Here is a 228,753-nt window from a genome sequence, read left to right as displayed (position 1 = left end):
ATCGAGCACCCAACGACGCCGTGCTGATGGACGTCGCCGGCGCCTTGCTCTACGTCGAAGCCACGCTGGCGGGCATGGTCGGCACCGTCGAGCCGGAAAGCCGCGAAGAAAGCCGCCTGCCCACCACCGACCTGACCCAGATCCACCAGTTGGTGATCCGTGAATCCTGCCAGTGCCTCAAGCAAGCCAAGGAACTGGTGATCGACTGCATCGAAGCTGATTGGGACCGCCAGCGCCTGGAGTCCCTGCCGGAGCTGCTCAGCCAGGTGCGCGGCGCCCTGGCGATGATCCCGTTGCCCCGCGCGGCAAGCCTGATGCGTGGCTGCACGGATTACGTCGACGAGCAGTTGATGGGCAACGATGCCCCGCCTTCCGAGAGGCAACTGGCGCATTTCGCCGACGTGATCAGCAGCCTGGAGTACTACCTGGAGCGCATGCTCCAAGACCCGGATGCTGCGGGTGAGCGTGTGCTGGAACTGGCCACCCAAGGCTTGGCCGCACTGGGTTACCTGCCCGCCGAAAAACCCTGGCGCCAGGCCCTGGTTGCACCGGATGGCGCGCTCTCGGCCGAGGTTACGCCGAGCCAATCCCAGTTCGATGCACTCGCCAGCCCCACGTCGCGCCTGAACCCGCCGGCCCTGCAGCGCCCTGGCAGCCTGTTGCCGCCGCCGGCCGATGAAGAGCCTATCGACGATGAACTGCGCGAAGTCTTCCTTGAGGAGACCGACGAAGTCGTCGAGGTGCTGCACCGTTACCTGCCCAACAGCGCGGACAAAACCGCTCAGGCCGAAATGCGCCGCGCCTTCCACACCCTCAAAGGCAGCGGCCGCATGGTGCGCGCCCTGGTCTTGGCCGAGTTGGCCTGGGCGGTAGAAAACCTGCTGAACCGTGTGCTGGAGCGCAGCGTGTCCCTCGACCCCGACGTGCAGCAGGTGCTGGACGAAGCGGTGGCCTTGCTGCCGGAGTTGATCGCTGACTTTGCCATCGACGACCAGCGTCAACGCGATGAAGTCGACGCCCTGGCCGCCCGTGCCCACGCCTTGGCCAGCGGTACACCCGCGCTGACCGCCGAGCCTCATGATCCGATGCTGCTGGAGATTTTCCGCAACGAAGCCCAGAGCCATCTGGACAGCCTCAACCACTTCCTGCAACAGGCTGCCGAGCATGTGCCGCTGCAAGTCAGCGATGAACTGCAACGCGCCCTGCATACCCTCAAGGGCAGCGCCTACATGGCTGGCGTGTTGCCCATTGCCGAGCTGGCGCGACCTCTCGACCACCTGACCCGCGAATATAAGGCCCACCGCCTGCCGCTGGACCTGGACGAAGTGGAGTTGCTGCTGGAAGCCGAAGGCCTGTTCCAGCGGGGACTGCGTGACTTGGACAGCGATCCCCTGGCGCCGATCAACGGCGCAGAGGACCTGATCAACCGCACCCAAAGCCTGCTGGATCAGCAGCTTGAAGCACTGCTCGACGTGCGCTTCAAGCGCGATCCACAGCTGATCGCCAACTTCCTGGCCCAGGGCATGGACATCCTGCTCGACGCCGAGAGCCTGCTACGTCGCTGGCAGCAACACCCCGGCGAACGCCAGGAACTCACCGCGCTGCTGGACGAATTGACCACGCTGGGGGAGGGCGCGCACGTCGCAGACCTGCATGCCATCGACGCACTCTGCGAAGCGTTGCTCGACCTGTACGGCGCCGTTGAGGAAAGCAGCCTGGCGGTCAGCGAGCGGTTTTTCCATGAGGCCGAACAGGCCCATGAAGCGCTGATCAGCATGCTCGACCAACTGGCCGCCGGCCAGGAAATCAGCCCGGCGCCGGCCCGTGTCCAAGCCTTGCGCGAGTTATTGGACGAAGCCCTCGACCCGTCCGCCACCGGCCTGATCAAAAGCGATGGCAGCCGCGCGCTGAGCATTGCTGAACTGGGCGCCGCCACACAGCAGTTGGATCAGCAAACGACGATGGACGACGAGATCGTCGAGATCTTCCTCGAAGAAGCCGTGGACATCCTCGACAGCGCCGGGCAGTCGCTCAAGCGCTGGTTGCTGGAGCCCGACAACGCCGCGCCGTTGTCGTCGCTGCAACGCGATCTGCACACCCTCAAGGGCGGCGCGCGCATGGCGGAAATCGAGCCGATTGGCGACCTGGCCCATGAGTTGGAATGCCTGTACGAAGGGCTGGTGGACCGCCGCTACAGCTACTCTGCCGAATTGTCCCAGGTGCTGATGGCCAGCCATGAACGCCTGGCCTTGCAGCTTGAAGAACTGCAGCATCACCAACCCTTGAGCGACAGCGCTGAGCTTATTGCCAGGGTGCGCGCATTGCGCCAAGGCAGCGCGCCTGCGGCACCGGTCGCCGCGCCGCCTGTGTCTGGTGCCGACCCTGAGCTGTTGGATATCTTCCTCGAAGAGGCCGCCGACATCCTCGACAGCTCCAGTGCTGCGCTGTCGCGCTGGCAGGCCGAGCCCGGCAATCGCCAGGAAGTGGAGACCCTGCTGCGCGACCTGCACACCCTCAAGGGCGGCGCGCGCATGGTCGAGATTGCGCCCATCGGCGATCTGGCCCATGAGCTGGAATTTCTCTATGAAGGCCTGTCCGCTGGTTTGCTCGCGCCATCCCCGGCGTTGTTCGCGTTGCTGCAAGGCTGCCACGACCGCCTGGCGCAGATGATCGACGCGGTGGCGGACGGCTTGCCGGTCGGCTCGGTGGACAAACTCATCGAGCGCATCAAAAGCCTGGTGCACCCGAGCGACGAGCCGGTGACGCCACTGGCGCTGCCGGCGGGAAAGGCGGAGGCCGTCGTCGATCCGATGGCCGATATGGTGAAGATCTCTGCCGAACTGCTCGACGACCTGGTCAACCTGGCCGGTGAAACCTCGATCTTCCGTGGCCGCATCGAACAGCAAGTCAACGACGCACGCATCGCCCTGACCGAAGTGGAAACTACGATTGAGCGCATGCGCGACCAACTGCGTCGCCTGGACACCGAGACCCAGGGCCGCATCCTCAGCCGCCAGCAAGCCGAGGCCGAGCGCCTGGGCTATGAAGACTTCGACCCGCTGGAAATGGACCGCCATTCGCAGTTGCAGCAACTGTCGCGCGCGTTGTCCGAATCCGCTTCCGACCTGCTCGACCTCAAGGACACCCTAGAGCGCCGCAACGAGGACGCCCACGACCTGTTGCAGCAGCAGGCACGCATCAACACCGAGTTGCAGGAAGGCCTGATGCGCACGCGCATGGTGCCGTTCGAACGCATGCTGCCGCGCCTCAAGCGCATCGTGCGCCAGGTGGCGGGCGAGTTGGGCAAGGACGTGGAGTTCATCGTCGGCAACGCCGAAGGCGAGATGGACCGCAACGTACTGGAACGCATGGCCGCGCCGCTGGAACACATGCTGCGCAACGCCGTCGACCATGGCCTGGAATCCCGCGATGCACGGCTGCTGGCCGGTAAACCGGAGAAAGGCCGCATCACCCTGGACCTGACCCACGAAGGCGGTGACATCGTCTTCGACATGCGCGACGACGGCGCGGGTGTGCCGCTGGAGGCGGTGCGGCGCAAGGCAATCAAGCGTGGTTTGCTCGACCCGAATCAGGAGATCAGCGACCGCGACGTGTTGCAGTTCATCCTGCAACCAGGCTTCTCCACGGCGGAAAAGATCACACAGATTTCCGGGCGCGGCGTGGGCATGGACGTGGTGCATGAGGAAGTGCGTCAGTTGGGCGGCTCGATGGTCATCGACTCGACGCCGGGTATGGGCGTGCACTTCCGTATTCGCTTGCCGTTCACCGTGTCGGTCAACCGTGCGCTGATGGTGCAATGTGCGGACGATCAATATGCGATCCCGCTCAACACCATCGAAGGCCTGGTGCGTGTGTTGCCCCATGAGTTGGCCGGGCATTACCAGCAGGATCCGCCGCGTTATGAATACGCCGGCCAGCGTTACGAGCTGTTTTACCTGGGCGACCTGTTGCACACCGTCAGCCGCCCGAAACTGTTGGGCCAATATCAACCGGTGCCGGTACTGCTGGTGCAATGCAATGAGCGGCGCGTGGCGATCCATGTGGACGCCATGGCCGGCACGCGAGAGATCGTGGTCAAGGGCCTGGGGCCGCAATTCGCGGGCGTGCAGGGCTTGTCCGGCGCGACGATTCTGGGCGACGGCCGCGTGGTGTTGATCATCGACTTGCTGGCGCATATCCGTGCGCGCCAACCGGCCTTGCCGGCCCAGTCGGTGGATGCGCCGCTGATCCTCAACGACCCGCTGAAAAAGCGCCCGTTGCTGGTGCTGGTGGTGGACGACTCGGTCACCGTGCGCAAAGTCACCAGCCGCCTGCTGGAACGCAACGGCATGAACGTGCTCACCGCCAAAGACGGCATCGACGCCCTCGCCGTGCTCGAAGAACATACCCCCGACCTGATGCTGCTCGACATCGAAATGCCGCGTATGGACGGCTTCGAAGTCGCCACCCAAGTGCGTAACGACCCTCGGCTGATGCGCCTGCCGATCATCATGATCACCTCGCGCACCGGCCAGAAACACCGCGACCGCGCTATGGCCATTGGCGTGAATGACTACCTCGGCAAGCCGTACCAGGAATCGGTGCTGCTCGAAAGCATCGCCTACTGGAGCAAGTCCCATGCTTGACCACCGCGCCAGCCAACTCACCGGCCTGCTGCTGCCCCTGGCCGACCGCCACCTGGTGCTGCCCAATGTCGCCATCGCCGAACTGATCGACTTCCAGCGCGGCGAACCGGCCAGCGACGCGCCGCCGTGGTATTTGCGACAAGTGACCTGGCGCGATCGGCAAATCCCGCTGATCAGCTTTGAAGCGGTGTGCGGCGAAGCCAGCGTGACCGGCGAACGCTCGCGGATCGTGGTGTTGAATGCATTGGGCGGGCGGCCGACGCTGAAGTTTATTGCGCTGGTGATCCAGGGGATTCCCCGGTCGTACAAACTCGACAGTGAGTTGAGTTATGTCGACGTGCCGCTATGCCCGCTGGAGCTGGCGGCGGTGCAGGTGGGGGAGCATGTGGCGAAGGTGCCGGATCTGATGGGGCTTGAGGCCCTGCTGGTCGAATCCGGTTTGGCATAGACCCCTGTAGGAGCAGGCTTGCCGGCGATGACGGTCTGCCAGCCCACTCATTAACAACTGATCCACCGCTATCGCTGGCAAGCCAGCTCCTACACTAAATCGCGCTCGTTCCCAGGCTCTGTGTGGAGAAAACCAATATGTCGGAACGGGATGGAGTTGTTGTAGGCAAGTTCTGTATCTGGATTGCGCGGGATGTTCAGTGCCAGGTGGGGTGCTAGGTTCAGCGCTCCTCACAGCCAGCAAGGATTCGCAAATGGCCGTACCGTTAATGCCGCCGGGTGTTTCACTTCTCGAAAATATGGCGACAGCCAAGTGCAAGGGCACTCATCTCCAGTCAGGCTCTGCATTCGCTTATTCCTGGTTTTACTCACAGGTCAGGGCTGCCGGCCCATGGAACTACAAGAAGCGAGGGCGTCAGTACGAAGCTTTTGGTAACTTCAATTATGGTGCTACAGGTACGGTGCTGTGCATTCCCGAGCATGTTCTGTTACGGGCAGCAGGTGTCGCTCAAACATTCGCAAAAACCACCAAGCCGGAATTTGGGTCATGGTGGGGCGCAGACCCTTTTGGCGATGATCCTCGAGATCAATATTGGATAAGGAGGGGTATTGAGTATGCAATTTCTCAGGGCTACTAAGGGCCTGTTGCCGGTTCTGCGCAACTGCCTGCTGGTAGCCTGCCTGATTTATATCGGGGGCAATTGGATCATGTCATCCGGTACACCGGATTTGGACGAAGTGGTTTTGAAACACTCCTTGGGCAACGGCAGCTCAATTTATGGAGCACGTGACGGTCAGGGCGGCGCTACAGTGGGATTTTCCTACAGGTACTACGTTCATAAGGACTTAGGTAGTGATCGGGAGATACTGACAGCGCTGGTTTCGGCATATCCCTTTTTGAAAACCAAAGCGCCGGATGTTCAAGTGACCCGGCAGGATGGCGTCATCCACCTCACTGTTCGTGGTGAGGTTTATGAGTACCGCAGCTATCCGCTTGAAGGTTTGGGGGCTGTGAGCATAGACATGAAGTTGTAGGCCGGCTGGCTTCGGATTTTTCCTGCAAGAATTTGGGCTGTGCATGAACTTGTCGCGTGCCGTCAGCGCGCCTAGTCTTCGTTCTGTCATCGCAAAAAACGGTGACACGGACGTGCAAGTCCGGTTACATATCGGCGCACCAACGCCCATAGCCATCCAACGGGCGTTTTTTATGCCTGCTGTATTTGTTATGGCGGCTGTGCGTGGGAGACCCTTCGGGGTCTGCCGGGGTCCGATATGCCCGGTCTTGCACACCTGCGCACAGCTGCCACCTTTATTCGCGTGCAAGCGGAAGAGGGCAGTCTCCATCACATATCGGAGCTGTAAATCATGGTCAAACCTACCCCCAATCCGCCCCTCTTCACCGTAAACCCGCACGAAAACACCGAAACCCTGCTGGTCAACGCTAGCGAAACCCTGTCTTCGCTCAACGCACTGACCTGCAATCTCGCCTTCGACCTGGACACCTCCCAGCGCGCGATCATGCTCGGGATTCAGCAAATGGTAGAGTTGGGTCAGTTGTTGGTTGATAGAGCGTTGGAGCAAGTCAGCCCATCGCCAGCCTCTTGAAACGGTCCCAAACAGGGACTGATCGTTCCCTGCTTGGGACCGCTCCTTAAAGAACACTACCCAACACATGTGGGAGCGGGCTTGCTCGCGAATGCAGGGTGTCAGCCAATACATCTGCATCTGATACACCGCATTCGCGAGCAAGCCCGCTCCCACACTTTGATCTTCATTCGGTCAAAACCAGCATTTGCTGATGTTCTATTACCCCAACCGTAACGATCCACCGCCCAGCTTGATTGATGGCCCCCTCAATCACTCCTAAGGTACAGCCCACGACAGCAAACCCGTGGAGCGACCATGACAACAACAATCACCCCCGACTCGCGCTGGACGCGGCGGCGCGACGAGAAGCAGCGGCGGCTCGGGCTGGTCAAACAGTTTGCAGACGGTGCGGTACTGCCCAGCGACAAGATCGTCGAAGCGCTTGAGGCGCTGATCCTTCCCGGCGACCGTGTGGTACTGGAAGGCAACAACCAGAAACAGGCCGATTTCCTCTCGCGCTCCCTCGCTAAAACCGACCCCGCCAAGCTCCACGATTTGCACATGATCATGCCCAGCGTCGGCCGTTCCGAGCACCTGGACCTGTTTGAAAAAGGCATCGCACGCAAGCTGGACTTCTCCTTCGCCGGCACCCAATCCCTGCGCATCAGCCAGTTGCTCGAAGACGGCCTGCTGGAAATCGGCGCGATCCACACCTACATCGAACTCTACGCGCGGCTGGTGGTGGACCTGATCCCCAACGTGGTGCTTTCCGCCGGCTTCATGGCCGACCGCGCCGGTAATATCTACACCGGCGCCAGCACCGAAGACACCCCGGCGCTGATCGAGCCCGCCGCGTTCAGCGATGGCATCGTGATCGTGCAGGTCAACCAGTTGGTGGACGATGTTACGGACTTACCCCGCGTGGACATTCCGGCGAGCTGGGTGGATTTCGTGGTGGTGGCCGACAAGCCGTTCTACATCGAACCGCTGTTCACCCGCGACCCGCGCCACATCAAGCCAGTGCATGTGCTGATGGCGATGATGGCGATCCGTGGCATCTACGAAAAACACAATGTGCAGTCGCTTAACCATGGCATCGGCTTCAACACCGCCGCCATCGAGTTGATCCTGCCGACCTACGGTGAATCCCTTGGCCTCAAGGGTAAAATCTGCCGCAACTGGACCCTCAACCCGCACCCCACCCTGATCCCCGCGATTGAAAGCGGTTGGGTGGAAAGCGTGCACTGCTTCGGCACTGAATTGGGCATGGAAAACTACATCGCTGCACGGCCGGATGTGTTCTTCACCGGCCGCGACGGCTCGATGCGTTCCAACCGAATGTTCTGCCAACTCGCTGGCCAGTACGCAGTGGACCTGTTTATCGGCGCCACCCTGCAAGTCGACGGCGACGGCCATTCCTCCACCGTGACCCGTGGCCGTCTCGCCGGGTTTGGCGGCGCACCGAACATGGGCCACGACCCGCGTGGTCGTCGCCATGGCACGCCGGCCTGGCTGGATATGCGCCACGACGATGCACCGGAAGCGCTGTTGGAGCGCGGCAAAAAACTCGTGGTGCAAATGGTCGAGACCTTCCAGGAAGGCGGTAAACCCACCTTTGTCGACACCCTCGATGCCGTGGAAGTCGCACGCAAAAGCGGCATGCCCCTGGCGCCGATCATGATCTATGGCGATGACGTCACCCACTTGCTCACCGAAGAGGGCATTGCCTATCTGTACAAGGCGCGTTCCCTTGAAGAGCGCCAGGCAATGATCGCCGCTGTCGCAGGCGTCACGGCCATCGGCATGCGCCACAACCCCAAAGACACCGCGCGCATGCGCCGCGAAGGCTTGATTGCGTTGCCCGAAGACTTAGGGATTCGCCGCACCGACGCCACCCGCGAATTGTTGGCCGCCAAGAGTGTGGCCGACCTGGTGGACTGGTCCGGTGGCCTGTACAACCCGCCCGCCAAGTTCAGGAGCTGGTAAATGCGCGCACTCAAACTGCATGAATTGACCCTCGCCGAACGCCTGGCGGATATGGCCGTCGATGCACTGATCGATGAAGCCGACCTGTCGCCCAAACCGGCCTTGGTAGACCGTCGCGGCAGCGGCGCCCATAGCGATTTGCACCTGGGCCTGATGCACGCCTCGGCGTTGTCGCTGTGGCCGATGTTCAAGGAAATGGCCGAAGCCGCGATTGAGTTCGGTGAAGTCGGCTTGCCGCTGCGCGAAGCCCTTGGGCGTATTGGCCGCGAAGGTGAGCAAGCGATGCTCGTCACCACCCACGGCGTGAACACCCATCGCGGCGCAATCTGGGCCCTCGGTTTGCTCACCGCAGCGGCAGCGCTGGAACCGCGCGCCATCACCTTGAACGCCGCCAGATTAGCCTTGCTCAACGACCGCTACGCGCCGCAGCCCATGAGTCACGGCGCCCAGGTCGCCCAGCGCTACGGCGCACGTGGGGCCCGTGAAGAAGCCCAGCTCGGCTTTCCCTCGGTGGTGCAACGTGGCTTGCCGCAACTGCATAAAAGCCGCCAGCACAATGCAGGCGAACAGAACGCCCGCCTGGACGCCTTGCTGGCGATCATGACCGAGCTGGCCGACACCTGCGTGCTTTACCGCGCCGGTCCCGAAGGCCTGCTAGCGATGCAGCAGGGTGCTCAAGCGGTGCTCGATGCAGGTGGCAGCGCAACGTTGGCCGGGCGTCGTCAATTGCATGAGTTAGACCTTCAACTGCTGGTCCTGAATGCCTCCCCCGGCGGCGCCGCCGACCTGTTGGCCGCCTGCCTGTTTATCGACCGCCTCGACGGAGCGTTGTGATGGAAACCTTATCCTTTGAATTCCCCGCCGGGCAGCCGCCAAAAGGCCGTGCGCTGGTAGGCTGCGTTGGCTCGGGCGACCTGGAAGTGCTGCTGGAGCCGGGTACGCCGGGCACGCTGACCATCCAGGTACAGACCTCGGTGAATGGCGCCGAACAACGCTGGCAGCATCTGTTCGAGCGCATCTTCCAGGAACAGACGCCACCGGCCTTGAACATTGATATCCACGATTTCGGCGCCACCCCCGGCGTGGTGCGCTTGCGCCTGGAGCAGGGTTTCGAGGAGATCGGCCATGACTGACTTACTCGCCAAACACAGCTTCGTTGAACTGGGCGCGCGGCAGCGGGCCAAGGCGTTGCTGGACGCCGGGTCCTACCGTGAATTGATCGACCCGTTCCAGCGCGTCATGTCGCCGTGGCTCAGTCGCCAAGGTGTGGTGCCGCAGGCCGATGATGGGGTGGTGATCGCCAAGGGCAGCATTGATGGAAAACCTGTCGTCGTTGCCGCCATCGAAGGCAACTTCCAGGGCGGCAGCCTCGGTGAAGTCGGCGGTGCAAAAATTGCGGGTGCCTTGGAGCTGGCGGCTGAAGACAATCGCAAGGGCATTGCGACCCGCGCCGTCCTGTTGCTGGAAACCGGTGGCGTGCGCTTGCAGGAAGCCAACTTGGGCCTGGCGGCCATCGCGGATATCCACGCGGCGATTGTCGACTTGCGCCAGTACCAGCCAGTGATCGGCGTGGTGGCGGGCAGTGTCGGTTGCTTTGGCGGCATGTCCATTGCGGCTGGATTGTGCAGTTACCTTGTAGTCACCCGTGAAGCACGCCTGGGCTTGAATGGCCCGCAAGTGATCGAACAGGAAGCGGGGCTTGAGGAGTACGACTCCCGCGACCGGCCCTTCATCTGGAGCCTTACGGGCGGCGAGCAACGCTTCAACAGCGGCTTGGCCGACCGTTATGTCGCTGACGATGTGGCCGAGATTCAACACACCGTCAGCGCATTGCTGCAACAAGGCCCACCCACCCAACAACGCAGCCGTCAGGCCGAGCATTACCTGGCGCGCCTGGCTGAACTGGACACCACACCGCAAATCGACCCGGCAACGGTACGTGCGCTGTATCAAGGAGAACGCTCATGAGAGGTTTGCAGTGGTTCAACGCATTGAGCGCCGGAGCGACAGCCGTTGAGGGTTTGCCACGCTCGTTGAAAGTCGCTGAGGGTGTGTTGGGTGAACAGCCCGTGCGCTACATCGCCGTGGTCACCGACGCGCAAAACCGCTTCCCCCGCGCCCGCAACGGCGAAGTTGGCCTGCTGGAAGGCTGGGGTCTGGCAAAAGCCGTCGATGAAGCCATCGCCCGTGGCGACAAGCGTCCGATCATCGCCATCGTCGATGTACCGAGCCAAGCCTATGGCCGTCGCGAAGAAGCCCTCGGCATCCACCAGGCGCTGGCTGCTGCCGCCGACAGCTATGCCCGTGCGCGTCTGGCGGGGCACCCGGTGATTGCGCTGCTGGTGGGCAAGGCGATGTCCGGTGCGTTTCTCGCCCATGGGTATCAAGCCAACCGCCTGATCGCCCTGCGCGATCCCGGTGTGATGGTGCACGCCATGGGCAAGGCCTCGGCCGCGCGCGTGACGCTGCGCAGCGTTGAAGAGTTGGAAGCCCTGGCCGCCAGCGTGCCGCCCATGGCCTACGACATCGACAGTTACGCCAGCCTGGGGTTGCTGTGGGAAACCTTGTCGGTCAGCCAGATTGAACAGCCCACGCCGGAGGACGTGGCGCGGGTCAGCGATTGCCTGGTGAGTGCGATCAAGGATATTGGCAGCACCGACTTGAGCGTCCGCCTTGGTGCGACCAATCGCGCGGCTTCCAGCCACGTACGCCAACTGCTGCGGGAACAATGGTGAACGCCCACGACTTGCTCTGGGGCATGACCTCGGCGCATCTGCCTGCCGAGGCTCCGGCGTGGGCGGTGGAGGCGATTGGCACGGTGGTGGTGCGTCGCGCAATCGTCGCGCCGGGCCAGGTCGCGGTAGGCGTGCGCGGGCGTTTGCGCGAGCAGCGGTTTGCTGCCGAGATGCCGATTGCCGCGGTGCAGCGGCGAGTCACGCCGCAAGCGCTGCGTGAGGTTACCTCGACGCGGGACTTACCGGCTTTGCACGCACTCGAACAACTGCGGCCACTGCTGGCGCCGTTGAATTGGGGCGTTACGGGCAGCGCGGGTTTTGAGTTGGCCACGGGCATTGAAGCGCTGCATGCCCAGAGCGACCTGGACCTGATGCTGCGCACGCCCGAGCCGCTGGATCGCAACGATGCACGTGACTTGCTGGCAACCTTGGACAACGCCGCGTGCGCCGTGGATATGCAACTGCAAACACCTTTCGGCGCCGTCGCCCTGCGCGAATGGGCCGGTTCATCGCGGCGCGTGCTATTGAAAACCGCCCGCGGTGCGCACCTCGTCATTGATCCTTGGCAGGCCGTGGCATGAGCAGCCTTTTGGTGTTCCCAGGGCAAGGCGCCCAACGTCCGGGCATGCTCCAGGCGTTGCCGGCCGACGTGTTGGAACACGCCAGCGATGCCTTGGGCGAAGACGTTCGCGCCTTGGATTCGGCGCACGCCCTGGCGAGTACCCGCGCCGTGCAGCTGTGCCTGCTGATCGCCAGCGTGGCCCACGCGCGCCTGCTGCAACACACGCCGGATTACGTCGCTGGGTTGTCCATCGGTGCTTACCCGGCAGCGGTGATTGCCGGTGCGCTGGATTTCGCCGACGCGATCAAACTGGTCAGCCTGCGCGGCGAGCTGATGCAGAACGCTTATCCACAGGGCTATGGCATGACCGCAATCATCGGCCCCGAGTTATCCACCGTCGAAAACCTGCTGGCCGAAATCCATAGCCGCGAAACCCCGGTGTACCTGGCCAATATCAACGCCGATAACCAGACGGTGATCGCCGGCAGCGACAAAGCCATGAAGCTTGTCGCCAGTCGCATCAAAGGCAACGGCATCGCCAAGCGTCTGGCCGTCAGCGTGCCGTCCCATTGCGCATTGCTGGAGCAACCGGCCCAGGCCCTGGCGCAAGCCTTCGTGCCACTCAAGGCACCGCGCATCACCTACCTGAGCAGCACCCGTGCGCGGCCGATCCACAATCCTGAACAACTGCGCGACGACCTGGCCTTCAACATGTGTCGCATCGTCGACTGGCGCGGCACTGTGCAAAGCGCCTACGAGCGCGGCGTGCGCCTGCAGATCGAACTGCCACCCGGCGCCGTGCTCACCGGCCTGTCACGCCGCGTATTCGAACAAGGCACGGTGATCGCCTGCGAAGGCGCACGCCTGGACACCTTGCAGGCCCTGCTGCAAGAGGAGGAGCGCCGCCACCGATAAAGCAGCACCCAAGGCTTTCGAAGCACAACAACAACAATTTCGATCGAGCACTTTGAGGACAACAACAATGATTATCTACGGTGTGGCATTGCTGGCGATCTGCACGCTTGCGGGCGTGATCATGGGCGACATGCTTGGCGTGTTGCTGGGCGTCAAATCCAACGTGGGCGGGGTGGGGATCGCGATGATCCTGCTGATCTGCGCCCGGCTGTGGATGCAAAAGCGCGGCGGCATGACCAAGGATTGCGAAATGGGCGTGGGCTTCTGGGGCGCGATGTACATCCCCGTGGTGGTGGCGATGGCTGCGCAACAAAACGTGGTGACCGCTCTGCACGGTGGCCCTGTGGCGGTGCTCGCGGCGATTGGGTCAGTGGTGGTGTGTGGTTGCACCATCGCCCTGATCAGCCGTACCCACAAGGGCGAACCGCTGCCCGATGAAGAACCGCTGATCGTTCCTGCGGGAGGCCGCTGATATGTGGGACCTCATTGAAAAAGGCTTGGAACATAACGGCCTGATCACCGCGTTTGCCTTTGTCGGCGTGGTCATGTGGATTTCCGTGGTGCTGTCCAAGCGGCTGACCTTCGGGCGCATCCATGGCTCGGCGATTGCCATTGTCATCGGCCTGGTCTTGGCCTGGGTTGGTGGCACCATTACCGGCGGCCAGAAAGGCCTGGCGGACCTGGCGCTGTTCTCCGGCATCGGCCTGATGGGCGGCGCAATGCTGCGCGACTTCGCCATCGTCGCCACGGCGTTTGAAGTGCAAGCCACCGAGGCGCGCAAGGCCGGAATGATCGGTGTGATCGCGTTGCTGCTGGGTACGATCCTGCCGTTTATCGTCGGCGCGAGCATGGCCTGGGCCTTTGGTTATCGCGATGCGATCAGCATGACCACCATTGGCGCGGGCGCCGTCACCTACATCGTCGGCCCGGTGACCGGCGCGGCGATTGGCGCGACGTCGGATGTGATGGCGCTGTCGATTGCCACCGGGTTGATCAAGGCGATCCTGGTGATGGTCGGCACGCCGGTCGCGGCGCGTTGGATGGGGCTGGATAACCCGCGTTCGGCGATGGTTTTTGGTGGGTTGGCCGGCACCGTCAGTGGTGTGACCGCTGGCTTGGCGGCGACGGATCGGCGCTTGGTGCCCTATGGCGCGCTGACGGCGACGTTTCACACCGGGTTGGGTTGCTTGCTCGGGCCTTCGTTGCTGTACTTCATCGTGCGCGGGTTGGTCGGTTAACTTCGGAATTTGTGTTGTCTGGTCGGGCGTCTTCGCGAGCAAGCCCGCTCCCACATTTGGAATGCATTTCAAATGTGGGAGCGGGCTTGCTCGCGAAAGCGGTTTGTCAGGCTGTCACCTGGCGATTGGCGTACATTCGGCACTCCGCCAACAACGCCAGCAAGTTCGGGTCCCTTTCCTTGGCCTTCAAGAACACCACGCCAATATGCTGCTGCAACCGATACCGGGGTTGCAGCGGTATCAACTTCACGCGGTTCTCATACACCGCCGCAATCCGCCCTGGCAGCAGCGCATAACCCACGCCTGAGCTGACCATGCTCAGCAACGTGAAGATGTCATTGACCTGCATCGCCACCTTCGGCTCGAACCCCGCCTGCTTGAACACACGATTGCCATCTTGGTGCGTGGCGAAGCCTTGGGTGAGGGTGATGAAGGTCGCGTCGCGCACATCTGCGAGGTCGATTTGCTGATCGCGGTCGAACGGAGAATCCGCCGGGGTGGCGAGGAAAATATCGTCGGAGAACAGCGCGATCTGTTCGCAGTCCGGGTCGTTGGCGTGCTCGTCGAGGGAGATGAGGATCGCGTCCACTTCCATGTTCTTGAGCTTGTAGAGCAGGTCGAAGTTGGAGCCCAGGATCAGGTCGATGTTGAGTTCGCTGCGACGGATCTTCAGGCCCATGATCAGTTGCGGCACGGTCTTCACCGTCAGCGAATACAGCGAGCCGAGCTTGAAGCGTTCGGCCGAGAAGCCAGCGGCTTCGCGGGTGAGGCGCACGCTGTCGACCACATCGGCCACCAGTTTCTGTGCGCGTTCTTCCAAGACGTAGGCGCTTTCCAGCGGCGTGAGGTTGCGGCCTTCGTGTTTGAACAGCGGGCAGCGCAAGGCGTTTTCCAGGGAGTGGATGGCGCGGTGCACACTGACGTTGCTGGTTTGCAGCTCGGCGGCGGCACGGGCAAGGTTGCCGGTGCGCATGAACGCCAGGAAGATCTCGAGCTTTTTGAGGGTGAATTCTTCGTCGATCAGCATGGCCGTGGCTCTTATTCGAATGCCGTCGATTGTGCCCCTAAAACCAGTCCGCTCCCAGCCATGCACTGCACAGGCCCAATAGCACGCCGAGGAGGATCAGCCAGATCGCATTCAGCCGCGTGTAATACACCACGGCGGCGCTGGCCAGGGTCAGCACCAGGCTGGTGGCGTTGTTTTCCAGGCTGTTCATCAGGATGTAGCTGGCGGCGAGGATCAGGCCGATGGAAATGGGTAGCAGGCTGCGCTTGACCCGCTGCACCCACGGCGTTTCGGTATGGCGCTCCAGCCAGCCGGCGCCGAGGTAGGTGAGCACCGAGCACGGCACCAGCTTGGCCAGCAAGGCCACGATGGCGCCAGGCAGGCCGGCGGCTTGCTGGCCGATAAACACCAACAGCATGCCATTGGGGCCGGGCAACGCCTGGGATAGGGCGAAGAACGCGACGAACTGTGCGTCGGTCAGCCAATTCATGTCGTTGACTGAGTAGCGATGGATGTCGCCGATGGCAACCATGTTGCCGCCGATCGACATCAACGACCATAGCGCGCATTGGATCATCAAGTGCAGGAGCGTGCCTTGCATCAGCGGGCTCCCTTGCGTGTATCGATGAAGCCCAGCGCCAGCGAACTGGGTATGCAGATCAACAGCACCATCCACAGCGGCAGCACCAGGATTGCCATCAGCACAAAGGTCATCAGGAACGCGACGTAGTTGGCGACCGTCCTGGGCATGGCCTTGAGCAGGCGCAGGGTGGTGCCCAGAATCAGGCCGGTGGCAATCGGCATGACCGCCCCGAAAATCTGCTGCACCACCTCATGGCTCCACCACTGTGTATAGGCGAATCCGGCAAGCACGGTAATCAGCGAAGGGAACAGGTACAGCCCGCACACGGTCACAACCGCACCGGGCAGGCCATGCAGGCGACGGCCGTAGATGATGCCGACGTTGGCGATATTGGGACCGGGGAAAAACTGGCCGGTGGTCAGCAGCTCATTGAACGCCTGCTCGCTGATCCAGCGCCTGCGGTCGACCATCATCTGCCGCGCCCAGGGCAATACGCCGCCGAAACCACAAAGGCCAACCCAGGCAAAGTTGTAAAACAGTTGCCACAGGCTGGGCGGCGGGGCGAGAGGGGGCTCGGACATGTTCGGTTCCACTGCCAGGAGCGCTCAGACAATCACCCCATGGCATTCGGCTAGTTGTTGTTGGAAGCGTAGGGTACTCGCCGTGGGCTGCCACCCTTGATAACCCCCGCGAAGCGTCGCGGCCTCCGTGCGGCCGTAGGCCTGGCGAAACGCCTGGGGCAACGGGCGACTGAAAGGCGTCGCGAACCATTGGCGGAACAGGTGGCGTTTGTCATCCAGTGGCCCGATATCGGTGAACGGCGTGCGGGCATGGCAGACCACGTGGTTATTCAACAGGTGCAGGTCGCCTGGCTGCAAGTGAATTTCCAGACAGTTTTCCGGGGCCGATGCCAATTGCTCAAATGCATCGATAGCGTCCCAGGTGGCGTCGGAGAGCTTGGGTGCACCCGGTAAATTACGGCAGGCGAGGATTCGTTTACGGTAGAAGCGGCCTGCAAAAACGCCGTGGTGGACGGCGAAAACCGGGCAGCGGAAAAAACCTTGGCGTGCCAGGTCCAGGAACGGCAAGGGTTGATAGAGTGCCTGGAGCCAGGCAAGGTTTTGCCGGGCGAGTTGATTGTGCACCGTGAGCATATTGCTCACCCAGGTGTGCCCGCCATAAGCAGCCTTGCGCCGGCAGAGCAGGGCGGACAGGTCGCAGGCGTCGACGTGAAACCCCATGGCCGCGTTGGTGATGTTGTCGCGCAGCCGGTGTTCTCCGGCGCTGATATCGCGCACATCCACCAGCAATTGCCCTGCGTCGTTCTGGATCAGCGGCACCCCCAGGTGCAGCCCGATGCCCCAGGCCAGCCAGCGCGCCTGGGTTTCATTCAGGTGAGCGATGGGCAGCCCACGGATCAAAAAGAGACCCAGGCGGGTCTCACAGGAGAGAACGGCTCTTTGCAGCATGGCGTGCAAGGTGGGCAGAGGAAAATCCAGCGGCGTGCAGCGCAAGGCCGGTTTTGCGCAACGCTGAATCTGTTCCAGGGCCCGTTCCACTTCGTGGATTTGCGGCGTGGAGAGGGTGTAGACCCACTGGCGGTGAGCGTCGCGCAAGCTGGCGGCATTCCACGGTTCGTTGGACTCGGGCAACAGCTCGCCGACACTTGAAGGCTTGGGAGGCATTTTTCGAACTCCTGGCAGACGGGGTTCGAGCTACATAGTCCAACGCTTGCGCGGGGTCAAACGGCGGTGCGTGCGGTAGCTGACCCTTTACGTCTGTCGGTAGGAAGCAAGCACTTTGGCTTGAGGGGCCTTTCTTTGTTAACAGACGAATACTCCTTTTGCTTCGACTGAAACAAAGAAACCGACAGGTCGACCAATGCGCTGTGTTGCCGATGCGAAAAACGTTGTCACATATGCGTCAGATAATCACATCGGGTGTTTTTTCTTGAGTTGCACAAGGCTGGATCTGGTCTAGCAGCGGTAATTCAGAGGTGAGTGACACATGTATCACGGGGAACGATTCAACGCCTGGAGCCATTTGCTCGGTGCAGTCGCGGCGTGTATTGGCGCCGTATGGATGTTGGTGGTGGCGAGCCTGGACGGCAGCCCCTGGAAGATCGTCAGCGTGGCGATCTATGGCTTTACCCTGATGGTGTTGTACAGCGCCTCGACCGTGTACCACAGCGTGAAGGGGCGGCGAAAAGAGATCATGCAGAAGGTCGATCACTTTTCGATCTACCTGCTGATCGCCGGCAGTTACACGCCGTTCTGCCTGGTGACCTTGAGAGGGCCGTGGGGCTGGACGCTGTTTGGCATCGTGTGGGGGCTGGCGGTGATCGGCATTCTGCAGGAGATCAAGCCGCGCTCCGAGGCGCGCATCCTGTCGATCGTGATTTACGCGGTGATGGGCTGGATCGTGCTGGTGGCGGTCAAGCCGCTGCTTGCCGCATTGGGCACGGCGGGGTTTATCTGGTTGGCCTCGGGCGGGGTGTTGTACACCGTTGGCATCATCTTCTTTGCCCTGGAGGACCGTCTGCGGCATTCCCATGGGATCTGGCATTTGTTTGTGATCGGTGGGAGTTTGCTGCACTTCGTGGCGATCATGCATTACGTCCTATAAACGCTCCAGAAGCTCACGGGCTCGGTGGCCAAAAATCTGCAGCAGATTGGCCAGCATGTGCGGCGGTGGTTCATCGGCGCGGGTGAGGGCGTATAGGGTGATCGGCAGTGGCGGCGTGAGCGGGCGGATGCACGTGGTGGCCGTCGAGGCACCCAGGGCCGTAAAGGGGTCGATGACGGTGAGGCCGGCGCCGGACTCCACCATGGCGCGGGCCAGGGAGTAGGTTTGCACGGCGATTGTCACCCGTGGCGGTGGGTCGACGTTTTCCAGGTAGCTGTCGAGTTTCGCGGCCAGCGGGTCGGCGCTGGACAGGCCAATCAGCGGCGTGCCTGCCAGATTCGCCAGGGGCAATGGCTGGCTCAGCTCGGCGTCGGACCAATAGCCTTTGGACGCCAGCGCCACCAGCACGCCGTTGGCCAGCACCTGCGTGGTCAAGCCCGGATGGCCGGAGAAGTTGAGCGTCAGCGCCAGGTCGATCTCACGCATCAGCAGCTTCTGCACCAGCTCGCGGCTATGGTCGCTGGACAGTTCGCAGGCCATGTCCGGGTAGTCGCGCTTCCATTCCAGAATCGCCGGCGGTAGCAGTGACAAGGCCAGCGCCGGGATCGCGCCAATGCGTACGCTCTGGCCTGGTGCACGGCGCAGACTCTTGGCCAGGCGTCGCACGCCTTGCAGGCTTTCGGTGACTTTCTCCACTTCGCTTTCCAGCGCCAGGGCTTCCGGGGTGGGCTGCAATTTGCCGCGCACGCGCAGGAACAGCGGGAAGCCCAGCTGCAATTCTGCGTGTTGCAGCACCTTGGTGACCGCCGGTTGCGACACATGCAACAACTGCGCGGCGGCGCTGACGGAGCCGGTCTGGCGGATGGCCTGGAAGATTTCGATATGACGCAAGCGCATGGCACGTCCATAACCTTTGTTTATAGGTGAGCCATCTTTATTCATTGTCAGCGGCCTGTCACCTGCCCCTAGGCTTGAGACCTCTGGATTCAACGGCGGACGTCGCAAATGGTGTGCATTATCGGGGGTGGAGTGATTGGCCTGGCCAGCGCCTATGCGTTGGTGCGTGCCGGTCATGAGGTGACGGTGATCGACGCGCGCGAGACCCTGGGCAGCGAGACCAGCTTCGCCAACGGCGGTCAACTGTCCTATCGCTACGTGGCGCCGCTGGCCGATGCGGGTGTGCCGCTGCAAGCCATCGGTTGGCTGTTGCGCGGTGACTCTCCCTTGAAGCTGCGCCCGCGCCTCGACCCGCAGCAGTGGCGTTGGATGGCGGCGTTTCTCGGTGCCTGCCGGGGCTCGGTGAACAGACGCAATGCCGCGCACCTGCTGCGCCTGGCATCCCTGAGCCAGGACACCTTGCAACAGTGGCGTGACGAAGATCACCTGGATGGCTTCGATTGGCGGCGCAACGGCAAGCTGGTGACCTTTCGCAGCGCCAGCTCCTTTGAGCAGGCGCGCAGCAAGGTCACCGATATCCTGCAACAGCAAGTGCTCTCAGCCGCCGATTGCGCGCGCCTCGAGCCCGCGCTGGCGGGCGGGGCTTTTGTCGGCGGGATCTACACGCCCAATGAGGAGGTCGGTGATTGTCATGCCTTCTGCCAGCAGTTGGCGGCGCGGCTGGAAGCGTCGGGGCGATGCCGGTTTTTGCTGGGCAGCAAGGTCACCGGCATTCGTCAGGCTGGAGGGGCTGTGCAGGCCATCGAGTTAGGGGATGAGGTGATGCCCGTTGAACATCTGGTGCTGGCGGCGGGTTATCGCAGTGCCGAGTTGGGCCTGCCGTTGCCGTTGTACCCGCTCAAGGGCTACAGCCTCAGTGTGCCGATTGGCACGCAACATCAGGCGCCGAATGTGAGCATCACCGATTACGACCGTAAGATCGTGTACGCGCGTATTGGTGAACAACTGCGGGTCGCCGCGATGGTGGATATCGTTGGCTTCGACGCCAGCCTTGAGCCCAAACGCCTGGCGTTGATGAAACGCCAGGCGCTGGAGACATTCCCGCTCGCCGGCGATTATGCCCACGCGGTGGAGTGGGCCGGTATGCGTCCGGCGACGCCGACCGGCGTACCGCTGATTGGCGCCAGCACCTGCCGCAACCTGTGGCTGAACCTTGGCCACGGCGCGCTGGGTTTTACATTGGCCTGTGGCAGCGGGCAGTTGCTGGCTGAACTGATCGGCCAGCAAACGCCTTCCATTGATATGCAGGGCCTTGCGCCCGCGCTGATTTGATCGGGTTGCGCAAGAGGGCGTTAGAAGTCGCCCCACAACTGTTGGGCGACTGCCAACGCCACCACCGGCGCCGTCTCGGTACGCAATACACGCGGGCCGAGGCGGGCCGCGTGGTAGCCGGCAGCTTGGGCGGTGTCGACTTCATTGTCGGTCAGCCCACCTTCAGGGCCGATCAGAAAGGCCAGGCTGGAAGGCTTGGCGTGACTGACCATCGGCTCGGCCACCGGGTGCAGCACCAGCTTCAAGTCCGCTTCGGTCTGTTTCAACCAGTCCGCCAGCAGCAGTGGTGGGTGAATCACCGGCACGGTGGAGCGCCCGCATTGTTCGCAGGCGCTGATCGCCACTTGGCGCCAGTGCAGCAGGCGCTTGTCGGCGCGTTCGTCCTTGAGGCGCACTTCGCAGCGCTCGCTGAAAATCGGCGTGATGGCGTTGACGCCCAGTTCGGTGGCTTTCTGAATCGCCCAATCCATGCGCTCGCCCCGGGACAAGCCCTGACCCAGGTGGATGTGCAGCGGCGATTCAGCTTGGCCGGCAAAGCTTTCGGTGAGTTGCACGCTAACGCGTTTCTTGCCGACTTCCAGCAGGCTGCCCCGGAACTCCTGGCCGGAACCGTCGAACAATTGCACGGCGTCACCTTCGCCCATGCGCAGCACACGGCTGATATAGTGCGCCTGGGCTTCCGGCAGTTCGTGATCGCCAAGGCTCAGCGGGGTGTCGGTGAAAAAACGGGACAGTCTCATTTCGGTTCTCTGAAAAAAGGGTGCGGGCCATCAGCCCGGATCACGGAAGCCTGGGTGGAAATCTTTCGGCACGGCAACGCTGACACTGCTGTTGGTGGCGATATCGATCCCTTCACTGGCGACTTCGGCGAGGAAGTCGATCTGTTCCGGCGTAATCACATAGGGCGGCAGGAAATACACCACGCTGCCCAGTGGCCGCAACAACGCGCCGCGTTCCAGGGCATGCTCGAACACCTTCAGGCCACGGCGTTCCTGCCAGGGGTAGGCGGTCTTGGTGGCTTTGTCCTGGACCATCTCGATAGCCAGCACCATGCCGGTCTGGCGCACTTCCGACACGTGTGGGTGGTCCACCAGATGCGCAGTGGCGGTGGCCATGCGCTGGGCCAGGGCCTTGTTGTTTTCGATGACGTTGTCTTCTTCGAAAATATCCAGGGTGGCCAACGCTGCCGCGCACGCCAGCGGATTGCCGGTGTAGCTGTGGGAGTGCAGGAAGGCGCGCAGGGTCGGGTAGTCGTCGTAGAAGGCGTCGTACACGTCGTCGGTGGTCACCACGGCCGCCAGCGGCAGATAGCCGCCGGTGAGGGCCTTGGACAGGCACAGGAAGTCCGGGCGGATACCGGCTTGTTCACAGGCGAACATGCTGCCGGTGCGACCGAAGCCGACGGCGATTTCGTCGTGGATCAAATGCACGCCGTAGCGATCGCAGGCTTCGCGCAGCAACTTGAGGTACACCGGGTGGTACATGCGCATGCCGCCGGCACCCTGGATCAGCGGTTCGATGATCACAGCGGCGACGGTGTCGTGGTGCTCGGCGAGGGTCTGTTCCATCACCTGGGCCATCGTGCGCGAGTGGTCTTCCCAGCTCACGCCTTCGGGGCGCAGGTAGCAATCGGGGCTTGGCACTTTGATCGTGTCGAGCAGCAGCGCCTTGTAGGTCTCGGTAAACAGCGGCACGTCGCCTACCGACATCGCAGCGATGGTTTCGCCGTGGTAGCTGTTGGTCAGGGTGACGAAGCGCTTCTTGTTCGGCAGGCCGCGGTTGAGCCAATAGTGGAAGCTCATCTTCAGCGCGACTTCGATGCAGGACGAGCCGTTATCGGCGTAGAAGCAGCGGGTCAGGCCCTCGGGCGTCATCTGCACCAGGCGCTCGGACAGCTCGATCACCGGCTGGTGGCTGAAACCGGCGAGGATCACATGTTCCAGCTGGTCGACCTGGTCCTTGATGCGCTGGTTGATACGCGGGTTGGCGTGGCCAAACACGTTGACCCACCAGGAACTGACGGCATCGAGGTAGCGCTTGCCTTCGAAGTCTTCCAGCCATACGCCTTCACCACGCTTGATCGGGATCAGCGGCAGTTGCTGGTGGTCTTTCATCTGGGTGCAGGGATGCCACAGCACCGCCAGGTCGCGTTGCATCCACTGGTTGTTCAAGCCCATCGGTGATCTCCTCGAAGCGGTCCTGCGGCGGGCGCAGGTAAAACAATCGCGCAAGCCTATGCAATGCATGGCTGTGTCACAAGCCATTACCTATGAATTGACGGTAAAGGCAGGACGGTCTGTCACGTTTCTTCTGGATAGTCCTTAATCCGATGTTAATTTACGCTTCATACCCTCAAGATCGTATTTCTCGATATTTCAAAGCGAAATTTTCCGCTTTAATTCGATAGGTAAATCGCTAGTCTTGGGCGCACTACTACGGGATTAAGTACATGCAGTTACGTAATTCACCGGCCCGCTATGGCTGGGTCAGCATGGTTTTGCACTGGGGCGTGGCCCTGGTGGTGTTTGGCTTGTTCGCCCTGGGCCTGTGGATGGTCGGCCTCGACTACTACAGCGCCTGGCGTAAAGACGCGCCGGACCTGCATAAGAGCATTGGCATCACGCTGTTCGCCATCATGCTGGTGCGTATTGTCTGGCGCCTGGTGAGCCCGCCGCCGCCACCGCTGGAAAGCTACAGCCGCATGACCCGTATTGGCGCTGCCTTCGGCCACGGGTTCCTGTATCTCGGGTTGTTTGCCGTGATGATCGCCGGTTACCTGATTTCCACCGCAGACGGTGTCGGTATCCCGGTGTTTGGCCTGTTTGAGATTCCTGCCGTGGTTTCCGGACTACCGGACCAGGCAGATAACGCCGGCCTGGTGCATCTGTACCTCGCTTGGGTGTTGGTGGTCTTCGCCGGCTTGCACGGCGTGGCTGCGTTGAAACACCACTTCATTGACCGTGATGTGACCCTGCTTCGTATGCTGGGCCGCAAAGCCTGATGTTCAACCTCGACTCACAAGGAATAGAACGCATGTTGAAAAAGACCCTCGCCGCTCTGGCAATCGGTACTGCCCTGCTGTCTGCAGGTCAGGTGATGGCTGCTGACTACAAGATCGACAAGGAAGGCCAGCACGCCTTCATCGACTGGAAAATCAGCCACCTGGGCTACAGCTTCATCCACGGTACTTTCAAGGACTGGGATGGCACCTTCAGCTGGGACGCCGCCAAGCCTGAGGCCAGCAAAATCGCGGTCGACGTGAAAACCGCCAGCCTGTGGTCCAACCACGCAGAACGTGACAAGCACATCGCCAGCAAAGATTTCCTGGACGTTGCCAAGTTCGCTGACGCCAAGTTCGTCTCCACCGCTGTTAAATCGACCGGCGAAAAAACCGCTGACGTGACCGGCGACCTGACCTTCCACGGCGTGACCAAGCCGGTGACCTTCAAGGCCACCTTCAACGGTGAAGGCAAAGACCCGTGGGGCGGCGAACGTGCCGGCTTCAACGCCAAGACCACCGTCAACCTGAACGACTTCGGCATCAAAGGCCCAGGCCCGTCCTCGCAGACTGTGGACCTGGACATCTCGCTGGAAGGTGTTAAGCAGAAGTAATTTCTGCCTGCACAAAAAAATGCCCCGCATCGAAAGATGCGGGGCATTTTTTATTGGGCTACAAAACTCAGCGGTTGCGGGTCAGCAACGCTGGCTTTTCACCACGAGGACGGCCTGGCAGTTGATCCAACTGCTCGGGTGTCGGGAAGCGATCCGCTTTCGACTCCTTGTGGATGATCTTTGGCGCCGGGCCACCGCGTGGGTTCTGCACGGCCGGTTCGGACGAGCGAGGCTGGTCGTCACGGGCTGGGCGACGGTTGTTGCTGCGCGAGTCTTCGCGGCGCGCCTGGCCGTCACGTGGCGCGCCGTTACGCGGGCCGTTGCGCTTGGCAGGTGGCGTACCGGTGGTGCCGCCGCTGCTGTTGCGTGGGCCATTCTGACGGCCACCTTGAGGCTGGCCGCCACGTGGAGCGCCAGCGCCAGCGCCCTGTGCCGGGGCACCTGGGCGACGGCCACGGCCTTGGGCCGGTTTGGCCTGTGGCACGTAGTCGACGCGGTTACCGAAGTTATCCACGTCGTCGTCGAGGAATTCGTCCGGCGCACGGTCGGCAGCGGCGCGTGGCGGTTGGCTCGGCTGGCGCTGTTCGCGGGCCGGGGTACCTTCACGAGGTTTCTGCTCACGGGCTGGGCGTTCGCCACGGCCGCTGGTCGCAGATTTTTCCTTGCCTTTATCTTTGCCCTTGTCGCGACGACCACCGCCACCACCGCCGCCGTTCGGGCCATCACCCTTCGGACCGCGTGGGTTGCGCGGGTTGCGCACGTCCGGACGCTCGCGCGCTTCAGGCTTCTCAGCCTCAACGGTGCTGGCATCGAAGCCCATCAGGTCGCCGTCGGCGATTTTCTGCTTGGTCATGCGTTCGATGCTTTTCAGCAGTTTTTCTTCGTCCGGCGCCACCAGGGAGATGGCTTCACCCGAGCGACCGGCACGGCCAGTACGGCCGATACGGTGCACGTAATCTTCATCGACGTTCGGCAGCTCGAAGTTGACCACGTGTGGCAACTGGTCGATATCCAGGCCACGGGCGGCGATATCGGTGGCGACCAGGATGCGTACGGTGCCGGCCTTGAAGTCAGCCAGGGCCTTGGTGCGCGCGTTCTGGCTCTTGTTGCCATGAATGGCGACGGCGGTGAGGCCGTGCTTGTCCAGGTACTCGGCCAGGCGGTTGGCGCCATGCTTGGTGCGGGTGAAGACCAGCACCTGTTCCCACGCGCCGGCGGTGATCAGGTGGGCCAGCAGTGCACGCTTGTGGCTGGCAGGCAGGCGGAACACACGTTGCTCGATACGCTCGACCGTGGTGTTCGGCGGCGTGACTTCGATGCGTTCCGGGTTGTGCAGCAGCTTGCCGGCCAGGGCAGTGATGTCCTGGGAGAACGTGGCCGAGAACAGCAGGTTCTGACGTTTGGCCGGCAGGCGGGCGAGGACCTTTTTCACGTCATGGACAAAGCCCATGTCGAGCATGCGGTCGGCTTCGTCCAGCACGAGGATTTCCACGTGGGACAGATCGACGCTGCCTTGGCCGCACAGGTCGAGCAAACGACCTGGGCAGGCGACCAGTACGTCCACACCACGGGACATGGCCTGAACCTGTGGGTTCATGCCGACGCCGCCGAAGATGCAGGCGCTGACGAACTTCAAGTCGCGGGCATACAGCTTGAAGCTGTCGTGCACTTGGGCGGCGAGTTCGCGGGTGGGGGTCAGGACCAGTACGCGCGGTTGGCGCGGGCCGTGACGCTGGGATTTGTCCGGGTGACCATTGGGAAACAACCGCTCCAGAATCGGGAGGGCGAAGCCGCCGGTTTTACCAGTACCTGTCTGAGCCGCGACCATCAGGTCGCGACCTTGCAACACGGCGGGAATGGCCCGCTGTTGCACCGGAGTAGGCTCGGTATAGCCCGCTGCCTCGATGGCGCGGACTAAAGCCTCGGAGAGACCGAGGGAAGCAAAGGACATGAGTAATCCTGTTTTAGTTAGGGCTTGGCCCAAAGGGATAATCTTGCCGGGCGTGAATGACGCTTAGGGGAGCGTTATCCCGTCCGGTCCTGCTGCGTCTGGCGGGCACTCCACCGGCTCGCGCGGGCTGAAAGCTGCGCTGTAGCGGGGTTGGGTGCCTTTTTCAAGACCTCAGCGGCCGGGCGTGAGCCTGGCGGAAAGGCCGGAGTATAACAGAGCAATCACGGCGCGCCGCTTTCCTGCTGCTCAACGGTGCGTCCAGACCCCGTAATCGCTTGGATTCCACCATATTTGGCGCTCAAAACGCTATAGGCCGGCTCTTGCTTGAAGCGTTTGAGCTCGGCGGCAAAGCGTTGCACCAACAGATCCATGCCCGCGCCACGACGCACCGCAAGGAACTGCTGCTGGCGGCTGACCACCACCGGCGCCTGGCTGACCTTGCCTTCCAGGCCCAGCGTCTTGATCACATGCTGGCCTACGCGGCGGTCGGTGATCACCAGATCGATACGCCCGAGCATCAATTTGCCGAAGTTGGCTTCATGGCTGGGGGCGGGCTCACGGTTGAACAGGGTGGAATCGCTGAATGCCGCGCCGTACAGATACCCCGGCGACGTACCGACAGTCAGGCCGCGCACCTCTTCGAGGCTTTGAACGGGGTGGGGGCGCTCATTGGCGTAGAACAGCACGAACTCCACCTCCGACAGCGGTTCGCTGGGGTACAGCAGCAAGGCATCGCGCTCATGGCTGTGGAAAATATCCAGCGCCCCGTCGGCATGCCCTTGGTCGAGCATGGCCAGGCAGCGCTTCCAGGGCAGGAACTGCCATTGCACATCCACGCCCAGGCGTTGGAACACGATCACCGTGGTTTCGTAGTCCAGCCCCTGCATGGTGCCCTGTTCTTCATACACATAGGGCGCCCAAGGCTCGGTGACAATGCGCAGTTTCTCGCCGTAAGCGGCCAGGCTCAGGCAAGTCAAAAGGGCAGCGGTCACAAGCTTCAGAATGATGGGCATGCCCTGAGGTTACGACGCTCCTGCCTTAAAGAGAAGCTCTGGCGCACGCATCTGCGGGCGATGCTATTTGGCCTCTGAGCTCATCAGGTGTTCATGGATGGCTGCGCGCCGCTCGCCGAGAATCAGGCGTACCAAGGGGTTGGCGAACCAGTGTTCCAGTTGGTGCGCATCCACCGGGCATTTCTGGCGTTCTTCCTGGTTCTGCCGGGCTTTGTCCCACCAAACCGGGCCACAGGCCTGGTCGAATTCGTTTTCGTGTTCGTAGCAGCCGTAGAGAATCTCGCGGATGAACTGCTGCTTGCGCTTGGGCAATGCCAGGGTGATCAGCTTGTACATCTGGCGCTGCAGGCGCGGTGGGCGCGGCAGGTGGGCGGAGACTTTGCGTGTGTCGGCCAACGCCTCGGCGCTGATGGGGGCGGCGGCGTGCTTGGTGATCCAAGCCTTGACCTTGGCGCGGAACAGCTGCTTGCGGCTCCAATAGTGGTGGATCAGGTCCGGGCACTGGCGCACGTTGACCGTGCGGTAGGCAACCACCGACAGGCAGAACTCCTCAAGGGTGTACGCACCGCCCGCCAGCAGGAACAGGTCGTCCATCAGTGTGATGGAGTGATCCAGCAGGTGCGCGTCTTCTCGGGCCAGGCCCATGACGCCGGAATTGAGCAGCGGCATGTCGTCATCGGCCAAGCCTTTTTCTGCCAATACTTTCGCCAGGGAGCCGTACAGCGGGCTTTCGCGGTTATCGCCGTACTTGGCTTGGAAAGCATTGCATAGCAAGGTGCCGGGGGTGACGCGTTCGAACAGTGCCATGGGCGAGTCGTGGAAAAACGTGTCCGTGTCGATCAGCAGCGCGCGTTCCGAGGTTTCGAGGACTTGGCGCAACAGCACATGTTTGGTGCGGAAATGGTAGCCGTGGGGCTCGCTCCAGCGTTGGCGCGTGGCGTCGTCCAGTGTGTGGACCTGCACCGGCAGTCCCGCGTAGGGCGTTGGGTTATCGCTGAACACCTGGATGTCCAACGGCATGTTCTGAGTACCGCCCAGATGCGCGAGTGCGCTGGCGATGCTGAATACCGCTTCCTGATGGTAGGTCTCGGCGCCAAATACCAGGTAAACCAGCTGTGGGCGAGGGGTCGGGGACGCTGTATTCATTTACTGCTGGCTTCCATTCCGGGAGTGTGTGAACAAAAAAAGCCCCCGTATAAACGAGGGCCTGGGTACTGCTTGAACAACCTCAGCGCGGCAGCTTGAGGTTGTTCCAGATCGCAAGGCTCGGTTCAGCCTGGTTAAGGGTATAGAAATGCAGCCCTGGCGCACCACCGTTCAACAATTCTTCACACATATTTGTGATGACCTGTTCGCCAAACGCTTGGATGCTCTTGACGTCATCGCCATAGGCTTCCAGTTGTTTGCGCACCCAGCGTGGGATCTCGGCACCGCAGGCGTCGGAGAAGCGCGCCAGCTTGCTGTAATTGGTGATCGGCATGATGCCCGGCACGATCGGGATGTTCACACCCATGGCCCGTACACGCTCGACGAAGTAGAAGTAGCTGTCGGCGTTGAAGAAGTACTGGGTGATCGCGCTGTCGGCGCCAGCGTTGGCCTTGCGCACGAAGTTTTGCAGATCGTCTTCGAAGCTATGTGCCTGGGGGTGCATCTCCGGGTAAGCCGCCACTTCGATGTGGAAGTGATCGCCGGTTTCTTCACGGATGAAGCTCACCAGGTCATTGGCGTGGCGCAGCTCACCGCTGGCCATGCCCATGCCGGACGGCAGGTCGCCACGCAGGGCGACGATGCGCTTGATGCCGGCGGCCTTGTATTGGGTCAGCAGGCCGCGCAGGTCGTCCTTGCTGTCGCCCACGCATGACAAATGCGGAGCGGCGGGAACTTTGACTTGGCTTTCCAGCTGCAACACGGTGTTGATCGTGCGATCACGGGTCGAGCCGCCGGCGCCGTAGGTGCAGGAAAAGAAGTCGGGGTTGTAGCTGGCCAACTGCGTAGCAGTCGCCATCAATTTTTCATGCCCAGCATCGGTCTTGGTCGGGAAGAACTCGAAGCTGTAGCGACGGTCTTGGGACATGGTCGTACCTATGGAAACTCATCAAGCCAGAAGATGTACACCGTCAATGTGGGAGCGGGCTTGCTCGCGAATGCGGTAGGTCAGTTGATGAATATGTCGACTGACACACCGCATTCGCGAGCAAGCCCGCTCCCACATAAAGCCCGCTTTCCTTGAAAGGGAGCGGGCAGCAGGCATATCAGTAGCGGTAAGCGTGCGGCTTGAACGGACCTTCGACCGTCACGCCGATGTAGTCGGCCTGGGTCTTGGTCAGTTGAGTCACTACGCCGCCAAAGCCGCGGACCATTTCCAGGGCCACTTCTTCGTCGAGTTTCTTCGGCAGCACTTCCACGGTCAGGCGCTCGGCTTTTTGGGCTGGCGACAGGTCGGCGTATTTCTGGCCGAACAGGAAGATCTGTGCCAGTACCTGGTTGGCGAACGAGCCGTCCATGATGCGGCTTGGGTGGCCGGTGGCGTTGCCCAGGTTAACCAGGCGGCCTTCAGCCAGCAGGATCAGGTAGTCGTCGTTCTGCGGGTCGAAATCGCCTGCACCGGTACGGTGAACCTTGTGTACCTGTGGCTTAACTTCTTCCCATGCCCAGTTCTTGCGCATGAAAGCGGTGTCGATTTCGTTGTCGAAGTGGCCGATGTTGCAGACAACAGCGCGCTTCTTCAGGGCTTTGAGCATGTTTGCGTCGCAGACATTCACGTTGCCGGTGGTGGTCACGATCAGGTCGATCTTACCCAGCAGCGCTTTGTCGATGCTGGCTTCGGTGCCGTCGTTCTGGCCGTCGATGAACGGCGAAACCACTTCGAAACCGTCCATGCACGCTTGCATGGCGCAGATCGGGTCAACTTCGGAGACTTTAACGATCATGCCTTCCTGACGCAGGGACTGGGACGAACCCTTGCCCACGTCACCGTAGCCGATCACCAGGGCTTGCTTGCCCGACAGCAGGTGGTCGGTACCGCGCTTGATGGCATCGTTCAGGCTGTGACGGCAGCCGTACTTGTTGTCGTTCTTGCTCTTGGTCACCGAGTCGTTGACGTTGATGGCCGGGATTTTCAGCTCGCCCTTGGCCAGCATGTCCAACAGGCGGTGCACGCCGGTGGTGGTTTCTTCGGTCACACCGTGGACGCGGTCCAGGATCTGCGGGTATTTCTTGTGCAGCAGCTCGGTCAGGTCGCCGCCATCGTCGAGGATCATGTTGGCATCCCATGGCGCGCCATCCTTGAGGATGGTTTGCTCCAGGCACCACTCGTACTCTTCTTCGGTCTCGCCTTTCCAGGCGAATACCGCGATACCGGCAGCGGCGATAGCGGCAGCGGCCTGGTCTTGAGTCGAGAAGATGTTGCACGACGACCAACGCACTTCGGCACCCAGGGCAACCAGGGTTTCGATCAGCACGGCAGTCTGGATGGTCATGTGGATGCAGCCGAGAATCTTCGCGCCTTTGAGCGGCTGCTCAGCGGCGTACTTGCGGCGCAGACCCATCAGGGCAGGCATTTCGGATTCGGCGATAAAGGTTTCGCGACGGCCCCAGGCGGCGAGGGACATGTCGGCGACTTTGTAGTCGTTGAAATCTGCAGGCGTGTTTACTGCGCTCATGAAGAGCCTCCATTCGTAGTGTGCGAATGGGCGCCGTTGTGCGTTTAGTATCCAGCTGGCTAACCAGGCCGGACAACGCCCCATCCGAGCCTGACAGGTTGAACCTGCTGCAGCGCCCCTCGGACAGGTGGCGGGAGAACGGTATCAACTAGAGATGACCGTTTTGAAACGGCGCCGATTATAGCCGTGTGCGCCAGACTTCCCAAGCCTTTCCGTCGGCCATATGAAGATCGCTGATGGGGTTGATAGGCAATGGCACATAGAGCTTGAGCCCAGGCTCTGCCATGATGTTGCCCATCATTCGGCAAGACGCTTTGGAGTGACCATGAACTTCCACACCCGCAAATGGGTAAAACCTGAAGACCTCAACCCCAACGGCACCCTGTTCGGCGGCAGCCTGCTGCGCTGGATCGACGAAGAAGCGGCGATCTACGCCATCGTCCAACTGGGCAACCAGCGCGTGGTAACCAAGTACATCTCCGAAATCAACTTTGTCAGCGCTTCGCGCCAGGGCGACATCATCGAACTGGGCATTACCGCTACCGAATTTGGTCGCACCTCCATCACCTTGACCTGTGAAGTGCGCAACAAGATCACCCGCAAAAGTATCCTCACGGTAGAGAAAATGGTCTTCGTCAACCTCGGCGAAGATGGTCTGCCCGCGCCCCACGGCCGCACCGAGATCCGGTACGTGAAGGACCAGTTCAAGGACGATAGCCTTCCCGAGTAACCTTGCTGCGCTGTGATTTGCTTTACCAAATCATTCCGCACGGATCTTTCCCAGGCGCTCTCATCACTCAGGACCACACCCTGTAGAGAGAGCCCATGGATGAAAGTGTTTAACTCGATCACCAAGATTCAACCCTCAGTGACTGAAGAGGCGTATTCCTCGATCCACGAAGCAGTGGAGACGCCGCTGGTGGAGGGGGTGGGCGCGCGCAATGTGACACTCATGCGTGATCAGCAGGGGCGGGTGGACGTGTTTTTATCGGCTCCCCCTGTCACCAGCCTGGTACTCAGTGGGGGTGGCGCCAAGGGCATTGCTTTCTCGGGGGTGGTGCGGGCACTTGAGGACGCCCAGAAGCTGCAAGGTATCCAATCGATTTCCGGCTCATCTGCCGGTGCTATTTCAGCAGCGCTGATTGCCAGTGGCATGGGGGCTGAAGCGTTCGACAAGTTGTCCGATGGTATCGATTTGCCAAGCCTGCTCAATAGCAAAGACGCCGTGACGGCCTGGATACAGGATGCTAGTACGACACTGGGCAAACTGGTTGGGCGCTTGCCCGGCGCCGTCGGCAGTACCTCTCAATTGTTGATGACCTTGCTGCCGCGCCTGCAGACCGAGGCACTTCCCCTTGAAGAGCTGATTCGTAACGAGTCGCGCCAGTCGATTCTGGGCCATATCGCGCAAACCCCTCGGGAAACCCGCTCGGCGCAAATCATGCGCATTGCTGACAGGTTGAGTGCCGGCGGCGCCCCTACGTTTGGCGATCTTGAGGTGCTGAGTCGGGATATACCCGCGATCAAGCAACTCAAGATCACCGGCACCGGCATGTTTGCCGACCGTCCACAGCTGGTGGTGTTTAATGCGAGCCTGACGCCGCAGATGGATATTGCCAGGGCGGCGCATATTTCCGGCGCGTTGCCACTGGTGTTCAAGAGCCCCGTGGAACAAGGTCATGGCTTTCAGGCGTCAGCTGAAACCACCGCGTTCAAGGATGGTGGCCTGCTGCTCAATACCCCGGCGCCAGGTGTGGTGGATCGGGCGTTTCCCGAGAGCCCCCTGGCCAAGTCCGAGGCGTTGATCGTCAAGTTCGAGTCAGATGCCTCTGGTGAGCGAGCGCGCAGTGGCAATTTTCTGAGCCACTTGGCAGATCGCATTACAGGCGTTCCGCATTCGGCTGCTGGGGCCTTCCAGGACAAAAAGCTCGAAGCGTTCGCCGAGCAGATTGTGACATTGCCCCTCAAGACTGAAAAAGGCGATTTTCGCGGCCTGCTCACGGGCACGGTCAACTTCACGATACAGGATGAGCAGAAGCAGCACCTGCAAGCGAAGGCTCGCGAGGCGGTAGACGCGCATTTGGAGCGTCGTACCACTGCACTTGAGCACCACGCGTTCCAGTCGCTGGATGACGCCGTGTTGGCCATGGATGATTCAATGCTCGCCAGCGTGCAACCGACGCTGCAAAAAGACCCCGCCGCCTCGGATGTGCTGATGTTTCGGGAAAGCGCGAAACAGGCGTTGCAAGTCCTGGATGTCGCGATTGCCGAGGCTAACCAGGCACAGGGCGCGCAGGTGTTCACGCCGAGAGTCTTATCGGCCCTGCGCAACCTCGATGCCCTGGCTGAGCGTCCGGAGCACATCGATTGGTTGGGGCGGCGCCTGAATGTCGCCAGTCAGCCCAATTTTCAGCAGTTGTTGCAAGCGGCAGCCAAGCAGGTCGCAGGCGGTGCATTGCCGATGTCCAAGGTCATTGGCCGTGCTGTCGCTGAGATGAGCGTGCGTGATATTGCGACGAAAGCTGAAAACTTCACACGTGAGGTGATCTACCCGTCGCTGTTCCGACCCGGCCAGCCTGAGTCCAACGTTGAACTGTTGCACCGTGCGGCCCAAGACCTGGCATGGGCCACCACACCCACCGAATTCAACCGGGTACTCGACACCCTCGTGAACAGTTACAAGGCGCGCAACAAGCCCTGGGACAAGGCCTCCAGTTCTACCACCGTGGAGATGGCCAAGGCCTGGAAGCCAAAGGTTTAGTTGCCTGGCCACTGAACAGCCATCGCGGCGGCGTGTCGTAGCTACAGGCACCCCTTGGACTCCGGATAATCATGGCCACCGACGAATCAGGCAAAACCCCCAACCTGTCGCAGGAAGAGCAGCAGGACGTCGACAAAAACCAGCCGCCCCGCGCGGCGGTACTGCATGAAATCATCCGTACCCAGGGCGACCAGGAGTTGGAGCGCAGCGTTGCTGCCTTGTGGTGGTCGGCGTTGGCTGCCGGGTTGACCATGGGACTGTCGCTGATGGCGATGGGGTTGCTCAACTCGCGCCTGCCGGATGGCGAAGCCTTCAAGGTGATCGCCAGCTTCGGTTACTGCGCAGGCTTCCTGGCGGTGATCCTCGCGCGTCAGCAGTTGTTCACCGAAAACACTCTGACGGCCGTTCTGCCGGTGATGAGCAAGCCCACCCTGGGCAACGCCGGGCGACTGTTGCGATTATGGACGGTGGTGTTGGTCGGCAACCTGTGCGGCACCCTGCTGGTGGCTTATGTGATGTTGCACTTGCCGATCTTCGATACCCGGACTGACCAGGCCTTCCTCGAAATCGGGCGCAAGATCATGGAGAACGACGCCAGCCAGATGTTCGCCAAAGGCATCATCTCCGGCTGGATGATCGCCACCATGGTGTGGATGATCCCGTCGATGGAAAGCGCCAAGATGTTCATCATCATCCTGATCACTTACCTGATGGCGCTGGGGGACTTTACCCATATCGTGGTGGGCTCGGCGGAGGTGTCATACCTGGTGTTTGCCGGCGAACTGGCGTGGAAGGACTTCTGGCTGGTGTTCGCCGGGCCGACGCTGGCGGGCAATATCATTGGCGGCAGCTTTATTTTTGCGCTGATCAGCCATGCGCAGATTCGCAGCGAAAGCAGCCTGCCAGGCAAGAAGGCTGCGGACCCCAGGCATCCGCAGCGGATCGACAAGCAATAAACCGTGGGTGCTACTCCCTTGTCACCCGGCAGTGCAGTGGATCGGCACTCTGCCTGGGCGGGCTGACTGGCCGAGCTTCATCCACCTGGCATACGGGGCCCGCGTCTGATCAAGGACGTATTCATGGCCAAGACGCCTTATTCGCTTTATCCCCTGACGCCGCTGTGGCGCGCTGCCCGGGACATCCAGGAACTGTTCGCGGCGCGCACCTCCCTGACCGTGATCGCCGCACGCGACCTGCGGCACACACTGCTGGCGACGTACCCCACGCTGGCCGTCACCGACACGGTCCCGGTGCTGCTGGCGCCGCGCTATCGTTACCAGAACCAGACGATCAGCGGCGCAGGTCACGAGCGCTCCACGCTGGTAGACGCGTTGATCAACCGCTTCGTCGACGGCCTTTGGGTCGACTACACCCAAGGCCAACTGCTCACCGAACAGCCGGACAGCACCCCGATCATCGCCTCACCCTTGAAAAACCTGGACGCCCAGGACGCCGTGAACCTGCGCGGTCCCTTGCTGCTTGAACGTTGCCAGCAGGCGTTGATCGATGATTGGACCGAATTGTCCATCGAGGCCCGCAGCCGCTTTGAAGGGTTGTCCCTGCGCTTGCAGGAAACCTTGAGAGACCTCAGCGTGCCGACGCTGGTCAGTGACCCTGTGCAGCGGCGCATGATCAACGACGTGCTGCAAGTGCCCGACAACAACCTGCGTGGCGGCACCACCCGCGCTTATCTGGTGGATCAGTGGGGCGAGTTCGGTGGCCGGTCGCTGGAATTGCTGCGCGGCATGGTGCTTATCGGCCCTGCCAGCAGCGGCGAGACACTGCTGCTGTTCACGCTGAGTGCCGGTATCGAAGTGTTTGCTTCCCGCGCTGAGCTGGGTGCCGCGTTGCGCAGGCGCCTCGGTGGGCTGGCGCCGGGGCGTGCAATGCAATGGCGGCTGTATGAGCCGCGTTCGAATATCTTCGACGGGTTTGCCCTGAGCTTTTTGGCCAAGCAGTTGAGTGACTTGCAGTGGGGTGTCGAGTTGGGGCGTGACTCCCCGTACTGGAACGCCGTCTTGTTCGACACTGTGCAATGGGTGGCCACGGGGGATTTCGACAGCCTGCGCCTCGACGCAGACCCGGGGCTGCGCAAACTCTATGTGGCCCTGCCAACCTGGATCAAACAGGCTCGCCGTGAGGTACGGGGTTTGTTTTCCCAGCACCTGCGCGCGCTGGGTGTGCTGTTCAATCAACCCAACTGGCGGTTTTTCGACGATGGCGTGCCCTCGCTGCTCGATTTCGCCCGGCAACGGCTGATGGCGGCTTACCCCAAACCTTCGACCCTTGAGCCGAGCGATGTGATCATCACGGTGCATACGGTCAGGGGCGTGTCTGCCGCCGGCGGGTTTCCGGTAAAGCTGATCACCACGTTGCTCAATGTGTCGCTGGAGAACCTGGCGAGCCTGCCGGGGGATGCGATTGAGGTCGCGTTACGCAACGGCACCCCACCGCCCCGATGGCTGACCCCCAGCACCATCAAGCGCTTGGTGAGCGAGGTCGACATCGGCGCGCGTTACCCCGAGCGGGTCACGGCGGCGCTCAAGGATTCACCCACCGAAGTGCTGTGGCGCAGCCGCAGCTTCATTGCGCAGCTGCGTCAGGAGCTGCCGATGCTCGCGCTGGAGAACTACGCCCGTGGCCGCTGGGGGTTCAGCCGCAAGGGTTACGACACCGTGGCCGCCGTGATGCAGGCACAGGCCGCAGAGCGTTACCTGGGCAATCAGGTCATCGTGCTCAGGCCGCTGGCCTTTAAGCTCTCCACTCAAGCCAAGGCCGATGTGGTCACCAACATGTTTTTCATCGGGCCGCGAACCCTCGACGCCGGGCCCGTTGTGCTGTTCCGGCCAATGGCGCGGCCCAAACTCATGGAGTTTGCCGACCGGCAGGACCTGCTCAAGGCGATTAAGCAGCCGGGTGACCTGCAGCAACAAGTGCTGGCCTGGATGAGCGACGACGCGCGTGCTGTCTATCGGGACAATGGCTTCGTCGTCCCCCACTTCAATACGGTGGATGGCCTGGCGCTGTTGATCGACGCCCTGAGCAGCACGCCGGCAACGCTGGCCACTGACGAAGTGCGGGGCGACTACGGGCAGCATCTCTACCGAAGCCAGGTGCAGGCGATTCTCGAACAGGCAGACCGACAATCGGTGTCCAACCGCGAAAACCTCTGGGCGCGACGCATGGAGGGGTTGTCACTGGGGTTGAACAGCGTGATGCAATTGGTCACAGGGCCGTTGGCGGTGGTGGGCTGGTTACAGGTGGCGTGGTCTGTGCACGAGCAAATCAGCGCCGTCGCCCAGGGTGACAATGAGGATGAAGGCGGGGCCTTGGTCGGCTTTTTCCTCAATATGGCGCTGGTGCTGATGCATTATTCCGGTGATGCGCTCCGTGAGCGCGTCAACAGCGCCGAGCGTGCGGACGATATCGACACGCTGCAAAGCCTCGAAATAATCGACACCCCGCTGCCGGCACTGGATAACCCCGTACGGGAGCTGCCCGCCACGGGCGCCGAGCAGGACGTTGGCCCCATGCGTACCGCTGTCGATTACGGTTGGGTGACGCCGTTGGGGCGGTTGACGCCCTCTCAGCTTGCCGACCTGAAAACCTTCAACGTTGCCACGCCCACGGCGGCTATCCGGGAGACCCGTGGTTTTAGGACCGGCCTGTTGCAAAGCGGTGACCAGTGGTACGCCGAGGTGGACGGGCACTGTTTCAACGTGAATGTCGAGCAGGACGATGTGCGGGTCGTTGCCGCCAATGGGCGCCGCGGGCCATGGCTGAAGGCTGACGGCAAGGGGCGCTGGGTGCTTGACCTGCGGCTGCGCCTCGCCGGCGGCGCGCCGGGCCGGGAGGCTGAGGTCATGAGCCCGGCACACGAACTCAAAAGCCGATTTGACACAGAGTATGCGCACTACACCGAGGCGCAGATGCCTGACCCGGCAATCATCGGGCGATTGCAGGCCGAGACCGTGCTGGCCAATAGGATTATGCAGATTGATGTCGAAATCGACCACGTCGTTGTGTTGCGTCAGCGCGCCAAGTTATTGCTGGATCTGCTGGAGCAACGTCGTCGAGTGGAGGTGGTGCAGGACTATGCGGCGCTGCGGCAGCGCTTCCTGGAGACCCAAGTGCATTGCCTGCGCTTCCAGGTCCGCTTGCTGGAGGTTCTGCGCACCACGCGTTACAAACAGATCATTGATCCGGCGAGTATTTCCGAGCTCTCGTTGCATGAGGTCTCGAAGTTTGCACTCTCCAGCATTACCAAAGTTACCCTTCGCTTGATCGCCAGCATGCATGGCGAGGCGGTGCAGCTATGCCGTGAGCAGCGCCTTGCCTGGGAGGCGATGCTGGAAACGCTACTCCCGAAGGATGCCCAGGTGACTGCGTTGGACGCACCGGAGTGGCGCGGCAAGGTGCCGATCCTGACCTGGCTGGAAACCGGGCTACGGCCGAGGGTGCTGCGCTGCTTGAGGGCAAGGGTCGAAACGCCGGGCGCACAGGTGCTGAGCCTGCTGCAAGACGTCAACCTGCGCTGCCGCTTGAGGCTGTCCAGCTATCGCCAGCTCTGCACCGACCCGGACTACAGCGCCGGCCAGCGCCGCCAACTGCTCAACGAAACGGTCGACGAACTGGCCTGGCTGGATGTGCGCCTGGCCCAGGCCGCTGCCATCCCCAGCCCGTTCATCGACGGCTCCGCACTGAGTGAGTACCGCGACTACATCCAAGCGATTCGTGAGGAGATTGTGCATGACACCTTGCAGCACTATGCCGAACAGGGGGCGCTGCCGGTCGTTAACGGCGCGGGCTGGAAAGAGATTGTGCACAGCCGCTATTTCGGTGGGCTGATCGCCACGCAGCCGGGCTCTTCGGGCGAGAGCGCTTCCGGCTCTCCTGTGGAGGAGTCGGTGGAGTTTGTCGACCCCTCCACCCTTTCGGTGTACGCCCGGTTCGTCAAGACCCAGGCAGGTGCAGAGGTTGATTGGGCGTACCAGGCAGCCCCCTCTGTTCAGGTCGTGCTCTGGCAACCCCAGGGCTACATCAATAGTTGGCGATTGATTCAGCATGGCAACGACGCTCTGACGCGGTTGCCGAGCCTGGAGCAGAACCTGCAAGTTGCGCCAAGCGCGCTGCGGGGCGATCTGGAATTGCTGGCCGAGCAGATGTTCGAGGACGTACGGCGTTCGCTCGAAAGTCGCAAGGATGCGGTGCACGTCGATCCGTTGAAACAGAAGCTGGAGAACACCCTGACCGACAAGGCCAATGAACTGATCAAGGCGGGCCGTGAGGCCTATCAACGTATGGTGCTGGCGCGTGAGCCGACCACCACCGGCATCGCCGACCTGCTGGCCGAGGGCGTCGTTGAAATCAAGGAAGTGCCTGACACCGGGCGCGCACCCGGCGCCGGTTCGCCGCCGCTGTTTCGCAGTTTCTATATCCAGAAGGTCAAGGCCAGCGGCCAGGTGCCGGAGGTGCTCTGGTTTGCGCACTTCCATTACCCGGCTGATCACAGCGGCGGGGCGCTGGGCTTCAAGTTCGCGCACCTGAAACCCGGGGGCACGCCCGTCGCCGGCTTTGAAGAGCGACTGCGGGCGGCCCGCGGTGATAACGAGCGGATATTGTCGATCTTCCGCACTACCATTGAGCCTGAGGCGGCGCAAACACTGTTCTTCAGTAACGAAGAGGGCTCGGCTCAATGAGTTGAGGTGTCTGGCGCGGGGTCGTCGCGGGTCACGCGTTTGACCAGCTTGCCGATACTCAACCCCTGCAGCAGGATCGACGACAGCACCACGATGTAGGTGATGCTCAGCAGCAGGTCTCGCTCCGGCCCCAGCGGCAGTGCCAGTGCCAACGCTACCGATACACCACCACGCAAACCGCCCCAGGTGAGGATGCGGATGGTGCCGCGTGGCACCGTGCGCCAGCGTCGTAGCAACAGGATCGCCGGAGCCACCGTCAGCAGGCGCGACAGCAGGATTGCCACGGCCAGCAGGCTGGCAGCGAATATGTGCAACCAGTTGAACGGCAAGAGCAGCAGTTCCATGCCGATCAGGGCGAACAGCAGGGCATTGAGCATGTCGTCGAGCAACTCCCAGAAACCGTCCAGGTAGCGGCGGGTCATGTCGTTCATCGCCAGCTTGCGGCCCAGGTTGCCGATAATCAGGCCGGCGACCACCATCGCAATCGGTGCTGAGACATGCAGTTCGGTGGCCATCGCCGAGCCGCCGATCACCAGGGCGAGGGTCAGCATCACTTCGATCTGGTGTTGTTCGATGCTCTTGATCATCAGGTAGACCAAGTAGCCAATCAGACCGCCGAATACCACGCCGCCGATGGCTTCATGGGCGAACAGCAGGGCGGTGGCGCCGACGGTCGGGGTTTCGCCCAGCTGTGCGATGCCCAGCAGCACGGTGAAGACCACGACAGCGGTACCGTCGTTGAACAATGACTCGCCCACGATAGTGGTTTTCAGCGGTTTCGAGGCATTGGCCGTACGCAATACACCCAGCACCGCAATCGGGTCGGTGGGTGAAATCAGCGCACCGAACAGCAGGCAGTAAAGGAAGCTCACGTGCCAACCAAACAGGGCGAAGATGTAATACGCCAAGCTGCCGATCACCACGGTCGCGATCAATACGCCGAAGGTCGCCAGCAGGCCGATGGGCCAGCGGTAGCTGCGCAGGTCGTTCAGGTTCACGTGCAGGGCGCCGGCGAACAGCAGGAACGACAGCATCCAGTTCATCAGCAAATCGCCGAAGTCGATCTGGCCGATCAACTGCTGGATGCGCTCTTCCAGGCCTGGGTAGCCGAGAACGCTCAAGCCTTGCAGGATCAGCGAAAACACCAGGGCCGTGACCATCACACCGATGGTGGGCGGCAGGCCGATAAAACGGAAATTCACATAGGTGAGTAGGGTGGTCAGGCAAATAAAGGCGGCGACAAGTTCAAGCATCCGGGGTCCTTGGAGGTTGGGTGGCAGTGCAGGGTTGGGTGGATGGACCGCGCCAGCGGCGCGATGTTGCAAGGCATTGGATAAAACACCATAGAACCTTTGGGCCGGCCAGGGCTCATAGCGGGTGAGTGCGGTTTGGTATTTTTAGTGCTAAAACTCTAATCGCTGTTTAAAACTACAAAAGGAATGTGTGATGACGGTCGCTTTCTGGTGTGTGTTGATCGCAATTTTTCTACCTTACCTGTGCACAGGTGTGGCCAAGTTCAGCGGTGGCAAGTTCGGCCCACGGCAGAACCACGACCCTCGCGCTTTCCTGGACACCCTTGAAGGCTTTGCCAAGCGTGCCCACAGTGCCCAGCTCAACAGTTTTGAAGTCACGCCGGCCTTCGCGGCGGCAGTGATCATCGCGCACCTGGCGGGTACGGCCGAATTGGTGACCATCAATGTACTGGCGGTGCTGTTTATCACCAGCCGCCTGCTGTACATCATCTGCTACCTGGCAGACTGGGCGATCCTGCGTTCGCTGGTGTGGTTCGTGGGGATGGCGTTGATTGCGAGTTTCTTCTTTGTCTCGATCTGAGGGTTGATACAAGCCAGTGTGGGAGCTGGCTTGCCTGCGATGGCGGAGTGTCAGCCAGCAAAGATGTTCACTGACACATCGCCATCGCGGGCAAGCCCGGCTCCCACACTCGCTCGGTGTTGTTCTTCAGCTCCCTACGGGCGCATCCGGCACCTGTGGCAACGCCGCACCCTTTGGCCACAACATCCAGATCTGCCCCTGCTGCTTCATATTCCCCGCCAGTTCACCCGCGGCATCGCCGGTGCCCCAGAACAAATCCGCGCGCACTTCACCCGTGATTGCGCCGCCGGTGTCCTGTGCGGCGACGGGCCGTGCGATTGGCGAGCCATCCGGCTTGGTGGTCGACAGCCATAACAAACTGCCCAACGGAATCACCTTGCGATCCACCGCCACGCTGTAGCCAGCGGTCAATGGCACATTCAAGGAGCCGCGCGGGCCTTCATTGCTGTCGGGACGCGCGCTGAAGAACACATAGCTGGGGTTGCTTGCCAGCAGTTCCGGTATGCGCTGCGGGTGCGCCTTGGCCCAGGCGCTGATGGCGCCCATGGTCACGTCTTCTTTCTTCAATTCGCCTTGCTCCACCAGCCAGCGGCCGATAGGACGATAGGGGTAGCCGTTCTGGTCGCCATAACCGACGCGCAGTTGGCGCCCACCGGCCAGTTGGATGCGGCCCGAGCCCTGAATTTGCAGGAACTGCAGGTCCATCGGGTCGGTCAGCCAGGCAATCGGTTTGGCCGTGGAGCCCTGGCCGTTGATGGCGCTGGCATCGTCGTAAGGCTTGAGCACACGACCTTCCAGGCGACCGCGCAGGCGCTTGCCCTTGAGTTCGGGGTAGATGCTTTCCAGGTTGACGATGATCAGGTCGTCCGGCACGCCGTATACCGGCACGTTGGCTTTGGCGGTTTTGGTCAGGCTGCCGGGGTAGACCGGTTCGTAATAGCCGGTGATCAAGCCGTTGGGCGTGTTGTCGGCAGAGCGCAAGCCGAACACATCCAGGCGCTCCTTGAGGAAGCCCCGCACCGCTGTAGCATTGGCGGGCACGGTCGCAGCGGCAGCGCACGTCGCTCCCCAGATCGGGTCGGCCTTGAGGCGCTGGCAAGCACTGCGCCAGGATTCAAAGCCGGCCAGGAGGTCGCTGTCGGACACCACCGGCAGGGCTTCCCACGGTGCGCTGACATAGGTGGCGACGGCATGGGGCTTCGAAGTTTCATCTTTGGCTGTTTCTTTGCCCGCATCGCAGCCAGCCAGCAGCGCGATCATCGGCAGAGCCCACGCCAGGCGGCGGCTCCAGGGTTTCAACGTGACATGCATACAAACCATTCCTGAAGCGATTGCCCACGCGGTAGTGCAATTGGGCAACCCTTATTATTAATAGGGCTATTGGTCTTTACGGGCGGGGCGAGGATACTGGCCGCCGTTTCCCGTGACCTCGAAGCCACCATGACTTTTAAAAGACTGACCGTTGTATTGCTGGCCTGCCTGACACTGTCCGCCTGTGGCGGCGTGGATCCCAATTCTCCGCTGGGCCAGCGCAAGGCGATCTTCAAGCAGATGCTCAAGACCGGCGAAGACCTGGGCGGCATGCTGCGCGGGCGCATCCCCTTCGACGGCGCTAAATTTGCCGAAGGCGCTGTCAAGCTGGATGCGTTGTCCCATGAGCCGTGGAAGCATTTCCCGAGCGTGCGCGAGGAAGATCACACCAGCGCCAAGGACGATGTCTGGCAGAAACAGGCGCAATTCCAGCAACTGGCCCGTGACCTTGAAGCGGCCACCGGTGAATTGGTGACCATCAGCCAAGTGCAGCCTTACAAGGCCAGCAACCTAGGGCCGGCGGTGCAGAAAGTCGAAGATGCCTGCAGCGCCTGCCATAAACAGTTCCGGGACCACTGACCGGTTTTACTGGTCGAGTTCTTCCACGGCGTCCTGCAGTTCTTTGCGGGACTCGGCGAGTTTGTCTTTGCGTTTGTTGATCTTGTCCGCATCGCCTTTTTTCATGGCCTTGTCGAGGTCGGCCTGACGGCGGCTGACTTCATGCTTGGCATCAAGCACCTTGTTTTCGCGCTCCTTCTTCAAGGATGCGTCGGTGCAGTTGGCGGTGACTTCGCTCAGGGCTTTTTCCAGACCCGCTTGTTGCGCACTGTTGCCGGCGGCCTTGGCCTGTTCGATCTGGGTGCTGATGGCTTGGCGCTTGGCGGCGCAGCCGGTGAGCTGTGGTGCTTGTTCGGCGGCCAGCAACGGTGTGGCCATGAAGCTTGCAACGGTCAGGGCAACGGGGGCTAGAAATTTCATGTGGGGCTCCAAGGTCGCAATCTGGTGGTCGGCTTGGGTTCAGAACCCGTCGATGCCGGCCACGCGTAATGTGTCTGCCAAGGCCTGTACTTGCGGGTCGCGGAAAAAAGCGCTCAGTTGCGCCGCGCGGCCCGGGCCGATGCCATCGATGGCCAGCCAGGCCTGGGTGTCTCTGGCGACCAGCGTCTGCCAGTCGCCTTCCAGGTTGTTGCGTGCCGCAGGCGGTACGCCCAAGGCTTTGAGCCATTGAGCAAAGGGTCGTTGCCGCGCGCTGTGGAGACTTTCGACCACGCGTGCGCGGCTGCGATCACCGAAGCCCTCAATGTTAGCAAGCTCTGCCGCATCCAGGGTTAACCAATCGAGAAAGCCTGCGATTAGACCGGCCTGGATCAATACGTTCCAGGTTTCGCGACCTATATGGGGTAGCGCAAGGCCTTGATTGCTGCTCAGCCAGGTGAGGCGTGCGAGTAACTGCTCTTCGCAGCCGGGGTCCAGTTGCCAGCAGCTCAAGGCATGGAAGTCCCGTGGGTCAGGCACTTTCAGGTCTGCCCTGTGGGTGTTTCGCAAGATGACTTCGTCCAGCCGCGGGATCACCTGGCCCGCCAGGCTGATGGATATCTGGTCGCCAGGGCGGATATCCAGCGCTTGCCAACGTTTCAATGAGCCGGCGCTCACCCGGCTGATCTGTCGGTCATCCAGTTGCACCGGTTCCAGCTCCAGCATGGGGGTTATGCGTCCGGTGCGGCCGATCTTGAATTGCACGTTGCGCACCAGTGCCAGGGCCTTGCCTGCCGGGTACTTCCAGGCCGCCGCCCAGTAGGGCTCGCTGGCTTGCCAGCGTTCGGCGGGTGCGCGCTGAGCTTGGTGCACCACCACCCCATCGCTGGCGAATGGCAGTGGGTGGTTGTACCAATAGGCGCGCCAGTGCGTGGCTTCGGCGATGTCACGGATGGGGTGGCTGAAGCGACGACTGTCGGTGAAACCCCAGCGTGCCAGTGTGGCCAGGCGCTCGGTAAAGGAAGCTGGCCCCTTTGGCCACGCCCAGACAAACAGGCCAATGCCGCTGGCATCGGTGTCGCTCAGTTGCAGGCGGTTCATTAGGCCGGCCACTTTGCTGCGGGCATTAAGCCCGCCGTTTGCCGATTGCACATGGTCGTCGAGCCGCCAATAGAGTTCACCTTGCAGCACCAGGTCGATGGGTTCCGGCAACTGTTGGACGATGCCAGGGATCTTGCGTGCGGAGGCGGACCAGTCGTGGCCCATGATGCCGTCGCCCCGGCTGATGACTTGTCGCAGGCGACCTTGTTGATAGATCAGGGTCACCGCCACGCCGTCCACTTTGGGCTGAATCCAGACATCTTCGCGTGTTCGCAGCCAGGCGCCGACGGCCTGTTCATCCTGCAGTTTCTCAAGGCCCGTATGGGCAATGGGATGAGGCAGGGTGCCGCGTGAACTCGCCAGTGGCTTGTCGGGTTTCGTGATGGGTTCGGGGAAGCATTGGCGCCAGTGGGCCAGGCGCTGGCGTGCCTGGTCATAGAGTTCATCGCTGACGGGGGATTGGTTGAGGCGATGGTAGCTGTCGTCCCAGAGGCGTATCTGCTCGGCCAGGGTGTTGACCTGTGCCCGGGCGGCGTCTGGGCACTCTTCGGCCCACCCACTAAGAGGTAAAAGGCTGAGTACAAGCGCTATCAGTAAAGGCATCGTGAGCATCCGTGCTCGGAAAGGGCGCCCAGCCTAAATGATCCTCTCAGCCACAAAAAAGCCCCGACGCTGCGGGGCTTTTTACTGGGTGTTTCTATTTACTTGAACAGGCCGCCCAGGGCTTTCACGGCGTCGGGCTTATCGGCCTTGGCCTCCTGTGTTTGCTGCTTGGCGTCGGCTTTGGCCTGGGCTTCAGAAAGTTTGTCACAACCTTTGTTGATCTGGTCCTGGGCGGCTTTGAAGGCCTTTACTTTCAAGGTGTCTTTCTGGGCTTCGGCAGCATCGATCTTGGTTTGCAGATCGGCGGCTTGTTTCTGGCAGTCGCCGGAGTTGCCGCCACCCAGTTGGGCGCTCAGGGCGCCGCTCAGTGCGCTCAGGTCCGCGGCGTTAACCGGCAGGGCGAACAGGCTGAGCAGCAGGGCGGCAGGGGCGAGCGTGGAAATGCGCATGAAAAACCTCAATGTTCGATTGCCTGCGCGCTGATGAATCCCGGGCTGGCGCAGGGCAATATCCAAATAAGGTGAAGGGCCCGAGAGGGCGCGGATTCTAAGGGGCCATCATTGGGCCTGCAAGCTTTGGATCCAAAAACTGTGAAGGTCGTCGCGCCATTCGGGCGGCAATAAAAAGCCCCACCGGGTGAACCCGGCAGGGCTTTTGTGTACCGAGAGCGATTACAGGCCGGCGGCGGTCCGCAGGTCGTTGGCGCGGTCGGTCTTTTCCCAGGTAAAAGTGGTGAAGGTATCGTCGCCGACGGTCTTCTGCGCAGGGGTACGACCGAAGTGGCCGTAGGCTGCGGTTTCCTGGTACATCGGGTGCAGCAGGTCGAGCATGGTGGTGATTGCGTACGGGCGCAGGTCGAAGATCTCACGCACCAGCTTCACGATTTTGTCATCGCTGATCTTGCCGGTGCCGAAGGTATTCAGCGAGATCGACGTAGGCTGGGCCACACCAATGGCGTAGGACACCTGGATCTCGCAACGCTCGGCCAGGCCGGCAGCGACGATATTCTTGGCCACGTAACGACCGGCGTAGGCCGCCGAACGGTCAACCTTGGATGGATCCTTACCGGAGAACGCGCCACCGCCGTGACGGGCCATGCCGCCGTAGCTGTCGACGATGATCTTGCGACCGGTCAGGCCACAGTCGCCCACTGGGCCGCCGATGATGAACTGGCCAGTCGGGTTGATGTGGAACTGAGTGTCTTTGCTCAGCAGCTCGGCCGGCAGCACGTGTTTGACGATCAGCTCCATCACGCCTTCGCGCAGGTCGGCGTAGGACACGTCCGGGTTGTGCTGGGTCGACAGTACGACAGCGTCGATACCGACAACTTTGCCGCCTTCGTAGCGGCAGGTCACCTGGGACTTGGCGTCTGGGCGCAGCCACGGCAGCAAGCCGGATTTACGCGCTTCGGCCTGACGCTGCACCAGCTGGTGCGAGAAGGTGATCGGTGCCGGCATCAGCACGTCGGTTTCGTTGCTGGCATAGCCAAACATCAGGCCCTGGTCGCCGGCGCCCTGATCTTCAGGCTTGGCACGGTCGACACCCTGGTTGATGTCCGGGGATTGCTTGCCGATGATGTTCATCACGCCGCAGGTCGCGCCGTCGAAGCCGACGTCGGAGCTGGTGTAGCCGATGTCGGTGATCACGTCACGAACGATCTGCTCCAGGTCAACCCAGGCGGTGGTGGTCACTTCGCCAGCGATGATCGCTACACCGGTTTTCACCAGGGTCTCGCACGCCACACGGGCGAACTTGTCTTCAGCAATGATGGCGTCCAGCACCGCGTCGGAAATCTGGTCGGCGATTTTGTCCGGATGCCCTTCAGACACGGACTCGGAGGTGAAAAGGGAGTATTCGCTCATCTCGATGTTTTCCTGATTTTACCGATGGTGAGTGTCGCCAGCCGGCCGCTGAAAATGGCGGACCTGGATCTGGAAACCATTACGTAAACCTACATAGAGGCTTTCCCCGGGAACGAGTCCCGCAGCGGTGGCCCAACGGGCCAGATCATCCTGTTCAAAACCCAACCAGAGATCACCGCAGGCCTCCCTGGCCCAATTCTGGTTGTGGCTGCATAAATCCGTAACCAACAGGCTACCGCCGGGGTGCAGCAGCCCGGCCATTTGCTTGAGGGCGTCGGCAGGGGCGGCGAAATGGTGCAAGACCATGTTCAGCACCACGCAGTCGGCCTTTAACGTTGTGTTGTTCAGTGCGTCCGCCAACTGCAGGCTGACATTGCCCAGCGACTCGCGCTCGCAGAGCTGGCGCGCCAGTTCGAGCATCGCCGGGCTGTTGTCCAGCGCGGTGACTTGCTGAAAGCGCCGCGCCAGTTCCGGCAGGAAACCGCCGTCGCCAGGGCCGACTTCCAGTGCTGTGGCCTCTTCACTGAAGCTCAGCTTGTCGAGCAGCGCCAATACGCTGTCGCGGTATTGGGCAAGGCCGGCAATCAGGTCTTGCTGCGCGCGAAACTTCTCGGCAACCCGTGCGAAAAAATCCTGGCTGGCGGCGGCGCGTTGCCCATGCACCTGGCCGATGCGTGACTGTACGTCGCCCGGCAGGCTCAGGTTATCCACTTCTTCAAGCAGGGCTGCGTGCAGTTTGCCGCCCAGCAGTTCGGTATGGGGCAGGGCGCGGCGGTAGAAAATCGCATTGCCTTCACGGCGGGTCGCCACCAGGTCGGCCTGGGCCAGCACCTTCAAGTGGTGGCTCATGCCGGATTGGCCGATGGCAAATATCTGCGCCAGTTCCAGTACGCCGAAGGAATCGTTGGCCAGCGCGCGCAACACGTTTAAACGCAACGGATCGCCAGCGGCCTTGCACAAGGCTGCCAGTTCATCGCCGTCGTCGGGGCGCAGTGAGGGCATGGGTAGATTCATAAGGCCAGCAGTCTAGTGACGGGGGGAATGCATCGCAAGGGCAATATCAAAAAGTTTTGATATTGATCGATAAGTGGTGGTTATAAGCCGCCGCTATAACCTTTAGACGAACCGGTTAAAGGTTTCTGCAAGGGATTGATGCCCAAAGCACAGGAAAAACGTCCTCAAGTGACTATCTGTCATTGCCCGCAGGCGGTGGCTGAGGGAAAATGCCGGTCCTTTTTTCCGTTTCTTTTCAGCAAACCCCAGGAGATCAGCGATGCCCAGCCGTCGTGAGCGTGCCAACGCCATTCGTGCCCTCAGCATGGATGCCGTGCAAAAAGCCAACAGCGGCCATCCCGGTGCCCCGATGGGCATGGCGGATATCGCCGAGGTGCTTTGGCGTGACTACCTGAAACACAACCCGAGCAACCCGTCGTTTGCCGACCGTGACCGCTTCGTCCTGTCCAACGGCCACGGCTCGATGCTGATCTACTCGCTGCTGCACCTGACCGGCTACGACGTCACCATCGATGACCTGAAAAGCTTTCGTCAACTGCACAGCCGCACCCCGGGTCACCCGGAATTCGGCTACACCCCAGGCGTCGAGACCACCACCGGTCCCCTGGGCCAAGGCCTGGCCAACGCCGTTGGCTTCGCGCTGGCTGAGAAAGTCCTGGGCGCGCAGTTCAACCGCACTGGCCACAACATCGTCGATCACCACACCTACGTGTTCCTGGGTGATGGCTGCATGATGGAAGGCATTTCCCACGAAGTCGCTTCCCTGGCCGGCACCCTGGGCCTGGGCAAGCTGATCGCGTTCTACGATGACAACGGCATCTCCATCGACGGCGAAGTCGAAGGCTGGTTCACCGATGACACCCCGAAGCGTTTCGAAGCCTACAACTGGCAGGTGATCCGCAACGTCGACGGCCACGATCCGGAAGAGATCAAGACCGCCATCGACACCGCCCGCAAGAGCGCGCAGCCAACCCTGATCTGCTGCAAAACCACCATCGGTTTCGGTTCGCCGAACAAGCAGGGCAAAGAAGACTGCCACGGCGCCCCACTGGGTGACGCGGAAATCGCCCTGACCCGCGAAGCGCTGAAGTGGAACCACGGCCCGTTCGAAATCCCGGCCGACATCTATGCCGAATGGGATGCCAAGGAAAAAGGCCTGGCCACCGAAGCCGAGTGGGACCAGCGTTTCGCGGCCTACTCCGCCGAGTTCCCTGAGTTGGCCAACGAGCTGGTACGCCGCCTCGCCGGTGACCTGCCTGCCGATTTCTCGGAAAAAGCCTCTGCCTACATTGCCGAAGTCGCAGCCAAGGGCGAGACCATCGCCAGCCGTAAAGCCAGCCAGAACACCCTGAACGCCTTTGGCCCGCTACTGCCTGAGATCCTCGGCGGTTCGGCCGACCTGGCCGGTTCCAACCTGACCCTGTGGAAAGGCTGCAAAGGTGTGTCGGCTGAAGACGCCAGCGGCAACTACATGTACTACGGCGTACGTGAGTTCGGCATGAGCGCCATCATGAACGGCGTGTCCCTGCACGGTGGCCTGGTGCCTTACGGCGCGACCTTCCTGATGTTCATGGAATACGCCCGCAACGCCGTACGCATGGCTGCGCTGATGAAGAAGCGCGTGATCCATGTGTACACCCACGACTCCATCGGCCTGGGTGAAGACGGCCCGACGCACCAGCCGGTCGAGCAATTGACCAGCCTGCGCACCACGCCGAACCTGGATTGCTGGCGCCCAGCCGACGCGGTGGAATCCGCCGTGGCCTGGAAACACGCCATCGAGCGTAACGACGGCCCTTCGGCGCTGATCTTCTCGCGTCAGAACCTGCAGCACCAAGTACGCACCGATGCGCAGATCGCCGACATCAGCCGTGGCGGCTACGTGCTCAAGGACTGCATCGGCGAGCCGGAGCTGATCCTGATCTCCACCGGTTCCGAAGTGGGCCTGACCGTTCAGGCGTACGACAAGCTGACTGCCCAAGGCCGCAACGTACGTGTGGTGTCCATGCCGTGCACCAGCGTGTTCGAAGCCCAGGACGCCGGCTACAAGCAATCGGTGCTGCCGTTGCAGGTCAGTGCGCGTATCGCCATCGAAGCGGCTCACGCCGACTACTGGTACAAGTACGTAGGCCTGGAAGGCCGCGTGATCGGCATGACCACCTACGGTGAGTCGGCGCCGGCGCCAGCGTTGTTCGAAGAATTCGGTTTCACCCTGGAAAACATCCTGGGTCAGGCTGAAGAGCTGCTGGAAGACTAAGGCTGTAAATTGGGGTGGTTGTACTGACGCCTTCGCGAGCAAGCCCGCTCCCACATTAGATCGCGGTCTAAATGTGGGAGCGGGCTTGCTCGCGAAAGCGGTCTGACAGCCACCCCGTTACCCAAGGTAATCGAGAACCCCATGCCTCAACCGCGTCCCTACAAAGTTGCACTCAACGGCTACGGCCGCATTGGTCGTTGCGTCTTGCGTGCTCTGTTCGAGCGAGGGGCGGCGGCCGGGTTTGAAATTGTTGCGATCAACGATCTGGCCGACATGGCCAGCATCGAATACCTGACACGCTTTGACTCCACCCACGGCCGCTTCCCTGGCGAAGTGCGGGTCGAAGGCGATTGTCTGCACATTAATGGCAACTGCGTGCAGGTCCTGCGCAGTGCCACCCCCGAAGGCATCGACTGGAAAGCACTGGGCGTCGACCTGGTGCTGGAATGCTCCGGTGTCTATCACACCCGTGCCGATGGCCAGCGTTTCCTCGACGCCGGTGCACCGCGTGTGCTGTTTTCCCAGCCGATGGCCAGCGAGGCGGATGTCGACGCCACCATCGTCTTCGGCATCAACCAGGATTGCCTGACCGGCGACGAGCTGCTGGTGTCCAACGCTTCCTGCACCACCAACTGCAGCGTGCCGCTGTTGCGTCTGCTGGATCAGGCGATTGGCCTGGACTACGTGTCGATCACCACGATTCACTCGGCGATGAACGACCAGCCGGTCATCGACGCCTATCACCACGAAGACCTGCGCCGTACGCGTTCGGCGTTCCAGTCAGTGATTCCGGTGTCCACCGGCCTGGCGCGCGGCATCGAGCGACTGCTGCCGGAACTTGCCGGGCGAATCCAGGCCAAAGCCGTACGGGTGCCGACGGTGAACGTGTCCTGTTTGGACATCACCATGCAGACCGTCAGCGACACTGATGCGACGGAGGTCAACCGGATCCTGCGCGACGCCGCCACCATCGGCCCGCTCAAGGGCCTTTTGGCCTACACCGAATTGCCCCACGCCAGTTGTGATTTCAACCACGACCCGCATTCGGCGATTGTCGATGCCAGTCAGACCCGCGTTTCCGGCCCAAGGCTGGTGAACATCCTGGCCTGGTTCGACAACGAATGGGGCTTTGCCAACCGCATGCTGGATGTTGCGGAACATTATCTGCACATCGCCTCTAAACAACCTCAACAGTAATTCAGGAACTGCGACCCATGACCGTGTTGAAGATGACCGACCTCGATCTGCAAGGTAAGCGCGTACTGATCCGCGAAGACCTCAACGTCCCAGTCAAGGACGGTGTTGTCACCAGCGATGCGCGAATCCTGGCCTCGCTGCCGACCATCAAGCTGGCCCTGGAAAAAGGTGCGGCCGTGATGGTCTGCTCCCACCTGGGTCGTCCGACCGAAGGTGAGTTCTCCGCCGAAAACAGCCTCAAGCCTGTTGCCGATTACCTCAGCAAAGCCCTGGGCCGTGACGTGCCGCTGGTGGCTGACTACCTGGGTGGCGTTGACGTTAAAGCCGGCGACATCGTGCTGTTTGAAAACGTGCGCTTCAACAAGGGCGAGAAAAAGAACAGCGACGAACTGGCCCAGCAATATGCGGCGCTGTGCGACGTGTTCGTGATGGACGCGTTCGGCACCGCTCACCGCGCCGAAGGCTCGACCCACGGCGTGGCCAAGTTCGCCAAGGTCGCCGCCGCTGGCCCGCTGCTGGCTGCTGAACTGGACGCACTGGGCAAGGCGCTGGGCGCTCCGGCTCAGCCAATGGCTGCCATCGTGGCCGGCTCCAAGGTGTCCACCAAGCTGGACGTGCTCAACAGCCTGAGCCAGATCTGCAACCAGCTGATCGTTGGCGGCGGCATCGCCAACACCTTCCTGGCCGCCGCCGGTCACCCGGTGGGCAAGTCCCTGTACGAACCGGACCTGTTGGACACTGCCCGCGCCATCGCCGGCAAAGTCAGCGTGCCATTGCCGGTCGACGTGGTGGTCGCCAAGGAATTTGCCGAAAGCGCCGAAGCCACCGTCAAGCTGATCGCTGATGTGGCCGCCGACGACATGATCCTGGATATCGGCCCGCAAACCGCAGCCAACTTCGCCGAACTGCTGAAAGCTTCGCAGACCATCCTGTGGAACGGTCCGGTCGGTGTGTTCGAGTTCGATCAATTCGGCAACGGCACCAAAGTGCTGGCCAAGGCCATCGCTGAAAGCTCGGCATTCTCGATTGCTGGCGGTGGCGACACCCTGGCGGCCATCGATAAATATGGCGTTGCTGACCAAATCTCCTACATTTCTACCGGTGGCGGCGCGTTCCTCGAATTCGTCGAAGGCAAAGTACTGCCAGCCGTTGAAGTGCTGGAAACCCGAGCCAAAGGCTGAGGCTCGTGATCCGGAAAAGGAGTGTTCCCATGATCAAGTCGTTGGCAATGGTGATCGCAGCGGGCCTGTTGGCCGGCTGCGGCAGCACGCCAAACGCAGAGCCGGACGCTGGCAAGCCTGGGGCGCAGCAGAAAAAGAGCTGCTACCAGGCGGACTGGCAAGCCGAGACCATGCCGGTGATCAACAAGCGCATCGGCAACGAACGGCTGGAGAAATACGACGCCGCGCCCAACGGTCAGGAACAGGGTTGCCCTTGACGGGTCTGATCAACTGGCGGCCATCGGTCGCCTTACGAGGATTGGCAATGAAAGGCGTTTTCGCCCTGGCAGCCCTGGCCCTGTTGGCCGGCTGCAGCAGCATGAACATGTTCAGCAACAAGGCAGAAACTGCCGACAAGTGGACCACTTGGACCTGCGACAGCAAGGCCGAGGTCAACTGGCGCTTTGCCAATGCGGCTAAATCTGAGGTGGATTTGCGCCTCGGCGGTTCCGATCAGGTCTACCGCCTTAAACAGGACGTGGCCGCCTCGGGCGTGTTGTATGCCAACGACCAATTGGCGTTTCACACAAAAGGTGAGGAAGGCCTGGTTTACTGGGTCGCCACCGATGATTTGATCGGGCGCGGCTGCAAAGCGCAGTAAGCCTGACAGCAATAACGATTCAGCAGGCCAGGCATGCAAACCCTGACCGGCAATAACTTGAATAGCAGCCGCCGCTACGGCAGGCTTGCACGATTAACGACCCTCGACCGGGAGAGACAACACAATGGCACTTATCAGCATGCGTCAAATGCTGGACCACGCAGCCGAGTTCGGCTACGGCGTCCCAGCCTTTAACGTCAACAACCTTGAGCAGATGCGCGCCATCATGGAAGCCGCTGACAAGACCGACTCCCCCGTGATCGTCCAGGCTTCGGCCGGTGCGCGCAAATACGCCGGTGCCCCGTTCCTGCGTCACCTGATCCTCGCCGCAATCGAAGAATTCCCGCACATCCCGGTGTGCATGCACCAGGACCACGGCACCAGCCCTGACGTGTGCCAGCGCTCCATCCAACTGGGCTTCAGCTCGGTGATGATGGACGGCTCCCTCGGCGAAGACGGCAAAACGCCAACCGACTACGAGTACAACGTCCGCGTCACCCAACAAACCGTGGCCATGGCCCACGCCTGCGGCGTGTCGGTTGAAGGCGAGCTGGGCTGCCTGGGTTCCCTGGAAACCGGCATGGCCGGCGAAGAAGACGGCATCGGCGCCGAAGGCGTGCTGGATCACAGCCAGATGCTGACCGACCCGGAAGAAGCCGCGGACTTCGTCAAGAAGACCCAGGTCGACGCCCTGGCCATCGCCATCGGCACCAGCCACGGCGCCTACAAGTTCACCAAGCCGCCTACCGGCGACGTGTTGGCCATCGACCGCATCAAGGAAATCCACAAACGCATCCCCAACACCCACCTGGTGATGCACGGTTCTTCCTCGGTGCCGCAAGAGTGGCTGGCGATCATCAACCAGTACGGCGGCGACATCAAAGAAACCTACGGCGTACCGGTTGAAGAAATCGTTGAAGGCATCAAGTACGGCGTGCGCAAGGTCAACATCGACACTGACCTGCGCCTGGCATCCACCGGTGCGATGCGTCGCCTGATGGCCACCAACCCGAGCGAGTTCGACCCACGTAAGTTCTTCGGCGCTACCGTGACGGCCATGCGTGACGTGTGTATCGCGCGCTACGAGGCCTTCGGCACTGCCGGCAATGCTTCGAAGATCAAGCCGATCTCGTTGGAAGCGATGTACCAGCGTTATTTGAAAGGTGAGTTGAACGCTAAGGTGAACTAAGCCTTAGTCGTTTAAAAAGAAGCCCGCAGTGATGCGGGCTTCTTTTTGCCTTAAATTTGATCAGGCGGCATTGGGCTTATCAAAACCACGATGTTCGATCACGCGGAACACATCACTGACGTCCTGCACCAGAATGCGCGCCGTGTTCGCCACGTTGTTCAGGTCGCGCTCGGCAAAGTCCGGCAGGCTGGTGCAGGCCATCAGATTGAGGTGCTCGAGGGCGGCGTTGAGGCGTTCGCGCAGGCAGGCGTGGAGGTCCAGCAATGGGGCGTCGCTGTCGATCAGTAGGACGGGGTTGTCGGTAGCGTTTTCGGTGCAGGGGTAGAAACGGCGGGGCGGACACTGTTGCGTCATGGCAAATACTCCTCGTATCTAAAAGGACTACCGCCGTTCGCTGCGAAACGAATGGGTGGTAGCTGTGTGCGGGTTCGCAGACCGAGGATACGAGGAACCCGGCAGACCCGAAGATCTCCCACACACAGCCACCATAAAACAGACGACGGGCGCCGAAGCGCTCATCGTTGTATTCATGATGCTTGGTTACACACGTATCGTTAGGGCTGCGAAACCCTATCGCCGTTCAATGTCGGCGACGGGGCGAACTATAAGCGTGGCCCTGGCTCACCGCAACGGCCCTGTAGGACGCCGTACCCCTGTGGGAGCCGGGCTTGCCCGCGATGGCGGTGGGCCAGTCACAGAATCTGTTGCCTGATACACCGCCATCGCGGGCAAGCCCGGCTCCCACAGGGATCGTTGGCGTGTTCAAAAAGGTGATTGATCTCTGGCTCATTCGGATAAGGCCTACACGGTAGTGAGCGATGCTCAGTCGTGATCAATATCCAACTTCGCAAACGTCACCCGCGCGCCTTCCTTGCTGTCCCCGCTGTTGTCTTGCACATACGCCCCCGCCTTGAAATACAGAGGCTTCGCCCCCCACGCCGCACCAATGCGCTCATTCCACTCCCCATCCGCCGCATACACACTGAGCAGCCCGGCTTTGTTGAGGTTGATCACGTAGGTGAAGCTCTTTTCCAGCGGCACATTTGACGCCACGATGATCACTCGCCCTTCACCATCATCCGGGCGCATGCGCACCTTGGCGACGATGTTGCCGGTCTGGGTTTTTTCCTTGAATTGATACTCCAGTTTGATCAGTGGCTTCTGGCTGTCATAGGCATGAATCTGCCCAATCACGATCTTGCCGCTGGACGGCACCTGATTGACCTCTAACGTGGCGCGCAGAAAGTTGTCCGCATCCGGGTAGGTCCAGTTACGCAGGCGCCCATCGGCAAAGGTCTCACGCAGTTCACTGCGCGGGTACACAGCGTTTTCGGTGCGGGTGCCGGTCACGGGGGTCCAGAATTGCACGCTGCTGCCTTCGGCCTGGAAGTATTGGTCGTTGAAGCCGCTCATCAGTCTGGGGGTTTCGATGGTCGCGGGCGGGGAGCCGACCGGGATGCTGAGGTTCCAAGTGGATAGGTCGATCATGGCGTAGGCCTTTTTACAGAGGGGTGTAGGCTAAGGCCCTTGGGCCAGACAGGTTCTTTATAGGTGGTGTTAACCGTCTTGTTAAACGTTTGCTGGCAATTTATTGGCGTCAAGGAAGTGTCAAAAAGCCATGTTTCCCATGATCCGTGGGCTCCAGGCATTGACCGTTAGTCGGCTTCCTGAAAATTGGCGCAATGATGGCACTGCCATTACTTCTGATTTTCCGGAACCGGGGCTAGAGTGAGGCCTCAGTGTTTGTCCGGGTTTTCTCCCAGAATTGACCGGAGTGGCTCCCAAGGAAGAGACGTAGCATGGAATGCGCTCCACACCACGGCGATGGTCGTTCGGTTCTTCTGGTGGTCGATGACTATCCGGAAAACCTGCTCAGCATGCGCGCGCTCTTGCAGCGCGAGGACTGGCAGGTCATCACCGCAGCGTCTGGCCTGGAAGCCCTGGAGCTGTTGCTGCAGCATGATGTCGACCTGGTGCTGCTGGACGTGAAGATGCCCGGCATGGACGGCTTCGAAGTGGCTCGCCTGATGCGCGGCAGCCAGCGCACGCGGATGACGCCGATCATCTTCCTCAGCGCCAACGCGCAATCCCCCGCCGCCGTGCTGGAAGGCTACGCCAGCGGCGCCATCGATTACCTGTTCAAACCCTTCGACCCGCATATTCTCAAGCCCAAGGTCCAGGCATTGCTGGAGCACCAGCGCAATCGCCGGGCCTTGCAGCGCCTGAGTCATGACCTGGAGTCCGCCCGCGCGTTCAATGCGTCGGTGCTGGACAACGCCGCCGAGGGCATTCTGGTGGTGGGCGAGGGCAGTGTGATCGAGTACGCCAACCCGGCTATTTCGCGGCTTCTGAATGCCACCATGACGGAGTTGCAGGGTGAGAGCTTTCTGAGTTTCCTGCAAAAACCTCACGTGCCGGCCTGGCTGGGGTTCGCGATGTTCGAGGCGTACCGCAAAGGCGAAACGTGGCGCCAGCACGATGCTATTTTACGCACCGGCCGTGGTCAGCAGGTGCCGGTGGCGCTGTCCTGCGCGCCGTTGCCTGCCGAGCAGAAGGCCATGGTGGTGACGGTGCTGGACATGTCCGAAGTGCGCCATTTGCACCAGCAACTGGAGTTCCAGGCGGTAACCGACCCGCTGACCGGGCTGTTGAACCGGCGTGGTTTCCATCAGGCAGCAGAGAGCACATTGTTGCGCAGCGAGCGGAGTGAGCACTCTTTGGTGCTGCTGTACCTGGACCTGGATGGTTTCAAGCGGGTCAATGACTCGTTGGGGCATGACGTCGGCGACCGGGTGTTGCGCTGGGTGTCGGAGCAGATGCAGGCCTGCTTGCGGTCCGGCGATATGCTCGGGCGCATGGGCGGGGATGAATTCACGGCGTTGCTGGAGCTGGAGTTTCCGGAGCAAGCCGCGAAGATTGCGGAAAAACTGATCGAACGCGTGTCGGTGTGCCAGCAAATCGACGGCCTGGATGTGATGCTCGGCGTCAGCATCGGCATCGCCACGTTCCCGGATTGTGGTTCGGACTTGAATGGCCTGCTACGCGCCGCAGACATTGCCATGTACGAAGCCAAGCGTGCGGGCCGTCAGCAGTATCGCTATTACGACCAGGAAATGAACGGCCGCGCCCGCTCGCGGCTGATGCTGGAAGACAGTGTACGCACGGCGATCCAGAACAAGGATTTCACCTTGGTCTATCAGCCTCAAGTCTCTCTGGAGGACGGGCGCCTGCGTGGCGTCGAAGCGCTGTTGCGCTGGCAGCATCCGAGTGTTGGCGATGTGCCGCCGGGGCTGTTTCTGCCGTTGCTGGAGGAGGCGCGGTTAATCAGCCAGCTCAGCACCTGGATTTATCAACAGGTCGCCGCGCAACGCCAGGCCTGGAAAACCACGTTTGATGATGAATTGGTGCTGAGCGTGAGCCTGAGCAGCAACCAGTTCAATATGCCCAACCTGGCCAGCCAACTGGAGCAGGTACTGGAGCGACATGGGTTGCAGGGGCGGCAGTTGGAGGTGGAAATCAGTGAAGACTGCCTGATGAGTAACCTCGAAGAGTCGACCAAGCAGCTCAAGTTGTTGCGCCAGATCGGCGTGCGCACCGCGCTGGATGACTTTGGCTTGGGCAATTGCTCCCTGGCGCATCTGCGCGACCTGGCGTTCGATACGCTCAAGCTCGACCCGCAATTGGTCGCGCGCCTGCCGGGTTCCGCGCGGGACGCGGTGATGGCGCGCAGCATCATCGAGCTGTGCGGGCATTTTGAGGTTGTGGTGGTTGCGGAGGGCGTCGAAACCCAGGAGCAAGCCCAATGGCTCAAGGCCAACGGTTGCCCGTTTATCCAAGGCCCGTTGGCGGCGCAACCGTTGATGGCCGAGGAAGTGACCGACTGGTGCCGCGCTCGCCTGGGCTGAATTCGTTACACTGGCGGCCATCCGAACCTGTTGCAGACCCCATGACCGCGCTGAAATACCTCCAGGCCTATCCCGCCGCCCTCCAGGAACAAGTGCGCCAGCTGATCGCCAAGGACCAGTTGGGTGCCTACCTGGAGCAACGTTACCCCGAACGCCACGCCGTGCAGAGCGACAAGGCCCTTTACGCCTACGCCCTGGCCTTGAAGCAGGAGCACTTGCGCAACGCGCCGGCCATCGACAAGGTGTTGTTCGATAACCGCCTGGACCTGACCCACCGCGCCCTCGGCCTGCACACCACGATTTCGCGGGTGCAGGGCGGCAACCTCAAGTCGAAGAAAGAGATTCGCATTGCCGCGCTGTTCAAGGAGGCCGCGCCGGAGTTTCTGCGCATGATCGTGGTCCACGAACTGGCGCACTTCAAGGAATCGGACCACAACAAAGCGTTCTACAAACTCTGTGAGTACATGATGCCGGGCTACCATCAGGTGGAATTCGACCTGCGCGTCTACCTCACGTACCGCGACCTGCAGGGCAAACCCTGACCGCACAAGGCGACCGACCATGGATGTGAGCAAGACCAAGAGCAGCTTTTACCGCCGCCTGTACGTGGCCTACTTGATCGACAGCGGCCAGGCCAGCAGCGTCCCAGCATTGACCGACGCCACCGGCATGCCCCGGCGCACGGCGCAGGACACGATTGCGGCGTTGGCCGATTTGGACATTGTGTGTGAATTCGAGCAGGAGGACGGTGCCCGCAACCATGCCGGGCACTATCGGATTCGCAGCTGGGGGGCGATCGATCGGCGCTGGATCGAGGCGAACCTCGGGCAGATCAAGCAGGTGCTGGGTTACCCCTAGTCCTTTCTCATGCCAATGTGCGGAATATCATCTTCCAGGTATTCCTCACCGGCGACGACAAACCCATAACGCCCGTAGTAGCCCTGCAAATGCGCCTGGGCTGACAGGAAAATCGGTGTTTGTGGCCAGATATCCTCAATCCGCTTGAGTGTTTCTTCCATCATCCGATGCCCCAGCCCGGTGCCACGCGCTACCGGCGCCACAATCACGCGGCCGATTACCACGTCACCACCTTGGGTTTCTGGGTCCAGCAGGCGCAGGTAGGCCACCAACTGGTCATCCTGCCAGGCCATCAAATGGTGGGTGTCGCCCGACAGATCCTGCCCGTCGAGGTCCTGGTAAACGCATTTCTGCTCGACAACGAAGACCTCGTTGCGCAGGCGCAGGATGGCGTAAAGCTGCTCCTTGCCCAGGTCATCGTGGTGCTTGCAAACCCATTCAACGGTCATGGCGTGTTCTCTTATAGATGTCTGCTGCGGATAGTAAGCGCGGCAGCCGATTGTGTCTAAATCGACTATTTTTGTGAGTGAAATCAATTTGCCATCATTGAGTGCGTTCGGCGCCGGTTTCTTTGTGTAATCTGAGCTACTGTTAGAACCTCAGGCCCCACCTGAGCTCAGGATAACGCCTGCCTGCCAAGGACTTTGAGCATGCCGCGATTCTCTCGTGCCGTTGCTTTGATTGGAGTGTTGTTGCTGGCCCAGCCGGCCTTCGCACAGCGTCTGCGCCTGGTAGCGGATGCCTGGCCGCCGTTTACTGACGCCACTTTGATCAATGGCGGGCTGGCCACCGATATTGTCAGCACCGCCCTGGCCCGCGCGGGTTATGCCAGTGATTTCGAACAGGTGCCCTGGGCCCGGGCATTGATGGGGGTGGGCGACGGGCGTTATGACGTGTTGGTGAACGCCTGGTACGACGATGCGCGCACGCACCTGGGGCAGTTTTCCGGCGAATACCTGCTCAACCGCGTGCGTTTCATCAAGCGGCGTGACGATCCCATTGCATTCCAGAACCTTGAGCAACTGCACGACTACCCCATCGCCGTGGTGCGCGGGTATGCCTATTCGGCGGCGTTTGATGGCGATGCGCAGTTGCAGAAAGTGCCGGTGCATAACTTCGCCATGGCGGTGCGCATGCTTGCGGCGCAGCGGGTGCGGCTGACCGTGGAGGATGAATATGTGGCGCGTTATTACTTGTCCCGCGAGTCGGCGCGGGTGCGCAATGCGGTGGAGTTTTTACCCAAGCCCTTGAGTGAAAACAGCCTGCATATCTTGGTGAGCTTGAAGAACCCCGAGCATGAACAGATCGTCGCCAGCTTTGATCGGGAGATTGCCAAGATGAAGGCGGATGGCAGTTATGCGCGGTTGATGAAGCAGCATGGGATGTAGTGGGTGCCTCTTGTGGTGAGCGGGCTTGCCCCGCGTTGGAGTGCGAAGCGCTCCCAAGATTTTTGGGGCCGCTGCGCAGCCCAACGCGGGGCAAGCCCGCTCACCACAGGTCAAGCCGCGCTGGTGTCTTTGATCAGGTGCGCCGCCAGCGTGCGCAACGGCCCCAACTGCCGACAGATCAGCGCCAACTGCGTCTGCACCAATCGCTGCCCTTCATCAATCTCATCCGGCATCTGCTCTAAATCTGCTGCCAACGCCTCCTCGGCGTCGCTCTGGATCGCAATCGGCTGCTTGTTCGCAAGCCCCGTGGCGATCTCATCAATACTCGCCGCCAAGGTATTCCCGGCGCCATCGATCAGATGCTCGCGCACCTCCGCTGGCAATTGGGTTTCGCGGTGCGCGCCGAGGCCTGACAAGTAACTGAGCAAGGTGTGGGACAACACCAGGAAGCGGAAGCCCACGTCCGCCTCCTTACGAAAGTGCCCCGGCTCCATCAGCATGTTCGCCAGGGTGGTCGACAGCGCTGCATCCGCGTTGTGCGCATTGCGTCGCGCCAGGCGGTAAGCCAGGTCATCGCTTTTGCCGGCGGCGTATTGCTGCATGATCTGGCGCAAATAGATGCTGTTGCAGGTCAGGGTGTTGGCCAGCACTTTGTTCAGGCGCCGGCCTTGCCAGTCCGGAAGGAACAGGAACACCGCCAGGCCCGCAATCAAGCTGCCCAGCAAGGTATCGAACAGACGCGGCAGGAATAGCCCGTAGCCGTCACCCACCTGGTTGAAGCAGAACAGCACCATCAACGTAATCGCGGCGGTGGCCAGGGTGTAGCGGGTGGTGCGGTTGATAAAGAACACCAGGCCGGCGGCGATGGCGAACATCGACTGCACCAGGGGGCTTGGGAACAGGTCGAACAGCGCCCAGGCCACGGTAAGGCCGATGGCAGTGCCGATGATCCGCTGGCCGAGCTTGCGCCGTGTGGCGCCGTAGTTGGGCTGGCACACGAACAGCGTGGTCAGGATGATCCAGTAGCCTTGGGAGGCGTGAATCGCATGCAACATGCCGTAGCCCACGGTCAGCGCCAGGGACAGGCGCAACGCGTGACGGAACAGCAGTGATGTGGGCGTCATCTGCGTGCGCAGGCGCGTCCACATTTCCTTGAGGTTGCGCGGGGCGCGGTCCAGCAGGTTGCTGTCGGTGGCGTCGGCCAGGCTGTCGGGGTTGCTGGCATCGCCCAGCAGGCGGTCCAGCGTTGACAGGTTGGCCGCCAGCGCGCGCAACGAGCGCAGCAGGCCGCGCCAGGCTGGGTTGCTCTGAATGCGCAGGTGTTCCAGGGAGGCGTTCAAATCGCCCAGGGCTTCGGCGAAGCTGTCGTCATAGATGAACGGCTGGCGCAGCTGGATCGACTCGGCCAGGGTCTGGCAGGCCTTGCCCTGTTGACGCAGCAGGCGTTGGCAGCGGAACAGCACGTCACTGTGAAAGAAGGCTTCGGCCAGGGCGTTGTAAGGGTAGTGGGACGAACTGGCGCGTTCGTGGATGTCCTGGGCCAGGAAGTACAGCTTCAGGTAGCGGCTGACTTTCGAGCCAGGGCGGCCATTGCCCACGCGGTGCAGGATGATTTCCTTCGCCGCATTCAGCGCGGCAACCACCCGCCCATTTTGCTGGGCCAGTTCCAGGCGACGCGCTTCCACATCCAGCTGGCGAATCGGCTCGAACAACGACGATTTGAGCTTGAGGTAGCGCCCCAGCTCGCGAAACAACCGCGCCAGGCTTTGCTGCACCGGCTGGTTGGAAAACAACGCTTGCCACAGCACCGACAACGCGCCGTACCAGGCGGCACCGGCCACCAGCAGCAGCGGCTCGTGCCAGAAATCCGAGACGGCACCACCGCGCTGGTCCACGCCGATCATGGTGTACACCGACAGGATCAGCGTCGCGGAGGCAATCGCCCCATAACGTTCGCCCAAGGCGCCGAGCATGGTCAGGCAGAAGGTGGCCAGGGCCAGGGAGATCGCGAAGACCCAGGGATAAGGGAACAGCAGCTCCACCGACAGCGCGGCGATGCTGAAACACACCAGCGTCACCGCCAGGGCGTTTAGACGGCCTTGCCAACTGTCATCGGTCTCGGCCAGGGCGCTGGCGATAATCCCCAGGAACAACGGGATCAGCAGCGTCATTTCATCCTGATACCAGCACAGCGCCATGCTGCCGGTGAGGGCGATGAACACCCGAATGCTGTAGCTGAATTTATCCAGCGCCCACAGGCGCCGCATGGACTGCTTGAACGAGGTCGATGACATGAAGTCTGGAGTCTTCCGGGACGATGCCGCTAAATTGAGCTATCAAGGACGCCACGGCAAGCTTGGCGATCACATCCAACAGCAAAATTTATCCCACTGCGCCGATCAGGCGTACTGCGCCGCCGCGTAACCCGAAGCCCAGGCCCATTGGAAGTTGAAGCCGCCCAGGTGACCGGTCACATCCAGCACTTCACCGATAAAGTACAGGCCGGGGCTTTTCAGGGATTCCATGGTCTTGGACGACACTTCACGCGTGTCCACACCGCCCAGGGTCACTTCGGCCGTGCGATAGCCTTCGGTACCTGCCGGCACCAATTGCCAGTTGCCGAGCTTCTGCGCGATGTCGGCGACTTCCGCATGGGTGTACTGCTTCATCGGCTTGGACGCGAACCAGGTGTCCGCCAGCAGGTTGGCCATCTTCTTGGTGAAGATCTCGCCCAGCAGGGTTTTCAGCTCGCTGTTCGGGCGCTCGGCCTGTTGCGCTTGCAGCCACTCGTGGGCGTCATGGTCGGGCAGTAGGTTGATTTCCACCGTGTCGCCGGATTCCCAGTACGAAGAAATCTGCAGGATCGCCGGCCCACTCAGGCCGCGATGAGTGAACAGGATGTTCTCGCGAAAGCTCTGGCCGTTGCAGCTCACCAGGCAATCCACCGAGGTGCCAGACAGCTCGCCGCACAAGTCTTTGAGCTGATCGGTGATGGTGAACGGCACCAGCCCGGCGCGGGTCGGCAGCAGTTCGTGGCCGAACTGCTTGGCCACTTGATAACCAAAGCCGGTGGCGCCTAACGTTGGAATCGACAGGCCACCGGTGGCGATCACCAGGGATTCGCAGCGCAGCTCGCCCAAGGTGGTCTGCAACTGGTAGCCGCTGTCGAGCTTGGCGATTTCCTGGATCGAGGTGTCCAGGTGCAGGCTCACGCCGACCTGGATGCACTCGTCCAAGAGCATGCCGAGGATGTCGCTGGACTTGTTATCGCAGAACAGCTGACCGAGCTTCTTCTCGTGATACGGCACGCCGTGCTTGGCCACCAGCCCGATGAAATCCCACTGGGTATAACGCGCCAGGGCGGATTTGCAGAAGTGCGCATTGTGCGAGAGGAAGTTGGCAGGCTCGGTGTACATATTGGTGAAATTGCAGCGGCCACCGCCAGACATCAGGATCTTCTTGCCGGCCTTGTTCGCATGGTCGATCAACATCACTTTGCGCCCACGCCCGGCGGCGGTCAGTGCGCACATCAAGCCTGCGGCGCCGGCGCCAATGATCACAACTTCGGTCGAGCGCAAAGCAATGTCCTCACAAAAACTTAATATGAAATGCAATCAAATGTGGGAGCTGGCTTGCCTGCGATAGCGCTGGTGAATTCACCATCGCTATCGCAGGCAAGCCAGCTCCCACATTGATTCGGTTCCCACAGTAAATATGTGGGGTTCTTACAGGATGCGAACGCGCAACGAACGGCCTTTGATCTTGCCGTCGTTCAAACGCTGCAACGCCTGCTTGGCGATCCCGCGTTCCACGGCCACGAAGGCCTGGAAGTCAAAGATCGCGATCTTGCCGACCTGGGCACCCGGGATGCCGGCTTCGCCGGTCAGCGCACCGAGGATGTCGCCTGGGCGAACCTTGTCTTTGCGGCCGGCAGCGATGCACAGGGTGCTCATCTGTGGCAGCAACGGGCCACCGCTTTGCGGCTTGAGGTTGTCCAGTTGGTCCCAGTTCAGCGGCGACTTCTGCAGTTGCTCGATGGCTTGGGCGCGGTGCGCTTCGGACGGTGCTACCAGGCTGATGGCGATGCCGGTCTCACCGGCACGACCGGTACGGCCGACGCGGTGGATGTGGATTTCCGAGTCGCGGGCCAGTTCGACGTTGATCACCATGTCCAGCGAGTCGATGTCCAGACCACGGGCAGCCACGTCGGTAGCGACCAGCACTGAGGTACTGCGGTTGGCGAACATGGCCAGCACCTGGTCACGGTCGCGCTGTTCCAGGTCGCCATGCAGGCCGACGGCGGAAATGCCCTTGGACGTCAGGTGATCCACGGTTTCCTGCACTTGCTGCTTGGTAAAGCAGAACGCTACGCAAGACGCTGGGCGAAAGTGCGCCAATACCTTGGTCACCGCGTCCATGCGCTCTTCCGGCGAGATCTCGTAGAAACGCTGCTCGATCTGGTCATCGGAGTGGAAGGCTTCGGCCTTCACTTGCTGTGGCGCGCGCATGAACTTGGAGGCCAATTGCTTGATGCTCACCGGGTAGGTGGCCGAGAACAGCAGGGTCTGGCGGCGCGGCGGGGTCTTGCTGATGATGTCTTCGATGGCGTCGTAGAAGCCCATGTCGAGCATGCGGTCGGCTTCATCGAGGATCAGCGTGTTCAGGCCGTCGAGGACCAGCGAACCTTTGCGCAGGTGCTGCTGGATACGGCCCGGCGTGCCGACGATGACGTGGGCGCCGTGTTCCAGGGAGGCGATCTGCGGGCCAAGGGACACGCCGCCGCACAGGGTCAGCACCTTGATGTTGTCCTCGGCACGGGCCAGGCGGCGGATTTCCTTGGCGACCTGGTCGGCCAGCTCACGGGTCGGGCACATCACCAGGGCCTGGCAGCCGAAGTAGCGCGGGTTGATCGGGTTCAACAGCCCGATGCCGAAGGCGGCGGTCTTGCCGCTGCCGGTCTTGGCCTGGGCAATCAGGTCCAGCCCCTTGAGGATCACCGGCAAGCTTTGCGCCTGGATCTGCGTCATCTCGACATAACCCAGCGAGTCGAGGTTAGCCAGCATGGCGGCGGACAGGGGCAAAGTATTAAAAGCGGTGGCGATGGTAGTCACGGGACTGGCTCTGCAAAACAAAATGTCGCGCAGTGTACCAGCCCTGTGGGATTTTCCCCGCAAGTTCTAGACGAGAAGCCTGTTAATGCTCGATATGCTGCTCGGGGCTGGCGGCACGCTTGCCGTCTTTTGGCGACAGTTGCAGGAAGATCGCGGCCGCCAGCATCGCCATGATGCCCACCGTGAGGAAGGTCAGCTGGAATGCGCCGAGGACCGTGCTGACGCCGTCGTTGCCGGTTTCGGCGGTAAACCCGCCGAGCAGCGCGCCGGCGCAGGCGACCCCGAGGCTCAACGACAATTGCGCCACCACCGACAGCAAACTGTTGCCGCTGCTGGCCTGGGCGTCATCGAGGTCGATCAGGGTGACGGTGTTCATCGCGGTAAATTGCAGCGAGTTGATCGCCCCGAGCACCGCCAGCATCCCCAGTAGCAGCGGGTAGGGCGTGTGTTCCGTGACCAATCCCATGCTCGCCAGCATGATGCCCAGGGCCAGGGTGTTGCCGGTCAGCACGATGCGGTAACCCAGGCGTTCGATCAGCGGGCGTGCCACGGACTTGGCAAACATCGCCGCCGCCGCCAGCGGCAACATGCTCATGCCGGCTTCCGACGGTGAATACCCCAGAGCCACCTGTAACAGCAACGGCACCAGGAACGGCAGGGCGCCGCTGCCCAACCGCGCAAATAGGTTGCCGAGGATGCCCACGGCAAAGGTGCGGGTCTTGAACAGCACCGGCGAGAACAGCGGATTATCGATATGCCCGGCGCGCAGCCAATAGGCTGCCAGACACGCGAGGCCGCCGAACAGCAGCAACATCACGCGCAAGTGCGGCAAGTGCAGTTCGCCCAGGCCTTCCATGGCGATAGTGATCAGCACCATCGCGGCGCCAAACAGCAGGAAGCCGATCCCATCGAAACGCGTGCGCTCGCTGCCGCGCAGGTCGGGGATGAATTTCCACACGGCGTAGCAGCCAATCATGCCCACCGGCAGGTTGATCAGGAAGATCCAGTGCCAGGTCAGGTATTGCACCATCCAGCCACCCATGGTCGGGCCGAGCAACGGGCCGAGTAAACCGGGGATGGTGATGAAACCCATGATGCGCACCAGTTCGGAGCGCGGGTAGGCGCGCAGCACCACCAGTCGTCCGACGGGCAGCATCAATGCACCGCCCAGGCCTTGGATCACCCGTGCGCCCACCAGCATGGTCAAGCTGCTGGACAGGGCGCACAGCAGCGAGCCAATGCTGAACAGCATGATTGCGCCAAAGAAGATTTTCTTGGTGCCGAAGCGGTCGGCGATCCAGCCCGACGCCGGGATCAGCAAGGCGACGGTGAGCATGTAGGCGATCACCACCCCTTGCATGCGCAGCGGGTTTTCCGCGAGGTCCCGGGCCATCGCCGGTAATGCCGTGTTGAGGATCGTCCCGTCGAGCGACTGCATGAAGAAGGCAATTGCGACCACCCAGGGGAGCCAGCGGGCGGTCTTGGCATCGAGCGGGACGCGGTTCGGCATGGAAACCCTTTTGGTTAGCAGGCTATGTGTTGGCGATTATGCGCCATTCGTCGCGCGTTTTCCCACCAGGAAATCCAGCAGTTCACGGTGCACCGCCACCGCGGCTTCGTTGGATTCAAGGTCGAGCAAGTGGCCAGTGTGTTCGGCGACGGCAAAGCTGCTACGCCCCACATACTGCTTGAACAACCGGGCCTCGGCGGCGGGGGTGTATTCGTCGAGGGCACCGTTGAGGAAGTGCACTGGCGTTTCAATCTGCCGCAGTGCCGGCAGGTAGTTGCCGTCGCCCAAGGCCAATACTTGGTGGATATGAAAACGCGCCTGGCGGTATTCGGTGGTGGCCATGGTCGACAGGTGACGGTGATTGTTGCGCTTGAGCCGGGGCGACAAATATTGGCCCACGGTTTCATTGAGCAAGTGGCCGACGGCGGACTTGTCATCGGCCTCGATCAATACACGTACGCGTTCCACATAATCGAGCATGGCTTGGTTGAGGTTGGGTGCCAGGGCCATCACCACTGAGCTTTCGATGGAGGGTGGGTTGTGCGCGAGCGTCAGCAGCGTGGAGATGCCGCCCCAGGAGGCCGACACCAGGTGGTTGACCTGAAAGCGCTCGACCAGCGCGCGCAGCATCTGCACTTCGTCGTCCTTGGTCACCAGGTCCAGCTCAGTGTTGTGTTCGCGGGAGTAGCCGGAGAACGGCAGATCGAACAACACCACATTGAAATGCTCGGCCAGGCATTTGCTGGTGCGGGCGAAGGAGCGCGTGGTGGACAGCGCGCCATTGACCATCAAGACGGTCTTCTTTCCAGAATCGTTTCCTAGCTGCTCAACATGAACGTTGTAGTGCTTGAACAGCTTCTCAATGACAAAACTTCCATGGTTCATGTCAACGCTCCAGCTTGCCCTTCCCGGGCAAGGTCGTGCTCTCGTGGGTGGGGGTGGCGGGATGCCATTAACCCTTATAACGAGGATTCTGGAGGAAAGGAAGGTGTCCTACGGTGGAGGAGAAACGCCTGTAGGAATGCCTCTGCCTACAGGCGTAAGACGCTTACAGAGTAAGTGTCAGGCGTTTTACCAACGCTCCTGGCAGCAGATTGGAGGCGGTATTGCGCTGACTGTAGGTGCTGGCAGAAAGCAGCAACTCCCGATCAGCGGTCAGGGCTTCGAGCTGCGAACCGAGCAGGCTGTAGACACTGTCATCAAAACGCATGGTGCTGACCGGCGCCTTGATCTCGCCGTCTTCCACCCAGAAGGTGGCGAAGCGCGTCATGCCGGTCAGGCGGGCCGCCGGCAGGTCTGAATAGTTCAGGTACCACAGGTTGCTGATGTACAACCCGGTGCCCAACTGCTTGAGGATATCGGCCTGGGCCAGGCTGCCGCCGGCCATCTGCAAGGCGCTGGGCGATTCATCGCTGCTTGCGCCATTGGTGCTTAAGCCATATTCGGCCGCGCTGCGCGAGTTGATCAATTGGCCCTCGGCGCTTCCCGCCTTGATCAGCGTGACGTCGCCGCGCGGGTAACCTTCGGTGGAAAACGCCTGGCTCAGGGAACCGCTGATCTGTTCAGTCAGCGTCACCAGCGGGCTCAGGGACTGTTCGCCGGCGTAGAGCTTTTGCAGCGAACTGCCCTTGCTGGCGATGGCCTGGGCGGAAAACCCACCCCAAGTGATGATGCTGATGATCTCTTCAATCGCCGCCGGGGCGAGGTAGGCGCGGTATTGCCCAGGCGCCAGTGTGTGCAGTGGCCGGCCGAGGAACTCCAGCTGTTCGCGGGCCTGCTGGAAGCGCGCGGCAAACTCGGCGCTGTCCCAGGTGTGCCCGGCGTAGCTGGCTTTCACCGCTTCGCCATTGGCGTGAAACAGGCTGAAATCAAAGTTGAAGCTATTGGCCTGGTGCCAGCCGAAGGCGCCCGACGAACTGGCAAAGCCCCGGCTGATGGGGCCGGCCGCATAGAAACCGACCAGGTCGACGCCGTGGGCGGCCTGGCTGATGTCTTCGAGTACCTGGGCCAGTTCCGGCAGCGGGCGGGTTTGTTCGTTATTGCTTTGCCAGGCGTTGTGGTTCAGCAGCAGGTACGGGTCCTGCGGTAGTAATGGCAAGGTTTCGCGCAACTGTTGCAGGCCATCGGCCAAACGCTGGCGGTCCAGTTCGGGCTCGCCGGCCAGGGTGATGCCGAGGTCGGCGTGGCGGCCGTCGTTGATCAGTTTCAGGTTGAGGCTGGCCTGTTGCACCTGGCCGGCCTGGCGCACCTTGGCGTGGTTGAAGCGCACGAATTCGGACGCTTCATCCGCATAGCCCAGGTGGAATTGTTCGTTGTCGGTGATGGCGTGCTTGAGCCATTCCACCAATGCCTTGAAGTTGTTCATCAGGCGTCTCCCCCAAATACGTCGACATCACTGAATACGCAGGCCGGCGAGGCATGACCGACGCGGATCACCTGGTTGGGTTCGCCTTTGCCGCAGTTCGGCGTGCCCAGGACCTTGAAGGTGCTGGCGTCACCGACTGCGCTGAGGTTGCGCCAGAAGTTGGCAGAAATGGCGCGGTAGTTAGGGTTCTTCACCACACCTTTCAGCTCGCCGTTCTCGATCAATTGGCCCCATTCGCAGCCGAACTGGAATTTGTTGCGCGCATCGTCGATGGACCATGAACGGTTGGTCGACATCAGCACACCGTTTTCGATACCGCCGATCAGTTGCGCCAGGCTCTTGTCGCCCGCCTCAATGTTCAGGTTGGCCATGCGGTCGATGGGCGCGCGGTTCCAACTGCTGGCCCGGCTGTTGGCCACGCCACTCATACCCGAACGGAATTGCGACAGCGCACCGCCCAGCGGCTTGAGCAGCAGCCCTTCGCGGATCAGGAACTGCTTGCTGGCGGGCGTGCCGTCGTCGTCATGGCTGTAGCTGGCGAGTTGCTCGGGGATGTCCGGGTCGAAGGTCACGTTGAGCAAGGGCGAGCCATAGTGCAGATGGCCGAAGTCGCTGGCCTTCACAAAACTGGTGCCGGCGTAATTGCGCTCGTCACCCAGGATACGGTCCAGCTCCAGCGGGTGGCCGATGGATTCGTGGATCTGCAGGATCATCTGGTCGGGCATCAGCAGCAGGTCGCGCGGGCCGTTGGGCGTGTTGGGCGCGAGCAGCAGTTGCAGGGCTTCGTCGGCAATGCGTGGCGCGGCACCGACCAGGCCAAAGCGGCTGATCACATCAAAGCCGCCTTGCTGGCCGAAGTTGCTGCCACCCAGGGTACGGCTCTGGCTATCGTTGCCGTCGTAGGCGGTCACGTTGACGCCGGGGAACACGAAGCGCTGGGCCTGGCGCAGTTCGGCGCCGGCGTTGTTGAGGTAGATCTGCTCGACGTGGGTCAGGCCGAGGCTGACTTCCCAGCTCACCAGGCGCTCGTCCTTCGGCACGGCGGCAGACTCATCGCCCAGCAGTTGGTAGCAGTCGCTCAAGGACGGGAAGGGCTGGTTGAGCTCAGGGGACAAATAGTCCGCCACATCACTGGAGACATGCTGTTCGCGCAGGTCGAGCAGGGCGTGGGGGTTGATCAACCGGGCTTGCTGTTCGGCACGCTCAAGGGCGGCTTGCAGGCCGGCCAGGGAAATGTCGTTGGTTGCCGCGTAGGCTTCCACACCGTTGAGACGCACGGTGAGCATGGCGCCTTCGTCGTGGTTCAGGTGCGGTGGTTCAGCGACGTTCTTGCGTACGGCCAGGTAGTGGCCGGACTCGCGGACGTAGCGCAGGGAGAAGAATTCGGCGGTGGTGCGCAGGGCACTGAAGTGTTTTTTGAGTGTGGCGTGGTGGTCGAACATGGGGCCTTCCTTGTGGGCGGCTCGTCGCGGGCAGACGGACAGAGTAGCTGATCAAGGAGGGGTTTTGCAGTGACTGTTCGGGCCTCTTCGCGAGCAAGCCCGCTCCCACATTTGACCGAGTTCCAACATAGGAATGCGGTCAAATGTGGGAGCGGGCTTGCTCGCGAAGGGCGCGACACGGTGTATCAGTTATTGCGCGGCAGGCCCCACTTCACGCATCGGCTTGCCACGCACCGGCGCATCGCCCGCCACGTAGTAGTCGGCGGTGCTGCGCGGCAGCGGCTGGCGGCCGCGGATCTTGTCGGCGATTTTCTCGGCGATCATGATCGTCGGCGCGTTCAGGTTGCCGGTGGTGATGATCGGCATGATCGACGCATCCACAACGCGCAGACCCTGCATGCCATGCACGCGGCCTTCGCCGTCCACTACGGCCATCTCGTCGGTGCCCATCTTGCACGAGCAGGACGGGTGGAACGCAGTCTCGGCGTGTTCGCGGATGAACTTGTCCAATTGCTCATCGGTTTGCACGTCGATGCCCGGGCTGATCTCGCGGCCACGGTACTGGTCCAGAGCAGGCTGTTGCATGATTTCACGGGTCAGGCGGATGCCGTCGCGGAATTCCTGCCAGTCCTGTTCGGTGGCCATGTAGTTGAAGAGGATGCTCGGGTAGTCCCGTGGGTTCTTCGACTTCAGCTGGATGCGACCACGGCTCGGCGAACGCATGGAACCCATGTGCGCCTGGAAACCGTGCTCTTTCACACCGTTGCTGCCGTTGTAGTTAATCGCCACCGGCAGGAAGTGGTACTGGATGTTCGGCCATTCGAATTCTTCACGGGTACGGATGAAACCGCCCGCTTCGAACTGGTTGCTGGCGCCGATACCGGTGCCGTTGAACAGCCATTCGGCACCAATGGCCGGCTGGTTGTACCAGAGCAGCGACGGGTACAGCGAGACCGGCTGGGTGCACGCATATTGCAGGTACAGCTCAAGGTGATCCTGCAGGTTTTCGCCGACGCCTGGCAGGTCGTGGACCACTGGGATGTCCAGGCTTTCCAGCAGTTTGGCCGGGCCCACGCCGGAGCGTTGCAGCAGTTGCGGCGAAGCGATTGCGCCGCTGCACACCAGCACTTCTTTACGGGCGCGGGCTTCAACGCGCTCTTCGGCGGCGCCGATCAGGTAACGCACGCCCACGGCACGCTTGCCTTCGAACAAGACTTTGTCGGTCAGGGCGTGAGTGACGATGGTCAGCGTGGAGCGCTTCTTGGCGGTATCCAGGTAACCGCGCGCGGTGCTGGCACGACGGCCTTTAGGCGTGACGGTACGGTCCATCGGGCCGAAGCCTTCCTGCTGGTAGCCGTTCAGGTCGACGGTGCGCGGGTAACCGGCCTGTACGCCGGCTTCAACCATGGCGTGGAACAGCGGGTTGTTGCCAGCCTTTGGCGTGGTCACGCTGACCGGGCCATCGCCGCCGTGCCAATCGTTGGGGCCGATGTCGCGGGTTTCGGCTTTGCGGAAGTACGGCAGGCAGTCCAGGTAAGTCCAGTTTTCCAGGCCTGGCAATTTCGCCCAGTTGTCGTAGTCCATGGCGTTGCCACGGATGTAGCACATGCCGTTGATCAGCGAAGAACCACCCAGGCCCTTGCCGCGACCGCACTCCATGCGACGGCCGTCCATGTGTGGCTCTGGATCGGTCTCGTAGGCCCAGTTGTAGCGGCGGCCTTGCAGTGGGAACGCCAGGGCGGCTGGCATTTGCGTGCGGAAGTCGAAACGGTAGTCGGGGCCACCGGCTTCCAGCAGCAGGACGGTGACGCCTTCGTCTTCGGTCAGACGGGTCGCCAGGGTGTTACCGGCGGAGCCGGCACCCACAATGATGTAATCGTATTCTTGGGACATTGGATGCACCCTCTTTTGAGATAGTCAGGTCGGGCCTCATCGCGGGCAAGCCCGGCTCCCACAGGGGAACGCATTCCAACTGTGGGAGCTGGCTTGCCTGCGATAGGGCACTCACAGGCAATACAAGGCTCGGGTCTTAGAACACCGAGGCGTAATCGCCCAGCTCAACCTGTACCGATTTGATGCGGGTGAAGTTGTTCAGCGAGCTGATGCCGTTCTCACGGCCCACACCCGACTGCTTGTAGCCGCCGACCGGCATCTTCGCGTCGGATTCGCCCCAGGCGTTGATCCAGCAGATACCCGCTTCCAGCTGATGAATCACGCGGTGGGCGCGGTTCAGGTCCTTGGTCACCAAGCCAGCGGCCAGGCCGAAGTCGGTGTCGTTGGCGCGGCGGATCACTTCTTCTTCGGTTTCGTAGGTGAGGATGCTCATCACTGGGCCGAAGATTTCTTCACGCACGATGACCATGTCGTCGGTGCAGTCGGTGAACACGGTTGGGGCCACGAAGGCGCCTTTGGCGAAGTCGCCGTCGGTCAGGCGGTCGCCGCCGCACAGCAGGCGGGCGCCTTGCTCTTTGCCCTTGGCGATGTAGCCCAGCACGCTTTCCATGTGGGCAAAGCTGACCAGCGGACCGAAGTTGGTGTTTTCGTCTTCCGGGTTGCCAACGCGAATGCGCGCGACACGCTCAACGATCTTGGCTTCGAACGCCGCTTGCAGGTGCTTGGGCACGAACACGCGAGTGCCGTTGGTGCAGACCTGGCCGGAGCTGTAGAAGTTGGCCATCATCGCGGTGTCGGCGGCGCGGTCGAGGTCGGCGTCGTCGAAGATGATCAGCGGAGACTTGCCGCCCAGTTCCATGGTCACGTCTTTGAGCGAAGAGCTGGAAGCGCTGGCCATGACTTTCTTGCCGGTGTCGGTGCCGCCGGTGAACGAGACTTTCTCGATGCGCGGGTGCTCGGTCAGCCAGGTGCCGACTTCACGGCCGCTGCCGGTCAGTACGTTGAACACGCCCGCCGGAACGCCGGCTTCGGTGTAGATCTCGGCCAGTTTCAGGGTGGTCAGCGAAGTGACTTCGCTTGGCTTGAAGATCATCGCGTTACCCGCGGCCAGGGCCGGTGCGGATTTCCACAGGGCGATCTGGATCGGGTAGTTCCACGCGCCGATACCGGCGACTACACCCAGCGGTTCGCGGCGGGTGTAGATGAACGACGTGTCACGCAGTGGGATCTGCTCGCCTTCGATGGCTGGCACCAGGCCTGCGTAGTATTCCAGCACGTCAGCGCCGGTAACGATGTCGACGTACTTGGTTTCGGAGAAGGATTTACCGGTGTCCAGGGTTTCCAGGGCGGCCAGTTCGTCGTTGCGCTCGCGCAGGATGTCGACAGCACGACGCAGGATGCGCGAACGCTCCATGGCGGTCATGGCGGCCCAGATTTTCTGGCCTTTTTCGGCGCTGACCACGGCACGTTCAACGTCTTCTTTAGTGGCGCGTTGCACTTGGGCGAGAACTTCACCGTTAGCCGGGTTGATGGCTTCGAAGGTGGCATCGCTGCCAGCGTCGCTGTAGCCGCCGTCAATGTAGAGTTTTTGCAGGTCGAAACGGGCCATAAAGTCCTCGCAAGTGCATAAGTGGTTGGCGTTAACCGCCGAACAGTGAGCCATAAGGGTGTGGCAACACTGAGCGACAGCAGTTCAGGGGTTGAGCGGTTATGTGTGCTCTAACTCACCTGCTTGGCCAATTGGAAATCCATGTATTCGTAAGCGATCCGTTGCGCCTGCTCCGTGTCGAAAGCGTCTCCCGACAGGGCGCCGCGCAACCACAAACCGTCGATCAGGGCCGCCAGGCCTCGGGCTGCTTTGCGCGCGCGCGGCAGCGGCAGCACTCGGCGAAACTGGCAGCACAGGTTGGAATACAGACGTTGATCGTTGATCCGCTGCAACCTGTGCAATGACGGGTGATGCATGCTGGTGGCCCAGAAGGCCAACCAGGTTTTCATTGCCGGGCCGTTGACCTGGCTAGCGTCGAAGTTGCCTTCGATGATCACCTGCAGGTGCGCCCGTGGGCTGTCATCCTTCAGGGCACGCCTGCGTTCGTGGACGTTCTCGATCAGCGCATTCATCAAGTACCGCATCGTTGCGGCGATCAGGCCGTTCTTGTCCTGAAAGTAGTGACTGATGATGCCGTTCGAGACGCCGGCCAAACGAGCGATCAGCGCAATGCTGGCATCTCCCATTCCGACCTGATCGATGGCCGTCAGCGTGGCTTCGATCAACTGCTGGCGGCGTATGGGTTGCATACCGACCTTGGGCATGTAGCACCTCTCCTTAGGCCTGCCGATGGGCGATCAACGTCCGTCGGCTTGAGGGCCAGTCTATTTTGTTTTGATTGAACGTTCAATCAACAAAGAATAAGATCTGCGACAAATGGTCGCGTCCTACAGGTATTTCCTACTTGTAGACGCGACATCTGGCACCTGGTTAAACCCCTGAAACGTCCCTGGGCACTGCGCTCATGGGGTGCAGGGATTTAAGGGGTGTCTTTATAACACCCGTCCGTCGACTGCCGAAAAATCGATGTCCCGGGATAACCGTTGCCTTGTGTTTCTCTCTCGCACTGCCCGGAGCATCTGCGCCATGAGTTCTGCCTCTCTTATAAAGACCCCGCCAGAAAAGGTGCGGGTCAACGGTTGGGTGTTCTACACCTCCACCGCGTTGATTCTGTTGTTGACTGCCATCCTGATCATCGCCCCGCAGGAGGCCGGGCGCATGCTCGGTGTCGCCCAGGCGTGGCTGTCGAAAAGCTTCGGCTGGTACTACATGGTGGTCATCGCCGCCTACCTGGTGTTCGTGGTCGGCCTGGCGTTTTCCTCCTATGGCAAATTGAAACTGGGCAGCAAGGACGACACCCCGGACTTCAGCTACGGCGCCTGGGCCGGCATGTTGTTCTCGTCGGGTATCGGCATTTCGCTGTTGTACTTTGGTGCTTCCGAGCCACTGGACCACTACTTCAACCCGCCCGAAGGCGCCGCCGCCAGCAATGGCGCCGCACGCCAGGCGCTGCAACTGACCTTCCTGCACTGGGGCCTGCACGGCTGGGCAATCTATGCCCTGGTCGGCCTGGCCGTGGCGTACTTTGCGTACCGTCATAACCAGCCGCTGGCCTTGCGTTCGGCGCTGTACCCGCTGGTGGGCGAGCGTTGGGTGAAAGGCGCGGCCGGCCACGCAGTAGACGGTTTCGGCATGTTCGTGACCCTGCTGGGCCTGGTGACGAACCTGGGGATTGGCTCGATGCAGGTGTCGTCCGGGTTGGAAAACCTGTTCGGCATGGAACACAGCAACACCAACCTGCTGATCGTGATCATCGTGATGAGCACCGTGGCGACCATCGCTGCCGTGTCGGGCGTGGAGAACGGCATTCGCCGCCTGTCCAACCTCAACATCGTGTTGTTCAGCGGCCTGCTGATCTTTGTACTGTTGTTTGGCCCGACCTTGCACTTGCTCAACGGCTTTGTGCAGAACATCGGCGACTACATGAACGGACTGGTGCTGAAAACCTTCGACCTCTATGTGTACGAAGGCGACGCCGACAAGACCGAACGCTGGATGGGCCTGTGGACCCTGTTCTACTGGGCCTGGTGGATTTCCTGGGCGCCATTCGTGGGCATGTTCATCGCGCGTATTTCCCGTGGTCGTACCGTGCGTGAACTGGTGGCTGGCGTGCTGCTGATCCCGCTGGGCTTCACCCTGGCGTGGTTGTCGATCTTCGGTAACTCGGCTTTGGACCTGGTGCTGAACCACGGCGCGGTGGAGTTGGGCAAGACCGCACTGGAACAGCCGTCCATGGCGATCTACCAGTTGCTTGAGCATTACCCGGCGTCGAAAGTCGTCATCGGTGTGTCGATCTTCGTGGGCTTCGTGCTGTTCCTGACCCCGGCGGATTCCGGCGCAGTGATGATGGCCAACCTGTCGTGCAAAGGCGGCAATGTGGATGAAGATGCGCCGCACTGGCTGCGGATCTTCTGGTCGGCGGTGATCACCCTGGTGACCATTGGCCTGCTGTTCGCCGGCAACTTCGAAGCCATGCAGACCATGGTGGTGCTGGCGGGGCTGCCGTTCTCGGTGGTGTTGATCTTCTTCATGTTCGGCTTGCACAAGGCCATGCGCCAGGACGTAGCTATCGAACAGGAGCAGGCGCAACTGGCCGAGCGTGGCCGCCGTGGTTTCAGCGAGCGTTTGACCGCGCTGGACCTGCAACCGAGCCAAGGCACCGTGCAACGCTTCATGGACAAGCACGTCACGCCGGCGTTGGAAGAAGCGGCGACGGCCTTGCGTGAACAGGGGCTGGAAGTGCAGACGCTGCTGGGTAAATCCAAGCGCTGCATCGGTGTGCGCATCGAGATGGAAGAGGGCAACCCGTTTGTCTACGAAGTGAGCCTGGATGCTTACTCGTCGGCACCGAGCGACCTGCCCGAGGAAGAGCGCACGCGTTACTACCGCGCCGAGGTCTACCTGCACAACGGACCTCAGGAATACGACCTGATGGGCTTCGCCCAGGAACAGATCACCCGGGACGTGCTCGATCAGTTTGAAAGCCATCGGCAGCTCCTTGGCCGTGTCTATAGCTGAAGGTTGATCATCCACCTGTAAAACAAAACGCCGCGATCCTCGCGGCGTTTTTGTACCTGGGGGATTACCCCAGGTTTTTGCCCAGCAGGGCGTGGTACAACTCGCTGTCTCCGAGAATCCCCACCACCTGGTTGTTGTCATGCAACACCAGCTTGTTCCCGGTGTGATAACGAATTTGCAACGCGTCGCGCATGCCGATATTCGAATCCACCAGCGTCGGCAACCGGCCCAGACCTTCCACCGCTTGGCCCGGCGCCCAGTTCTGCAAGTTCATCACCGCGCCATTCTGGCGGGCACCCTTGATGGTGTTGCCTTCGGCCAGGTCCAGCCACGAGTCGCCGCCCGGGTCCAGGCACACTGAACCGTTCACACGCTTGCAGTTGTCCAGGGTGCGCATCAGGCTGCGGCCGCACAGTACGTTCAGCGGGTTGGTATGCGCGACGAAAGTGCGCACATAGTCGTCCGCCGGGTTCAGCACGATCTCTTCCGGCACGCTGTACTGGATGATCTTGCCGTCTTTCATGATCGCGATGCGGCTGCCCAGTTTGAGCGCCTCGTCGAGGTCGTGGCTCACGAAGACGATGGTCTTGCTCAGCTTGCGTTGCAGTTCCAGCAACTCATCCTGCAGGCCTTGGCGGATCAGCGGGTCGAGGGCGGAGAAGGGTTCGTCCATCAGCAGGATGTCGGCGTCCATCGCCAATGCACGGGCCAGGCCGACGCGCTGCTGCATGCCGCCGGAGAGTTCGTCCGGCTTCTTGTTGCGCCATTGGGTCAGGCCTACCAGCTCGAGTTTTTCATCCACCAGCTTGCGTCGGTCTTTCTCCGGGCGGCCCTGCATTTCCAGGCCGAAGCTGATGTTTTCGCGCACTGTCAGCCAAGGCATCAGGGCGAACTTCTGGAACACCATGGCGATGCGTTTGGTGCGCATCATTTTCAGCTCGGCGGGTGTGCAGGAGGCGATGTCGATCTGGCGACCTTCATGCTCCACGAACAGTTGGCCACGGCTCACGGTGTTGAGGCCATTGATGCAGCGCAACAGGCTGGATTTGCCAGAGCCCGACAGGCCCATCAGTACGCAGATCTCGCCTTTCTCGATGTCCAGGCTGGCTTTTTCTACGCCGACAATCTGCCCGGTCTTTTTCAGGATTTCGTTACGGCTCATGCCCTGGTCCAGCAGCTTGAGCGCCTCGCGTGGGTCTTTGGAGAAGATCACGTCGACCTTGTCGAATCGGATAATGCTCATGCATCACCCCCTACTTTAGCGTCGGGTTGTTTGCAGATGCGGTCGAGCATGATGGCCAGCAGCACAATCGCCAGACCGGCTTCAAAGCCCAAGGCGATATCGGCGGTGTTCAGCGCGTTGACCACCGGTTTGCCGAGGCCGTCGGCGCCCACCAGGGCCGCGATCACCACCATCGACAACGACAGCATGATGCATTGGGTAATGCCGGCGGCAATGCTCGGCATGGCGTGGGGCAGTTCGATGCGCGAGAGCAACTGACGGCGCGAGCAGCCAAAGGCCTTGCCGGCGTCCATCAACTCTTGCGGTACATCACGGATACCCAGGTAGGTCAGGCGGATCGGCGCGGCAATCGCGAACACCACCGTGGAAATCAGCCCAGGCACCACACCCAGCCCGAAGAGGGTCAGGGTAGGGATGAGGTAGACGAAGGTCGGTACGGTCTGCATCAGATCGAGCACCGGCCGCATCATGGTGTAGAACAACGGTTTGTGCGCGGCAACAATGCCCAGCGGCACACCGATGACCACGCAGACCAGGGTGGCGAACAGCACTTGCGCCAGGGTCTCCATGGTTTCCTGCCAGTACCCCAGGTTGAGGATCAGCAGGAAGGAGGCGATGACAAAAACAGTCAGTCCCCATTTACGTTGGATAAAGTGAGCCAGCAGCGCAATCAGACCGATCAATGCCAGCGGATTGAACCAGGTCAGCGCGAACGTCACGCCGTGGATCATCGTTTCCAGTGTCGATGCGATTGCGTCGAAGTAGTTGGCGCCGTGTTGGGTCAACCATTCGACGAAGGCAGCGATGTACTGGCCTAGTGGGATTTTCTGTTCAGTCAGCATGGTAGTGAATGTCCACATGCGAAGAGGGAAAACATCCCGGGGCAGCGCACCGCCCCGGGGACAACATTACTTGGCGAGGTAGGCTTTAACGGCGTCGAGTCCTGGTTTGCCATCTACGGTGGTGACACCGGCGAGCCAGGTGTCGAGGACTTGCGGGTTGGCTTTCAGCCAGGCCTTGGCGGCGGCGTCAGGCTTTTGTTTGTCGTCCAGGACTTTACCCATCAGGGTGCTTTCCATGTCCAGGGTGAACACCAGGTTTTTCAGCAACTGGCCGACGTTGCTGCATTCCTGGGTATAACCCTTGCGGGTGTTGGTGTAGATGGTGGCCTGGCCGTAGTTGGGGCCGAACGAGTCGTCACCGCCGGTCAGGTACTTCATCTTGAAGCGGGTGTTCATCGGGTGCGGTTCCCAGCCGAGGAACACGATGGCCTGGTCACGCTTGGAGGCGCGTTCGACCTGGGAGAGCATGCCGGCTTCGCTGGATTCGACGACTTTGAAACCGGCGGTTTTCAGGCCGAAGGCGTCTTTGTCGATCAGCGTCTGGATGGTGCGGTTGCCGTCGTTGCCCGGCTCGATGCCGTAGATCTTGCCGCCCAGCTCATCCTTGAATTTGGCGATGTCGGCGAAGTCCTTGAGGCCTTTGTTGTACAGCGCTTCCGGGACGGCCAGGGTGTACTTGGCGTTCTCCAGGTTGGCGCGCACGGTTTCCACGGTGCCGGCATCACGGTACTGCTTGATGTCATTTTCCATGGTCGGCATCCAGTTGCCGAGGAAGATGTCCATGTTCTTGCCGTCGGCCAGTGACTTGTAGGTCACGGGTACCGAAATCATCGTGGTGCGCGGCTTGTAGCCCAGGCCCTTGAGGATCTCGCTGGTTGTCGCGGTGGTGACGGTGATGTCGGTCCAGCCGACATCGGAGAAGTTGACGGTCTGACATTGTGCCGGTTCTGCGGCGTGCGCCATGACTGGCAGACTCAGCATGGCGGCCAACAACAACGAGGGTGAACCTTTCATCTGGGTAGACTCCTGTGTTTTTTCTGGCGGCATTCGCCGCGCTTTATAAGTGTTGCGGTTGGTGCGTGCGACAACAGCTCTGGCACGGTGCCTTGCAAACGAGTCGAGACTGATCATGTACCAGTGAAAATCTGACGCCTACAGGGGGCGTCGTATCCAGTACAGGGATGGTCGTATCCAGTGTCGGTGACGTCGCTTACAGATTTTTCCAGAGGCGAAACTGCAGTTTTCGTCTATCTGCACCGCTAAAAACGGCCAAAACAGGTGATCGTACGCAAGCGACGCTGGTGAGCATGGTTACGTCGGTGTGAGACGCCGTGGCGGTCAGCAAAAGCTTGATGATGCCGCCATCTGGGCGATTTGAGCGTAGCAGCTCCTTGGTGCCCGGTTTGCTCACCTGCGGAGTTCCACGGCAATGGCTATCAGTGTTTTCGACCTGTTCAAGATCGGCATCGGGCCTTCGAGTTCTCACACCGTCGGCCCCATGCGCGCCGCGGCGTTGTTCGTTCAAGGCTTGCGTGAACGTGAACTGTTGGAACAAGTGCGGCGCGTCGAAGTTCAGCTCTACGGCTCCTTGTCCGCCACCGGCATTGGCCACGGCAGCGACACCGCGACCATCATGGGGCTGATGGGCGAGTGGCCGGACGCGATCGATCCATCGCAAATCGGCCTGCGCATTCACACCCTGCGTGAGACCGACACCTTGCTGCTGGACGGGCGTTTGCCGGTGCCCTTCGTCTGGGGGCGGGACATGCGTCTGCTCGACGAAAACCTGCCGTTCCACCCCAACGCCATGACGCTGGTGGTGTACGGCGACAGCGCTGAACTGCACCGCGACACCTACTATTCGGTGGGCGGCGGTTTCGTAGTGGATGAAGCCCAGGCGCAAAGCGGCGTGGCCGATATGGACCGCACGGAGTTGCCTTACGATTTTTCCAGCGCGGTCGAGCTGTTGCAGTTGTGCAAGACCCACAACCTGCGCGTGGCCGAGTTGATGCTGGCCAACGAAAAGGTCTGGCGCTCCGAAGAAGAAATCCGCAGTGGCCTGATGAAACTCTGGCGCGCCATGCAGGATTGCGTGGAGCAAGGCCTCAAGCACGAAGGCATCCTGCCTGGCGGTTTGAACGTGCGCCGGCGTGCGGCCAAGTTGCACCGCAGCTTGCAGGAACTGGGCAAGCCCAATGTGATCGGTTCGACCTTGAGCGCCATGGAATGGGTCAACCTGTTCGCCCTGGCGGTCAATGAAGAAAACGCAGCGGGTGGACGCATGGTCACCGCACCCACCAACGGCGCGGCGGGGATTATCCCGGCGGTGTTGCACTACTTCATGAAGTTCAGCGAGGAAGTGACTGAAGCCAACGTCGTCGACTACCTGCTGGGTGCGGCGGCGGTGGGGATCCTGTGCAAGAAGAACGCCTCAATCTCCGGTGCCGAAGTCGGTTGCCAGGGCGAAGTCGGTTCGGCCTGCGCCATGGCCGCCGCCGGCTTGGCCGAGATCCTCGGCGCTACGCCGGAGCAACTGTGCAACGCCGCCGAGATCGGCTTGGAGCATAACCTGGGCCTTACCTGCGACCCCGTGGGTGGGCTGGTACAAGTGCCGTGCATCGAGCGCAATGCGATTGCGGCGGTGAAGGCGATCAACGCCGCGCAGATGGCGCTGCGTGGTGATGGCCAGCACTTTATCTCCCTGGACCGGGTGATCCGCACCATGCGCGATACCGGGGCGGATATGCATGACAAATACAAAGAGACATCGCGGGGTGGGTTGGCGGTGAGTGCTGTGGAGTGTTGATGGTTTTGTAGTGAGCGGGCTTGCCCCGCGCTGGGTGGCGAAGCCGCCCCAAAATCAGGCGACTTGTTATTAGCTGACACTATGTGGTGCCTTTATTGGGGCGGCTTCGCCACCCAGCGCGGGGCAAGCCCGCTCACTACAAGTGAACACCCGGATCCAAAAGCGCCACCTTTTAGCGCGTCGCAAACAGATAAGTAGCTACCGAACGATTTACCGCCCGACTCGCTGTCACCCGTGCTTGGGGTGACAGACTTCTCCCACACCCGCAAAGCGCCTTCCCACAAGTGCTACCGATCTGCTCACGCCTCGTGGGCAGACTCGTTCCTACAGCCGATTCCGGCTATATCCGTACTCGCGGCGCGGGCTTGTTTAGACACGTCATCAGGTCGTTTTTAGGAGTTATTGGACGGCCATTCAATTTTAGGCATGGCATTTGCTCTATCAATTCAAAGCCTCTCTCCTGGCTGGATGAAGAGCGCAATAACAAGAGCCTCGCCTGAGGCCATCACCCGCTTTGTGTGAGGAGATACCGCGATGACGTCGTTCAACTCCGGGGCCCAACCCCAGAACCGTGCGCCTCAATCCATCGGCTTTTTGCTGCTGGACAATTTCACGCTGATTTCCCTGGCCTCCGCAGTCGAACCCCTGCGCATGGCCAACCAGCTCTCCGGTCGTGAGCTGTATCGCTGGACGACCTTGAGTGTCGACGGAAACCAGGTGTGGGCCAGCGACGGTCTGCAAATCACCCCCGATGCTTCCATGCACAAAGCCCCAGCCCTGGACACCGTGATCGTGTGCGGCGGCGTGGGTATCCAACGTACTGTGACCCGTGAACATGTGTCGTGGCTGCAAAGCCAGGCGCGCCAATCGCGCCGCTTGGGCGCTGTCTGCACCGGCAGTTGGGCACTGGCCTGCGCCGGTTTGCTCGATGGGTTTGATTGCAGCGTGCACTGGGAATGCCTGGCCTCGATGCAGGAAGCCTTCCCCCGCGTGGCCATGAGCACACGCCTGTTCACCCTCGACCGCAACCGCTTCACCAGCTCCGGCGGCACCGCGCCACTGGACATGATGCTGCACCTGATCAGCCGCGATCACGGTCGTGAACTGTCGGCCGCCATTTCCGAGATGTTCGTGTACGAACGCATCCGCAACGAACAGGATCACCAGCGTGTGCCGCTCAAGCACATGCTCGGCACCAACCAGCCGAAGCTGCAGGAAATCGTCGCGCTGATGGAAGCCAACCTGGAAGAGCCGATCGACCTGGACGAACTCGCGGTATACGTCGCCGTGTCCCGTCGCCAGCTGGAGCGGCTGTTCCAGAAATACCTGCACTGTTCGCCGTCGCGCTACTACCTCAAGCTGCGCCTGATCCGCGCACGGCAGTTGCTCAAGCAAACGCCGATGTCGATCATCGAAGTGGCGTCGGTGTGCGGGTTTGTCTCCACGCCGCACTTCTCCAAGTGCTACCGCGAATACTTCGGCATTCCGCCACGGGATGAGCGTGTGGGTTCCAACACCACCCAGCAAGTGGCGATGATGCCGATTCCGCAGGCGTTGGTGTTGTCACCGTTGTCGGGGCCGATGTCGGCGTTGAGTCAGGCGCGTAATGAATCAACGTTTGCCAGCGTAAGGCTCTAGACCCTGTGGGAGCAGGCTTGTTGTGGTTATGGTTGTGGCGAGCGGGCTTGCCCCGCGTTGGAGTGCGAAGCGCTCCCAAGATTTTGGGGCCGCTGCGCAGCCCAACGCGGGGCAAGCCCGCTCGCCACAACAAGCCCGCTCACCACAGTGATCTATTCAGGCGCCAGAGTTCTGCCTGAACTGCACCAACGCCGGCAATAGCTGCTTATCGATCGCCTGCCGCACCGCCGGCAGGATCGTCGCACTGCCGGTGTACATTTGCTCAACCATCCCTTTGAGCGCCTTGGCCCGCGCCTCGCTCAACCCACGCACCGCACACTCGCAGGCCTGCTCGGCGGTGGCGCCGCTGGACACTTCAAAACCCAGTGAGCGCAGTTGGCCCAGCAGGTCATCCTGGTCAATCAAATCCGCGTGCATCATGACGTTTATCCTGGTGAAGGGAACGGGGTTTGACCTCGATTCTGGTAGCCGCCCAAGCGGTCGGCAAGGCCAGATTGCACGAATGCCTCAGATGGCTACGAGCATGTCGTTTTCGGGCCATTTACCGAACGCATTAATGGGCACACTGAACCCAAGCACTCAGCTTGAAGGTTTGGTCACCCTCAGGATGTCACGCTCACACAAGGCACTCTGCCCCGATTCAGTCACGGCTGGATCGGGGCTTTTTTTGTGGGAGCGGGCTTGCTCGCGAAGGGCGCGCCACGGTCTACCGTTGCAACACCAAAATGCGCGAGAGCAACTCATCTCGATCAATGTAGCAACCCTGGAAGTGCCGCGCCCCGGAAGTGGGGTCAAATGCATTACGCGCATGCAAGGTGCGGCGGTTGTCGAAGCACCACAGTTCCCCCGGATTCAGGCGCTTGACCACACGAAAGCGATCCTCCCGCGTCATGGCGATAAAACGTCGATACGCGCGATACAGCAATGGCATCTGCGCAACGCTGGCCTCAAACGGCCCACGCAAAAAGTTGGCCATGCGAATCTCCGCCACATCCCCCAACGCATCCAGCGCAATGATCGGCGCCAGGCGGCGATAGTCGCTGTGCCGGTCCTTGTTGCGAAACTCCACCGGGATCTCACACAGTGCCCGGAACGCTTCGGGATCTTCTGTACGCAAGGCGCTGGCGATGGCAAACCCGTCGACAAAAATGCTCTCGCCACCGTTGGCATCGTTCACCAGGCAATGCAGGAATTGCAGGCCCGGTTGCAGCTCCCGCGTGGGCAGATCGGTGTGCAAGGGCAGGTTGAAAGCGGTGTAGGCATTGCTGTCGGCATCGGCCTTGGATTGCACATTGAACAGCACGCCGAAGTTGCTCTCGCGGATGAAGGCAATGCGCTTGGCGATCAGCGCCAGGGAGCCGGGCTCGGTTGGGACGCCCCGGATTTGCGTCAGGCCTGAATCGCGCAGCGCCAGCAACCATTGCAGTAGCGTGTTCGGGTCTTCCATGACCGCCGAGTAGTCGAACACCGGCAGTTGGAAGTGACTGTCCCACAGCTGCGGCGTGGGCTTTGCCGCACGGCGTTCGGCACGGGATTCATCGTCGTAGGCATGGGCCCGCAGCCAGCCGGGATCGTACTGGCTGCGGTGGCCGCCGTTCCATTCCACCCACAGATTGCCTTGATCAAGACGGGCCGAGGCAGCCCTGAGATTGGCGTCCACGTCGACAATCTCCAGCACTTGTTCGCGGGTCACGCTGTACACGCATTCTGCACAGGGGCAGTTGTCCCGCAGCCATTGATGATGAAACGGGCTGACCCGCCCATCGGCCCAATGCACGAGGATTTGATCTTCCAGCACCCGCACGTCCGCGATGTCGCAGATCTTCGGGTAGGTACGGAAATCGGCGACAGCGGCGGCGGTTTGCATGGTGGCTCCTTATTGCTTCTTGGGGGGCAGTCCAATCACTCGGCCGAGCAGGGCGGGGCGCGGCAGGTCAGCCTGTTCCGCACTGATCGCCGTCAGTTTTTCCAGCGTGGCCTTGGTGAACGGCGCCGAATTCGGGCCGGCCAGATCAACGTGCAGCAGCATCTGCTCGTTGCCCGCCAGCTCCTTTTCATCGCCCACTAGATGCACGCTGTGATAGAGGTGCAGGCGCTTGGCATCAAAGGCGATCAGTTGGGTATGCACCTCCACGTCGGCGCCCAGTTTCACTTCGTGCAGGTAGTTGAGGTGCAGCTCCAGGGTGAACAGTGAATGGCCGCTGGCTTCGCGGTTTTCACTGTCCAGGCCGAGGGTGTCCATCAGCGCGTCGGTGGCGTAGCTGAAGATCAGCAGGTAGAACGCGTCGCGCAGGTGGCCGTTGTAGTCCACCCAGTCGGGGTGGACCTGGGTGGTGTAGGTGGTGAGTGCGGGCATGTCAGGGGTTCCGTTATTCGGCGAACGTCATGCCGTGCTTGGCTTTGGTGGTCTTCACCGCTTCCAGCACCGCCAGCAGGCAATCATCACGATAGCGCTCCAGCGCCGAAATGCTGTGTTTGCCCAGTTGATCGCTGGTGCCGTCGACCACATCGTCGATCAGCTTGTCGGTCAGCTCCGGCGCCGGCAGGTAGGTCCACGGCAACTGCAGCGCCGGGCCGAACTGCGCCATGAAGTGGCGCATGCCGGCGTCGCCGCCGGCCAGGGTGTAGGTCAGGAAGGTGCCCATGAACGACCAGCGCAAGCCCGCGCCAAAGCGGATCGCGTCGTCGATTTCGCCGGTGGTGGCGACGCCGTCATTGACCAGGTGCAGGGCCTCACGCCACAGCGCTTCAAGCAGACGGTCGGCGATAAAGCCCGGGACTTCCTTGCGCACGTGCAGGGGGCGCATGCCGAGGGATTCATACACCTTGATTGCGGCTTGAACGGCTTCCGGCGCGGTATTTTTACCGCCGACCACTTCCACCAGCGGCAGCAGGTAAACCGGGTTGAACGGATGGCCGACCACGCAGCGCTCAGGGTGGGTCGAGCCCTCGTAGAATTCGCTTGGCAACAGGCCGGACGTGCTCGACCCAATCAACGCATTCGGCTTGGCCGCAGCGCTGATCTTGCTGTGCAGGTCGAGTTTCAGTTCCAGGCGTTCCGGGGCGCTTTCCTGGATGAAGTCGGCGTCTTTCACACACTCTTCAATGGTGGCGACAAAGCGCAGGCGGTCCTGGGACGCGCCCGGCGCCAGGCCTTGTTTTTCCAAGGCGCCCCAGGCGTTGGCAACCCGTTTGCGCAGTGCGGCTTCGGCACCGGGCGCCGGGTCCCAGGCGACCACATCCAGGCCATGGGCCAGGGCGCGGGACACCCAGCCGCTGCCGATGACACCGCTGCCGAGGGCGGCGAAGGTTTTGATTTCGGTGATAAAGCTCATGGCAAATTCCTAAAAAAGTGGTGGCTACGATCAACCGCGCTTGGTCAAACCCATCTTGATTCGTCCTTCAGCCGGGGTCATGACCCGTGAACCCAGGCGGCTGAGGATTTCACTGGCGCGCTCCACCAACTGGCCGTTGGTGGCGAGCACGCCTTTGTCCAGCCACAGGTTGTCTTCCAGGCCAACCCGCACGTTGCCGCCCAGCAGCACCGCTTGCGCCGCCATCGGCATTTGCATGCGGCCGATGCCAAAGCCCGCCCATACCGCGTCGGCGGGCAGGTTGTCGACCATGGCTTTCATGGTGGTGGTGTCTGCCGGTGCGCCCCATGGGATGCCCAGGCACAGTTGGAACAGTGGGTTGTCGAGCAGGCCTTCCTTGATCATCTGCTTGGCGAACCACAGGTGACCGGTGTCGAAGATTTCCAGCTCAGGCTTAACGCCCAGTTCCTGGATGCGTTTGGCGCCGGCCCGCAGTTGCGCCGGGGTGGAGACGTAAATGGTGTCGCCATCGCCAAAGTTCAGGGTGCCGCAGTCCAGGGTGCAGATTTCCGGCAGCAGCTCTTCGACGTGAGCCAGGCGGGTCAACGGGCCGACCAGGTCGGTGTTGGGGCCGAACTCCATTGGATTCTCGCCGCCGCCGATCTCCAGGTCGCCGCCCATGCCGGCGGTGAGGTTGACGATAATGTCGATGTCGGCCTCGCGAATGCGCTCCATCACTTCGCGGTACAGGGCGACGTCGCGGCTGAACTTGCCGGTTTCAGGATCACGCACATGGCAGTGCACAACGGTGGCGCCGGCCTTGGCAGCTTCCACGGCGGCGGCGGCGATTTGTTTGGGGGTGACCGGCACGTGTGGGCTGCGGCTGGTCGTGTCGCCAGCACCGGTGAGTGCGCAGGTGATGATGACGTCGTGGTTCATTAGGCGGTTCCTTACAGGCGTGGTGGTGCCGTTCGCAGCCCGGTTGAGCTGCGAAACGGTGGTTCAGAAAAAGTTATTGGCTGGTCAGTTGCAGGTTGGTCGCCGCCGGCTTGCCGTCGAAGGTCGTCACACCTTCCAGCCAGCGCGCCTGGTCTTGCGGGTGATCCTTGAGCCACTGCTTGGCGGACTCGATGGCGTCCTTGTGATCCAGCAACGGCTGCATCATCCGGCTCTCGTCGGCGGCGGTGAAGGTGAGATTGGTCAGCAGTTTGTGCACGTTCGGGCACTGCTCGGCGTAGTTCGGCGCGGTGACGCTCCACACGGTGGCCATGCCTTCGTTCGGGCCCAGGGCGTCGTCGCTGCCGGTGAGGTAGGTCATGGCGACGTTGACGTTCATCGGGTGCGGCGCCCAGCCAAAGAACACCACGGCTTCCTTGCGGCGCACCGCGCGGTCGACGGCGGCGAGCATGCCGGCTTCACTGGACTCGACCAGCTGGAACTTGCCCAGGCCGAACTGGTTCTTGGCGATCATTGCCTTGATCTGGGTGTTGGCGCCCGAGCCTGGCTCAATGCCGTAGATCTTGCCGCCCAGTTCTTTTTCGAACTTGGCGATGTCGGCGAAGGTTTTCAGGCCCTTGTCCGCCAGGTAAGTCGGCACGGCGAGGGTGGCGCGCGCGTCTTCGAGGCTGGGTTTGTCGAGGACCTTGACTTGCTTGGCGTCGACGAACGGCGTGATGGTCTGGGTCATCAGCGGGTTCCAGTAGCCCAGGAACAAATCCAGGCGCTGGTCGCGGATGCCGGCGAAGATGATTTGCTGGGAGGCGCTGGTCTGTTTGGTCTTGTAGCCGAGGCCGTCGAGCAACACTTGGGTCATGGCGCTGGTGGCGATTACATCGGTCCAGTTCACCACGCCCATGCGCACGTTCTGGCAAGATGCCGCGTCGGCAGCCAGTACGTTCGTGCTCAAGATGGCGCTGGCGCTGAGTGCAAGCACACAGCGGCTGATCAGTCGGTTCATGGTGGATCCCTCGGCAGGTCGTTATTGTGGGGTCCGGCGTCTTTGTGCGCCGTGGGATCAAGTTACGCAGCTTGAGGGCCTATAAAACGCACGGCGGCGACCAGCTCTTGCACTGCAGCGACCTGCCCCCTTGAATCCACCCGAGAACGGGAGTATCACAGTGCCACGCTGCCCGTCCGACGAGAGCGCCACCATGTCCCAGGATTTCTACTTTCTGCTGATGCCGGGCTTTTCGGCCATCGGCTTTATCTCCGCGCTGGAACCGTTGCGGGTGGCTAACCGCTTTCGTGGCGAGTTGTACCGCTGGCATGTGTTGAGTGCCGATGGCGGCGCGGTGCTGGCGAGCAATGGCATGTCGGTCAACGCCGACGCCGCGCTGGAACTGTTGAAAAAAGGCGCGACCTTGCTGGTGGTGGCCGGCTTCGAACCGCTGCAATTCGCCACCCCCGCGCTGGAACACTGGCTGCGCCGCCTCGACCACGACGGCGTGACCCTCGGCGCCATCGACACCGGCGCCTGCGTCCTCGCCGAAGCCGGCCTGCTCGACGGCCACCGCCTGACCCTGCACTGGGAAGCCATCGACGCGTTCAAGGAATCTTATCCACAGCTCACCGTGACCCAGGAGCTGTTCGAGATTGATCGCCGCCGCATCACCTGCGCTGGCGGTACGGCCTCCATCGACCTGATGCTCGACCTGATCGCCCAGGCCCACGGCCCCGAACTGGCGATCCAGGTCTCCGAGCAATTCGTGCTTGGCCGCATCCGCCCACGCAAAGACCACCAGCGCATGCAGATCGCCACGCGCTACGGCATCAACAACAAGAAGTTGGTGCAAGTGATCGGCGAGATGGAGCAGCACACCGAGCCGCCCCTGAGCACATTGGCGCTGGCCGAAGCGATCAAAGTGACGCGTCGCCAACTGGAGCGCCTGTTCCGCCTGCACCTGAACGACACCCCCAGCAACTTCTACCTCGGCCTGCGCCTGGAGAAAGCCCGGCAACTGCTGCGCCAGAGCGACATGAGTGTGCTGGAAGTGAGCATTGCCTGTGGGTTTGAGTCGCCGTCGTATTTCACCCGCAGTTATCGGGCACGGTTTGCGAAGTGCCCGAGGGAGGATCGGCGAAGGGAAGTGGTTTGATCGTTTTTTAGCCAATTATAGTGGCGACTATAAATTATAGTTGCCGCCATAATTGGGTATAAAACTCAATTTAAGAGCTGCACAAAGTCCAATGTGGGAGCGGGCTTGCTCGCGAAAGCGGAGGGTCAGTTTCAGATGTGCTCACTGACACACCGCTTTCGCGAGCAAGCCCGCTCCCACACTGAGTCTTCGGGGTGGCTTATTTTTTTAGCAGGGCTGAACAGGCGGCTTTGTAGGCTTCATGCTGGTATTTGTTCAGGCTGGCCGGCAGTTCAAAGTTGTGCTTCTTGTTCTGCGCATTGATGGTTTGCGGCGACAACAACGTCACCTCCACACCGTCGAGCAACTGAAACACGCCCTCAATCTTGAATGTGGTCGGCCCACCGGCAAATTCACCCTTCTTGCTGCGCTTCTTGATTGCGATTTGTTCGATGCCGTTGGCCTGCACAAACGCTTTCACCTGGGCGGCGAAGGCTTTGACGTTGGCCGCTTCCTCATCGTCGTCCAGGGCGATTTTCTTGGTCGCCAGGGCGACATGGCTCAACGCCTGATTGTCCAGGGAGGCGACAGCGATGATGGCTTCGCTGCCTTTGATTTCGATGCCGCAAATAGTCATGAATAGCCTTGGTTCAGAGAAAAGTGGCGGTGATTGTCGTTTATTCCTGCCCAATCGACTCTAAAAACTCCGACCGCTCATCGCTCATCCGTGCCAGGCAGTCATTCTGCGCAATCGCATACGCCTTGGTGCCGTTGACTGCCGGGAAGGTGTCCACGGCGCAATCAGCATCCCGTAACTTTTCCCACTTCTGCTGGGCATCCTTCAGACGAGCGGTAATGTCCGCCAGCTTGGTCTTGTCGTTGCCATAGGTCGAAGTCATGCGTTCCAGCAGACCTTGATAGTTGTCTTTGAGCAGTTGTTCGGCGGTGGTTTTGTTGTAGGAGGCGCATTCCAGGGTTTGCTTGTCGTTTTCGATGCCGTCGCACGGCGTGCTGTCGGTGTCTTCGGCCGCGTGGACGCCGGTTGCGATGAGTGCCAAAGCCAGGAAAATCGATTTCATTGCGCCGTCTCGTATCAGGTGATGCGGGAATTCTGGCTCAAGCGTAAGACAAAGAACAGCCGCCAGTCAGACCTCTCATAACAGCCTTTGTCGCGGATTGACGCTTTCGGCAATTCCCCTGTCGTTTTTGCACCCGGCTCTGTCGGCCCCTGGGCATATGCTGGCCCCAAAGCGCCGGCAGACGATTCGGCGCATGAATCGCCAATAAGGGGACGCCTGATGAGCCCAGCCGAATTGCACGCCGACAGCATCGTTATCGACGGGCTGATTATTGCCAAGTGGAACCGCGACCTGTTCGAGGACATGCGCAAAGGCGGCCTCACCGCTGCCAACTGCACCGTGTCGGTGTGGGAAGGGTTCCAGGCCACCATCAACAATATCGTGGCCAGCCAGACCCTGATCCGTGAAAACAGCGACCTGGTGATCCCGGTGAAAACCACCGCCGACATCCGCCGCGCCAAGGAGCAGGGCAAGACCGGCATCATCTTCGGCTTCCAGAACGCCCATGCCTTCGAAGACCAGCTTGGCTATGTCGAGATCTTCAAGCAGCTCGGCGTCGGTGTGGTGCAGATGTGCTACAACACCCAGAACCTGGTCGGCACCGGTTGCTACGAGCGTGATGGTGGCCTGTCGGGTTTCGGCCGTGAAATCGTCGCTGAGATGAACCGCGTCGGCATCATGTGCGACCTGTCCCACGTCGGCTCCAAGACTTCCGAAGAAGTCATCCTCGAATCGAAAAAACCGGTGTGCTACTCCCACTGCCTGCCGTCCGGGCTCAAAGAGCACCCGCGCAACAAGTCCGATGAAGAACTCAAGTTCATTGCCGACCACGGTGGTTTTGTCGGCGTGACCATGTTCGCGCCGTTCCTGGCCAAAGGCATCGATTCGACCATCGACGACTATGCCGAAGCCATTGAATACACCATGAATATCGTTGGCGAAGACGCCATCGGCATCGGCACCGACTTCACCCAGGGGCATGGCCAGGATTTCTTTGAAATGCTGACCCATGACAAGGGCTACGCCCGCCGCCTGACCAGCTTCGGCAAGATCATCAACCCGCTGGGCATCCGCACCGTGGGCGAATTCCCCAACCTCACCGAGACCCTGCTCAAGCGCGGCCACCCTGAGCGCGTGGTACGCAAGATCATGGGCGAAAACTGGGTCAACGTCCTCAAGGACGTCTGGGGCGAATAAGCCACCGCCAACGCATCTTTTCCCCCGGCCATTCGCGCCGGGGGCATCAACAAGAATTTTTCTGGAGTTAAGTTTCCATGGCCAAGATCGCCCCGCAATTGCCTATCGAAGTCGACAGCGAAACCGGTGTCTGGACCTCCGACGCCCTGCCGATGCTGTACGTGCCGCGCCATTTCTTCGTCAACAACCACATCGGCATCGAAGAAGTGCTGGGCGCCGATGCCTACGCCGAAATCCTCTACAAGGCCGGCTACAAATCCGCCTGGCACTGGTGCGAGAAAGAAGCCGAATGCCACGGTCTGGAAGGCGTCGCGGTGTTCGAGCACTACATGAAGCGCCTGTCGCAACGCGGCTGGGGCCTGTTCAAGATCCAAGACATCGACCTCGACAAAGGCACCTGCAGCGTCAAGCTGGAACACTCCGCGTTTGTGTACGTGTACGGCAAGGTCGGGCGCAAGGTCGACTACATGTTCACTGGCTGGTTTGCCGGCGCCATGGACCAGATTCTTGAGGCGCGTGGCAGCAAGATTCGCACTGTTGCAGAGCAAGTCTACGGAGGCTCCGAAGAGGGCCACGATGACGGCCTGTTCACCGTCAAGCCGTTGTAAGCCGAGGACCGTGCCATGGCTTTCGAAGCAATGTTCCAGCCGATCCAGATCGGCAAACTGACCATCCGCAACCGCGTGCTCAGTACTGCCCACGCCGAGGTCTACGCGACCGACGGCGGCATGACCACCGACCGCTATGTGAAGTACTACGAAGAGAAGGCCAAGGGCGGTATCGGCCTGGCGATCTGCGGCGGTTCCTCGGTTGTGGCTATCGACAGCCCGCAGGAATGGTGGAGTTCGGTCAACCTGTCCACCGACCGCATCATCCCACACTTCCAGAACCTGGCCGACGCCATGCACAAGCATGGCGCCAAAATCATGATCCAGATTACCCACATGGGCCGTCGCTCACGTTGGGACGGCTTCAACTGGCCGACCTTGATGTCGCCGTCCGGCGTACGTGAGCCGGTGCACCGCGCGACCTGCAAGACCATCGAGCCGGAAGAAATCTGGCGCGTGATCGGCAACTACGCTAGCGCCGCCAAACGCGCCAAGGCCGGCGGCCTGGACGGTGTGGAACTGTCTGCGGTGCACCAGCACATGATCGACCAGTTCTGGAGCCCACGGGTCAACAAGCGTACTGACGAGTGGGGCGGCAGCTTTGAAGGTCGTATGAAGTTCGGCCTGGAAGTATTGAAAGCCGTGCGCGCCGAAGTGGGAGATGACTTCTGCGTGGGCATGCGCCTGTGCGGTGACGAGTTCCACCCGGACGGCCTGTCCCATGAGGACATGAAGCAGATCGCCAAGTACTACGATGACACCGGCATGCTGGACTTCATCGGCGTGGTGGGCTCGGGTTGCGACACGCACAACACCCTGGCCAACGTGATCCCCAACATGAGCTACCCGCCGGAGCCGTTCCTGCACTTGGCGGCCGGTATCAAGGAAGTGGTCAAGGTCCCGGTGCTGCACGCGCAGAACATCAAGGACCCGAACCAGGCCACGCGCATCCTCGAAGGCGGTTATGTGGACATGGTCGGCATGACCCGTGCGCACATCGCCGACCCGCACCTGATCGCCAAGATCAAGATGGGCCAGATCGACCAGATCAAGCAGTGCGTCGGCGCCAACTACTGCATCGACCGCCAGTACCAGGGCCTGGATGTGTTGTGCATCCAGAACGCCGCGACCTCCCGTGAATACATGGGTGTGCCGCACATCATCGAAAAAACCACCGGCGTCAAACGCAAGGTTGTGGTGGTCGGTGCCGGCCCGGCCGGGATGGAAGCTGCACGCGTAGCGGCCGAGCGCGGCCATGATGTGACCCTGTTCGAAAAGAAAGAGTTTATTGGTGGGCAGATCACCACGGCGTCCAAGGCGCCGCAGCGTGACCAGATCGCCGGTATCACCCGTTGGTACCAACTGGAGCTGGCGCGGTTGAAGGTCGACCTGCGTCTGGGCGTGGCCGCTGATGCCGACACTATCCTGGACGTGCGTCCGGACGTAGTGGTGCTGGCGGTGGGCGGACATCCGAACGTGGAACAGAACGAACACTGGGGCGCGGCCGAAGGCCTGGTGGTGAGCAGTTGGGACGTGCTCGACGGCAAAGTCGCGCCGGGCAAGAACGTGCTGGTATACGACACCATCTGCGAATTCACCGGCATGTCGGTGGCGGATTTCCTCGCGGACAAGGGCAGCCAGGTCGAGATCGTCACCGACGACATCAAACCGGGCGTGGCCATCGGCGGTACGTCGTTCCCGACCTACTACCGCAGCATGTACCCGAAAGAAGTGATCATGACCGGCGACATGATGCTGGAAAAGGTCTACCGCGAAGGCGACAAGCTGGTGGCGGTGCTGGAGAACGAATACACCGGCGCCAAAGAGGAGCGGGTGGTGGACCAGGTGGTTGTCGAAAACGGCGTGCGCCCGGACGAAGCCATCTACTACGCACTCAAGGAAGGCTCGCGCAACAAGGGGCAGATCGACGTCGAAGCCTTGTTCGCGATCAAGCCGCAGCCGTGCCTGAGCGAGTCGGGTGATGGGTACTTGCTGTTCCGTATCGGTGACTGTGTGGCACAGCGTAATACCCACGCTGCGATCTATGACGCCCTGCGCTTGTGCAAGGATTTCTGACCCAGCCTTGAACCAATGTGTACTCGGTCAAAAATGTGGGAGCGGGCTTGCTCGCGAACGCGGGGGATCAGCCACCGAATGCGTCAGCTGACACACCGCATTCGCGAGCAAGCCCGCTCCCACATTTGGGGCCAGTTTCACAGTAGACCTGTGTGGTCTTTGGGAGCTTCACCATGTTGAACACCCTGCTTCCCATTTTATTGTTCGCCGCCCTGGGCCTTGCCGTCCTCGGCGCCCTGCGCCGGGTGAACATGTGGCGCCGTGGCCGCGCGTCCAAGGTTGACCTTTTGGGCGGCCTGCTCGCCATGCCCAAGCGCTACATGGTCGACCTGCACCACGTGGTCGCCCGCGACAAATACATCGCCAACACCCACGTCGCCACCGCGCTGGGTTTTGTGCTGTCGGCGTTGCTCGCCATTCTGGTCCACGGCTTCGGCCTGCAGAACCGCATCCTCGGTTATGCCTTGCTGCTGGCCTCGGTACTGATGTTTGTTGGCGCCACCTTCGTTTACCTGCGCCGTCGCAATCCGCCTTCACGTCTTTCGAAAGGCCCATGGATGCGCCTGCCGAAAAGCCTGATGGCGTTCTCGGTGAGCTTCTTCCTGGTGACCCTGCCGGTGGCCGGGATTCTGCCAGCGGACTTCGGTGGCTGGTTGCTTGCCGCGTTGCTCGGGGTGGGTGTGTTGTGGGGCGTGTCCGAGATGTTCTTCGGCATGACCTGGGGCGGCCCGATGAAACACGCCTTCGCCGGTGCCTTGCACCTGGCCTGGCACCGTCGCGCCGAGCGCTTCGGCGGCGGCCGTTCCACCGGTTTGAAACCACTGGACCTCAGCGATAAATCCGCGCCGCTGGGCGTGGAGAAACCCAAGGATTTCACCTGGAACCAACTGCTGGGCTTCGACGCCTGCGTACAGTGCGGCAAGTGCGAAGCCGCATGCCCGGCCTTCGCCGCCGGCCAGCCGCTGAACCCGAAAAAGTTGATCCAGGACATGGTGGTCGGCCTGGCCGGTGGCACCGATGCCAAGTTCGCCGGCAGCCCGTATCCGGGCAAAGCCATCGGCGAACACAGCGGCAACCCGCATCAGCCGATCGTCAACGGCCTGGTGGACGCCGAGACCCTGTGGTCCTGCACCACCTGCCGCGCCTGTGTGGAAGAGTGCCCGATGATGATTGAGCACGTGGACGCCATCGTCGACATGCGCCGTCACCTCACCCTGGAAAAAGGCGCCACGCCGAACAAAGGCGCGGAAGTCCTGGAAAACCTGATCGCCACCGACAACCCCGGCGGTTTCGCACCGGGTGGTCGCCTGAACTGGGCGGCCGACCTGAACCTGCCGCTGCTCAGCGAGAAAGGCAGTGCCGACGTGCTGTTCTGGGTCGGCGACGGTGCCTTCGACATGCGTAACCAACGTACCCTGCGTGCGTTCGTCAAAGTGCTCAAGGCGGCCAAGGTCGACTTCGCTGTGCTGGGCCTGGAAGAACGTGACAGTGGCGATGTGGCGCGTCGTCTGGGCGATGAAGCGACCTTCCAGTTGCTGGCTTCGCGCAATATCCAGACCCTGGCCAAGTACAGCTTCAAGCGCATCGTCACCTGCGATCCGCACAGCTTCCATGTGCTGAAAAACGAGTACGGCGCCTTCAACGGCAACTACCTGGTGCAACATCACAGTACGTTCATGGCCGAGCTGATCGGCGAGGGTGCGCTGAACCTGGGCCGGCACAAGGGCAACAGCGTGACCTACCACGACCCTTGCTACCTGGGCCGCTACAACGGCGAGTACGAGGCGCCGCGCCAAGTGCTGCGGGCGTTGGGCATTGAGGTCAAGGAGATGCAACGCTCGGGCTTCCGTTCACGCTGCTGCGGGGGCGGGGGCGGTGCGCCGATTACCGACATTCCCGGCAAGCAACGCATTCCCGATATGCGCATGGAAGACATCCGCGAAACCGGCGCCGAGCTGGTGGCCGTGGGTTGCCCACAGTGCACGGCGATGCTCGAAGGCGTGGTTGAGCCGCGTCCACTGATCAAGGACATCGCCGAACTGGTGGCCGACGCCTTGCTGGAAGACGCCGCACCGGCCAAAACCCCTATCAAGCGTGAACCTGCGGAGGTGCACTGATGAGCGACATTATCCGGCGCGACCCACGCGCTGAGTGGATCGCCCGCAACCGTCTGCACCCATTGCACGCAGCGATGCAACCGGCACAGCACAGTTGGATGGGCCCCAATGGCGTCATCCGCAAGAACGTCCATGGCATCGGTTTCATCGGCCCCAATGGCATCAAGCGTATCGACCGCAGCGGCGCCCAACAGGGCGGCGCTGCCAAGCGCACGGCGGCAGTGGAAGTGCAGTTGCCGCTGCATCAGGTGGCGGCGCCTGCGTTCTACATCAACGTGGTGCCGGACATGGTCGGCGGCCGCTTGAGCAGCCACGACCGTGACTTGCTCGGCCTGGCCCGACAACTGGCGGGCAGCGACGGTGCGGTGCTGGCGGTGGTGTTTGGCGAACACAAGGAAGGTGCATTTGCCACCGCAGGCGTCGATCGCCTGCTGGTGCTGGAAGGCCACGAATTCGACGGTTATTCACCGGAACAACGGGTGCAAGGTTTGCGCGCTGTGGATAACCAGTTCAACCCGCGTCACTGGTTGCTGCCTGACAGCCGCAGCGGTGGTGGCGAACTCGGCCGACGTTTTGCCGCCAGCCTCAAGGAACGCCCGGCTACGCGGGTTTGGCAGATCAAGGGCGACGAGTGCATCGGCCGCGCCGGTGCGGGCCAGGAAGACTTGGCCCGTCCGCTGCCACGCCTGATTCTGGCCGCCGCTGAATGCGCCGATCCTGTCAGCGAGACACGGCATGAAGTGCTCCCCGTGGCGTTATCCACAGCCCTGGCACGCAGCCTGCCGCGTATCGAAGACCTCGGCGCGGTGGCGGTGGACCCGGCGGCGATTCCCATGGCCGAAGCGGAGTTTATTTTCTCTGGCGGCAACGGCGTGAAGGACTGGGCGCTGTTCCACCAGACCGCTGCGGCTCTGGGCGCCACGGAAGGTGCGTCGCGGGTTGCGGTGGATGACGGCTTCATGGCGCGTGATCGCCAGGTCGGCGCCAGCGGCACCTGGGTCACGGCGCGGGTTTACGTGGCTGTGGGTATTTCCGGTGCGATCCAGCACCTGCAAGGCATCGGTGCCTGCGACAAGGTGGTGGCGATCAACCTCGACCCGGGTTGCGACATGATCAAGCGGGCCGATCTCTCGGTCATCGGCGAAAGCGCCGCGATTCTGCAAGCCTTGATCGTTGCGGTAGAAGCCTACCGCAACGGCGCCAAGCGCGATGCAGCTTAAGGAGATGGCCATGACGACGAATGTAATCAGCCTGGTGTCCATCGGCGCCCACCCGACCTCCGGGCGCCCGCGCCGCGCTGAACAAGATGCGCGTGCGGTGGAACTCGGCTTGCAAATGGCTGGGGATAAGTTGCAGGTGCTGCACGCCGGCAACATTGCTGAGCCGACCCTGCGCAGTTACCTGGGCATGGGGTTGCCGCAGTTGCACGTACTGGAGCAACCGGCGGGCAGCGATGCCTTGCCCGTGCTCAGCGAATACCTGCGCGACGCCGGTGCCCAGGTGGTGCTTGCCGGCAGCCAGGCCGAAACCGGTGAAGGCTCGGGCATGCTGCCGTACCTGCTGGCCGAGCAATTGGGCTGGCCGTTGATTGTCGGGCTGGCGCAGGTCGAATCCATCGATGGCGGCGTGGCCCATGTGCTGCAAGCCTTGCCACGCGGCCAGCGGCGACGCCTGAAGGTGCGCCTGCCGTTTCTGGCGACAGTGGATAACGCCGCGCCCAAGCCTCGGCAGAGTGCGTACGGCCCGGCGCAGCGCGGTGAGCTGGCGGCCCATGAAGTCGAAATCGAACAGGACGAGTTATTCACAGGCGCCGTGCTGCAACCGGCCAAGCCACGCCCCAAGCGCCTCAAGGTGATCAAGGCCAAGAGCGGTGCTGACCGCATGAAAGCCGCCACGGCCAAGGCCAGTGGTGGCGGCGGGCAAGTGCTTAAGGGCCTGAGCCCGGAAGCGGGCGCCGAAGCCATCCTCAAGTTGTTGGTTGAGGAAGGCGTGGTTCGCTGATCCTAAGCAGGGAGTGTGGCTTACCCACAATCCCTGTTGACCCGTCTGTGGATAACCTGTTCGCGGTTGTCCACACCCCCTGTGAATCAAGCCCTTCAGCCCTCTGTACGAAAAACAACCAAGCTAACTGACGGTTTTTACTTGGGTTTTTCGCTGCTCCTGTGCATTTCTCCGGTCCGACTTGCCCCCATTGTCTGTTGGCGCTTCTGTGGATAACATGTTCGCTGTCGGCTGAAGCCCTTATTAATCAAGGCTTTCATCGAATTGATCAAAATGTGATCGATTTGGTTTTTTTACCGATTAAAAACGCTGTAAACCCCGATTTGTGAAGGTTTGAGGTGGTTTTCCACAGCACTTTCCAAGTTGCCCCCAAAGTCTGTTGGTGCTTCTGTGGATAAGGTGTTCGCGTACCGCTACAGGCCACGTAAGTCGTGGCTTGTGCTGGATTGGTCAATAAATGACCAGGTCCAGTTCAAACCGACTGGCTTGAATAAGTCACGGATTTTCTTCATTTAATTTCAGGGAGGAAGCGTAGTTGCCCACAATTGCTGTGGGCGGCTTTGTGGATAAGTTGTTGGGTAAAGGCTGGAGGGCAGGGAAATCAAGGGTTATCAGGGGGTTGGGTGTTTTTTGTACAACCCAGCCCCCGAAGATCAACAGGTTATTCGTGAACCGCGACACCCTTGAGGTACGGCGCCGGAGCGGCCCCCAGGTTGCTCAACAGGCGCTCGCTGTACCAGTCCACGAAGTTCACCACGCCGAACTCATACGTCTTGGAGTACGGGCCAGGCTGGTAGGCGGTGGAGTTGATGCCGCGCTGGTTTTCTTCGGCCAGGCGACGGTCCTGGTCGTTGGTGGCGTCCCAGACTTGGCGCATGCGCTCCACGTCGTAGTCCACGCCTTCCACGGCGTCCTTGTGCACCAGCCATTTGGTGGTGACCATGGTTTCCTGGGCGCTGATTGGCCACACGGTGAACACAATGATGTGATCGCCCATGCAGTGGTTCCAGGAGTGCGGCAGGTGCAGGATGCGCATCGAGCCCAGGTCCGGGTTCTTGATGCGGCCCATGAGCTTGGCGCAGCCCTGCTTGCCGTCCAGGGTCATCGACACGGTGCCTTTTAGCAGCGGCATGCGCACGATACGGTTACGCAGGCCGAAACTGGCGTGGGCGTATGGGATTTTCTCGGCATCCCAGGCGGCGGCGGAGGCGGCCACGTGGTCCTTGAACGCCTGGTCGGCGCGCGGGTCGGTGACGTCGTCCCACTCCAGCAGGGTTTTCAGCAGTTCCGGGTGCGACGCGTTGCAGTGGTAGCACTCGCGGTTGTTTTCCAGCACCAGCTTCCAGTTGGCTTTCTCCATCAAAGTGGTGGTAATCGCCACCTTGGTGTTCTCCATGTCGTAGGGTTCCATGTAATGGTTCAGCGTCGACAGGAAGTCATCGATGGCCGGCGGGTTCTCCGCCAGGCTGATGAAGATGTAGCCACCAGCGGTCTTCACGTTGACCGGCTTGAGGCCGTACTGCTTCATGTCGAAGTCGGCACCCATCTCGGTGCCGGCGAACAGCAGGCGGCCATCCAGTTCGTAGGTCCACTGGTGGTAATGGCAGACCAGTTTGGCGACCTTGCCTTTGTCGCTGGTGCACAAGCGCGAGCCACGGTGACGGCACACGTTGTGGAACGCGTGAACCACGCCTTCGGCGCCCCGGATCACGATGATCGGGTTTTTGCCGATTTGCAGGGTCAGGTAGTTGCCCTTGGCCGGGATTTCGCAGGTCATGCCGGCGATCAACCACTCTTTCTGGAAGATTTCCTGCATGTCGATATCAAACAGCCGCTCATCAGAGTAGAACGGCTGCGGCAGCGAGAAAGTGCGCTCGCGCTCTTGCAGCATTTGCGCGGTGGCCTTGCGTGCGGGTTCCAGCGGATCGCCCAAGCTTAAGGTTGCGGTGACGTCCATCGTGTGTGTCCTCATGGCCATTCTGTGTGGCCGAGATAAGTGGCTAATCAGGTTTGCAGCAAGGCGTAAAGAAAGCGTCTGTGTTGGGAGCGAGTGTGGGGCCGCCGATGCGCCGAACCTTATCCATGGGCGACATGGCCCAATCTGTTCCCGACGCGCAACCCTAGGTCGTTGGGGGCTGGTCGCGATAAGTATGTGAATGTCGCAGATAGGTAAATGGGTGGTTCTGGCGTTACGCAGAATCGCCACCATAAGGCCGATGTCGGCGGTGGAGAACAACATGTCCAATAATTTCCTGAATCCGGTAACCACCCAGACCTGGGCCAATGGTCGGCACATTGTCCGTTGCGTCAAAGTCATCCAGGAAACCTGGGACGTGCGCACCTTCTGTTTCATGGCCGACCAGCCGATCCTGTTCTTTTTCAAGCCGGGGCAATTCGTCACTCTGGAGCTGGAGATCGAAGGCCAGCCGATCATGCGCTCCTACACCATTTCCAGCTCACCGTCGGTGCCCTACAGCTTCTCGGTGACCATCAAGCGGGTGCCGGGCGGCAAGGTGTCCAACTGGCTGCACGACACCCTTCATGAAGGGCAAGAGTTGGCGGTGCACGGGCCGGTGGGTTTGTTCAACGCCATCGACTTCCCGAGCCCGAAAGTGCTGTACCTCAGCGGCGGCGTGGGCATCACGCCAGTCATGTCCATGGCCCGCTGGTTCTACGACACCAACGCTAACGTCGACATGACGTTTATCCACAGCGCCCGTTCGCCCAAGGACATCATCTACCACCGCGAGCTGGAGCACATGGCGTCGCGGATCGACAACTTCAGCCTGCACTTGATCTGCGAGAAACACGGCTTGGGTGAGCCTTGGGCGGGGTATCGCGGCTACCTGAACCACAAGATGCTCGAACTGATGGTGCCGGACTTCCTGGAGCGCGAAGTGTTCTGCTGCGGCCCGACGCCGTACATGAACGCGGTGAAGCGCCTGCTGGAAGTGGCGGGTTTCGACATGGCGCGTTATCACGAGGAGTCCTTCGGCGCCACGCCGCCGGAAGCCCGTGCGGATGCAGTGGAGCAAGCCGAGCAGGCGGCCGACGCGCCGGAAATCGACCTGGCGGATCTGCACCAGGTGGAGTTCATCGCATCGGGCAAGAGCATCCGCGTCGCCCCTGGGGAAACCGTGCATGCCGCGGCCGCCAAGCTTGGCCTGTTGATCCCGAAAGCCTGCGGCATGGGCATCTGCGGCACCTGCAAGGTGATGAAGCTGGGCGGCGAGGTGGAGATGGAGCACAACGGCGGCATCACTGAAGAAGATGAAGCCGAAGGCTACATCCTGTCGTGCTGCAGTGTGCCGAAGGGCGATGTGCGCATCGAGTTCTGATGCTCAGTACAATTCTGGCCGGCGATCCTGATGAACGTCGTTATGGGCGCTGATTGACTTGTTCCGGGCCTGTTCCAGGGGCAGGTCCGCTACCAGTTGCTGTTCCTCGTGATGTGAGGCTGCCCCGGCCAGCGGGTAGCCATCCGCATCGACAATGACCGAGCCGCCCACCCAGTTGACGCCGCGTTCTTCGCCATGGCGGTCGCACGCCGCAATAAACAGGCGGTTGACCGCCGCGTTGGCCTGGATCCTTACGATCTCAGCCGGCCGCTCACCCACAGGGCGCGGACCGTCCGGCCAGTTCACCGGGACGCAAAGCAGCTCCGCTTGTGCCAGTGCCGGCAGGCGCACCCACTCGGGCAGTTCCAGGTCGTAGCAGATCATCATGCCGATCTGCCCGACGGCGGTGTCGACCACCGGCGGTGGCGCATCACCGGCGGTGAAGATCAGTTTCTCGCGGTCCCACAGGTGGGCCTTGCGATACACCGTCAGCCGTCCGGTGGGTTCGATCATCGCCGCACTGTTGGCGACACGTCCCCCGCTCAAGCGCTCGCAAAACCCTGCAACGACGATGATCCCAAGTTCACACGCCAGGTTTTTCCACAGGCTCAATGCCGGGCCGTCGAGTGTTTCGGAGGCCGTGTGGGCTTCCTCGCGGTCAGTGAACGCGTAGCCACTCTGGATCAGTTCCGGCAGGACAATCAGCTGGGCCTTGAGGCTGGCCGCTCCACGAATCGCGCGCTCGGTCAGCGCCCGGTTGTACTCGGCATCGCCGATACGCGGCGCCAGTTGATGGCAAACGACGCGCAGCTGTGTCACGACAGGTCTCCTTCCAGCACGCGCTCACTGGCTTGCATGGCCCGCGACTCGGCGGCGTGGTCGAGTTGGCGGCTCATCACGCAGTAAATCACTGCCGAGACCAGCAAGCCGACGACAAACGCAATATCGGCGCCATCCAGCATCACACTGATCGGGCCTTGATAAAAACCCAGCGACATAAACGGAATCATTGCCGCCAGGCCGAGGAAATACGCAACCAACCCAGCACTCGACCAGCGGCCATAGATGCCGGCGGGATTGAAAATGTCGCTGATGGCGTAGCGTCCTTGTCGCACGACGTAGAAGTCTGCGAGGTTGACGGCCGTCCAGGGCACCAGGAAATACAGCATCAAGAGCACGAAGGTGTTGAAGCTGCTCAAGTAGCTCTCAGGGATGCTCAAGGCAATCACGAAAATGATGGCGGCCACCAGGCTGATCCCGACGATGCGGCTCTTGATCTTGGGTTTGATCGGGACAAAACCGTCAATGGCGCTGATCCCGGTGAGCATCGCGCCATAGCAGTTGACGGCCATGATGCCGACCAGCGCCGGCACTGCAACCAGCACGGTAAAGGTGCCAAAGCCAGGCAGCAGTTGGTTGCCCACGGCCTGCACACTGCCAATGGCGTCGGGCGAGGGCAGCGCCGAGGCGAGGAATGCCCCCAACGACATCAACCATAGCGCCGAGCCGGCAGCCCCCAGGTAGGTCCAGAGGATGACACTGCGCGACGGGGTGTTATGGGGCAGGTAGCGCGAGTAATCCGAGACGTAAACGGCGTAGCTGATCTGGTAGCCCGCAGCGGCTGACAATTGGATCAGGAAGGCCGACCAGGAAAAATGTGCGTCGGCCACGGCTGAATCGGCTTGCAGATGCAGCAAGGCCGCGACGGTCAGAACCGCGAACACGCTGATCATCACGTAGGTCAGCCAGCGTTGCACGGTGTGCAGGAGGTCATGGCCAATGACTGCGATCACCACCGCGAGGATGATCATCAACGCATACCAGGGCGCGCGGTTGCCGGGCAGCACGGTATTGATGGCGTCAGTGGCGAGGATCACGTTGAACACGTTGAAGCCGATGTACACGAAAACCACCGCGATAAACGGCACGATGGCACCCCGCAGGCCGAACTGGGCGCGCGACTGGATCATCTGCGGCAAGCCCATGCGCGGCCCCTGGTTGGCGTGGAACGCCATGGCAAACGTGCCCAGGCATACGCCGATCACGATCGCCAGGATCGCGTACACCAGGCTTAGCCCCAAGGCCGCACCGGTAAACCCGGTGACCATGGTGGTGAGCACGAAGTTGCCGGTGAACCAGAACGGCGCCTGATGCCAGACCTTACCGTGGCGCTCATTGCGCGGCACGTAGTCGATGGAGCGGGTTTCGATTTTCAGCGTGCTGGAAGGGGGAGCAGCCGATCGGTCAGAGGGCATGTTCATAGGTATCACGGTCTGTTTTTTATTGAGTGAGCTGTGCAGAGTCTTGTAAGCAAAAAAACAATTGAATCGGCATTCTCAAATAATCACTTTATGAATCTCTGAACTGAGTGCGCAAAACCCTCTGGAATAAGGTTTGCCTTACTGATGCACTTTTTATTTCCAAGGGATATAGAGACATTTCCTACGAGTGACTACGCTGATGAACACATTCGTCGTAGTCGCCCTTCGCAGTGAAGCAGTAGGCGGACGTCCTGTTTACATACCAAGGATGATTGCCATGTCTGCTATTCCCTCCCGCAGTAAAGGCGCTGCGCGCTTGCTTGCCAACGATGTCACTGCATTGGTTCCTGACTTTCCTTTTCATTACCGCCGGTTCCTTGATACCGCCGTCAGTAACGGCACGCCGTTGGCGCAGGTTTCCAGCCTGGCGTATGGCAGCAAGGTGTTGATCGTCGGCGCAGGCGTCGCGGGAATGGTGGCGGCCTATGAAGCCATGCGCATGGGGTTGCACCCAGTGGTGGTGGAGGCCAGTGATCGTATCGGCGGGCGGCTGTATTCCTATGTGGCGGGTGATCCGCTGGATCCTGCTAACAGTGTGATCTGTGAAATGGGGGCGATGCGCTTTCCTATTTCTGGCAAGGCGTTGATGCACTATTTCGAGAAGGTCGGCATGACGGCCAACTCGGCGGACTTTCCTAATCCAGGCTCGGCTGCGACCCCCAGTACGGTGGTCGATTACCAGCAAACCCAGACCTATTACGAAGGCAATAACCTGCCGCCGGAATACGCTGAGATTGAGCGGCTGTTGTTTGAGGTGTTCCTTGAGCAGGACCCGATCAAGTTCACCGAAATGGAAGCGGCAATGTCCGAGGGCAGTATTGATCAGGCCAAGATCAAGACGTTGTGGAATGCCATTCTGGATGCGGGTTGGGACAACCTCAGTTTTTTTGCCGCGATGGTCGAGCAGGCGGGTTGGAGCCGCGAAGACATCGATCTGTTCGGCCAGATCGGTTTCGGCACCGGCGGCTGGAACACCGACTATCCCAATTGCTTCCTGGAAGTGTTGCGAGTGCTGTATACCGGGCTGGATACCAACCATAAGTTGATGTTCGACGGTTCCAGCGAGTTGCCAACGCGGTTATGGAGCCGCGCCCCGGATACCTTCGGTGACGCCATGGCGCATTGGCCTGTGGGCACCACTGTCCAAGGCCTGACTACCCAAGTCATTGCCCAGCCTTTCAAGCAGGAAGTACGGCAGATGATACGTCGTCCGGATGGCGAGTTCGACGTATGGATTTATGACCATAATCAGGCAAGAGACCTTCAATACACCTTTCCTGCTGTGGTCTATACCCCTCACAAGCGGATCCTCGACAAATTCCGCTACATGGATGGTGCCGCCCGCTTCAATGAAATGAACGACCTGTTATCCGCAAAGGAATGGGAAGCGGTGATGTACACCCACTACATGCAATCTGCAAAAATCTTCGCGCAGACGAAACGGCCTTTCTGGACCGATGTGGAAGCAGATTTCCAACACAAGATGAGCGTGACCCTGTCGGACCGAATCACCCGTGGTACCTACCTGCTGGACTACAGCCAAAGCCCTGGGCCATACAGGGGGAGCGGTATGTTTTTGTCTTACACCTGGAATGACGACAGCCTCAAGTTCCTGGGGGATCGCAGTGCGCCGCTGTCGTCCCATGTGCAGGTGTGCACGAGCTTGCTGGACAGCGTGTATGCGCCTCATCAGTTGAACCTGGCGGCTGAATTCGGCATGACCAACCCCTTTGTCGAAATCAATTGGGAGGAGCAGCCGTTTTTCTTGTGCGCCTTCAAGATGAATCTACCGGGACAGTACGAGTACCAGCGCTTGCTGTTTTCCCAGTTTACGAGTGGCGTAAAGGGGTCTAATCCCGATGGGTTCATTCTGGCGGGTGACGACGTTTCGTTTACGGGAGGCTGGGCGGAAGGAGCGGTGACGACAGCCTTGAACGCCGTAAATAAGCTGGCGGTGAAATTCAACGGTGGGACCTATCCCAACAACCGCGGCCCCATTGATGATTGGCAAGTGCTTCAGCCGAAGGCGTTGTGAGAGCCATCACCTGAGTCCCGCGTCGCAGGTCATGAGTCTGCGGCGCGGGCCTTGGTGGTTAGCGGACGAAAAGGTTGATGAGGTACCCGCCGGAGGCTGTCATTTCGAACTCTTTTCCAGTAACGGTAAAGGTTCTGGATGGCTCGATGATGGTGTCGCCGACATTCGCCAGCTTCCTCAGGTCGTCCAGGCCGACGAGCGTGGCGTTGACGTCGGCGCGCAGTTGCGAATCAGTGGTGTAGCATTGAATTTCCATGATGTTGCCCTCGATAGGATTTCCTTTTCCAGCCGACTATTCGGCAGGCAGTCAGCCCCGAAGTAACGCGTCCGTTCGTTCGGGGTGACGAGATCCTACCCAGGGTAGAGGTAGATAGATACTGTCAGAAATACGTACAAACACTCTCTGAAAAAGCGCTGAAAGCCCCGTGGTTTCAGGCCTCCATCACTTTCCGAATATCCGCTGCCAATTCTCTTACACGTTCTTCCTCGGTATCCCACGCACACATGAAGCGTGCGCCGCCTTTGCCGATAAAGGTGTAGAAACGCCAGCCCTTGGCGGTCAACGCGGCAATCGCCGGTTCCGAGAGTTGCAGGAACACGCCGTTGGCCTGCACCGGGAACATCAACTCAACGCCAGGAATATCCGCCACCAGGCTGCTCAGCAATTGAGCGCAGTGGTTGGCGTGACGGGCGTGTTTGAGCCAGGCATCGTTTTCCAGCAGGCCTACCCATGGTGCGGACAGGAAACGCATCTTCGACGCCAGTTGGCCGGCCTGCTTGCAGCGGTAGTCGAAGTCTTCAGCCAGCTTGTGGTTGAAGAACAGGATTGCTTCGCCCACGGCCATGCCGTTCTTGGTGCCGCCAAAGCACAGCACGTCCACCCCGGCTTTCCAGGTCAGGTCGGCGGGCGAGCAGCCGAGGAACGCGCAGGCGTTGGAGAAGCGCGCGCCGTCCATGTGCAGGTTCAGGCCCAACTCTTTGCAGGTCACGCTGATGGCGCGGATTTCATCCGGGGTGTACACGCTGCCGACTTCGGTGGCCTGGGTCAGGGTGACCACGCGCGGCTTGGGGTAGTGAATGTCCTGGCGCTTGAGGGCGATCTCGCGGATCGACTCCGGGGTCAGCTTGCCGTTTTCGGTGCGAGCGGTGAGCAGCTTGGAACCGTTGGAGAAAAACTCCGGCGCGCCGCATTCGTCGGTTTCGACGTGGGCGGTTTCCGAGCAAATCACGCTATGGTAGCTCTGGCACAACGAGGACAGCGCCAGGGAGTTGGCCGCTGTGCCGTTGAAGGCGAAGAACACTTCGCAATCGGTTTCGAACAGGTTGCGGAAACCGTCGGCGGCGCGGTGGGTCCATTCATCATCGCCGTAGGCGCGTTGATGGCCTTGGTTGGCTTGTTCCATGGCGGCCCAGGCTTCCGGGCAGATGCCCGAATAGTTGTCACTGGCGAATTGTTGGCTCTTGTCGGTCATGGCCCATTCCTGTGGTCGATGTTGGTGCGCACTGTAACCAAGATTGTCGCGAGTGCGCACGCACTGTAAATGCAAAGTCACTGGGGAATTATGCACGGTACTGGAACCCTGCCTGTCGGACGTGTCCGTGATGGCGCTTTGGATCTGCTCAAGTGGCTGGCGCTGTTGAGCATGGTGCTCGATCACCTGCGCTATGTCGGTCTGAGCCTGGATGGGCTGTACGTGCCGGGGCGCCTTGCGTTCCCGTGGTTTTGCCTGGCGATTGCGGCGAACCTGCACCGGGTCAGGAGCGCGCCCGTGACCGGCCAATGGCGCTACCTGGGCTGGCTGTTACTGTTCAGCGTGATCAGCGAAGTGCCGTACCGCCTGTTTATCGACGATGCCGATACGTTGAACGTCTTGCCGACCTTGGCGCTGGGCCTGCTGGTTGCCCGAGGATGGCAGCAGAAGGCGCTTTTTGATCGAGGATTGGCGCTGATTGCCCTCATGATCGCGGCGGTTTTTTCCACACAGCTGATGTTCGGTTTTTTCGGCGTATTACTGCCACTCGCGACGCTGCTGGTATTCCGTCGCCCTTGGTATTTCAGTGTATTGCCGGGCCTGGTCTGTGTGGCGGCCAATCAATGGCAGGTTCTGCTCAATAGCGGCACCCCCGTAGCGTTGGTCGGATTCGCCGCTTGCCTGATTGCGCCAATGCTTGGCCTGGTCCTCTTGCGACACGCTCAAAACGCCTCGCCACCGGCCATGCGCCGCTGGGCGTATGCCCTCTATCCCGCGCATTTCCTGCTACTGCTGGCTTTGCGTCACAGCCTTGCCTGAGTCGCTGAATTCATTCCATGTCGTAAACGCACCTTTGCGTGGCGTGCGTAGGCATTTGACCTGCTGACGCCAGCCCTACCATCGCATCAAAGGGCCCTGCACGGGCCTCAACAATACGAAAGGCTGGGAGAGACGCGATGTTCAGCAAACAAGACCAGATCCAGGGATATGACGACGCACTGCTGGCGGCCATGAATGCCGAGGAGCAGCGCCAGGAAGATCATATCGAGCTGATCGCGTCAGAGAACTACACCAGCAAACGCGTAATGGAAGCCCAAGGCAGCGGCCTCACCAATAAATACGCCGAAGGCTACCCGGGCAAGCGCTACTACGGTGGCTGCGAGCACGTGGACAAAGTGGAAGCCCTGGCCATCGAGCGCGCCAAGCAACTGTTCGGCGCCGATTACGCCAACGTGCAGCCGCACTCCGGTTCGTCCGCCAACAGCGCGGTGTACCTGGCTCTGATCAATGCGGGCGACACCATCCTGGGCATGAGCCTGGCCCATGGCGGTCACCTGACCCACGGCGCCAAAGTGTCTTCCTCGGGCAAGCTGTACAACGCGGTGCAGTACGGTATCAACACTGACACCGGCCTGATCGACTACGACGAAGTCGAGCGCCTGGCCGTCGAGCACAAGCCGAAAATGGTTGTGGCCGGTTTTTCCGCCTACTCCAAGACTCTGGATTTCCCACGTTTCCGTCAGATCGCCGACAAAGTGGGCGCGCTGTTGTTCGTCGACATGGCCCACGTCGCTGGCCTGGTTGCCGCTGGCCTGTATCCGAACCCGCTGCCGTACGCCGACGTGGTCACCACCACCACCCACAAGACCCTGCGCGGTCCACGGGGCGGTCTGATCCTGGCCAAGTCCAAGGAAGAAATCGAAAAGAAACTCAACGCCGCCGTATTCCCTGGCGCCCAGGGCGGCCCGCTGATGCACGTCATCGCCGGCAAGGCCGTGTGCTTCAAGGAAGCGCTGGAGCCAGGCTTCAAGGCCTATCAGCAACAAGTGATCGACAACGCCCAGGCCATGGCCGAGGTGTTCATCAAACGCGGATATGACGTGGTGTCCGGCGGTACCGATAACCACCTGTTCCTGGTCAGCCTGATCCGTCAGGGCCTCACCGGCAAAGAGGCGGACGCCGCCCTCGGTCGCGCCCACATCACCGTCAACAAAAACGCGGTGCCGAATGACCCGCAGTCGCCGTTCGTGACCTCGGGCCTGCGCATCGGCACCCCGGCGGTGACCACGCGTGGTTTCAAAGTGCCGCAGTGCATCGAACTGGCCGGCTGGATCTGCGACATCCTCGACAACCTCGGCGATGCCGATGTCGAGGCCAACGTGGCCAAGCACGTGTCTGCCCTGTGCGCTGATTTCCCGGTTTATCGCTGAGCGCGGTTTTGGAGTAATGACTATGCAACGCTACTCGGGCTTCGGCCTCTTCAAGCACTCACTCAGCCACCACGAAAACTGGCAGAAAATGTGGCGCACGCCGACCCCTAAAAAGGTCTACGACGTGGTCATCGTCGGCGGCGGCGGGCATGGTCTGGCGACCGCCTACTACCTGGCCAAGGAGCACGGCATCACCAACGTGGCCGTGGTCGAGAAAGGCTGGCTGGGCGGCGGTAACACCGCGCGCAACACCACCATCGTGCGTTCCAACTACCTGTGGGACGAGTCGGCGCACCTTTACGAACACGCGATGAAACTGTGGGAAGGCCTGTCCCAGGACCTGAACTACAACGTGATGTTTTCCCAGCGTGGCGTCTACAACCTGTGCCACACCCTGCAAGACATCCGTGATTCCGAGCGCCGCGTGAGTGCCAACCGCCTCAATGGCGTGGACGGCGAACTGCTCAACGCCAAGCAAGTGGCCGACGAGATCCCGTACCTCGATTGCTCCAAGAACACCCGCTATCCCGTGCTCGGCGCCACCGTGCAACGTCGCGGCGGCGTGGCCCGTCACGATGCCGTGGCCTGGGGCTTTGCCCGCGCCGCCGATGCACTGGGCGTGGATTTGATCCAGCAGACCGAAGTGATCGGTTTTCGCAAGGAAAACGGTGTGTGCATCGGTGTGGAAACCAACAAGGGCTTTATCGGCGCCAAGCGCGTCGGTGTGGTCACCGCCGGTAACTCCGGGCACATGGCCTCGCTGGCGGGCTTTCGCCTGCCGATCGAATCCCACCCGCTGCAAGCGTTGGTGTCGGAGCCGATCAAGCCGATTATCGACAGCGTGATCATGTCCAACGCCGTGCACGGTTATATCAGCCAGTCCGACAAGGGCGACCTGGTGATCGGCGCCGGTATCGACGGCTACAACGGCTACGGCCAGCGCGGCTCGTACCCGGTGATCGAACACACCATCCAGGCCATCGTCGAGATGTTCCCGGTGCTGTCGCGCGTGCGCATGAACCGTCAGTGGGGCGGCATCGTCGACACCACGCCGGATGCCTGCCCGATCATTTCCAAGACCCCAGTGCCGAACATGTTCTTCAACTGCGGTTGGGGCACCGGTGGTTTTAAAGCGACTCCGGGCTCAGGCAACGTGTTTGCCGCCAGCCTGGCCAAGGGTGAAATGCACCCGTTGGCCGCACCTTTCTCCATCGACCGTTTCCACAACGGTGCGTTGATCGACGAACACGGCGCTGCGGCCGTCGCCCACTAACAGGAGAAATCCCCTATGTTGCATATCTTCTGTCCTCACTGTGGCGAACTGCGCTCCGAAGAGGAATTTCACGCGTCCGGCCAAGCGCACATCCCGCGCCCGCTGGACCCGAACGCCTGCACCGATGAAGAGTGGGGCGACTACATGTTCTTCCGCGACAACCCCCGTGGCCTGCACCACGAACTGTGGATCCACGCCGCCGGTTGCCGCCAGTACTTCAACGCGACCCGCGACACCCTGACCTACGAAATTCTTGAAACCTACAAGATCGGTGAGAAGCCACAATTCACCGCCAAGGCCTCTGGAGAGAAGGTATGAGCCAGACCAATCGCCTGTCCAACGGTGGCCGGATCGACCGTAATAAAGTCCTGACGTTTACCTTCAACGGCCAGAGCTACAAAGGCTTCGAAGGCGACACACTGGCCGCAGCGCTGCTGGCCAACGGCGTCGACATCATTGGCCGCAGCTTCAAGTATTCGCGCCCTCGCGGCATTTTCGCTGCGGGCGCCGAAGAGCCGAACGCGGTGCTGCAGATCGGCGCCACCGAAGCCACCCAGATTCCTAACGTGCGCGCCACGCAACAGGCGCTGTACCAAGGTTTGGTCGCCACCAGCACCAACGGCTGGCCGAACGTCAACACCGATGTGATGGGCATTCTTGGCAAGGTCGGTGGCAAGCTGATGCCGCCGGGGTTCTACTACAAAACCTTCATGTACCCGCAATCGTTCTGGATGACGTACGAGAAGTACATCCGTAAGGCCGCTGGCCTTGGCCGCTCGCCCACCGAGAACGACCCGGACACCTACGACAACTTCAACCGTCACTGCGACGTGCTGGTGGTCGGCGCGGGCCCTGCGGGTCTGGCCGCCGCACTGGCCGCCGCCCGCAGCGGTGCCCGCGTGATCATCGCCGATGAGCAGGAAGAGTTCGGCGGTTCGCTGCTCGATTCGCGCGAAAGCCTCGACGGCAAGCCGGCGGCGGAATGGGTTGCCAGCGTCATTGCTGAATTGAAAGCCCTGCCAGACGTAGTGCTGCTGCCTCGCGCCACCGTCAACGGCTACCACGACCATAACTTCCTGACCATTCACGAGCGTCTCACCGACCACCTCGGTGACCGTGCGCCGATGGGTGTGGTGCGCCAACGTATCCACCGTGTGCGTGCCAAGCGTGTGGTGCTGGCGACCGGCGCGTGCGAGCGTCCACTGGTCTATGGCAACAACGACGTGCCGGGCAACATGCTGGCGGGTGCGGTTTCTACTTACGTGCGTCGCTATGGCGTGGCACCGGGCAAGAAGCTGGTGCTGTCGACCAACAACGATCACGCCTACCGCGTTGCGCTGGATTGGTTGGATGCAGGCCTGCAAGTGGTCGCCGTGGCCGATGTGCGCCACAACCCACGCGGCGCGCTGGTGGAAGAAGCCCGCGCCAAGGGTATTCGTATCCTCACCGGCAGCGCCGTGATCGAAGCCCGTGGCAGCAAGCACGTCACTGCCGCCCGCGTGGCTGCAATTGACGTCAAAGCGCATAAAGTCACCAGCCCAGGCGAATGGCTGGACTGCGACCTGGTGGCCAGCTCCGGCGGCTACAGCCCGGTGGTCCACCTGGCTTCGCACCTGGGCGGCAAGCCGACCTGGCGTGAAGACATCCTCGGTTTTGTACCGGGCGAAGCACCACAAAAACGTGTGTGCGTCGGTGGCATCAACGGCGTCTATGGCCTCGGCGATTCCCTGGCTGACGGTTTTGAAGGCGGCGTGCGCGCGGCCAGCGAAGCCGGTTTTGCCCCGGTGGAAGGCACCCTGCCAAAAGCCTTGAGCCGCTTGGAAGAGCCGACACTGGCGATCTACCAAGTGCCGCACGACAAGCCAACCGCACGGGCGCCGAAGCAATTCGTCGACCTGCAAAACGACGTGACCGCCGCCGCCATCGAACTGGCGACCCGCGAAGGGTTCGAGTCGGTCGAGCACGTCAAGCGCTACACCGCGCTGGGCTTTGGCACCGACCAGGGCAAGCTGGGCAACGTCAATGGCCTGGCGATTGCTGCCCGTTCGTTGAACGTGACCATCCCGCAGATGGGCACCACTATGTTCCGCCCGAACTACACGCCGGTCACGTTCGGCGCCGTCGCCGGTCGTCACTGCGGGCACATCTTCGAACCGGTGCGCTACACCGCGCTGCAAGCCTGGCACGTGAAGAACGGCGCCGAGTTTGAAGACGTCGGCCAGTGGAAACGCCCGTGGTACTTCCCACGCAACGATGAAGACCTGCATGCGGCGGTGAAACGCGAATGCCTGGCTGTACGCGACAGCGTCGGCCTGCTGGATGCGTCCACCCTCGGCAAGATCGACATCCAGGGCCCGGACGCGCGCGAGTTCCTCAACCGCATCTACTCCAACGCCTGGACCAAGCTCGACGTGGGCAAGGCGCGCTACGGCCTGATGTGCAAGGAAGACGGCATGGTCTTCGACGACGGCGTGACTGCCTGCCTCGCCGACAACCACTTCCTGATGACCACCACCACCGGCGGCGCCGCCCGCGTACTGCAGTGGCTGGAAATCTACCAGCAGACCGAATGGCCAGACCTCAAGGTGTACTTCACCTCGGTCACCGACCACTGGGCCACCATGACCCTGTCCGGCCCCAACAGCCGCAAGCTGTTGAGTGAAGTCACCGACATCGACCTGGACAAGGACGGCTTCCCGTTCATGACCTGGAAGGAAGGCTTGGTCGGTGGCGTACCGGCTCGCGTGTTCCGGATCTCGTTTACCGGTGAGCTGTCGTACGAAGTCAACGTGCAGGCCGACTACGCCATGGGCGTGCTGGAAAAAATCGTCGACGCCGGCAAGAAGTACAACCTGACCCCGTACGGCACCGAAACCATGCACGTGCTGCGGGCGGAGAAGGGTTTCATCATCGTCGGCCAGGACACCGACGGCTCGATGACCCCGGACGACCTGAACATGGGCTGGTGCGTCGGCCGTACCAAACCGTTTTCGTGGATCGGCTGGCGCGGCATGAACCGTGAAGACTGCGTGCGCGAAGAGCGTAAGCAACTGGTGGGCCTGAAGCCGATCGACCCGAATGTATGGCTGCCGGAAGGCGCGCAATTGGTGTTCGATCCGAAGCAGACGATCCCGATGAAGATGGTCGGCCACGTCACCTCAAGCTATGCGCACAACTCCCTGGGCTATTCGTTCGCCATGGGCGTGGTGAAGGGCGGCTTGAAGCGTATTGGTGAGCGCGTGTTCTCGCCGCAGGCGGATGGCAGCGTGATCGAGGCGGAGATTGTTTCCTCGGTGTTCTTTGACCCGAAAGGCGATCGCCAGAACATCTGATAAATCGCGTCGCCTGCATCGCAGGCAAGCCAGCTCCCACATTTGGAATGCATTCCCCTGTGGGAGCCGGCCTGCCCGCGATGAGGCCAGAACAGACATCACAGCATTCAGAACAGGTGCTTTATGACAGCAGCCAATGTGTACCAACAACGCCCAACCACTGGGGCCAAGGCCGAGTCGTCGCTGCACCATGCCGACCTCGCCAGCCTGGTCGGCAAGGGCCGCAAGAACGCCGGCGTGACCGTGCGCGAAAAGAAACTCCTGGGCCACCTGACCATCCGTGGCGACGGCCATGATGCAGCCTTCGCCGCTGGCGTACACAAGGCCCTGGGCATCGAACTGCCGAGCGCCTTGACCGTGATCGTCAAAGGCGAAACCAGCTTGCAGTGGCTCGGCCCGGATGAGTGGTTGCTCATCGTGCCAAGCGGCGAAGAATTCGCCGCCGAGCAAAACCTGCGTGCCGCCCTGGGTGAGCTGCATATCCAGATCGTCAACGTCAGCGGCGGTCAGCAGATTCTTGAACTGAGCGGCCCGAACGTGCGCGACGTGCTGATGAAGTCCACCAGCTACGACGTGCACCCCAACAACTTCCCGGTGGGCAAGGCGGTGGGCACGGTGTTCGCCAAGTCGCAACTGGTGATCCGCCACACGGCCGAAGACACCTGGGAACTGCTGATCCGTCGCAGCTTCTCGGATTACTGGTGGTTGTGGTTGCAGGATGCGTCTGCCGAATTCGGCCTGAGTGTTCAAGCCTGAGGAATGCCCCATGAGCCGCGCACCTGATACATGGATTTTGACCGCCGACTGCCCCAGCGTGCTCGGCACGGTGGACGCGGTCACCCGCTATCTGTTCGAACAGGGTTGCTACGTGACTGAGCACCACTCGTTCGATGACCGGCTTTCGGGCCGGTTCTTTATCCGCGTGGAGTTCCGCCAGCCCGACGGGTTTGACGAACAAGGTTTCCGCGATGGCCTGGCCACCCGTGGCGAAGCCTTCGGCATGATCTTCGAGCTGACGGCGCCGAACTACCGGCCAAAAGTGGTGATCATGGTCTCCAAGGCCGATCACTGCCTGAACGACCTGCTGTATCGCCAGCGCATCGGCCAACTGTCGATGGACGTGGTCGCGGTGGTGTCCAACCACCCTGATTTGAAACCGTTGGCCGACTGGCACCAGATTCCCTACTACCATTTCCCCCTCGACCCCAACGACAAACCGTCCCAGGAGCGTCAGGTATGGCAAGTGGTGGAAGACACCGGCGCGGAACTGGTGATCCTTGCGCGATACATGCAAGTGCTCTCGCCGGAGCTGTGCCGCAAGCTGGATGGCAAGGCCATCAACATTCACCACTCGTTGTTGCCGGGGTTCAAGGGCGCCAAGCCGTATCACCAGGCGTACAACAAGGGCGTGAAGTTGGTCGGCGCCACGGCGCATTACATCAACAACGACCTGGATGAAGGCCCGATCATTGCCCAGGGCGTGGAGGTGGTGGATCACAGCCACTATCCCGAGGACTTGATTGCCAAGGGGCGGGATATCGAAGGGCTGACGTTGGCCCGGGCGGTGGGGTATCACATTGAGCGGCGGGTGTTTCTAAACGCCAATCGGACTGTGGTGCTCTGATTGCAAAGACAACAAACAGCATCTGTACCCGAGCACTTAAACGCGCTGCCCACCCAACGGGCAACGCGGTTCCATAAAAACAACAGCGAGGTGAAAGCATGTCTGGTAATCGTGGTGTCGTGTATCTCGGCAACGGCAAGGTCGAAGTACAGAAAATCGACTATCCCAAAATGCAGGACCCCCGTGGCAGGAAGATTGAGCACGGCGTCATCCTGCGCGTGGTTTCCACCAACATCTGCGGCTCCGACCAACACATGGTGCGCGGCCGCACCACTGCCCAGACCGGCCTGGTGCTCGGTCATGAAATTACCGGTGAAGTGATCGAGAAGGGCAGCGACGTCGAAAACCTGAAGATCGGCGACCTGGTTTCGGTTCCCTTCAACGTGGCTTGCGGCCGTTGCCGCTCCTGCAAAGAGCAACACACCGGCGTCTGCCTGACCGTCAACCCGGCCCGTGCCGGTGGCGCCTATGGCTATGTCGACATGGGCGACTGGACCGGTGGCCAAGCCGAATACGTGCTGGTGCCATACGCGGACTTCAACCTGCTGAAACTGCCGGACCGCGACAAGGCCATGGAGAAAATCCGCGACTTGACGTGCCTCTCCGACATTCTCCCGACGGGCTACCACGGCGCCGTGACTGCGGGCGTTGGCCCAGGCAGCACCGTCTACATCGCAGGCGCTGGCCCGGTCGGCCTGGCTGCTGCCGCTTCTGCACGCCTGCTGGGCGCGGCGGTGGTGATCATTGGCGACGTCAACCCGATCCGCCTGGCCCACGCCAAGGCCCAGGGTTTTGAAGTGGCCGACCTGTCCACTGACACCCCGCTGCACGAGCAGATCGCCGCGCTGCTGGGCGAGCCGGAAGTGGACTGCGCCGTTGACGCCGTTGGTTTCGAAGCCCGTGGCCACGGCCATGAAGGCGTGAAAGCCGAAGCCCCGGCCACCGTGCTCAACTCGCTGATGGGCGTGGTGCGCGTGGCCGGCAAGATCGGTATTCCGGGCCTGTACGTCACCGAAGATCCAGGGGCTGTGGATGCCGCTGCCAAAATGGGCAGCCTGAGCATTCGCTTCGGCCTCGGCTGGGCCAAGTCCCACAGCTTCCACACCGGCCAGACCCCGGTGATGAAGTACAACCGCGCGCTGATGCAGGCGATCATGTGGGACCGTATCAACATTGCCGAAATCGTCGGCGTGCAGGTGATCAGCCTGGATGACGCACCACGTGGCTACGGTGAGTTCGATGCGGGCGTGCCGAAGAAGTTTGTGATCGATCCGCACAAGCTGTTCAGTGCGGCGTAAGGTTCAAGGCTGAAAAAAATGGCGACCCTGGAGGTCGCCATTTTTGTGGGTTACTTGATGGTCGTGAGTCGCAGATAGGGATCGGCCACCTCACCGTTCTTGATCAGGCGCTTGCCGCCGTAGTCGCAATGGATCTTTCCGTTGCGTTCATTGACTGACTCAGCCTTCAGCTCGTACTCCGGGGCCAGGTAGTCATCTTTGGTTGCGGCTGTTTGCCCTGTCCACGTTTTGCCGTTGGCCATCGCGGTGTATTGATAGCCCTCGCCATAGGGTGTTGGGAGGTCAGGGTCTGTGTAGGGTTTTGACTGGATATCACGGGGGGCAGGGCATTGGTCGATGCCGGTGGCCTGGGACGGTGAGGTAGAGCTTTGCGTGCGAGACTGTAGGTTGTTGAGCGCGCTGAAGACAGCGTAAAAGTTGGGTATCAATCCGATCATGATCGTTACAGCTCCTTGTAGTGTGGCTGAGCCTCCCCGTTGAATGTGAATGGGAAGGCGAGCTTGGGTGGGCTGTGTCGATGGATGCGTTCCGTCATAACCTGGACCGCGGGTCGTGGATGTGTGGACGTTCACTGTAGGAGTAATTCGGTGGCGCTTTTCACTGATGTGTAAATGAGCATTTGGCAATCTCCAGGGCTTCGCAATACGTGCCTCTCCAGTCGCCTATAGGGATAAGGTTCCAACCTGAGACCTGTTTGAGTGTGACCGAAAAGCTCGCGGCGTTATTCATTGGCCCTTTGTAGGTGCAGATGACGGCTTGGTTGATCGCATCGTACCGGGCATCGTGGAACGTTGAGTCAGTGAGGTATGACGCCGTAGCCTGCGGGTTCTCGCCTGACCAAGTTCGCCCGTCAGGCTGGAGCATCTCGTAGCGATAGCCGCCGCTGCCCATGGCTTTTTGTTTGATCTCCTGGGGCGTCGGACAGGTGGAGGTCGCTGCAACCGACGTGTTCACCAGTGCAATGACAGCGAATACACCTGCAAGCATTGCGCTTTTCATGACGGCTTCCAGTAGGGGAAAGGCATCATGCTGCAGGTGAATACTGGAGGCTGGCTACTGTCAAACGTGACAGTTATTTAGAGCGGTTCGTGATCAGCAACCGGTTCTTTAGTCCAATAGGCGGCGCATCGACTCAGCGAGCAGCCAACGCCCCCTGATAAACCGTCGGCCCCGTGGGCTGCTTACTCAACGACCCGCCCTTGGTCTCCGAACTCACCATCAACTCCACCGGCTTGCGGATGCTTTTTTGCTGGCGCGGGTTGAGTCCGATAATGCCTTTGCCATCTTCCGGCAACAGCCCCAGTGAAACTGGCGCGCCACCTTCAGGCATGGCCCAGAGTTCCAGGCTGCGATCCGGCTCAGGCGCCGCCGTGGCAATCGGTTCGACTTCGAGATAATCCTTGTGCGCTCTGATTTGCGCGGCCGGCTGCTGGGCGGTGGTCACCAGCGTGGCGGCGGACTTGACGTTGTCCTGGGTGTAGAGCGCGCCGCCGAGGCCGGCGACGATGGCTATGCAGACGCCGATAAACACACGTGGACGGCTCCAGAATGGGGGCTTTTGCTCAATCACTTGGGGGCGGGTCGCGCTCATGGGGCTATTCCTGACAAGGCTTTCAGTCCAGTCATGGACCCTGGTTTGCGCGATGGGTTCCTGACCGTGGATCAGCTCAGAGTGATGCCAATTGGCCCTGATACAGCACCGGACCGGTGGGTTGGCCGGTCGGTGAGCCGCCGTGCGGCTCCAGGCTCACGGCCAGGGTCAGCGGCGCGCTGAGCAACGCACGTTGTGTCTCGCTCAGTTGAATCCGGCCTTTGCCTGCGGCGGGCAGCAAGCCCAGTGAGATGGGTTTGCCACCCGGCGCAATCGCCCACAATTCCAGGCTCAACGTCGGTGCTATCGCGGCCAGTGTCAGGGGTTCCACTTGCAAGTGGTCGGCGAACGCGCTGATCTGCAGCGCGGGTTGTTGGTTGGCGTTGACCAGGGTGGCGTTGTACGCCACCCCTGTGTCGCGTTGGTACAGCACACCGACGGTGACGGCGACGACCACTGCGCAGGCGGCGGCCAGGACGCGTAGGTTTTTCCAGAACGCTTGCTTCGCCGGCACATGCAGCACCTGCGGCTCGATGCGTGCCTTGATGCCTGCCCATACGTGTTCCGGTACTGGTCGCTCAGGCAGGGTGCCGGTCAGGCTGGCGAGCGCGTCCTGCCAATGGCCGAGTTCCACGCGCAGCGCGGCATCCTCCAGCAACAACGCATCAAAGCGCCGACGCGCGGTAGCGGGCATCAGCCCGATGGCGTAGTCGGCGGCGAGTGCGCGGCGCAGGGCGGTGGTCTGGTAGTTCATGATTCAAGGCACCTGCGCAGGCGTTCCATGCCGCGGCGGATCCAGGATTTGACCGAGCCCAGGGGCGCTGCCAACTGCGTGGCCAGCTCCGAGCAGGACAGGCCCTGGAAGTACGCCACGCTGATCGACCGGCGTTGCATGCCGTCGAGGGTGTCCAGGCAACGGTTCAAGGCATGGGCTTGGCGTTCATGGTCGAGTTGGTCGTGGGCGCTGGGGGCGTCATCGATCAAGGCGTCTTGCTGACCATCGGCCAGCGGCTGTTCGCGGTGTTTGCGCAACTGGTCGATGGCCAGGTTGCGGGTGATGTTGACCATCCAGGTCATCGGCGCAGACAGGTGCGCCTCGTAGCGCGAAGCGTTGTACCAGATGCGTACGAAGGCTTCCTGCAGCACTTCTTCAGCCAGGTCCGTGCGGCCCATGAAGCGCAGGGCCACGCCGTGCAGGCGCGGCGAAACGCTGCGGTAGAGGGTTTCGAACGCTTGGCGGTTACCCAGGGCACATTGCGCCAGCAAAGGGCGCAAGGGGTCAGCATCATCGGCGCTAATAGGGCTTCTCCAGACCCTCGTTCGAGGGTGACGGGACTGCACGCGGTAAGCGGAGGGTAGTTCAGCCTGGGCATTCATTCCATCCAACTCCGAGTGGCGTATGCAGGCTATACGCGGGCCGAGGCCATTCGGATGCAGAAAAATCTGAACTAACCTTGGTGTGGGAACAATCGTTCCGGACTGTCAGTCAAACGCCTGCTTTTAGCTCTTACACCCAGAGGTTGTTTCGATGAAGATTTCACGCGGTTTCGCCCTTTCCTGCCTGATGACCCTGGCAGCCGCCCCGGTGTTCGCCGCAGGCTTCAGCCTTGGCGACGCGGCCAATGCGATTTCCGGCATGCAGGGTGGCAACAACAAGGCAGCCGCTGCCGCACCGTCTTCCGAGACGGCCGGCCTGTTAAGCGCACTGACCTCGCAACTGAACATCACCCCCGAACAAGCGGTCGGCGGTACAGGCGCCATGCTCGGCCTGGCCAAGAACAAGCTGAGCGGCAACGATTATTCGCAGTTGGGCAACAGCGTGCCGGGCCTCGACCAGTTGTCGGGCAACAACGCGTTGGGCAGCCTCGGCGCCTTGAGCGGGATGCTCGGCCAGACCGGTGGCAGCAAGACCAGCGGCCTGGATGGCCTGTTGGGTAATGTGAAAAGCACCAACGACCTGAACACCGCCTTCAGCGCCTTGGGCATGGACAGCGGGATGGTCGGCCAGTTTGCCCCGGTCATCCTGCAATACCTGGGCGGCCAGGGTGCCAGCAGCTCGGTGCTGGGCAAGCTGGCCCAGGCCTGGGGCACTGGCAGTTAAGAGCGCTCCGCGCGCAGTTGCTCGATACGCGCGTCCTTCTCCATCCAGAGTTGGTTCACCCAGTTCTGGATGGTCTGGCGAAACGCCGGATCATTCTCGTAATCCCCTTGCCACAATGCCGGATCCAGTTCGCGGGTGCGGATATCAATGATCACCTTGGGCACCGCGCCACTGATCAAATCCCAGAACCCCGGAATCTTCTGCTGTGGATAAACCACGGTCACGTCCAGCACGGCATCCAGCTGTTCACCCATCGCCGCCAATACAAACGCCACGCCGCCCGCCTTGGGCTTGAGCAAGCGAGTGAAGGGTGAATCCTGCTGCTTGCGCTTGGTTTCGTTGAACCGCGTGCCTTCCAGATAATTGACCACCGTCACCGGCTGGCGCTTGAACAGCTCGCAGGCCTCCTTGGTGATTTTTAAATCCTGCCCCGCGAGTTCCGGGTGCTTGGCCAGGAAGGCCTTGCTGTAGCGCTTCATGAAGGGGTAATCCAATGCCCACCAGGCCAGGCCGAGGAAGGGCACCCAGATCAGCTCTTTTTTCAGGAAGAATTTGAAGAACGGCGTGCGGCGGTTCAGCGCCTGGATCAGCGCCGGGATATCCACCCAGGATTGGTGGTTGCTGATCACCAGGTAGGACGTATCGCCCCGCAGGTCTTCGCCACCGCGAATATCCCATTGGGTCGGGATGCACAGGGCGAAGATCAACTTGTCGATCTCGGCCCAGGTCTCGGCGATCCACATCACCGCCCAGGACATGTAGTCACGCGAGCGCCCAGGGGCCATCAGCTTGAGCAGGGCAAACACCATCAACGGCCCGATCAGGATCAGGGTATTGAGCAGCAGTAGCAATGAGACAAAACAGCCGGTGAGCAGGCGGCGCATAAGCAACTCTTGGAGTCCGGTGGGCGGGCCATCATAAGAGAGGTGAGTCTAGAGACCAAATCGCAAATCACCGTACGAATGTTTCACAATGTGCCGGTTATGCTGGGGCGAGCTAACTAAGTGCTGCCTTTGCGGTCTAGAATCCGCCTACTTCTTTCCGAGGAAATCACTTCGTGAAACTGCTCCTTGCCTCTCTCGCCCTGGCTGCCCTGCCGGTCATGGCCGCCGAACCGACCCTCTACGGTCGCTACGAATACATCCAGTTGCCGGAGATCGGCGAAACCTTCAAGGCCAAGATGGACACCGGCGCGCTGACGGCTTCGCTGTCGGCCCGCGACATCGAGACCTTCACCCGTGACGGCGACGATTGGGTGCGCTTCCGCCTCGGCGGCAAAGACGCCTCCAACAAAGTCTACGAACACAAGGTGTCGCGCATCAGCAAGATCAAGAGCCGCGCCGATGAAGACGACGACAAAGACGAAGCCACCGTGGCCAAGCGCCCGGTGATCGACCTGGAAATGTGCCTGGGCGACGTCAAGCGCACCGTCGAGGTCAACCTCACCGACCGCAGCAGCTTCAACTACCCGTTGCTGATCGGCGCCAAGGCCCTGCGTGAATTTGGCGCTGCGGTAAACCCGGCCCGTCGTTACACTGCCGACAAACCCAACTGCTGACGGACCACATGGCGCATATCCTGATTGTCGAAGACGAAGCAGCCATTGCCGACACGCTGATCTTCGCCCTGCAAGGCGAGGGCTTCACCACCACCTGGCTGACCCTCGGCCAGGCGGCGCTGGAGCATCAGCGCCAGACCCCCGCCGACCTGATCATCCTCGACATCGGCCTGCCGGATATCACCGGCTTTGAAACCTGCAAGCAACTGCGTCGGTTCAGCGAGGTGCCTGTCATGTTTCTCAGCGCGCGGGATGGCGAGATCGACCGCGTGGTGGGGCTGGAGATCGGCGCCGACGATTATGTGGTCAAACCCTTCAGCCCACGGGAGGTGACGGCGCGGGTCCGGGCGATCCTTAAACGCATTGGCCCAGGTGCTGCGCCGACCGTGTTCCAGGTGGATCTGGAGCGTATGCAGATCAGTTATCGCGGCCAGCCGTTGAGCCTTACACGCCATGAATTTCGCCTGCTGCAAAGCCTGCTGGAACAACCCGAGCGTGTGTTCAGCCGCGAGCAATTGTTGGACGCGGTGGGCGTGGCGGCAGATGCCGGCTACGAGCGCAATATCGACAGCCATATCAAAAGCCTGCGCAGCAAATTGCGCAGCGTGGCCGCCGATGCCGAGCCGATCCAGACCCATCGCGGCCTCGGCTACAGCTACAACCCGAGCAACAGCTGATGCGCCTGGGGCTGCGGATCTTCCTGGTGTATGCGCTGTTTATCGGCCTGACCGGCTACTTCGTGCTCAGCACCGTGATGAAGGAAATCCGCCCTGGCGTACGCCAGTCCACCGAAGAAACCCTGGTGGACACCGCCAACCTGTTGGCCGAGGTCGTGCGTAATGACGTAAAGAACGGCACCCTCGGCCAAAGTCACTGGCCGGAACTGCTCAAGGCCTATGGCAACCGCCAGCCGGGGGCGACCATCTGGGGCTTGCCGAAGAACCAGGTCAACCACCGTATCTACGTAACCGATGCCAAGGGCACCGTGTTGCTCGACTCTACGGGCGAAGCGGTGGGGCAGGATTATTCCAAGTGGAACGACGTGTACCTGACCTTGCGTGGCGAGTACGGCGCGCGCTCCACCCGCAGCGAACTGGATGACCCAGCTTCATCGGTGATGCACGTGGGCGCGCCGATCCGTGACAACGGCCAGATCATTGGCGTGGTCACCGTGGCCAAGCCGAACAGTTCATTGCAGCCTTATGTCGACCGCACCGAGCGCCGCCTGTTGTGGTACGGCGCGGGCCTGGTGATTCTGGGCCTGCTGCTGGGCGCACTGCTGTCGTGGTGGCTGAGCGTGGCGCTGCGCCGTCTGACCGCCTACGCCGAAGCCGTCAGCGAGGGGCGGCGGGCCGAACTGCCCCATTACCGTGGCGGTGAACTCAAGCAGCTGTCCACCGCCGTCGAGCACATGCGCACGCAGTTGGAAGGCAAGGCCTACGTCGAACACTACGTACACACCCTGACCCACGAATTGAAGAGCCCATTGGCCGCGATCCGCGGTGCAGCGGAGCTGTTGCAGGGTGAGATGACCCGCGAGCAACAGCAGCGCTTCGTCAGCAACATCGACAGCGAAAGCGCGCGTCTGCAGCAGTTGATCGAGCGCCTGCTGAACCTGGCGCAGGTCGAACAGCGCCAGGGCCTGGAAGAGCAGGTGAGTATCCCGCTGGCGGCGATGGTCGATGAAGTGCTCAAGGCTCAGTGCGCGCGGATTGAAGGCGCCGGGTTGCAGGTCGAACAGTCGATTGCGGCGGATGTGAAGGTGTACGGTGAACCCTTCCTGTTGCGTCAGGCCCTGGGCAACCTGCTAGACAATGCCCTGGACTTCACGCCGCCCGGCGGCCTGTTGAAGTTCAGCGCACAGACGCGACACAACGACGTGCAAGTCAGCTTGTTCAACCAGGCCACACCGATTCCCGACTACGCCCTGCCGCGCCTGAGCGAGCGTTTCTACTCGCTGCCACGCCCGGCCAGCGGGCGCAAAAGCACCGGCCTTGGCCTCAACTTTGTCGAGGAAGTGATGAAGTTGCACGGCGGCGCGTTGCAGATCGGCAATGTCGACGGCGGCGTGCAGGTGGTGCTGCATCTCCACACAGTCTCCACATTGCCCACATAAATCCCCCACACGGGCTGCCCAGACTCTCCCCATCAAAACAGGGAGAGACCCATGAACCGCAGCCTGCTTTTCAAACTTGGCGCGATTGCGCTGCTGATGCTGGTATTGCTGATTCCATTGCTGATGATCAACGGCATCATCGGTGACCGCCAGTACACGCGTGACACCGTATTGCAGGACATCGCCCGCAGCTCCAGCTACGCCCAGCGCCTCACCGGCCCGGTGATGGTGGTGCCGTATCGCAAGACCGTCCGCGAGTGGAAGCTCAATGAAAAGCTCAATAAACGCTACGAAGTCACCCGTGAAGAGCGCGGTCGTCTGTATTTCCTGCCGGATCGATTTGAACTCGACGGCAAAGTGCAAACTGAACTGCGCGCACGGGGCATCTACCAGGCGCGGCTGTTCCATGCCGACAACCGCATCAGCGGGCGTTTCGAGCTGCCTGCGCAATTGGGCATTACGGAGAATTTTGCCGATTACCGTTTTGAGCCGGCGTTTCTGGCGGTGGGCATCAGCGACATTCGCGGCATCGAGAACGCGCTGAAACTGGAGCTGGGCAGCCAGCAACTGGAGTTCGAGCCCGGCTCCCAGGTGGACTGGCTGGGTGAGGGCGTGCATGTGACACTGCCGGAGCACGACAGCAAAAAGCCCAACGCCGTGGACTTCGCCTTCGACCTGCGCCTGCAAGGCACCGAGCAACTGCAAGTGGTGCCGGTGGGCAAGACCAGCCAGGTCTCACTCGCTTCCAACTGGCCACACCCCAGCTTCATCGGCAACTTCCTGCCGGCACAACGCGAGATTACCGATAAGGGTTTTACCGCCAATTGGCAGACCTCGTTCTTCTCCACCAACCTTGAGCAAGCCCTGCAAACCTGCCTGGACAAGCAGGGCTGTGAAGACTTCAACAACCGCAGTTTCGGCGTGAACTTCATCGACCCGGTGGACCAATACCTCAAGAGCGACCGTGCGATCAAATACGCGCTGCTGTTCATCGCCCTGACCTTCGCCGGCTTCTTCCTGTTCGAAGTGCTCAAGAGCCTGGCGGTGCATCCGATCCAATACGCGTTGGTGGGGTTTGCGCTGGCGTTTTTCTACCTGCTGTTGCTGTCGTTGTCCGAGCACATCGGGTTCGCGCTGGCTTATCTCATCTCTGCCAGCGCCTGTGTGTTGTTGATCGGGTTCTATGTGTGCCATGTGCTGCGCAGCGTCGCTCATGGGCTGGGGTTTTCAGCGGGGTTGGCGGCGTTGTATGGCTTGTTGTACGGGCTGTTGAGTGCCGAGGATTACGCGTTGCTGATGGGCTCGTTGCTGCTGTTCGGCCTGCTGGGCACGGTGATGGTGCTGACACGCAAGTTGGATTGGTATGGCGTGGGCAAGCGAAAGGCGGTTGAGCCTTTGGAATTTGACCTGGAGGCGGTGCAATGATCGGGTTGCGGGAGGATAGGCTGGAGCGGGCAAAATTGGTGCTACGGATTAATCAGCTGTTTTCTGTGGCGAGGGAGCTTGCTCCCGCTGGGGCGCGAAGCGGCCCCAAAGAATGGGCCTGCTACGCAGTCCAACGGGAGCAAGCTCCCTCGCCACAGTAAAATCTTACACTGGGGGTTGGGTCTGCTGCATCGAAGGCCGCTGGCTGACCTCGGCATACCAGGCGGCAAGCTGCGGGTTATCCAGGCGCCATTGCATGTCCGGATGACGGAAGTCGAGGTAACCCAAGGCACACGCCACGCTGATGGCGGCGATGTCGAAGTGGCTGGTCAGTTCGGCGATGGCGTCCGCTTCCAATTCAGAGAGTGTGCGGCGGATTTTGTTGCGTTGTTCGTCGAGCCATTGGTCCCAATGCTTCTCGGCTGGGCGCAAGGCGCTTTCGTAGCGCACCAGCACGGCGGCATCCATGATGCCGTCGGCCATCGAGGCCAGAGTCAGGCGGCGCCAGCGGGCCGAGCCGCCGCGTGGGATCAGCGGGTTGCCGACGTGCTGGTGGTCGAAGTAATCGAGGATCACCCGGCTGTCGTGCAATACCGTGCCATCGGCCAGGCGCAGGGCCGGGATCTTGCCCACGGGGTTGCCTTGCACCACCTGCGCATCCGGGTTGACCGGGGTCGGCATGCAGCCGTGCAGCGCGACGCGATCCTGCTGGCCGGTTTCAGCCAGCAGCACGCGCACCTTACGCACGAAGGGGGAAGCGGGGTTGTGGAACAAGGTCATGCTGGGAGCGGACATGGGCATTCCTCAAGAAAGGGCCGGGCTAATCTATCTCACCGCTTGAGCAAGGCCCAAGTGCCAATTGCAGCGGGAATGCCCAAGCCGACCCAACTGAGCGAATCCCACAGCCCATCTCCCAGCAACGCCGCAAACAACCCGGCCGCGCTGAGCAGGCCGATCCCCAGCGGAACGCCAAACACTTTCCAGAAGTTCGACTGACGCGGCTTCATGCCTTGCCCGCCTTGCGCCGCACCATCCACAAGTAAATCCCACTCGCCAGCACGATGATGGTCAGCACATCCAGCACCGCCCACAGGACCTTCATCGGCATGCCGCCGTAGTCACCGAAGTGCAGCGGCTGGGACATGCCCATGGCGTCCATGTACCACGGTCGTTCGGCGATGGCGGTGACGGCGAGGGTGCTGGCGTCGATCAGCACCGGCGTGAGCAGGTGCGAGGTCAGGTGGGTGCTGCCTTTCATGAACACGGCGTAGTGGTGCTCGCTGGAAAAGCGCGTGCCGGGGAAGGCGATGAAGTCCGGCTCCATGCCGGGGGCGGCCTTGGCGGCGATGGTCAGCAGTTCGGTAGCCGGTGCGCGCTGGGTCAGCGGCGGAGCGTTTTTGTAGGGCTCAATCATGGCGCTGAGACTGTCCTGGCGCCAGGCGGCGATGATCAGGTCGGCGCAGGCGCTGATCACGCCGGTCACGCCCACCACCAAGGCCCAGGTCAGGGTGACCACGCCGATCAGGTTATGCAGGTCGAGCCAGCGCAGGCGCGTGGATTTGTCCTGGCGCACCGTGGCGAACTTCAAGCGACGCATGAACGGCAGGTACAGCACCGTGCCCGAGATAATCGCCAGCACAAACAGAATGCCCATGAACGCCAGCAACAACTTGCCCGGCAGGCCGGCGAACATGTCCACATGCAGGCGCAGCAGGAACAGGGTCAACCCGCCATTGGCCGCCGGAGTTTCCAAGGCTTCACCGGTGCGCGCGTCGAGCATGAAGGTGTGGGACGCGTTGGGCTCGGTGCCAGCGGTGGCGGCCATGATCGCGATCACGCCGTTCTTGTCATCTTCGTCCCAGGCCAGGTATTGCAGGGCATCGCCGGGGCGATGGGCCTGGGCGGCGCTGACCAGTTGTTCGAGGTTGAGCTGCGGCGTGTCAGCAGGCATTTGTGCCAGTTCCGGCTCGTTGCCCAGCAGGTGGTCGATCTCATGGTGAAATACCAACGGCAGGCCGGTGAGGGCGAGCAGCAGCAGGAATACCGTGCAGATCAGGCTGGTCCAAGTGTGGATGAAGGACCAGCGGCGGATGGTTTTGCTTTTCATTTTTTCAACCTTCAGACACACCAAAGCCGCCCACGTGGGCGGCCTGGCGGTTAACTCAGCCGATTACCACTGGTAGGTGGCACTGGCGACGACGCTGCGTTGGTCGCCGAAGTAGCAGTAGTTGCCATCGCAGGTCGACAGGTAGTCCTTGTTGAACAGGTTGGTGGCATTCAACTTGACCGATGCGCCTTTGAGGCTGTTGTCCAGGCGGCCCAGGTCGTAATGCACCGAACCGTCGAACACGGTGTAGGCGTTGGCCTTGCCGAGCCAGGTGTTGGCCTGGTCGCCGTAGGTGTTGCCGGTGTAGCGCGCGCCGAAGCCGATGCCGAAGCCATCGAGCGGGCCGGTATGCCACGTGTAGTCAGTCCACAGCGAAGCTTGCTGGTTGGGCATCAACGTCAGGCGGTTGCCTTTGTAGATGCCTTTTTGCACCTCGGACTTGGCCAAGGTGTAGGCGGCGATGACCTTGAGATTTTCGGTCACGTCAGACACAGCTTCCAGTTCCAGGCCCTTGACCTTCACTTCGCCGGTCTGGCTGTTGATTTGCTGGCCCCCTGCGCCGAGCGTCGTGACCTGCACGTTTTTCTGGGTCAGGTCATACACCGCTGCGCTCAGCAAAGTGTTGGAGCCGGGCGGCTGATACTTGACGCCCATTTCCCACTGCTTGCCTTCCGTCGGTTTGAAGGTCTTGGTGGCATTGGTATCGGCGTTGCTCGCCGGCTGGAAGGACTCGGCGTAGGACAAGTACGGTACGAAGCCCGAATCGAACACATAGCTCAGCGCCGCGTTGCCGCTGAAATGCTTGATGCGGTCGGTGTTGGTCGCGTCGTTATCGTTGAAGTACGTGGTGCCCTGATGCACCCAGTCTTCACGCCCACCCAGGGTCAGGCGCCATTTGTCCAAGGCCATCTGGTCCTGCACGTAGAGGCCGGTCTGCACGGTTTTCTGGTTGTAGTCGTAGAAAGGCCGCACGCCGGTTGGGCGCAGCGTCGGCGTGGTGTTGATCGGGTTGAAGATGTTGATGTTTGACGCGGTCCCGTAAATCGCACGGTAGGACGTGTCGGTGCGTTGGTGATCCAGGCCCAGCAGCAGGGTGTGGACAACGTCGCCCGTGGCGAAGTCCGCCTGGAAATTGTTATCCACCGCGAACTGGCCAATGCTTTCGTTGACGTTGGTGGTCGAGCGGCTGATATCGCCCGCGGCATTTGCCGGGGAAAATGCATAAGAACCCACGGTCAGCTGCCGGAAGTCCAGTTCCGACTTGGTGTAGCGCAGGTTCTGCTTGAACTGCCAGGTGTCGTTGAAACGGTGTTCGAACGCATAGCCCAGCGCATAGTAGGTGCGGTCGTAGAACTCGTAGTCCGGGTCGCCCAGGTTCTTGTGGTGGGAAACGTTACCCAGCGGCGACTTGATCTTGGTGCCCTGGATCGGCATGAACTGGCTGGTCGTGCCCGTATCGTCCCGCGTGAACTGCGACAAGAAGGTCAGCTTGGTATCCGGATCGATGTTCCACGTCAAGCTCGGCGCAAGGTTGTAGCGCTTGTTGTCGATGTGGTCGACCTGGGTGCCGGCATCGCGCACCACGCCGCTGAGGCCGTAGAGGAACTGGCCGTCATCGTCGATCTTGCCAGTGCTGGCGAAGTTGATCTGACGGTAGTTGTCGCTGCCGTATTGCACCTGGACGGCGTTGCTCGACTCTTCGCTGGGACGGCGGCTGACCATGTCCAGCAAGCCGCCCGGCGGGGTCTGGCCGTACACCGACGAGGCCGGGCCGCGCAGCAGGGCGAGGCGGTCGAGGTTCCAGGTCTCGGCCTTCGGGTTGGCGTACACGCCACGTGGCAGCGGCAGGCCGTCGAGGAACTGGGTGGGTTCGAAGCCACGTACACGCATCCAGTCGTAGCGGGTGTCGCTGCCGTAGCTGGCGGACACGATGCCCGGCATGTATTTCACCGCGTCATCCAGGTTCTGCACGTTGCGGTCTTGCATCTGCTCGCGGGTAGCGACCGAGATCGAACGCGGCGCCTCGACCAGTGCGGTGTCGGTCTTGGTGCCTGCGGCGGTGCGTTTTGCCAGGTAGCCGTCGACCGGGCCCCAGGCGCTTTCATAGCTGTCCTGGCCGGTGATATTGGTGGTCGGCAACGCCACGACGCCTTCTGGAATCGCCACCAGGGTGTACGTCCCCGCACTGCTCTGTTCCAACTGCAACCCCGTGCCACGCAGTGCTTCACGCAGCGCGCCCGGTGCATCGAACTGGCCCTTGACCGGCGCCGAGGTCTTGCCCGACGCCAAGGCCGGGCTGAGGGTCAGCGCCAGGCCGCCCTGGCTGGCGATCTGGTTCAGGGTGGTGGCCAGGGGTGCCGCCGGCAGATTGTAGGTGCGCACGCTGGACGCCTGTTCCGCAGCAATCAGCGAAGTGCTGACCAGCGGGGCGCTGAGGGCAATCGCCACGGCTAACAGGCTGGGGCGCAACAAGGTGTCTAGCGTGCGGGACATAGGGCGGCTCCTGAATGGAAATATTTCGCAATTGCCTAGGTGCCGAGCGAGAATCGAAAAGTGATAGGGCAGGATGAAAATATTTTTTATTTGGCCGCGGGTGCCTTGCCGGTCACGGTCACCCACCACGGCGTGTGCTGCTCGATCTGCACCGGCAGCGTCGGCAGCAGCGCGTTGAGCGCCAGTGTGGTGTCGTGCAGCGGGAAGCTGCCGGTGATGCGCAGGTCAGCGACGTTTTTATCCACGCCCAGGTAACCGGTGCGGTAACGACTGAGTTCCGCAACCACATCGCCCAGGCGCGCGTTGTCGACCACCAGCATGCCGCGGGTCCAGGCGTCGGTGGCGGGGGTGACGGCAAGCGCAGGGCCGAGGCCGTCGCTGCGCATCAGCACTTGCTGGCCTTCCTTGAAGATCTGTTCCTGATTCAGCGCTTCGGGCTGGGCGGCCACGGCCGATTGCAGCACGCTCAAGCGCGTGGCGTCGTCTTCGCGCTTGACGATAAACCGCGTACCCAGCGCCCGCAGGCTGCCGTCGCGGGTTTGCACATAGAATGGACGTGCGTCGTTGTGGCCGGTCTCGACCAGGATTTCGCCTTCCTGCAACACGATCAGCCGGCGTTTTTCATCAAAACGTACGTCGATAGCGCTGTGGGTGTTGAGGTTGATCAGCGTGCCGTCCGCCAGCTTCAGCGTGCGCTGCTCGCCGGTGGCGGTGCGTTGGTCGGCCAGCCAATAGTGGATCGGCACATAGCGTTCACCGGCAAACAGCGCCAGGCCAATCACCAGCGCGATGCTGGCAAGGCCACTGCCCAGCTTGCGCACGCGCTGGCGAATGCCTTCACGCGATTGCAGCAACGCCGCCCGCGCCGGGCCTGAGGCCACACTGAAACGCTGGTCGAGCATGCCCAACTGGCGCCAGGCGCGGGCGTGTTCTTCATCGCTGGCCAGCCATTTATCGAATTCTTCACGCTCAATTACGCTGCCGTCGCCCGAATCGAGAGACAGCTGCCACGCAATCGCCGCATCCAGCACGCGGGCAGAGACGGGTTTGGAGCTGATCACCGTCACAGCGGCTCGCCATACAGCGCGATGTAGCACTGGCGAATGCCCTGGGCCAGGTACTGGCGCACGCGGGGCACCGACACGCCGAGGCGCTGGGCGATTTCGGCGTGGCCCATGCCGTCGAGCCGGTTATAGAGGAAGGCGGCGCGGGCCTTGCTCGACAGCTTGCCGAGCAGGCGGTCGATGGCCTTGAGGTCTTCGAGGATCAGTTGCTGTTCTTCCGGCGACGGGTGTTCGCTTTCCGGGATCAGCATCAGTTCGGTGAGGTACGCCTGTTCCAGGGCCGCGCGACGGAAGTAGTCGAACAGCAAGCCCTTGGCGATTGCCACCAGGAACGCCCTTGGTTCGCGGGGTTCGCGCAACTCATCACGGCCGAGCAGGCGCATGAAGGTGTCCTGGCTCAGGTCTTCGGCACGGCTTGGGCAGGCCACGTTGCGTCGAAGCCAGGCCAACAGCCAGCCACGATGGTCGCGATACAACGCGCCAACAAGCTCACTGTGTGGGTTCTGGATTGACGACAAGGCATCACCTGGTAAACGCGATGTTTAAACTAACGAGAATTATTCGCGATTGTGTCAGAGCCGTGGAGTGGGCGCAATTGGCGTCTGTCGGGAGATGACATTAAAACGATGGCGCGTGTTGACGCCGTTTCCATTGGCTCAAACGCTCTTGCAGCGCCTGTGGCGTGTCGATGTGTTGCTGGCGCGCGCGGCTGAACAGGATCAGCATCAGCTCCGCCGTGGCCAGCGCGTCGGCGCTGGCGTGATGGCGCTCGCCTACGTGCAGATGGAAGTGGCTGATCCAGTCGTCCAATCCGGCTTCGCGGATGTGTGCATCCGGGCACACCATCGGGGCGATGTCTGCAACATCGAGAAACGGATGGGCCAGGCGATAAGCCAGGCTGTCCTTGAGCGCCCGGCACAGCATGTGTTGATCGAATGGCGCATGGAAGGCCAGCAATGGGCTGTCGCCCACAAAGTCCATGAAGTCCAGTAACGCGTCGACCGGATCGCTGCCGGCGGCAATCGCACTGGGGCCGAGGCCGTGGATCAACACGCTGGGGCTGAGTTTGGTTTCAGTCCGTTGCAGCGTGCGTTCGAACAGTTGCGAGAAATCCACCGCGCCATCTTCGATCACCACCGCGCCAATCGACAGCACCTGGTCACGGTTAAGGTTGAGGCCGCTGGTTTCCAGGTCCACCACCACCCAGCGCTGGTTGCGCAGGGTGACGTTGCCCAGGGGCGTGGGTTTGCGCAGTTGCGCCAGGCGCTGCTGTTGCGCGCTGTCGAGCCCCGGCGTTTTCTTACGCAGCCAGTTGAACAAGCTCACAGCTGATACCGCAATGTCAGGCTGCTTTGCAGGCGCTGGGCTTGGCGCAGGGATTCACGCAGGATGCGCCGGTCCAGATGATTGAGGCTGTCCGGGTCGACACGGTTGGAATACGGCTGATTCTCGCGGGTTTGCAGTTGGTGCTGTTGCATGCGGGTCTGCTGGATAAAGTGGTAGGCCTCTTCATACGCAGCGCCATCCAGGGGCTCAATCACCTCCTTGACCACTAACTGGCGCAGGCGCTCCAGGGTGTTGTTGGCGTGGATACCATTGGCCAGGGCCAACAGGCGTGCGCCGTCGACAAAAGGGGTCAGGCCCTGCACCTTGAGGTCGAGCGTGGCTTTTTCGCCGCCTTTACGCGTGAGTACAAATTCGCGGAAACGTCCTACGGGCGGACGCTGGCGCAACGCGTTTTCGGCCAGCATGCGTTGGAACAAGCGGTTGTCCGCCACCTGGTCGAGAATGCCTTGGCGCAATTGCTCGCAGCCACGTTCATCGCCCCACACCACACGCAGGTCGAAATAGATGCTGGAGCCCAGCAGATTCTCTGGCGTGGCCTCGCGGATAAACGCCGCAAACCGTCGCGCCCATTCCGCCCGCGACAGGCACAGCTCCGGGTTGCCGGCCATGATGTTGCCTTTGCACAGGCTGAACCCGCACAGCGCCAGGCTCTGGTTGATCTGCTGCGCCAGCGGCAACAACCGGCCTCGGATCGCCGCGGCTTCGGCCGCGTCCTTGGCGTCAAACAGGATGCCGTTGTCCTGATCGGTGTACAGCGTCTGCTCGCGGCGGCCTTCGCTGCCAAAGCACAACCAACTGAAGGGCACGCCGGGGTCGCCTTTTTCGGCCAGGGTCAGTTCGATCACCCGGCACACGGTGTGATCGTTGAGCAGCGTAATGATGTGGGTGATCTGGGTGGACGAGGCACCATGGGCCAGCATGCGTTCGACCAACTGGCCGATCTCGCCGCGAATCGCCACCAGGTTGTCCACCCTCGGCGCATTGCGGATGGTGCGCGCCAGGTGCACCAGGTCCACCCGTTGCAGGGAAAACAGATCGCGCTCGGACACCACGCCGCACAGGCGCTGATCCTTGACCAGGCAGACGTGGGCAATATGCCGCTCGGTCATGGCGATCGCGGCGTCGAAGGCGCTGTGGTCCGGCGTCAGGAAGAACGGCGCCTGGGTCATATGCCCTTCGATGGCCTGGCTGAAATCGCTGGTGCCATCGGCCACCACCTGGCGTAGGTCGCGCAGGGTGAAAATCCCCAGGGGCGCCTTGTGTTCATCGACGATCACGATGCTGCCGACCTGTTGCTCATGCATCAGCGTGACGGCTTCGCGCAGCGGCGTGGCGGGGCTGCACGTGACGGGGTGGCGCATGGCCAATTCACCGAGCCGCGTGTTCAGGGAGTACTGAGTGCCGAGGGTTTCCACGGCTTTTTGCTGCACCTGCTGATTGACCTGGTCCAACAGGCTGCTGACGCCACGCAGGGCAAAATCGCGAAACGGGCTGGAGAGTGCAAACAGCTTGATGAACGCCGGTTTGTTCAGTTGCAGGCAAAAGGTGTCTTCGGCGGCCTTGTGCTCGGTGCGCGTCGCCCGTTCGCCCAGCAACGCGGCCAGGGGGAAGCATTCCCCAGTGGTGATTTCAAACGTGGTTTCGGCGCTGTCCGGTCGTTCACCGACCACCCGGCCCTGCTTGACGATATAAAAGTGCTCGACTGGCCCGCCCGACGGTTTGAGGATGCTGTCGCCGGGGCCATAGAAGCGTAACTGGCACTGTTCCACCAAAAACGCCAAGTGGGCGTTTTCCATCTGGTTGAACGGCGGGAAGCGTTGCAGGAACTGCAGGGTGCCGTGGATATTTTGCAACACAGCAGTTTTCCCCGCCTGGGCGAAGGCATCAGCTTTACTCATAACAATGACCGCAGTTTTTTTGTCGTTATCGTCCCTCATGGTCGACTCCTGCGCAGCGGGTGCCCATTGGACGTAAGTCTAGGTCGATACAAACGGCACACACCTAGGGAAAAACCTTACATGACTATCGTCCAAAACCCGTAGAACGCCCACTAGGCAAACTTTCCGACGAAGTGCACATTGAACGCCCTTCCGCAGATGTCTGACGAGTGTGCTGGGAGATTGATGAGAACTGCTGAGAACCGTATGTCCGACCACGATATTTTGAGTGATGCCGAGCGCGAGGCGCTGAGCGCCGTGATGCTGGAGCCTGATTTACCGCCACAACGCGTGTTGATCGTCGACGACGACAAGGACGCACGCGAGTTGCTGGCGGAAATCCTGGGGCTGGACGGTATTCGCTGCATGACCGCCGACAGTGGTGAGGCGGCGTGGGATTTGTTGAAGTCGAGCAGCTCCATCGGTTTGCTGATCACCGACCTGCGCATGGCGCCCAGCAATGGCCTGGAACTGATCCGACAAGTGCGTGAGTCCACGCGGGCCGCGCTGCCGATCATCATCATGTCGGGGGATGCCGAAGCGCCGGATGTGATCGATGCGATGCACTTGAGCGTGGTGGATTTTTTGCTCAAGCCGATCGATAGCGTGAAGTTGGCGAAGATGGTGAAGCGGGAGTTGGGGATGGCGCAGTAAAACGCCGGTGCATAAAAAAAGCCCTGATCGTGTGATCAGGGCTTTTTCATTTACAGGCCGTTCTTGGCCTTGAACTCCCGACGCCGACGGTGCAACACCGGCTCGGTATAGCCATTCGGCTGCTTCGTCCCTTCAATCACCAACTCCACCGCCGCCTGGAACGCGATGTTGCTGTCGAAATCCGGTGCCAGTGGACGGTACAGCTTGTCCCCAGCGTTCTGACGGTCCACCACCGGCGCCATGCGCTTGAGGCTTTCCATCACCTGGGCTTCGTTGACGATGCCGTGGCGCAGCCAGTTGGCGATGTGCTGGCTGGAGATGCGCAGGGTGGCGCGGTCTTCCATCAGGCCCACATCGTTGATGTCCGGCACTTTCGAGCAACCGACGCCCTGGTCGATCCAGCGGACGACATAACCGAGGATGCCTTGGGCGTTGTTGTCCAGTTCGTTGCGGATTTCTTCGTCGGACCAATCGGTGTTGCTGGCCAGAGGAATGGTCAGGATGTCGTCCACCGACGCACGCTCGCGCTTGGCCAACTCGGCCTGGCGGGCGAACACATCGACCTTGTGGTAGTGCAACGCGTGCAGCGCAGCCGCCGTTGGCGACGGCACCCAGGCGGTGTTGGCGCCGGCCAGTGGGTGGGCGATTTTCTGTTCGAGCATCGCCGCCATCAGGTCGGGCATGGCCCACATGCCTTTACCGATCTGCGCGCGACCTTGCAGGCCGGTGCTCAAACCGATGTCCACGTTCCAGTTTTCATAGGCGCCGATCCATTTTTCCGCCTTCATTGCTGCCTTGCGCACCATCGCGCCGGCTTCCATGGAGGTGTGGATCTCGTCGCCGGTACGGTCAAGGAAGCCGGTGTTGATAAACACCACGCGCTCGCTGGCGGCCTTGATGCAGGCCTTGAGATTGACCGTGGTACGGCGCTCCTCGTCCATGATCCCGACTTTCAGCGTGTTGCGCGGCAGGTTCAGCACGTCTTCGATACGGCCGAACAGCTCGTTGGTGAACGCGGCTTCTTCCGGGCCGTGCATCTTCGGCTTAACGATGTACACCGAACCGGTGCGGCTGTTCTTGCGGCTGTTGTTGCCGTTGAGGCTGTGGGTCGCGGCGAGGCTGGTGACCAGGCCGTCGAGGATGCCTTCCGGCACTTCGTTGCCGTCTTTGTCGAGGATCGCATCGATGGTCATCAGGTGACCCACGTTGCGCACGAACAATAGCGAGCGACCGTGCAGCGTCACGTCCTGGCCATCCACGCCGGTATAAACGCGGTCGGCGTTCATGGTGCGAGTAAAGGTCTTGCCGCCCTTGGCCACTTCTTCGGCGAGGTCGCCCTTCATCAGGCCTAGCCAGTTGCGGTAGATCACCACTTTGTCATCGGCATCGACGGCGGCGACGGAGTCTTCACAGTCCATGATGGTGGTCAGCGCGGCTTCCATCAGCACGTCTTTGACGCCGGCGGCATCGGTCTGGCCGACCGGGGTGCTGGCGTCGATCTGGATTTCGAAGTGCAGGCCGTTGTGTTTCAGCAGGATCGCAATCGGCTCGGCCGCAGGGCCCTGGAAACCGATCAACTGTGCGTCGTCGCGCAGGCCGCTGTTGCTGCCGCCCTTGAGGCTGACGATCAGCGTGCCGTCGACGATCTTGTAGCCGGTCGAATCGACGTGGCTGCCGGCGCTGAGCGGTGCGGCCTCATCGAGGAAGGCGCGGGCGAAGGCAATGACCTTGTCGCCACGCACTTTGTTGTAGCCCTGGCCCTTTTCGGCGCCGTCGGCTTCGCTGATGGCGTCGGTGCCATACAGCGCGTCGTACAGCGAGCCCCAGCGCGCATTCGAGGCGTTGAGGGCGAAGCGGGCGTTCATCACCGGCACTACCAGCTGCGGGCCGGCCATGCGGGCGATCTCGTCATCGACGTTTTGGGTCGTGGCCTGGAAATCCGCGGCTTCTGGCAGCAGGTATCCGATATCTTGCAGGAAGGCTTTGTAGGCCACCGGGTCGTGCGCCTGGCTGGCATGAGTCTGGTGCCAGGTATCGATCCGCGCTTGGAAATCGTCGCGTTTGGCGAGTAGGGCTTTGTTCTTCGGGGCCAGGTCATGGATGACCTTGTCGGCACCGGCCCAGAACTGGTCGGCAGTAATGCCGGTGCCGGGAATGGCTTCGTTGTTCACGAAGTCGAACAGGACTTTGGCGACCTGCAGGCCACCGACTTGAACGTGTTCAGTCATTGCTTGCCTCACTCTGCACAGCTTAAGCGCTTTTTAGATTTTCATTATGTAGTGCCAGGTTGCGCATACTACATGATGACTTGCGGTTGTGAAAATTAGACTAAATACGTCGTTTAGCGACCCACTTTGGTCGTACGGTCACAGCGGAGAACCGGATGTTCTCAAAAAACTATTGGATTGTTCCAGATAAATATAAAAATGGTACACGATTTGTTATCGGGGGCCTTCGGGTCCACCTTGTAGATTGAATTCCAGAGGGCGTTGCCATGGACCATCTTGTACTCACAATTATTGCTGCCGACAAACCCGGCCTGGTCGAGCGCATCGCGCAGAACATCGCCGCCCACGGTGGCAACTGGCTGGAAAGCCGCATGGCGCACATGGCCGGGCAGTTTGCCGGGATCCTGCGGGTCAGCGTGCCTGCAGAGCACCGTCAGGCGTTGGTCGGGGCGCTGGAGGACTTATCCACACATGGCATTCGCGTGCTGGTGGGCGAGGGCAGCAGCGGGCAGGCCTCGGCGTCCAAATCGATCATGATGACGCTGGTGGGCAATGACCGTGCGGGCATTGTGCGCGAGATCACCGCGCTGCTGAGCAAGCAGGGCGTGAACCTGGAGAGCCTGAGCACCGATGTGCGCCCCGCGCCCATGAGCGGCGACCCGTTGTTTACCGCCGAGGCGCTGTTGCAGGTGCCAGCCGCGTTATCCCTGGACACCTTGCAGCTGTCCCTGGAAACCCTGGCCGATGACTTGATGGTGGAACTGCACCACGAGGAATAAATCACGAGGAATAATCTGCCCACAGGGTTATGCATGGAAATCTTGCATGGGCCTGTGGATAACCTGTAGAGACCCCTCGCCAGCCCACACCGGCCGGGGCTCTTCGTTGATTGAGCAAAAAACGAGCAAATTCAAAAGCTTGTGCACAAATGGCGGGGATCAGGTTGTGGATAACCTTGGGGTGGATGTCTGCAAGGCACGCCCGCTGTGGCTTGCAGAGGTTTGTACGTTATTTGATCAGCGTTTGCGCGCGCTGAGCCAGATATCCACGCTGTACACCACCAGGCCCGCCCAGATGAAGGCAAAGGCCGTCAGCGTGCTCGGTGCCAAGTGTTCGCCGAACAGCAGCACGGCTTCGAGCAATACCAGGGTCGGCGCGACGTACTGCAAAAAGCCCAACGCGGTGTAGGGCAAATGCCGTGCGGCGGCGTTGAAACACACCAGCGGGATCAGCGTCACCGGGCCGGCCGCCACCAGCCACCAGGCTTCGGACGTACTCCAGAACGCCATCTGCGCGCTATGGGCGGTCGGGTTGAACAGCAGCCAGGCAACTGCAATCGGCACCAGCATCCAGGTTTCCACCACCAGCCCCGGCAGCGCCTTGACCGGCGCCTGCTTGCGAATCAGCCCGTAGAAACCGAAGGTCAACGCCAGCACCAGCGACACCCATGGCAAGCTGCCGACCTGCCACACCTGTTGCGCCACACCCACGGCCGCCAGCCCGACGGCGACCCACTGCAAGCGGCGCAGGCGTTCACCCAGGATCAGCATGCCCAACACCACGTTCACCAATGGGTTGATGTAGTAACCCAGGCTCGCTTCCAGCATGCGCCCGGTGTTCACCGACCACACATACGTCAGCCAGTTACCCGCGATCAGCGAACCACTGAGGGCCAGGATCGCCAGGCGCTTGGGGTTGTCGCGCAACTCGCGGAACCAGCCGGGATGCTTCCACACCATCAACAGCAAACCGCCGAACAACGCCGACCACAACACGCGGTGCACGATGATCTCGGCGGCGGGCACGCTGGCGATGGCTTTGAAGTAGAGTGGGAACAGACCCCAGATGACGTAGGCGCTCAGGCCCAGGATGTACCCCTTGCGGGGGTTGGCGGCTTGCATTGCAGAATCCTTGCTTAGGCAGCTAACAAAGCGCGATTGTAAGGATATTTGTCCGTCAAAACAGCTTCAACGGTTCTTCATTCAAGGCGGCCAATTGTTCGCGCAGTGCCAACACCTGATCGCCCCAATAACGCTCGCTGCCAAACCACGGGAAGCTGTGGGGGAACGCCGGGTCGTCCCAACGCCGTGCCAGCCAGGCGCTGTAGTGCATCAGACGCAAGGCGCGCAGGGGTTCGATCAGCGCCAGTTCACGCGGGTCGAAGTCATGGAATTCCTGGTAGCCGTCCATCAGTTCTGACAACTGTCCCAGACATTCCTGACGATCTCCGGCGAGCATCATCCACAGGTCCTGCACCGCCGGGCCCATGCGGCAGTCGTCCAGGTCGACGATATGGAACATCTCGTCGCGGCACATCATGTTGCCGGGGTGGCAATCGCCGTGCATGCGGATGTTCTTGTGCGGGGTGGCTTTGTACACCTCTTCCACGCGCTTGAGCAGGTCGCGGGCCACCGACTCGTAGGCCGGCAGCAGGCTCTTAGGGATGAAATTGCCTTCAAGCAAGGTGGTGAGTGAGTCGTGACCGAAGTTCTTCACGCCCAAGGCTTCGCGGTGTTCGAACGGGCGGGTGGAGCCCACCGCATGCAAACGGCCGAGCAATTGCCCCAGGCGATACAGCTGATCGAGATTGCCTGGCTCTGGCGCACGGCCGCCACGGCGGGGGAACAGGGTAAAGCGGAAACCGGCGTGTTCGAACAGGCTTTCGCCGTTGTGGATCAGTGGCGCGACCACCGGCACTTCGCATTCGGCCAGTTCGAAGGTGAAGCGGTGCTCTTCGAGGATCGCCTCGTTGGTCCAACGCTGCGGCCGATAGAACTTGGCGATCAGCGGTTCCGAGTCTTCAATGCCCACTTGATAGACGCGGTTTTCGTAGCTATTGAGCGCCAGAACGCGAGCATCGCTGAGGAAACCGATGCTTTCGACAGCGTCGAGCACCAGGTCGGGCGTGAGTGTTTCAAACGGGTGGGCCATGCGAACTCCTGCGCGCAGCAGGGCGCCGCGTCCGGCCGGGTATGGTAACGCACCCGGCTTGGGATGGGGGGTGTCTGTGCCATTGCTATCGCGGGCAAGCCCGCTCCCACAGTTGACCGAGTTCCTACATGAGAATGCGGTCAACTGTGCGAGCTGGCTTGCCTGCGATGAGGCGCCTATCAGGCGCCGACGATACCGCCGTCATCCCGCCGAATCGCCATCACCGACGAGCGCGGCTTGCCATTCGGCAGATGCTCCGGCCAAGTCGAACCACCGGTTTCGCCTGGATGCTGGATCCCCACAAACAGCGTCTTCTGATCCGGCGAGAAGCTGATGCCCGTCACTTCACAGGCCACCGGTCCGACCATGAAGCGGCGGATTTCTCCGGTAGACGGGTCTGCACACAACATCTGGTTGTTGCCCATACCGGCGAAGTCACCTGCGTTGCTGTAGTCCCCATCCGTCAGGATCCACAATCGCCCGGCCTTGTCGAAGCCCAACCCGTCCGGGCTGTTGAACATGTTCTGCGGGTTGATGTTCGACGAGCCACCCTTCGGCGTGCCGGCGTGCACGCCAGGGTTGCCGGCCACCACGAACAGGTCCCAGGTGAATTCGGTGGCGCCGTGGTTATCGGCGTCGGCCTTCCAGCGCAGGATCTGGCCGTAAACGTTTTTCTCACGCGGGTTGGGGCCGCCCACCGGCTGGCCCTCTTCACCGCGCTTGGCGTTGTTGGTCAGGGTGCAATAGACCTGGCCGTCGGTGGGGCTGACCACGATCCATTCCGGGCGGTCCATGCGCGTGGCTTTCACCACACTGGCGGCCAGGCGCGCGTGGATCAGCACTTCGGCCTGGCTGGCGAAGCCGGTGCTGGCGTCGATGCCGTTTTTGCCGTGGGTCAACTCGACCCATTGGCCCTTGCCGTTGGGGTGGTCGGCGTTGCCATCGCCTGCGTCGAAAATCGCCACATACAAGGTGCCGTGATCAAGCAGGTCTTTGTTGGCCTTGGGGTTCTTGTGGTTGATCTTGTCGCGGCTGACGAACTTGTAGATGAACTCGCCGCGCTCATCGTCGCCCATGTACACCACGGCGCGGCCGTCGCGGGTTTCCGCGAGGGCAGCGTTTTCGTGCTTGAAGCGGCCCAGTGCGGTCCGTTTGGCCGGGGTGGATTGCGGGTCGAACGGGTCGATTTCCACCACCCAACCGTGGCGGTTGAGTTCGTTGGGGTTCTTGGCCATATCGAAACGTGGGTCGTGCTGGTGCCAGTTGATGTCTTTGCTGGCGGCGACCACGCCATAACGTTTCTGCCCGGCATCGAAGGTTTGTTGTGGGTTGCTGCTGCCGAAGCAGTCGGTGAAGTTCTCTTCACACGTCAGATAAGTGCCCCATGGCGTCTTGCCGTTGGCGCAGTTCTGGAAGGTGCCCAGGGCTTTTTTGCCGGATTTGTCGGCGCTGGTTTTCAGCCAGTCGTGGCCGGCAGCGGGGCCACTGAGGCGGATCGGCGAGTTGCCGTGGATGCGGCGGTTGTAGCGCGAGTCCTGCACGAACTGCCAGGTGTCGCCCTTGCGCCGCACTTCGATCACCGACACGCCTTCGCTGGCCTGGGCCTTGTGCACGTCTTCGGCCGATTGCGGCGCGCCACCGTGGGCGAAGAGGTAGCGATAGTTGGTGTATTCGTTGTTGATCGCCATCAGCGCGCGGTTGTCGTCACCGGGGAAGGCAAACAGGCTCATGCCGTCGTTGTTGTCGCCGAACTGCTGTTCCTGGGCCTTGGCCGTGCCGTTGCCGGACGGGTCGAAGGCCGGCGCGTTCTTGCTCAGCGGCTGGCCCCAACTGATCAGCACCGACGCGCTGTAGCCCGGCGGCAAGGTGATGGCGTCGCTGGTGGCGGCGGCGATGCTGGTGAAGCCCAGCAACGGGCTGGCGCTGGCGGCGTTGACGGCGAGAGCGCTGCGGCTCAGCAGGTTGCCACCCAGGAACATCGCGGCACCGCACAGGGCACCGGCGCCGATGAAGCGGCGGCGGGTGAGGCCGACCATCTGCTCAAGGTCGGTGGCTTGGTTTTCTTCTAATAGGCTCATCTCAGGCTCCCTGCGGTTTTTGCAGACACCATAAGGAGCGGGCGTGACGAAATTGTTGCAGTTTAAATAGCGGGCCGCTTACACCGGCGTGCCGAGCAGCACATTGCTCGGCGCAAATTGAACCTGGATCGCTTTGCCTTCGGTCACGCGCAGCGCCTTGAGCGTGGCGGGCTGCGCCAGGGCGCACAAAACCTGGCCGCTGGGCAGGGTGACACGCACTTCGCTGGGCCCGTCTTCGGCGTCGAGAATGGCGTCGACGATGCCGCTCATGCAATTGTGTCCAGTTGTTGCGAAGGCCTCGGGTGCCAGCAACTCCAGCCAGCCGGCCTTTATCAGTGCGACCACTTCCACGCCGGTTTCCAGCTCCAGTCGCTGGGTGCTGTCGTGGGTGATCTGCGCAGCCAGGGTCAGCCCGCCGGCCAGTTGCAGGCGGATCAGATCATTGCGGCCATGCTGCTCAATGGCGACGACCTGACCATGCAGTTGGTTACGTGCGCTGGTGCGCAGCATCAAGCGGCCGAGCAGGTTGAAATCGCTGGCGGCTTCGTCCGAGCCCAACACTTCGGCCTGCACCACTTGCAGGCGCTGGTAAAGACGCAGCACGCGCTCGCCTTCTGCCGTCAACTTGGCGCCGCCGCCGCCCTTGCCGCCGACGCTGCGTTCCACCAGCGGTTTTTGCGCCAGGTTGTTCAACTCGTCGATGGCATCCCACGCCGCCTTGTAGCTCAAGCCCGCGCTCTTTGCCGCGCGGGTGATGGAGCCCTGCTCAGCGATATGCGCCAGTAAGGCAATGCGCTGGGGACGGCGGATGATGTGTTGGCTGAGGGACGTTGGCAGAGACATGGGCATACGCTTCGATGGAATAAGCCGAACGTTGCGGGCAAGGGTGGCCGGAGTCAAGTCAACTGCCCGGTTTGGGCGTGCGGGCCACACAGTACACATCGACTTGTCGTGCGCCGGCATTCATCAACAATCGCGCCAGGCTGTGGGCGGTGGCGCCGGTGGTGAGTACGTCGTCCACCAGTGCAAAGTGACGGCCTGGCACCTGTGCATTGGGCGCCAGGGCGAAAGCGCCGAGCAGGTTGCGTTGGCGGGTCTTGGCATCAAGGGCTTGTTGGGCGACGGTTTCATGGGGGCGTAACAACAGGTGTTCATCGTAGGGGAAGTGCAAGTCGTGGCTGAGCCAGCGCGCCAGCATCAAGGCCTGGTTATAGCCGCGTTCACGCAGGCGCTTGCGGGCCATGGGTACCGGCAGCAGGCAGTCGGGGCGTGTGAGTCCGGTGTTGTCGAAGCGATGTTGCAGGTGCTGGGCCAACAGCCGCGCCAGCATCTGCCCCAGGGGCCAGCGCGCTTGGTGCTTGAAGCGGCTGATCAGGCTGTCGACCGGAAAGCTGTAGGTCCAGGGCGCGATCACCTGTTTAAAGGCCGGCGGATGTTTCTGGCATTGGCCGCAGATCAAGCCCTCCATCGGCAAGGGCAGGGCGCACAGGTTGCAGTGTTCTATCAGCCACGGCAGCTCGGTTTCGCAGACGTTGCACACAGAGTCTGCTGATTGCGTGGCCTCATCGCAGATCAAACAGGTTTGTGTGTTTTTTGACCAGATGTAAACCTGGTGTTTGTGGTCTGGTTGACAGTGCATGAATCTTCCTTAAATATGCCGAGCATCCGTGTCGTGCCTGTGGGTATTGCCCTTCCCGCAGCGCTTGCCAAAGCATAATCAAGGAATCGCCCATGAGCGCCAGCACCACCGCCACTTTGCGTCACGATTGGTCCCTCGCCGAAGTCAAGGCACTGTTCGTACAGCCGTTCAATGACCTGCTGTTCCAGGCGCAGACCGTGCACCGCGCGCATTTCGACGCCAACCGTGTGCAGGTGTCGACGCTGCTGTCGATCAAGACCGGTGCCTGCCCGGAAGATTGCAAATATTGTCCGCAGTCGGGCCACTACAACACTGGCCTGGAAAAAGAGAAGCTGATGGAAGTGCAGAAGGTCCTCGAAGAGGCTGCCCGCGCCAAAGCCATCGGCTCGACCCGTTTCTGCATGGGCGCCGCCTGGAAGCACCCGTCGGCTAAAGACATGCCCTACGTGCTGCAGATGGTCAAAGGCGTGAAGGCCATGGGCCTGGAAACCTGCATGACCCTTGGCCGCCTCGATCAGGACCAGACCGAAGCCCTGGCCCAGGCGGGCCTGGACTATTACAACCACAACCTGGATACGTCGCCCGAGTTTTACGGCAGCATCATCACCACCCGCACCTATAGCGAGCGCCTGCAAACCCTGGCGTACGTGCGGGATTCGGGGATGAAGATCTGCTCCGGTGGCATCCTCGGCATGGGCGAGTCCCTCGACGACCGCGCCAATTTGCTGATCCAACTGGCCAACCTGCCAGAGCATCCGGAATCGGTGCCGATCAACATGTTGGTGAAAGTGGCCGGTACGCCGCTGGAAAACGCCGAAGACATCGACCCATTCGACTTCATCCGCATGCTCGCCGTGGCGCGTATCCTGATGCCGCAGTCCCATGTACGCCTGTCGGCCGGTCGCGAAGCAATGAACGAGCAGATGCAGGCCCTGGCGTTCTTCGCCGGCGCCAACTCGATTTTCTACGGCGACAAACTGCTGACCACCGCCAACCCGCAGGCCGACAAGGACATGCAACTGTTCTCGCGCCTGGGCATCCTCCCGGAAGCCCGTGAAGAACACGCGGATGAAGTGCATCAGGCGGCGATCGAGCAGGCGTTGGTGGAGCAGAAGAGCAGCGAGCAGTTCTATAACGCTGTGGTGTGAGAGATGTCTTTCGATCTCGCCGCGCGCCTCGCTGCCCGCCGTGCCGAACACCTTTATCGCCAGCGCCCGCTGCTCGACAGCCCCCAAGGCCCGGAAGTGGTGGTGGACGGCAAGCCGCTGCTGGCGTTCTGCAATAACGATTACCTGGGCCTGGCCAATCACCCACAAGTGATTGAAGCCTGGCGCGCCGGTGCGTCCCGCTGGGGCGTGGGCGGCGGTGCTTCGCACTTGGTGGTCGGGCATGCGACGCCGCACCATGAGCTGGAAGAAGCGCTGGCCGACCTCACCGGCCGCCCGCGTGCGCTGCTGTTTACCACCGGCTACATGGCCAATCTCGGTGCGGTCACGGCGTTGGTGGGGCAGGGCGATACGGTGCTGGAAGACCGGCTCAACCATGCCTCGTTGCTGGATGCGGGCCTGTTATCGGGTGCGCGTTTCAATCGCTACCTGCATAACGACGCCGCAAGCCTGGCCAAGCGCCTGGAGAAAGCCACCGGCAATACCCTGGTGGTCACCGATGGCGTGTTCAGCATGGACGGCGACCTGGCCGACCTGCCCGCGCTGGCCCGTGGAACCAAGGCCAAGGGCGCCTGGTTGATGGTGGATGATGCCCATGGTTTCGGCCCATTGGGTGCCAACGGCGGCGGTATCGTCGAGCACTTCGGCCTGAGCCAGGAGGACGTGCCGGTACTGGTTGGCACCCTTGGCAAGGCGTTCGGCACGGCCGGCGCTTTTGTGGCGGGCAGTGAAGAGCTGATCGAAAGCCTGATCCAGTTCGCGCGCCCGTACATCTACACCACCAGCCAACCGCCGGCCCTGGCCTGCGCCACCTTGAAAAGCCTGGAGCTGCTGCGCACCGAACATTGGCGACGCGAGCACCTCAACGGCCTGATCCGCCAGTTCCGTCAGGGTGCAGAGCAGCTCGGTCTGGACCTGATGGACAGCTTCACGCCGATCCAGCCGATCCTGATCGGTGACAGCGCCAATGCCATGCGTCTGTCGCAGATGTTGCGCGAGCGCGGCCTGATGGTCACCGCCATTCGCCCACCCACCGTGCCGGCCGGCAGCGCGCGTTTGCGCGTGACCTTGACGGCGGCCCACAGCGCGGCGCAGGTGCAGCTATTGTTAAACGCATTGGAAGAATGTTTCCGCTTGTTAGGCGCCACGGAGCCCGACCATGCGTGATCGACTGATATTGCTGCCGGGTTGGGGCCTCGGTGTATCACCGCTGGAGCCGTTGGCCGCCGCGTTGCAAGGCCTGGATGAACACCTGCAGGTGCAGATCGAGCCCTTGCCCGCACTGGATTCCAGCGACCTAGAAGAATGGCTCGACGAACTCGACGCCACGCTGCCGGATAACGCCTGGCTGGGCGGTTGGTCGCTGGGTGGCATGCTGGCTTCGGAGCTGGCGGCGCGGCGGGGAGAACGTTGCTGCGGCTTGCTGACGCTGGCGAGCAACCCGTGTTTTGTCGCCCATGAAGGTTGGCCGAGTGCGATGCCCGCCGAGACTTTCGATGCGTTTCTCGCCGGTTGCCACGCCGACTCCCAAGTGACCCTCAAGCGCTTCGGTCTGCTGTGCGCCAAGGGCGCCGAAGACCCGCGTGGGTTATCGCGCTTGCTGGTCAGTGGCGCGCCGAATACGCCTTCCAGTGTGCTGATGCCCGGCCTCGAACTGCTCGCCCAACTCGACACCCGCGAAGCCTTGCTGGCTTATCGCGGCCCGCAGTTGCACCTGTTCGCCGGGCTGGACGGATTGGTGCCTGCCGAAGCCGCCAGCGACCTGCTGGCGTTGCTGCCCGATGTTGAAGTCGGCCTGATTGAACAGGCTGGCCACGCTTTTCTTCTGGAAGACCCCCACGGTGTTGCGGGGGGCATCCAGGCTTTTTTGCATGAGTGCGTCGATGACTGATTTATCCCACGCCCCGCTGCCGGGTGCCTTGCCCGACAAACGCCAGGTGGCGGCGTCGTTTTCCCGTGCAGCCGCCAGTTACGACAGCGTTGCCGAGTTGCAGCGCGCAGTGGGCAGCCAATTGCTGGCACGCTTGCCGGCTGACATTGCGCCGCAACGCTGGCTGGACATGGGCTGCGGCACCGGTTATTTCAGCCGCGTGCTGGCCGAACGTTTGCCCGCCAGCCAAGGCATTGCACTGGACATCGCCGAAGGCATGCTCAATCACGCGCGTCCGCTGGGGGGGGCGCAGCACTTCGTCGCTGGCGATGCCGAGCGCTTGCCGCTTAACGCTGGCAGCGTGGCGCTGATCTTCTCCTCCCTCGCGGTGCAGTGGTGTGCAAACTTTGAGGCGGTGCTCAGCGAGGCCTACCGCGTGCTGCAACCGGGTGGCACGCTCGCTTTTGCCAGCCTGTGCGTGGGTACGCTGGAAGAGCTGCGCGAAAGCTGGCGCGCGGCGGATGGCTTGGTTCACGTCAACCGCTTCCGTACGTTCGAGGCTTATCAACATCTGTGTGCGGCCAGCGGCTTGCGGGTGGTGAGTCTGGAGCGCCGCCCCCATGTGCTGCATTACCCGGACGTGCGCAGCCTCACCCATGAATTGAAAGCCCTGGGCGCGCACAACCTCAACCCCGGCCGGCCGGGAGGGTTGACGGGGCGCGCGCGGATTGTTGCACTGGTGCAGGCGTATGAGCGGTTCCGTCAGGCCCAAGGCCTGCCGGCGACTTACCAAGTGGTGTATGCCGTACTGGAGAAACCTCTATGAGCGCCGCCTACTTCATCACCGGCACCGACACTGACGTCGGCAAGACCACTGTCGCCGCCGGCCTGTTGCACGCCGCACGACAAGCCGGCAGAAGCACCGCCGCCGGCAAACCCGTGGCTTCCGGTTGCCAGGTCACGCCCAAAGGCTTGCGCAACGCCGATGCACTGGCGTTGTTGGCCGAATGTTCGTTGGCCCTGACGTATGCCGAGGTCAACCCGGTGGCGTTCGAACCGGCCATCGCGCCGCATTTGGCGGCGCGGGAGGCGGGCGTCTCTCTGACCGTGCAATCGTTGCTCAAGCCCATGCAGCAGATTCTGGCGCGCGAAGCGGATTTCACCTTGATCGAAGGCGCAGGCGGTTGGCGGGTGCCTCTGGCCGATCAGGCGAACCTGTCGGATTTGGCCATGGCGCTCAAGCTGCCGGTGATCCTGGTGGTGGGCGTTCGCCTGGGTTGCATCAGCCATGCCTTGCTCACCGCCGAAGCCATCGCCCGTGACGGTTTGCAGCTGGCCGGGTGGGTGGCGAATATCATCGACCCCAAGACCTCCCGTCTGGAAGAAAACCTCGCCACCCTGGCCGAACGGCTGCCTGCGCCCTGTCTGGGCCGTGTGCCGAAACTCAAGCAGGCGGGGGCTGAAGCAGTGGCGGAATACTTACAGCTGGACCTTCTTGACTGATTTTGGCTATCGCTAAGGCATTATGCCATTAGTGTTTTTGACGGGCGTTTTGCGGGCAACTCTGCTTCAATCACGGTTCACGATTCTCTAAAGGCAGGCTTACGCCATGGAAATCTCTGGAAGCAGCGCGTTTTATTCGGGCCTGAGCAGCATTCAGACCGGGCAGAACCGTGTCGACCAGGCCGCCGGCAAAATCGCCAGCGCTGCGACGACCCAGCCCTCGGATGCGCAAAGCGACCGTCTGCAAGCCAACGACCGCGCCCAGCCGTCCAACTCGGCCAGCAACATGGTCGAAATGGCCCAAGGCAAATTCCAAGTGGAGCTCGGCGCCAAAGTCGCCAAGGCTTCGGATGAAATGCTTGGCACCCTGATCGACACCTACGCTTAATCCCCTCTGACTCCCACCGGCCTCTTACTGAGGTCGGTTGTGCTTGCACAATTCTTGATTCCCTTCTGAACTCCTTGTGGCAACCCGCCGCAGGCGTCGCCGTGCGCGCCTTTGATTCACGTCATGACAAACGGCATCCGGACGACGCTTGACATCCCCAGGTGGTAAACGTATGTTTCAAACACCTGTTTGACCGCCACAACAATTCCACGCGGTTGTTCATTCCAGATACATCAGCAGAGGTTTATCGCTATGCCTGACTACAAGGCCCCCTTGCGTGATATTCGCTTCGTTCGTGACGAACTGCTTGGCTATGAAGCGCACTATCAGAGCCTGCCGGCTTGCCAGGACGCTACCCCGGACATGGTTGACGCCATCCTTGAAGAGGGCGCCAAGTTTTGTGAGCAAGTACTGGCACCGCTGAACCGCGTGGGCGACATCGAAGGCTGCACCTGGAGTGAGTCGGGCGTTAAAACCCCAACCGGTTTCAAAGAAGCCTACAAACAATTCGTCGAAGGCGGCTGGCCAAGCCTGGCCCACGACGTGGAGCACGGCGGCCAAGGCCTGCCGGAATCCCTGGGCCTGGCCGTGAGCGAAATGGTGGGCGCCGCCAACTGGTCGTGGGGCATGTACCCGGGCCTGTCCCACGGTGCGATGAACACCATCTCCGAGCACGGTACTCCCGAGCAGCAAGAGGCTTACCTGACCAAGCTGGTGTCGGGTGAATGGACCGGCACCATGTGCCTGACCGAGCCACACTGCGGCACCGACCTGGGCATGCTGCGCACCAAGGCCGAGCCTCAGGCCGACGGTTCCTACAAAGTCTCCGGCACCAAGATCTTCATCTCGGCCGGTGAACACGACATGGCCGACAACATCGTCCACATCGTACTGGCTCGCCTGCCGGACGCACCGGCCGGCACCAAAGGTATCTCGCTGTTCATCGTGCCGAAGTTCCTGCCGAATGCCGACGGTTCGATCGGTGCGCGCAACGCCGTGACCTGTGGATCCCTTGAACACAAGATGGGCATCCACGGCAACGCCACCTGCGTGATGAACTTCGACGCGGCCACTGGTTTCCTGATTGGCCCGGCGAACAAAGGCCTGAACTGCATGTTCACCTTTATGAACACCGCTCGCCTGGGTACTGCGCTGCAAGGCCTGTCCCACGCCGAGATCGGCTTCCAGGGCGGCCTGAAGTACGCTCGCGACCGCCTGCAAATGCGCTCCCTGACTGGCCCGAAAGCGCCGGACAAAGCTGCCGACCCAATCATCGTGCACCCTGACGTGCGCCGCATGCTGCTGACCATGAAAGCCTTCGCCGAAGGCAACCGTGCGATGGTGTACTTCACCGCCAAGCAAGTGGACATCGTCAAATACGGCACCGACGACGAAGCCAAGAAACAGGCCGACGGCCTGCTGGCTTTCATGACGCCAATCGCCAAGGCGTTCATGACCGAAGTCGGTTTTGAATCCGCCAACCACGGCGTGCAGATCTACGGCGGCCACGGCTTTATCGCCGAGTGGGGCATGGAGCAGAACGTTCGCGACAGCCGCATCTCGATGCTGTACGAAGGCACCACCGGCATCCAGGCCCTGGACCTGCTAGGCCGTAAAGTGCTGATGACCCAAGGCGAAGCGCTCAAGGGTTTCACCAAGATCGTGCACAAGTTCTGCCAGGCCAACGAAGGCAACGAAGCCGTCAAAGAGTTCGTTGCACCGCTGGCGGCTCTGAACAAAGAGTGGGGCGAGTTGACCATGAAGGTCGGCATGGCCGCGATGAAAGACCGCGAAGAAGTGGGTGCCGCCTCGGTGGATTACCTGATGTACTCCGGTTACGCGTGCCTGGCTTACTTCTGGGCCGACATGGCGCGCCTGGCTGCCGAAAAACTGGCTGCCGGCACCACCGAAGAGGCGTTCTACACCGCCAAGCTGCAGACTGCGCGCTTCTACTTCCAGCGCATCCTGCCGCGTACCCTGGCCCATAAAGCCACCATGCTGTCGGGCGCAAACAACCTGATGGACATGAAAGAAGAAGACTTCGGCCTGGCTTACTAAGCCTTACCGGGTTCTCGTGAAGCCGCCGCGCCCCTTGGGTGCGGCGGTTTTTTTATGGGTGATAAAAAACCACAGCACAGCGCTCAGGGATTGCGTTCGGCTGCCGTTACAGTGATGGCAATGTGATACATGCGTGCCAGGTTGTGCTTAACTGTCTGCATCAAGGCACAGTGCCATCATTTCTGCGGGTCGGAGTTTTACCCTTGTCGCGCGTGTCCGCTGTACGTTTCAGTCACTTTTTACCTTCGTTGCTGCTCTTGCTGGCCGGGCTCTCGGCTGCGTACGTCAAGGACCTCAACGTCTTCTTCACGTCGCTGTTCAACGTGTTGCCGACCCTGGTGCTGTTGCTCGGTGGCTCGTACTGCGCGGTGTATCGCCGTCAGCGTGAACTGTTTCTGATGATCACGGTGTACATCGCCTACTTCCTGCTGGATACCCAGACCGATTTCTACCGCGACAACGGCCGCGTGCGCGAAGACGCGGCGGTGGTGTTTCACCTGTGCTGCCTGCTGTTGCCGCTACTGTTCAGCATCTACGCGCTATGGCAGGAGAAGACCCACCTGTTCCGCGACTTCGTCGCCCGTGGCGCGGTGTTGCTGGCGATCGGCAGCGTGGCGCTGGCGCTGGAGCAAAGTTATCCCCAGGCCGTGCTCAATTGGCTGGCGGAGATTCGCTGGCCGGCGCTGCATGGCAGCTGGATGAGCCTGATCCAGCTGTCATACCCGATGTTCCTGATCGGCTTCCTGACCCTGGCGGCGCAGTACTGGTATCAGCCACGTCCGCTGCACGCCGCGCAACTGGTGGGTTTGCTGGGGATGTTCTGGATGTTGCCGCAGACGTTCATCCTGCCGTTCACCCTGAACATCATGTGCAGCCAGGTGATGCTGATGATTGCTGCCGGTGTGGCACACGAGGCTTATCAAATGGCCTTTCGCGATGAACTCACCGGTTTGCCGGGGCGTCGCGCACTGAACGAACGCATGCAGCGGCTGGGGCGCAACTACGTGCTGGCGATGAGCGACGTCGACCACTTCAAGCGCTTCAACGACACCCATGGCCATGATGTCGGCGACCAGGTGCTGCGCCTGGTGGCGAGCAAGCTGTCCAAGGTCAACGGTGGCGGGCGCGCTTATCGCTATGGCGGTGAGGAGTTTGCCGTGGTGTTCGCCGGCAAGACGGTGGAGGAATGCCTGCCGCACCTGGAGGAAATCCGCGAAATCATCGCCGACTACGACATCAAGCTGCGCAACTCGGACCGCCCTCAGGACGATCACCAAGGCCGTCAACGCCGTTCCGGCGGTGGCGCATCGAGTGTTTCGGTAACCATCAGCATCGGCGTGGCCGAGCGCCAGGCCGAGCAGCGCACACCGGAAGAAGTACTCAAATCCGCCGACCAGGCGTTGTATGCCGCCAAAGGCGCCGGGCGCAACTGCGTGGTTGCCGCCGGGCAAACCCGTCGTGGCGCGGTGCGCACAGAGGGCGCTGCCGGTTGAGTAATGGCGCTGTATTCAGCAGCGCTACAGTGATTGTCCGAGGCAATGCCCGGCAGTAGGTTGAAACCATCTGCTGACGGAGACATTGCCATGCCTGATTACAAAGCTCCCCTTCGTGACATGCGTTTTCTGATCGACGACGTGTTTGATTTCCACGGCCATTACGCCGCCTTGGGCGCGACCGATGCCAGCCCGGACATGGTCAGCGCGATTCTCGAAGAAGGCGCCAAATTCTGCGAAAACGTACTCGCGCCGCTCAACCGCAGCGGCGACGAAGAAGGCTGCCATTTCGACAATGGCGTCGTCACTACGCCCAAGGGTTTCAAGGAAGCCTTCGCCCAGTACGTGGAAGGTGGCTGGCACGGTGTGGCGGCAGACCCGGCCTACGGCGGCCAGGGCTTGCCGTCGTCGCTGGGCCTGGTGCTCAGCGAGATGATCGGCTCCAGCAATACCTCCTGGGGCATGTACCCAGGGCTGACCCACGGCGCGATGTCGGCGATCCACGCCCACGGCACCGCCGAGCAGAAAGACACGTTCCTCAACAAACTCACCGCCGGCGAATGGACCGGCACCATGTGCCTCACCGAAGCCCATTGCGGCACCGACCTGGGCCTGATCAAGACCCGCGCCGTGCCCCAGGCGGACGGTAGCTATGCGGTCACCGGCAGCAAGATATTCATCTCGGCCGGCGAACACGACATGAGCGCCAATATCATCCACCTGGTGCTGGCCAAATTGCCGGACGCACCGGCGGGCACCAAGGGCATCTCGTTGTTTATCGTGCCCAAGTTCCATGCGGACTCGGGTGAGCGTAACGCGGTGCACTGCGGCTCTATCGAACACAAGATGGGCATCAAGGGCTCGGCCACCTGCGTGCTTAACTTCGACGGCGCCAAGGGCTTCCTGATCGGTGAGGCGAACAAAGGCCTCAACTGCATGTTCACCATGATGAACCACGCGCGCCTGGGCACCGGGATGCAGGGCCTGTGCAATGGTGAGGCGAGCTTCCAGGGCGCGATCAAATACGCCAACGACCGCCTGCAGATGCGTTCGCTGACCGGTGCCAAGGCCCCGGATAAAGCCGCCGACCCAATCATCGTGCATCCCGATGTGCGCCGCATGCTGCTGACCATGAAGGCCTTCAACGAAGGCAATCGCGCACTGACCTACTTCACCGCACAGTTGCTCGACACCGCGCACCTGAGCAACGACGCCACCCAGCGCCAGGACGCTGAAGACCTGCTGGCGTTTCTCACACCCATCTGCAAAGCCTTCATGACAGACACCGGCCTTGAGGTGACCAACCACGGCATGCAGATCTTCGGCGGTCACGGTTACATCCGCGAGTGGGGCATGGAGCAACTGGCTCGCGATGCGCGGATTGCGCCGATCTATGAAGGTACCAACGGCATCCAGGCCCTCGACCTGCTGGGGCGCAAGGTGTTGGGCAGCCAGGGCAAGTTGCTGCGCGGCTTTACCAAGATCGTGCATAAGTTCTGCGCGGCGAATGCCGAGCACCCGCAGCTCAAGGCCTCTGTGGCGCAGCTCAACCAACTGAACGGGGAATGGGGCGAACTGACCACCAAAGTCGGCATGGCCGCGATGAAGAACCCCGATGAAGTGGGTGCGGCGGCCGTGGATTACTTGATGTACAGCGGCTACGTGATACTCGCGTACCTGTGGTTGCGCATGGCGATGGCTGCCCTTGAGCAACCGGACTCGGATTTCTCCAAGGCCAAGCTTGCGACCTGCGACTTCTATTTCAAGCGCCTGCTGCCACGTACCGCCACCCACCGCGCTGCGGTGGAAGCGGGCAGCGAATGCCTGATGAGTCTGCCTGCGGAGGCATTTGCGCTGTAATGACTTAAAAATACCAATCAGTCACAAGTGGACCCTATGTGTCTGAAAAGTTGTTCGGGTACACTCTGAGCCTGTAAAACCGACTCTTACCGAATTACTTTTCACGTTCTCACGAGGTTTGCCATGGCTGATTACAAAGCGCCGCTGCGTGATATGCGCTTCGTCCTCAACGAAGTCTTTGAGGTCGCCACCACTTGGGCCCAATTGCCGGCATTGGCAGACACCGTTGACGCCGAAACCGTAGAGGCCATCCTCGAAGAAGCCGGCAAGGTCACCGCCAAATCCATCGCCCCGCTCAGCCGCGGTGGCGATGAACAGGGTTGCCGCTGGGACAACACCGCTGTGTTCACGCCGGACGGTTTTCCACAGGCCTACAAAACCTATGCCGAAGGCGGCTGGGTGGGTGTAGGTGGTGACCCGATGTTCGGCGGCATGGGCATGCCCAAGGCAGTGTCGGCCCAGGTTGAAGAGATGATCAACTCGTCGAGCTTGGCGTTCGGTTTGTATCCGATGCTGACTTCCGGCGCCTGCGTGTCGATCAACACCCACGCCAGCGAAGAACTGAAGGCGGCTTATCTGCCGAAGATGTATTCCGGTGAATGGGCCGGCTCCATGTGCCTGACCGAAGCCCATGCCGGTACTGACCTGGGGATTATCCGCACCAAGGCCGAGCCACAGGCGGACGGTTCCTACAAAGTCAGCGGCACCAAGATCTTTATCACCGGCGGTGAACACGACCTCACCGACAACATCATCCACCTGGTGCTGGCCAAGCTGCCGGACGCACCGGCCGGTCCCAAGGGCATCTCGTTGTTTCTGGTGCCGAAGTTCATGGTCAATTCCGACGGCAGCCTGGGCACACGTAACACCGTGAGTTGTGGTTCCATCGAGCACAAGATGGGGATCCAGGCGTCGGCGACCTGCGTGATGAACTTCGACGAAGCCGTGGGTTACCTGGTGGGCGAGCCGAACCGTGGCTTGGCGGCGATGTTCACCATGATGAACTACGAGCGCCTGGGGGTGGGCATCCAGGGCCTGGCGTCCGGTGAGCGTTCCTACCAGAACGCCATCGACTATGCGCGCGACCGCGTGCAAAGCCGTGCGCCAACCGGCGCTCAGCACAAAGACAAAGTGGCCGATCCGATCATCGTTCACCCCGACGTGCGCCGCATGTTGCTGACCATGAAGGCCGCGAACGAAGGTGGCCGGGCGTTCTCCACCTATGTGGCGACGCAACTGGACATCGCCAAGTTCAGTGACGATGCTGCTGCGCGTGAGCGTGCCGATAACCTGGTCGCGTTGTTGACCCCGGTAGCCAAGGCGTTCTTGAGCGACTTGGGCCTGGAAACCACTGTGCTCGGCCAACAGGTGTTCGGCGGCCATGGCTACATTCGCGAGTGGGGCCAGGAGCAACTGGTGCGTGATGTGCGCATCACCCAGATCTACGAAGGCACCAACGGCATCCAGGCACTGGACTTGATGGGGCGCAAGATCGTCGGCAGCGGCGGGACGTTCTACACCCTGTTTGCCGATGAGATCCGCGCGTTCATTGCCTCGGCGGGTGCCGAGTTGACGGAGTTCACCAAGCCGCTGGGCGCGGCAGTGGATAACCTGGATGAGTTGACCGCCTGGGTGCTGGACCGCGCCAAGACCAACCCGAATGAAATCGGCGCGGCGTCGGTGGAGTATTTGCACGCCTTTGGCTACATGGCCTACGCCTACATGTGGGCGCGCATGGCCAAGGCTGCGCTGGGCAAGGAGTCTGAAGAAGACTTCTACGCCAGCAAATTGGGCACTGCGCGCTTCTACTTTGCGCGCCTGTTGCCACGCATCCATTCGCTGAGTGCGTCGGTAAAAGCCGGTAGCGAATCGCTGTTCCTGCTGGATGAGGCCCTGTTCTAAGGGCGTGGAGGGCGTGTAAGCATTCTCTTACATGACGTGCTGCTAATCGTCCTCTATCGCCAGATTGGATCCACGGATAATCTACTTCACATGGACGTCGCGCAGGAAGCGCAAAGCAACAACACGGACACGTAGGATTCTGCCAGGACGGCGGAGTGAAATGGATGTCAGGGAAACAGTCTGCAAAGCCCCGCTTCGGCGGGGTTTTCTTTTGCCCGCGAAAAAGTCAGCCTCTTGAATTCAGGGCTGCGCCTGCGGGGCATTCATCACGTCTTCCAGCAGGGTGCGCAGCAACGCCACCGTCGCTTGCTGGCGCTGCACATCGCGGCACACCAGGCCGACTTTCAGCGGCACCCTGGGTTCACTCAAGGGTTTCCACAGCAGCGACTGGCTGTTGTGTTCGTCCTGAGAGCGGCCCGGCAGCACCGTCGCCAGTTTTGTGTGGGGCAGGCTGTCGAGAATCCCCACCATGGTGTTCAGTTCCGCCTGTACTTGCGGGCGTCTTCCGAGGTTGGACAGCTGTCCTTGCCAGATCTGCCGGACCTGGAACTCTTCCCCCAGCAGCAACATCGGCAACTCCGCCGCCTGCTTCAGCGAGACTTTCTTGAATTCCCGCAAGGGGTGATCCTCGGGGATGACCACCTTCAGTTCATCTTCATACAGCAACACGCCATGAAGTCCCGGCTGGCGCGGCGGCAAGTAGCTGATGCCGATATCCAGCGAGCCGTTGAGCAGTCGGCGCTCGATCTCTAACCCGGTCAATTCGTAAATCTGCACCACCAGATGTGGCTGGGCCTTGCGCACGCGCTCCAGCATCTGTGGCACCAGGCTGGTGTGCACAGTTTGCAGCACGCCGATGGCCAGGGTGCGCATCGCCTGGCCCTTGAAGTTGCGCAAGGCTTCAACCGCCTGTTGCAGGCCATCGATCAGCGGCAAGGCATGGTTGTACAGCGTGTGCGCCGCCAGTGTCGGCAGCAGGCGCTTGCTGCTGCGCTCGAACAGGCTCACATCCAGGTTCTGCTCCAGTTGGCGGATCTGCTGGGACAGCGCCGGTTGGGAGATCGACAGACGCTCGGCGGCACGGCCTACGTGGCCTTCCTCATACACCGCGACGAAATAACGCAGTTGCTTGAAATCCATAAGACTTACTTATCGAAAAAGCTGGAAAAACGAAATGGCTGTTGGCCCTTGAGGCGCCTAGTCTAGCGCCTATTCGCAGGGCTTACAGGGCCGGATCGGGCAATGAACAGCGTTTATGTTGGTAGCGTTTACATAGGCAAGGCAAAAAACCTCAAGGCAGCACAGGCGTATCGCACCGACCAAGGTCCGATTGCTATTGGGGGCGAGCTATGAATCTGTTTCGTCGCCCCGCGCCGAGCCTGGACGATTTGATTTTCGAAGTGCCCAGCGATACGTCTTCCAGCGACTCCCTGATGCCCTCCGTCGCCCGCCCTGCGCAAGTTTTCGTACGGGGACAAGGCTCCTGGCTGTGGGACAGCGAGGACCGTGCCTACCTGGATTTCAGCCAGGGCAACGCGGCCAACAGCCTCGGCCACAGCCCTCAAGTGTTGATCAAGGCGCTGACAGACCAGACCCAGGCGCTGATCAACCCCGGCAACGGCCTGCATAACCGCGCTCAACTCAACCTCGCTGAGCGCCTGTGCCATCGCACCGGCAGCGATCAGGCATACCTGCTCAACAGCGGCGCTGAAGCCGTTGAAGCCGCGATCAAGTTGGCGCGCAAATGGGGCCAGCTGCATCGCGGGGGAGCGTATCGCATCCTCAGCGCCAGCGCCGGTTGCCACGGCCGCAGTTTTGCAGCGATGTCGGCGTCGGCGGGTGGTCCAGAAAACCGTTTCGAACCGCAATTACCCGGCTTCAGCCATGTGCCCTTCAACGACCTGCCGGCGCTGCATGCGGCCGTCGACGCGCAAACCGTCGCCATCCTGCTCGAACCGATCCAGGGCGAAGCGGGCGTCATCCCTGCGACCGAGCATTACCTCAAAGGCGTCGAGCGCTTGTGTCGTGAACTGGGGATCCTGCTGATTCTCGACGAAGTACAAACCGGCGTGGGCCGCTGCGGCACCTTGCTCGCGGAGCAGCAATACGGCGTACGTGCCGACATCATCACCCTCGGCAAAGGCTTGGGCGGCGGGGTGCCCCTTGCAGCGCTGCTGGCGCGCGGCAAAGCCTGTTGTTTCGATGTGGGTGAGTTGGAAGGGACTCATCACGGTAATGCACTGATGGCATCGGCCGGGCTGGCGGTACTCGATGCCGTGCTGGAGCACGGCTTTATGGATCACGTGCGTGAGTCCGGCGTGTACCTGGGCGAAGGTCTTGCCCGCCTGGCCTACCGCTACGACCACGGTCAATTGCGTGGCCATGGTCTGATGTGGGGCCTGACGCTGTCGGATGATTCTGCGGATGCTGTCGTAAAGGCAGCGCTGCACGAAGGCCTGATCATCAATGCCCCGCAACCCAACTGCCTGCGCTTCACCCCGGCCCTGACCGTGAGCAAAAGCAATATCGACGAAATGCTCCTGCGTCTGGCCCGCGCCTTCTCCCGCGTGCGTACCGCCCAACTGCAATGCCGCAAGGGCATCGCCGTTTAACCCCCTTATTCCTGAACCGTCTCGCGGTCTACGCGGCGCCTCCGGCCTGATTCTTTTGGCTGGGGGCGTTTTTTTGCCTGTGCAATGACGGATGGCCCAACGCCAGATCCCACTGAACCCTCACGAACGCCCAAGGTCGATTAGCTACACGGCTCACACGAGCCGATTTTCTGGAGCTGACCCCATGGATTTCATTCGTATCATCATCGCCATTCTGTTGCCGCCACTGGGTGTGTTCCTGCAAGTGGGTTTCGCCGGCGCGTTCTGGCTGAATATCCTGCTGACCCTGTGCGGCTACATCCCTGGCATCGTGCACGCGGTGTACATCATCGCCAAGCGCTGAGGCCGTCAGCCTTTTGCGATGAGCCGTGAGTTGCGCTCGTTGCGAAAGGCCAACTGCTCGATGGTCTGGGTGGCGTGTTCGGCTTCTTCCCGCGCTTGCAGGATGAGGCCGTGCTGCTCTGACTTGCTGCACACCGGGTCGGCATTGCTCGCGTCCCCCGTGAGCATGAAGGCCTGGCATCGGCAGCCGCCGAAATCCTTTTCCTTTTCATCGCATGACCGGCATGGCTCGGGCATCCAGTCGTAGCCGCGAAAGCGGTTGAAGCCGAACGAGTCGTACCAGATGTGCTGCATGCTGTGGTCGCGCACGTTGGGAAACTGCACCGGCATCTGTCGGGCGCCGTGACAGGGCAGGGCCGTACCGTCTGGTGTCACGGTCAGAAAGATACTGCCCCAGCCGTTCATGCAGGCTTTCGGGCGTTCCTCGTAGTAATCCGGGGTGACGAAAATCAACTTGCACGGGTGGCCTTCGGCTTCCAGCTTGGCGCGATATTCGTTGGTGATGCGTTCGGCGCGCACCAGTTGTGCCTGGGTCGGCAATAGCCCGACACGATTGAGTTGGGCCCAGCCGTAGAACTGGCAGGTGGCGAGTTCGACGAAGTCCGCTTCCAGCGCAATGCACAGCTCGATGATGCGGTCGATCTTGTCGATATTGTGCCGATGGGTGACGAAGTTCAGCACCATCGGGTAGCCGTGGGCTTTCACTGCACGGGCCATTTCCAACTTTTGCGCGAAGGCTTTTTTCGAACCGGCCAGCAGGTTGTTCACCTGTTCGTCGCTGGCCTGGAAGCTGATCTGGATATGGTCCAGGCCGGCTTTCTTGAAGTCGCTGATTTTCTGTTCGGTCAGGCCGATGCCGGAGGTGATCAGGTTGGTGTAGAACCCCAGCCTGCGCGCCTCGGCGATCAGCTCGGCCAAGTCTTGACGCACCAACGGCTCACCGCCGGAAAACCCCAGTTGTGCGGCACCCATCTCGCGGGCTTCGCGAAACACCTTGAACCATTGCTCGGTACTCAGCTCCTTGCCCTGCTCGGCAAAGTCCAGTGGGTTGGAGCAATACGGGCACTGCAACGGGCAGCGATAGGTCAGCTCGGCCAGTAGCCACAGCGGCAAGCCAATCGGCGGTTTTTCAGGCAAGGGTAATCCAGTGCTCTGCACGGGCGACCTCCATGAAATCCTCGATGTCTTTACCGAGTTCTGGCACGCCGGGGAACTGTTTATCCAGATCAGCGATGATCGCCGCCACGTCGCGCTCGCCGTCGATCAAACCACCGATCAGCGCAGCGCTGTCGTTGAGCTTGATCATGCCCTCGGGATAAAGCAGCACATGGCCTTTTTGCGCGGGCTCGTACTGGTAGCGATAGCCCTGGCGCCAGGTGGGTGTCTTGCTGCGATCAAAGCTCATAGGGGGATTCCTTTATGCCACACCCGTTGGTCGGTCACGCTGTGATACGGCGGGCGTTTGAGTTCGTAGGCCATGCTCATGGCGTCCAGCATGCTCCACAAAATATCCAGTTTGAACTGGAGAATTTCCAGCATGCGTTCCTGGCCTTCACGGGTGGTGTAGTGCTGCAACGTGATCGCCAAACCGTGCTCCACATCACGACGAGCCTGGCCCAGGCGGGTGCGGAAATATTCATAACCGGCTGGGTCGATCCACGGGTAATGCTGCGGCCAGCTGTCGAGGCGCGATTGGTGGATCTGCGGCGCGAACAATTCGGTCAGCGAGCTACTGGCGGCTTCTTGCCAACTGGCGCGGCGGGCGAAGTTGACGTAGGCGTCTACCGCAAAGCGTACACCGGGCAGTACCAATTCCTGCGAACGCAGTTGGTCCGGGTCGAGGCCCACGGCCTGGCCCAGGCGCAGCCAGGCTTCGATACCGCCGTCTTCACCGGGGGCGCCGTCGTGGTCGAGCAAACGCTGGATCCACTCGCGGCGGATCTCGCGGTCTGGGCAGTTGGCCAGGATCGCGGCGTCTTTCAGGGGGATGTTCACCTGATAGTAGAAACGGTTGGCGACCCAGCCCTGGATCTGCTCGCGGGTCGCGCGGCCTTCGTACATCGCCACGTGGTACGGGTGATGGATATGGTAGAAGGCGCCCTTGGCCCGCAGGGCGGCTTCGAATTCGGCGGTGGTCAATGGCGTGTCAGTCATGTCGGTCGCTCCTACAATTCAATGCTCATGCCGTCGTAAGCCACTTCGACATTGCGTCGCACCAATTCCGCTCGCTCGGGGGAGTCTTCATCGAGGATCGGGTTGGTGTTGTTGATGTGGATAAGCACTTTGCGCTGCTTGGGCAATTGCTCCAGCACTTCGAGCATGCCGCCGGGGCCGTTTTGCGCCAGGTGGCCCATCTCTCGGCCAGTGCGGGTGCCGACGCCACGGCGTTGCATTTCGTCGTCGTCCCACATCGTGCCGTCCACCAGCAGGCAGTCGCTGCCGGCCATGATCTCCAGCAATGGCGCGTCGACCTTGCCCAGCCCCGGCGCGTAGAACAGTTTGCCACCGGTGCGCAGGTCTTCGACGATCAGGCCGATGTTGTCGCCGGGGTGCGGGTCGAAGCGGTGCGGCGAGTAGGGCGGTGCGGCACTGCGCAGTGGCAGTGGGGTGAAGCGCAGGTTGGGGCAGGCCGGGATGCTGAAGCTGGCATCCAGTTCGATGCGGTTCCAGGCCAGGCCGCCGTTCCAGTGGGTGAGCATGGTGAACAGGGGAAAACCGGTGCTCAGGTCTTCATGGACCATGTCGGTGCACCACACCTGGTGCGGACAGCCTTCGCGCAGGCTCAACAGGCCGGTGGTGTGGTCGATCTGGCTGTCCATCAGGATGATTGCGCTGATGCCGGTGTCGCGCAGGGCGCGGCCAGGTTGCATCGGTGAAAAGCCCTGGAGTTGCGCGCGGATATCCGGCGAGGCGTTGCACAGGACCCAGTTCACACCATCGTCGGAGATCGCGATGGACGATTGGGTACGCGCCTGGGCCCGCAGGCTGCCATCACGAAAACCTGCGCAGTTCACGCAGTTGCAGTTCCACTGCGGGAACCCACCGCCGGCGGCGGAACCTAGAATCTGGACAAACATGGCAGCTCCATCAAGCTCAAAACAAAAACGCCCCGGGCGAACCGAGGCGTTGTATTACCCAGCGGATTAACGGCTGGCGAAGTACATGGTGACTTCGAAACCGATGCGCAGATCAGTGTAAGCAGGTTTGGACCAGGTCATATTCTTACTCCTACGAAGGGATGGGACGTTTACTACCAAGTAATACATATAGTCCACCTCCAGTCGGAGATGTTCAGATGTGTGCGTGGGAATGTTACGCAATTCTTTTCAAGTTAGCGCTGTCTTGGTGGAAAAAGCCTTTTGCAGGGGCGGCAATGATCAGTCAGCCGCTTGCCAGCTAGCTAAGGTGCACGGGCCGTTGGCCACGCAGCGCCAGCCGCCTGCGGCGTCGTTCAATTGCTGGGCGGCGAGCTGTAACGCTTCGCGGGTGCAGGTTTGGATGTGGGATTGAAGGTCAGCCAGGTAGCCCGACGAGTGGCCCGCCAGATGGGCGTGCCACAACAATTCGGCGGCTTGGGCGCTGGGCAGTTCCTGCGCTGAGAATTGCTGTGCCAAAGCCATGTTGCCCAAGTCGGCGCTGCTATCGATCAGGGCTGGCATTTGTTTCAGGAATACTTGCAGGTGATCAACGATGCCCTCCAGCGACACGCTGGGAGATTGCACGCCGAATAGCAGGCCGGTCTGGCCATTGATCTGTCGGATGCCGCTGAACACGGCGTAGCCGATTTGCAACTCGACGCGCAGGCGCTGGTAGAACGGGCCTTGGAGCAGATGGCCAAGCAGTCGCCAGGCGGCTTCATCCGCCAGGGACTGACTTGGCGTTGGGCAAAACAGCAGCAGTGCAGCTTCATCAGCATCAGTTTTAATCTCATGCCAGATACGCTGGCCGCCGAGAGGGGGCAGAACATGATCGAGGTGTGCAGGCTGCCCTGGCAGACGGGCCGCTGCGGTCTTGATCGCGGCTTCGTGCGCTGCCGAAAAACCCAGTCCCAGGCCGTGCCAGCGCGCAGTGGACCACGATGCCGATTCGGGATTGTGCCCGTTGCAGCAAGCGGGCAGCGCCTTGAGCAATTCACGGATGGCGATCATCGGCGGTGAGGCGGGTGGGGCCTCTTGCGGTTCATTCAGGCTTTGCGCCAACGCGTCCAGCACGGCCGGCATGGGCTCCTGCAGCCCAATCATTTTCACCTGCCAGTCTTGGCCCAGGCTTTCGAACGACAATTCGACGCCCGCCTGACGGGCATGCTCGCGCAATGGCTGCAAAGCGTTTTCCAGGCCGGAGGGGGCTGATCGCCATTGCAGATACAGCGCACCTTCATCACCGTCGTCTACCAATGCCTGACTGAAGGTCAGCGCCGACACTTCCCTACGTCCACGGGAGCGATCCTGCGCAAAGGTGCGCAAGCCCCGGTGAGCGCTGGTCTGGCCGCGAATCAGGCCGGCGCGTTCTTCCTTGGCCGGTGGGCGCAGGAATGGGTTGTTCGGTGGCAGTTGCCATGAGTGCTCGGAGGGCGGCAGGTGCAGCGAATCAAGCGTGGCTTTGAGGGCGACGACGTCCTCTTCCGACAGGCCTTTGCTGTCCTTTCGGGCCAAGGCCAGGGCGCCTTGGACCTGCTGTTGACGCGCGGCCAGCAGCGCGAACTCTTCCCGCAGTGATGTCCAGTCGCTGTGTGCGAAAAAGCTCAACCAGTCGTGCAGCAACGCCTCGATTTGCGTAGCCGATTCGCTTTGGGTGGTGAAGTCGATATCCAACACAGCCTGCCCGGCGAAGTCATAAATCACAGACGCCTGCAGGGCAGCCGCCAGTTGCCGCGTCTTCAATTCAGCCAGCAATCCGCCGGGTGCCGAGGCGTTAAGCCAGGTACAGAGAAACGCCAGTGCTTCCCGTGGAGCATTGCAGGCGATGACGTGGTGCAAGTGATGGTGGGTGATGTGCTGATAGCTCCACGCAGCGCCCTGCATCAATGCCGGTGGAGCGGATTGTGGGCGTAGCGGTCCTGAGGTGAGTTGCTCGCTGAACGGCTGTGCCAAGGCTTCCAATGCTTCCAGTGATTGCGGACCCGCCAAGCTCAAGGTCATCTGCCCGCTCTGATAGAACTGCGTGTGGAATTCCTGCAACGCCTGCTGAAATGCCTCGCGCTCCACCGGCAGGCTGTCGCGGTTGCCTGCATGGAAACCCCGCAGCGGATGATCCGCCGCCAGCCCTTCCAGCAACGCGACCTGCTGCTGCGCCTTGGCATCGCGGGACCAGGCGACAAACTCGGCGTGCAGCACCTCGCGCTCACGCAACTGGTCCTCCAGCGCTAGGCGCGGGTGGCTCAGCATGTCAGCCAAACGCTCCAATCCACCGGCAAACAGTGCAACTGGCAGCTCAAAGAAAAATTCCGTGGTGCGCTCACGGGTGCTGGCATTGATCTGACCCCCATGACGTTGCACGTAGGCCATCAACCCTTCGTTTGTGGGAAAACGCTCGGTTCCCAGGAACATCAAATGCTCCAGGAAATGCGCCAACCCCGGCCACGCCAGCGGCACGTCATGGCTGCCCGCGGCTACGCGCAAAACGGCGGCGCAACGTTTGAGACGTGGCGCATGCTGCAAGGAAGCCCGCAAGCCATTGGCGAGGGTCAAGTGAAGGTGATGAGGGTGGGCCGGCGCAGGCATGGGCACTTCCAAAACGTGGGATGTGCCTATGCTAACAAACCGGCTGGATCAGGGCTTGTGCAGCACGCCGTATAACTCGGGGCGACGGTCCTGCAAGTAGTGATTGGCAGCACGGGCCTCCAGGATCGACTGACGATCCAGCGCCCCGACGATCAAGGCTTCATCCAGGCCCGCCTGGGCAATGCGCTGGCCATTCGGCGCGGCGATGCTGCTTTGCCCGCAATACTGGATCTCGTCTTCGTGCCCGCAATAGTTGGCGTAGGCCACATAGCATTGGTTCTCGAACGCCCGTGCCCGCACGGTGACGTCGGCAACAAAGTCGAACGGCACCATATTGGCGGTGGGCACCAGGATCAGTTCGGCACCGGCGAGGGCCAGGCGCCGGGTGTTTTCCGGGAACTCAAGGTCATAGCAAATCAGGAAACCCAGCTTCCAGCCATTGAGCTCGACCAGCGGGAAATCATCGCCGCCGGCACTGAACATCGAGTGGTCCAGGTCGCCAAACAGGTGGGTCTTGCGGTAGTTGCACAAGCGCTGGCCGTGGGCGTCGATCAACTGCACGGCGTTGTAAATCTGGCCGTCCTCGGCCCGCTCCGGGTAACCGTACAGGATCGCCAGCCCTACACTTCTGGCCAGTTCGGCGATCGCCTGTGCCGACGGTCCATCCTGCGTCTCGGCCAAAGCGCCAACCGCCTCGGCGCCGATGTTATAGCCGGTGAGGAACATCTCCGGCAGCACCAGCACATCGGCGCCGGACGCCTCATGCGCCAAAGTGTGCAGGCGCTTGAGGTTGCCGGCCACATCCAGCGGCAGCGGTGGGCATTGGTACAGGGCGACGCGCATGTTCAGCTCCTTAATCGGCCAGGGCGATTGGCCCGATTTCATCGAATACGTCACCCGGCCCTGGGTTCTCTGGGTGAGTGCTGCCACCGAAGTGGGTCATGATGCCCCACACCGCATTCAGCGAAGTCTGCACTGCGCCCTCGACCCAGGCTGGGGTCCACGACACATCGTCACCGGCGATAAAAATCCCACGTTGTTCGGCGGGCATGTCCTTCTGCATGAAGTGCGCATACATACGCTGGTTGTAGCGATAGTGGCCCGGCAGCGCGCCTTTGAAGGCCCCGAGGAAATGCGGGTCGGCTTCCCACGACACGGTGATCGGGTCTCCGATGATGCGCGCCTTGATATCGACTTTCGGGTAGATCTTTTTCAGTGCGTCGAGGGCCAGCTTCACGCGTTTGTCGATGGGCTGCGGCAGCATTTTCAGCGCATCGCTCATCCACGAGTACGACAGGCAGATCACCCCTGGCTTGTCGTCGCCGTTATCGAACAGGTAGGTGCCACGGGTCAGGCGATCGGTGAGGGTCATGCTCATCAGGTCGCGGCCGGTTTCAGGGTCTTTGTCTTTCCAGAACGGGCGGTCGACCATCACGAAGGTTTTCGACGATTGCATGTAGCGCGTGCGGTCCAGGGCCATCCACATCTTTTGCGAGAACAGCGTTTCGTCGCATTCGATCTGAGTGGTCAGCAGCCAGCTTTGGCAGGTGGTCAGCACTGCGGCGTATTCGCGGGTATCGCCATAGTTGTCGGTGACGGCAAAGCGGCCATCGGCGGCATGGGCGATGCGCTTCACCCCGGCCCGAGGCGCGCCGCGATGCAGCGAGCTCAGGCTGGTGCCGGCCGGCCAGTGGGCGCAGCGCTCCGGCACATGGCGCCAGATGCCCATGGGCACCTGGGCCACACCGCCGACCACCAGGTGTTGATGGTCGTCGCAGTTGGTCATCACTACACGGAAGATTTCCAGCATGGAGTTGGGGAAGTCTGAGTCCCAGCCGCCAGTGCCAAAACCGACCTGGCCGAAGACTTCGCGGTGCAGGAATGACAGCTTGGCGAACGCCTTGGAGGTCGCGACGAAGTCGTAAAAGGTACGGTCATCCCACAGTGGCACCAGCTTGTTCCACAGTTCCTTGAGGCGCGGCACGTCACGGTCGCGGATGGCCTGCTGGATGTCGCCGAACTGCGACCCGGCTTCCAGGGCATCGGCCCAGGCGTCCGCCACTTCCTGGAACAGCACCGGCAAGTCGGAAAGTTTTTGCGCGTAGTGGGTCTGGCCTTCAAGGTCGATGACCGTACTGCCGGACGCAGGGGTCAGTGGGTTGGGGAAAGGTTTGGTTTCCAGCCCCAGCTTATCCACGTAGTGGTAGAACGCAGTGGATGACACCGGAAAGCGCATGCCGCCCAGCTCGGCAATGATGCCTTCGGCACCTTCGAAGGCTTGGGAGCGCAGGCGTCCACCCATTTTCGAGGCTTCGTACACCACCGGCTTGAGACCGAGCTTCATCAGCTCGTAGGCGGCCACCAGGCCCGCGATCCCGGCGCCGACGATCGCCACTTCGGCACCGTGGTTGGCGGCGGGGATGCTGCCGAGGCCGGCCGGGTGTTCGATCCAGTCATCAAAGGCAAACGGAAAGTCCGGGCCAAAGATGGTGATGGGCTTTTTACCGTCTGCAGGGTGGCGATTGTTTTTGTTGAACGTGTTCATGGCTGACCTTGCTGGATACTCGGCGGGGCACGACCCGCTGAGTATAGGAAAAGATGGTAGCCAGTTTAGGGAGCGTTGCGTACGTTAATAAGACGCAATGTGTCGTCGTAATGATCTGTTTTTAGTCAAAGTGACGAAGCTTGCGGTCAAACTGGCTGGCCGCGATCCAATTTGTTGCTGAGGATGATCGAAGTCGTGGTTTTCTCCACGCCGTCCACGCTGCCGATCTGGTCGAGCAATTGATCCAACTGCTCAGGCGAATCCGTGCGTAGCCAGGCGACGTAATCGAACTCGCCACTCACCGCGCACAGCTGCTGCACCTGGGCCATGGCGCTCAACCGGCGCAACACCTCTTTGCCCGAGCGCGGTTGCACGGTGATGCCCACGTAGGCTTGCAAACCTCCGTCCGCCACCCGCTGGCTCAGGCGCACGCCATAGCCGGTGATCACCTGGGTTTTCTCCAGGCGCGCCAGGCGAGAGGTCACCGTGGTGCGCGCGATGCCCAACTGCCGGGCGAGCATGGCCACGCTTTCGCGGGCGTTGATCTGCAAGGCGGCGATCAGTTGGCGATCGATTTCATCTAGGGCGGGCAAGGTGAGGGCTCCGAAACGGGGGCAATAAGCAGGCATCTTACAGGCTGGCGTCAGCGAGCAGGCAGCGGGCAAATAGTTGCGGTACGGGGAGTTGGCGCTGGTTGTAGCGACTGAGCAGGATGATTTCGCGGTAAAAGGTCAGATTGCCCAGCGGGATAATTCTTACCTTGGGCGAGCGTTCCAGCCACAACCCGGCCTGAGGAATCAGCGATGCACCCAGGCCACACTCGACCATCTTGACGATGGCCTCCAACTCGTCCAACTCCAGCGCCACCTGCACGTCAAGCTTCTGCTCACGCAGGAATCGGCTGACCAACCGACCACCAAATGAGGCCCGGTCATAACGCACGTGAGGCTGCGTCGCGAGCAGTTGCAGAGGGTTATCACCCGCTAGCCTGTCAGGCACGATCAGCACAAACGGTTCCTTGCGCAGCACCTGCACATGCAACTCCTTGGGCAGGTCGAAGGGCGGACGGATGATGATGGCCGAGTCCAATTCGCCTGCATCTACCTGGCTCAACAGCTCCAGGGACACACCCGGTATCAGCTTGCACTCCACCGCCGGCGCCGCCTGGCGCAAACGCACCAGCGCCTGGGGCAGCAAACCGGTTTGCGCGGTGGTGATGGCGCCGACTTTCAACTCGCCCCGGTACTCGTTGGCATCCACCGGTACCGCCATGCGGTTGAAGGTTTCCAGAATCTCCTTGGCCAGCGGCAGTGCGCGTAGCCCGGCAGCATTCAGCGTGGCCTGGCGTCCGGTGCGGTCGAACAGCGGCACGCCGAGGGCCTGCTCCAATTGACGAATCTGTGCACTGACCGCCGACTGCGTCAGCCCGATATGCATGCCTGCCGCTGCGAACGTGCCGTGCCGGGTTACCGCAATAAAGGTTTTCAGTTCGCGCAGCATGGGCCTCTCGATTGATCGAAATAATTTGAGCTCGATGCAAAAACTATCGTCTTTTCATCGTCAGGAGCAAGGCTAAACTCGATGCACTTAACGCCCATAGAGGTTTGACCTGATGACACTTGCGCCTTTTCACCTGGCAATTCCGGTATTCGACCTAGCCGCCGCGCGGCACTTCTACGGCGACGTCTTCGGCCTGGAAGAAGGCCGCTACAGCGACCATTGGGTCGACTTCAACTTCTTCGGCCACCAATTGGTGATCCACGAACACCCGAAAACCGCCTCGCAGGAGGCCGCCCACACCAATGCCGTAGACGGCCACGATGTGCCTGTGCCGCATTTTGGCGTGGTGCTGGGCTGGGAAGATTGGCATGCCTTGGCGGAACGTCTGCAGGCCAGGGAAACTCGTTTTGTGCTGGAACCGCATATTCGGTTCAAGGGGCAGGTGGGGGAGCAGGCGACGTTGTTTCTATTTGATCCGTGCGGGAATGCGCTGGAGTTCAAGGCGTTCAGGGATATTGGGCAGTTGTTTGCGAAGTGAGGCTGCCAGACACACAAAAGCCGCGCAATGCGCGGCTTTCTTGTTTGGTGGGCCCAGTAGGACTTGAACCTACGACCAATGGATTATGAGTCCACTGCTCTAACCAACTGAGCTATAGGCCCTGTAACAGGTCGCGGATTATAACGATGGTTTCCCCGCTGTGCCATCCGAATAATCCTCAATGCGCATACGAAGAAACGTAGCTGCAAAAAGCTCCGGCGGTAGCGGCAGGCTGACGATGTAGCCTTGCATCTGTTCGCAGCCTTCGGCGGCGAGGAAGGCTTGCTGTGCGGGGTTCTCCACGCCTTCGGCGATGATGGTGAATTGCATGCTGTGGCCCAGGGCGATGATGGCGCGCACGATGGCGGCGTCGTGGGGGTCGTCGGGCAGGCCGCGGACGAAGGATTGGTCGATCTTGAGGAAGTCCAGGGGCAGGCGCTTGAGGTAGCTGAGGGATGAATAGCCGGTGCCAAAGTCGTCAATGGCCAGCTGTACGCCAAGGTCTTTGAGCTGGTGCAATACCTCCAGCGCTTCTTCGGCCTGGCTCATGATGAAGTTTTCGGTGATTTCCAATTGCAGGCGGCCGGGGTCGAGTTGGTAGTCATGCAGCAACTGTTCGATACGGCCCAGTAAGCCGGGGTGGCGTAACTGCGCGCCAGCCAGGTTGACCGACAGTGGGCCGAAGTCGTCGAAGTGGCCTTGCCAGGCGTGCATTTGCCGGCAGGCTTGTTCCAGCACCCAGTCGCCAATCTGCAGGATCATGCCGTTTTCTTCGGCCAGGGCGATGAAGTGTTCGGGGGGCACGTCGCCAAAGGTGGGGTGACGCCAGCGGATCAGGGCTTCGGCGCCGATCAGTTCGTGGGTCGTCAGGCTCAGTTTGGGCTGATAGTAGAGGCTCAACTCATCGCGCTCGATGGCGCGGCGTAGTTCGTGTTCGAGTGCCACGCGTTCGTTGGCCTGGGCGGTGAGGTCGCGGGTGTAGCTTTCGACCCGGTTGCGCCCTTTGGCCTTGGAGCGGTACATCGCCGCGTCAGCGTTCTTGACCAGCGTGGCAACGTCGGTGCCGTCCTCGGGGTACAGGCTGGTGCCGATGCTGGCGCTGATAAAGAACTCGTGTTCACCCGCCTGGAATGGCGGTGTGAAGCAGGCCAGCAGTTTATTGGCCAGGTACTGGGCGTCGCTGGCGTGCTGCAATCCGGGCAGCAGGATGATGAATTCGTCGCCGCCCAGGCGGGCGACGGTGTCGATGTCGCGCAGTTGTTCCTTGAGGCGTACGGCGATGTCTTTGAGCAGCAGGTCGCCGATCGGATGGCCGAGGCTGTCGTTGATATGTTTGAAGCGGTCCAGGTCGAGAAACAGCACGGCGCCCTGTTTACCGGTTTCCTGATGGCCATTGAGGGCCGCTTGCAGCCGGCTTTCGAACAGCGTGCGGTTGGGCAGGCCGGTCAACGGATCATGGTGCGCCTGGTAGTCGAGACGGGCCTGGGCCAGCTTGAGGCTGGAGATGTCGGCAAACACTGCGACGAAGTGCGTGATCAATTGGTCGCGGTTGCGCACGGCGCTGATCGTCAGCCAGCTTGGGTACACTTCGCCGTTCTTGCGACGATTTGAGATCTCGCCTTGCCAGTGGCCCTGAGCAGTCAGTTGATGCCACATGGCGGCGTAGAACGCGCTGTCATGCAGGCCGGAAGCCAGCAGGCGCGGGGTGTGGCCGAGGGCTTCGGCCTCGCTGTAGCCGGTAATCTCGGTGAAGGCGCGGTTGACGGCGCTGATGTTCTGGCGGGTATCTGTGATCAAGACGCCTTCGGCCGTGCTCTCGAACACCGTGGCGGCCTGTTGCAGTTTTTCCTGCATCAGCTGGCGCTCGGTGATATCGCGGGCGATGGTCAGCATGCAGTCTTCATCGCCGATCGGCAACGGACGGCTGGAGAGTTCGCACAGGCGAATCTGCCCATCGCTGCGGCGGATATGGCAGATGAAGTCACGCACAAAGCCATCGCGCTGCATCATTTCCAGCATGTGTTTGCGTTCGTTGAGGTCAACCCAGATGCCCAGGTCCAAGGTCGATTGGTCGAGAGAGGTGGCGCTGGTGAAGCCGGTGATCCGGCTGAAACCATCGTTCACTTCAATCAACAGGCCATCGCGTTGTCGGCTCAGCAACAAGCCGTCGGGGGAGGCGTGGAAGGCCTTGGCGAATTTCTCCTCGGAGGTTTGCAGTTGCTGCTGGGTTTCCTTGAGTTGGGTGATGTCACGCACCACCACGACGATGGCCTCTATGGTGTCGAGTTGGAACGGCTCGGCGGAAATCAGCCCGGTGAAGGCCTGACCGTTGCTGCGCAGAAAGGGCATTTCCAGGTTGCGGATGCTGGTGGTCTGCACCCGTTGCAGCAGGTCGGGCCCGACGCCCTTGATGCCCCAGATATTCAACTCGGTAGCGGTTTTACCGACGACCTGTTCGGCCGTCAGACCAATCTGGTCTTCAAACGCCTTGTTCACTTCCAGCAGGCAGCCATCAGACAGTCGTGCGATCACCAGCATGTCCGGGCACTGCTGGAACACCGAGGCGAACTTTTGCTCGGACAGCTGCAAGGCTTCCTCGGTGCGCTTGGCCTCGCTGATATCGATCATCAAGCCGCGCAGAACCGGCTCATGACCATGTTCGATCAGGCTGACAATGTCGCGTACCCACAAGCAACGGCCGTCAGCGGTGATCACCCGGTAATCAATGCTGTGGTCGCGGTTGGCGCGGGTTTCTCGATAGCAGTAGGCTTCGGTGCGGATCAGGTCGGCGGGGTGAATGATGTTGCGCCAGAAGCCTGGGATCAGCCAGTGCGCACGCGGGTAACCGAGCAAATCTTCAGCGTGGGGCGACACATAGCTGTAGGTGAAGTCGGTGATACTGGCCTCCCAGGCAATGGCGGACAGACTCTCCACCAGGCCGCGATAGTGGTACTCGCTGCTGCGCAGTTCCTGTTCGAGGGCGACGCGGCGGGAAATTTCCGAACTGAGCCGGCGATTGATCCGAATCACCACGGCCAATACAGTACTCAGCAAGAGCACTGCGGGCAGGCCGTAAGTCAGCAGGTCGGTCCAGAAGGTGCGGTGATCGGTAAAGCTGCCGACCCAATGTTGCTGGATGGCGTCGGTTTCTTGCGGGCTGAGGTCGGCGAGCACCTTGTCGAGGATGCCCACCAGCATTTTGTTGTCTCGTGGTACGCCCATCGCCAGTTGGTAGCGGTAGGGCGTTTCGCCGCTCACGTATAAGCCGTCGAGCTTGAGTTGGCGCAGGCTCCAGACGCTGGAGGCCAGGTCGCCGACGACCGCATCCACTTCATCGGTCGCCAGGGCTTGCAGCGTCGAGCTGACATTCGGCATGGCCACCAAGTTGAGATCCGGGTGGTGGGTGCGCAGCAGCTCATGGGGGGCGTAGTTTTCGACCACGGCAATCTTCAAGCCGTAGAGGTCCTTCAGGGTACGTGGTTTGGCGCCGCCCTCATGGGCCAGGATAACGATGGGGAAGTCCAGGTAAGGCCGGGTGAACGCCATGTAGCCCTGGCGTTCCGGTGTGGACATGATGCCCGGCAGCAGGTCGAGCTGATTGTTGCGGGCCTGTTCCAGTACCGCACTCCAGTTTGCAGGCTCGATCAAATTGACGCGCACGCCGAGGCGATCCTGGATCAGGCGCACATAATCTGCCGCCAAGCCTTGGTAGCGGCCATTCTCGTCACGGTATTCAAAGGGTGGCCATGACGCATCCACCCCGAGGCGCAACTCCTGATGGTCCGCCAGCCAGCCACGCTCATCATCAGTAAGAGTCAACGCGCCAGCCGTTGCGGTCCAGGTCAGCAGCGACAGCAGCAACACAGTCGGCAATCTGGGCATAACGGTCTCGTTATGGCACGGGGAATGTTTCGAGTGTAGACGGGCATTGCGGGGGAGGAGGAAGGGCGCAGGATTTTATCGAGACAAAACAAAACCCCCGGCCTGGGCCGGGGGTTTTGGTATCACTCGTCGAGGAAGGAGCGCAGATGCTCGCTTCGCGTCGGGTGGCGCAACTTGCGCAGCGCCTTGGCTTCGATCTGACGGATCCGCTCGCGGGTCACGTCAAACTGCTTACCGACTTCCTCAAGGGTGTGGTCGGTATTCATGTCGATGCCGAAACGCATGCGCAGTACCTTGGCTTCACGGGCAGTGAGGCCGGACAGTACGTCGCGAGTCGCTTCTTTAAGGCTCTCAACGGTGGCGACATCGATTGGCGACTGCATGGTCGAGTCTTCGATGAAGTCACCCAGATGGGAGTCTTCGTCATCACCAATCGGGGTTTCCATGGAGATCGGTTCTTTAGCGATCTTCAATACCTTACGGATCTTGTCCTCAGGCATTTCCATGCGTTCGCCCAGCTCTTCCGGGGTCGGTTCGCGACCCATTTCCTGCAACATCTGCCGGGAAATACGGTTGAGCTTGTTGATCGTCTCGATCATGTGCACCGGAATACGGATGGTGCGGGCCTGGTCGGCGATCGAGCGAGTGATCGCCTGACGGATCCACCAGGTGGCATAAGTCGAGAACTTGTAGCCGCGACGGTATTCGAACTTGTCCACAGCCTTCATCAAGCCGATGTTGCCTTCCTGGATCAGGTCGAGGAATTGCAGGCCACGGTTGGTGTACTTCTTGGCGATGGAGATCACCAGACGCAAGTTCGCTTCAACCATCTCTTTCTTCGCGCGGCGGGCCTTGGCCTCACCGATCGACATGCGACGGTTGATGTCCTTGATCTCGGCAATCGTCAGACCGGTTTCGGTCTCCAATGCTTGCAGCTTCTGCTGGCAACGAATGATGTCCGGCTGCAGGCGACCAATGGCTTCGGCGTATTTCGCCTTGCCCTTGGCCAGTGCGTCGGTCCAGCTTTCGTCTACTTCGTTGCTCGGGAACTGGCGCAGGAAGTCGGCACGCGGCATGCGCGCATCACGGACGCAGAGCTGCATAATGGCGCGCTCTTGTGCACGCAGACGCTCCAAGGCACTGCGAACACGCTCAACCAGGCCTTCGAATTGCTTCGGTACCAGCTTGATCGGCATGAACAGCTCAGCCAGGGCCAGCAGCTCGGCGATTGCCAGCTTGTTGCCGCGACCATGCTTTTTCAGGGCCTTGCGGGTGATTTCCATTTGATCGGAAACCGCACCGAAGCGCTGGGCAGCGATGATCGGGTCTGGACCGCTTTCAACTTCATCTTCGTCGTCGCCGCTGGCTTCTGCGTCGTCGTCTTCGGAGTCGTCGTCCGCTTTCGCAGCCTTGGCATCGACTGGCGGCGGCACTTCGGCGGCAGGCGGCGCAATGCCGTCGTCCGGGTCGATGTAGCCACTCAGTACGTCGGACAGGCGACCACCTTCGGTGGTGACGCGGGTGTACTCGGAGAGAATATGGTCAACCGTGCCAGGGAAGTGCGCGATTGCGCCCATCACTTCACGAATGCCCTCTTCGATACGCTTGGCGATTTCGATTTCGCCTTCGCGTGTCAGCAGCTCGACGGTACCCATTTCACGCATATACATGCGCACAGGGTCGGTGGTACGACCGATATCGGTCTCCACAGCGGCCAGCGCGGCAGCCGCTTCTTCAGCGGCAGCCTCGTCGGTATCGGCGTCCGCCAGCATAAGGGAATCCTTATCTGGCGCAGCTTCGAATACGTTGATCCCCATGTCGTTAATCATGCGGATGATGTCTTCCACCTGCTCTGGATCTGAAATATCCTCAGGCAGGTGGTCGTTGACCTCCGCGTAAGTCAGGTAACCCTGCTCACGACCGAGAACGATCAACTCTTTGATACGAGACTGCTGTTGCGCTTTTCCGGACATAACACCCTATCCACTGAAGGTCTTGGCGGGCAAAAAACAAGCCGAGGATTATACCCGAGCTATGACCTCACACGCCAGCTGAGGTCGGGTTTGATGCGGAAACATTCTGTTTTAAGAGGTCGCGCATCTGTTTTGCTATCTGAATTTGCTCTTCAGCCGATAATCCAGGCTGCCTTGCTCTCTTGATGAGTTCGTCGAGGGTCTGCGTGTGCTGGCCCGCGGATAACCTAGTAATGGTGTCTAAAAACTGTTGTTCAAGGTTATCGCCGTCAATTAGCCACTCCTTTTCTGCGAGTGCTTTCAATAACCGGCCTTGTTCGGTGCCATGCCAACGCGCCATCAACTGAATGGAGTTTAGCTTAGGATTTTTCTGTACCGCCTCGATCAAGGCGATCAGTACCTGGGCATAAGTGTTACTTGCGTTGGCAAAGTGATCGGCGCTCTCGACCTTTTCCGCCAATTGCGGGTGGTGGATGAGCGTGCGCAGGGCAATGAGCGTTGGCGCTTCTACAGCGACCGGCGTTCGTGGGGCGTAAGCCTCGTCGCGATCGCCGCGCTTGCCGTTTTTGCTCCAGGGTTTCTTTTCCCATTTCTTGCCGTCGTTGCCAGACTTTTTCGGTGTCCACTCTTGCTGGGGCGCGTAGGCCTCCTGCGGTTGATGGAAGTCGGAATAGTCCGGCATGGCGTCGTAGTCCATGCCGGGGTCGTAGGCTGGCGGCGGCGCATCATGTGGCGCGTTGTGCACCAGCTGGCTGACGGCTTCGCCGCTTAACCCGGTGATTTCCTGCAAGCGCATGCGCATCAGAGATTTCAGGTTGGCGCCGGGGACCTTGTCGATCAGCGGCGCCGCAAGGGTGGCCATATGGGCCTTGCCTTCAAGGGAGCGCGGGTCGGCTTCCTCGGTCAGTTGCTGGAAGAAGTAGTCTGCCAGCGGTTGAGCGTGTTGATTGATGCGTGCGCGGAATGCATCGGTGCCTTCAGAGCGAACCAGGGTGTCCGGGTCTTCGCCTTCGGGCAGGAACAGGAAGCGCGCGCGACGTCCATCTTGCAGGCTGGAAAGTGTTGCCTCCAGCGCGCGCCAGGCGGCGTTGCGGCCGGCCTGGTCACCGTCGAAGCAGAACAGCACGCTGGGTACCACGCGAAACAAGCGCTTCATGTGTTCTTCGCTGGTCGCGGTGCCCAGCGTGGCGACGGCATTGCGCAAGCCCTGTTGGGCGAGCGCGATCACGTCCATATAGCCTTCAACCACGATGATTTCATCGAGGTTGCGGTTGTTCTTGCGCGCCTCGAACAGGCCGTAGAGCTCCTGGCCCTTGTGGAACACTGGGGTTTCCGGGGAGTTCAGGTACTTGGGCTTGTCGTCCCCCAGCACACGGCCACCAAAGGCGATGATGCGGCCCCGGCTGTCGCGAATCGGGAACATCACGCGGTCGCGGAAGCGGTCGTAGCGTTTGCCGGTTTCGGCGTTTTCCACCAGCAGGCCGGCGTCGATCATGGCCTTTTGCTGGAGGGTGTCGCTGCTCAGGTGCTTGTACAGGTTGTCCCAGCCGGGCGGGGCGAACCCCAGGCCGAAGTCGCGGGCGATTTCCCCGGTAAGGCCGCGGCCTTTCAGGTAGTCGACGGCGGCCTTGCGCTGCGGATGGCTTTTAAGCGCCTGACGGTAAAAGTCGGCAGCGGCCGTCAGCAGCGGGTACAGCGGCGAATCGGTGGGTTGGCGCGGCTTGTGCGCACGGCCACTTTCTTCGCGTGGCACTTCCATGCCCGCCGCTTTTGCCAGGTCCTCGATCGCCTGGGGGAAGTCCAGGTTGTCGTGGTCCATGAGAAAACCCAGGGCGTTACCGCCTGCGCCGCAGCCGAAGCAGTAGTAGAACTGCTTGTCGGGACTGACGCTGAACGATGGGGTTTTCTCTTTGTGAAACGGGCAGCAGGCGGTGTAGTTCTTGCCGGCTTTTTTCAGTTGCACGCGCGAGCTGACAACATCGACGATGTCGGTGCGGTTCAGAAGGTCGTCAATAAAGCTCTGGGGAATCAGCCCGGCCATGGCGTTCTCGTCATCACTGCGTGTCAATGAGGGCCCATTGATTGCTCAAGCGCACGCGTTGCGCGGCTCGATCATCAGTTGTCTGCTTGGGCATTCAGGAAGTGTATCTGCCGTTCATTCACTGACGTTAGTTTCAATCAGGTTTTTGGCATGGAAATGTTGCCCCGGCATCCGGTCTTGGCCAATGGCGGCCTCGGAAGCTCATTGTCGGGCGCAGTCGATACAGTTGATCGCCTGTTTGAAGAATAAGTGTGCTCGTCAGTAGCCTTGATAGGCTCGTCAGAAGACGTGCACCGCTGGCAAAAGAGCCAGTCCTGACGTGTGAAGCAGTTGTCTCGGTCGCGTCTGCGGCGTCAACAGTGAAGCATCAAGCGATATCCGCAAATGCCATTAGCCCGGCTGAGGGCCGGGCTTGGCAGAAGCTTGCTACGAACGTCTGTGTATTAGTACAGACGAACGGCGCGGCGCTGTTCGCGCTGAACTTTCTTGGCGTGACGCTTAACAGCGGCTGCTGCTTTACGCTTACGCTCAGAAGTTGGCTTCTCGTAAAATTCGCGGCTACGAACTTCAGCCAGTACACCGGCTTTTTCGCAGGAGCGCTTGAAACGACGCAGAGCTACGTCGAAGGGTTCGTTCTCTTTAACTTTGACGGCTGGCATCCAGAGCTACCTTCTTTCATTACCGGGATCAACGTTCTCGTCGCAAAAAATTCGCGGCTGAGGTCGTCGGTTTTTAAGGGTTGCGGATGTTAACCCCTCATTGCCCGGAATGCAAAGCCTCTGATCGAAAACCGCTAGTCGGGAGGGGGAGTGACGACTATTATGCGCGCCTTCGAATTCAGCCTCTACAAGGCGCAAACCCATGCTAGTACTGGGACTTGAAACCTCCTGCGACGAAACCGGTGTCGCACTTTACGACAGTGAACGCGGGCTCTTGGCCGATGCGCTGTTCAGTCAGATCGACCTGCACCGTGCCTATGGTGGCGTGGTGCCGGAGCTGGCCAGCCGTGATCACGTCAAACGCATGCTGCCCCTGATCCGTCAGGTGCTGGATGAAGCCGGCTGCGTGCCGACCGAGATCGATGCAATCGCCTACACCGCAGGCCCCGGATTGGTCGGAGCCCTGCTGGTTGGGGCTTCTTGCGCCCAGGCGCTGGCATTTGCCTGGGGCATTCCGGCCCTCGGCGTGCACCATATGGAAGGCCATTTATTGGCGCCGATGCTGGAAAAAACACCGCCAGAGTTCCCGTTCGTCGCATTGTTGGTGTCGGGCGGACATACGCAGTTGGTTCAGGTGGACGGAATCGGCCAATACACCCTTTTGGGTGAATCCTTGGACGACGCTGCCGGTGAAGCTTTCGACAAGACCGCCAAGATGATGGGCCTCAATTATCCCGGTGGCCCGGAAATCGCGCGTCTGGCCGAAAAAGGTGTAGCGGGCCGTTACACCTTCCCGCGCCCGATGTGTGATCGCCCTGGCCTGATGTTCAGCTTCAGTGGTTTAAAAACCTCCGCGCTGAACACTTGGCAGCACAGCGTTAGCGCCGGAGACGACAGCGAGCAAGCCCGTTGCGACATCGCGCTGGCGTTCCAGCAGGCCGTGGTGGAGACTTTGACCATCAAGTGCAAGCGTGCCCTGAAACAGGCGGGCATGAAGCGCCTGGTGATCGCAGGCGGCGTCAGCGCCAACAAGGCCTTGCGCACGTCGCTGGAAAAAATGCTCGGCGACATGAAGGGCGACGTGTTCTACGCGCGCCCCGAGTTCTGCACCGACAACGGCGCGATGATCGCCTATGCCGGTTGCCAGCGTTTGCAGGCTGGGCAGCACGAAAGCCTGGCAATCAGCGTGCAGGCGCGCTGGCCAATGGAGCAGTTGTCGCCGTTGTAAGGCCGCAAAATGGGCCGGGCGCATCGACTGTATTTAAAAATGCCGTTCGCGCCCGGCAAACAGGTCGCGTAAATTGCCCCGGTGGCGCCAGACGATCAGCAGCGTCAGCACGCTCATCGGCAGTAGTGCCGCCGGTTCTTGCCAGGCCAGTAGTGGCAGGGTGAGCGGGGTGGCGATCAGCGCGGCGAGCGAGCTGGTGCGGGTCAGGTAGAACGTCAGCAGCCAGGCGAGTACGGCCAGCAAGGCCGCCGGCGGGTAGATTCCCAGCAACATGCCGGCTGCCGTGGCGACGCCTTTGCCACCGCGAAAGCGAAAGTACAGGGGGAACAGATGGCCGAGGACCGCGCATACGCCGATCCAGGCCTGCTGTTGCAGGGTCAGGCCGGCGAGGCTGGCGATCAGTACGGGCAACAAGCCCTTGCACAGGTCGCCCAGCAGCGTCAGTACGGCGAGTTTCTTGCCGGCCAGGCGCAACATATTGGTGGCGCCGGCATTGCCTGAGCCACTCATTCGCGGGTCGGGATTTCCCGTCAGGCGGCTGAGCAAAATGGCGAAGGACAGCGAGCCGAGCAGGTAGGCGAAAATCGCCAGTAACCAAAACATGCTAACTATTCCGGGCGAGGACGCCCTGATTCTAACGGGGCATCGCGCCCTTGTCGTGCTGCGGAGAAGAGTGCTTGGACAGAGTGTTTATCGAAGGCCTGGAAGTCGACACCGTCATCGGGGCCTACGACTGGGAGCGCGGAATCCGTCAATGCCTGCGCCTGGACCTGAGCTTCGCCTGGGATAACCGCCCGGCCGCGGCCGGGGATGACCTGACGTTGGCGCTGGATTACGCCAGTGTGTCCGCGCGTATCCAGGCCTTTGCCGAGCAATCCCAGTACCAACTGGTGGAAACCTTTGCCGAACGCCTGGCCGAAGTATTGATGAGTGAATTCCAGATTCCCTGGCTGCACCTCAAGCTGACCAAGCCAGGCGCCGTGCCGGCTGCCAAGGGTGTGGGCGTGGAGATCGAGCGCGGATGTCGCTAACTCAGGTTTACCTCGGCCTAGGCAGCAATATCGAGCGCGAGTCTCATCTGCGCGCTGGCCTGGATGCGCTGGCGAGCTTCTTGACCGATCTGCGTTGTTCGGCGGTGTTCGAAAGCCAGCCGGTGGGCATCAAGAGCGGTCCGTTCTTCAATCTGGTGGTGTCGGCCCACACCGACCTGCCGTTGATGGAGCTGGACCGCCGGTTGAAATTCATCGAGGCCGACAATGGTCGCTATGCGCCGGATCGCAAGGGCTTGCCGCTGGATATCGATGTGCTGTTGTATGGCGATCTGGTGGGCAATTTCGATGGTTTGATCCTGCCACGTGCGGAAATTCTCAAGAACGCCTTTGTGCTTTGGCCGCTGTCTCTGATGGCACCGGAGCGTGTGCATCCTGAGGTGGGCAAGACCCTGGCCGAGCTATGGCGCGATGCGCAGATTGACCAGGTGCTGGCGCCTGTCGAGTTTGAATGGCAGGGCCAGCAGCTGACACCAGGCACACTCCTATAGGGTGTGCTGTTCCTTGTAGGCTTTCAGGGCCCTGAGCCGTTCGCGCTTAAGTGCCTCGCCCAGCTCCGGGCCTTTGAAGCCTTTCTCCAGCAGTGGCGCAACGGCAACCTCGCGAGCTGCCTTCGCCGCCCCGCGTAAATAATCCGCTTGTGGATAACTTCTCTGCTCCAGGCCCTTGCGGCCCCGTGCATCCATTTCGCAAGCGACGATGAATTCCTCAAAGCGCTGCGGCCGACGGTAAACGTCGAAACTTTGCAGCAGCTCCAGCAAAGTCGAGGCTTTCAGCTCCAACGCACGATGACCATGGGTGTGATACTGGCCCACCAATAACGCCAATTCCTGGCAATCCCTTGGCACCTTGAAGCGCTCATTGACTGACTTGATCAGTTTCAAGCCCCGATGTTCGTGGGCGATGTGCTGCGGCAACTTATCCACAGGCGTCGTGCCTTTGCCCAAGTCGTGCAGCAAGCAGGCCCAGCGTACGGTCAGGGGTTGCTGGTGCAAGGCAGCCTGTTCCAGCACGCTCAAGGTGTGAATGCCGGTGTCGATTTCAGGGTGATGGGCTTCGGGTTGTGGGACGCCGAACAGCGCGTTCACTTCTGGCATCAAGGTTTTCAGCGCATCGCAGTCGCGCAGTACCTGGATGAACACGTGGGGTTGGTCTTCCATCAGCGCACGGGAGATTTCTTTCCAGCTGCGCTCAGGCGTCAGCGCCTCCAGTTCGCCGGATTCGCTGAGCTGGCGCATCAGTTCAAGTGTTTCTGGTGCGACGGTAAAACCCAGTGATGCGTAACGTGCGGCGAAGCGTGCAACGCGCAAAACACGCAGCGGATCTTCGGCGAACGCCGGAGAAACATGGCGAAGCGTGCGAGCTTCAAGATCGCGCTGACCGTGATAAGGATCGGTCAAGTTGCCGTCATCGTCTTCCGCCATGGCGTTGATCGTCAGGTCACGGCGGATGAGGTCTTCTTCCAGCGTCACCTCGGGGCTGGCGTGAAACACAAAGCCGCCATACCCCCGGCCGCTTTTGCGTTCAGTGCGGGCGAGGGCGTACTCGTCACCGTTTTTTGGGTCGAGGAACACCGGAAAGTCAGAACCCACCGGCTTGTAGCCCTTGGCGAGCATCTCTTCGGCCGTCGCACCCACCACGACGCGGTCGATATCGGTAACAGGGATACCCAAGAGACGATCCCGTACCGCACCGCCGACTTTGTAGATTTTCATGAAAAAGCCTCCATTAGCGGCACAGGATACCGCCTGTGCCTGGCCAATGGAGGCTTTGCTGTTTCAGAGATGAACGACGGCCAGGTCCAGGCGGCCGTAGTCGTTGTCGTTGTGATCGGTACGCGGTGGCACGTGGTGGGTTTTCATCACCTGGTCGCCCTGCAGGGTTTCCAAATGAATATCGAAGCCCCACAACCGGTGCAGGTGCTTGAGCACTTCCTCGGTGGATTCGCCCAGGGGTTTGCGGTCGTGCTGCTGGTGGCGCAATGTCAACGAACGGTCGCCACGCACATCGATGCTGTAGATCTGCACGTTAGGTTCGCGGTTACCCAGGTTGTACTGCGCCGCCAGGGTTTCGCGGATGGTGCGGTAGCCGGGTTCGTCGTGGATGGCCGGCACCACCAGGTCATCCTTGAGGTCGTCATCCAGGATGCTGAACAGTTTCAGGTCCCGAATGACCTGCGGTGACAGGTACTGCAGGATAAAACTCTCATCCTTGAAGCTGCTCATGGCGAACTTGATGGTGGACAACCAATCACTGCCGGCGATTTCCGGGAACCAGCGGCGGTCTTCCTCGGTGGGGTGTTCACACATGCGCCGGATATCGCGGTACATGGCAAAGCCCAGGGCATAGGGGTTGATGCCGTTGTAGTAAGGGCTGTCGAAGCCGGGCTGGAATACCACGCTGGTGTGGGAGGTGAGGAACTCCATCATGAAGCCGTCGGTGACCAGGCCTTCGTCGTACAGGTCGTTCATCAGCGTGTAGTGCCAGAACGTGGCCCAACCTTCGTTCATCACCTGGGTCTGGCGCTGTGGGTAGAAGTACTGGGCGATCTTGCGCACGATACGCACGATTTCCCGCTGCCAGGGTTCCAGCAGCGGCGCGTGTTTTTCCAGGAAATAGAGGATGTTCTCCTGCGGTTCGGCGGGGAAGCGCGCATTGTCTTTGTCGCTGTTCTTTCCGGCTTTTTTCGGAATGGTGCGCCACAGGTCGTTGATCTGTTTCTGCAGGTGCTCCTCGCGCTCCTTCTGGCGCAGGCGTTCTTCCTCGGCGGAGATCGGATACGGGCGTTTGTAGCGGTCGACGCCGTAGTTCATCAGCGCATGGCAGGAGTCGAGCAGGTCTTCCACCGCATCGATGCCGTGGCGCTCCTCGCATTGCATGATGTACTGCTTGGCGAACACAAGGTAATCGATGATCGAACTGGCGTCGGTCCAGGTGCGGAACAGGTAGTTACCCTTGAAGAAGCTGTTATGCCCATAGCAGGCATGCGCCACCACCAGTGCCTGCATGCAGATGGTGTTCTCTTCCATCAGGTAGGCGATGCACGGGTCGGAGTTGATCACGATCTCGTAGGCCAGGCCCATCTGACCGCGGGTGTAGGACTTCTCGGTGCTGAGGAAGTGTTTGCCGTAGGACCAATGGTGATAACCCAGTGGCATGCCTACCGAAGCGTAGGCATCCATCATCTGTTCGGCGGTGATCACTTCGATCTGGTTGGGGTAGGTGTCCAGGGCGTAACCCGCCGCTATGCGGCTGATTTCCCGGTCATAGGCCTGGATCAGTTCAAAGGTCCACTCGGAACCCGTGGAGATCGGTTGGCGTCTTTGCTCTTTTTTGGCGGTCATGTCACTAACCTGCGCTGGAAGAGTTCACGGAAGACCGGGTAGATATCGCCGGCCGAGACCAGTTGCTGCTGGGCGAACGTGTCGGCAAAGGCTTCGCCGATGCGCTCGTATTCGAACCAAAGGGCCTGGTGCTCACGGGGGGTGATTTCAACGTAAGTGTAGTACTGCACGAACGGCATGATTTGGTTGATCAGGATGTCGCGGCAGATCGGCGAGTCGTCGTTCCAGTTGTCGCCGTCGGAGGCTTGGGCGGCGTAGATGTTCCACTCGTTGGCCGGGTAGCGCTCGGCCATGATCTCCTGCATCAGCTTCAGTGCGCTGGACACTATGGTGCCGCCGGTTTCCCGGGAGTAGAAGAACTCTTCTTCGTCAACTTCGCGTGCGCTGGTGTGATGGCGGATGAACACCACGTCGATCTTGTCGTAGTTCCGCTTGAGAAACAGGTACAGCAGGATGAAGAAGCGTTTCGCGATGTCCTTGGTGGCCTGGGTCATGGAGCCGGAGACGTCCATCAGGCAGAACATCACTGCCTTGGAGCTGGGGTTGGGCTGTTTCACCAACAGGTTGTATTTGAGGTCGAAGGTGTCGAGAAACGGCACACGGTGAATGCGCGCACTGAGTTTTTCGATTTCCGCCTCGATTTGCTGGATATCGCCGAAGTTATCCGGTTCTTCACGCTTCAGGCGCGCCAACTCTTCCTTGGCTTCCTTCAGCTTGGCGCGGCTGCTGCCCGATAGGGCAATACGCCGGGCATGGGCCGAGCGCAGGGTGCGGATGATGTTGATACGGGACGGGTTGCCCTCGTTGCTGATCCCTGCGCGTACCGTCTTGAAGGTGTCGGTGCCGGTCAGGTTGCGTTTGACCAGGTTGGGCAGTTCCAGGTCTTCGAACATGAATTCGAGGAATTCTTCCTGGGTGATCTGGAACACGAACTCATCCATGCCTTCGCCGGAATTGCCCGCCTTGCCCGGCCCTTTACCGCCGCCACCGCCTTGGGGGCGCTGGATATGTTCGCCGGTGGTGAATTCCTTATTGCCGGGATGAACGACGGTCTGTTTGCCGCCCCGGCCGTGGTGCAGCACCGGTTCGTCGATGTCCCGCCCCGGAATGCTGATTTGTTCGCCATGCTCCATGTCCGTGATGGAGCGGCGGCTGACGGCCTCTTCGACGGCCTTTTTGATGTGGTCACGGTACCGCCGCAGGAAACGCTGGCGGTTTACCGTGCTCTTGTTCTTGCCATTGAGGCGTCGGTCGATCACATAGCTCATGGGGAGCCCTCCGGGCAGCTTCACGTTACAAGCTTCAAGCCGCGAGCTGGAAGCTTAGAGACAAGCGGTCAGCTGCCAGGCCAGTGGCCTGGCAGTTCACGCCTGTCGCTGCCTTACTGCGATTTGCGAACCCGCAGATACCACTCGGAGAGCAGCCGTACCTGTTTGTCGGTGTAGCCGCGCTCGACCATGCGTGTGACGAAGTCGTTGTGTTTTTGCTGATCCTCCTTGCTGGCCTTGGCGTTGAAGCTGATGACCGGCAGCAGATCCTCGGTGTTGGAGAACATTTTCTTCTCGATGACCACCCGCAGTTTCTCGTAGCTGAGCCAGGTCGGGTTTTTGCCATTGTTGTTGGCACGGGCGCGCAGCACGAAGTTGACGATTTCGTTGCGGAAATCCTTCGGATTGCTGATGCCGGCCGGTTTCTCGATTTTTTCGAGTTCTTCGTTGAGGGCCACGCGGTTGAGAATCTCGCCGGTTTCCGGGTCGCGGTATTCCTGGTCCTGGATCCAGAAGTCGGCGTACAGCACGTAGCGGTCGAAAATGTTCTGGCCGTATTCGCTGTAGGACTCCAAGTACGCAGTCTGGATTTCCTTGCCGATGAACTCGATGTAGCGCGGTGCCAGGTATTCCTTGAGGAAACGCAGGTAACGTTCGCGGGTCTCGGCCTGGAATTGTTCCTGTTCGATCTGCTGTTCCAGCACGTAGAGCAGGTGCACCGGGTTGGCGGCGATCTCGTGAGGGTCGAAGTTGAAGACCTTGGACAGGATTTTGAACGCGAAGCGCGTCGACAGGCCGTTCATGCCCTCATCCACACCGGCGGTGTCGCGATATTCCTGGATCGACTTGGCCTTGGGGTCGGTGTCCTTGAGGTTTTCGCCGTCGTACACGCGCATCTTCGAATAGATGTTGGAGTTTTCCGGCTCCTTGAGGCGCGACAGCACGGTGAACTGGGCGAGCATCTTCAAGGTGTCGGGTGCGCAGTGCGCCTTGGCCAGGGAGCTGTTGAACAGCAGCTTGTCGTAGATCTTGATTTCATCGCTGACCCGCAGGCAGTACGGCACCTTGACGATGTAGATCCGGTCGATGAAGGCTTCGTTGTTCTTGTTGTTGCGGAAGGTGTGCCACTCCGATTCGTTGGAGTGCGCCAGCAGGATCCCGGTGAACGGAATCGCCCCCAGGCCTTCGGTGCTGTTGTAGTTGCCTTCCTGGGTGGCGGTGAGCAGTGGGTGCAGCACCTTGATCGGTGCCTTGAACATCTCCACGAACTCCATCAGGCCCTGGTTGGCCCGGCACAGCGCGCCTGAATAGCTGTAGGCGTCGGCGTCGTTCTGCGGGAATTCTTCGAGCTTGCGGATATCGACCTTGCCCACCAGCGCCGAGATGTCCTGGTTGTTTTCGTCGCCGGGTTCGGTCTTGGCTACGCCGATCTGGTTGAGGATGGACGGGTAGAGTTTCACCACACGGAATTGGCTGATGTCACCGCCGAACTCGGCTAGGCGCTTGGTGGCCCAGGGCGACATGATGGTGTTGAGGTAGCGGCGTGGGATGCCGAAGTCTTCTTCGAGGATCGCGCCATCTTCCGTGGCGTTGAACAGGCCCAAGGGCGACTCGAAGACCGGCGAGCCCTTGATGGCGTAGAAGGGCACCTTCTCGATCAATTGTTTGAGCTTCTCGGCCAGGGACGATTTACCACCGCCGACGGGGCCGAGCAGGTAGAGGATCTGCTTCTTCTCTTCCAGGCCTTGGGCAGCATGGCGGAAGTAGGAGACGATCTGGTCGATGCATTCTTCCATGCCGTGGAAGTCTTCAAAGGCCGGGTAGCGGCGGATCACCTTGTTGGAGAATATTCGCGACAGGCGCGAATTGTTCGAGGTGTCTATCAGCTCCGGCTCGCCAATTGCCAGCAGCAGGCGTTCGGCGGCAGACGCGTAGGTGCTGCGGTCCTGTTTGCACAGCTCGAGATACTCTTGCAGCGTGAGTTCTTCCTGCTGTGTGGACGCGAAGCGTTGTTGGAAGTGGCTGAATATACTCATGACGTCGTCACCTCGCTCGATACGTGGAGCCGACGCCGGATCAATCAGTCGATGCTGGCAGACATTGGCAGACGCCAATGGCCGTTTTCCCCCCAGAACACCCTGAAACGCTACCGATGACCCGCACGCCGGTGTACCGGCTCTCCCCTGATTCGGATGGCCTGCGCTTAAGGATAGTTCGGAATCGGAGAGGTCAAGGCGCGATGCGCAATTAGTTTGGCTGCGCCGTTCGTCAGAAACGGCGCGAGCCCAAGCGTCACGCGGGGTAGCGGGGTGTGAAAAAAATTATTGCGAATTGCCTGAAGAAATTTCCGCAGGATAAGTCGTACGCCACAGTTCAAAGCCGCCGTCCAGGCTATAGACGTCGGAGAAGCCCTGGCTGATCAGATAGGCTGCTGCGCTCTGGCTGGAATTGCCGTGGTAACAGGCCACGATCACCGGCGCGTCCAGGTCGGCGGCGCGGATGAAATCGGCAATGTTGACGTTGTCCAGGTGCTGGGCGCCGGTGATGTGGGCGGCTGCGTAGGTCGGTTGGTCACGGATATCGACCACCACCGCGCCTTGCTCGCGCAGGGCCTGGGCTTGTTCGGGAGGGATACGTTTGAATTCGCTCATGGCGGGCTCCTATGGCTTGGCAGTAGCCGGCAGTGTAACGGGAAGAGGGGGTTCGCACTGGCAGCTATAACGCTCGCCGGTGTCGATGTTCATCAGGGTCATGGCGCCGCCCCACACACAACCGGTGTCGAGGGCGAATACGCCGGGCTCATTGCACTTGCCCTCAAGGGCCGCCCAATGGCCAAAAATGATCTGGGTGTCACGGGTCTTGCGCTCTTTGTGAGCGAACCACGGCTTGTAGCCCGGCAGCGCGGTGTCCGCGCCTTCCTTGCTCTTGAGGTCGAGCTTGCCCTCGGCGGTACAGAAGCGCATGCGCGTGAAGTAGTTGGTGATGACCCGCAGGCGCGTGACGCCGCTGAGGTCGTTGTCCCACTTCACGGGCTCGTTGCCGTACATGCCGTCGAGGTAGGCGGTATAGAGGTTGTCATCGGCCAGGGCACTTTCGACTTCGGCGGCGTACTTGAGGGCTTTCTTCAGTGTCCATTGCGGCGGGATGCCTGCATGGACCAGCGCCATGTTGCGGGCTTCGTCGTAATGCAGGATTTTCTGCCGGCGCAGCCAGTCGAGCAGCTCGGCGCGATCCGGAGCCTCGAGGATTTCCCGCAGGGTATCGCCCTTTTTCAGGCGCTCAATGTTATTGGCGGCTGCCAGCAGGTGCAGGTCGTGGTTGCCCAATACGCAGACCAAAGAGTCGCGCAGGCTATATAAATAGCGCAGCGTTTCCAGGGATTGCGGACCGCGATTGACCAGGTCACCCACCAGCCACAGGCGATCGTTGGCCGGGTCGAAGGCCACGCGGTCAAGCAGGCACTTCAGGGGTTCCAGGCAGCCTTGCAGGTCGCCGACCGCATACGTCGCCATCAGTGCAGGGCTCCCGGCACGGCGAGGCGGAAGGGCGCGATGATGGCGTCGAACAGTTGGCCATCGGTGGCTTTCATTTGATACGAGCCTTGCATGGTGCCGACTTTGGAGGTCATTACCGTGCCGCTGCTGTAGGTATGGCTGGCGCCACTGTCGATCAATGGTTGCTGACCCACCACACCGGCGCCGCGCACTTCTTCGACCTGGCCGTCACCGTCGGTGATCACCCAGTGGCGCGACAACAGCTTGGCCGGCACCAGCCCGTTGTTTTTCACCGTGATGGTGTAGGCAAAGGCGAAGCGGTTGTGTTCAGGTTGGGATTGGTCCGCCAGGAAGCGGGTGACGACGCTGACGTCGATCTGGTAGCGAGGATCGGACATGCAAGAGGCCTTAAAAGCGGAGGACAGCAGATGCGGGTCAGTCTAGGCCAAGAGGAGGGCACTAGGCCAGACATGTGTCTGGCCTTGCCTGGCGCTGTCAGTCTGCGGTTGGCGCAGGCTGGATGGCCAACTGGTCGGCCAGGCGCACGAAGGCAGCCAGGTCGAGTTGCTCAGGACGCAAGCTGCCATCGACGCCGGCGGCTTCGATCTCGGCGTTGCTCAGCAGGGCCTTGAGCGTGTTGCGCAGGGTCTTGCGGCGTTGGTTGAATGCTTCGCGCACCACGCGCTCCAGCAATTTGTGGTCCTTGGCCGGATGGGGCAACACGGCGTGGGGCACCAGGCGCACGATGGCCGAGTCGACCTTCGGCGGCGGGTTGAACGCACCAGGGCCCACGTTGAACAGGTGTTCGACGCGGCAGTGGTACTGAACCATGATCGACAGACGGCCCCAATCACCACCACCAGGGCCAGCAGCCAGGCGTTCTACCACTTCCTTTTGCAGCATGAAGTGCATGTCGCGGATGATGCCTGCGTTGTTCAGCAGGTGGAATATCAGCGGCGTAGAGATGTTGTACGGCAGGTTACCCACCACACGCAGGCTGTTAGGCGCGGCGTTGAGGGTGTTGAAGTCGAACTTCAGCGCATCACCCTGATGCAGGTTGAAGTTGGGCATGCCGGCGAACTGTTGGTTGAGGATCGGGATCAGGTCCTTGTCCAACTCCACCACGTCCAGTTGGCCGCCGCTGGCCAGCAGGCCTTGGGTCAGCGCGCCCTGGCCCGGGCCGATTTCCAGCAGGCGGTCTTCAGGCTTGGCATGGATGGAACGCAGGATGCGGTCGATCACGCCAGCGTCGTGCAGGAAGTTTTGCCCGAAGCGCTTGCGCGCCCGGTGTTGGTAATGCTCAGTCATATACGGGTCTCGGCCATCTGATAGGCGGTTTCCAGGGCCACGTGCAGGCTGCCGGTATCGATCTTGCCGCTGCCCGCGAGGTCCAGGGCAGTGCCATGGTCGACGGAGGTGCGGATGATCGGCAGGCCCAGTGTCACGTTGACTGCGGCGCCGAAGCCTTTGTATTTAAGCACCGGCAGCCCCTGGTCGTGGTACATCGCCAGCACTGCATCGCAGTGCTCCAGATATTTGGGGGTAAACAGAGTGTCCGCAGGCAGTGGGCCGCGCAGGTCCATGCCTTCTTGGCGCAGACGCTCCAGGGTGGGTTCGATGATGTCGATTTCTTCATGGCCCAAGTGGCCGCCTTCGCCGGCGTGCGGGTTGAGCCCGCAGACCAGGATGCGCGGTTGGGCGATGCCGAATTTCTGTTGCAGGTCGGCGTGCAGGATCCGCGTGACGCGTTCCACCCGCTCGACGGTAATGGCATCGGCAATCTCGCGCAGCGGCAGGTGCGTGGTCACCAAGGCGACCCGAAGGCCACGCGTGGCCAGCATCATGACGACTTGTTCGGTGTGGGTCAGCTCGGCGAGGAATTCGGTGTGGCCCGAAAACGCGATACCGGATTCGTTGATCACGCCCTTATGCACCGGCGCAGTGATCATGCCGGCGAAGTCGCCATCGATGCAGCCTTGTCCGGCGCGAGTGAGGGTTTCCAGCACGAACGCTGCGTTGGCTTTGTTGAGTTGCCCGGCGACTACCTTGGCCTGCAGCGGGGTATCCCACACATACAGGCTGCCAGCGGGGGCAGGCAGGTCGGGCCAGTTGCCCGGCGCTGTGTCCAGCAGTGTGACAGCCACACCCAGCTGCGCGGCCCGCTCAAGGAGCAAGTCGCGGCTGGTAATGGCAATCAGGGGGTGTGGCTGGGGTTGCGAGGCGAGCAGCAGGCACAGGTCAGGACCAATGCCGGCCGGCTCGCCGGGTGTCACCGCGAAACGCTGGGGTTTCACTGCGCTGCCTGGTCGGTGCCTGTCTGGGCGCCTGGCAGCTTGTTCTCAACATAGGCTTCGTCGCGGATCTGACGCAGCCAGGTTTGCAGCTCTTCGTCGTATTTGCGGTTACGCAATACGTTCAGCGCTTGTTGCTCGCGGGCTTGGTTGGTGTTGTCGGTGGCGCGACGGCCAAGGACTTCCAGCACATGCCAGCCATATTGGGTCTTGAACGGCTTGGACAATACGCCCTGCGGGGTATCGGCCATCACCTGCTGGAACTCCGGCACCAGGGCTTTCGGATCGATCCAGTTCAGATCGCCGCCGTTGAGGGCAGAACCCGGGTCTTCCGAGAAGCTCTTGGCCAGGGTGGCGAAGTCTTCACCGCTCTGGATGCGGTCATAGATCTTCTGGGCCAGTTCCTTGGTTTGGGCTTCGGTGCGGATTTCGCTTGGTTTGACCAGGATGTGGCGAACGTGCACCTCATCCTTGAGCGATGTTTCGCCGCCGCGTTTTTCCAGGAGCTTCAGGATAATGAAACCACCCGGTGTACGCGCAGGTTGGGTGATGCCACCCACTTCCATTGCACTCAGCTCGCGGTCGAACGGAGGCGGCAATTGAGCCGCTTTACGCCAGCCCATGTCGCCGCCTTCCAGTGCGTTGTCGCTGCCGGACTGGGCGATCGCCATTTGGGCGAAATCGGCACCGGCCTTCAAGCGATCATAGATAGCCTGGGTTTTGGCGGCCGCTGCATTGAGCTGCTCGGAGTTGGCGCTGTCCGGTGTCGGGATCAGGATGTTGGCCAGGTGCAGTTCTTCGGAAAGCTGCATCTTGCCCAGGTCCGACGCCAGGAAGTTCTTCACTTCCTGCTCGGACACCTGAACCCGCTCGGCCACACGGCGCTGACGCACACGGCTGATGATCATTTCACGGCGGATCTGGTCACGGGCGTCCTCATAGGACAAACCGTCGTGGGCCAGGGCAGCACGGAACTGGTCGATGCTCATGTTGTTGCGCTGGGCAATGGTGCCCACGGCCTGGTTCAGTTCTTCGTCCGAAATACGGATGCCGGAACGATCGCCGATCTGCAATTGCAGGTTCTCGACGATCAGGCGCTCCAGCACCTGCTGGTCCAGGACGCTGGTCGGTGGCACGCCACCGCCACGCTTGGCGATGGTTTGCTGGACTTCCTTGACACGTTGGTCCAGTTGGCTCTGCATGATCACGTCGTTATCGACGATGGCCACTACCTTATCCAGTTCTTGAACCGCAGCGTGCGCCGATGCGGTGCCCAGGAACAGTGCGCCCAGCACTAGCGGGCGCAGACAATCAGAAAGCTTGGTTTTCACGTTCACGATAACCTTCAATGCCTTTGTCGAGGAAGCTCTCTACCTTGGCGCCGGTCAGGCCGCCGAGTCCTTTGAGGACGATCTGGAAGAAGAGCCCGTGGTCACCCTTTTCGTTAAGCGGGGCGATCTGGCTGTATTCGTCGTTGGAAACCCAGTAACGGTTGATGACGCGCAGTTTCCAGCAGCAGTTGTCGTACTCGAAACCACCGAAGGCTTCCAGGGTGCGGTTGCGGGCGTAGTCATACTGCCAGCGGGTGATCAGGTTCCACTGGGGAATGATCGGCCACATCATCGAGAAGTCATGTTGTTGGATTTTGTAGTAATCCTTCACATAGTTATCTGCGCCTGGCGTGCCGTAGTCACCACCGAACTGCCATTTGCCGGTCAGCTGGTTGTAGACGACCTGGTCGTTACGATAGCGATAACCGACGTTGATGATCTTGTTCGGGTTGTCTTCCGGCTGGTAGTGAAGCATCGCGCTGCCGGAACGAGGACTGTGTTCCTCAGTATCCCAGTTGTAGTCGGCAGTGGCGCGCCAGTCACGGTTGAAGCGGAACTCATAGTCCAGGGCAACCGGCGAAACATCGGACTGTGCGTCGGCACGGTCAGCCGCCAGGATGCCTGGCAGTTGCACTTCACGATCCTTGAAGTACAGCGCCTGGCCAATGGCTACGCGCTGACGCTCGAAGCCGTTTTCTTCGATCCAGCGGCTGGTCAAGCCCAGGGACAGTTTGTTCTCGTCGCCGATACGGTCGGAGCCGCTGAAGCGGTTGTCGCGGAACAGCGACGCGTAGCTGAACGAGTATTCGCTGGTGTCGAACACCGGGATATCAGCCTGGTCCTTGTTCGGCACGTACAGGTAGAACGCACGCGGTTCCAAAGTTTGGCGATAGTCCTTGCCGAACCAGTTGGTGTTGCGGTCGAAGTACAGGCCGCTGTCGATGCTGGCCACTGGAACCGCGCGGTTCTGGGAGCTCTTGAAGGTGCCGCCTGCGTACTGGGTCCCGGCCGCCACTGATGCAGCCTGATCAGCAACGATCTGGTTCTTGCCGATGTTGTCCAGGTCCAGGTCGTACTTGGTGTACACGTACTTGAGCTTCGGTGTGATGAAGCCGTAAGTCGACTCCATCGGGTATTCGACGGCCGGCGCCACGTTCAGGCGCGTACCGTTGGCACGGGTCAGGCCGCGGACGTAAGTGTCCAGGCGCGCTTCCGAGCCACCGTTCTCATTGGTGAAGTTACCATTCTCCAGGTCACGGTCGAAGCGTACGGCTTCTGTCTCATAGCTGAAGTTCAAGCCACCCGGATGGTACGGTAGCTGACCATTGAACGTGATCTGCGGCAGGCGGTCATACGGCGTGATCTGGGAAATCGTTGCCAGCTGGTAGGCCTGCAGGTTCAAGCGAGCCTGGAAGCTGTCGCCGCGATAAGCCACGGAGCCTTGCTGGTTGATGTAGTCGCGGCTCTCTACACCTTCCTGATAGGACTTGAGGTCCTGGAAGTAGTAAGGGTCGCTGATCGTGGTGTAGTCGACCTGGGTCAGTACACGCGAATCCAACCCGCCTTTGTGCTGCCAATTGAGCATGTAGCGGGTTTTTTCGTAGTCGGTCTGAAGCTTGCGCTCGTCGTTGTCGTCGTTCAGGTACGCGCCGCCGAACTGGCCTTCGCTGGACTTGGTGAGGTAGCGGAATTCGCCTTCCATCATCATGCCGCGCTTGGTCATGTACTGCGGGTACAACGTGGCGTCGTAGTTGGGCGCCAGGTTGAAGTAGTACGGCGTCACCAGGGTGAAGCCGGTTTCGCTGCCGGTGCTGAAGCTTGGCGGCAGGAAGCCGGATTGACGACGGTCGTCGATCGGGAAATAGATGTAAGGGGTGTACAGGATCGGGATGTTCTTGATCCGCAACGTCGCGTTGGTGGCCGTACCGAAACCGGTGGCCGGGTTCAACGTGATGTTGTTGCCCCTGAGCTGCCAGGCGTTGCTGTCTGGCTCGCAAGTGGTGTACGTACCGTCCTTGAGACGGATAATCGCGTTTTCAGCACGCTTGGCGTACAGCGCGTTACCGCGGATACGCGATTTGTGCAGCACGTATTCGGCGTTGTCGATCTGGGCCGCGCCGGTATCGAGTTGCACTTCGGCATGGTCGCCCACGATCAGTGCACCGTTGTCGCGCAGACGGACCTTGCCGTTCAGCTCGCCACGGTTTTCGGCCTGGTACAGGCTGGCTTCTTCAGATTCCAACTGCATGCTGCCCTGGCGCATGACGACGTCACCGGCCAGGGTCGCGACTTGCGACTCCTGCTCGTAACGCGAGGCTTTGGCACCGATGAAGGTGGGCGCATCGCTCTTGTTCGTCTTGTCGTTCATGCCAGGACGAGTCGGCTCGATGTACGCACCGCCGCAGTACGGGCCGGTTTCGGCCAGCTGCGCTGCGGTCAGCTTCTCGCGTGGTACCCAGTCCAGGTGGCTGTAATCGGCGCTGCGCGAGCGCAGGCCACGGCCCTTGGATTCGGTGACCAGTGCGGTCTTGGGCTCGGCCTCGGCTTTGCCGCCAGCATCGGCCTGCGCCGTGCTGTTGGCGGAGCTGATGGCAGCGCCATCATGCACCGGGCGCGGTGGTAGCGGGGCTGCGGCGGTTTTCGGCGCGCAATCCCAGGCACCCGAAGCAGAGACTGAGCAGTCATACTGTTCCGCGGCGACCACGAATGAGGTGGCGAAGGGTTGCAAGGCCAGCAGACTGCCGGTTACCAGCAACGGAAATTTTCTACGAAACGCGGGGGATTTCAATGCCATCTTATTAGTCCGGGCTTCCTGCGTGCCATCTGCCCGCGGTTTGGGCCGCACGCCTCTCGATGGTCTGAAAAAGATGCGTGATAATAAAGCATGCCCCGCTTGACGGCTAGCGCCGTCGGAGACCCTTGTAATGCCCGAGCAAGATCTACGTTTACAACAGCTGGAAGTCTGGCTGGATGAGCAATTGCCGATCCTTTTCAATGCTCAAGACTGGGGTGCCGTACCCCCGGCCACATTGACCGCGGCCAGCAGCGACGCGAGTTTCAGGCGCTACTTCCGATGGGAAGGCGGCGGCCGGACCTTCGTGGTCATGGACGCTCCACCCCCCCAGGAAAACTGCAAACCTTTCGTCGATATCGCACATTTGCTGGCAAAGTCAGGAATAAATGTTCCAAAAATTTATGCAGAAGATTTGTCGCGTGGCTTTCTTTTGCTCAATGACCTGGGCAGAAAAACCTATCTGGACGTGATTGACGACAAAAACGCCGATGCATTGTTTGCCGATGCCATCGACGCCTTGTTGGCCTTCCAGCAATTGCCGATGGACGCACCGCTGCCCAGCTATGACGTCGCCTTGCTGCGCCGCGAGCTGGAATTGTTTCCGGAGTGGTACGTGCGCCGTCACCTGGGTATCGAACTGGATGCGCAACAACAAGCGCTTTGGCAGCGGGTCAGTGATCACCTGATCGACAGCGCCCTGGCGCAACCGAAAGTATTGGTGCACCGCGACTATATGCCGCGCAACCTGATGATCAGCGAGCCTAACCCCGGTGTGCTGGATTTCCAGGATGCGGTCTACGGGCCAGTCACCTACGACATCACCTGCCTGTTCAAGGACGCCTTCCTCAGCTGGCCCAAGGCCCGCGTGCGGGACTGGCAGCGTGGGTATTGGGAACGTGCGGGGCAACTGAGCATCCCGGTGCAGGCGGATTTCGATGATTTCCTGCGCGCCAGCGACCTGATGGGTGTGCAACGCCACCTCAAGGTCATCGGTATCTTCGCGCGCATTTGCCATCGCGATGGCAAGCCACGCTACCTGGCCGACGTGCCGCGCTTCTTTGCTTATATAGAGGCGGTGCTGGCAGATCGTCCCGAGTTGAGCGCGTTGGGTGAACTGCTGGCCAGCCTGCGCCAACCCGCCGAGGCCTATGTATGAAGGCGATGATCCTGGCGGCCGGCAAGGGCGAGCGGATGCGCCCGTTGACCTTGCACACGCCCAAGCCGCTGGTACAGGCCGGCGGCAAGCGCCTGATCGAGTATCACCTGGAGGCGCTGGCCAAGGCCGGCTTCACCGAAATCGTGATCAACCATGCCTGGCTCGGCCAGCAAATCGAAAGCTACCTGGGGGATGGGGCGCAATTTGGCCTGCGCATCTGTTATTCCCCCGAAGGTGAGCCGTTGGAAACCGGCGGTGGGATTTTCCAGGCATTGCCGTTGCTGGGGGATGAACCTTTCCTGGTGGTCAATGGCGATATCTGGACCGACTACGACTTCACCCAACTCAAGCAGCCGCTCAACGGCCTGGCCCATCTGGTGATGGTCGATAACCCGGCCCATCACCCTTCGGGCGGTGATTTCTACCTTGATCAAGGTTTGCTTCATGATGCAGCGCCCGGTGCCGATAACCTGACCTTCAGTGGCATTTCAGTGCTCGACCCCAAGCTGTTCGCGGGTTGCAGCGCGGGTGCCTTCAAGCTGGCGCCGCTGCTGCGGACCGCCATGGCCAAAGGCCTGGTAACGGGGGAACACATGGCGGGACGCTGGATTGATGTCGGCACGCTGGAGCGCTTGGCGCAGGTCGAAACCCTGCTGACAGCGGGGCAGTAACATGCTGTGGCCAGGGACGCTGATCGGCGCCGGGGCTGGCTTTGCCATTGCCAGTATTCCGGGGGCCATGTTGGGGGCACTGTTGGGGCAGGCGTTGGACCGCCGTCTGCAACTGCACAGTTGGGCGCAGTTGCGCGAGCGCCTGGGTGGGCGCCCGGCGTTGCGCAATGACGAGCTGTTGTTCGTGTTGCTGGGGCGTTTGGCCAAGAGCAATGGCCGGGTGGTGGATGGGCATATCCAGCAGGCGCGTCAGGAGATGCGCTCGCTCGATATGACCGACTCGGCCCAGCGTCGTGCGATTGCGGCGTTCAATCGCGGCAAGTCCGGCTCCGACCGGGTGCGCAGTTACCTGCGCGTGCTCAAGGCTCAGCCCCATGCGGCGGAAGGCGTATTGCGCGCGTGCTGGCGCATGGTCTGGGCGGACGGCAAGGCGGATGACGCCGAACGTGACCTGATCGACCAATGGGGTAAATGGCTGGGGTGGACGCCGCAACAGTTGCAGGCGCTGGCGGCCGACTACACTCCGGAGCGCAAGCCGCTGGTCAGCCGTGGCCCCACTTATCAGGACGCGTTGCGCTTGCTCGGGGTGACGGCCACCACCGAGCCGTCTGTGATCAAGCGGGCTTATCGTCGCCTGCTCAGTCGCCATCACCCGGACAAGATCGCCGGCACCGGCGCCAGCCCCGCGCAAGTGCGTGAGGCCACCGAGCGCACTCGCGAATTGCACACTGCCTATACGTTGATTCGCGAGCGCCGGGACTTCCGGTAGGTTTCAGTCGGCGTTGGCCTGTGGGCTCAACCAGCCGCGAACCCTGCGATATAACTGCTCCTGCTCGGCAGCACTGTTGCCGGGCAAGGCTTTCAACGACACCTGCTTGTAACCGTCATTCTTCAAACGCTTGGCCGCCTGGACACGGGCCAGGGCGTTTTTGCGTGATTGGGCGTTGTCTTGATAGAAGACATCGGCGGTCGGCAACTTCAGGCCGGGGGCCAGTTGCTGCACATCTGGATGCCGTCCGTTGGGCGTCTGCGCGCCCACCATCACAAACTTCTGCACTTGGGACGGTTGTTTCTCGCTCAAATAGCGTGCGGCCCACCAGGCACCAGTGCCATGGCCGAGTAGCACCACGCTGCGTGCGCTCTGGGTCTGGGCGAAGGCCACGGCGGCGTCGATGCGGTCGAAGATGCGCGAGGCGTCGGTCTTGTCCTGCTCATCGGCGCCCGGCACAACCGCCGGGTCGGTGCCTTCGGCTTCGGCGCTGGCGGCCTGCTCGATGGGTTTGTCAGCGGTGCTCGCTTCCTTGCTGCTGGTATCGACAGTCGCCTTGGGCGCTTCCATCACACGCGGTGGCAGCGTATCCACGCTCACATCCGGTAACGACAGGCTGAGACTGCCCCAGTTGGCGTCCGGCAATTTGTGCCGCAGCGGGCTGATTGCTTGCGGCCAGTCAGCATTTTCGCCGGCGCCGGGGACGATAATCACCACGCCTTCAGGCTCGGCGCTGTTGGCGGGTTTCCACAGGGCGAGGAATGAATCGCTGCCGGCCTGCAATTGCTGCTGTTCTTGTTGCGGGATCTTGCGTTCGAGGGCGCTGGCTTCTGCCTGGCTGCGCTCGGACAAGGGCTGGCGCTCTACCGGTTTTTCCGCGGCAGGTGCGGGTGCGTCAGCGGCCTGTACAGAAAAGGCGCTGGTAAAAAGCAGCGACAGGCACAATGCTGGCAATGCTGAACGGTGAAGAAAGGGCATCGTAAATTCCCGGCCTGAAGTGATTCCAGCAGCCTAATGGGTTGGTCAGTATTTGTCAGTGATGTGAGACGTGGATCATGGGTTTTCGCTGTCTGCTGGTTATCGGCTGTTTGTGCCTTGCCTTGATGGCAAATGCCGCCCCTGCGCCCGTCGCGCCCCAGGCACAACTCAATGCGCAGCAACGCGAATGGCTGGCCCAGCACCCGGAGCTGCGGGTGGGCCTTGTGTTGCAGGCGCCCTACGCGCAATACGATCGGCGTTTGCAGCGGCTGTCCGGGGCGAATGTCGAGTTGATGCAATGGCTGGCCAAGGCGCTGAATATCGAGCTGACCTGGCGCAATTTCCCCAATCAGGAGCAACTGGAAGCCGCCGTGCGTGAGGGCGAAGTGGACATCGCCCCGGGCCTGCAACAAACCCCGGCGGGTTTGCGCCTGTGGTTGTTCACCGACCCTTATATGCGCGTGCCGCAACACATCGTCGGCATCCGTGAGGGCGGCGCCGCCGTGGAGCTGGAAAAGCTCGATGAGCAATCCCGTGTTGCCGTGCGCATGCCCAGCGCCGTGGCTGATTACCTGCGCAGCACCTATCCCGGCCTCAACCTGCAGGGCGTACCGATGGAGCGCCAGGCCCTTCAATTGTTGGTGAGCCAGCAAGCGCGTTATGCGGTGGTGGATGAAGCGCAGTTGAGCCGTTTGTCCGGCGAGGCGGAGTTTGCCGGGCTGGCAGTGGTAGGCGATATCGGCCTGCCGCAATTGCTGCGGGTGGCCACGCGACGAGAATGGCCGGAACTGGCCGGCATCATGCAAAGTGCCTTGCGTGCGATTCCCGCCCGCGACCTCGATCAACTGCACAACCGCTGGCTGCAGCCCAAATACCCACGGCTGACGGAGTCCCCAGGCCTGTGGCAAAACCTCAGTCTATTGTTGGGCCTGCTACTGCTCGCCAGCCTCGCCGTGGTGTTCTGGCAACGCCGCCAGCAACGGGTGCTGGAACACGGCCTGTTAGCCGCGCGGGAAGAAAGTGCTGCCCGCGCCGCGGGTGCCGAGGCCTTAAGGCTGACACAGTTTTCCATCGACCAAAGTACTGTCGGCATCCTCTGGGTCAACTGGGACAGCCACGTGCGCTATGCCAATCACGCGGCCGAAAGCATGCTCGGCTACGGCCCCGGTGCGCTGATCGAGCGGCCGCTGGTCGAGTTCGATCCCACCCTCACCATGGACCGCTGGCTGAACCTGTGGCGACGCGCCCGCGCCAGTGAGGAGGGACCGCAGAGTTTTGCCACTGACTGCCTGCGGGCGGATGGCAGCGTGTTGCCTGCGGATGTGTCTTTGAGCTTCCTGCGGTTTGTCGACGGCGAATACCTGGTGGTTTATCTGAATGACGTCACCGAGCGTCGTCGCGCGTTGGCGGCCTTGCAGGAAAGTGAGGCGCGCCTGCAGGGAATCGCGGCGAACGTGCCGGGGCTGGTGTTCCGTCTGGAGCGTTTGCCGTTGAGCGACGAAATCGAATTTGCCTACATCAGTGAGGGCAGCGAAAGCCTGGTGGGCTACGCGCCTGCGGTGCTGAGCCGACCGGAAGTGGGGATTCGCAGTGTGGTGCATCCAGACGACCGCGCCAGTTACCTCGGTACGCTGGATCACGCTACCGATACTGAGAGCAACTGGTTCTGGCAAGGTCGGATTCTTCCACGCCAGGGCGAACAGCGCTGGGCCGAGATCAAGGCGGTCACCCGACGTCTGGAAGACGGCTCGGTGGTGTGGGATGGGATTGTGTGGGACATCAGCGAAAGCAAGCGCATCGAGCTGGAACTGGATGCCTCCCGTGCGCAACTTCGCGAACTGTCCGCCCACCTGGAAACCGTACGCGAAGAAGAAAAGGCCCGTATCGCCCGTGAAGTGCACGACGAACTCGGGCAAATGCTCACCGTGCTCAAGCTCGAAACCTCCATGTGCGAGCTGGCCTATGCACAACTCGACCCCGGTTTGCATGAACGCTTGAACAGCATGAAACGCTTGATCGCCCAGCTGTTCCAGTTGGTGCGCGATGTGGCGACGGCACTGCGCCCGCCGATTCTGGATGCGGGGATCGCTTCAGCCATCGAGTGGCAGGCGCGGCGCTTTGAAGCGCGCACGCAAATTCCCTGTTTGGTGCAGGTTCCGGATAACCTGCCGACCCTCAGCGATGCCAAGGCCATTGGCCTGTTCCGCATCCTGCAGGAGGCGCTGACCAATGTGATGCGCCATGCCCAGGCACATACTGTGGAACTGACCCTGGCCCTGGAGGGCACGGATTTGCGCCTGACCATCAGCGACGATGGCGTCGGTTTCGTCCAGGCCCAGGGCCGCCCGGTGTCGTTTGGCCTGGTGGGCATGCGCGAGCGCGTGCTGATCATGGGGGGGCAGTTGAGCCTGGACAGCGAGTTGGGGGAGGGCACCACCCTGAGTGTCACGGTGCCATTGGATGCATAACACCAAGAGGAAGTCCCTGTGATCCGCGTACTGGTAGCCGAAGACCACACCATCGTTCGTGAAGGCATCAAGCAATTGATCGGCCTGGCCAAAGACCTGTTGGTGGTGGGGGAGGCCAGCAATGGCGAGCAATTGCTGGAAACCTTGCGCCACGTTGCCTGCGAGGTGGTGTTGCTGGACATTTCGATGCCCGGCGTCAACGGCCTGGAAGCGATTGCGCGGATCCGTGCGCTGAACAATCCGCCGGCCATCCTGGTGCTGTCGATGCACGACGAGGCGCAAATGGCCGCCCGCGCCTTGAAGGTCGGCGCCGCCGGTTACGCCACCAAGGACAGCGACCCGGCGCTGTTGCTCACGGCGATTCGCAAGGTGGCGGCGGGTGGACGTTATATCGACCCGGACCTGGCCGACCGGATGGTCTTCGAAGTGGGCCTCACCGATACGCGACCGCTGCATTCATTACTGTCGGAGCGCGAGTTCTCGGTGTTCGAGCGCCTGGCCCAGGGCGCCAACGTCAACGACATCGCTCAACAGTTAGCGCTGAGCAGCAAGACTATCAGCACCCACAAGGCGCGGCTGATGCAAAAGCTCAATATCACGTCCCTCGCGGAGTTGGTGAAATACGCCATGGAGCACAAGCTGCTCTAGCCGCATACCTGAAAGCGACACCGCAAAAACCCCGCCGAGCCCATTCTTGCTGCTTGCAGCTCGCCTCTTGTCGCTGCACCGTCCCGTGCGCGCCATCCGTGTAGGGCAATCCCTACCCCAAACCTTCCATCCGGCTGATGCGATTCTCTCCTGGCCCCCGATTTCCGGGGCCTTGCGCCTGGACTACGCTTGTCTCACAGCAGTCCAAAACAAAAAGGTGCGGGTATGAGCGAGGTGGATTCAAATGATGTGCTGGTCAGCTTTCGTGGCGTGCAGAAGAGCTACGACGGCGAGATCCTGATCGTCAAAGACCTCAACCTGGAGATTCGCAAGGGCGAGTTCCTTACCCTGCTCGGGCCGTCCGGGTCCGGCAAGACCACCAGCCTGATGATGCTCGCCGGCTTTGAAACGCCGACCGCCGGCGAAATCCAGCTGGCCGGCCGCTCCATCAACAACGTGCCGCCGCATAAGCGCGACATCGGCATGGTGTTCCAGAATTACGCGCTGTTTCCGCACATGACCGTGGCCGAGAACCTGGCGTTCCCGCTGTCGGTGCGGGGCTTGAGCAAGACCGATATCAGCGAGCGGGTCAAGCGCGTGTTGAGCATGGTCCAGCTTGATGCGTTCGCCCAGCGCTACCCGGCGCAACTCTCCGGCGGCCAGCAACAGCGCGTGGCATTGGCCCGCGCGCTGGTGTTCGAACCGCAACTGGTGCTGATGGACGAACCCCTCGGCGCCCTCGACAAGCAACTGCGCGAACACATGCAGATGGAGATCAAACACCTGCACCAGCGCCTCGGCGTGACCGTGGTGTACGTGACCCACGACCAGGGTGAGGCGCTGACCATGTCTGACCGTGTGGCGGTATTCCACCAGGGCGAGATCCAGCAGATCGCCGCGCCGCGCACCCTTTACGAAGAGCCGAAGAACACCTTCGTCGCCAACTTCATCGGCGAGAACAACCGCCTCAATGGCCGCTTGCACAGTCATACCGGCGAGCGCTGCGTGGTGGAGCTGGCGCGCGGCGAGAAGGTCGAGGCGCTGGCCGTGAATGTCGGCCAGGTCGGCGGTCCGGTGACCCTGTCGGTGCGCCCGGAGCGTGTCAGCCTCAATGGCTCCAGCGAAAGCTGCGTCAACCGCTTCTCTGGGCGCGTGGCCGAATTCATCTACCTGGGCGACCACGTGCGCGTGCGCCTGGAAGTCTGCGGCAAGGCCGATTTTTTTGTGAAACAACCGATTGCCGAGCTGGACCCAGCCCTGGCGGTCGGCGACGTGGTACCGATTGGCTGGCAAGTCGAGCACGTTCGCGCACTCGACCCACTTCTAGAGGCGAATTGATCGCCCCCCTGGCTTCACCAACCCTGCACGTGGAGAGAACAACAATGTTGAGATCCCTGAAGTATTCCGCCCTGGCTTTGGGCTTGATGGGCGCGACACAGGCCATGGCAGGCCCGGACCTGACGGTCGTGTCCTTTGGCGGCGCGAACAAGGCGGCCCAGGTCAAGGCCTTCTACGCCCCGTGGGAAAGCGCGGGCAATGGCAAGATCATCGCTGGCGAGTACAACGGTGAAATGGCCAAGGTCAAAGCCATGGTCGACACCAAGAGCGTGTCCTGGGACCTGGTGGAAGTGGAGTCGCCGGAGCTGTCCCGTGGCTGTGATGAGGACATGTTCGAGCCCCTCGACCCGAAACTGTTCGGCAACAGCGCCGACTACGTGAAGGGCGCGATCCAGCCGTGCGGCGTGGGCTTCTTCGTCTGGTCCACCGTGCTCGCCTATAACGCCGACAAGTTGGCCAGCGCACCGACCAGTTGGGCGGATTTCTGGGACACCAAGAAATTCCCGGGCAAGCGCGGCCTGCGCAAAGGCGCCAAGTACACCCTGGAATTCGCACTGATGGCCGACGGCGTAGCGCCGAAGGACGTGTACAAAGTGCTGGCCGGCAAAGATGGCCAGGACCGTGCGTTCAAGAAACTCGACGAACTCAAGCCATCGATCCAGTGGTGGGAAGCGGGTGCACAGCCACCGCAATACCTGGCTTCGGGTGACGTGGTGATGAGCTCGGCCTACAACGGCCGCATCGCCGCCGTGCAGAAAGAAAGCAACCTGAAAGTGGTGTGGAACGGCGGCATCTACGACTTCGACGCGTGGGCAATTCCTAAGGGTCTGGCGAAAGACCGTGCTGAAGCGGCGAAGAAATTCATCGCCTTCTCGGTGCAGCCACAGCAACAGAAGACCTACTCGGAAAACATCGCCTATGGCCCGGCCAACACCCAGGCCGTGCCGCTGCTGGCCAAGGACATCCTCAAGGACATGCCGACCACCCCGGAAAACATCGCCAACCAGGTGCAGATCGACGTGAGCTTCTGGGCGGATAACGGTGAGCAGTTGGAGCAGCGCTTCAACTCCTGGGCGGCCAAGTAACACAGCACTGAGGTGTGTTCGCTAATTGTGGCGAGCGGGCTTGCCCCGCGTTGGGCTGCGAAGCTGCCCTAAAACCAGACGCCGCGCTCTTTCAGGCATAGCGCGGTGGGTTTAATGGGGCCGCTGCGCAGCCCAACGCGGGGCAAGCCCGCTCGCCACAGGGTTTGTCGTACATCGCAGAAACTGTCGTCATTTTTAGTCTTACCGGAGTTTGCCATGGCCATCGCCGTTCCCTCGAACGAGGTCAACAGCCCCACCCTCAAGCAGCGCCTGGCGCGTGCCGAGCGGCTCAATCGCTGGAAGGCCCAGGCCTTGATTGCGCCGCTGGTGCTGTTTTTGCTGTTGGTGTTCCTGGTGCCGATTGTTGCGCTGCTGTTCAAAAGCGTCGGCAACCCGGAAGTAGTGGGCGGCTTGCCGCGTACTGTAGTGGCGGTGACGGCCTGGGATGGCCGCGGGTTGCCGGGCGAGCCGGTGTACCAGGCCCTCAGTGAGGACTTGGGCGAGGCCCGTCAAAATCAGACCTTGGGCGATCTGTCCAAGCGCTTGAACATGGAACTGGCCGGCTATCGCAGCCTGCTGACCAAAACCGCGCGGGCGCTGCCGTTCAGTGAAGCGCCTGCCTCCTATAAAGAAGCGCTGGAAAACCTTGATGAACGCTGGGGCGACCCGGCGTACTGGCAGGCGATCCGGCGCAATACCAGCAGCCTGACGCCGTTCTACCTGCTGGCGGCGGTCGATCACCGCATCGACGACCTCGGTGAAGTGGCGCCGGCCACGCCGGACCAGGCGATCTACCTGGACATCTTTGCCCGGACCTTCTGGATGGGCCTGGTGATCACGGCGGTCTGCCTGCTGCTGGCCTATCCGCTGGCGTACCTGCTGGCCAACCTGCCAGCCCGCAAAAGCAACCTGCTGATGATCCTGGTGTTGCTGCCGTTCTGGACCTCGATCCTGGTGCGAGTCGCCGCGTGGATCGTGCTGCTGCAATCTGGCGGCCTGATCAACAGCGCCTTGATGGGCATGGGCCTGATCGATAAGCCGCTGGAGTTGGTGTTCAACCGGACCGGCGTCTACATCTCCATGGTGCACATCTTGTTGCCGTTCATGATCCTGCCGATCTACAGCGTGATGAAGGGGATTTCACCCACCTACATGCGCGCGGCGATTTCACTGGGCTGTCACCCGTTTACCAGCTTCTGGCGCGTGTACTTCCCGCAGACCTACGCTGGTGTCGGAGCCGGTTGCCTGTTGGTGTTCATCCTGGCGATTGGTTACTACATCACCCCGGCTCTGCTGGGCAGCCCGAACGACCAGATGGTCAGCTACTTCGTGGCGTTCTACACCAACACCAGCATCAACTGGGGCATGGCCACGGCGTTGGGCGGCTTGCTGCTGTTGGCCACCGTGTTGCTGTACCTGATCTATAACCGCCTGGTCGGCGCCAGCCGCCTGCGCCTGAGCTGAGGAGACCTTGCGATGCTGAGCCCTTATATGTCGCCCGTCGAACGGGTGTGGTTCTACAGCTTGCGGATTCTCTGCGGCTTGATCCTGTTGTTTTTGATTTTGCCGGTGCTGGTGATCATCCCGCTGTCGTTCAACAGCGGCAGTTTCCTGGTCTATCCGTTGCAGGGGTTCTCGCTACATTGGTATCAGGACTTCTTCGCCTCCGCCGAGTGGATGCGGGCGCTGAAGAACAGCATCATCGTCGCCCCGGCGGCCACGGTGCTGGCGATGGTATTCGGCACCCTGGCGGCGATTGGCCTGACGCGCGGCAATTTCCCCGGCAAGGCACTGGTGATGGCGCTGGTGATTTCACCGATGGTGGTGCCGGTGGTGATCATCGGCGTGGCCAGCTACCTGTTCTTTGCGCCGTTGGGGCTGGGCAATAGCTTCTTTTCGCTGATCGTGGTGCATGCAGTGCTGGGTGTGCCGTTTGTGATCATCACCGTGTCGGCCACATTGCAGGGTTTCAATCACAACCTGGTGCGGGCGGCGGCCAGCCTGGGTGCTTCGCCACTGACCGCATTCCGTCGGGTGACCTTGCCGTTGATTGCGCCGGGGGTGATTTCCGGGGCGTTGTTTGCGTTCGCGACGTCGTTTGATGAAGTGGTGGTGACGCTGTTTCTCGCCGGCCCCGAACAAGCCACGCTGCCACGCCAGATGTTCAGCGGCATCCGCGAAAACCTCAGCCCGACGATTGCGGCGGCGGCGACCTTGTTGATTGCATTTTCGGTGTTGCTGTTGCTGACCTTGGAATGGCTGCGCGGCCGTAGCGAGAAATTGCGTACCGCCCAGGTGTAACGACCATTCGCCCGATGAATGGCTGACAACACGCCATAGGGAGCTACTCTTGTGCCAGCCCATCACTTAATAAGAGGCCGCGCACATGAGTACTTCCTCATTCAAGATCGCCCACAAACTGCTGACTGGCGCTGGCGCCATCGAACAGCTGGCCTTTGAACTCACGCGCCTGGATGTGGACAACCCGCTGATCGTCACCGATGCCGCGCTGGTCAAATCCGGCACCGTGGCGCTGGCGCTCGAACACTTGGGCGAGCGCACCTACGAAATTTTTGACCGGGTGTTACCCGATCCGGAAATCGCCATCGTCGAAGATTGCATGCGCGTCTACCGCGAGGGCGGGCATGACGGCCTGATCGGCGTGGGCGGCGGCAGCGCCATCGACATTGCCAAAAGTGTTGCCGCCTATGCCGGCTACCACGGCGCGCTGGCCGACTTGTTCGGCGTCGACCAGGTGCCGCGCAAAGGCCCGCCGTTGATCGCCATCCCGACCACCGCCGGCACCGGCTCGGAAGTGACCAACGTGGCGATTCTGTCCGACAAGGCCGCGCAGTTGAAAAAAGGCATCGTCAGCGATTACCTGCTGCCGGACGTCGCGCTGATCAGCCCGCAAATGACCCTGACCTGCCCGCGCAGCGTGACCGCCGCCAGTGGCGTGGATGCATTGGTGCATGCCATCGAGTCGTACCTCTCGCTGAACGCCTCGCCGATCACCGACGCCTTGGCTATCGGCGCCATCAAGCTGATCGCCCAGGCATTGCCCAAGGCCTACGCCAACCCGGCCAACCTGCAGGCTCGCGACGACATGGCCACCGCCAGCCTGATGGCTGGCATGGCATTCGGCAATGCGGGGGTCGGCGCGGTGCACGCGTTGGCGTATCCGTTGGGTGGGCGTTTCAATATCGCCCATGGTGTGAGCAATGCGCTGTTGCTGCCCTATGTGATGCACTGGAACAAGCTGGCCTGCGTGGAGCGCATGCAGGAGATTGCCCAGGCCATGGGCGTGAATATCATCGGCTTGAGCGTCAACGATGCCGCCGACCAGGCCGTGGAGGCGATGACGCGACTGTGCGCCGCCGTCGAGATCCCGGCAGGGCTGCGCAGTTTCGGGGTGCCTGAGGATGCGATCCCCGCCATGGCGGTGGAGGCTGCGGGCATTGAGCGGCTGATGCGCAACAATCCGCGCAAGCTCAGCGCGGCCGATATCGAGAAAATCTACCGGGCCGCTTACTAACCGTTGAGTTAGGTCACGGTGCGCGCGGCAAAGCATGAGGTATACAATGCGCGCCATCGTGATTTAGCTCAAAAAAGGTGCGTCATGCAGCCCTTCGTTATTGCTCCATCGATTCTCTCCGCCGACTTCGCCCGCCTGGGTGAGGAAGTGGACAAGGTATTGGCCGCTGGTGCCGACTTCGTGCACTTCGACGTCATGGACAACCACTACGTGCCCAACCTGACCATCGGCCCGATGGTCTGTGCTGCGCTGCGCAAATACGGCATCACTGCGCCGATCGATGCACACTTGATGGTCAGCCCGGTGGATCGCATCATCGGCGACTTCGTCGAAGCCGGTGCTACCTACATTACCTTCCACCCGGAAGCCTCGCTGCACGTCGACCGCACCTTGCAGTTGATCCACGAAGGTGGCTGCAAGGCGGGCCTGGTGTTCAACCCGGCTACTCCGCTGAGTGTGCTTGAGTACGTGATGGACAAGGTCGACATGATCCTGTTGATGAGCGTCAACCCAGGCTTCGGCGGCCAGAAGTTCATCCCCGGCACGCTGAACAAGCTGCGTGAAGCCCGTGCGCTGATCGATGCGTCCGGCCGTGACATCCGCCTGGAAATCGACGGTGGGGTCAACGTCAACAATATCCGCGAAATCGCCGCCGCTGGTGCCGACACCTTTGTGGCCGGCTCGGCGATCTTCAATGCGCCGGACTACCAGGAAGTCATCGACAAGATGCGTGCCGAGCTGGCGCTGGCGCGTCCATGAGCGGCTTTGAGCAGCTGTTCCCCGGCAAATTGCCACGGCTGGTGATGTTCGATCTGGACGGCACTTTGATCGACTCGGTGCCCGACCTGGCGGCGGCGGTGGACGACATGCTGCTCAAGCTGGGGCGCAAGCCGGCCGGGATCGAGTCGGTGCGCGAATGGGTCGGTAACGGCGTGCAGATGCTGGTGCGCCGGGCCTTGGCCAACAACATCGATGCTGAAGGTGTCGATGACGTCGAGGCCGAGCACGCCCTGGAACTGTTCAACGCCGCCTATGAAGACGGCCATGAACTGACCGTGGTCTACCCCGGCGTGCGCGACACCCTCAAGTGGCTGAGCAAGCAGGGTGTGGAAATGGCCCTGATCACCAACAAGCCGGAACGCTTCGTCGCACCGCTGCTGGATCAGATGAAAATCGGCCGGTATTTCCGCTGGATCATCGGTGGCGATACCCTGCCGCAGAAAAAACCCGATCCGGCGGCCCTGTTTTTCGTGATGAAAATGGCCAATATTCCGGCCTCGCAGTCGTTGTTTGTCGGCGATTCACGCAGTGATGTGCTGGCGGCAAAGGCGGCGGGCGTGCAGTGCGTGGCCCTCAGCTACGGCTATAACCATGGTCGGCCTATCGCCGAAGAGTCGCCTTCATTGGTGATTGATGACCTGCGCCTGTTAATCCCCGGTTGCTTGGGAGCTGGCGCTGAGATAACGTTGCCCGATACCGATCCGTCCCCTTCTGGAAATTCCATCGTGGTGGTCACTCGCAAACTCTGGATGAAAGTCATCAAGGCCCTGGCCCGCTGGCGTTGGCGCGCCTGACTGATCCTGGCCGCACTCTGCGGCGCGTTTGCATACCTGACTGTTAGACCCTCAAGCCACGAGGCATATCATGACCCGCGAAGAATTCCTGCGTTTGGCCGCTGCCGGCTATAACCGCATCCCCCTGGCCTGCGAAACCCTGGCCGACTTCGACACGCCGCTGTCGATCTACCTGAAACTGGCCGACGAGCCCAATTCCTACCTGCTCGAGTCCGTACAGGGCGGCGAGAAGTGGGGCCGTTACTCGATCATCGGCCTGCCGTGCCGCACGGTGCTGCGGGTACACGACCATCATGTGAGCATTACCCATGATGGCGTCGAGATCGAAAGTCACGACGTAGAAGATCCGCTGGCGTTCGTCGAAGCGTTCAAGGCGCGCTACAACGTGCCGACCATTGCTGGCCTGCCGCGTTTCAACGGTGGCCTGGTGGGTTACTTCGGTTATGACTGCGTGCGTTATGTGGAAAAACGCTTGGGCAAATGCCCGAACCCGGATCCGCTGGGCGTGCCGGACATTCTGCTGATGGTTTCCGATGCCGTAGTGGTGTTCGACAACCTCGCCGGCAAGATGCACGCGATCGTACTGGCTGACCCATCCCAGGCGGACGCGTTCGAACAAGGCCGCGCCAGCCTCGAAGCCTTGCTGGAAAAACTGCGCCAGCCGATCACCCCGCGTCGCGGCCTGGACCTCAGCCGTCCACCGGCCGCCGACCCGGTGTTCCGTTCCAGCTTTACCCAGGATGACTACGAGCGCGCCGTCGACACTATCAAGGAATACATCCTCGCCGGTGACTGCATGCAGGTGGTGCCGTCGCAGCGTATGTCCATCGACTTCAAGGCCGCGCCGATCGATCTGTACCGCGCCCTGCGATGCTTCAACCCGACGCCGTACATGTACTTCTTCAACTTTGGTGACTTCCACGTGGTGGGCAGTTCGCCGGAAGTGTTGGTGCGCGTCGAAGACAACCTGATCACCGTGCGCCCGATTGCGGGTACCCGCCCACGTGGTGCGACCGAAGAGGCCGACCTGGCGCTCGAAGAAGACCTGCTGAGCGACGACAAGGAAATCGCCGAGCACCTGATGCTCATCGACCTGGGCCGCAACGACACCGGGCGTGTCTCGGAAATCGGTTCGGTGAAGCTCACCGAGAAGATGGTCATCGAGCGTTATTCGAATGTGATGCACATTGTGTCCAACGTCACCGGCGAGCTGAAGGCTGGCCTGACGGCGATGGACGCACTGCGCGCGATTCTGCCGGCGGGCACCTTGTCGGGCGCGCCGAAAATTCGCGCGATGGAAATTATCGACGAGCTGGAGCCGGTCAAGCGTGGTGTCTACGGCGGCGCCGTGGGTTATTTCGCCTGGAACGGCAACATGGACACGGCCATTGCAATCCGCACGGCTGTGATCAAGGACGGGGAACTGCACGTGCAGGCCGGTGGCGGGATCGTCGCCGACTCGGTGCCGGCCCTCGAATGGGAAGAAACCCTGAACAAGCGCCGCGCGATGTTCCGCGCCGTTGCGCTGGCTGAACAGACCCCCAATTCCTGAGGTTTCCCCCATGTTGCTGATGATTGATAACTACGACTCCTTTACCTACAACGTTGTGCAGTACCTGGGTGAGCTGGGTGCCGAGGTCAAGGTGGTGCGCAACGACGAACTGACCGTGGCCGAAATCGCCGCCCTGAACCCGGAGCGCATCGTGGTTTCGCCAGGCCCGTGCACGCCGACCGAGGCGGGTATTTCCCTGGAGGCGATCAAGTATTTCGCCGGCAAATTGCCGATCCTGGGCGTGTGCCTGGGCCACCAATCCATCGGCCAGGCCTTTGGTGGTGACGTGGTGCGTGCGCGCCAGGTGATGCACGGCAAAACCAGCCCGGTGTTCCATAAAGATGCAGGCGTGTTTCATGGCCTCAACCTGCCGGTGACCGTGACCCGCTATCACTCGCTGGTGGTCAAGCGCGAAACCCTGCCGGACTGCCTGGAGCTGACCGCCTGGACCCAGCTGGAAGACGGCTCGGTCGACGAGATCATGGGCCTGCGCCACAAGACACTGAATATCGAAGGGGTGCAATTTCACCCCGAATCGATCCTGACCGAGCAGGGCTACGAGCTGTTCGCCAACTTTCTCAAGCAGAGCGGCGGCACGCGCTAAGGACTTTCCATGGATATCAAGACTGCCCTGAGCCGTATCGTCGGCCACCTGGACCTGAGCACCGCTGAAATGAGCGATGTGATGCGCGAAATCATGACCGGTCAATGCACCGACGCGCAGATCGGCGCGTTCATGATGGCCATGCGCATGAAGAGCGAGAGCATCGACGAGATCGTCGGCGCCGTGTCGGTGATGCGCGAGCTGGCGGACAAAGTCGAACTCAAGACCCTCGACGGCGTGGTGGATGTGGTCGGCACTGGCGGTGACGGCGCGAACATCTTCAACGTGTCGACGGCTTCTTCGTTTGTGGTCGCGGCGGCGGGTTGCACCGTGGCCAAGCACGGTAACCGCGCAGTGTCCGGCAAGAGCGGCAGCGCCGACTTGCTGGAGGCGGCCGGGATCTACCTGAACCTGACGCCGGTACAAGTGGCGCGTTGCATCGACAGCGTCGGCATTGGCTTCATGTTTGCCCAATCCCACCATGGTGCGATGAAGCACGCCGCCGGCCCGCGCAAGGACCTCGGCCTGCGCACCTTGTTCAACATGCTCGGCCCGCTTACGAATCCGGCCGGTGTGAAACACCAGGTGGTGGGTGTGTTCAGCCAGGCGCTGTGCCGCCCATTGGCCGAAGTACTGCAACGCCTGGGCAGCAAACATGTGCTGGTGGTGCATTCCAAGGACGGTTTGGACGAATTCAGCCTGGCGGCACCGACCTTCGTGGCGGAGCTGAAGAATGACCAAGTCACCGAGTATTGGGTCGAGCCGGAAGACCTGGGCATGAAGAGCCAGAGCCTGCACGGCCTGGCGGTGGAAAGCCCGGCGGCCTCCCTGGAGTTGATTCGCGATGCCCTGGGGCGTCGCAAGACCGAGAACGGTCAAAAAGCTGCCGAGATGATAGTGTTGAATGCGGGTGCTGCGCTGTATGCGGCCGACCACGCCTATAGTCTTAAAGAAGGTGTCGCCTTGGCCCACGATGCGCTGCACACCGGTCTGGCTCGCGAAAAGCTCGAAGAGCTGGGAGCATTCACCGCGGTATTCAAGATGGAGAATGAAGGATGAGTGTGCCGACCGTTCTGGAAAAGATCCTGGCCCGCAAGGCCGAAGAAGTGGCTGAGCGTCGTGCCCGCGTGAGCCTGGCCGAGCTGGAAGCCCAGGCGAAGATCGCTGATGCGCCGCGTGGCTTTGCCAATGCGCTGATCGCCCAGGCCAAGCTCAAGCAGCCGGCCGTCATTGCCGAAATCAAGAAAGCTTCTCCGAGCAAGGGCGTGATTCGCGAGGTCTTCATTCCTGAAGAGATCGCCAAGAGCTATGAGAAGGGCGGTGCGACCTGCCTGTCCGTATTGACCGATATCGACTATTTCCAGGGTTCCGACCTGTTCCTGCAGCAGGCCCGCGCCGCGTGCAAGTTGCCGGTGATCCGCAAGGATTTCATGGTCGACCCGTATCAGATTGTCGAAGCCCGTGCCCTCGGCGCCGATTGTGTGCTGTTGATCGTCTCCGCCCTGGATGACGTGAAGATGGCGGAACTGGCGGCTGTGGCCAAAAGTGTTGGCCTGGATGTGCTAGTAGAAGTGCACGACGGTGACGAACTGGAACGCGCCCTCAAAACCCTCGACACACCGCTGGTGGGGGTCAACAACCGTAACCTGCACACCTTCGAAGTCAGCCTGGAAAACACCCTCGACCTGCTGCCGCGCATCCCACGCGACCGTCTGGTGATTACCGAGAGTGGCATCGTCAACCGTGCCGATGTGGAGTTGATGGAGATCAGTGGTGTTTATTCGTTCCTGGTGGGCGAGACCTTCATGCGTGCCGAGAACCCAGGGGCCGAATTGCAGCGCCTGTTCTTCCCGGAGCGTGGCGTGGCGGTCAGCGGTTCGACCCTGGATTGATGATGACTCAGCCGGTGGCGATGACTGTCGAAGCAGGGCTTGCCGCCGAACAAGACCTGTTGGCGGCGGTTTGCGCGGGTGAGCGGGAATATGGCTTGCTGTTCTGGCAACCCAGCGACCAAGCCTTGGTCATGCCACGTCGATTGAGCCGCTTGCCGGCATTTGAGACCGCCAGCCAGGTTTCCGCGGATGCCGGTTGGCCGGTATTGCTGCGTGAAACCGGTGGAGAACCGGTGCCGCAGTCGAGTGCCACGGTCAACATCGCCCTGGTCTACGCACCGCCACGCAGTGAAGGCGATCAGAACCGTATCGAAACGGGTTACTTGCGTTTGTGCCAACCGATCTGCGATTTGCTGATCGAGTTGGGAGGCGATGCGTCCGTCGGTGAAATCGACGGCGCGTTTTGCGACGGCCGCTACAACGTCAACCTCAACGGCCGCAAAATGGTCGGCACCGCCCAGCGCTGGCGACAAAGCGGTGGCCGCCCGGTGGGCTTGGTGCACGGTGCGCTGTTGCTGGAAAACGATCGCGAAGAGCTGATCGCGGCGGTCAATCGCTTCAATGAAGCCTGCGGCCTCGACCAGCGGGTGCGCGCTGACAGCCATATCGCCCTGCACGAAGCCTTCCCCGCGCCGGATGCGATCAGCCGGCTGGACGCCCTGTACCGCAAAATGCTGGCCAGCTTCCTGCCGGTTTAGCGGGTGCCGAACACCACCATCGTCTTGCCTTTGACGTGTACCAGGTTGCGCTCTTCCAGGTCCTTGAGCACGCGACCGACCATCTCCCGTGAACAGCCGACAATGCGCCCGATTTCCTGACGCGTGACTTTGATCTGCATGCCGTCGGGATGCGTCATGGCGTCGGGCTGCTTGCACAAATCCAGCAGGCAACGGGCGACTCGTCCCGTTACATCAAAAAATGCCAGGTCGCCGACCTTGCGCGTGGTGTCGCGCAGACGCTGGGCAATCTGGCCGCTCAGGGCATAGAGAATGTCGGGATCGTGCTGGGAAAGCTCGCGGAACTTGGCGTAGCTGATCTCGGCCACTTCGCATTCGACCTTGGCGCGCACCCAGGCGCTGCGCTCCTGTTCCTTGCCAGCTTGTTCGAATAGCCCCAACTCCCCAAAGAAATCCCCGGTGTTCAGGTAGGCGATGATCATTTCACGGCCGTCTTCATCTTCGATCAGGATGGTGACCGAGCCTTTGATGATGAAGAACAGCGTTTCGGACCGTTCGCCGGCGCAGATGATGTTGTGCTTGGCCGGGTAGCGGCGGCGCTGGCAATGCATCAACAGTTTGTCGAGATTCTTGATCTTGGGTATGGGAGTAAGGGCAACCATGGTTGTATCCCGAAAAGACTGCGCTAAATAGTTTGAGTTGTTGTATTCATCGGGTATCGGCACTGATACGCGCTGTATAAAGGGTGGCATTACGCCATCGATTTGGCGTCAGCTTAACAGACACATTCTGACTCGATTAGCCAATTTTCCGTGCAAACCCTGCTATTGATCGCTTTTGTTGGAAACGCTGACGCAGGCGGGCCCTGTGCTAAGCTGGCGACCCTTTTTTAGCAGTGGAGTCTGGGCGATGAAGGCACGCATCCAATGGGCGGGCGAAGCCATGTTCCTCGGTGAGTCGGGCAGTGGCCATGTGGTGGTCATGGACGGCCCGCCGGAAGCCGGTGGCCGTAACCTGGGCGTACGCCCGATGGAAATGCTCCTGCTGGGCGTAGGCGGTTGCAGCAATTTCGACGTGGTCAGCATCTTGAAAAAGTCCCGCCAGGCCGTGGAAAGCTGCGAGGCCTTCCTGGAAGCCGAGCGCGCCACTGAAGACCCCAAGGTATTCACCAAGATCCACATGCATTTCGTGGTGAAGGGCCGGGCGCTGAAAGAAGCCCAGGTCAAACGTGCCATTGAGCTGTCAGCCGAGAAGTACTGCTCGGCATCGATCATGCTCGGCGCGGCCGGTGTGGTCATCACCCATGATTACGAAATCATCGAGTTGGGTTGATCGCTCAATCGGTAGGCAAAAAGAAAGGGCGCTGTGATAGCGCCCTTTTTTTCGGTTCGATGCATTCAAATTCTATAGGTGCTTTTGGTCATGACTTTGGCCAAGAGACTCATACCGAACCGCACCGGCGCGGGGAAGCGGAAACCGCCCGCATCCAACGCGCTTTCGGCGTGGTGTTCTTCATCGATGCGCATCTGCTCAAGAATCGCCCGGGACTTTTCGTCCTCGGCGGGCAGTTGTTCCAGATGCTCATCCAGGTGTTTGCACACTTGATGTTCGGTGGCGGCGACAAAACCCAGGCTGACTTTGTCGCTGATCAGGCCGGCAGCGGCGCCAATCCCGAACGACAAACCATAAAACAGCGGGTTCAGCACGCTCGGGTGACTGCCCAGTTGGCGAATGCGTTGCTCGCACCAGGCCAGGTGGTCGATTTCTTCCTCGGCGGCATGTTCCATGGCGGCACGGACCTGCGGCAGCTTGGCGGTCAGCGCCTGGCCCTGGTACAGCGCCTGGGCACAGACTTCGCCGGTATGGTTGATGCGCATCAGGCCGGCGACGTGGCGGGTCTCGGTCTCGCTCATCTGGGCGTCGGGCTGCACAATCGCGGGCGAAGGGCGATACGGCTGGCCGCTGAACGGCAGCAGCGTGCGCATGGCCATGTCGGCTTGCAGCAACAGACGGTCAATCGGCGAGTAGTGACGTTGGGTAGTCATGCTGACCTCCGGGAAGAATCTCGGCGGCCAGTTTACCGCAAGAGAGGGGAAAGCGTTTGCGCTGCGTCAAGGGCATGGGGTCGCAGCCTGGGGCCGCGACCTTTTGCTGAAGGGTAAATCAGCCCGGCGGCCAGTTCATCTGGCGCTGACCCAGCACATGCATATGGATGTGATAAACGGTCTGCCCGCCTTTCGGGTTGCAGTTCATCACCACCCGGAAACCTTCTTCACAGCCTTGTTCCACGGCCAGGCGCTGGGCGGTGAACAGAATATGACCGGCCAGGGCTTTATCTTCTTCGGTCAGGTCATTGAGAGTCGGGATGTGCTTCTTGGGAATGACCAGGAAATGCACAGGCGCCGCCGGGTGGATGTCCTTGAACGCCAGGACTTGATCATCTTCGTAGATGATATCCGCAGGTATTTCTCTGTTGATGATCTTGGTGAACAGAGTATCCACAGCTGTTTCTCCATTATGAATGTGCAGGGTGAGTGTACTCAGCCAATCAACGTGGGCAATAGGCCTTGTTGATGGCGCCGGCGATCTTGCGGGTCAGCCAGCGTGGGCTGAAGCGCGGGCTGAAGGCGATCCAGCGGTTACGGCGGCCAGGGATGATGATGGCTTTGTTTTTATCCAGGGCGCGCACGGTGTAGAGCGCCACTTCTTCGGGGCTCATCAGCTGTTGGCTGCGGTCGAGCTTGGCGGTGTCCATCTGCGCGGTGCCGAAGAAGGCGGTGCGTGTCGGGCCGGGGCAGAGCACCGAGACCTTGATGCCGCAGGTTTTCAATTCCTCACGCAAGCCTTCGGAAAAGTGCAATACATAGGCTTTGCTGGCGTAGTAAGTGCTCATCCACGGGCCGGGCTGGAACGCCGCGACGGAGGCCACATTGAGAATCTGCCCGCCGCCGTGCAGCGCCATGGTGTTGCCAAGGGCATGGCACATACGGGTCAGGGCGAGGATATTGACCTCGATGAGGTCTTGTTCGGTCATCCAGTCCTGGGCCAGGAATGGCCCGCTGGTGCCAATGCCGGCGCAGTTCACCAGCAGGTCGATCTGCCGCTCGCCTTCTTCAAGCTCCAGCAGGAACCCGGACAAACGCAGCGGCTCGCCCAGGTCGCAGGCCCGGAACAGCACCTCGACGCCAAAGCGTTGGGTCAACTCGATTGCAATGCTTTCCAACTGATCACGCTGGCGGGCCACCAGAATCAAGCTGCGGCCGCGACGGGCCAGGGCTTCGGCCATGGCCAGGCCGATGCCGCTGGAGGCGCCGGTGATCAGAGCGTAACGGGTCATGCCTTTCTCCATCGCAACGCCACCGCGCCTGTGACAAAGGCATCACAGGCCGGGGGGCGTTTCTTCACTGTTCTGGAGAGTCTACAGGTTCGCCCGCTTCGTCAGCACTCTGCGCTTCGTCTTCTTCGACGGTGGTGGCTTGGTCAGCGTCTTCATCGGAGTTGATGGAGCTGCTTTCGTAGCTGCTGTCCATGTTGGCTTCGAGCTGGTTCAGGTAGCCGTTCATGCCCAGGGTTACGACGATGGCAAGCATGACCGGGATAAACGCCAGCCACAGCGTGGCCAGGACTTTTACCGCCGTGGAGTTGCGTGGTGGTGGCGCGCCATACTGGTTGGCGCCTGCATTGCCCGGCAATACCAGCAGCAGGATCGGGAAGACGCTGTTCACCAGCGGAACCAGGTTGAGGAAGTACAGCCAGCCCGACCAGCCCAGGTCGTGCAGGCGCTGCACACCGATTTGCACACTGACCCAGACCAGCGCAACAAACAGCCCGAGGCCTAGCAGTACACCAAGAATGGTCCCCGCCGTTGGCGAAGCGGTGGCAACGGCAAAGCTGACGGTGCTGATGATGCCGCCGGCAACCAGCAGTGTGAGGGTCAACACCAGGGTCCAGGCGAGGTATCGCAGTCGACCGATGCGCCCGTGGATAGTGAACACCTTGAGGGTGGCGTATTCCGGCAGGTCATCACCCACGGCGGAACGTGGTGGTGCGTAAGGTGAAGCTGCAGGCCGCGAGAAGTTGCCAGAGTCCGTTTCGTGAGTTTCGTCCAGGCTGAAGGCCACGGGCTGTTCGGGTTCAATGCGCGCATCGACCCCGGCGTTTTTCAGTGCGGTGAGGTAGGTTTCCGCATCCGGGCGCGACAGGTCACGTTTGAGCGCGACCGGGCGACCGGTGAAGAGCTTCTCGATGGCTTCGACGTCGCTCTTGAACAGCTCGGCCAGGTTCAGCTTGGCCGTGGTGCTTTCGACACCCGGGAGCAAGGCTCCATCAAACACAATCTTGAAACGGTTGTCGCTCATGCGGGCTTCCTTGTCACTTGATTCAGGGGGGTAGGGCAGGCCGGCTCAAATGGCAGGCCTTGCGGTTGGGTCAGCGCGGCCAGCGCAATTGAGCGGCCTGTTCGCGGGCCTTGCGGTATTCGGCATCTAGACGGGCAACCAGTTCATCGACGCTGGGCAAATCATCAATTTCACCGACACCTTGGCCGGCGGACCATACAGTCTTCCATGCCTTGGCTTCGTCGCTCAACGGCTTGAGCTTGGAACCGAAGTTGACCTCGCCTTTGCCTTGCAGGGCGGCGAGGTCGAAACCGGCGTTTTCCAGGCTCTGGCGCATGAAGCTGGCGGGCACGCCGGAGACAGCGGGAGTGTGCACGATGTCGGCGGCGCGCGATGTGAGCAGCATCTCTTTATAGGCATCCGGGGCATGGCTTTCGGTGGTGCCGATAAAGCGCGTGCCGAAATAGGCAAGGTCTGCGCCGAGCAACTGGGCTGCGAGAATTTCGTGCCCGTGGTTGAGGCAGCCGGCCAATAGCAAGGTTTTGTCGAAGAACTGGCGAATCTCCGCAATCAGCGAAAAGGGGCTCCAGGTGCCGGCATGGCCACCGGCACCGGCCGCCACGGCGATCAGGCCATCGACGCCGGCTTCGGCAGCCTTCTCGGCATGGCGTCGGGTGGTGACGTCATGGAACACCAGGCCGCCGTAGCTGTGTACGGCGTCTACCAACTCCTTCACGGCGCCCAGGCTGGTGATGACGATCGGCACTTTGTGCTCGACGCAGATCGCCAGGTCGGCCTCCAGCCGTGGGTTGCTGTGGTGCACGATCAGGTTGACGGCGTAGGGCGCGGGGTTATCCAACTGTGCCAGGCCCGCTTCGATTTCCTCCAGCCAGCCCTTGAACCCACTGCTTTCGCGTTGGTTGAGCGCCGGGAAACTCCCGACCACCCCATTGCGGCAGCACGCCAGGACCAGTTGCGGGTTGGAAATCAGGAACATCGGCGCCGCCACTACGGGCAGGCGCAGACGTTGTTCAAGCAGAGCGGGCAATGACATTGGAGGTACCCCGAGTAATTGAAATTAGAACGGTTTGACCACGACCAAAATTACGATAGCCAGCAATATCAGAACGGGCACTTCATTGAACCAGCGATAAAAGACATGGCTGCGGGTGTTTTCGCCACGGGCGAAGCGTTTTACCTGCGCGCCGCACATATGGTGGTAGCCGATGAGCAGTACGACGAGTGTCAGCTTGGCGTGGATCCAGCCGCCCGAATGAAAGAGGCTCGGGTTCAGGTAGATCAGCCAGCCGCCGAGGATCAGCGCGGCAACCATCGCAGGCCCCATGATGCCGCGGTACAACTTGCGCTCCATGACGCTGAAACGCTCCTTGCTGACGGTGTCCTCGCTTTGGGCGTGATAGACGAACAGGCGTGGCAGGTAGAACAGCCCGGCAAACCAGCAGACGATGCTGATGATATGGAAGGCTTTGACCCATAGATAAAGCATTTTTAGTTATTCCCAGGTTCACGGTAGCCGAGATAGTAGTGGCTCATGCGCCCGTACGTCACGTTGACGGTTGTCGCAGGACGATACGGCCCCTATTATCGACGGCTTTCCAGTGGGTTCGTTGAGGGCAGGTTTATGGTCAAGGTCGGTATCGTCGGCGGCACGGGTTACACCGGTGTCGAATTGCTGCGTCTGTTGGCACAGCATCCGCAAGCTGAGGTGGTGGTCATCACTTCCCGATCCGAGGCCGGGCTGGCCGTGGCCGATATGTACCCGAACCTGCGAGGCCACTACGACGGCCTGGCATTCAGCGTCCCGGACATCAAGACCCTGGGCGCCTGCGACGTGGTGTTCTTCGCCACCCCGCACGGCGTTGCCCACGCATTGGCTGGTGAACTGCTGGCGGCGGGCACCAAGGTGATCGACCTGTCGGCGGATTTCCGTCTGCAGGACGCTGATGAATGGGCCAAGTGGTACGGCCAGCCTCACGGCGCGCCGGAGCTGTTGGAAGAGGCGGTGTATGGCCTGCCGGAAGTCAATCGTGAGCAAATCAAGCAAGCGCGCCTGATTGCGGTGCCGGGTTGCTATCCGACCGCGACTCAGCTGGGTTTCCTGCCATTGTTGGAAGCTGGGTTGGCGGACGCTTCGCGCTTGATCGCAGATTGCAAGTCGGGCGTCAGTGGCGCAGGTCGTGGCGCTGCGGTCGGTTCGCTGTACTCCGAGACGTCGGAAAGCATGAAGGCCTATGCAGTGAAAGGTCACCGTCACTTGCCGGAAATCCGCCAGGGGCTGCGTCGCGCGGCTGGCAAGGATGTGGGCCTGACGTTCGTGCCGCACCTGACGCCGATGATCCGCGGTATTCACTCGACGTTGTACGCAACCGTGGTTGATCGCTCGGTAGACCTGCAGGCGCTGTTTGAAAAGCGCTACGCCAACGAACCGTTCGTCGATGTGATGCCTGCTGGTAGCCACCCCGAGACCCGCAGCGTACGCGGTGCCAATGTGTGCCGGATTGCTGTGCACCGTCCACAGGATGGCGACTTGGTGGTAGTGCTGTCGGTGATCGATAACCTGGTCAAGGGCGCGTCGGGCCAGGCGGTGCAGAACATGAACATCCTGTTTGGCTTGGATGAGAAGCTGGGCTTGTCGCATGCTGGCATGTTGCCATAAAGCTATAAAGATCGAACAAGGCGCCTCGCAATAGTAGGCGCCTTGTTCAGCCTCCGCTCATGGTCTCTCACAACACTTCAAGGGAACCTCTTTCCCGCCTTCGCCACTCATATTGTGCTGGTCTTCACGAACAACCATGGATTCGGTGATAGAGCATCGTGCTGATGATGTCTTTAAAAGACGCACTTGGCATCTGAGAGGCTAATATGCTGATTCGCAGTCACTCCCTACCCAATATTAATACCGATCAAACTGCTATTGGTTTGTCGAAAGTTAAACTTTCAGACAATGGGCAGCAGATGGACGTTGCAGTGTTTTCCTATAACTCTGCTGGGAGTAATGGGGCGAAACTGGATGAGAATGCAAATGTCGCTGTAGCATCAGGATCTGTGCCGCGTGCGTTGAATCGGGTCCCCATTCGTTTGAAACCCAATCCTCTCTGGATCAACCCAGAGACCAGGCTTGCTTATAAGTACTCCCCGGTCAAGGTGCCTGAACCGGCCCACGAAGGCGTCAGCCAAAGCATGCGGGCGGTGCTTCTTAATCGAATCGAAACTTGTAGAACTCTCGCCGGGGAGCGGAGTTTTTCGGGGGATAACATCAATTGGCTTTCCTTCATTAGAGGCCCCCAGTTAAACGAGGCCCACTTCAATCAAGATACTGTTCCCGCTCTCGTCATCAGTGGCGGTAGCGCAAATAAGCTTGCGGCGGATTTGCGCAACGATTACAGCCTGGCATGGCACCCCAAGAATATGCGGGTTGGGTTGGATGGTCGTTCTGATCCGGTCTTTCTCATCGTCCATAAGTTGGATTACCCGACTTATACATCAGTATTGAGCGATGCATTGGAGTCTTATCCAAATCTGAGAATCATCGGTTGGGACGGAGCAAAGTTGACTGGGTTTGGCGCTGCGCGTGCTGCGGCACTTGGTTTTGCTGACTCATTACCATGGAGGCCTGAGCGCTTAATGATGATTGATCAGGATGTGGTGACGACAGAGCAAACCAGGCATTCAAATCCTGCGGTACGCCGTAGAGTCGAAAACCTGCATCAAGCGACCAACCAGCCGGTAGTTGGATTCGGTGTCGGCTACCCGACACGACAAACGCCACCCCTCCCGTTTAGAGATACTGAGCAGCCGAAGCCGTCGGATTGGGACGGGCCCGCCGAACAGTTTGTTTCCCTCCGCGCGCCTTATCGTCCGAATAGGGGCGATGGTATTTATGACCCCTATATGGTGGCGGGGGGCGAAGACATGCTCATGAGTAAAAAACTTGGCTTAAGCAAAGAGGGCCGCAATACAGCGCAGGTTCAGGAGAAAATTATAAAGAAAGAGCTCAAAGGTCCGCCGGACGTGCCTAACACTTATTGGAGCGAGGGGCGTGTCCAGACGTTAAAGGCGCTCTTTGAGGCGGAAAAAAACACGCTGGTCGCGTTCGAGGGAGAGAGCATGACGCTTGACAGTCTGATGTCAAAATTCGTAGTTAATGGGTGGGTTTCCTCTCACCCCAGCGTTGACTCGTATACAGCCGCTGCCTGTATCGTCGAGCGTATTATTTTGCGGCTGGCGTCAGAGTCGCGGGTGTAATCGATAAATCAGCCGCTCATCTGGACTCACCCTGCATGGCGCCGGCCGGATCCTCTGTTGAGCATGAGCAGACCTGCCCTCAGGTGAGCCCCAAGTGCCTTTCGTGCCGATGATGCGTTTGATATACCGTAACAATAGTTGACCGCTTTTCTAGGAGAAGCGGATAATGCTGCCATTACGCATATGGCGGCGGTACGCCGGGAGATTATCAGCATGAGCGTTGAATCCTTCACCCCCACGGCTTTGCAATTCACCCACGGTGCTGCGCACAAGGTGAAGAGCCTGGTCGATGAAGAGGGTAATGATCGCTTGAAGCTGCGCGTATTCGTTACGGGCGGCGGTTGTTCAGGGTTTCAGTACGGTTTTACCTTCGATGAAGATGTGGCCGATGATGACACCATCGTTGAGCGCGAGGGCGTGAGCCTGGTCGTGGATCCGATGAGCTTCCAATACCTGGCAGGTGCCGAGGTGGATTACCAGGAAGGTCTGGAAGGTTCGCGTTTCGTGATCAAGAACCCTAATGCCACTACGACCTGTGGTTGCGGGTCTTCGTTCTCGATCTGATCTGTAGCGCATAAAAAAACGCCGCTTGGCTGTGATAGGCCAAGCGGCGTTTTGCTGTCCGGGTATTTTAGGCGGGGTAGATCGCGCCCAGTTTCCGAAGCCCGCGTGCGCCTGTGACGCTAGGGCGGTTGGCGGTGATGCCTTCGAGGCAGCAATGCGCCAGCCAGGCGAAGGCCATGGCTTCGACCCAGTCGGGGTCCACGCCGTAGGTGGCGGTGCTGCTGACGTGGGTTGACGGTAGTAGAGCGGCCAGGCGATTCATTAGTGTGGCGTTGTGAGCGCCGCCACCGCATACCAGCAATGTTTCTGTCTGGGATTGGGCCGACTGTAGGGACTCAACGATCGTCAGCGCGGTCAGCTCAAGCAGCGTTGCCTGCACATTCTGAGGCTCAAATGCAGGCAAGTGGCCAAGGTGTTGGCGCAGCCATTCCAAATTGAACACTTCGCGCCCAGTGCTCTTGGGGCCTTTGGTCACGAAGAAGGGGTCGCTGAGCAGAGCGTTGAGCAACTGGGGCTCGACCTTGCCGCTGGCCGCCCACTGACCATCGCGATCAAAGTGTTCGCCGCGTTGTTGGTGAATCCAAGCATCCAGTAGGACATTGCCTGGGCCGCAGTCGAAGCCTGCGACAGGCTTACCGGTCTCGATCAGGCTGAGGTTACTGAAACCTCCCACATTCAATACGGCGCGGTTACCAGTGTGCTCACCAAACAACGCTTCGTGGAAGGCGGGCACCAGCGGGGCGCCCTGGCCACCGGCGGCCACATCGCGGCTGCGGAAATCGCTGACCACGGTGATATCCGTCAGCTCGGTGAGCAAAGCCGGATTACCGATTTGTACGGTAAAGCCTCGGGCGGGCTCATGGCGGATGGTCTGGCCATGGCTGCCTATCGCACGAATATCCTGGGGCTTGAGGTTTTGTTGATCGAGTAGAGCGTGAATACCTTGTGCGGCCAAGGTCACCCATTTCTGTTGGGCAATAGCGGAGCGGGCGATTTCATCCGGCCCGCTGGCGCATAGGGCAAGCAACTCGGCGCGCAAGGTATCTGGCATTGGGATGTAGTGCGTGGCGATCAACTTGATCGCCGAGTCTTGCTCGATCAAGGCAATGTCCAGGCCATCGAGGCTGGTCCCGGACATCACGCCGATATAGAGCGGCATACCTTAACGCTTCGCCGAAGCCAGCAGGGTGGAGCGCTCTTGATCCATGCGCGCCATCAACGGCTGGCTTTGTTGCATGAAGCGGGCGCGCTCTGCCTTGGCGATCGGGTCGGCCATCGGCAACTTCTGGCCCAGTGGGTCAACGTGGACGCCATTGACCTGGAACTCATAGTGCAAGTGCGGTCCAGTGGACAGGCCGGTAGTGCCGATATAGCCGATCACTTGGCCTTGCTTCACGGTACCGCCGGTTTGCACGCCCTTGGCGAAACCTTGCATGTGGCCGTACAGCGTACGGTAGGTGTTGCCATGCTGGATGATCACGGTATTGCCGTAACCACCGCGACGACCTGCCAACAGTACCTTGCCGTCGCCGGCAGCCTTGATTGGCGTGCCACGCGGGGCCGCATAGTCCACACCTTTGTGGGCGCGGATTTTGTTCAGAATTGGATGCTTGCGACCCATGGAGAAACGCGAGCTAATACGAGCGAAGTCCACTGGGGTGCGGATAAAGGCCTTGCGCATGCTATTGCCGTCGGCGGTGTAGTAGCTGCTGTTGCCTTGTTTGTTGGTGTAGCGCACGGCGGTGTAGGTCTTGCCGCGGTTGGTAAAGCGGGCGGAGAGGATATTGCCAGTGCCGACGACCTTGCCGTTGGCGACCTTCTGCTCGTAGATCACGTCGAATTCGTCGCCTTGGCGGATGTCCTGAGCGAAGTCGATGTCGTAGCCGAACACGCTGGCCATGTCCATGGTCATGCTGTGTGACAGACCGGCGCGGGCTGCGGATTGCGATAGCGAGCTGTTGATAACGCCGTGTACGTAGGCGGAGCGCATCACGGGTTTGGTGGTGATGCGGTTGAAGGCAAAGCCCTTGGCACCTTTGGTCAGGGTGATGCTTTCGAGGTCGCTGACATTGCTGTGCAGGTTGTGCAACTGACCATCAGGTGTCAGTTCGAATTCAAGTTTCTGGCCGTGTTTGAGTTGGGTGAATTGCTTGGCCTGCTTGTCGCTGGCCAGTACCTCATTGACGGTGGCAGCAGGGAGGCCGACTTTCTCAAACAGGGTCGACAATGTGTCGCCCTTGGCCACGATCACTTCGCGGTGTTGTGGGTTCTTGGCGGTATCGACGGCCGGCGCAGACGGCTCTTGGGCGGCTTGCTGGGTATCTGCCGGGCTGCTTTCTATCTGGGCGAACGGCGATTCGGTCGGTGCATTTGTGGCTTGTTGCGCGTCGGAAGCGTCTTGATCTTGTGTCAGTTGTTCAACTGGACTTTCCAGGTCAAGGCTCAGGGATGTTCGTTTGGCTTCTACGTCACTGGAAGGGAATACCAGGAGTGCCAGGCTGAGAAGGGCGGCGATACCACTTGCGGCGAGCAGGTGGGTCTTCGGGTAAAGCGGCGGCGCTTTAGACGGTTCAGTGGTCATAGGTAATTTGACTTTGAAGATGAAATGGAAAAGATGAATGACATGATGAAGATGAAATAACTGTATAAAATATAACCAAATCATCTGTGGCGCAAGCTCGCGAACGCTGGGCTTGCTGAACGGTGTCCGTTCGCAGGGCAAAACTTGTAATTAGTCCCTGATCTTGTATGGTTGGTTCCCTTTTGAATCTGAGCCTTGCGGGTCTGTTATGAAGTCGGTTGAAGAGCAGCTAGCGCTGATAAAACGTGGTGCGGAAGAACTGTTGGTCGAAGCTGAGCTGATCGAAAAGCTCAAGCGCGGCCAGCCCCTGCGTATTAAGGCTGGCTTTGATCCGACTGCGCCGGATCTGCACCTGGGCCATACCGTGCTTATTAATAAGCTGCGCCAGTTCCAGGAGCTGGGGCATCAGGTCATCTTCCTTATAGGTGACTTCACCGGGATGATCGGTGATCCGAGCGGCAAGAGCGCGACGCGCCCGCCGCTGACGCGTGAGCAGGTGCTCGATAACGCCGAGACCTACAAGACCCAGGTGTTCAAGATTCTCGACCCGGCGAAGACTGAAGTTGCATTCAACTCTACTTGGATGGACAAGATGGGGCCGGCGGACTTTATTCGCCTGACCTCTCAGTACACCGTTGCGCGGATGCTTGAGCGCGATGACTTCGACAAGCGCTACTCCACCAATCAGCCGATCGCCATTCATGAGTTCCTCTATCCGCTGGTTCAGGGTTATGACTCGGTAGCGTTGCGTGCGGACGTTGAGTTGGGTGGCACCGATCAGAAATTCAACCTGTTGATGGGGCGTGAGCTGCAGCGCGCGTATGGGCAGGAAGCTCAATGCATTCTGACCATGCCGTTGCTCGAAGGGTTGGATGGCGTCAAGAAGATGTCCAAGTCCCTTGGTAACTATGTCGGTATCCAGGAAGCGCCGGGTGTGATGTACGGCAAGCTGGTTTCGATTCCGGATGCGTTGATGTGGCGTTACTTCGAGCTGCTGAGCTTCCGTTCGATGGATGAGATCAATGCGCTGCGTGCTGAAGTAGAGGCGGGTGCCAATCCTCGTGACGTGAAGATCAAGCTGGCTGAAGAGATTGTTGCACGTTTCCATGGTGAAGAAGCTGCCGCCAATGCTCACCGTGCCGCGGGTAATCGCATGAAGGATGGCGAGCTGCCGGATGATCTGCCGGAGATTGAGCTGTCTGCTGCCGAGGCGATGCCGATCGCGGCTGTGCTTAATAAGGCTGGTCTGGTTAAGAACTCGGCCGTTGCACGCGACCTTCTGGGTTCCGGTGGTGTGCGTATAGATGGTGAGGTTGTGGATCGCACCTTTATATACGAGCTGGGCGCTACCCACGTGTGCCAGGCTGGCAAGAAGGCCTTTGCGCGCATTACGCTCAAATCCGAATAAAACTGAAATTAGGTGTTGACGGCGAATTGTAACTGTCTATAATTCGCCCCACTTCCGGCGCAGTCGAAACGGAAAACTCCTTGGTAAACAATGAGTTATGTAAGTTTCGACAG

204 protein-coding genes, 1 tRNA gene, 1 pseudogene and 1 riboswitch (1 of these 207 only partly in view) are annotated in these 228,753 nt (G+C 61.0%); of the genes and pseudogenes, 100 read left to right on the top strand and 106 right to left on the bottom strand.

What is annotated here, in order from left to right:
- The 14 genes from ACP7BX_RS07380 to madM form a co-directional block, all read left to right on the top strand.
- Positions 1-4,646: the 3' portion of an Hpt domain-containing protein gene (locus tag ACP7BX_RS07380; protein WP_426127297.1), read on the top strand. Its footprint begins 1,159 nt before the window's first position; 4,646 of the gene's 5,805 nt are visible here — the last part of the coding sequence; the start codon falls outside the window, past its left edge; it ends in the stop codon at positions 4,644-4,646.
- A complete protein-coding gene (locus ACP7BX_RS07375) occupies positions 4,639-5,094 on the top strand; it encodes a chemotaxis protein CheW (protein WP_033897072.1) in 456 nt (151 codons plus the stop codon). The genes ACP7BX_RS07380 and ACP7BX_RS07375 overlap by 8 nt, the downstream gene beginning before the upstream one ends.
- 253 nt (positions 5,095-5,347) lie before the next feature.
- Positions 5,348-5,731, top strand: a complete 384-nt coding sequence (locus ACP7BX_RS07370) for a polymorphic toxin type 44 domain-containing protein (protein WP_426127300.1) — start codon at positions 5,348-5,350, stop codon at positions 5,729-5,731.
- Entirely contained in the window at positions 5,709-6,128 is a 420-nt protein-coding gene (locus ACP7BX_RS07365; protein ID WP_426127365.1) for a hypothetical protein, read from the top strand. The genes ACP7BX_RS07370 and ACP7BX_RS07365 overlap by 23 nt, the downstream gene beginning before the upstream one ends.
- A gap of 330 nt (positions 6,129-6,458) precedes the next feature.
- Complete coding sequence (locus tag ACP7BX_RS07360; RefSeq protein WP_033897075.1) at positions 6,459-6,698, top strand: DUF6124 family protein; 240 nt, start codon at positions 6,459-6,461, stop codon at positions 6,696-6,698.
- A gap of 297 nt (positions 6,699-6,995) precedes the next feature.
- A complete protein-coding gene (mdcA, locus tag ACP7BX_RS07355; RefSeq protein WP_061434486.1) occupies positions 6,996-8,666 on the top strand; it encodes a malonate decarboxylase subunit alpha in 1,671 nt (556 codons plus the stop codon).
- Entirely contained in the window at positions 8,667-9,500 is an 834-nt protein-coding gene (locus ACP7BX_RS07350) for a triphosphoribosyl-dephospho-CoA synthase (protein ID WP_426127303.1), read from the top strand. It begins immediately after the preceding gene.
- The gene (locus ACP7BX_RS07345; RefSeq protein ID WP_015886328.1) at positions 9,500-9,799 is read left to right on the top strand and encodes a malonate decarboxylase subunit delta; all 300 of its coding nucleotides are present in this window, start codon (positions 9,500-9,502) and stop codon (positions 9,797-9,799) included. The genes ACP7BX_RS07350 and ACP7BX_RS07345 overlap by 1 nt, the downstream gene beginning before the upstream one ends.
- Positions 9,792-10,634: a biotin-independent malonate decarboxylase subunit beta gene (locus ACP7BX_RS07340; protein ID WP_426127305.1), complete on the top strand. Its 843-nt coding sequence runs from the start codon at positions 9,792-9,794 to the stop codon at positions 10,632-10,634. Before ACP7BX_RS07345 ends, ACP7BX_RS07340 begins: the two co-directional genes overlap by 8 nt.
- On the top strand, positions 10,631-11,401 hold the full coding sequence (gene mdcE / locus ACP7BX_RS07335) for a biotin-independent malonate decarboxylase subunit gamma (protein ID WP_426127307.1): 771 nt from the start codon (positions 10,631-10,633) through the stop codon (positions 11,399-11,401). The genes ACP7BX_RS07340 and mdcE overlap by 4 nt, the downstream gene beginning before the upstream one ends.
- A complete protein-coding gene (locus tag ACP7BX_RS07330; RefSeq protein WP_426127308.1) occupies positions 11,395-11,982 on the top strand; it encodes a malonate decarboxylase holo-ACP synthase in 588 nt (195 codons plus the stop codon). The genes mdcE and ACP7BX_RS07330 overlap by 7 nt, the downstream gene beginning before the upstream one ends.
- Positions 11,979-12,878: a malonate decarboxylase subunit epsilon gene (gene mdcH / locus ACP7BX_RS07325; protein WP_426127310.1), complete on the top strand. Its 900-nt coding sequence runs from the start codon at positions 11,979-11,981 to the stop codon at positions 12,876-12,878. Before ACP7BX_RS07330 ends, mdcH begins: the two co-directional genes overlap by 4 nt.
- Positions 12,879-12,945: 67 nt before the next feature.
- Positions 12,946-13,350 (top strand): malonate transporter subunit MadL, encoded by a 405-nt coding sequence (gene madL, locus ACP7BX_RS07320; RefSeq protein WP_061434475.1) that lies wholly within the window; start codon positions 12,946-12,948, stop codon positions 13,348-13,350.
- A gap of 1 nt (position 13,351) precedes the next feature.
- The gene (gene madM / locus ACP7BX_RS07315) at positions 13,352-14,116 is read left to right on the top strand and encodes a malonate transporter subunit MadM (RefSeq protein WP_010207194.1); all 765 of its coding nucleotides are present in this window, start codon (positions 13,352-13,354) and stop codon (positions 14,114-14,116) included.
- 106 nt (positions 14,117-14,222) lie between these two features.
- Here the strand turns inward: madM and ACP7BX_RS07310 are convergent, their stop codons facing one another.
- The 4 genes from ACP7BX_RS07310 to ACP7BX_RS07295 are packed head-to-tail and all read right to left on the bottom strand — an operon-like array spanning position 14,223 to position 17,390.
- A complete protein-coding gene (locus ACP7BX_RS07310; RefSeq protein ID WP_038849433.1) occupies positions 14,223-15,143 on the bottom strand; it encodes a LysR family transcriptional regulator in 921 nt (306 codons plus the stop codon).
- A 37-nt stretch (positions 15,144-15,180) separates the two neighbouring features.
- On the bottom strand, positions 15,181-15,723 hold the full coding sequence (locus tag ACP7BX_RS07305; protein ID WP_314534769.1) for a chromate transporter: 543 nt from the start codon (positions 15,721-15,723) through the stop codon (positions 15,181-15,183).
- On the bottom strand, positions 15,723-16,286 hold the full coding sequence (locus tag ACP7BX_RS07300) for a chromate transporter (protein WP_426127313.1): 564 nt from the start codon (positions 16,284-16,286) through the stop codon (positions 15,723-15,725). The genes ACP7BX_RS07305 and ACP7BX_RS07300 overlap by 1 nt, the downstream gene beginning before the upstream one ends.
- A gap of 24 nt (positions 16,287-16,310) precedes the next feature.
- Entirely contained in the window at positions 16,311-17,390 is a 1,080-nt protein-coding gene (locus ACP7BX_RS07295) for a TauD/TfdA family dioxygenase (protein WP_426127315.1), read from the bottom strand.
- 322 nt (positions 17,391-17,712) lie between these two features.
- On the opposite strand from ACP7BX_RS07295, the gene trhA reads away from it, so the two are divergent.
- Positions 17,713-18,330, top strand: coding sequence for a PAQR family membrane homeostasis protein TrhA (gene trhA / locus ACP7BX_RS07290; RefSeq protein ID WP_016976069.1), 618 nt, complete (start codon positions 17,713-17,715; stop codon positions 18,328-18,330).
- Here the strand turns inward: trhA and ACP7BX_RS07285 are convergent.
- Positions 18,325-19,227: a LysR family transcriptional regulator gene (locus tag ACP7BX_RS07285; protein ID WP_426127317.1), complete on the bottom strand. Its 903-nt coding sequence runs from the start codon at positions 19,225-19,227 to the stop codon at positions 18,325-18,327. The genes trhA and ACP7BX_RS07285 overlap by 6 nt on opposite strands.
- A gap of 108 nt (positions 19,228-19,335) precedes the next feature.
- On the opposite strand from ACP7BX_RS07285, the gene ACP7BX_RS07280 reads away from it, so the two are divergent.
- Positions 19,336-20,559 carry a D-amino acid dehydrogenase gene (locus tag ACP7BX_RS07280; protein ID WP_426127319.1) on the top strand — a complete coding sequence of 408 codons (1,224 nt, stop codon included), beginning with the start codon at positions 19,336-19,338 and terminating at the stop codon, positions 20,557-20,559.
- Between the two features lie 20 nt (positions 20,560-20,579).
- Here ACP7BX_RS07280 and ACP7BX_RS07275 read toward each other — a convergent pair whose 3' ends face one another.
- A complete protein-coding gene (locus ACP7BX_RS07275; RefSeq protein ID WP_177074269.1) occupies positions 20,580-21,299 on the bottom strand; it encodes a 16S rRNA (uracil(1498)-N(3))-methyltransferase in 720 nt (239 codons plus the stop codon).
- Between the two features lie 30 nt (positions 21,300-21,329).
- Positions 21,330-22,736: an adenosylmethionine--8-amino-7-oxononanoate transaminase gene (locus ACP7BX_RS07270; protein ID WP_133075441.1), complete on the bottom strand. Its 1,407-nt coding sequence runs from the start codon at positions 22,734-22,736 to the stop codon at positions 21,330-21,332.
- A 272-nt stretch (positions 22,737-23,008) separates the two neighbouring features.
- On the opposite strand from ACP7BX_RS07270, the gene ACP7BX_RS07265 reads away from it, so the two are divergent.
- Together ACP7BX_RS07265 and ACP7BX_RS07260 are read left to right on the top strand one after the other, a co-directional pair.
- Positions 23,009-23,560: a cytochrome b gene (locus tag ACP7BX_RS07265; protein WP_178952566.1), complete on the top strand. Its 552-nt coding sequence runs from the start codon at positions 23,009-23,011 to the stop codon at positions 23,558-23,560.
- Positions 23,561-23,592: 32 nt separating this feature from the next.
- Positions 23,593-24,171 (top strand): YceI family protein, encoded by a 579-nt coding sequence (locus ACP7BX_RS07260; protein ID WP_016976077.1) that lies wholly within the window; start codon positions 23,593-23,595, stop codon positions 24,169-24,171.
- Between the two features lie 67 nt (positions 24,172-24,238).
- Here ACP7BX_RS07260 and ACP7BX_RS07255 read toward each other — a convergent pair whose 3' ends face one another.
- The 5 genes from ACP7BX_RS07255 to ahcY form a co-directional block, all read right to left on the bottom strand.
- The gene (locus ACP7BX_RS07255) at positions 24,239-26,122 is read right to left on the bottom strand and encodes a DEAD/DEAH box helicase (protein WP_033897100.1); all 1,884 of its coding nucleotides are present in this window, start codon (positions 26,120-26,122) and stop codon (positions 24,239-24,241) included.
- 221 nt (positions 26,123-26,343) lie between these two features.
- On the bottom strand, positions 26,344-27,135 hold the full coding sequence (locus ACP7BX_RS07250; RefSeq protein WP_426127323.1) for a substrate-binding periplasmic protein: 792 nt from the start codon (positions 27,133-27,135) through the stop codon (positions 26,344-26,346).
- 63 nt (positions 27,136-27,198) lie between these two features.
- Complete coding sequence (locus tag ACP7BX_RS07245; RefSeq protein WP_314534746.1) at positions 27,199-28,281, bottom strand: hypothetical protein; 1,083 nt, start codon at positions 28,279-28,281, stop codon at positions 27,199-27,201.
- 82 nt (positions 28,282-28,363) lie between these two features.
- Positions 28,364-29,209, bottom strand: coding sequence for a methylenetetrahydrofolate reductase [NAD(P)H] (gene metF / locus ACP7BX_RS07240; protein ID WP_426127325.1), 846 nt, complete (start codon positions 29,207-29,209; stop codon positions 28,364-28,366).
- A gap of 178 nt (positions 29,210-29,387) precedes the next feature.
- Positions 29,388-30,797: an adenosylhomocysteinase gene (ahcY, locus tag ACP7BX_RS07235; protein ID WP_101273373.1), complete on the bottom strand. Its 1,410-nt coding sequence runs from the start codon at positions 30,795-30,797 to the stop codon at positions 29,388-29,390.
- Positions 30,798-30,818: 21 nt separating this feature from the next.
- A riboswitch (S-adenosyl-L-homocysteine riboswitch) is annotated at positions 30,819-30,924 on the bottom strand.
- A gap of 198 nt (positions 30,925-31,122) precedes the next feature.
- On the opposite strand from ahcY, the gene ACP7BX_RS07230 reads away from it, so the two are divergent.
- From ACP7BX_RS07230 to ACP7BX_RS07215, 4 genes are all read left to right on the top strand, one after another.
- Positions 31,123-31,527 carry an acyl-CoA thioesterase gene (locus ACP7BX_RS07230; protein WP_010207175.1) on the top strand — a complete coding sequence of 135 codons (405 nt, stop codon included), beginning with the start codon at positions 31,123-31,125 and terminating at the stop codon, positions 31,525-31,527.
- A gap of 99 nt (positions 31,528-31,626) precedes the next feature.
- Positions 31,627-33,558 (top strand): patatin-like phospholipase family protein, encoded by a 1,932-nt coding sequence (locus tag ACP7BX_RS07225; RefSeq protein WP_426127328.1) that lies wholly within the window; start codon positions 31,627-31,629, stop codon positions 33,556-33,558.
- Between the two features lie 71 nt (positions 33,559-33,629).
- Positions 33,630-34,514, top strand: coding sequence for a formate/nitrite transporter family protein (locus tag ACP7BX_RS07220; protein WP_426127330.1), 885 nt, complete (start codon positions 33,630-33,632; stop codon positions 34,512-34,514).
- Positions 34,515-34,637: 123 nt separating this feature from the next.
- The gene (locus ACP7BX_RS07215) at positions 34,638-39,257 is read left to right on the top strand and encodes a dermonecrotic toxin domain-containing protein (protein WP_426127332.1); all 4,620 of its coding nucleotides are present in this window, start codon (positions 34,638-34,640) and stop codon (positions 39,255-39,257) included.
- Here the strand turns inward: ACP7BX_RS07215 and ACP7BX_RS07210 are convergent.
- Entirely contained in the window at positions 39,251-40,510 is a 1,260-nt protein-coding gene (locus ACP7BX_RS07210) for a cation:proton antiporter (RefSeq protein ID WP_426127334.1), read from the bottom strand. The two genes, ACP7BX_RS07215 and ACP7BX_RS07210, sit on opposite strands and share 7 nt — an antisense overlap.
- A gap of 193 nt (positions 40,511-40,703) precedes the next feature.
- Between ACP7BX_RS07210 and ACP7BX_RS07205 the strand changes: the two genes are divergently transcribed.
- Positions 40,704-41,090 (top strand): MAPEG family protein, encoded by a 387-nt coding sequence (locus ACP7BX_RS07205; RefSeq protein WP_016977744.1) that lies wholly within the window; start codon positions 40,704-40,706, stop codon positions 41,088-41,090.
- A 126-nt stretch (positions 41,091-41,216) separates the two neighbouring features.
- Here the strand turns inward: ACP7BX_RS07205 and mltA are convergent, their stop codons facing one another.
- Positions 41,217-42,401 (bottom strand): murein transglycosylase A, encoded by a 1,185-nt coding sequence (mltA, locus tag ACP7BX_RS07200; RefSeq protein ID WP_314534735.1) that lies wholly within the window; start codon positions 42,399-42,401, stop codon positions 41,217-41,219.
- 129 nt (positions 42,402-42,530) lie between these two features.
- Between mltA and ACP7BX_RS07195 the strand changes: the two genes are divergently transcribed.
- Positions 42,531-42,980, top strand: a complete 450-nt coding sequence (locus ACP7BX_RS07195) for a c-type cytochrome (protein ID WP_016977746.1) — start codon at positions 42,531-42,533, stop codon at positions 42,978-42,980.
- Between the two features lie 6 nt (positions 42,981-42,986).
- Here ACP7BX_RS07195 and ACP7BX_RS07190 read toward each other — a convergent pair whose 3' ends face one another.
- The 5 genes from ACP7BX_RS07190 to ACP7BX_RS07170 form a co-directional block, all read right to left on the bottom strand.
- Positions 42,987-43,379, bottom strand: a complete 393-nt coding sequence (locus ACP7BX_RS07190) for a DUF1090 domain-containing protein (RefSeq protein WP_033897111.1) — start codon at positions 43,377-43,379, stop codon at positions 42,987-42,989.
- A 39-nt stretch (positions 43,380-43,418) separates the two neighbouring features.
- Entirely contained in the window at positions 43,419-45,080 is a 1,662-nt protein-coding gene (gene ligB / locus ACP7BX_RS07185) for an NAD-dependent DNA ligase LigB (RefSeq protein WP_426127337.1), read from the bottom strand.
- Between the two features lie 98 nt (positions 45,081-45,178).
- Complete coding sequence (locus tag ACP7BX_RS07180) at positions 45,179-45,529, bottom strand: DUF1090 family protein (RefSeq protein WP_033897113.1); 351 nt, start codon at positions 45,527-45,529, stop codon at positions 45,179-45,181.
- Between the two features lie 222 nt (positions 45,530-45,751).
- Complete coding sequence (metK, locus tag ACP7BX_RS07175; RefSeq protein ID WP_028618258.1) at positions 45,752-46,942, bottom strand: methionine adenosyltransferase; 1,191 nt, start codon at positions 46,940-46,942, stop codon at positions 45,752-45,754.
- A gap of 18 nt (positions 46,943-46,960) precedes the next feature.
- A complete protein-coding gene (locus ACP7BX_RS07170) occupies positions 46,961-47,956 on the bottom strand; it encodes an ArsR/SmtB family transcription factor (RefSeq protein WP_426127339.1) in 996 nt (331 codons plus the stop codon).
- 259 nt (positions 47,957-48,215) lie between these two features.
- Here ACP7BX_RS07170 and tkt point away from each other — a divergent pair, with 259 nt between their 5' ends.
- The 6 genes from tkt to fba all read left to right on the top strand — a co-directional run bounded on the left by tkt (position 48,216) and on the right by fba (position 54,420).
- Entirely contained in the window at positions 48,216-50,213 is a 1,998-nt protein-coding gene (tkt, locus tag ACP7BX_RS07165) for a transketolase (protein ID WP_426127341.1), read from the top strand.
- Positions 50,214-50,354: 141 nt separating this feature from the next.
- Positions 50,355-51,410 carry an erythrose-4-phosphate dehydrogenase gene (epd, locus tag ACP7BX_RS07160; RefSeq protein ID WP_426127343.1) on the top strand — a complete coding sequence of 352 codons (1,056 nt, stop codon included), beginning with the start codon at positions 50,355-50,357 and terminating at the stop codon, positions 51,408-51,410.
- Positions 51,411-51,427: 17 nt separating this feature from the next.
- Complete coding sequence (locus ACP7BX_RS07155; protein WP_426127345.1) at positions 51,428-52,591, top strand: phosphoglycerate kinase; 1,164 nt, start codon at positions 51,428-51,430, stop codon at positions 52,589-52,591.
- Between the two features lie 29 nt (positions 52,592-52,620).
- Complete coding sequence (locus ACP7BX_RS07150) at positions 52,621-52,848, top strand: hypothetical protein (protein WP_177110271.1); 228 nt, start codon at positions 52,621-52,623, stop codon at positions 52,846-52,848.
- Positions 52,849-52,895: 47 nt separating this feature from the next.
- Entirely contained in the window at positions 52,896-53,231 is a 336-nt protein-coding gene (locus ACP7BX_RS07145; protein WP_033897117.1) for an MliC family protein, read from the top strand.
- A gap of 124 nt (positions 53,232-53,355) precedes the next feature.
- Positions 53,356-54,420: a class II fructose-bisphosphate aldolase gene (gene fba, locus ACP7BX_RS07140; protein WP_003177554.1), complete on the top strand. Its 1,065-nt coding sequence runs from the start codon at positions 53,356-53,358 to the stop codon at positions 54,418-54,420.
- Between the two features lie 60 nt (positions 54,421-54,480).
- Here the strand turns inward: fba and ACP7BX_RS07135 are convergent, their stop codons facing one another.
- Both ACP7BX_RS07135 and ACP7BX_RS07130 read right to left on the bottom strand, forming a co-directional pair.
- Positions 54,481-54,774, bottom strand: a complete 294-nt coding sequence (locus ACP7BX_RS07135; protein ID WP_426127347.1) for a fructose-bisphosphate aldolase — start codon at positions 54,772-54,774, stop codon at positions 54,481-54,483.
- Between the two features lie 468 nt (positions 54,775-55,242).
- Positions 55,243-55,908, bottom strand: a complete 666-nt coding sequence (locus ACP7BX_RS07130; RefSeq protein ID WP_133075429.1) for a polysaccharide lyase family 7 protein — start codon at positions 55,906-55,908, stop codon at positions 55,243-55,245.
- A 311-nt stretch (positions 55,909-56,219) separates the two neighbouring features.
- On the opposite strand from ACP7BX_RS07130, the gene ACP7BX_RS07125 reads away from it, so the two are divergent.
- From ACP7BX_RS07125 to ACP7BX_RS07115, 3 genes are read left to right on the top strand one after another with little or no spacing between them, the layout of a single operon-like run.
- Positions 56,220-58,325, top strand: a complete 2,106-nt coding sequence (locus ACP7BX_RS07125; RefSeq protein WP_426127349.1) for a putative bifunctional diguanylate cyclase/phosphodiesterase — start codon at positions 56,220-56,222, stop codon at positions 58,323-58,325.
- Positions 58,326-58,366: 41 nt separating this feature from the next.
- Complete coding sequence (locus ACP7BX_RS07120) at positions 58,367-58,867, top strand: M48 metallopeptidase family protein (RefSeq protein ID WP_010207148.1); 501 nt, start codon at positions 58,367-58,369, stop codon at positions 58,865-58,867.
- 19 nt (positions 58,868-58,886) lie between these two features.
- Complete coding sequence (locus ACP7BX_RS07115) at positions 58,887-59,183, top strand: winged helix-turn-helix domain-containing protein (protein ID WP_033898013.1); 297 nt, start codon at positions 58,887-58,889, stop codon at positions 59,181-59,183.
- Here ACP7BX_RS07115 and ACP7BX_RS07110 read toward each other — a convergent pair.
- A complete protein-coding gene (locus ACP7BX_RS07110; RefSeq protein WP_033898014.1) occupies positions 59,180-59,632 on the bottom strand; it encodes a GNAT family N-acetyltransferase in 453 nt (150 codons plus the stop codon). The two genes, ACP7BX_RS07115 and ACP7BX_RS07110, sit on opposite strands and share 4 nt — an antisense overlap.
- A 201-nt stretch (positions 59,633-59,833) precedes the next feature.
- On the opposite strand from ACP7BX_RS07110, the gene ACP7BX_RS07105 reads away from it, so the two are divergent.
- On the top strand, positions 59,834-60,571 hold the full coding sequence (locus ACP7BX_RS07105; protein WP_314534715.1) for a substrate-binding periplasmic protein: 738 nt from the start codon (positions 59,834-59,836) through the stop codon (positions 60,569-60,571).
- 110 nt (positions 60,572-60,681) lie between these two features.
- On the opposite strand, the gene yccS is transcribed toward ACP7BX_RS07105, so the two are convergent.
- The 10 genes from yccS to betI form a co-directional block, all read right to left on the bottom strand.
- Positions 60,682-62,865, bottom strand: a complete 2,184-nt coding sequence (yccS, locus tag ACP7BX_RS07100) for a YccS family putative transporter (RefSeq protein WP_033898017.1) — start codon at positions 62,863-62,865, stop codon at positions 60,682-60,684.
- A 105-nt stretch (positions 62,866-62,970) separates the two neighbouring features.
- Positions 62,971-64,149 (bottom strand): NAD(P)/FAD-dependent oxidoreductase, encoded by a 1,179-nt coding sequence (locus tag ACP7BX_RS07095; RefSeq protein ID WP_426127353.1) that lies wholly within the window; start codon positions 64,147-64,149, stop codon positions 62,971-62,973.
- A 147-nt stretch (positions 64,150-64,296) separates the two neighbouring features.
- Positions 64,297-65,634 (bottom strand): ATP-dependent RNA helicase DbpA, encoded by a 1,338-nt coding sequence (dbpA, locus tag ACP7BX_RS07090; RefSeq protein ID WP_231501119.1) that lies wholly within the window; start codon positions 65,632-65,634, stop codon positions 64,297-64,299.
- 130 nt (positions 65,635-65,764) lie between these two features.
- A complete protein-coding gene (gene mdtD, locus ACP7BX_RS07085; protein WP_016977771.1) occupies positions 65,765-67,192 on the bottom strand; it encodes a multidrug transporter subunit MdtD in 1,428 nt (475 codons plus the stop codon).
- A gap of 36 nt (positions 67,193-67,228) precedes the next feature.
- Entirely contained in the window at positions 67,229-68,077 is an 849-nt protein-coding gene (locus ACP7BX_RS07080; protein ID WP_314530251.1) for an alpha/beta hydrolase, read from the bottom strand.
- 163 nt (positions 68,078-68,240) lie between these two features.
- Positions 68,241-69,557, bottom strand: coding sequence for a TldD/PmbA family protein (locus ACP7BX_RS07075; protein WP_426130660.1), 1,317 nt, complete (start codon positions 69,555-69,557; stop codon positions 68,241-68,243).
- A complete protein-coding gene (locus ACP7BX_RS07070) occupies positions 69,557-70,999 on the bottom strand; it encodes a TldD/PmbA family protein (RefSeq protein WP_426130658.1) in 1,443 nt (480 codons plus the stop codon). Before ACP7BX_RS07070 ends, ACP7BX_RS07075 begins: the two co-directional genes overlap by 1 nt.
- 189 nt (positions 71,000-71,188) lie before the next feature.
- Entirely contained in the window at positions 71,189-72,892 is a 1,704-nt protein-coding gene (gene betA / locus ACP7BX_RS07065) for a choline dehydrogenase (protein WP_314530260.1), read from the bottom strand.
- A 136-nt stretch (positions 72,893-73,028) separates the two neighbouring features.
- The gene (gene betB / locus ACP7BX_RS07060) at positions 73,029-74,501 is read right to left on the bottom strand and encodes a betaine-aldehyde dehydrogenase (RefSeq protein ID WP_426130655.1); all 1,473 of its coding nucleotides are present in this window, start codon (positions 74,499-74,501) and stop codon (positions 73,029-73,031) included.
- Positions 74,502-74,611: 110 nt separating this feature from the next.
- On the bottom strand, positions 74,612-75,205 hold the full coding sequence (gene betI, locus ACP7BX_RS07055) for a transcriptional regulator BetI (RefSeq protein WP_016977777.1): 594 nt from the start codon (positions 75,203-75,205) through the stop codon (positions 74,612-74,614).
- Positions 75,206-75,584: 379 nt separating this feature from the next.
- Between betI and ACP7BX_RS07050 the strand changes: the two genes are divergently transcribed.
- Positions 75,585-77,519, top strand: a complete 1,935-nt coding sequence (locus ACP7BX_RS07050) for a BCCT family transporter (protein WP_237142559.1) — start codon at positions 75,585-75,587, stop codon at positions 77,517-77,519.
- 64 nt (positions 77,520-77,583) lie between these two features.
- Here the strand turns inward: ACP7BX_RS07050 and choV are convergent, their stop codons facing one another.
- From choV to ACP7BX_RS07035, 3 genes are all read right to left on the bottom strand, one after another.
- Positions 77,584-78,762 (bottom strand): choline ABC transporter ATP-binding protein, encoded by a 1,179-nt coding sequence (gene choV / locus ACP7BX_RS07045; RefSeq protein ID WP_058426626.1) that lies wholly within the window; start codon positions 78,760-78,762, stop codon positions 77,584-77,586.
- Positions 78,759-79,604 carry a choline ABC transporter permease subunit gene (choW, locus tag ACP7BX_RS07040; protein WP_016972877.1) on the bottom strand — a complete coding sequence of 282 codons (846 nt, stop codon included), beginning with the start codon at positions 79,602-79,604 and terminating at the stop codon, positions 78,759-78,761. The genes choV and choW overlap by 4 nt, the downstream gene beginning before the upstream one ends.
- A gap of 66 nt (positions 79,605-79,670) precedes the next feature.
- On the bottom strand, positions 79,671-80,618 hold the full coding sequence (locus tag ACP7BX_RS07035) for a choline ABC transporter substrate-binding protein (RefSeq protein WP_033898028.1): 948 nt from the start codon (positions 80,616-80,618) through the stop codon (positions 79,671-79,673).
- A 415-nt stretch (positions 80,619-81,033) separates the two neighbouring features.
- On the opposite strand from ACP7BX_RS07035, the gene ACP7BX_RS07030 reads away from it, so the two are divergent.
- Both ACP7BX_RS07030 and ACP7BX_RS07025 read left to right on the top strand, forming a co-directional pair.
- Positions 81,034-82,410 (top strand): L-serine ammonia-lyase, encoded by a 1,377-nt coding sequence (locus ACP7BX_RS07030; RefSeq protein WP_426130652.1) that lies wholly within the window; start codon positions 81,034-81,036, stop codon positions 82,408-82,410.
- 534 nt (positions 82,411-82,944) lie between these two features.
- Entirely contained in the window at positions 82,945-84,048 is a 1,104-nt protein-coding gene (locus tag ACP7BX_RS07025; protein WP_005792167.1) for a GlxA family transcriptional regulator, read from the top strand.
- A 156-nt stretch (positions 84,049-84,204) separates the two neighbouring features.
- Here ACP7BX_RS07025 and ACP7BX_RS07020 read toward each other — a convergent pair whose 3' ends face one another.
- The 6 genes from ACP7BX_RS07020 to ACP7BX_RS06995 form a co-directional block, all read right to left on the bottom strand.
- Positions 84,205-84,468, bottom strand: coding sequence for a hypothetical protein (locus ACP7BX_RS07020; protein WP_426130650.1), 264 nt, complete (start codon positions 84,466-84,468; stop codon positions 84,205-84,207).
- Between the two features lie 286 nt (positions 84,469-84,754).
- A complete protein-coding gene (locus ACP7BX_RS07015; RefSeq protein WP_426130648.1) occupies positions 84,755-85,915 on the bottom strand; it encodes a gamma-butyrobetaine dioxygenase in 1,161 nt (386 codons plus the stop codon).
- A gap of 9 nt (positions 85,916-85,924) precedes the next feature.
- Positions 85,925-86,404, bottom strand: coding sequence for a thioesterase family protein (locus ACP7BX_RS07010; protein ID WP_426130646.1), 480 nt, complete (start codon positions 86,402-86,404; stop codon positions 85,925-85,927).
- 13 nt (positions 86,405-86,417) lie between these two features.
- The gene (locus ACP7BX_RS07005) at positions 86,418-87,383 is read right to left on the bottom strand and encodes an L-carnitine dehydrogenase (protein ID WP_078050496.1); all 966 of its coding nucleotides are present in this window, start codon (positions 87,381-87,383) and stop codon (positions 86,418-86,420) included.
- A gap of 30 nt (positions 87,384-87,413) precedes the next feature.
- The gene (locus ACP7BX_RS07000; RefSeq protein ID WP_426130643.1) at positions 87,414-88,301 is read right to left on the bottom strand and encodes a 3-keto-5-aminohexanoate cleavage protein; all 888 of its coding nucleotides are present in this window, start codon (positions 88,299-88,301) and stop codon (positions 87,414-87,416) included.
- Positions 88,302-88,374: 73 nt separating this feature from the next.
- Complete coding sequence (locus ACP7BX_RS06995; RefSeq protein WP_033898036.1) at positions 88,375-89,319, bottom strand: choline ABC transporter substrate-binding protein; 945 nt, start codon at positions 89,317-89,319, stop codon at positions 88,375-88,377.
- Between the two features lie 193 nt (positions 89,320-89,512).
- Here ACP7BX_RS06995 and ACP7BX_RS06990 point away from each other — a divergent pair, with 193 nt between their 5' ends.
- Entirely contained in the window at positions 89,513-90,457 is a 945-nt protein-coding gene (locus ACP7BX_RS06990; RefSeq protein WP_426130641.1) for a GlxA family transcriptional regulator, read from the top strand.
- 199 nt (positions 90,458-90,656) lie between these two features.
- Here the strand turns inward: ACP7BX_RS06990 and ACP7BX_RS06985 are convergent, their stop codons facing one another.
- Together ACP7BX_RS06985 and ACP7BX_RS06980 are read right to left on the bottom strand one after the other, a co-directional pair.
- The gene (locus ACP7BX_RS06985; protein ID WP_314530288.1) at positions 90,657-91,073 is read right to left on the bottom strand and encodes a DUF3010 family protein; all 417 of its coding nucleotides are present in this window, start codon (positions 91,071-91,073) and stop codon (positions 90,657-90,659) included.
- Between the two features lie 40 nt (positions 91,074-91,113).
- Complete coding sequence (locus ACP7BX_RS06980; protein WP_314530291.1) at positions 91,114-91,515, bottom strand: lysozyme inhibitor LprI family protein; 402 nt, start codon at positions 91,513-91,515, stop codon at positions 91,114-91,116.
- A gap of 219 nt (positions 91,516-91,734) precedes the next feature.
- Here ACP7BX_RS06980 and ACP7BX_RS06975 point away from each other — a divergent pair, with 219 nt between their 5' ends.
- The 6 genes from ACP7BX_RS06975 to ACP7BX_RS06950 all read left to right on the top strand — a co-directional run bounded on the left by ACP7BX_RS06975 (position 91,735) and on the right by ACP7BX_RS06950 (position 99,514).
- On the top strand, positions 91,735-92,712 hold the full coding sequence (locus ACP7BX_RS06975; RefSeq protein WP_005792153.1) for a dipeptidase: 978 nt from the start codon (positions 91,735-91,737) through the stop codon (positions 92,710-92,712).
- 77 nt (positions 92,713-92,789) lie between these two features.
- Complete coding sequence (locus ACP7BX_RS06970) at positions 92,790-93,320, top strand: DUF5943 domain-containing protein (RefSeq protein ID WP_038848876.1); 531 nt, start codon at positions 92,790-92,792, stop codon at positions 93,318-93,320.
- A 15-nt stretch (positions 93,321-93,335) separates the two neighbouring features.
- Complete coding sequence (gene dgcA / locus ACP7BX_RS06965) at positions 93,336-95,396, top strand: dimethylglycine demethylation protein DgcA (RefSeq protein ID WP_314530298.1); 2,061 nt, start codon at positions 93,336-93,338, stop codon at positions 95,394-95,396.
- A gap of 173 nt (positions 95,397-95,569) precedes the next feature.
- Complete coding sequence (gene dgcB / locus ACP7BX_RS06960; protein ID WP_426130638.1) at positions 95,570-97,513, top strand: dimethylglycine demethylation protein DgcB; 1,944 nt, start codon at positions 95,570-95,572, stop codon at positions 97,511-97,513.
- Complete coding sequence (locus ACP7BX_RS06955; protein WP_426130636.1) at positions 97,513-98,733, top strand: electron transfer flavoprotein subunit alpha/FixB family protein; 1,221 nt, start codon at positions 97,513-97,515, stop codon at positions 98,731-98,733. Before dgcB ends, ACP7BX_RS06955 begins: the two co-directional genes overlap by 1 nt.
- Positions 98,734-98,743: 10 nt before the next feature.
- Complete coding sequence (locus ACP7BX_RS06950) at positions 98,744-99,514, top strand: electron transfer flavoprotein subunit beta (protein ID WP_177094330.1); 771 nt, start codon at positions 98,744-98,746, stop codon at positions 99,512-99,514.
- A gap of 661 nt (positions 99,515-100,175) precedes the next feature.
- Here ACP7BX_RS06950 and gbcA read toward each other — a convergent pair.
- Complete coding sequence (gbcA, locus tag ACP7BX_RS06945) at positions 100,176-101,471, bottom strand: glycine-betaine demethylase subunit GbcA (protein WP_038848868.1); 1,296 nt, start codon at positions 101,469-101,471, stop codon at positions 100,176-100,178.
- Positions 101,472-101,751: 280 nt separating this feature from the next.
- Here gbcA and gbcB point away from each other — a divergent pair, with 280 nt between their 5' ends.
- Entirely contained in the window at positions 101,752-102,852 is a 1,101-nt protein-coding gene (gene gbcB, locus ACP7BX_RS06940) for a glycine-betaine demethylase subunit GbcB (protein WP_426130634.1), read from the top strand.
- A gap of 3 nt (positions 102,853-102,855) precedes the next feature.
- Here the strand turns inward: gbcB and ACP7BX_RS06935 are convergent, their stop codons facing one another.
- Positions 102,856-103,671, bottom strand: a complete 816-nt coding sequence (locus tag ACP7BX_RS06935) for a nitrilase-related carbon-nitrogen hydrolase (protein WP_426130632.1) — start codon at positions 103,669-103,671, stop codon at positions 102,856-102,858.
- A complete protein-coding gene (locus ACP7BX_RS06930; RefSeq protein WP_426130665.1) occupies positions 103,668-105,107 on the bottom strand; it encodes a purine-cytosine permease family protein in 1,440 nt (479 codons plus the stop codon). The genes ACP7BX_RS06935 and ACP7BX_RS06930 overlap by 4 nt, the downstream gene beginning before the upstream one ends.
- A gap of 283 nt (positions 105,108-105,390) precedes the next feature.
- Between ACP7BX_RS06930 and ACP7BX_RS06925 the strand changes: the two genes are divergently transcribed.
- The gene (locus ACP7BX_RS06925; protein ID WP_426130630.1) at positions 105,391-107,208 is read left to right on the top strand and encodes an FAD-dependent oxidoreductase; all 1,818 of its coding nucleotides are present in this window, start codon (positions 105,391-105,393) and stop codon (positions 107,206-107,208) included.
- 58 nt (positions 107,209-107,266) lie between these two features.
- Here the strand turns inward: ACP7BX_RS06925 and ACP7BX_RS06920 are convergent, their stop codons facing one another.
- Both ACP7BX_RS06920 and ACP7BX_RS06915 read right to left on the bottom strand, forming a co-directional pair.
- Positions 107,267-107,464, bottom strand: coding sequence for a hypothetical protein (locus tag ACP7BX_RS06920; protein WP_038848858.1), 198 nt, complete (start codon positions 107,462-107,464; stop codon positions 107,267-107,269).
- A gap of 175 nt (positions 107,465-107,639) precedes the next feature.
- A complete protein-coding gene (locus ACP7BX_RS06915) occupies positions 107,640-108,680 on the bottom strand; it encodes a threonine aldolase family protein (protein ID WP_028618222.1) in 1,041 nt (346 codons plus the stop codon).
- Between the two features lie 90 nt (positions 108,681-108,770).
- On the opposite strand from ACP7BX_RS06915, the gene ACP7BX_RS06910 reads away from it, so the two are divergent.
- The 8 genes from ACP7BX_RS06910 (at position 108,771) to fdhA (ending at position 118,417) form a co-directional block, all read left to right on the top strand.
- The gene (locus ACP7BX_RS06910) at positions 108,771-109,499 is read left to right on the top strand and encodes a TraX family protein (protein ID WP_426130628.1); all 729 of its coding nucleotides are present in this window, start codon (positions 108,771-108,773) and stop codon (positions 109,497-109,499) included.
- 137 nt (positions 109,500-109,636) lie between these two features.
- Positions 109,637-110,890: a serine hydroxymethyltransferase gene (gene glyA / locus ACP7BX_RS06905; RefSeq protein ID WP_426130626.1), complete on the top strand. Its 1,254-nt coding sequence runs from the start codon at positions 109,637-109,639 to the stop codon at positions 110,888-110,890.
- A 22-nt stretch (positions 110,891-110,912) separates the two neighbouring features.
- On the top strand, positions 110,913-112,163 hold the full coding sequence (locus tag ACP7BX_RS06900) for a sarcosine oxidase subunit beta (protein WP_010207084.1): 1,251 nt from the start codon (positions 110,913-110,915) through the stop codon (positions 112,161-112,163).
- A gap of 15 nt (positions 112,164-112,178) precedes the next feature.
- Positions 112,179-112,481 carry a sarcosine oxidase subunit delta gene (locus ACP7BX_RS06895; protein WP_010207083.1) on the top strand — a complete coding sequence of 101 codons (303 nt, stop codon included), beginning with the start codon at positions 112,179-112,181 and terminating at the stop codon, positions 112,479-112,481.
- Entirely contained in the window at positions 112,478-115,495 is a 3,018-nt protein-coding gene (locus tag ACP7BX_RS06890; RefSeq protein ID WP_426130624.1) for a sarcosine oxidase subunit alpha, read from the top strand. The genes ACP7BX_RS06895 and ACP7BX_RS06890 overlap by 4 nt, the downstream gene beginning before the upstream one ends.
- Positions 115,496-115,618: 123 nt before the next feature.
- Complete coding sequence (locus ACP7BX_RS06885) at positions 115,619-116,251, top strand: sarcosine oxidase subunit gamma (RefSeq protein ID WP_269132194.1); 633 nt, start codon at positions 115,619-115,621, stop codon at positions 116,249-116,251.
- Between the two features lie 10 nt (positions 116,252-116,261).
- Positions 116,262-117,119 carry a formyltetrahydrofolate deformylase gene (gene purU / locus ACP7BX_RS06880; protein WP_016977808.1) on the top strand — a complete coding sequence of 286 codons (858 nt, stop codon included), beginning with the start codon at positions 116,262-116,264 and terminating at the stop codon, positions 117,117-117,119.
- 98 nt (positions 117,120-117,217) lie between these two features.
- Entirely contained in the window at positions 117,218-118,417 is a 1,200-nt protein-coding gene (fdhA, locus tag ACP7BX_RS06875; RefSeq protein WP_016977809.1) for a formaldehyde dehydrogenase, glutathione-independent, read from the top strand.
- 50 nt (positions 118,418-118,467) lie between these two features.
- Here fdhA and ACP7BX_RS06870 read toward each other — a convergent pair whose 3' ends face one another.
- From ACP7BX_RS06870 to ACP7BX_RS06850, 5 genes are all read right to left on the bottom strand, one after another.
- Complete coding sequence (locus ACP7BX_RS06870; protein WP_426130622.1) at positions 118,468-118,854, bottom strand: hypothetical protein; 387 nt, start codon at positions 118,852-118,854, stop codon at positions 118,468-118,470.
- 160 nt (positions 118,855-119,014) lie between these two features.
- The gene (locus ACP7BX_RS06865; RefSeq protein ID WP_426130620.1) at positions 119,015-119,416 is read right to left on the bottom strand and encodes a hypothetical protein; all 402 of its coding nucleotides are present in this window, start codon (positions 119,414-119,416) and stop codon (positions 119,015-119,017) included.
- 133 nt (positions 119,417-119,549) lie between these two features.
- The gene (locus tag ACP7BX_RS06860) at positions 119,550-120,008 is read right to left on the bottom strand and encodes an anti-sigma factor domain-containing protein (RefSeq protein WP_426130618.1); all 459 of its coding nucleotides are present in this window, start codon (positions 120,006-120,008) and stop codon (positions 119,550-119,552) included.
- Between the two features lie 76 nt (positions 120,009-120,084).
- Positions 120,085-120,762: an anti-sigma factor gene (locus ACP7BX_RS06855; protein ID WP_426130616.1), complete on the bottom strand. Its 678-nt coding sequence runs from the start codon at positions 120,760-120,762 to the stop codon at positions 120,085-120,087.
- Positions 120,759-121,385: an RNA polymerase sigma factor gene (locus tag ACP7BX_RS06850; RefSeq protein WP_314530347.1), complete on the bottom strand. Its 627-nt coding sequence runs from the start codon at positions 121,383-121,385 to the stop codon at positions 120,759-120,761. The genes ACP7BX_RS06855 and ACP7BX_RS06850 overlap by 4 nt, the downstream gene beginning before the upstream one ends.
- A 151-nt stretch (positions 121,386-121,536) precedes the next feature.
- Between ACP7BX_RS06850 and ACP7BX_RS06845 the strand changes: the two genes are divergently transcribed.
- Positions 121,537-122,109 carry a DUF2780 domain-containing protein gene (locus ACP7BX_RS06845; protein WP_033898061.1) on the top strand — a complete coding sequence of 191 codons (573 nt, stop codon included), beginning with the start codon at positions 121,537-121,539 and terminating at the stop codon, positions 122,107-122,109.
- Here ACP7BX_RS06845 and ACP7BX_RS06840 read toward each other — a convergent pair.
- Entirely contained in the window at positions 122,106-122,993 is an 888-nt protein-coding gene (locus ACP7BX_RS06840; protein WP_426130613.1) for an acyltransferase, read from the bottom strand. The genes ACP7BX_RS06845 and ACP7BX_RS06840 overlap by 4 nt on opposite strands.
- Before the next feature lie 173 nt (positions 122,994-123,166).
- Here ACP7BX_RS06840 and ACP7BX_RS06835 point away from each other — a divergent pair, with 173 nt between their 5' ends.
- The 5 genes and pseudogenes from ACP7BX_RS06835 to ACP7BX_RS06815 all read left to right on the top strand — a co-directional run.
- The gene (locus ACP7BX_RS06835; protein ID WP_426130611.1) at positions 123,167-123,667 is read left to right on the top strand and encodes an ATP-dependent zinc protease; all 501 of its coding nucleotides are present in this window, start codon (positions 123,167-123,169) and stop codon (positions 123,665-123,667) included.
- Between the two features lie 8 nt (positions 123,668-123,675).
- Positions 123,676-124,344 (top strand): two-component system response regulator CreB, encoded by a 669-nt coding sequence (gene creB / locus ACP7BX_RS06830; protein ID WP_314530354.1) that lies wholly within the window; start codon positions 123,676-123,678, stop codon positions 124,342-124,344.
- Entirely contained in the window at positions 124,344-125,783 is a 1,440-nt protein-coding gene (gene creC / locus ACP7BX_RS06825; RefSeq protein ID WP_426130609.1) for a two-component system sensor histidine kinase CreC, read from the top strand. Before creB ends, creC begins: the two co-directional genes overlap by 1 nt.
- Before the next feature lie 51 nt (positions 125,784-125,834).
- On the top strand, positions 125,835-127,208 hold the full coding sequence (gene creD / locus ACP7BX_RS06820) for a cell envelope integrity protein CreD (protein ID WP_426130607.1): 1,374 nt from the start codon (positions 125,835-125,837) through the stop codon (positions 127,206-127,208).
- 63 nt (positions 127,209-127,271) lie between these two features.
- Positions 127,272-127,379, top strand: a pseudogene (locus ACP7BX_RS06815) (N-acetyltransferase); the annotation flags it as partial.
- On the opposite strand, the gene ACP7BX_RS06810 reads toward ACP7BX_RS06815, so the two are convergent.
- From ACP7BX_RS06810 to ACP7BX_RS06775, 8 genes are all read right to left on the bottom strand, one after another.
- Positions 127,374-128,003, bottom strand: a complete 630-nt coding sequence (locus ACP7BX_RS06810) for a glutathione S-transferase (RefSeq protein WP_426130605.1) — start codon at positions 128,001-128,003, stop codon at positions 127,374-127,376. The pseudogene ACP7BX_RS06815 and the gene ACP7BX_RS06810 sit on opposite strands and share 6 nt — an antisense overlap.
- 35 nt (positions 128,004-128,038) lie before the next feature.
- Positions 128,039-128,215, bottom strand: a complete 177-nt coding sequence (locus ACP7BX_RS06805; protein WP_269132188.1) for a hypothetical protein — start codon at positions 128,213-128,215, stop codon at positions 128,039-128,041.
- Positions 128,212-129,315 (bottom strand): PepSY-associated TM helix domain-containing protein, encoded by a 1,104-nt coding sequence (locus ACP7BX_RS06800; RefSeq protein ID WP_426130603.1) that lies wholly within the window; start codon positions 129,313-129,315, stop codon positions 128,212-128,214. Before ACP7BX_RS06800 ends, ACP7BX_RS06805 begins: the two co-directional genes overlap by 4 nt.
- 63 nt (positions 129,316-129,378) lie before the next feature.
- Positions 129,379-131,808 (bottom strand): TonB-dependent siderophore receptor, encoded by a 2,430-nt coding sequence (locus ACP7BX_RS06795; RefSeq protein ID WP_426130601.1) that lies wholly within the window; start codon positions 131,806-131,808, stop codon positions 129,379-129,381.
- Between the two features lie 86 nt (positions 131,809-131,894).
- Positions 131,895-132,875 (bottom strand): FecR domain-containing protein, encoded by a 981-nt coding sequence (locus ACP7BX_RS06790; RefSeq protein WP_426130599.1) that lies wholly within the window; start codon positions 132,873-132,875, stop codon positions 131,895-131,897.
- A complete protein-coding gene (locus tag ACP7BX_RS06785) occupies positions 132,872-133,390 on the bottom strand; it encodes an RNA polymerase sigma factor (RefSeq protein ID WP_016977831.1) in 519 nt (172 codons plus the stop codon). The genes ACP7BX_RS06790 and ACP7BX_RS06785 overlap by 4 nt, the downstream gene beginning before the upstream one ends.
- Before the next feature lie 100 nt (positions 133,391-133,490).
- Complete coding sequence (locus ACP7BX_RS06780) at positions 133,491-134,198, bottom strand: 3'-5' exonuclease (protein ID WP_426130597.1); 708 nt, start codon at positions 134,196-134,198, stop codon at positions 133,491-133,493.
- A complete protein-coding gene (locus ACP7BX_RS06775) occupies positions 134,195-136,117 on the bottom strand; it encodes a putative nucleotidyltransferase substrate binding domain-containing protein (RefSeq protein ID WP_269132184.1) in 1,923 nt (640 codons plus the stop codon). Before ACP7BX_RS06775 ends, ACP7BX_RS06780 begins: the two co-directional genes overlap by 4 nt.
- Before the next feature lie 246 nt (positions 136,118-136,363).
- On the opposite strand from ACP7BX_RS06775, the gene ACP7BX_RS06770 reads away from it, so the two are divergent.
- A complete protein-coding gene (locus tag ACP7BX_RS06770; protein ID WP_025857000.1) occupies positions 136,364-136,810 on the top strand; it encodes a response regulator in 447 nt (148 codons plus the stop codon).
- A gap of 50 nt (positions 136,811-136,860) precedes the next feature.
- On the opposite strand, the gene ACP7BX_RS06765 is transcribed toward ACP7BX_RS06770, so the two are convergent.
- Positions 136,861-139,038 (bottom strand): malate synthase G, encoded by a 2,178-nt coding sequence (locus tag ACP7BX_RS06765; RefSeq protein WP_426130595.1) that lies wholly within the window; start codon positions 139,036-139,038, stop codon positions 136,861-136,863.
- A gap of 266 nt (positions 139,039-139,304) precedes the next feature.
- On the opposite strand from ACP7BX_RS06765, the gene ACP7BX_RS06760 reads away from it, so the two are divergent.
- Complete coding sequence (locus ACP7BX_RS06760; RefSeq protein WP_426130593.1) at positions 139,305-139,817, top strand: glycine cleavage system protein R; 513 nt, start codon at positions 139,305-139,307, stop codon at positions 139,815-139,817.
- A 237-nt stretch (positions 139,818-140,054) separates the two neighbouring features.
- Here ACP7BX_RS06760 and rarD read toward each other — a convergent pair whose 3' ends face one another.
- The 5 genes from rarD to ACP7BX_RS06735 all read right to left on the bottom strand — a co-directional run bounded on the left by rarD (position 140,055) and on the right by ACP7BX_RS06735 (position 145,686).
- Entirely contained in the window at positions 140,055-140,939 is an 885-nt protein-coding gene (gene rarD, locus ACP7BX_RS06755; protein WP_010207032.1) for an EamA family transporter RarD, read from the bottom strand.
- A 55-nt stretch (positions 140,940-140,994) separates the two neighbouring features.
- Positions 140,995-141,969, bottom strand: coding sequence for a serine/threonine protein kinase (locus ACP7BX_RS06750; RefSeq protein WP_016977838.1), 975 nt, complete (start codon positions 141,967-141,969; stop codon positions 140,995-140,997).
- Positions 141,970-142,148: 179 nt separating this feature from the next.
- The gene (locus tag ACP7BX_RS06745; RefSeq protein WP_426130590.1) at positions 142,149-144,047 is read right to left on the bottom strand and encodes a PhoX family protein; all 1,899 of its coding nucleotides are present in this window, start codon (positions 144,045-144,047) and stop codon (positions 142,149-142,151) included.
- 78 nt (positions 144,048-144,125) lie between these two features.
- Positions 144,126-144,890, bottom strand: a complete 765-nt coding sequence (locus ACP7BX_RS06740) for a TOBE domain-containing protein (RefSeq protein ID WP_426130588.1) — start codon at positions 144,888-144,890, stop codon at positions 144,126-144,128.
- Positions 144,891-144,948: 58 nt separating this feature from the next.
- On the bottom strand, positions 144,949-145,686 hold the full coding sequence (locus ACP7BX_RS06735; protein ID WP_426130586.1) for a ComF family protein: 738 nt from the start codon (positions 145,684-145,686) through the stop codon (positions 144,949-144,951).
- Positions 145,687-145,778: 92 nt separating this feature from the next.
- On the opposite strand from ACP7BX_RS06735, the gene bioB reads away from it, so the two are divergent.
- The 10 genes from bioB (at position 145,779) to ACP7BX_RS06685 (ending at position 157,926) form a co-directional block, all read left to right on the top strand.
- Positions 145,779-146,834 (top strand): biotin synthase BioB, encoded by a 1,056-nt coding sequence (gene bioB, locus ACP7BX_RS06730; protein ID WP_016977842.1) that lies wholly within the window; start codon positions 145,779-145,781, stop codon positions 146,832-146,834.
- 3 nt (positions 146,835-146,837) lie between these two features.
- A complete protein-coding gene (gene bioF, locus ACP7BX_RS06725; RefSeq protein ID WP_426130584.1) occupies positions 146,838-148,019 on the top strand; it encodes an 8-amino-7-oxononanoate synthase in 1,182 nt (393 codons plus the stop codon).
- Positions 148,012-148,743: an alpha/beta fold hydrolase gene (locus tag ACP7BX_RS06720; RefSeq protein ID WP_426130582.1), complete on the top strand. Its 732-nt coding sequence runs from the start codon at positions 148,012-148,014 to the stop codon at positions 148,741-148,743. Before bioF ends, ACP7BX_RS06720 begins: the two co-directional genes overlap by 8 nt.
- Positions 148,736-149,548, top strand: coding sequence for a malonyl-ACP O-methyltransferase BioC (bioC, locus tag ACP7BX_RS06715; RefSeq protein ID WP_426130580.1), 813 nt, complete (start codon positions 148,736-148,738; stop codon positions 149,546-149,548). The genes ACP7BX_RS06720 and bioC overlap by 8 nt, the downstream gene beginning before the upstream one ends.
- Complete coding sequence (bioD, locus tag ACP7BX_RS06710) at positions 149,545-150,225, top strand: dethiobiotin synthase (RefSeq protein WP_314530406.1); 681 nt, start codon at positions 149,545-149,547, stop codon at positions 150,223-150,225. Before bioC ends, bioD begins: the two co-directional genes overlap by 4 nt.
- Positions 150,226-150,331: 106 nt before the next feature.
- Positions 150,332-150,613: a hypothetical protein gene (locus tag ACP7BX_RS06705; protein WP_016977847.1), complete on the top strand. Its 282-nt coding sequence runs from the start codon at positions 150,332-150,334 to the stop codon at positions 150,611-150,613.
- A 252-nt stretch (positions 150,614-150,865) separates the two neighbouring features.
- On the top strand, positions 150,866-152,671 hold the full coding sequence (locus tag ACP7BX_RS06700; protein ID WP_016977848.1) for a phenylacyl-CoA dehydrogenase: 1,806 nt from the start codon (positions 150,866-150,868) through the stop codon (positions 152,669-152,671).
- A 203-nt stretch (positions 152,672-152,874) separates the two neighbouring features.
- The gene (locus tag ACP7BX_RS06695) at positions 152,875-154,164 is read left to right on the top strand and encodes a diguanylate cyclase (protein ID WP_426130577.1); all 1,290 of its coding nucleotides are present in this window, start codon (positions 152,875-152,877) and stop codon (positions 154,162-154,164) included.
- A gap of 90 nt (positions 154,165-154,254) precedes the next feature.
- A complete protein-coding gene (locus tag ACP7BX_RS06690; RefSeq protein ID WP_426130575.1) occupies positions 154,255-156,024 on the top strand; it encodes an acyl-CoA dehydrogenase C-terminal domain-containing protein in 1,770 nt (589 codons plus the stop codon).
- A 123-nt stretch (positions 156,025-156,147) separates the two neighbouring features.
- The gene (locus ACP7BX_RS06685; RefSeq protein ID WP_426130573.1) at positions 156,148-157,926 is read left to right on the top strand and encodes an acyl-CoA dehydrogenase C-terminal domain-containing protein; all 1,779 of its coding nucleotides are present in this window, start codon (positions 156,148-156,150) and stop codon (positions 157,924-157,926) included.
- Positions 157,927-158,166: 240 nt separating this feature from the next.
- On the opposite strand, the gene ACP7BX_RS06680 is transcribed toward ACP7BX_RS06685, so the two are convergent.
- Positions 158,167-159,066 (bottom strand): LysR family transcriptional regulator, encoded by a 900-nt coding sequence (locus ACP7BX_RS06680; RefSeq protein ID WP_426130571.1) that lies wholly within the window; start codon positions 159,064-159,066, stop codon positions 158,167-158,169.
- Positions 159,067-159,275: 209 nt separating this feature from the next.
- Between ACP7BX_RS06680 and ACP7BX_RS06675 the strand changes: the two genes are divergently transcribed.
- Positions 159,276-160,538, top strand: coding sequence for an aspartate aminotransferase family protein (locus tag ACP7BX_RS06675; protein WP_426130569.1), 1,263 nt, complete (start codon positions 159,276-159,278; stop codon positions 160,536-160,538).
- Positions 160,539-160,722: 184 nt separating this feature from the next.
- Entirely contained in the window at positions 160,723-160,881 is a 159-nt protein-coding gene (locus ACP7BX_RS06670; protein WP_007904205.1) for a YqaE/Pmp3 family membrane protein, read from the top strand.
- 5 nt (positions 160,882-160,886) lie between these two features.
- Here the strand turns inward: ACP7BX_RS06670 and pqqE are convergent, their stop codons facing one another.
- From pqqE to ACP7BX_RS06620, 10 genes are all read right to left on the bottom strand, one after another.
- Complete coding sequence (pqqE, locus tag ACP7BX_RS06665) at positions 160,887-162,017, bottom strand: pyrroloquinoline quinone biosynthesis protein PqqE (protein WP_426130663.1); 1,131 nt, start codon at positions 162,015-162,017, stop codon at positions 160,887-160,889.
- The gene (pqqD, locus tag ACP7BX_RS06660; protein WP_426130567.1) at positions 162,010-162,285 is read right to left on the bottom strand and encodes a pyrroloquinoline quinone biosynthesis peptide chaperone PqqD; all 276 of its coding nucleotides are present in this window, start codon (positions 162,283-162,285) and stop codon (positions 162,010-162,012) included. Before pqqD ends, pqqE begins: the two co-directional genes overlap by 8 nt.
- Complete coding sequence (pqqC, locus tag ACP7BX_RS06655; RefSeq protein WP_177110330.1) at positions 162,282-163,034, bottom strand: pyrroloquinoline-quinone synthase PqqC; 753 nt, start codon at positions 163,032-163,034, stop codon at positions 162,282-162,284. The genes pqqD and pqqC overlap by 4 nt, the downstream gene beginning before the upstream one ends.
- Positions 163,035-163,045: 11 nt before the next feature.
- The gene (pqqB, locus tag ACP7BX_RS06650) at positions 163,046-163,957 is read right to left on the bottom strand and encodes a pyrroloquinoline quinone biosynthesis protein PqqB (protein WP_426130564.1); all 912 of its coding nucleotides are present in this window, start codon (positions 163,955-163,957) and stop codon (positions 163,046-163,048) included.
- Between the two features lie 66 nt (positions 163,958-164,023).
- Positions 164,024-164,098, bottom strand: coding sequence for a pyrroloquinoline quinone precursor peptide PqqA (gene pqqA, locus ACP7BX_RS06645; protein WP_003194766.1), 75 nt, complete (start codon positions 164,096-164,098; stop codon positions 164,024-164,026).
- Between the two features lie 159 nt (positions 164,099-164,257).
- Positions 164,258-166,600, bottom strand: coding sequence for a pyrroloquinoline quinone biosynthesis protein PqqF (pqqF, locus tag ACP7BX_RS06640; RefSeq protein ID WP_426130562.1), 2,343 nt, complete (start codon positions 166,598-166,600; stop codon positions 164,258-164,260).
- Between the two features lie 48 nt (positions 166,601-166,648).
- Positions 166,649-167,443 (bottom strand): carbon-nitrogen hydrolase family protein, encoded by a 795-nt coding sequence (locus ACP7BX_RS06635; protein WP_426130560.1) that lies wholly within the window; start codon positions 167,441-167,443, stop codon positions 166,649-166,651.
- Between the two features lie 10 nt (positions 167,444-167,453).
- Positions 167,454-169,145, bottom strand: a complete 1,692-nt coding sequence (locus ACP7BX_RS06630) for a flavin monoamine oxidase family protein (RefSeq protein WP_033898101.1) — start codon at positions 169,143-169,145, stop codon at positions 167,454-167,456.
- Positions 169,146-169,291: 146 nt separating this feature from the next.
- Positions 169,292-169,738: an Lrp/AsnC family transcriptional regulator gene (locus tag ACP7BX_RS06625; protein WP_038843036.1), complete on the bottom strand. Its 447-nt coding sequence runs from the start codon at positions 169,736-169,738 to the stop codon at positions 169,292-169,294.
- A 37-nt stretch (positions 169,739-169,775) separates the two neighbouring features.
- Positions 169,776-170,645, bottom strand: a complete 870-nt coding sequence (locus ACP7BX_RS06620; RefSeq protein WP_426130558.1) for a LysR family transcriptional regulator — start codon at positions 170,643-170,645, stop codon at positions 169,776-169,778.
- 112 nt (positions 170,646-170,757) lie between these two features.
- Between ACP7BX_RS06620 and ACP7BX_RS06615 the strand changes: the two genes are divergently transcribed.
- Positions 170,758-171,183 carry a VOC family protein gene (locus ACP7BX_RS06615; protein ID WP_426130556.1) on the top strand — a complete coding sequence of 142 codons (426 nt, stop codon included), beginning with the start codon at positions 170,758-170,760 and terminating at the stop codon, positions 171,181-171,183.
- A 45-nt stretch (positions 171,184-171,228) separates the two neighbouring features.
- Here the strand turns inward: ACP7BX_RS06615 and ACP7BX_RS06610 are convergent.
- From ACP7BX_RS06610 to rpsU, 5 genes are all read right to left on the bottom strand, one after another.
- A tRNA-Ile gene (locus ACP7BX_RS06610) sits at positions 171,229-171,305 on the bottom strand.
- A 16-nt stretch (positions 171,306-171,321) separates the two neighbouring features.
- A complete protein-coding gene (locus ACP7BX_RS06605; RefSeq protein WP_426130554.1) occupies positions 171,322-175,065 on the bottom strand; it encodes an EAL domain-containing protein in 3,744 nt (1,247 codons plus the stop codon).
- Between the two features lie 122 nt (positions 175,066-175,187).
- Positions 175,188-177,038 (bottom strand): RNA polymerase sigma factor RpoD, encoded by a 1,851-nt coding sequence (gene rpoD, locus ACP7BX_RS06600; RefSeq protein WP_314530457.1) that lies wholly within the window; start codon positions 177,036-177,038, stop codon positions 175,188-175,190.
- Between the two features lie 67 nt (positions 177,039-177,105).
- Positions 177,106-179,079, bottom strand: a complete 1,974-nt coding sequence (gene dnaG / locus ACP7BX_RS06595) for a DNA primase (RefSeq protein WP_038843026.1) — start codon at positions 179,077-179,079, stop codon at positions 177,106-177,108.
- A 443-nt stretch (positions 179,080-179,522) separates the two neighbouring features.
- Positions 179,523-179,738, bottom strand: a complete 216-nt coding sequence (rpsU, locus tag ACP7BX_RS06590) for a 30S ribosomal protein S21 (protein ID WP_002551877.1) — start codon at positions 179,736-179,738, stop codon at positions 179,523-179,525.
- Positions 179,739-179,940: 202 nt separating this feature from the next.
- Here rpsU and tsaD point away from each other — a divergent pair, with 202 nt between their 5' ends.
- Positions 179,941-180,966 carry a tRNA (adenosine(37)-N6)-threonylcarbamoyltransferase complex transferase subunit TsaD gene (gene tsaD, locus ACP7BX_RS06585; protein WP_017739515.1) on the top strand — a complete coding sequence of 342 codons (1,026 nt, stop codon included), beginning with the start codon at positions 179,941-179,943 and terminating at the stop codon, positions 180,964-180,966.
- Between the two features lie 33 nt (positions 180,967-180,999).
- Here the strand turns inward: tsaD and plsY are convergent, their stop codons facing one another.
- Positions 181,000-181,569: a glycerol-3-phosphate 1-O-acyltransferase PlsY gene (gene plsY / locus ACP7BX_RS06580; protein ID WP_016977867.1), complete on the bottom strand. Its 570-nt coding sequence runs from the start codon at positions 181,567-181,569 to the stop codon at positions 181,000-181,002.
- Between the two features lie 74 nt (positions 181,570-181,643).
- On the opposite strand from plsY, the gene folB reads away from it, so the two are divergent.
- Together folB and folK are read left to right on the top strand one after the other, a co-directional pair.
- The gene (gene folB, locus ACP7BX_RS06575; RefSeq protein ID WP_015886183.1) at positions 181,644-181,997 is read left to right on the top strand and encodes a dihydroneopterin aldolase; all 354 of its coding nucleotides are present in this window, start codon (positions 181,644-181,646) and stop codon (positions 181,995-181,997) included.
- Positions 181,988-182,506 carry a 2-amino-4-hydroxy-6-hydroxymethyldihydropteridine diphosphokinase gene (gene folK / locus ACP7BX_RS06570; RefSeq protein ID WP_426130551.1) on the top strand — a complete coding sequence of 173 codons (519 nt, stop codon included), beginning with the start codon at positions 181,988-181,990 and terminating at the stop codon, positions 182,504-182,506. Before folB ends, folK begins: the two co-directional genes overlap by 10 nt.
- On the opposite strand, the gene ACP7BX_RS06565 is transcribed toward folK, so the two are convergent.
- From ACP7BX_RS06565 to ACP7BX_RS06515, 11 genes are all read right to left on the bottom strand, one after another.
- Positions 182,501-183,730: a multifunctional CCA addition/repair protein gene (locus tag ACP7BX_RS06565; RefSeq protein ID WP_426130549.1), complete on the bottom strand. Its 1,230-nt coding sequence runs from the start codon at positions 183,728-183,730 to the stop codon at positions 182,501-182,503. The genes folK and ACP7BX_RS06565 overlap by 6 nt on opposite strands.
- 63 nt (positions 183,731-183,793) lie before the next feature.
- The gene (locus tag ACP7BX_RS06560; protein ID WP_033898111.1) at positions 183,794-185,359 is read right to left on the bottom strand and encodes a SpoVR family protein; all 1,566 of its coding nucleotides are present in this window, start codon (positions 185,357-185,359) and stop codon (positions 183,794-183,796) included.
- The gene (locus ACP7BX_RS06555; RefSeq protein ID WP_017138057.1) at positions 185,356-186,627 is read right to left on the bottom strand and encodes a YeaH/YhbH family protein; all 1,272 of its coding nucleotides are present in this window, start codon (positions 186,625-186,627) and stop codon (positions 185,356-185,358) included. Before ACP7BX_RS06555 ends, ACP7BX_RS06560 begins: the two co-directional genes overlap by 4 nt.
- 113 nt (positions 186,628-186,740) lie before the next feature.
- On the bottom strand, positions 186,741-188,663 hold the full coding sequence (locus ACP7BX_RS06550; protein ID WP_016977873.1) for a PrkA family serine protein kinase: 1,923 nt from the start codon (positions 188,661-188,663) through the stop codon (positions 186,741-186,743).
- Between the two features lie 285 nt (positions 188,664-188,948).
- Positions 188,949-189,278: a thiosulfate sulfurtransferase GlpE gene (glpE, locus tag ACP7BX_RS06545; RefSeq protein WP_033898114.1), complete on the bottom strand. Its 330-nt coding sequence runs from the start codon at positions 189,276-189,278 to the stop codon at positions 188,949-188,951.
- A gap of 9 nt (positions 189,279-189,287) precedes the next feature.
- Complete coding sequence (locus ACP7BX_RS06540; protein WP_426130546.1) at positions 189,288-190,139, bottom strand: symmetrical bis(5'-nucleosyl)-tetraphosphatase; 852 nt, start codon at positions 190,137-190,139, stop codon at positions 189,288-189,290.
- The gene (apaG, locus tag ACP7BX_RS06535; RefSeq protein WP_061434361.1) at positions 190,139-190,519 is read right to left on the bottom strand and encodes a Co2+/Mg2+ efflux protein ApaG; all 381 of its coding nucleotides are present in this window, start codon (positions 190,517-190,519) and stop codon (positions 190,139-190,141) included. The genes ACP7BX_RS06540 and apaG overlap by 1 nt, the downstream gene beginning before the upstream one ends.
- A 97-nt stretch (positions 190,520-190,616) precedes the next feature.
- Positions 190,617-191,429, bottom strand: coding sequence for a 16S rRNA (adenine(1518)-N(6)/adenine(1519)-N(6))-dimethyltransferase RsmA (gene rsmA, locus ACP7BX_RS06530; RefSeq protein WP_033898116.1), 813 nt, complete (start codon positions 191,427-191,429; stop codon positions 190,617-190,619).
- On the bottom strand, positions 191,426-192,415 hold the full coding sequence (gene pdxA / locus ACP7BX_RS06525) for a 4-hydroxythreonine-4-phosphate dehydrogenase PdxA (RefSeq protein ID WP_269132166.1): 990 nt from the start codon (positions 192,413-192,415) through the stop codon (positions 191,426-191,428). The genes rsmA and pdxA overlap by 4 nt, the downstream gene beginning before the upstream one ends.
- The gene (locus ACP7BX_RS06520) at positions 192,412-193,749 is read right to left on the bottom strand and encodes a peptidylprolyl isomerase (protein ID WP_016977878.1); all 1,338 of its coding nucleotides are present in this window, start codon (positions 193,747-193,749) and stop codon (positions 192,412-192,414) included. The genes pdxA and ACP7BX_RS06520 overlap by 4 nt, the downstream gene beginning before the upstream one ends.
- Positions 193,724-196,537: an LPS-assembly protein LptD gene (locus ACP7BX_RS06515; protein ID WP_314530491.1), complete on the bottom strand. Its 2,814-nt coding sequence runs from the start codon at positions 196,535-196,537 to the stop codon at positions 193,724-193,726. Before ACP7BX_RS06515 ends, ACP7BX_RS06520 begins: the two co-directional genes overlap by 26 nt.
- A 130-nt stretch (positions 196,538-196,667) precedes the next feature.
- On the opposite strand from ACP7BX_RS06515, the gene ACP7BX_RS06510 reads away from it, so the two are divergent.
- Genes ACP7BX_RS06510 through ACP7BX_RS06500 form a run of 3 tightly spaced genes read left to right on the top strand, consistent with a single transcriptional unit; the run spans position 196,668 to position 199,133 of the window.
- The gene (locus ACP7BX_RS06510) at positions 196,668-197,693 is read left to right on the top strand and encodes an aminoglycoside phosphotransferase family protein (RefSeq protein ID WP_426130543.1); all 1,026 of its coding nucleotides are present in this window, start codon (positions 196,668-196,670) and stop codon (positions 197,691-197,693) included.
- Positions 197,690-198,364, top strand: coding sequence for an N-acetylmuramate alpha-1-phosphate uridylyltransferase MurU (gene murU / locus ACP7BX_RS06505; protein WP_426130541.1), 675 nt, complete (start codon positions 197,690-197,692; stop codon positions 198,362-198,364). The genes ACP7BX_RS06510 and murU overlap by 4 nt, the downstream gene beginning before the upstream one ends.
- A gap of 1 nt (position 198,365) precedes the next feature.
- Positions 198,366-199,133 carry a TerB family tellurite resistance protein gene (locus ACP7BX_RS06500; RefSeq protein ID WP_033898122.1) on the top strand — a complete coding sequence of 256 codons (768 nt, stop codon included), beginning with the start codon at positions 198,366-198,368 and terminating at the stop codon, positions 199,131-199,133.
- A gap of 3 nt (positions 199,134-199,136) precedes the next feature.
- Here ACP7BX_RS06500 and ACP7BX_RS06495 read toward each other — a convergent pair whose 3' ends face one another.
- On the bottom strand, positions 199,137-200,111 hold the full coding sequence (locus tag ACP7BX_RS06495; RefSeq protein ID WP_314530501.1) for an alpha/beta hydrolase family protein: 975 nt from the start codon (positions 200,109-200,111) through the stop codon (positions 199,137-199,139).
- Positions 200,112-200,188: 77 nt separating this feature from the next.
- On the opposite strand from ACP7BX_RS06495, the gene ACP7BX_RS06490 reads away from it, so the two are divergent.
- The 14 genes from ACP7BX_RS06490 to ACP7BX_RS06425 all read left to right on the top strand — a co-directional run bounded on the left by ACP7BX_RS06490 (position 200,189) and on the right by ACP7BX_RS06425 (position 215,505).
- Positions 200,189-202,579 carry a PAS domain-containing sensor histidine kinase gene (locus ACP7BX_RS06490; RefSeq protein ID WP_426130538.1) on the top strand — a complete coding sequence of 797 codons (2,391 nt, stop codon included), beginning with the start codon at positions 200,189-200,191 and terminating at the stop codon, positions 202,577-202,579.
- Positions 202,580-202,597: 18 nt separating this feature from the next.
- Complete coding sequence (locus ACP7BX_RS06485) at positions 202,598-203,227, top strand: response regulator (protein WP_016977885.1); 630 nt, start codon at positions 202,598-202,600, stop codon at positions 203,225-203,227.
- A gap of 225 nt (positions 203,228-203,452) precedes the next feature.
- Positions 203,453-204,565, top strand: coding sequence for an ABC transporter ATP-binding protein (locus ACP7BX_RS06480; RefSeq protein WP_426130536.1), 1,113 nt, complete (start codon positions 203,453-203,455; stop codon positions 204,563-204,565).
- Between the two features lie 44 nt (positions 204,566-204,609).
- The gene (locus ACP7BX_RS06475; RefSeq protein WP_033898127.1) at positions 204,610-205,650 is read left to right on the top strand and encodes an ABC transporter substrate-binding protein; all 1,041 of its coding nucleotides are present in this window, start codon (positions 204,610-204,612) and stop codon (positions 205,648-205,650) included.
- A 216-nt stretch (positions 205,651-205,866) separates the two neighbouring features.
- Positions 205,867-207,114, top strand: a complete 1,248-nt coding sequence (locus ACP7BX_RS06470; RefSeq protein ID WP_426130533.1) for an ABC transporter permease — start codon at positions 205,867-205,869, stop codon at positions 207,112-207,114.
- A 12-nt stretch (positions 207,115-207,126) separates the two neighbouring features.
- Positions 207,127-207,951: an ABC transporter permease gene (locus tag ACP7BX_RS06465; protein ID WP_017739612.1), complete on the top strand. Its 825-nt coding sequence runs from the start codon at positions 207,127-207,129 to the stop codon at positions 207,949-207,951.
- A gap of 85 nt (positions 207,952-208,036) precedes the next feature.
- Positions 208,037-209,185 carry an iron-containing alcohol dehydrogenase gene (locus tag ACP7BX_RS06460; RefSeq protein WP_426130530.1) on the top strand — a complete coding sequence of 383 codons (1,149 nt, stop codon included), beginning with the start codon at positions 208,037-208,039 and terminating at the stop codon, positions 209,183-209,185.
- Positions 209,186-209,269: 84 nt separating this feature from the next.
- On the top strand, positions 209,270-209,944 hold the full coding sequence (gene rpe, locus ACP7BX_RS06455; RefSeq protein ID WP_010206952.1) for a ribulose-phosphate 3-epimerase: 675 nt from the start codon (positions 209,270-209,272) through the stop codon (positions 209,942-209,944).
- Positions 209,941-210,759 (top strand): phosphoglycolate phosphatase, encoded by an 819-nt coding sequence (locus ACP7BX_RS06450; protein ID WP_033898132.1) that lies wholly within the window; start codon positions 209,941-209,943, stop codon positions 210,757-210,759. Before rpe ends, ACP7BX_RS06450 begins: the two co-directional genes overlap by 4 nt.
- Before the next feature lie 70 nt (positions 210,760-210,829).
- Entirely contained in the window at positions 210,830-212,311 is a 1,482-nt protein-coding gene (gene trpE / locus ACP7BX_RS06445) for an anthranilate synthase component I (protein WP_025857058.1), read from the top strand.
- Between the two features lie 10 nt (positions 212,312-212,321).
- Positions 212,322-212,915, top strand: a complete 594-nt coding sequence (locus ACP7BX_RS06440) for an aminodeoxychorismate/anthranilate synthase component II (protein ID WP_426130527.1) — start codon at positions 212,322-212,324, stop codon at positions 212,913-212,915.
- Between the two features lie 9 nt (positions 212,916-212,924).
- Entirely contained in the window at positions 212,925-213,974 is a 1,050-nt protein-coding gene (trpD, locus tag ACP7BX_RS06435; protein WP_010206948.1) for an anthranilate phosphoribosyltransferase, read from the top strand.
- Positions 213,971-214,807 carry an indole-3-glycerol phosphate synthase TrpC gene (gene trpC / locus ACP7BX_RS06430; protein ID WP_016977894.1) on the top strand — a complete coding sequence of 279 codons (837 nt, stop codon included), beginning with the start codon at positions 213,971-213,973 and terminating at the stop codon, positions 214,805-214,807. Before trpD ends, trpC begins: the two co-directional genes overlap by 4 nt.
- Positions 214,808-214,809: 2 nt before the next feature.
- Positions 214,810-215,505, top strand: a complete 696-nt coding sequence (locus ACP7BX_RS06425) for a lipoate--protein ligase family protein (protein ID WP_426130525.1) — start codon at positions 214,810-214,812, stop codon at positions 215,503-215,505.
- Here the strand turns inward: ACP7BX_RS06425 and crp are convergent.
- Positions 215,502-216,146 carry a cAMP-activated global transcriptional regulator CRP gene (gene crp / locus ACP7BX_RS06420; RefSeq protein ID WP_033898139.1) on the bottom strand — a complete coding sequence of 215 codons (645 nt, stop codon included), beginning with the start codon at positions 216,144-216,146 and terminating at the stop codon, positions 215,502-215,504. The two genes, ACP7BX_RS06425 and crp, sit on opposite strands and share 4 nt — an antisense overlap.
- Positions 216,147-216,393: 247 nt before the next feature.
- Between crp and ACP7BX_RS06415 the strand changes: the two genes are divergently transcribed.
- A complete protein-coding gene (locus tag ACP7BX_RS06415) occupies positions 216,394-216,816 on the top strand; it encodes an OsmC family protein (protein WP_003194686.1) in 423 nt (140 codons plus the stop codon).
- Positions 216,817-216,881: 65 nt separating this feature from the next.
- On the opposite strand, the gene coq7 is transcribed toward ACP7BX_RS06415, so the two are convergent.
- The 6 genes from coq7 to hemJ all read right to left on the bottom strand — a co-directional run bounded on the left by coq7 (position 216,882) and on the right by hemJ (position 221,328).
- Positions 216,882-217,529, bottom strand: coding sequence for a 2-polyprenyl-3-methyl-6-methoxy-1,4-benzoquinone monooxygenase (gene coq7, locus ACP7BX_RS06410; RefSeq protein WP_015886151.1), 648 nt, complete (start codon positions 217,527-217,529; stop codon positions 216,882-216,884).
- A gap of 118 nt (positions 217,530-217,647) precedes the next feature.
- Positions 217,648-217,986, bottom strand: a complete 339-nt coding sequence (locus tag ACP7BX_RS06405) for a histidine triad nucleotide-binding protein (RefSeq protein WP_010206940.1) — start codon at positions 217,984-217,986, stop codon at positions 217,648-217,650.
- 46 nt (positions 217,987-218,032) lie between these two features.
- The gene (locus ACP7BX_RS06400) at positions 218,033-218,821 is read right to left on the bottom strand and encodes an SDR family NAD(P)-dependent oxidoreductase (RefSeq protein WP_178952699.1); all 789 of its coding nucleotides are present in this window, start codon (positions 218,819-218,821) and stop codon (positions 218,033-218,035) included.
- Positions 218,822-218,885: 64 nt separating this feature from the next.
- On the bottom strand, positions 218,886-219,842 hold the full coding sequence (locus ACP7BX_RS06395) for a DUF805 domain-containing protein (protein ID WP_269132152.1): 957 nt from the start codon (positions 219,840-219,842) through the stop codon (positions 218,886-218,888).
- Between the two features lie 70 nt (positions 219,843-219,912).
- A complete protein-coding gene (locus ACP7BX_RS06390) occupies positions 219,913-220,875 on the bottom strand; it encodes a nitronate monooxygenase family protein (RefSeq protein ID WP_314530560.1) in 963 nt (320 codons plus the stop codon).
- A gap of 24 nt (positions 220,876-220,899) precedes the next feature.
- Entirely contained in the window at positions 220,900-221,328 is a 429-nt protein-coding gene (hemJ, locus tag ACP7BX_RS06385; protein WP_426130520.1) for a protoporphyrinogen oxidase HemJ, read from the bottom strand.
- A gap of 135 nt (positions 221,329-221,463) precedes the next feature.
- Between hemJ and argC the strand changes: the two genes are divergently transcribed.
- The 3 genes from argC to erpA all read left to right on the top strand — a co-directional run bounded on the left by argC (position 221,464) and on the right by erpA (position 224,651).
- Positions 221,464-222,498: an N-acetyl-gamma-glutamyl-phosphate reductase gene (argC, locus tag ACP7BX_RS06380; protein WP_010206935.1), complete on the top strand. Its 1,035-nt coding sequence runs from the start codon at positions 221,464-221,466 to the stop codon at positions 222,496-222,498.
- 206 nt (positions 222,499-222,704) lie between these two features.
- Entirely contained in the window at positions 222,705-224,087 is a 1,383-nt protein-coding gene (locus tag ACP7BX_RS06375; protein WP_426130518.1) for a hypothetical protein, read from the top strand.
- A gap of 213 nt (positions 224,088-224,300) precedes the next feature.
- Positions 224,301-224,651, top strand: a complete 351-nt coding sequence (gene erpA, locus ACP7BX_RS06370) for an iron-sulfur cluster insertion protein ErpA (protein WP_003176443.1) — start codon at positions 224,301-224,303, stop codon at positions 224,649-224,651.
- A 67-nt stretch (positions 224,652-224,718) separates the two neighbouring features.
- Here the strand turns inward: erpA and ACP7BX_RS06365 are convergent, their stop codons facing one another.
- Together ACP7BX_RS06365 and ACP7BX_RS06360 are read right to left on the bottom strand one after the other, a co-directional pair.
- Positions 224,719-225,810 (bottom strand): anhydro-N-acetylmuramic acid kinase, encoded by a 1,092-nt coding sequence (locus tag ACP7BX_RS06365; RefSeq protein ID WP_426130516.1) that lies wholly within the window; start codon positions 225,808-225,810, stop codon positions 224,719-224,721.
- Between the two features lie 3 nt (positions 225,811-225,813).
- Positions 225,814-227,232 carry a peptidoglycan DD-metalloendopeptidase family protein gene (locus ACP7BX_RS06360; protein WP_426130513.1) on the bottom strand — a complete coding sequence of 473 codons (1,419 nt, stop codon included), beginning with the start codon at positions 227,230-227,232 and terminating at the stop codon, positions 225,814-225,816.
- Positions 227,233-227,440: 208 nt separating this feature from the next.
- Here ACP7BX_RS06360 and tyrS point away from each other — a divergent pair, with 208 nt between their 5' ends.
- Positions 227,441-228,640, top strand: coding sequence for a tyrosine--tRNA ligase (tyrS, locus tag ACP7BX_RS06355; RefSeq protein ID WP_033898150.1), 1,200 nt, complete (start codon positions 227,441-227,443; stop codon positions 228,638-228,640).
- Positions 228,641-228,753 lie beyond the last annotated feature (113 nt).

It is taken from the genome of Pseudomonas sp. DWP3-1-3b3, assembly GCF_049896305.1.
Classification (GTDB): Bacteria; Pseudomonadota; Gammaproteobacteria; order Pseudomonadales; family Pseudomonadaceae; genus Aquipseudomonas; species Aquipseudomonas azotoformans_A.
Note: the sequence above shows the minus strand (reverse complement) of the source record. Positions and strands in the feature narration are given on the sequence as shown.

Excerpts from the sequence above, each read along its gene's own strand:
- ACP7BX_RS06805 (WP_269132188.1), bottom strand. The coding sequence starts at position 128,215 with ATGAAGCCGCGTCAGTCGAACTTCTGGAAAGTGTTTGGCGTTCCGCTG.
- bioF (WP_426130584.1), top strand. The coding sequence starts at position 146,838 with ATGTCTTTCGATCTCGCCGCGCGCCTCGCTGCCCGCCGTGCCGAACAC.
- ACP7BX_RS06555 (WP_017138057.1), bottom strand. The coding sequence starts at position 186,627 with ATGAGCTATGTGATCGACCGACGCCTCAATGGCAAGAACAAGAGCACG.
- ACP7BX_RS07250 (WP_426127323.1), bottom strand. The coding sequence starts at position 27,135 with ATGCCCATCATTCTGAAGCTTGTGACCGCTGCCCTTTTGACTTGCCTG.
- ACP7BX_RS07230 (WP_010207175.1), top strand. The coding sequence starts at position 31,123 with ATGAACTTCCACACCCGCAAATGGGTAAAACCTGAAGACCTCAACCCC.
- ACP7BX_RS06495 (WP_314530501.1), bottom strand. The coding sequence starts at position 200,111 with ATGCCCTTTCTTCACCGTTCAGCATTGCCAGCATTGTGCCTGTCGCTG.
- ACP7BX_RS07070 (WP_426130658.1), bottom strand. The coding sequence starts at position 70,999 with ATGTTCGACCACCACGCCACACTCAAAAAACACTTCAGTGCCCTGCGC.
- ACP7BX_RS07035 (WP_033898028.1), bottom strand. The coding sequence starts at position 80,618 with ATGAAAGGTTCACCCTCGTTGTTGTTGGCCGCCATGCTGAGTCTGCCA.
- betB (WP_426130655.1), bottom strand. The coding sequence starts at position 74,501 with ATGGCCCGTTTCGACCTGCAAAAACTCTACATTGACGGCGGCTACAGC.
- ACP7BX_RS06990 (WP_426130641.1), top strand. The coding sequence starts at position 89,513 with ATGTCCCAGGATTTCTACTTTCTGCTGATGCCGGGCTTTTCGGCCATC.
- ACP7BX_RS06735 (WP_426130586.1), bottom strand. The coding sequence starts at position 145,686 with ATGCACTGTCAACCAGACCACAAACACCAGGTTTACATCTGGTCAAAA.
- ACP7BX_RS07120 (WP_010207148.1), top strand. The coding sequence starts at position 58,367 with ATGACCGCGCTGAAATACCTCCAGGCCTATCCCGCCGCCCTCCAGGAA.
- ACP7BX_RS07015 (WP_426130648.1), bottom strand. The coding sequence starts at position 85,915 with ATGCAAACCGCCGCCGCTGTCGCCGATTTCCGTACCTACCCGAAGATC.
- ACP7BX_RS06540 (WP_426130546.1), bottom strand. The coding sequence starts at position 190,139 with ATGGCGACGTATGCGGTCGGCGACCTGCAAGGCTGCCTGGAACCCCTG.
- tyrS (WP_033898150.1), top strand. The coding sequence starts at position 227,441 with ATGAAGTCGGTTGAAGAGCAGCTAGCGCTGATAAAACGTGGTGCGGAA.
- ACP7BX_RS06675 (WP_426130569.1), top strand. The coding sequence starts at position 159,276 with ATGAATCTGTTTCGTCGCCCCGCGCCGAGCCTGGACGATTTGATTTTC.
- ACP7BX_RS06895 (WP_010207083.1), top strand. The coding sequence starts at position 112,179 with ATGTTGCATATCTTCTGTCCTCACTGTGGCGAACTGCGCTCCGAAGAG.
- ACP7BX_RS06795 (WP_426130601.1), bottom strand. The coding sequence starts at position 131,808 with ATGTCCCGCACGCTAGACACCTTGTTGCGCCCCAGCCTGTTAGCCGTG.
- glpE (WP_033898114.1), bottom strand. The coding sequence starts at position 189,278 with ATGAGCGAATTCAAACGTATCCCTCCCGAACAAGCCCAGGCCCTGCGC.
- ACP7BX_RS06460 (WP_426130530.1), top strand. The coding sequence starts at position 208,037 with ATGAGTACTTCCTCATTCAAGATCGCCCACAAACTGCTGACTGGCGCT.
- choV (WP_058426626.1), bottom strand. The coding sequence starts at position 78,762 with ATGAGCATTATCCGATTCGACAAGGTCGACGTGATCTTCTCCAAAGAC.
- mltA (WP_314534735.1), bottom strand. The coding sequence starts at position 42,401 with ATGCATGTCACGTTGAAACCCTGGAGCCGCCGCCTGGCGTGGGCTCTG.
- tsaD (WP_017739515.1), top strand. The coding sequence starts at position 179,941 with ATGCTAGTACTGGGACTTGAAACCTCCTGCGACGAAACCGGTGTCGCA.
- ACP7BX_RS07130 (WP_133075429.1), bottom strand. The coding sequence starts at position 55,908 with ATGATCGACCTATCCACTTGGAACCTCAGCATCCCGGTCGGCTCCCCG.
- ACP7BX_RS07270 (WP_133075441.1), bottom strand. The coding sequence starts at position 22,736 with ATGGGCTTGAACAACCAGTGGATGCAACGCGACCTGGCGGTGCTGTGG.
- ACP7BX_RS07010 (WP_426130646.1), bottom strand. The coding sequence starts at position 86,404 with ATGCCCGCACTCACCACCTACACCACCCAGGTCCACCCCGACTGGGTG.
- bioC (WP_426130580.1), top strand. The coding sequence starts at position 148,736 with ATGACTGATTTATCCCACGCCCCGCTGCCGGGTGCCTTGCCCGACAAA.
- ACP7BX_RS06515 (WP_314530491.1), bottom strand. The coding sequence starts at position 196,537 with ATGGCATTGAAATCCCCCGCGTTTCGTAGAAAATTTCCGTTGCTGGTA.
- crp (WP_033898139.1), bottom strand. The coding sequence starts at position 216,146 with ATGGTTGCCCTTACTCCCATACCCAAGATCAAGAATCTCGACAAACTG.
- ACP7BX_RS07075 (WP_426130660.1), bottom strand. The coding sequence starts at position 69,557 with ATGAACAACTTCAAGGCATTGGTGGAATGGCTCAAGCACGCCATCACC.
- ACP7BX_RS06950 (WP_177094330.1), top strand. The coding sequence starts at position 98,744 with ATGACGACGAATGTAATCAGCCTGGTGTCCATCGGCGCCCACCCGACC.
- dgcB (WP_426130638.1), top strand. The coding sequence starts at position 95,570 with ATGTTGAACACCCTGCTTCCCATTTTATTGTTCGCCGCCCTGGGCCTT.
- ACP7BX_RS06750 (WP_016977838.1), bottom strand. The coding sequence starts at position 141,969 with ATGGCCCACCCGTTTGAAACACTCACGCCCGACCTGGTGCTCGACGCT.
- ACP7BX_RS07170 (WP_426127339.1), bottom strand. The coding sequence starts at position 47,956 with ATGAATCTACCCATGCCCTCACTGCGCCCCGACGACGGCGATGAACTG.
- hemJ (WP_426130520.1), bottom strand. The coding sequence starts at position 221,328 with ATGCTTTATCTATGGGTCAAAGCCTTCCATATCATCAGCATCGTCTGC.
- dnaG (WP_038843026.1), bottom strand. The coding sequence starts at position 179,079 with ATGGCCGGGCTGATTCCCCAGAGCTTTATTGACGACCTTCTGAACCGC.
- rarD (WP_010207032.1), bottom strand. The coding sequence starts at position 140,939 with ATGCAAGCCGCCAACCCCCGCAAGGGGTACATCCTGGGCCTGAGCGCC.
- ACP7BX_RS06465 (WP_017739612.1), top strand. The coding sequence starts at position 207,127 with ATGCTGAGCCCTTATATGTCGCCCGTCGAACGGGTGTGGTTCTACAGC.
- ACP7BX_RS07305 (WP_314534769.1), bottom strand. The coding sequence starts at position 15,723 with ATGCAAGGCACGCTCCTGCACTTGATGATCCAATGCGCGCTATGGTCG.
- ACP7BX_RS06375 (WP_426130518.1), top strand. The coding sequence starts at position 222,705 with ATGCTGATTCGCAGTCACTCCCTACCCAATATTAATACCGATCAAACT.
- ACP7BX_RS07265 (WP_178952566.1), top strand. The coding sequence starts at position 23,009 with ATGCAGTTACGTAATTCACCGGCCCGCTATGGCTGGGTCAGCATGGTT.
- ACP7BX_RS06400 (WP_178952699.1), bottom strand. The coding sequence starts at position 218,821 with ATGACCCGTTACGCTCTGATCACCGGCGCCTCCAGCGGCATCGGCCTG.
- ACP7BX_RS06450 (WP_033898132.1), top strand. The coding sequence starts at position 209,941 with ATGAGCGGCTTTGAGCAGCTGTTCCCCGGCAAATTGCCACGGCTGGTG.
- ACP7BX_RS06700 (WP_016977848.1), top strand. The coding sequence starts at position 150,866 with ATGCCTGACTACAAGGCCCCCTTGCGTGATATTCGCTTCGTTCGTGAC.
- madM (WP_010207194.1), top strand. The coding sequence starts at position 13,352 with ATGTGGGACCTCATTGAAAAAGGCTTGGAACATAACGGCCTGATCACC.
- ACP7BX_RS07110 (WP_033898014.1), bottom strand. The coding sequence starts at position 59,632 with ATGACCGTTGAATGGGTTTGCAAGCACCACGATGACCTGGGCAAGGAG.
- ACP7BX_RS06360 (WP_426130513.1), bottom strand. The coding sequence starts at position 227,232 with ATGACCACTGAACCGTCTAAAGCGCCGCCGCTTTACCCGAAGACCCAC.
- pqqF (WP_426130562.1), bottom strand. The coding sequence starts at position 166,600 with ATGCCTGCGCCGGCCCACCCTCATCACCTTCACTTGACCCTCGCCAAT.
- ACP7BX_RS06850 (WP_314530347.1), bottom strand. The coding sequence starts at position 121,385 with ATGAATGCCCAGGCTGAACTACCCTCCGCTTACCGCGTGCAGTCCCGT.
- trhA (WP_016976069.1), top strand. The coding sequence starts at position 17,713 with ATGTATCACGGGGAACGATTCAACGCCTGGAGCCATTTGCTCGGTGCA.
- ACP7BX_RS06510 (WP_426130543.1), top strand. The coding sequence starts at position 196,668 with ATGCCCGAGCAAGATCTACGTTTACAACAGCTGGAAGTCTGGCTGGAT.
- bioB (WP_016977842.1), top strand. The coding sequence starts at position 145,779 with ATGAGCGCCAGCACCACCGCCACTTTGCGTCACGATTGGTCCCTCGCC.
- ACP7BX_RS07345 (WP_015886328.1), top strand. The coding sequence starts at position 9,500 with ATGGAAACCTTATCCTTTGAATTCCCCGCCGGGCAGCCGCCAAAAGGC.
- ACP7BX_RS06550 (WP_016977873.1), bottom strand. The coding sequence starts at position 188,663 with ATGAGTATATTCAGCCACTTCCAACAACGCTTCGCGTCCACACAGCAG.
- ACP7BX_RS06855 (WP_426130616.1), bottom strand. The coding sequence starts at position 120,762 with ATGAACTACCAGACCACCGCCCTGCGCCGCGCACTCGCCGCCGACTAC.
- ACP7BX_RS06915 (WP_028618222.1), bottom strand. The coding sequence starts at position 108,680 with ATGACCGACAAGAGCCAACAATTCGCCAGTGACAACTATTCGGGCATC.
- coq7 (WP_015886151.1), bottom strand. The coding sequence starts at position 217,529 with ATGACTACCCAACGTCACTACTCGCCGATTGACCGTCTGTTGCTGCAA.
- ACP7BX_RS07280 (WP_426127319.1), top strand. The coding sequence starts at position 19,336 with ATGGTGTGCATTATCGGGGGTGGAGTGATTGGCCTGGCCAGCGCCTAT.
- ACP7BX_RS06765 (WP_426130595.1), bottom strand. The coding sequence starts at position 139,038 with ATGACTGAACACGTTCAAGTCGGTGGCCTGCAGGTCGCCAAAGTCCTG.
- ACP7BX_RS07005 (WP_078050496.1), bottom strand. The coding sequence starts at position 87,383 with ATGAGCTTTATCACCGAAATCAAAACCTTCGCCGCCCTCGGCAGCGGT.
- rpe (WP_010206952.1), top strand. The coding sequence starts at position 209,270 with ATGCAGCCCTTCGTTATTGCTCCATCGATTCTCTCCGCCGACTTCGCC.
- ACP7BX_RS06910 (WP_426130628.1), top strand. The coding sequence starts at position 108,771 with ATGCACGGTACTGGAACCCTGCCTGTCGGACGTGTCCGTGATGGCGCT.
- ACP7BX_RS06615 (WP_426130556.1), top strand. The coding sequence starts at position 170,758 with ATGACACTTGCGCCTTTTCACCTGGCAATTCCGGTATTCGACCTAGCC.
- ACP7BX_RS07245 (WP_314534746.1), bottom strand. The coding sequence starts at position 28,281 with ATGAATACAGCGTCCCCGACCCCTCGCCCACAGCTGGTTTACCTGGTA.
- ACP7BX_RS06470 (WP_426130533.1), top strand. The coding sequence starts at position 205,867 with ATGGCCATCGCCGTTCCCTCGAACGAGGTCAACAGCCCCACCCTCAAG.
- ACP7BX_RS07080 (WP_314530251.1), bottom strand. The coding sequence starts at position 68,077 with ATGAACCATGGAAGTTTTGTCATTGAGAAGCTGTTCAAGCACTACAAC.
- ACP7BX_RS07030 (WP_426130652.1), top strand. The coding sequence starts at position 81,034 with ATGGCTATCAGTGTTTTCGACCTGTTCAAGATCGGCATCGGGCCTTCG.
- ACP7BX_RS06970 (WP_038848876.1), top strand. The coding sequence starts at position 92,790 with ATGGCCAAGATCGCCCCGCAATTGCCTATCGAAGTCGACAGCGAAACC.
- ACP7BX_RS06770 (WP_025857000.1), top strand. The coding sequence starts at position 136,364 with ATGTCCGACCACGATATTTTGAGTGATGCCGAGCGCGAGGCGCTGAGC.
- ACP7BX_RS06890 (WP_426130624.1), top strand. The coding sequence starts at position 112,478 with ATGAGCCAGACCAATCGCCTGTCCAACGGTGGCCGGATCGACCGTAAT.
- ACP7BX_RS06930 (WP_426130665.1), bottom strand. The coding sequence starts at position 105,107 with ATGCCCTCTGACCGATCGGCTGCTCCCCCTTCCAGCACGCTGAAAATC.
- ACP7BX_RS07210 (WP_426127334.1), bottom strand. The coding sequence starts at position 40,510 with ATGCTTGAACTTGTCGCCGCCTTTATTTGCCTGACCACCCTACTCACC.
- ACP7BX_RS06490 (WP_426130538.1), top strand. The coding sequence starts at position 200,189 with ATGGGTTTTCGCTGTCTGCTGGTTATCGGCTGTTTGTGCCTTGCCTTG.
- ACP7BX_RS06690 (WP_426130575.1), top strand. The coding sequence starts at position 154,255 with ATGCCTGATTACAAAGCTCCCCTTCGTGACATGCGTTTTCTGATCGAC.
- ACP7BX_RS06810 (WP_426130605.1), bottom strand. The coding sequence starts at position 128,003 with ATGTCCGCTCCCAGCATGACCTTGTTCCACAACCCCGCTTCCCCCTTC.
- creD (WP_426130607.1), top strand. The coding sequence starts at position 125,835 with ATGAACCGCAGCCTGCTTTTCAAACTTGGCGCGATTGCGCTGCTGATG.
- ACP7BX_RS06395 (WP_269132152.1), bottom strand. The coding sequence starts at position 219,842 with ATGAGCGACAACCGTTTCAAGATTGTGTTTGATGGAGCCTTGCTCCCG.
- yccS (WP_033898017.1), bottom strand. The coding sequence starts at position 62,865 with ATGTCATCGACCTCGTTCAAGCAGTCCATGCGGCGCCTGTGGGCGCTG.
- ACP7BX_RS06705 (WP_016977847.1), top strand. The coding sequence starts at position 150,332 with ATGGAAATCTCTGGAAGCAGCGCGTTTTATTCGGGCCTGAGCAGCATT.
- ACP7BX_RS06680 (WP_426130571.1), bottom strand. The coding sequence starts at position 159,066 with ATGGATTTCAAGCAACTGCGTTATTTCGTCGCGGTGTATGAGGAAGGC.
- ACP7BX_RS06870 (WP_426130622.1), bottom strand. The coding sequence starts at position 118,854 with ATGATCGGATTGATACCCAACTTTTACGCTGTCTTCAGCGCGCTCAAC.
- ACP7BX_RS07105 (WP_314534715.1), top strand. The coding sequence starts at position 59,834 with ATGCCGCGATTCTCTCGTGCCGTTGCTTTGATTGGAGTGTTGTTGCTG.
- pqqD (WP_426130567.1), bottom strand. The coding sequence starts at position 162,285 with ATGAGCTTTGATCGCAGCAAGACACCCACCTGGCGCCAGGGCTATCGC.
- ACP7BX_RS06425 (WP_426130525.1), top strand. The coding sequence starts at position 214,810 with ATGACTCAGCCGGTGGCGATGACTGTCGAAGCAGGGCTTGCCGCCGAA.
- fdhA (WP_016977809.1), top strand. The coding sequence starts at position 117,218 with ATGTCTGGTAATCGTGGTGTCGTGTATCTCGGCAACGGCAAGGTCGAA.
- ACP7BX_RS07205 (WP_016977744.1), top strand. The coding sequence starts at position 40,704 with ATGACGGTCGCTTTCTGGTGTGTGTTGATCGCAATTTTTCTACCTTAC.
- ACP7BX_RS06775 (WP_269132184.1), bottom strand. The coding sequence starts at position 136,117 with ATGAGTAAAGCTGATGCCTTCGCCCAGGCGGGGAAAACTGCTGTGTTG.
- ACP7BX_RS06860 (WP_426130618.1), bottom strand. The coding sequence starts at position 120,008 with ATGAGCGCGACCCGCCCCCAAGTGATTGAGCAAAAGCCCCCATTCTGG.
- ACP7BX_RS06740 (WP_426130588.1), bottom strand. The coding sequence starts at position 144,890 with ATGTCTCTGCCAACGTCCCTCAGCCAACACATCATCCGCCGTCCCCAG.
- dgcA (WP_314530298.1), top strand. The coding sequence starts at position 93,336 with ATGGCTTTCGAAGCAATGTTCCAGCCGATCCAGATCGGCAAACTGACC.
- ACP7BX_RS06635 (WP_426130560.1), bottom strand. The coding sequence starts at position 167,443 with ATGCGCGTCGCCCTGTACCAATGCCCACCGCTGCCGCTGGATGTGGCC.
- ligB (WP_426127337.1), bottom strand. The coding sequence starts at position 45,080 with ATGCCTTTACTGATAGCGCTTGTACTCAGCCTTTTACCTCTTAGTGGG.
- folK (WP_426130551.1), top strand. The coding sequence starts at position 181,988 with ATGTCGCTAACTCAGGTTTACCTCGGCCTAGGCAGCAATATCGAGCGC.
- rpoD (WP_314530457.1), bottom strand. The coding sequence starts at position 177,038 with ATGTCCGGAAAAGCGCAACAGCAGTCTCGTATCAAAGAGTTGATCGTT.
- ACP7BX_RS06885 (WP_269132194.1), top strand. The coding sequence starts at position 115,619 with ATGACAGCAGCCAATGTGTACCAACAACGCCCAACCACTGGGGCCAAG.
- trpD (WP_010206948.1), top strand. The coding sequence starts at position 212,925 with ATGGATATCAAGACTGCCCTGAGCCGTATCGTCGGCCACCTGGACCTG.
- metF (WP_426127325.1), bottom strand. The coding sequence starts at position 29,209 with ATGTCCCAAGACCGTCGCTACAGCTTCGAGTTCTTCCCGACCAAGACC.
- ACP7BX_RS07020 (WP_426130650.1), bottom strand. The coding sequence starts at position 84,468 with ATGATGCACGCGGATTTGATTGACCAGGATGACCTGCTGGGCCAACTG.
- mdtD (WP_016977771.1), bottom strand. The coding sequence starts at position 67,192 with ATGCCGAACCGCGTCCCGCTCGATGCCAAGACCGCCCGCTGGCTCCCC.
- ACP7BX_RS06925 (WP_426130630.1), top strand. The coding sequence starts at position 105,391 with ATGTCTGCTATTCCCTCCCGCAGTAAAGGCGCTGCGCGCTTGCTTGCC.
- ACP7BX_RS06865 (WP_426130620.1), bottom strand. The coding sequence starts at position 119,416 with ATGAAAAGCGCAATGCTTGCAGGTGTATTCGCTGTCATTGCACTGGTG.
- ACP7BX_RS06760 (WP_426130593.1), top strand. The coding sequence starts at position 139,305 with ATGGACCATCTTGTACTCACAATTATTGCTGCCGACAAACCCGGCCTG.
- ACP7BX_RS06480 (WP_426130536.1), top strand. The coding sequence starts at position 203,453 with ATGAGCGAGGTGGATTCAAATGATGTGCTGGTCAGCTTTCGTGGCGTG.
- trpC (WP_016977894.1), top strand. The coding sequence starts at position 213,971 with ATGAGTGTGCCGACCGTTCTGGAAAAGATCCTGGCCCGCAAGGCCGAA.
- mdcH (WP_426127310.1), top strand. The coding sequence starts at position 11,979 with ATGAGCAGCCTTTTGGTGTTCCCAGGGCAAGGCGCCCAACGTCCGGGC.
- gbcB (WP_426130634.1), top strand. The coding sequence starts at position 101,752 with ATGTCCAATAATTTCCTGAATCCGGTAACCACCCAGACCTGGGCCAAT.
- metK (WP_028618258.1), bottom strand. The coding sequence starts at position 46,942 with ATGAGCGAATACTCCCTTTTCACCTCCGAGTCCGTGTCTGAAGGGCAT.
- ACP7BX_RS06745 (WP_426130590.1), bottom strand. The coding sequence starts at position 144,047 with ATGAGCCTATTAGAAGAAAACCAAGCCACCGACCTTGAGCAGATGGTC.
- ACP7BX_RS07220 (WP_426127330.1), top strand. The coding sequence starts at position 33,630 with ATGGCCACCGACGAATCAGGCAAAACCCCCAACCTGTCGCAGGAAGAG.
- ACP7BX_RS06985 (WP_314530288.1), bottom strand. The coding sequence starts at position 91,073 with ATGACTATTTGCGGCATCGAAATCAAAGGCAGCGAAGCCATCATCGCT.
- erpA (WP_003176443.1), top strand. The coding sequence starts at position 224,301 with ATGAGCGTTGAATCCTTCACCCCCACGGCTTTGCAATTCACCCACGGT.
- ACP7BX_RS06900 (WP_010207084.1), top strand. The coding sequence starts at position 110,913 with ATGCAACGCTACTCGGGCTTCGGCCTCTTCAAGCACTCACTCAGCCAC.
- trpE (WP_025857058.1), top strand. The coding sequence starts at position 210,830 with ATGACCCGCGAAGAATTCCTGCGTTTGGCCGCTGCCGGCTATAACCGC.
- gbcA (WP_038848868.1), bottom strand. The coding sequence starts at position 101,471 with ATGGACGTCACCGCAACCTTAAGCTTGGGCGATCCGCTGGAACCCGCA.
- ACP7BX_RS07000 (WP_426130643.1), bottom strand. The coding sequence starts at position 88,301 with ATGAACCACGACGTCATCATCACCTGCGCACTCACCGGTGCTGGCGAC.
- ACP7BX_RS07155 (WP_426127345.1), top strand. The coding sequence starts at position 51,428 with ATGACCGTGTTGAAGATGACCGACCTCGATCTGCAAGGTAAGCGCGTA.
- ACP7BX_RS06975 (WP_005792153.1), top strand. The coding sequence starts at position 91,735 with ATGAGCCCAGCCGAATTGCACGCCGACAGCATCGTTATCGACGGGCTG.
- tkt (WP_426127341.1), top strand. The coding sequence starts at position 48,216 with ATGCCCAGCCGTCGTGAGCGTGCCAACGCCATTCGTGCCCTCAGCATG.
- ACP7BX_RS07350 (WP_426127303.1), top strand. The coding sequence starts at position 8,667 with ATGCGCGCACTCAAACTGCATGAATTGACCCTCGCCGAACGCCTGGCG.
- ACP7BX_RS06605 (WP_426130554.1), bottom strand. The coding sequence starts at position 175,065 with ATGCCCAGATTGCCGACTGTGTTGCTGCTGTCGCTGCTGACCTGGACC.
- ACP7BX_RS07150 (WP_177110271.1), top strand. The coding sequence starts at position 52,621 with ATGATCAAGTCGTTGGCAATGGTGATCGCAGCGGGCCTGTTGGCCGGC.
- ACP7BX_RS07310 (WP_038849433.1), bottom strand. The coding sequence starts at position 15,143 with ATGCTGATCGACGAAGAATTCACCCTCAAAAAGCTCGAGATCTTCCTG.
- ACP7BX_RS06440 (WP_426130527.1), top strand. The coding sequence starts at position 212,322 with ATGTTGCTGATGATTGATAACTACGACTCCTTTACCTACAACGTTGTG.
- ACP7BX_RS07190 (WP_033897111.1), bottom strand. The coding sequence starts at position 43,379 with ATGAAATTTCTAGCCCCCGTTGCCCTGACCGTTGCAAGCTTCATGGCC.
- ACP7BX_RS06365 (WP_426130516.1), bottom strand. The coding sequence starts at position 225,810 with ATGCCGCTCTATATCGGCGTGATGTCCGGGACCAGCCTCGATGGCCTG.
- creB (WP_314530354.1), top strand. The coding sequence starts at position 123,676 with ATGGCGCATATCCTGATTGTCGAAGACGAAGCAGCCATTGCCGACACG.
- mdcE (WP_426127307.1), top strand. The coding sequence starts at position 10,631 with ATGAGAGGTTTGCAGTGGTTCAACGCATTGAGCGCCGGAGCGACAGCC.
- rpsU (WP_002551877.1), bottom strand. The coding sequence starts at position 179,738 with ATGCCAGCCGTCAAAGTTAAAGAGAACGAACCCTTCGACGTAGCTCTG.
- ACP7BX_RS07215 (WP_426127332.1), top strand. The coding sequence starts at position 34,638 with ATGGCCAAGACGCCTTATTCGCTTTATCCCCTGACGCCGCTGTGGCGC.
- ACP7BX_RS06955 (WP_426130636.1), top strand. The coding sequence starts at position 97,513 with ATGAGCGACATTATCCGGCGCGACCCACGCGCTGAGTGGATCGCCCGC.
- ACP7BX_RS06995 (WP_033898036.1), bottom strand. The coding sequence starts at position 89,319 with ATGAACCGACTGATCAGCCGCTGTGTGCTTGCACTCAGCGCCAGCGCC.
- ACP7BX_RS07260 (WP_016976077.1), top strand. The coding sequence starts at position 23,593 with ATGTTGAAAAAGACCCTCGCCGCTCTGGCAATCGGTACTGCCCTGCTG.
- pqqC (WP_177110330.1), bottom strand. The coding sequence starts at position 163,034 with ATGACTGACACGCCATTGACCACCGCCGAATTCGAAGCCGCCCTGCGG.
- ACP7BX_RS07195 (WP_016977746.1), top strand. The coding sequence starts at position 42,531 with ATGACTTTTAAAAGACTGACCGTTGTATTGCTGGCCTGCCTGACACTG.
- ACP7BX_RS06720 (WP_426130582.1), top strand. The coding sequence starts at position 148,012 with ATGCGTGATCGACTGATATTGCTGCCGGGTTGGGGCCTCGGTGTATCA.
- ACP7BX_RS07135 (WP_426127347.1), bottom strand. The coding sequence starts at position 54,774 with ATGACGCAACAGTGTCCGCCCCGCCGTTTCTACCCCTGCACCGAAAAC.
- ACP7BX_RS07295 (WP_426127315.1), bottom strand. The coding sequence starts at position 17,390 with ATGCCTCCCAAGCCTTCAAGTGTCGGCGAGCTGTTGCCCGAGTCCAAC.
- ACP7BX_RS07340 (WP_426127305.1), top strand. The coding sequence starts at position 9,792 with ATGACTGACTTACTCGCCAAACACAGCTTCGTTGAACTGGGCGCGCGG.
- ACP7BX_RS07255 (WP_033897100.1), bottom strand. The coding sequence starts at position 26,122 with ATGTCCTTTGCTTCCCTCGGTCTCTCCGAGGCTTTAGTCCGCGCCATC.
- apaG (WP_061434361.1), bottom strand. The coding sequence starts at position 190,519 with ATGTCCGATCCTCGCTACCAGATCGACGTCAGCGTCGTCACCCGCTTC.
- ACP7BX_RS07300 (WP_426127313.1), bottom strand. The coding sequence starts at position 16,286 with ATGTCCGAGCCCCCTCTCGCCCCGCCGCCCAGCCTGTGGCAACTGTTT.
- murU (WP_426130541.1), top strand. The coding sequence starts at position 197,690 with ATGAAGGCGATGATCCTGGCGGCCGGCAAGGGCGAGCGGATGCGCCCG.
- ACP7BX_RS06845 (WP_033898061.1), top strand. The coding sequence starts at position 121,537 with ATGAAGATTTCACGCGGTTTCGCCCTTTCCTGCCTGATGACCCTGGCA.
- ACP7BX_RS07275 (WP_177074269.1), bottom strand. The coding sequence starts at position 21,299 with ATGAGACTGTCCCGTTTTTTCACCGACACCCCGCTGAGCCTTGGCGAT.
- ACP7BX_RS06685 (WP_426130573.1), top strand. The coding sequence starts at position 156,148 with ATGGCTGATTACAAAGCGCCGCTGCGTGATATGCGCTTCGTCCTCAAC.
- pqqB (WP_426130564.1), bottom strand. The coding sequence starts at position 163,957 with ATGTTTGTCCAGATTCTAGGTTCCGCCGCCGGCGGTGGGTTCCCGCAG.
- plsY (WP_016977867.1), bottom strand. The coding sequence starts at position 181,569 with ATGTTTTGGTTACTGGCGATTTTCGCCTACCTGCTCGGCTCGCTGTCC.
- betI (WP_016977777.1), bottom strand. The coding sequence starts at position 75,205 with ATGCCCAAGGTCGGTATGCAACCCATACGCCGCCAGCAGTTGATCGAA.
- rsmA (WP_033898116.1), bottom strand. The coding sequence starts at position 191,429 with ATGACTGAGCATTACCAACACCGGGCGCGCAAGCGCTTCGGGCAAAAC.
- ACP7BX_RS07330 (WP_426127308.1), top strand. The coding sequence starts at position 11,395 with ATGGTGAACGCCCACGACTTGCTCTGGGGCATGACCTCGGCGCATCTG.
- ACP7BX_RS06560 (WP_033898111.1), bottom strand. The coding sequence starts at position 185,359 with ATGACCGCCAAAAAAGAGCAAAGACGCCAACCGATCTCCACGGGTTCC.
- betA (WP_314530260.1), bottom strand. The coding sequence starts at position 72,892 with ATGTCCCAAGAATACGATTACATCATTGTGGGTGCCGGCTCCGCCGGT.
- mdcA (WP_061434486.1), top strand. The coding sequence starts at position 6,996 with ATGACAACAACAATCACCCCCGACTCGCGCTGGACGCGGCGGCGCGAC.
- ACP7BX_RS06565 (WP_426130549.1), bottom strand. The coding sequence starts at position 183,730 with ATGAAAATCTACAAAGTCGGCGGTGCGGTACGGGATCGTCTCTTGGGT.
- ACP7BX_RS06620 (WP_426130558.1), bottom strand. The coding sequence starts at position 170,645 with ATGCTGCGCGAACTGAAAACCTTTATTGCGGTAACCCGGCACGGCACG.
- argC (WP_010206935.1), top strand. The coding sequence starts at position 221,464 with ATGGTCAAGGTCGGTATCGTCGGCGGCACGGGTTACACCGGTGTCGAA.
- ACP7BX_RS06980 (WP_314530291.1), bottom strand. The coding sequence starts at position 91,515 with ATGAAATCGATTTTCCTGGCTTTGGCACTCATCGCAACCGGCGTCCAC.
- ACP7BX_RS07365 (WP_426127365.1), top strand. The coding sequence starts at position 5,709 with ATGCAATTTCTCAGGGCTACTAAGGGCCTGTTGCCGGTTCTGCGCAAC.
- ACP7BX_RS07025 (WP_005792167.1), top strand. The coding sequence starts at position 82,945 with ATGACGTCGTTCAACTCCGGGGCCCAACCCCAGAACCGTGCGCCTCAA.
- ACP7BX_RS07115 (WP_033898013.1), top strand. The coding sequence starts at position 58,887 with ATGGATGTGAGCAAGACCAAGAGCAGCTTTTACCGCCGCCTGTACGTG.
- ahcY (WP_101273373.1), bottom strand. The coding sequence starts at position 30,797 with ATGAGCGCAGTAAACACGCCTGCAGATTTCAACGACTACAAAGTCGCC.
- ACP7BX_RS06630 (WP_033898101.1), bottom strand. The coding sequence starts at position 169,145 with ATGAACACGTTCAACAAAAACAATCGCCACCCTGCAGACGGTAAAAAG.
- ACP7BX_RS06475 (WP_033898127.1), top strand. The coding sequence starts at position 204,610 with ATGTTGAGATCCCTGAAGTATTCCGCCCTGGCTTTGGGCTTGATGGGC.
- ACP7BX_RS06920 (WP_038848858.1), bottom strand. The coding sequence starts at position 107,464 with ATGGAAATTCAATGCTACACCACTGATTCGCAACTGCGCGCCGACGTC.
- purU (WP_016977808.1), top strand. The coding sequence starts at position 116,262 with ATGAGCCGCGCACCTGATACATGGATTTTGACCGCCGACTGCCCCAGC.
- glyA (WP_426130626.1), top strand. The coding sequence starts at position 109,637 with ATGTTCAGCAAACAAGACCAGATCCAGGGATATGACGACGCACTGCTG.
- ACP7BX_RS07125 (WP_426127349.1), top strand. The coding sequence starts at position 56,220 with ATGGAATGCGCTCCACACCACGGCGATGGTCGTTCGGTTCTTCTGGTG.
- creC (WP_426130609.1), top strand. The coding sequence starts at position 124,344 with ATGCGCCTGGGGCTGCGGATCTTCCTGGTGTATGCGCTGTTTATCGGC.
- ACP7BX_RS07360 (WP_033897075.1), top strand. The coding sequence starts at position 6,459 with ATGGTCAAACCTACCCCCAATCCGCCCCTCTTCACCGTAAACCCGCAC.
- ACP7BX_RS06670 (WP_007904205.1), top strand. The coding sequence starts at position 160,723 with ATGGATTTCATTCGTATCATCATCGCCATTCTGTTGCCGCCACTGGGT.
- ACP7BX_RS07180 (WP_033897113.1), bottom strand. The coding sequence starts at position 45,529 with ATGCGCATTTCCACGCTCGCCCCTGCCGCCCTGCTGCTCAGCCTGTTC.
- ACP7BX_RS07370 (WP_426127300.1), top strand. The coding sequence starts at position 5,348 with ATGGCCGTACCGTTAATGCCGCCGGGTGTTTCACTTCTCGAAAATATG.
- ACP7BX_RS06500 (WP_033898122.1), top strand. The coding sequence starts at position 198,366 with ATGCTGTGGCCAGGGACGCTGATCGGCGCCGGGGCTGGCTTTGCCATT.
- ACP7BX_RS06390 (WP_314530560.1), bottom strand. The coding sequence starts at position 220,875 with ATGTCATTGCCCGCTCTGCTTGAACAACGTCTGCGCCTGCCCGTAGTG.
- ACP7BX_RS07145 (WP_033897117.1), top strand. The coding sequence starts at position 52,896 with ATGAAAGGCGTTTTCGCCCTGGCAGCCCTGGCCCTGTTGGCCGGCTGC.
- ACP7BX_RS07225 (WP_426127328.1), top strand. The coding sequence starts at position 31,627 with ATGAAAGTGTTTAACTCGATCACCAAGATTCAACCCTCAGTGACTGAA.
- epd (WP_426127343.1), top strand. The coding sequence starts at position 50,355 with ATGCCTCAACCGCGTCCCTACAAAGTTGCACTCAACGGCTACGGCCGC.
- madL (WP_061434475.1), top strand. The coding sequence starts at position 12,946 with ATGATTATCTACGGTGTGGCATTGCTGGCGATCTGCACGCTTGCGGGC.
- ACP7BX_RS06800 (WP_426130603.1), bottom strand. The coding sequence starts at position 129,315 with ATGAAAAGCAAAACCATCCGCCGCTGGTCCTTCATCCACACTTGGACC.
- fba (WP_003177554.1), top strand. The coding sequence starts at position 53,356 with ATGGCACTTATCAGCATGCGTCAAATGCTGGACCACGCAGCCGAGTTC.
- bioD (WP_314530406.1), top strand. The coding sequence starts at position 149,545 with ATGAGCGCCGCCTACTTCATCACCGGCACCGACACTGACGTCGGCAAG.
- ACP7BX_RS06415 (WP_003194686.1), top strand. The coding sequence starts at position 216,394 with ATGAAGGCACGCATCCAATGGGCGGGCGAAGCCATGTTCCTCGGTGAG.
- choW (WP_016972877.1), bottom strand. The coding sequence starts at position 79,604 with ATGCTGACTGAACAGAAAATCCCACTAGGCCAGTACATCGCTGCCTTC.
- dbpA (WP_231501119.1), bottom strand. The coding sequence starts at position 65,634 with ATGCTGGCTAACCTCGACTCGCTGGGTTATGTCGAGATGACGCAGATC.
- ACP7BX_RS07375 (WP_033897072.1), top strand. The coding sequence starts at position 4,639 with ATGCTTGACCACCGCGCCAGCCAACTCACCGGCCTGCTGCTGCCCCTG.
- ACP7BX_RS06840 (WP_426130613.1), bottom strand. The coding sequence starts at position 122,993 with ATGCGCCGCCTGCTCACCGGCTGTTTTGTCTCATTGCTACTGCTGCTC.
- ACP7BX_RS07285 (WP_426127317.1), bottom strand. The coding sequence starts at position 19,227 with ATGCGCTTGCGTCATATCGAAATCTTCCAGGCCATCCGCCAGACCGGC.